Origin of the sequence: Mixta intestinalis, from assembly GCF_009914055.1 — a bacterium.
Classification (GTDB): Bacteria; Pseudomonadota; Gammaproteobacteria; order Enterobacterales; family Enterobacteriaceae; genus Mixta; species Mixta intestinalis.
In genome coordinates this window covers 2,925,329-3,152,949 of record NZ_CP028271.1, presented here as the reverse complement: position 1 = coordinate 3,152,949, position 227,621 = coordinate 2,925,329, and the positions used below count along the sequence as shown (strand labels likewise).

Here is a 227,621-nt window from a genome sequence, read left to right as displayed (position 1 = left end):
CTGTCGTTTCGCTGTCTCCGGCCAGCAGCTGCGATCGCCAGCTGTTTATGCTGCGGTAAAGATTGGCCTGGCGGCTGTATACGCCATGTTTGCCTTCGGTATCGCGCCAGACGGTATTCTGATAGCGCAGACGCCACGGGCCATAGTTAATACCGTTATCGAATTCCAGGTTATAGCTGTCGCCTGTTTCGGCGTAGGGGCTGTCGCTCTGATAATTAGCGTAGCTGGCACGATAGCTGGTAAAAAAGGCATTAATGCCTTCATCCCAGCGGCTGGTATTGACGCCGTTTTGCCGGGCGTTAATAAATTTATCAGGGATAAGAATAGTGAGCAGCCCCGCATCGGGCCGATACCAGGATTGAATGCGCAGCCGTTCGAAGCTCGCCTGAGACAGGCAGCCTTGTGCGCTCCAGCTATCTTCCGGTAGCTGTCTTAACTTTACGCCCCATTCTTCCAGCAAATCCCGTTGCAGGCAGGGTTCCTCGCCGTCCATTTCAAGGAATATTTGGCCTTTGTAATTATTATTTACGATGACCCAGAGCTGTTGGCCGGCATTGGCTGAATGGCAGTAAGCAAAAATTATTATTAAAAAAGTCAGTGACCAAAATTTCATTAGTGGCAGAAAGCTAAGCCATAAAAAACGGAAGCGAGAACGCTTCCGTTTGCTTCAGGGGAATAATTATTTTTGCAGGGAAGCCAGGTCAGCACGCGCCTGGTTCAGTTTCTGCTGGATTTCCTGCAGATCTGCCTGTTTTTCGCTCAGCTTACGCTGGTATTTAGCGATTTTGTCTTTTTTGCCGCGGGCCTGGGCTTCACGCAGGTCAGCCTGCACTTCACGGATGTCGCCTTGTTTTTCAGCCAGTTTCTTTTCCAGCTTGGCAACTTCTTTCTGTGCTTTAGCAATCACGCTTGAGCTGGTGCAATGTGCTTTAACTTCAGCCAGCGCGTGTTTCAGGCTGTTCACTTTCATGGTGTTACCGTAGTGCTGCGCGATGCTGATTTCTTTTTCCAGCGCTGCACGTTTGGTGGCGCAATCTTCAACGCCTGCATGAGCCATGTTAAATACGCCAGCCATCATTACCGCAGCAAGAACTGTTAACTTTTTCATCGTAACTCCTTATACGAAAACCATTTATTTAAACGCTTGCGGACTTATCCGTAAGTGGCCTCAAGGTTAAAGGTTAGGCCCATCCATAGCAATACAGGCACGTCCTCAGCCTGCTGTAGGAAGGGATGACAGGTCTGTAGTCCCTGCATAAATAAGCTGAATATGCCGGGAAAGATGCACTATTTGCTGCTCGAATTGTTTCAGGCATTCCGGGTCAGGCTGCTTCTCCAGCTGCTGACAGGCCTCGATTAATTCGTCCGCGCCAAGCAGCAATAACCCGCCGCGTAATTTATGCAATACGGTTTTTAGATCGCGATTATGCTGTTGTCCTTCATGAATATCGTTTAACGCCTCATCAAACATTTCCAGCTGAAGCTGCAGGAAGTGACGGCGCTTATGCGGCGTATTCAGGCCCGGTGGGAATTTCCACGCAATATTGCAGCTGGGAACCTCATTGACCGGCAGGGCGTTGAGCGCTTTTTCCAGCGTCTGTAGCGTTAACGGCTTGAACAAACAATCATTCATTCCGGCATTCAGACAGGCTTCACGAACCGACTGCTGTTTGTTGGCCGTCGCGCCCCAGATAATCAAATCGGGATGTTCGCGCCGAATGGCATGGGTCAGGGCGAAGCCGTCCATCACCGGCATGTTACAGTCGGTAATGACGACGTCGGGCAGTTGGGCGGAGAGCAGAGAGAGCGCCTGCTGACCGTCAGCCGCGCCGATCGCCTCATGGCCTAAATAGTGCAGCTGCTGGATTAAAACGTGGCGGCTGGCGGCGTGATCGTCCACCACCAGAATCCGCCGTGCGGTAGCTGGCGTGGCCTGCGCGGTGGCGGCTACCGCAGGCATCGGCTGCGGCGTCATTCTCGGCAGGCGCAGGCGAATGGTGACTTCCGTACCCATTCCCGGCTGGCTGTCCAGCGTTAAGTCGCCGGCCATCATCGTAATCAGCGTTCGGCAGATATACAGGCCCAGGCCGCTACCCTGTTGGCTCTGCTGATTATCACCCTGCTCAAAGGGCTTAAAGAGGCGCGCCTGTGTTTCCGCGTCGATGCCCGGCCCGCTGTCCTGAATAGTCAGCACCAGGTTAAGTGCGGAAGCTTCCTCTTTTTCCAGCAGAGCCTGGAAGATCACTCGCCCCTGAGCGGTAAATTTGACCGCGTTGCCGAGAATATTAATCAGGATTTGCTTAAACCGCACCGGATCGACCAGCACATCACCGCTGATATCCGCATCGATTTCACAGGTAAACAGCAGCGATTTCTGCCGTGCCAGGCCATCCATCATAGTTACTACGGATTCAATCAGCGGGCGAATCGAGGCGCGTTCAGGGCGCAGTACCAGCCTCTCTGTCTCGATACGTGCAACGTCAATAATGTCGCCTACCAGCATTAACAGCGATTCTGCGGTGTCGTAGGCGATATGTAACGAGTCGCGATCGCCGGGGTTAAGCTGTTTACGTCGTAGCAGCAGTTCCAGAATGCCGATAATGGCGCTGAGCGGCGTACGCAATTCATGGCTAATGGAGGCGAGGAAGGTGGTTTTTACCCGGCTGGCTTTTTCCGCCGCATATTTTGCCTGTTGCAATTGCTTCAATGTTTGCAGGCTTTCGCGCGTATCCTGCCAGCCGCCAACGTAGCCGTAACCCAACGCATTGGTTTGCAGCAGCGTCTGCCAGAAAGCGATGCCTTCCTTAACGTTATTGCCATCATAAAGCCCGGACTCGGCCATTAATGTTTGCACGTTTTGCCCGCGATGCTCATTGATATCGATGTTCAGGGCATCGGCAAAGGAGCGATTTGCGTTAGTTAGCCGCCCGTTGAGATCGGTAATAAACAGGGGGATGGGAATCGCATCCAGCAGGTGCTGTTGAGCAGGCTGACGCCGTTGGCGGTGGCGCAGCAGCAGAATAAGCAGCGTCAGAATCATACCGGCAGCAACAATTGCTAACCCGATGAGTGCCTGAGAGGGAGGAGATTTAATCTCGTTCTGCCTGTCGTGAGGCATGTTGGCGTTGCTGTGCCATTTGCGCACCGTTAGCTGTAAATCTTCCGGGGCAATATTCAGCAAGGCTTTATCCAGAATGGTCGCCAACGGATAGTTGTTGGCGGAGACCGCCATAGTGAAGCGTGCTGGTTCGATCTCCAGACTTTTAATAATGCGCAGCTTGTCGGCATACAGCCGGGAAATATAAAAGTTCGCGTTGATTAACGGCAGAATCATCACGTCTGCCTTGCCTTTCACCACCGCTTCCAGCCCCTCGGTCAGGGTATCGGCATGAACCAGACGCATTTTCTGCAATTCAGGTTCGGCGCTGAGATTGACGGCGTTGCCCTTCAGCAGCATCGCCCGATGCGTGCTGGGCAGCGAAAGCGAAGGGTTGCGTCCAACCATTACCCAGGAATTAAACAGCCAGGTTCGGGTGGTTAACAGGTTAGCATGGCTGGCGCTGTCGAGATTAAGACTGGCTACCATATCGCTGTGACCAGATTTTACAGCGGTAATAATTTCATCAAGGTTATCTTTAGGCTGAATAACGAATTTCAGCCCGGTGCGCAGACCAATAGCTTTCAAAATATCGGTAGTAACACCGTGCAGCTTTTTCTTGCTGTCATAAATGCTTAGCGGCGCGCTGTCACGCAGCACTGAAACGCGAATTTCCGGGTTATCCTCAATCCATTTCTGTTCAAGTGAAGTGAAATAGAGATGACGATCGCTGAGGATCGGCATAAAACCGCCGTTCCAGCGCCGCATAATATCTTCATTAATATTTGCCGGAATAGCGGCCAGCACCTGATTAATGATCGCAATAAGCTGTTCATTATCGGAACGCGCAGCAAAAGAGAATCCTTTTGATTGGTTATTGCGCAGGCGGCGAATATTTAAATCGCTCAGATTAGATTCGTTAATTAAATATTGTGTGGCGGTAGCATCGCCAATAAAAATATCAATCTGATTAAAGGCTAATGCTTCCAGCGCATGACGGGCCGAAATAAAGGGAATCAGCTGCGCCTGTGGCCAGCGCTGCATAAAGACTTCTGGGTTAGGGTAGGCGGCATCAATAGCCAGCCGGACACCCTCTTCAGGCAGCGGCCAGGCGTTAAAATTCACCACTTCTGCCGGTGCATTATTGGTGTAGGGCTTACTCAGCAGAAACCCTGCTTCGTATGCCTCATCGCTGGCCCAGGCGATAAGATCCGCCTCACCGCTTTTCAGCGCCTCAAAGGCCGCTTTCTTATCAGCGTACTGCTGAATTTCCAGTTTAATATTAAGATTAGAGGCCAGCAGGCCAAGGTAATCGGCGGTAATGCCGACATAGTCATAACGCCCGGCGTTCATAAAATAGGGCGGAACGTTTGGCGACCAGCTGGCGATCGTCAGATGATTATGTTTGCGTAGCCAGCGCCATTGTTCACTGCTTAATGTCAGATCCGACAGCATCGCCTGACTGTGCGCCAGCAGCTGTAGCGAATTAACGGCCTGGTTCGGCTGCGGAGCAGCCGGACCGGTAGACGAAAAAGTAATTAACCCTATTAATATGACTATGCGTAGAATTAGCGCCATTATTTTATATTTTTAAATTGTTGAAGTAACTCCGCCAGAGATTCCGTTCCGCTTTTTTCCAGCAGCCGTGCTTTATAAGTGCTAATGGTTTTATTACTTAACTGGAGCAGTTCGCCAATTTCTTTATTTGATTTTCCTTCCGCCAGATAACGTAAAACAGTAAGTTCGCGGTCGGACATGCGCTCCAGGAGCCGCGAGCTTTCTGCATCGGCGGAGGCCGAAGGCGCATTTTCCGCGATAAAGCTTCCGGCAGGAAAACAGCTATAGCCATCCAGCAGTAGCCGTACCACCGCACTGATTGCAGTAAGCAGGTGTTGCTTGCTAAGAAAACCGTCTGCGCCTGCCTTCAGGCTGCGCGGTGCGTAAACCTCTGCCGGTAGCCCGGTAAGGATCAGTACCCGAATAGCAGGGCGATAATGTTTGATACGTGCCAGTAAATCAAGCCCATCCAGCTTTAAAAGAGAAATATCAAGAATAATTAAGTCAGGCTTAAGTTCACGAATAAGGAACATCACCTTCCCGCCATCGGTTGTCGTGGTTACGGTAAGGTCCTCTTCCGCTTCCAGTGAAGCCTTAAGCGCAAAACAAATAGCCGGGTGATCGTCAACGATAAGAATAGAAGGCATAAACGTCCATGATTATTATAACAAAGTGTCCTCATATCATCTGCCGCTTAATAGTAACTTGATTTTTAGAAGAAAGAACTTATAAAAGCAATTAATTTTTCTTTCCTTTATGGTTACGGTACCCATTGGTAAAGAGGGAAGATTCTGAAAAAAGCGGCTATCAATCACAAAAATATATTGAAAATAGTTTAATTCATCTGAGTAAATAATTGGCGTGAACACGTTTTTTGCAATTTCTATAGGATTATTACGGTTTAACAGGTGAAGCATGGGCATTCGAAATAATTATTATTCGCTCTGAGGCATTCGCCTGCTAATGGTAAAAAATAACGGGACCGTTTATTTGGGTTTTTATAAATAATTCCCGATTGTCTTTTTGGAAGAAACTGATTCATCGAATAAAGCTTCTTTCTGTTGTCTGACAGAAGAATAGCCAGCTAATTTTGTGCGCTTCATCAAATGGTTTTTATTAAAGTCGAGGTGTGGTTGCGTAACCGGACCACAAAAGAGAGTAGAAGCAGAACGAAAACAAGGCTGATATTAACCGCGTTAACAGTCCATTTTTGGGGTCAGATATAATATAAAAATACCAGGTTATTATGTTATGCGTTGCCGGGTCAATACAGAACAGATAAAGCAGATTATGGTGGAAAAGATAACGGAAGACGTGATTTCTTAGCCAGCGGCGGGAAAAGCGTAATACCTGCCGTCTCGGTTTGCCCGGCAAGCGTTCGCCTTGCCGGGCAGGAGGTCAGGATTGTCTTAGCTGTAAATCAAGCGGCGTTTTGCTCGGTTCGCCGCCGATTTCACGTGCCAGCTTTGGTACCAGGTAGCCTGAAACCAGCGTCAGCAGCTGACGCATGATTGCCCGCGCTTCATCGTCAGAGACATAAAAATGTGCTGCGCCCTGCACCTTATCCAGCACGTGCAGATAGTAAGGCAGGATACCGGCATCAAACAGCGCGTTGCTGAGTGCCGCCAGCGTAGGCGCATCGTTATTAACATCGCGCAACAGCACACTCTGGTTCAGCAAGGTAACGCCAGCGCGCTTCAGCATGGCGATGCCGTGCCGCAGCGCGTCGTCAATTTCCTGAGCATGGTTAATATGGGTCACCAGCAATACCTGTAGGCGTGAATGCGCCAGGCGCTGGCACAGTTCTTCCGTAATGCGCGCCGGAATCACTACCGGCAGGCGGCTGTGAATACGCAGACGTTTCAGATGCGGGATCGTCTCCAGTTCGCCGATCAGCCAGTCCAGCTCATGATCTTTCGCCATCAGCGGATCGCCGCCGGAAAAAATGATCTCATCCAGCTCATCGTGATCGCGAATATAGTCCAGCGCCCGCTGCCAGTTACGCTTATTGCCCTGATTATCCTGATAGGGGAAATGACGGCGGAAGCAGTAGCGGCAGTTAACCGCGCAGCCGCCTTTTACCAGCAGCAGCGCCCGGTTTTTATACTTGTGCAGCAGCCCCGGCACCACGCTGCTCTGCTCATCCAGCGGATCGGTGCTGTAACCTGGCGCGTCGATAAACTCCTGACGATCGGTAATCACCTGGCGCAGCAGCGGATCGTACGGATCGCCTTTTCTCATACGCTGGGCGAACGCACGCGGTACGCGCAGGGCGAAAAGCTTACGCGCGCCGCTACCTTCCACCAGTTCCGGGTGCTGATCCAGCGTTAAAAAATGCAATAATTCATGGGGTTCAGTGATGACGTCTGCAAGTTGTTGCAACCAATCTTCTCTGGATGGGGTATTTAGGGTTACAATGTGTGCCATTTTTTTGGCTAAGTACCAGTGTTTAATTGTAGAGGGCCTTTATGGCGACTTATTCTAGCAACGATTTTCGCAACGGTCTCAAAATCATGTTCGAAGGCGAGCCTTACGCTATCGAATCCAGTGAATTTGTAAAACCGGGCAAGGGCCAGGCGTTCGCACGTGTCAAAATGCGCCGTCTGCTGACCGGCAAACTGATTGAAAAAACCTTCAAATCTACCGACTCCGCTGAAGGCGCAGACGTTGTAGATATGACGCTGACTTACCTTTATAACGACGGTGAGTTCTGGCACTTCATGAACAATGAAACTTTCGAACAGCTGGCCGCTGATGAGAAAGCGGTTGGCGACAGCGCCAAATGGCTGCTGGATCAGGCTGAATGTATCGTTACCCTGTGGAACAACACTCCGATTGCGGTAACCCCGCCGAACTTCGTTGAGCTGGAAATCGTTGATACCGATCCAGGTCTGAAAGGTGATACGGCTGGTACCGGCGGTAAACCGGCTACGCTGTCCACCGGTGCGGTAGTTAAGGTTCCATTGTTCGTGCAGATTGGCGAAGTGATCAAGGTTGATACCCGCTCTGGCGAATACGTTTCTCGCGTAAAATAAGCGCTGATCGAGCGCATCCGTTGGGTGCGCTCTCTGGCGCGTGGATAACGACATCCCCCTTTCTGAAATAAACCATTTCCTGCTGTGGCGACGAGCAAGCTGTTAATTTAGGGCTATGCTTTAGTTGCTGTACTTTCAACTGCAACCAAAAAGGAAATGGCTATGTCAAAGAAAAGTATTGTTGCTATTTTTTCAGCTCTGATTCTTTCTACTCTGCTCTCTGCCTGCAACACCACGCGTGGCGTGGGTGAAGATGTTGAAGCTGGTGGTCAGGCAATTCAGCGCGGCGCGCAATAAGTTAAGCGGTACGGAACACGCCTTCTCGTTCCGTACCGGCCTTCGTTACCTCTGTATTAATTTCCTGCCTGCTGCTCCGTAGCGCCATCCTGTTTTACCCAGATCAGCTTATCTACCGGGAAGCCTGCCTGACGCGCCTGCTCGGTTAGCTGCTGCTTAACCGCCGGGTCAAGCTGTGGCGTGCGTGACAGAATCCACAGATAATCGTAGTTCGGCCCACAAACCAGCGCGTAGCGGTAGTCTTTATCAAGTGCGATGACGTTATAGCCGCCATAAAAAGGACCGAAGAAAGAGACTTTCAGCGCCGCACGCTGCGGCGAGCCGGTAAAGTAAGCTTTGCCGATGCTCTCTTTCCAGCGCTGTTTCTGCGTATCGTAACCACGGTTAATCACCTTCAGGCCGCCATCGTTCCGCTTGCTGTAGGTGGCGGTAACATGATCGAGCCCGCGCTCGAAGCGGTGATTAAGGCGGGCAATTTCATACCACTGACCAAGATAACGATTGGCCTCAAAATGTTCGACAACCGTCACATTTTTAGGTGGAGTGGTACTACAGGCGACTGAGAGCAGGGCACCGATACTGGCAATAAAGGTTTTCCATAGTGACATAGCGCTTTCCTGATAAGTTCTAATAGCTTAAGTATAGGTGGCCGAAATGGACTCTGCGCACCGGGCAGTTAAAAAGCGGAAAAAAATGTGCTAAGCCTTGTCGGGCCAGGCCTTAGAAGAATGTAAACGTGCTAAAGAGAGCGTGTGCTACGCCGATAATCCAGCTACTCAGATAACTTTCAGTGAAGAATTTCTTATCATGGCGAGCATAAACAGTAATCTGTTATCAGCCAACGTGCTGAAAAATCAGGCAAAGGATGCTTCTTCTCTTAGCCAGACGCTTACGCGCCTTTCCTCCGGTTTACGGATTAACAGTGCGAAAGATGACGCCGCCGGGCAGGCGATATCAAACCGCATGACAGCCAATATCGGGGCCGACAGCGTTATTTCGCGTGGCCTTGACGATGGTATTAGCCTGTCAGAAACGGCTGACGGCGGCCTGGATACCATTTCCCAGCTGCTGATCCGGGCAAAATCGCTGGCGATACGTTCGGTAAACGATGCGTTATCGGACAGCGATCGGCAAAGTTTGCAGGATGAATTTCAACAAATCAGTGGCACTATCGATCAGATCGCCAGCAACACCGAGATCTTTGGTAAATACCCGCTGGCACCAGCAGTAGCCGATTTGCCGTTAAAGCTGGGCAATGTTCCGCCAGCAACCAGCAAATTTCCTACGCCCGGTACTAACTATAGTTTTGGTTCAGGCATCGTGTCGCTGGCCTATATTCCTGCGGGCGCGACGAATGTAACAATGAATATCGACTCTTTCGGTTTCGATGACGATATCCAGATTTTTACGCGTGACGGCAAGCATTTGGTTGGTACGCCGTTAAACGGCAGCGATCCCGATTACACCTGGGTTAGTAAGGGCATTACCAGTACGGGGCAGGCCAACAGCAGCATTATCACTGAATCGAACGGTTTTCTGCCTGGGGCCAGCTATGATGATGCGATGTTGACGCAAGGGGGCAGTGCCTGGAATCTGAACGGCAGCGCCACGCAAAACTATAACGGTATGTCGATCGCCTACAGCGGAGATGGCGATCGTTATGAAGACGCCACCAGCGGCGATTTTAACAACGGCCAGGTTGCCAGCACCCACACGCAGGAACGCGTGTACATCAACAACGTTACCGAAGATCTGGTGGTGATGGTGGTGGGAAACGGTTCTTTCTCGGCGCGGATGACCTGGGACAATATGCCAACGCCTACCTATTCTCCGCCCAAGCCGGAAAAGGTGAGCAGCGCAACGCAGATTGTTACCAGCGCTAATTTCGGCGATGCGCTACAGACTAAAACCATTGCGCCGACGCCTTCCGACAGCGCTTCGCTGGGGCTGACGACAACGCGTCTCAATCCTCAAGACGAAGCGGAAAAAGCGCTGGGTGCGCTGGATAAGGCGCTGCAAACCGTTAGCGGCTATCGCGGTGACTATGGCGCAACCATCAACAGCCTGACGTCAGCTAAAGCCTCGCTGTCACAGCAGACGCTGGCTACTACGGCGGCGCGTAGCCGGATTATGGATGCGGATTATGCGCAGGAAGCGTCGGAAATGACAAAGGCGCAGATTATTCAGCAGGCCAGCAATGCGGTGCTGGTACAGGCGAACCAGCAGCCGCAGATGATGCTTTCTTTGCTGAAAGGCTGATTTAAAGCGTTAACACGCCGACTGCGGCAATCACCGTCAGGATGGCGGCTGCGCCGTAAAACAGCCATTTGCTGGCGGGAAGCGTAATCATTAAATCGTGCGCGCCATGATGCAGACGATGCAGCGCGCACCACAGTGGCATCACGATCGTCAGGAAAATCAGGCCGCGACCTGTAAACGTGGTGGCAAATTCCATAATACGATCATAGCTTAATGTGCCTTCAGGCCACCATCCCAGCGGCAGCAGCAGGCCAACCAGCAGCACAGCTACCGGCGAGACGATCGCTGCCCACATACCGCCCGCACCAAACAGCCCCCAAAAAATCGGCTCATCCGATCGTTGTGGTTGTTGCATCTTTTCCTCCTTACGCGTTTAACGCCAGCCAGAGCACGGTGATGGTCACCAGCAGCGTCACGATCCACAGCGCCACGATAATCGGCTGCGGCTTCAGCTTTTCACCTTTGACCATCACGATGGCTGCCTTGGGTGCCAGCTCAAACCAGGTTTTGCTGTGCAGCAGCGCCGCCGCCAGCGCAATCAGATTGAGTACCAGCACCAGCGGGTTTTGCAGAAAGGTGACAAAGGATGCCCACTGTTCGGCGCCATGTTTTAACGCATAGAGCGCGAAAATCAGTTCCAGGCTAAACCACAGTGCCGGAATCGCCGTGCCTTCACGCAGCATATAGAAGCGATAAAAGGGTAGCTGTCGCCACCAGCTGGCGGTGACCGGCGCTGTCCAGGGTTTGCGTTTACTTATCATCAAAAGCTCCTTAGTGCGGCTTCAGCCGGGCGATAAGGTAATCCTGCGCGCTGGCGACTTTACCCTGCTGGATTGCCGCCGCCGGATCGACATGCTTAGGGCAGACTTCAGAGCAATAGCCAACAAAGGTACAGGACCAGACGCCGTTTTCACCGTTCAGCAGCGCCATCCGCTCCGATTTGCCGCGATCGCGACTGTCGAGGTTATAACGCTGTGCCAGCGCGATCGCCGCAGGGCCGATGAACTCAGGATTCAGGGCAAACTGTGGGCAGGCGGCATAGCACAGGCCGCAGTTGATACAGCTGGAGAACTGGTGATAACGCGCCAACTGCGTAGGCGTCTGCGGGTTTGCGCCCTGCGCCGGAATACGCGGATTGCCGATGATATAAGGCTTAATCGCCTCCAGGCCTTCAATAAAACGGCTCATATCTACCACCAGATCGCGCTCTACCGGAAAGTTAGCCAGCGGCGCGACCCGCAGACCGTTGGGATAGTCACGCAGAAAGGTTTTGCAGGCGAGCTTAGGCACGCCGTTAACCATCATGCCGCAGGAACCGCAAATTGCCATACGGCAGGACCAGCGCCAGGCGAGATCGAAGGCGAGGTTATCCTTGATATAGCCCAGCGCATCCAGCAGCGAGGTCTGTTCATCCCAGGGCACGGGATAGCGCTCATCATGCGGCGCGTCGTCCTGCTCCGGGTTGTAGCGCTGAAGCGTCAGGGTTAAGGTTGGCTGCTTATCCATGTTTCGCCTCCTGAGCATGCGCGGCGTCCGCCTCCGCACCATAAAGTCGTTTTGCGGGTGGCAGTTGGGTAATCTTCACCGGCGAAGTTTCAATACGCGGCGCACCGTCGGTGTTGTAGAAGGTCAGGGTATGATGCAGATAGTTTTCATCATCGCGCTGCTGGCAGCCTTCGTCCAGCCGCTGATGGGCACCGCGTGACTCTTTACGGTGGAGAGCGGAATGCGCCATACATTCGGCGACATCCAGACTGTGTTCCAGCTCCAGGCTATAAAGTAATTCGGTATTGAATACGCTGCTGCTGTCGCTGATATGTAACTGCCGGAAGCGGTGTTTCAGCTCCGCCAGCTTATCGATCGTCTGCTGCATCAGCTCGGTAGTGCGGTAGATACCACAGCCTTCTTCCATACTGCGTCCCATTTCGTCCCGCAGCGTTGACCAGCGCTCTTTACCTGACTGATTGATCCGCGCGATCAGGCGTTGCTCAACGTCCTGCGCCTGGGCTTCCAGCGCGCTGTCATTATCGCCCTGGAATTCCAGCGCCCGTTCTGCCGCCTGTTCGCCAGCCAGCCGCCCGAATACTACCAGCTCCGCCAGCGAGTTTGAGCCCAGCCGGTTAGCACCGTGCAGGCCGATAGAGGCGCACTCCCCGGCAGCGAACAGGCCCTTGATCCGCGTTTCGCCACGCGCGTCGGTTTCAATGCCGCCCATAGTGTAATGTGCCGTAGGCCGTACCGGAATCGGTGTGGTGACCGGATCGACGCCAACATAGGCTTTGCTTAGCTCGCAGATAAACGGCAGGCGTTCGTGCAGCTTTTTCGCGCCGAGGTGGCGCAGATCGAGATGTACAACTTCGCCGCGTGGCGTTGAGATAGTGCGTCCGGCACGCAGCTCATGCCAAAAGGCCTGCGATACTTTGTCACGCGGGCCCAGCTCCATATATTTATTTTTCGGCTCGCCCGGCGGGGTTTCCGGGCCCATGCCGTAATCCTGTAGATAGCGATAGCCATCTTTATTGACCAGAATGCCGCCTTCGCCGCGGCAGCCTTCCGTCATCAGGATGCCGGAACCAGGCAGGCCGGTAGGGTGATACTGTACGAACTCCATATCGCGCAGCGGCACGCCGTGGCGTAGCGCCATACCCATACCATCGCCGGTCACGATACTGCCGTTGGTGTTATAGCGATAGACGCGTCCGGCACCGCCGGTTGCCAGCACTACCGCTCCGGCGCGCAGCGTGACCAGGGTTCCTTCCATCATATTCAGCGCAACCAGCCCGCCAACCCGACCGTCATCTACCAGCAGATCCAACACGAAATGTTCGTCGAAACGACGGATTTGCGGGTATTTCAGCGAGGTCTGAAACAGCGTATGCAGCATATGAAAGCCGGTTTTATCGGCGGCGAACCAGGTACGTTCTATCTTCATGCCGCCAAAGCGACGCACATTGATACTACCGTCTGCCTTACGGCTCCACGGGCAGCCCCACTGTTCCAGCTGGATCATTTCCTGTGGACAGTGGCGTACAAAGTAATCCACCACATCCTGCTCGCACAGCCAGTCTCCGCCTGACACGGTATCCTGAAAATGAGCGTCGAAACTGTCATGGCGTTGGGTTACGGCGGCGGCACCGCCTTCGGCAGCCACGCTGTGGCTGCGCATCGGATAGACTTTTGATACAAGGGCGATGGATAACTGAGGATGCGCTTCAGCAGCAGCAATCGCCGCCCGCAAACCGGCTCCGCCAGCGCCGACAATGATAAGATCGGCTTTTATGCTTTGCACTGTTACCTCCCTGCGAATGTCGGGTAATACTTTAGAGTTAGCGAGTATATGTCAGCTTGTCGTGGGTAAATTTGATGTGCTCAGGTATTCGCGCTGGAAAAAGCTTCAGAGGAAGTAATAAAAATGTGCTGGTTTTCTCGGCGGAGATTTGTCTGGCAACGGCGATACGAGTAGACTGCATCCCCTTGTTTGACTGAGGAGTAAACCCTATGAGCGAAACGGCAAGCTGGCAGCCGAGCGCGCCCATCTCTAACCTGCTGAAACGCGGACAAATCCTGGCGGAAATTCGACGTTTTTTCGCTGACCGCGGTGTACTGGAGGTGGAAACCCCGGCAATGAGTCAGGCAACGGTAACCGATATCCACTTGGTTACTTTCCAGACGCGTTTTGTCGGTCCCGGCGCTTCGCAGGGTATAGACCTCTGGTTAATGACCAGCCCGGAATATCATATGAAACGTCTGCTGGCGGCGGGCAGCGGGCCGATCTATCAAATGGGACGCAGCTTCCGCAATGAAGAAGCGGGACGTCACCATAACCCTGAATTTACCATGCTGGAGTGGTATCGTCCGCACTATGATATGTATCGTCTGATGAATGAGGTGGACGATCTGTTGCAGCAGGTGCTGGAGTGCCAGCCAGCGGAGTCGCTCTCTTATCAGCAGGCGTTCATTCGTCACCTGAATATTGACCCGCTCTCTGCAGATAAAGCGCAGCTGCGCGAAGCGGCTGAAAAGCTTGGCGAAGGTGAGCTGGCGAACGCCGAAGAGGATCGCGATACGCTGCTGCAACTGCTGTTTATGCTGGGCGTGGAGCCGAAGATCGGTCAGGATAAACCGGCTTTTATCTATCACTTCCCGGCAACGCAGGCGGCGCTGGCGGAGATCAGTACCGAAGACCATCGCGTGGCGGAGCGTTTTGAGGTTTACTTTAAAGGTATTGAACTGGCGAACGGTTTCCGTGAGCTGACCGATGCACGCGAACAGCGCCAGCGTTTTGAGCAGGATAATCGTCGGCGCGCGGCGCGTGGCCTGCCGCAGCAGCCTATCGATAATAATCTGCTTGCCGCGCTGGAGCATGGTATGCCAGCCTGTTCAGGCGTGGCATTGGGTGTCGATCGGTTGATTATGCTGGCGCTGAAAGCGGAATCGCTCAGCGAAGTAATCGCGTTCCCGGTGGATCGCTGTTAAGCCCACGGGGAAGGGCAAACGCCGCTTCCCCATCAGCCCCGCCAAACCGTTACAATCCGCCTGATTTAAAAGTACGTGCTGCTGGCGCGCCGTTGCTGGCGGCGGTACGTTTTGCCGCCGTCTCCATTCGCACCTGGAAGGGGGGGAACGGCATCTCAATATTATGCTCGCGGAACCCTTGCAAAATCAGCTGATGCAGCTCATGGCGCAGCGGCATGCGGTGCCCCATCTCGGCGGCGTGAATACGTAGCTCAAACAGCTGAATCCCCTGCTGCAAGTCCACCAGAAACACCTCCGGCTGCGGCGTATCAAGCACGTAGCTGCAACGCTCGCTGGCACGGCGCAGGATAGCAGTCACTTCTTCGCTATTGGCGCTTGCCGGTGCGGGTATGGTCAGTACCACGCGCGTTACCGAATCGGATAGCGACCAGTTAACAAACTGCTCGGTAATAAATGCCTTGTTCGGCACGATAATCTCTTTGCGGTCCCAGTCGCTGATGGTAGTGGCACGCGTATTGATACGGGTAATACTGCCAGTCAGATCGCGAATGGTCACCGTATCGCCGATGCGGATCGGTTTTTCAAACAGAATGATCAGGCCGGAGATAAAGTTGGCGAAGATCTCCTGTAAACCGAACCCTAACCCTACGCCGAGCGCCGCTACCAGCCACTGAAGTTTTGACCATTCGATACCGATCATGGAAAAACCCAGCAGGCCGCCGATCAGCAGCAGCAGGTACTTGGTTAAGGTAGTAATGGCGTAGCCGGTGCCGGGCGTCAGATTAAGATGTTGCAACAGCGCCAGCTCCAGCAGGGCGGGCATATTGCGTACCAGCTGTGTAGTAATGATAAAAATCAGAATGGCGATCAGCACCGATCCCAGGGTGATCGGATGCAGACTCTCAACGCCCTGTACCGTGCTGCTGGCATCCCACAGGCGAATATTCTCCAGGAAGGCGAAGGCGGAGTGGATCTCTGACCACAGCACAATCATCGACAGCAGCGCGATCAGCGTCAGGATCGAGCGCACCAGCCGCAGCGACTGAGAGCTGATGGCATCCAGATCGATAACCGGCTCTTCCATCTCCACGCCATCTGCGGTTGTCTCTTCTTCGCCACGTGCGCGGTGCGCCAGCATATCGGCACGACGCTGTCGGGCGCGATCGAAAGCGATGCGGCGCCGCTGAATCAGCATCCAGCGGCGGATAATATGGTAAATCACCAGCAGCAGGAACCAGATGCCGACTGAGGTTTCCAGGCGCGCCAGCAGCGCCTGCGCCGTTGCCAGGTAGCCGGTGCAGGAGGCCAGCGCCGCCGTCAGCGGAATGCAAATCAGCAGATTCCACAGGATGCGGTTAATGATGTTGTCGCCGCTGCCCTCATTATCCAGCCACAGCGGAATACCTGCGCGCTTCAGGCTGACGGTTACCAGACTGAGCGCGCCGCAGATCAGGATAAAACAGAGACGTCCCAGCGTAGCGGAAAACTGCCGATCCTCCAGATTAGCGAAGGTAATCAGCAACATAATCAGCGGCACGATAAAGCCGATAGAGAGCGAGTAGTAGCGCATGGCGCGCGCCACCCGGCGCTGTGGCCAGCGGAAATGCACGACAAACAGCCCGTTCGGACGGGCGAAAGCGGCGCTGATCATAAAGGCCCACAGCAGCGGCAGCGTGGCGGTGACGCCGTCGCCGATCGCCACCGCCACCGGATAAGGCCAGGCATGCTGTAGACCAAAGCCAAACGCGGCCCACAGGACCGGCAGGGGCAGGGCGACCAGAATCGACCAGAAGACGGTGCGCAGCGTCAGGGCAAAATGATCCTGCGTGACTTTACCCACGCGTCCGGCGGCGCGTGCCAGAAAAGCGTTATAGTGGCGACGTGAGCTAATGCTGAAGCCAACTAGCAGCACCGCACCAAGAATCGGCAGCACCGTTTCACGGCTGGTAACCATCATCATTAACGCCCCACCCAGCTGGCCCAGCGTATCCAGCGACAGCAGCTGCGTCAGATCGCGCGCTACTTCCAGCGGATAGCTGAGGCTTAACGGATTAACGTCTGCCGTCCAGAACAGATAGCGATGCGTGGCTTCTTTGATTTCATCCAGCGCATCTTCCAGCTGGCTGTTAGCAACTTTCAGCTTGGTCACTTCCAGAATCAGCGTGTCGCAGCCGGAAATCAGCGAGCCGAGCAGCTCGCGCTGCGTTTTTATCTGTGCTTCAAGAATGCGGCGCTGCTCGCTGGTCAGCGGCTCGCCGTTTTCCTGATGAAGCTGGCGTAGCTGCTGCTGTTGACCGAGCAGATCTTCATACCTCAGACGCTGTACGCGTAGCTGGCCCATTTCGCTGTCCAGCTGCTGCGACTTCGGCATTTCCGGCAGACGCGCTACCTGCGCGCGCAGCGCTTCGCCCAACAGATTAGACGCGCCGAGCCACTGCGACTGTTCGCGAATGGTGCTGAGCGCCTGGCGTACCTGAATGGTTTGGTTGGTTGCCTGACGCTGCTGCGAGGCAATAAGATCGAGCCGTTGCGCCTGCTGATTGAGCGCCGAGGAGAGTTCACGGTTAACGTGGAACTGTTCGCTAATCGAGGCGGGCAGATCGCCGCTGTTTTCTGCCAGCTGCTCGGTACGCTCCAGCGCCAGTTCTGCTTCGCGCTGGCGCAGGCCGTTTAGCTGGTTACGCAGCGCCTGCAAATAATCATCCAGCTGCTCTGACTTTTTCTGATGCACGGTGGCACGCATTCGCGCCAGTTCCTGGCGATTGTTGGCGGAAAGCTGCGCCAGCTCCAGCTCATCAACCCGCGCCTTCAGCGAGGCGGCTTCTGCCTGGCGGGCGTAAATCTGCGCCTGAGCTATTGCGCCGGAAGCAACCGTCTGCCCCTGTAGACCGCGCTCGCTTTCGCTAAGCGCTCGGCGCGCTTCGGTTTGCTGCTGCGGCAGCTGGCTCAGCGAATCACTGATTTCTCTGGCGCGATCCTGCTCCTGTTGCGCCTGCCGTCCTTCTTCCAGCAGTTGGCTGCTGACCTGCAAAATCTCCTGATCCAGCTCGGCGCTGGTCAGGCCGTTGCGCAGCGTATGGACGTTATCGTTCAGGCTGGCAATCTGCTGACGCAGCTCACGCGCCAGCCGGGGAAAATCATCAATCACCTGCTGATACTGTTTTGCGCGCTCCAGCGATTCGTTGCGGGCATCGAGAAAGCTTAATGCTGACTCCAGTGTCTGCACCAGTTCGGCCTGGGCCGGTGAAGATTTGGCGGATTTAGCCTGCTCCAGTTCCTGACGCACCTGCGCCGCATCAGGTACGCTGGCGGCGAAGGTGGGCAGAGAGAAGAGAAAAAGAAGAATTAAACAGAGGATGGCACGCACGGTTGCACTTAATCGTGATGAAGAACGGTTTCCGCATCGGTACGTTGCAGCGCCATCGCCATTGGCTGACCGAGGCGCGTTTTGCTCTCGGCTTCCAGGCTTTCCGCCAGCTTAATACGTCCCGGTGCGAACAGGTTAATCACTGTTGAGCCCAGCTTAAAGCGGCCCATTTCCTGGCCCTTCAGCAGTACTACCGCGCCTTCATCATCGGCTCCCGGCCAGCTCCAGCGTTTGATTACGCCTTCACGCGGCGGCGTTACCGTGCCGCTCCAGGCGGTTTCGATGCTGCCGACAATGGTTGCGCCTACCAGAATCTGTACCATCGGGCCAAATTCAGTATCGAAATAGCAGATAACGCGCTCGTTACGCGCAAACAGGTTGGGAATGTTGCGTGCGGTTAGCGGATTAACTGAATAAAGATCGCCCGGCACGTAGATCATTTCGCGCAGGATACCGTTGCACGGCATATGCACGCGGTGATAGTCGCGCGGAGCCAGGTAAGTTGTGGCAAATTCGCCGTCGCGGAACTGGGCCGCCATCTCACGATCGCCCGCCAGCAGCGCCTCCAGCGAATAATAGTGGCCTTTCGCCTGGAAAATGGTATCGCCTTCAATATGACCCAGCTGACTGATAGCGCCATCCGCTGGCAGCACCAGCAGGTTAGGATCGGCATCGATCGGGCGCGCCTCGTCGCGTAGCGGACGCACAAAGAAATCATTAAAGGTGCGGTAGCTGGCGGTGTCCGGCTTCTTCGCCTCGGACATATCAACGCGGTAGAACCAGACAAAAATATCGATCACCGCTTTGGTGAGCCATCCGGCGCGCTTGCTGGCTGCCCAGCCCGCCAGCTCGGTGATCCACTTTTTAGGGAGCAGATGATTCAGGCCGAGTTTAATTGAATCCAACACGTTAGCCTCCTGGCTTAATCACGCGACGTTAAAGAAAAGGGGGCGAATTGTAGCAGCGCCAGCCTGTTTAGGCTAACGCGCTGATAATGCCGCACGAAAGGCATTAATCTTCGCCGTTGCCAAAGTTTTTACGCGTTTTTACCTGCGCCATGCTTTCCAGTATACGGTGGTAGTTTTCGAAGCGTGTTTCATCTATCTGCCCGTTTTCTACCGCCTCGCGGATTGCACAGCCGGGATCGTTATCGTGTTTGCAGTCACGGAATTTACAGCCGCCTAAAAACTCACGGAATTCGACAAAACCCTGGGTGATTTGTTCCGGCTCCAGATGCCAGAGACCAAATTCACGTACGCCGGGGGAATCGATCACGTCGCCGCCGTGCGGGAAGTGATACAGACGCGCGGCGGTAGTCGTGTGCTGGCCCAGCCCGGAGACGTCGGAAACGTCGTTGGTTAAGATCGTGTTATCATTAAGATCAAGACCGAGCAGGGCGTTGAGCAGGCTCGATTTACCGACGCCCGACTGCCCGGCAAAAATACTGATACGCCCGGTCAGCGCCGCTTCCAGCTCAGCCAGCCCCGCTTTTTCGTAGCTGGACACCATCAGCACGCGATAACCGATATGGCGATAGATATCCATCTGCTCATCAACGAAGGCGCGACCTTGTTCATCCAGCAGGTCGGTTTTATTCAGCACCAACAGCGGCTCGATGCCCAGCGTTTCGCTCGCTACCAGATAGCGATCGATGATATTCAGCGACAGTTCCGGCACGATGGCGGAAACAATAATAATTTGATCGATATTCGCCGCGACCGGCTTAATGCCGTCGTAAAAATCGGGGCGCGTCAGTACCGAGTGGCGCTCATGCACCGCCTCAACGATACCTTTCACCGTGGCACCGCCTTCAACGCCGGGACGCCAGAGTACGCGATCGCCGGTAACCAGCGAGCGAATGGTGCGACGAATATTGCAGCGGTGTACCTGACCGGCGCTATCTTCCACGTCCGCATGCATGCCGAAGCGGCTGATGACAATGCCATCCTGCGCCTCACCAAACAGGCTGTCATCGGGTTCAGGCTTTTCCGCACGCTGTTTGAGACGGCGTTCATGGTTCGCGTTAACGCGTCGCTGCTGGCCTTTAGACAGTTTATTTTTGCTCACTCTTCCTCACATGCTTTAGGACGGTTTCGCCTGGTCAGGCAAAACGTCTATGATACACCCTGGGCCGAATTACGGCGAGCGACGCGACGGCGCTTTACGCTGTTGCCCCTGAAGACGATACGGTTAACTGCGGAATAGATTATGAGCGCAAATGAAAACAATCTTATCTGGATCGATCTGGAAATGACCGGGTTAGATCCGGAGCGCGATCGCATTATTGAAATTGCGACGCTGGTAACCGATGCCGATTTAAATATTCTGGCGGAAGGGCCGGTGCTGGCGGTGCATCAATCCGCCGCTCAGCTGGCGCTGATGGATGAGTGGAACGTACGTACCCATACCGGCAGCGGGCTGGTGGAGAGGGTTAAGGCCAGTCAGTATGACGAGCGGGCTGCGGAGCTGGCGACGCTGGCGTTTTTAAAAGAGTGGGTGCCTGCTAAAGCCTCCCCAATTTGTGGCAACAGTATCGGCCAGGATCGTCGTTTCCTGTTTAAATATATGCCGGAACTGGAGAGCTATTTCCACTATCGTTATCTGGACGTCAGTACGCTGAAGGAGCTGGCGCGGCGCTGGAAACCGGAAATTTTAACCGGCTTTAAGAAAGCAGGAACGCATCAGGCGCTGGATGATATTCGCGAATCGGTGGCGGAGCTGGCCTGGTATCGCGAGCATTTTCTGCAGCTGTAACGCCCGTGGGCGGCTAAAAAAACCGCATATCGCCGCATAAATCAGCAAATGCACCGAAAGCACAAATTTTTGCCCTCAAGGGCTTGCAGGGCAAAAGTTTTCTCGTATAATGCGCTCCCCGTACCGATGAAGAATTTTAATCGGCTACGGCGCGGGAATAGCTCAGTTGGTAGAGCACGACCTTGCCAAGGTCGGGGTCGCGAGTTCGAGTCTCGTTTCCCGCTCCAAAATTTATGTAGTGCCCGGAAACACCAAGCGGGAATAGCTCAGTTGGTAGAGCACGACCTTGCCAAGGTCGGGGTCGCGAGTTCGAGTCTCGTTTCCCGCTCCAAATCGGTGTTGTCCGTTTCTTTCCAGGCGGGAATAGCTCAGTTGGTAGAGCACGACCTTGCCAAGGTCGGGGTCGCGAGTTCGAGTCTCGTTTCCCGCTCCAGATTCTTCGATTTGCCACGCCATTGCGGGAATAGCTCAGTTGGTAGAGCACGACCTTGCCAAGGTCGGGGTCGCGAGTTCGAGTCTCGTTTCCCGCTCCAAATTTTATCTGTCTGCTTTAATTATCCACAGCGGCAACGCCCGCCAGAAGCGCCCAATGCGCATTAAGTTAAATCTCTTTAAACAGACTTATCCACAGGCTGTCATTTTTTGCCGCTGCGCCTGAGCGTTATTATTTGCTTACATTGATCGTTTAACTAATTGATTTGATTAAATATGATGATATTTCAATTTGTTAGATTGGCCGCTTGCGCTTCTTGTTTCATTTGAATGACAAAGAGTTTTTATTTTTATTCACAGCATGTGGAAAAGTTAACGACGCGCTAACGGGTGATTATCTGTCCGCTCAGGCATCGCGTGGTAAACCTTTCTCTATGGCGCGTACCAGGCGTTTTTGCTGCGGGCGCTGCACCTCTATCGCATTCTCCGCACGTCTGCTTTTCTGCTGCGCAATGGCCCATTCAATATGTTCATCCAGCATGGCGTTTTCACCGAGGCGACGGCTAAGCGCGACGATATTTTCCTCATCCCAGGGCGCATTGCCCAACGCGACAGCCACGTTACGTAGCCAGCGCAGGTGCCCGATGCGGCGAATCGCCGAGCCTTCCGTAATGCGCAGGAATTTAGCTTCGTCCCAGGCGAACAGCTCGGTCAGCGGCGGCGCGTGCAGTGCGGCGCGCGGCGAGAAATCATCCTCATCGGTCAGCTGACCAAAGCGATTCCACGGGCAAATAAGCTGACAGTCGTCGCAGCCGTAGATACGATTGCCGATCAGCGGGCGGAATGCTTTGGGGATTGCGCCTTCCAGTTCGATGGTCAGATAGGAGATGCAGCGGCGTGCGTCCACCACATAGGGTTCAACGATAGCGCCGGTTGGACAGGTGGTCATGCAGGCAACACAGCGACCACATTGCTCTTCCTGCGGTTGATCAACCGGCAGTGGCAGATTGATCAGCAGCTCACCGAGGAAGAACCAGGAGCCTGCTTCGCGATTCAGAATAAGTGAGTGCTTACCGGTCCAGCCGAGGCCCGCTTTTGCCGCCAGCGGACGTTCAAGAAGGGGGGCTGAATCAACAAAAGGACGAAAATTCGCCTCAGCACAACGTTCCTGAATTAAATCACCGAGCTTTTTCAGGCGATTGCGTAATACTTTGTGATAGTCGCGACCTAAAGCGTAGCGGCTGACATAACCCAGACGGGGATTTTTTAGCGTGCTGGCAAAGGCAGCTTTCGCTGGCAGATAGTTCATTCGGACGCTAATTACGCGCAGGGTGCCAGGCAGCAGTTCATGCGGGCGGGCGCGCATCATGCCATGTCGCGCCATCCACTCCATTTCGCCATGATATTGCTTATCCAGCCACGCCTGCAGACGCGGCTCCTCCAGTGAGAGATCGGTATCGCAAATGCCGACTTGCTGAAAGCCGAGCGCAAGTCCCCACTGTTTTATATCCTGAGCGAGTTGTTGAAGATCGAGAGGGTGTGACATGACTAACCATACAGAGAGAGAAAACGCCCACAGTTTACCACATTCTGTCTGGCCTGCGCAGGCGCTGCGTCGGCTGGAAAGCGAAGGGGCCGATAGTCTGGGTATCACGCTGTATGAGCTGATGCTACGTGCGGGCGCTGCCGCATTCGAGGTTATTCGTTGCCGATGGCCGCAGGCGCGACACTGGCTGGTGCTGTGTGGGCATGGCAATAACGGTGGCGATGGCTATGTGGTGGCGCGATTAGCGCTGGCTGCGGGGTATCAGGTCACGCTGCTTGCCTGTGAAAGTGAGCGCCCGCTACCTGAAGAAGCAGAAGCTGCACGCAATGGCTGGCTAAACGCGGGTGGTGAAATTCATGCGGCGAACGCGCCGTGGCCGGAGCAGGTGGATATTATTGTCGATGCGCTGCTGGGCACCGGACTGAACCGTGCGCCCGCCGACGATTATGCACAGCTGATTGAGAAAGCTAATCGTTATGCCGCGCCGGTTTTTGCTATAGATATGCCCTCCGGGCTGGTAGCAGCGAACGGTACGGTGCCGGGTGCGGTCATCACGGCAGAAGCGACGCTGGCACCGATCGCTATCAAGCCAGGGCACCTGACCGGCAAAGCGCGCGACTATGTTGGCGAGCTGTACTATCACGGGCTGGGACTGGATAGCTGGCTGGCAGGACAGCAGGCACCGATGGCCCGCTACGATGCGCGGTCGCTAATCCGATGGTTAACACCACGGCGGCCCACGTCGCATAAGGGCGATCATGGACGCCTGTTGGTGGTCGGCGGCGATCGTGGTACGGCGGGCGCGATCCGAATGACGGCGGAGGCGGCGTTACGCACTGGTGCGGGTTTAGTGCGAGTGCTCACTCACCAGGATAATATTATTCCCATCCTCGCCGCTCGCCCGGAAATTATGGTGGATGCGCTAACGGATGAGGCGCTACAGCAGGCGCTGGAATGGGCTGATATCGTGGTGATTGGCCCAGGGCTAGGGCAGAAAGATTGGGGTAAAAAAGCGCTGCGGCGAGTGGAAAATTTTCCGAAACCGATGCTCTGGGACGCTGACGCGCTTAACCTGCTGGCATTCAATCCCGATAAACGTCAGAATCGCATCATTACGCCTCATCCAGGCGAAGCGGCGCGGCTGCTCAACGTGGCGACGGCGGAAATAGAAAGCGATCGCTTACTTGCGGCGCAACGCCTGGTGAAACGCTATGGCGGCGTAGTGGTGCTGAAAGGGGCAGGAACGGTTATCGCCAGCGAAAGCGGTGAGATGGCTTTCGCCGATGTCGGCAATGTGGGCATGGCGTCGGGCGGCATGGGCGATGTGCTTTCCGGCATTATTGGCGCGCTGTGCGGTCAGAAGTTGAACCTGTATGATGCTGCCTGTGCAGGCTGCGTGGTACATGGCGCGGCGGCGGATGCGGTGGCGGCGCGCTTTGGCACACGCGGTATGCTGGCGACCGATCTGTTCTCCGAGCTGTATCAATTTGTTAATCCTGAGAAGTTAAACAATAAAGCATGAATACCTGTGTTATCGCATTGCCTGACGAGGCTGCAACCCTCGCATTGGGCGCTCAACTTGCCCGCGCCTGCGACAGCGCGGTGGTCATCTATCTTTACGGCGATTTAGGCGCGGGGAAAACCACCTTTAGCCGCGGGTTTTTGCAGGCGCTGGGCCACCAGGGTAACGTAAAAAGCCCAACCTATACGTTGGTCGAGCCTTATCATCAGCTTGCCCGTCCGGTTTATCATTTCGATCTCTACCGGCTGGCCGATGCGGAAGAGCTGGAGTTTATGGGTATCCGCGACTATTTCACCGGCGATGCGGTTTGCCTTGTGGAGTGGCCGCAGCAGGGGGCGGGCGTATTACCTGAACCCGATCTGTCGCTCACCCTGAGCTATGTCGATCAGGCACGTGAGGCGCAGCTGAAGGCGCATTCGCCGTTGGGCGAGCGGCTGGTGGCGCAGGTGATAAATCATAAGGATGGCAGATGATGGCACGCATCAAGGTGTTACTGCTGATGCTGCTGTGCCTGCTGTCAGGAACCGCGCTGGCGGCGAATCTGTCCGATATTCAGGTATCGAACGGCAGCAGCCAGGCGACGGTAACGCTGAGCTTCAACGGGCAGCCGATCTATGGTTTCTTCCCGTTGCGTAATCCGGATCGCGTGGTGCTGGATATCCGCCAGTCAGGCGTGATCAAGGGGCTACCGCTGGAATTTAGCGGCAATAACCTGGTAAAGCGCATCCGTACCAGCCAGCCAAAGGATAACCAAAGTATCCGGCTGGTATTTGAGCTGACCCAGGCGGGTAAAACCCGTGCCGCCACCCAGCGCAGCGGCGACGGTTATAAAGTGGTGTTTACCATCACCGGCAAACAGAGCGCCGCGACGCGCACGTCGGTTAGCAGCGCTTCCCGCACCGGTTCACAGCCCACTGCGCCAGCGCATAACCCTTTTAACGGTAATAAAGTTACCACGGTGACCAACAGCAACAGTCGGATTGCGCCGGGGCAAAGCAACAGCGGTACTAACGATACGGTGATCGTCGCGATTGATGCCGGGCACGGCGGTCAGGATCCTGGCGCTATCGGATCTAATGGCCTGAAAGAGAAGAATGTTACTATTGCCATCGCTCGTAAGCTGAAGGCGTTGCTGAACGATGACCCGATGTTTAAGGGTGTTCTGACACGAGACGGCGACTATTTTATTTCGGTAATGGGGCGCTCCGACGTGGCGCGTAAGCAGAACGCTAACCTGCTGGTCTCTATCCATGCCGATGCCGCGCCTAACCGCAGCGCTCATGGTGCGTCGGTGTGGGTGCTCTCTAACCGTCGCGCCAATAGCGAAATGGCGAACTGGCTGGAGCAGCACGAGAAGCAGTCTGAACTGCTGGGCGGCGCGGGCGATCTGCTGGCGAACAGCCAGGCCGATCCCTACCTGAGCCAGGCGGTGCTGGATTTACAGTTCGGTCATTCGCAGCGCGTCGGGTATGATGTGGCGGTAAAAGTGATTCAGCAGCTGCAACAGGTCGGATCGCTGCACAAGCGGCGTCCGGAACATGCCAGCCTGGGCGTATTGCGCTCGCCGGATATCCCTTCGCTGCTGGTGGAGACGGGTTTTATCAGTAATCCTTCGGAGGAGCGGCTGCTGGGAAGCAGCGCGTATCAGGAGAAGATTGCCGGGTCGATCTATCGCGGCCTGCGCAGCTACTTCCTGACGCATCCGTTACAATCCGTCCCAAAGCAGGAAAACCGCCCGTTGGCGTCCGCAACGGCGGTTGAAGTTAAAGCGAATCGCGCCAGTTCTCCGGTAACCTATACCGGACCGGTAACGCGCCACGTGGTTAAACGGGGAGAAACGCTATCGGGAATCGCCGCGCGCTATGGCGTTTCCATGAGTACGCTGACGCAGCTGAACCAGCTGAAAAAGCAGAGCGTCTGGGTAGGGCAGCGTCTGAAGGTGCCTGCCAACGGCGCTGCGTCTGCCGCTACGGCATCCGTCAGCCGTCGCCCGTTGCGTCATAAAGTGGTTCGTGGTGACTCGCTGACCGCTATTGCGGTTCACTATGGCGTCAGCGCGCAGGCGATCATGCAAGCTAACAATATGAAATCGACCAACGTGATGCTGGGGCAAACGTTAAAGATCCCCGCTTCATAACTGTGGCGGGCCGCGGGCCCGTTACGCTCAGGTCGCGTGACGCCTTTGTTTTACGCCAGTTTGAGGATATGCCCGATGCCCATTCAGATCCTGCCGCCCCAGTTAGCTAACCAGATCGCCGCCGGTGAAGTGGTCGAGCGCCCGGCATCGGTCGTGAAGGAGCTGGTGGAAAACAGCCTTGATGCCGGTGCCACGCGTATCGATATCGATATTGAAAAAGGCGGTGCCAAACTGATTCGTATTCGTGATAACGGCAGCGGCATCGGCAAAGAAGAATTAGCGATGGCGTTGGCGCGTCACGCTACCAGCAAAATCGCCTCGCTTGACGATCTGGAAGCGATCGTTAGCCTCGGATTTCGTGGCGAAGCGCTGGCCAGTATCAGTTCGGTTTCACGTTTAACGCTGACTTCGCGTCCTGCCGATCAGAGTGAGGCCTGGCAGGCCTATGCAGAAGGGCGCGATATGACGGTGACGGTGAAGCCTGCGGCACACCCGCCAGGCACCACGCTGGAGGTGCTCGATCTTTTTTACAATACGCCCGCGCGGCGTAAATTCTTGCGTACTGAGAAAACAGAATTTACCCATATTGATGAGGTGGTGCGGCGCATTGCGCTGGCACGCTTCGATATCGCTATTTCGCTGACGCACAACGGTAAGCTGGTGCGCCAGTATCGCGCCGCAGCGCAGGAAAACCAACAGCTGCGGCGGCTGGGTGCAATCTGCGGTGCCACTTTTATGGAGCATGCGCTGAAAATTGAGTGGCAGCATGGCGATCTGCTGCTGCGTGGCTGGGTGGCCGATCCGGCCGGTGCCCGGCAGGTTAGCGAGCTGCAATATTGCTACGTTAACGGACGTATGATGCGTGACAGATTAATCAATCACGCAATACGTCAGGCCTATCAGGATAAGCTGGGCGGCGAGCATCAGCCTGCCTACGTGCTCTATCTGCAAATCGATCCGCATCAGGTAGATGTTAATGTCCATCCGGCGAAGCATGAGGTGCGTTTTCATCAGTCGCGGCTGGTGCACGATTTTATCTATCAGGGCGTCATTAGCGTCTTGCAGGAAAGCGGAGCGGAACGGCTACCGTTAAACGACGAGCAGGAGATGCCACGCTGGCAGCCAGAGAACCGGCAGGCGGCGGGCGGTAACCACTTCTCCAGCCCACCGCCTGAACCCGCCGAGCGGATGCCTGTTTCGTCGGGAGCGGGCTCATCGCCCCGCGCCTCCTCTGCGGGTCACGCCTCAGGAAAAGGGGGAACGAGCGCTGGCTGGCCGCAACAACAGCCGGGCTACCAGAAAAGAGAAGGGGCGCTTTACCAGCAGCTGTTGCAAACGCCTGCGCCGCGCGCGGAAGAATCGCCGCCGCCGCGTGCCCAGCGCCCGGTTGTTGCGGAAGCGCCGCTGCGCGCCCACAGCCAAAGCCTGGGGCGGGTATTAACCGTGCTGCACGATCGCTATGCGGTGGTGGAAAGAGAGGGCGGCCTGGCAATGATAGCGCTGGCGGTTGCGTCTCGCTGGCTGCGTCAGGCGCAGCTGGAACCGGGCGAAGAAGGGCTGAAGCCGCAGCCACTGCTGATTCCGGTACGGTTGAAACTGGCTGTGCCGGAGCGCGAGGCAATGCAGCAGCAGGCCGATTTATTGCGTCTGCTCGGCATCGATTTGCAAAACGATGGGCAGCATGTGACGCTTCGCGCGGTGCCTTTACCATTGCGCCAACAAAATTTACAAATCTTGATTCCAGAACTGTTAGGCTATCTCGCCCGTCAGCAGGACATTTCGCCGACGTTGCTGGCCCAGTGGCTGGCGCGACAGGCGGAGCTGGACGATACGCGCTGGAATCACTCACAGGCGATCGCGTTGCTGGCGGATGTTGAAAGGCTCTGCCCGACGCTGCTGAAGTCGCCGCCTCCGGGTTTATTACAACCGATCGACACAGAAACGGCGTTAAGCGCCCTGAAGCATGAGTGAAAGTGAAATGGCGGGCCGGCCTAAGGCAATTTTTTTGATGGGGCCAACGGCTTCCGGTAAAACCGCGCTGGCAATTAGCCTGCGTAACCATTTACCGGTAGAGTTGATTAGCGTTGATTCAGCTTTAATTTACCGCGGCATGGATATTGGCACCGCCAAACCTGGTGCGGAAGAGCTGGCGCTGGCGCCTCATCGTCTGCTGGACATTCGCGATCCATCGGAAGCTTACTCAGCTGCCGATTTTCGTCGTGATGCGCTGGCGGAAATGGCGGATATCGTCTCGCAAGGGCGTATTCCGTTGCTTGTTGGTGGAACCATGCTCTATTTCAAAGCGTTACTGGAAGGATTGTCGCCACTGCCCTCGGCCGATCCGGACGTACGCGAGCGGATAGAACAAATGGCGCGTGAACAGGGATGGGAAGCTCTGCACCGCCAATTATGTGAAATTGATCCCACTGCCGGAGCACGTATTCATCCGAATGATCCCCAGAGACTCTCGCGAGCACTGGAAGTTTTTTTTATTTCGGGTAAAACTTTAACAGAACTGACGAAAACGTCGGGTGATGCTCTGCCCTATGATGTCGTTCAGTTCGCTATCGCTCCGGCGAGCCGTGAAGTATTGCATCAGCGTATTGCGTTGCGTTTTGAACAAATGTTGGCTTCAGGGTTTGAAGCTGAAGCGCGTGCGCTGTTTGCACGGGGAGATTTGCATACGGATTTGCCTTCCATTCGTTGTGTGGGTTATCGCCAGATGTGGTCTTACCTTGAAGGCGAGATTCAATACGACGAGATGGTTTATCGGGGAATTTGCGCCACCCGGCAGCTTGCCAAGCGTCAGATGACCTGGTTACGAGGCTGGCAACATGTTCACTGGCTTGACAGCGAACATCCAGACCAGGCTCTTAACAGGGTATTACAGGTTCTTGATGCGAACCTCGGGTGAATGTGTACAATTGAACCGTTATCGTGCGCAAATTTTTTACGCAGTATTTAGAGCCGCAGGGTTCTTAGTAATAAACAACAAGCATATAAGGAAAAGATAGAATGGCTAAGGGGCAATCATTACAAGACCCGTTCTTGAACGCACTGCGTCGCGAGCGTGTTCCGGTTTCAATTTATTTGGTCAATGGCATCAAACTGCAAGGGCAAATTGAGTCTTTCGATCAGTTTGTGATTTTGTTGAAAAATACGGTTAGCCAGATGGTGTATAAGCACGCTATCTCTACCGTGGTTCCGTCCCGTGCCGTCTCCCACCATAGCAACAACGCTGGTGGCGGTAGCAACTATCATCACGGTGGCAATAATCAGGCAGCACAATCGCAGCCGCAGCAGCAAGACGGTGATAGCGCTGAGTAAGCCCTGCCATCGCACTACCAGAACGGGGAAACAGGTAATGAACTTCCCCGTTTTGGTCAATTTATTAGAGAGGTTTAAGCTTGTTTGACCGTTATGATGCCGGTGAGCAGGCCATACTGGTACACATCTGGTTCTCGCAAGACAAAGAGACAGAAGACCTGCAGGAATTTGAAACGCTGGTCTCTTCCTCAGGCGTCGAAGCGCTGCGCGTGATAACCGGTAGCCGCAAAGCGCCACATCCCAAATATTTTGTCGGTGAAGGTAAAGCTGTCGAAATCGCAGAAGCGGTTAAAGCCACAGGTGCTTCCGTTGTGCTGTTCGATCACGCTTTGACCCCGGCTCAGGAACGTAACCTTGAGCGCCTGTGCGAATGCCGTGTGATTGACCGCACGGGATTGATACTGGATATTTTTGCCCAGCGCGCCCGCACTCACGAAGGTAAATTACAGGTAGAGCTGGCTCAGCTACGCCATCTCGCCACGCGCCTGGTGCGCGGCTGGACTCACCTTGAGCGTCAGAAAGGGGGGATCGGCCTGCGTGGACCGGGTGAAACTCAGCTGGAAACCGACCGAAGGCTGCTGCGTAACCGTATCAGCCAGATTTTGTCGCGCCTGGAGCGCGTCGAAAAACAGCGCGATCAGGGGCGTCAGGCACGCGCCAAAGCGGATATTCCTACGGTGTCGCTGGTGGGCTATACCAACGCCGGTAAATCCACGCTGTTTAACAGCGTGACCTCCGCTGATGTTTATGCTGCCGACCAGCTGTTCGCTACTCTGGATCCGACCCTGCGCCGTATTGATGTCGCTGATGTCGGAGAAGTCGTGCTGGCGGATACGGTAGGCTTTATTCGTCATCTGCCGCACGATTTAGTGGCTGCCTTTAAGGCAACGTTGCAGGAAACGCGCCAGGCCGCGCTACTGCTGCACGTTATCGATGCCGCCGATGTGCGTATGGATGAAAATATCGAAGCGGTAGAAACCGTTCTCGAAGAGATTGAAGCCAACGACATCCCAGCGCTACAGATAATGAACAAAATCGATATGCTGGAAGGCTTCGAGCCGCGTATCGATCGCAATGATGAAAACCTGCCGGTGCGCGTTTGGCTCTCCGCCCAAAGCGGCGCGGGTCTGCCGCTGCTGTTTCAGGCGTTGACCGAACGGCTCTCCGGTGAAATTGTGCATTACGATCTGCGCCTGCCGCCGGAAGCGGGGCGTCTGCGCAGCCGTTTTTATCAGCTGCAGGCCATTGAGAAAGAATGGAATGAAGAGGATGGCAGCGTAGGGCTAACGATACGTATGCCGATTGTTGACTGGCGTCGTCTGTGCAAGCAGGAGCCGATGCTGGTCGATTATATTGTTTGACTGATGTTGCCTGAAACGCGTATCCCGGCATGGGATACCACCGCACACATAATAAATGGAGTATAAACATGGCGTGGAATCAGCCCGGTAATAACGGACAAGACCGCGACCCGTGGGGAAGCAGCAATAATCAAGGCGGCAACTCTGGGGGAAACAAAGGAGGACGCGAGCAGGGGCCTCCCGATCTCGATGATATCTTCCGTAAGCTGAGCAAAAAACTTGGCGGTCTGGGCGGTGGCAAAGGTGGAGATAACCTACGCGGCGCCGGTAACGGCGGCAAGCTGGTTGGTATTGTTGCCGCAGCAGCGGTAGTGATTTGGGCCGCCAGCGGTTTTTACACCATCAAAGAAGCAGAGCGTGGCGTAGTGACCCGCTTTGGTCAGTTTAGCCATCTGGTTGAGCCAGGCCTGAACTGGAAACCTACCTTTATCGATCAGGTACGAGCCGTAAACGTTGAGGCGGTGCGTGAACTTGCCGCTTCTGGCGTGATGCTGACCTCAGATGAAAATGTCGTGCGCGTTGAAATGAACGTGCAGTACCGCGTTACCGACCCGGAACGCTATCTGTTTGCGGTCACCAGCGCGGATGACAGTCTGCGTCAGGCAACCGATAGCGCTCTGCGTGGCGTAATTGGTCGCTCCAGCATGGACCGTATCCTGACGGAAGGGCGTACCGTGGTGCGTAGCGAAACGCAGCGTGAGATCGATGAAACTATTCGTCCGTACAATATGGGCATTACCGTACTGGACGTAAACTTCCAGGCGGCGCGTCCGCCGGAAGAGGTGAAGGCCGCGTTTGACGATGCGATCGCCGCACGTGAAAATCGCGAGCAATACGTGCGTGAAGCGGAAGCCTACGCTAACGAAGTACAGCCGCGTGCTAACGGTCAGGCACAGCGTATTCTGGAAGAGGCGCGGGCGTATAAAGCGCGTGTCGTCCTGGAAGCACAGGGTGAAGTTGCGCGCTTTGCGAAGATCCTGCCGGAATATAAAGCCGCGCCGGAAATCACCAAAGAACGTCTCTATATCGAAACGATGGAACGTGTGCTGAGCCATACCCGCAAGGTGCTGGTCAGCGACAATAACAGTAACCTGATGGTGCTGCCGCTGGATCAGCTGATGCGCGGTCAGAGTTCCTCCAGTGCGCCGCGCAGCGCTCAGGATAGCAGCAGCCTGCTGCGCCTGCCGCCAGCCTCAGGCAGCAACGAGCGCGCCAGCAATAGCAGTTCGTCGTTCAGTCCGCAGGACATTATGGATCAGCGTCGTGCCAACGCACAGCGCAACGACACCCAGCGCCAGGGGAGAGAGTAAACGATGCGTAAACCTTTAATCGTATTAATTATTGTTGTACTGGTGGGGCTGTACGCGTCATTGTTCGTGGTGCAGGAAGGCGAGCGCGGTATCGTACTGCGTTTCGGCAAAGTGTTGCGTGATGATGAGAACAAACCGCTGGTGTTCGCGCCGGGCCTGCATTTCAAAATGCCGTTCCTGGAGTCAGTGAAAACGCTGGATGCGCGTATTCAGACTATGGATAACCAGGCCGATCGCTTCGTGACCAAAGAGAAAAAAGATCTGATCGTCGATTCTTACATCAAATGGCGCATCAGTGATTTCAGCCGCTACTATCTGGCTACCGGCGGCGGCGATATTTCACAGGCTGAAGTGCTGCTGAAACGTAAGTTCAGCGACCGTTTGCGTTCTGAAATGGGCCGTCTCGACGTTAAAGATATCGTCACCGATTCTCGTGGGCGTTTGACTACCGACGTGCGTGATGCCCTGAATACCGGCAGCGCCGGACGTGATGATGAAGTGCAGACGCCAGCGGCGGATGATGCTATCGCTCACGCGGCCGCTCGTGTTGAACGTGAAACGAAGAGCAATGAGCCATCCATCAATCCAAACAGTATGGCGGCGTTAGGTATCGAAGTGGTTGATGTGCGCATCAAGCAGATCAATCTGCCGACCGAAGTGTCTGACGCGATCTATAACCGTATGCGCGCCGAGCGTGAAGCGGTAGCACGTAGCCAGCGTTCACAGGGTCAGGAAGAAGCGGAAAAACTGCGTGCCCAGGCGGATTATCAGGTAACGCGTACGCTGGCGGAAGCTCAGCGCACGGCGCTGATTACCCGTGGTGAGGGCGATGCTGAAGCCGCTAAACTGTTTGCCGATGCGTTCAGTCAGGATCCGGGCTTCTACGCCTTTATCCGTAGCCTGCGCGCTTACGAAAACAGCTTCGATAACGATCAAAACGTGATGGTGCTGAGCCCGGATAGCGATTTCTTCCGCTATATGAAAACACCTTCCGGCGCTGCAACGCGCTAACGGATAGATTGCTTACAGAGCCGACACTGCGTCGGCTCTTTTTTTATCCGTTCTTCTTCCTTTTCCTTTCCAGTTTCTTTTTTACCGCTGCCTGAAAGAGATTCTGCTCTGTCAGTGGCTGTCGGCGCGCCCTGAATGATTTGCTCACGCTTTTTACCGCCGCTTCTTCTGAAGCCATATTTACGGCGTATCTGCCAGTGTGCATAATCGCTCGCTTCTTCCCATTGTCGATAAAAAATAATGAAAGCAACAATCTGGATGGCGCTGGCGTTAGTGTTGGTATTAGAAGGGCTGGGACCTATGCTGTGGCCGCGCGTATGGCGGCGAATGATCGTTACGCTGGCGCAGCTGCCCGATCGTCTGTTACAGCGCTTTGGCGGTGGATTAGTCGTAGCTGGCGCGGTGATTTACTATATGTTGAGTGTGCATGGCGGCAGCTAAGCCTATATCCAGGTAGCATGCGCAAAAGGGGAAAAAGCGGGCAACGGCATAGACTAAATCTCGATCAAAAAAGTGCGCAATCGTATGCCAAAAGAGCTGAAAGAGAGAAATCATGGTGGTAGAATCCATTTTTAAGCAATCGGTGGTTTTAAGAAAATGGGTAAGAACGTTGTCGTACTGGGCACCCAATGGGGTGACGAAGGCAAAGGTAAGATTGTTGACCTTCTGACAGAGCGCGCTAAATATGTGGTGCGCTATCAAGGCGGCCACAACGCGGGTCATACGCTTGTCATCAACGGTGAAAAAACCGTTCTCCACTTAATCCCTTCTGGCATTCTGCGTGAAAACGTTATTAGCATTATCGGCAACGGCGTTGTGCTGTCTCCGGCTGCGCTGATGAAAGAGATGAAGGGCCTGGAGGAGCGTGGCGTCCCGGTACGTGAACGTCTGTTACTCTCTGAAGCTTGTCCGCTGATCCTGCAATATCACGTTGCGATGGATCTGGCGCGCGAAAAAGCACGCGGCGCGAAAGCAATCGGTACAACCGGGCGCGGTATCGGCCCGGCTTACGAAGATAAAGTGGCTCGTCGCGGTCTGCGCGTAGGCGATCTCTTTAATAAAGAGACTTTCGCCAGCAAACTGAAAGAGATCGTTGATTTCTATAACTTCCAGCTGGTTAACTACTACAAAACCGATGCGGTTAACTATGACGAAGTGCTGAAAGACGTCATGGAGATCGCAGATGTCCTGACCAGCATGGTGGTAGACGTTTCCGATCTGCTGGATAACGCGCGTAAGCGTGGCGATTTGATCATGTTCGAAGGCGCGCAGGGTACGCTACTGGATATCGATCACGGTACCTATCCCTATGTAACCTCGTCTAACACCACCGCAGGTGGCGTAGCGACCGGCTCCGGTATTGGTCCGCGCTATGTGGATTACGTGTTGGGTATCATCAAAGCCTACTCAACCCGCGTTGGTGCAGGCCCGTTCCCAACTGAGCTGTTTGATGAAACCGGCGAGTTCCTGTGTGAGAAAGGCAACGAATTCGGGGCCACTACCGGGCGTCGTCGTCGTACCGGCTGGCTGGATATCGTTGCGGTACGCCGTGCGGTGCAGATCAACTCCCTGTCTGGCTTCTGCATGACCAAGCTTGACGTGCTGGATGGTCTGAAAGAGGTTAAAATCTGCGTTGGTTACCGTATGCCGGACGGTCGCGAAATGACTACGACGCCGCTGGCTGCTGAAGGCTGGGAAGGGATTGAGCCGATTTACGAAACGCTGCCGGGCTGGAACGAAAGCACCTTTGGTGCGAAATCAATTGATGCTCTGCCGCAGGCGGCGCGCGACTACATTAAACGTGTTGAAGCGCTGACCGGCGTACCGATTGATATTATCTCAACCGGTCCGGATCGTAGCGAAACCATGATCCTGCGTCACCCGTTTGACGCCTGATTGCGCAAAAGGCCGGACGCTGTCCGGCCTTTGTATTGTGCATAACAGCAGGCGCTCCGCTCTTTTCCCCGCCCTTTTTGCTTACCGCTTTTCCTGAATCCGACTTGCTTAAAAAAATGCCCTAAATTAACGGGCTGGTTTATCATCATTAGATAATAATTATGCTAAGCGGATGAAATTCACCAGAAATTCACTGAGGTTACTGTGCAGCTGACGAGTTTTACCGATTTTGGCCTGCGAGCCCTGATTTATATGGCGTCGTTACCGGCCGGCCAGATGACAAATATTACGCAGGTGACCGCATCTTATGGCATATCACGCCATCATATGGTCAAAGTTATCAATCAGTTAAGTCGCCTGGGCTATGTTGCAGCGGTACGGGGTAAAAATGGCGGTATTCGCCTTGGAAAGCCGGCCTCGGAAATTATCGTCGGTCAGGTTGTCCGGGAAATGGAGCCGCTACATCTGGTGAATTGCGACATCTGCGCTATCACGCCCGCCTGCCGTCTGCGGCTGGCACTGAATGCGGCAACCGAGCAGTTCCTGCGCGAGCTGGATAATTATACGTTGGCCGATCTGGTGAAGGATAACCATCCGCTTTATAAAATTTTGCTGCCGGAGCCTGGAACGCCCACGCTGACCGGCTGCTGACAACGGAGGAACCGCTATGTCAAAAGATCCTTTTCAGGAAAGAGAAGCTGAAAAATACGAGAACCCGATTCCAAGTCGCGAGTTTATTCTTGCCCATTTAGAAAAACGTGAAAAACCGGCCAGCCGCGAAGAGCTGGCGGCAGAAATGAATATTCAAGGCGATGAGCAGCTGGAAGCGCTGCGCCGTCGTCTGCGTGCAATGGAGCGCGACGGACAGCTGGTATTTACGCGCCGTCAGTGCTACGTCCTGCCTGAACGTCTCGACCTGCTTGCGCGGTAAAGTGATTGGTCACCGCGATGGCTATGGTTTTCTGCGCGTTGAAGGTCAGAAAGACGATCTTTATCTTTCTGCCGAGCAGATGAAATTCTGTATGCACGGCGATGTCATTCTTGCTCAGCCGCTGGGTGCGGATCGCAAAGGACGCCGCGCGAAGCGCGCGTGGTGCGCGTGCTGGAACCGCGCAACAGCCAGATTGTGGGACGCTACTTCACTGAAGCTGGCGTTGGCTTTGTGGTGCCGGACGACAGCCGCCTGAGTTTCGATATCCTGATTCCGCCGGAAGAGATCATGAATGCTCGCATGGGCTTCGTGGTAGTGGTGGAACTGGTACAGCGCCCGACGCGCCGCACTAAAGCGATCGGTAAAATTATTGAGGTGCTGGGTGATAACATGGGCACCGGCCTGGCGGTCGATATGGCGTTGCGCACCCATGAAATTCCGCACGACTGGCCCGCCGAAGTAGAAGCACAGGTAGCTACGCTGCGTGAAGAAGTACCGGAAGAGGCGAAGCAGGGGCGCGTCGATCTGCGTCAGCTGCCGCTGATGACCATTGATGGCGAAGACGCGCGTGATTTCGATGACGCTGTTTACTGTGAGAAAAAGCGCGGTGGTGGCTGGCGTCTGTGGGTAGCTATCGCTGACGTCAGTTATTATGTGCGTCCCGGTACGCCGCTGGATAATGAAGCGCATAATCGCGGCACCTCGGTTTATTTCCCGTCGCAGGTCGTGCCGATGCTACCGGAAGTGCTCTCTAACGGGCTCTGCTCGCTTAATCCGCAGGTAGATCGCCTGTGTATGGTATGCGAAATGACCGTTTCTGCCAGCGGTAAACTGACCGGCTACAAGCACTATGAAGCGGTGATGAATTCCCATGCGCGACTGACCTACACCAAAGTGTGGGCGATCCTGCAGGGCAATCCTGAGCTGCGCGAACAGTATGCGCCGCTGGTGAAGCATATCGAAGAGCTGCACCGCATGTATCAGGTGCTGGAGAAGGCGCGTGAGCAGCGCGGCGGCATTTCGTTTGAAACGGAAGAGGCGAAGTTCATCTTTAACGCCGAGCGCCGCATTGAGCGTGTAGAGCGTACCGTACGTAACGATGCGCATAAGCTAATTGAAGAGTGCATGATCCTGGCGAATATTGCCTCGGCGCGCTTTGTTGAGAAGCATCAGGAGCCAGCACTGTTCCGCGATCACGATCGCCCCAGCGATGACAGCATCAAAAGTTTCCGTTCCGTGCTGGCGGAACTTGGCCTCTCTCTGCCGGGTGGCAGTAAGCCGCAGCCGCTGGATTACGCCGAGCTGCTGGAAACTATCGCCGATCGCCCCGATCATGAAATGCTGCAAACTATGCTGCTACGTTCGATGAAACAGGCGGTTTACGATCCGGAAAACCGTGGGCACTTTGGTCTGGCGCTTTCTTCTTACGCGCACTTTACTTCGCCAATTCGCCGTTATCCTGATCTGCTGCTGCATCGTGCCATCAAATATTTGATCGCCCAGCAGCAGGGCAAGCTGGAAGGTAACAGCACGCCGACCGGCGGCTTCCACTACGATATGCAGCAGATGTTGCAGCTGGGCCTCCATTGTTCAATGACCGAACGCCGTGCCGATGAAGCCACACGTGACGTGGCGGACTGGCTGAAGTGTGACTTCATGCAGGATCAGGTAGGCAACACCTTTACCGGGGTGATCGCCAGCGTCACCGGCTTCGGTTTCTTTGTGCGCCTGAACGATCTCTTTATCGACGGCCTGGTACATGTCTCCACGCTGGATAATGATTACTACCGCTTTGATGCCGTAGGCCAGCGCCTGATTGGTGAATCGGGTGGACGCACCTATCGCCTGGGCGATACCGTTGAAGTTCGGGTGGAAGCGGTGCATATGGATGAGCGTAAGATCGATTTCGCGCTGATTTCCAGCCAGCGTCGTCCGCGTGGTGAAGGCAAAACGGAGCGCGAGAAGGCGAAGAAAGGCGGTGCCGGAGCGCATAACAAGCGCCGTCGCGAGATGCGTAAAAACGTTAATTTCGAGCCAAATGAAGCTTTCCGTGGCGAAGGCAAAAAGTCAGCAAAAGTGAAAGGCGAGAAAAAAGCGAAAAAACCTTCGGAAAAAACCCGTAAAATCGCCGCCGCAACCAAAGCGAAGCGCGCAGCGAAGAAAAAAGAGGCGTAGGCGGCAGTTACAGGCGAACCCTGTCGCGCCGCAGGCCAGAGGGCGGCAGGGGCCGCCCGTAACCAGCATCGGATAAAACATGAGTGAAGTAATTTTCGGCATTCACGCCGTACAGGCGCTGTTAGAGCGCGATCCGCAACGTTTTCAGCAGGTCTGGATTCTTAAAGGTCGAGACGATCGTCGTTTACAGCCGTTGATCGCCGCGCTGGAAGCGCAGGGTATTGTTATCCAGATAGCCACGCGTCAGTGGCTGGACAGCAAATCAGAAGGTGCGGTGCATCAGGGCATCGTGGCGCAGGTCAAACCGGGACGGCACTATCAGGAGGGCGATCTGCCCGACCTGTTAGCTTCCATTGACTCCCCGCTGCTACTGATCCTCGACGGCGTTACCGATCCCCACAACCTCGGTGCCTGCCTGCGTAGCGCTGATGCGGCTGGGGTACATGCGGTCATCGTACCGAAGGATCGTTCAGCGCAGCTTAACGCGACGGCGAAGAAGGTTGCCTGCGGCGCGGCGGAGAATGTTCCGCTGATTCGCGTGACTAACCTGGCGCGTACCATGCGTTTGCTACAGGAATATCATGTCTGGATCGTCGGTACCGCAGGCGAAGCGACGCACGATCTCTGGGAAAGCAAACTGACCGGGCCGCTGGCGCTGGTGATGGGTGCCGAGGGGGAAGGTATGCGCCGCCTGACTCGTGAGCACTGTGACGATCTGATTAGTCTGCCGATGGCGGGCAGCGTCTCCTCGCTGAACGTTTCCGTAGCAACCGGTATCTGCCTGTTTGAAGCGGTGCGTCAACGCCGCGCCTGACAAATTGGGGCGTGACGCTGGCCCCGAAATTTCTCCTGTTTACGGGCAGGCCCGGTGACTTTCTGCATACTACTATTATGGCAGAATAACCCTGGAAGCCCGGCCTGGCCTTAGCGGCGGCTTCCGTTCGGAGACCGTCGCGATGCCTTTCACCCATACCGTTTTTAACCAGCCGCGTCCGCTGACGAACAGCAACCTGTTTCTTTCTGATATCCCTCTGCGCGAAGCGGTCGTGCGCTATGGAGCCGAATGGGATCTGGATCTGCTGGCCTCGGTCGGGCAGCAGCTTGGCAGTAGTGAATCGCTGGAGTTGGGACGGCTGGCGAATACCTTTCCTCCGGAGCTGCTGCGCTATGATGCACGCGGCGAGCGGCTGGACGATCTGCGCTTTCATCCTGCCTGGCATTTGCTGATGCAGGGGCTGTGCGCCAATCGCGTGCATAATTTGCCCTGGCAGCCGCAGGCCAGTACGGGGGCGTTTGTCGCACGGGCGGCGCGTTTCATTCTGCACGGGCAGGTAGAATCGGGCACGCTTTGCCCTATTACCATGACTTTCGGTGCCACCCCGCTGTTGCAGGCCAGCCTGCCAACTTTATTTGCAGACTGGCTGCCGCCGTTGCTCAGCGATCGCTATGACGCCCATCTCCAGCCTGCACCGCAAAAGCGCGGCCTGCTGATTGGCATGGGAATGACGGAAAAGCAGGGCGGCACCGATGTGCTGAGTAATACCACGCGTGCGGAACCGCTGGCGTCACGCGGCAGCGGCGAGGCGTATCGCCTTACCGGGCACAAATGGTTTTTCTCGGTACCGCAAAGCGATGCGCATCTGGTGCTGGCGCAGGCAGCGGGCGGCATTAGCTGTTTCTTTTTGCCACGTTTGTTGCCGGACGGTACGCGCAACGCGGTGCGCATCGAGCGGCTGAAAGAGAAACTCGGCAACCGCTCCAACGCCAGCAGCGAAGTAGAGTTTGACGGTGCGCTCGGCTGGCTGCTGGGCGAGGAGGGGGAGGGGGTGCGCCAGATCCTGAAAATGGGTGGCTATACCCGCTTCGACTGCGCCTTAGGCAGCCACAGCCTGATGCGCCGTGCTTTTTCCGTCGCGCTGTACCATGCGCATCAGCGTCAGGTCATGGGAAAAACGCTGGTCGATCAGCCGCTAATGCGGCAGTTGCTCTGCCAGCAGGCGCTACGGCTGGAGGGGCAAACGGCGTTGTTGCTGCGGCTGGCGCACGCCTGGTCAGAACCATTGGATGAGCAACAGCGCGCCTGGGCCCGCCTGTTTACGCCTGCGGCTAAATTTGAGATTTGCCGCCACGGTGCACCTTTTGTCGCAACCTCGATGGAAGTGGTCGGCGGCTCAGGCTATTGCGAAGAGAGCGAGCTGCCGCGGCTCTACCGTGAAGCTCCGGTAAACAGCATCTGGGAAGGGGCCGGAAACGTGATGTGCCTGGATGTGCTGCGGGTGTTAAGAAAGCATCCTGCGATCGAAGATATACTGGCTGCGCAGTTTGATGCAGTAAAAGGGCTTAACCGCCATTTCGATCGCCGCTGGCGTCAGTTAAGGCTGCGGTTGCGTAAACCACAGGAATCACAGGCGCGCGAGCTGACCAGCCAGCTCTGGCTGCTGGCTACCGGACAGTTACTGTTAACTCATCTGGAACCGCCGCTGGCTGATGCCTGGTGCCGGCACTACCTCGATGCACGCGGTCCGGCTCAGCTTAATGAGACGGTCAGTGAACGTTTACTGCTGCGTGCTTCCGGCGGCTGAGGTTGCCGGACCATACAGCACCGCCGAGGCGTACCACAGTCCAGGCATAATGGTTTCGCTTAGCGCGACAATCTGATAATAAGTCGCGCCCGCCGCGTTCGCTTTTTGCGCGATTTCGCGTTGTGCATCGTCCGGTGAACCGCGTGAGGTACTGGTAATGCTGCCCAGCCTCGGCAGGTTACTGCTCTGCGCGCGGCTAATCTCCTGTGCCTGATGAGTGGGCGGCGGCGGCGGTTGCGGCGTCTGGCGCAGCGCGCTACAGCCGCTGAGCGTCAGCGTTAACAGCAGCAAAGGTAAAGTTCGCATCAAGAGTTCCTCGCAGTGGGGATCGCTAAAGTGTATGCGATCCCCGTGGGTTAGTTAGCTTTTCAGCGAGAAAACGCTGACCAGCTCGGTTAAATGATGGCCTTTTTTGCTCAGCGCGTGGGCGGTATCTTCCGACTGCGCCACCAGTTCAGTGTTTTGATGCGTTGCCTGACCGATCTGCGTCATGGCGATATTGACCTGGCCGATACCGGCGGATTGCTCCTGAGAAGCGACGTTAATCTCGTCCATCAGCGCTTTCACCTGCTCAATACGGTTGACGATATTCTCCATCGCGCTGCGCGTCTGTTCGGAAAGCGCATGGCCCTGGCTTACGCTGTTGATTGAGTTAGCTATCAGCGCATCGATCTCTTTGGCTGCCTGCGCACTGCGGCTGGCCAGCGCACGCACTTCGGCAGCGACAACCGCAAACCCTTTCCCATGTTCACCAGCGCGCGCCGCCTCTACCGCCGCGTTCAGCGCCAGGATATTGGTCTGAAAAGCGATAGATTCAATCACCTGGGTGATATCGGCAATGCTCTGGGAGGAGACTTTAATCGCTGACATGGTATTTACCGAACGGGCAACCTTTTCATCTCCCTGCTGCACCGCGTGAGCGGCCTCTGCAACCAGCTGTAGTGCCTGCGCCACGTTCTCCGCATTCTGATCCACCGTGGCTCCCAATTGCTCCATGCTGGCAGAGGTTTCTTCCACGCTGCTGGCCTGGCGGGTAATCTGCTCGCTGATATTTTCGCTGCTTATCGCGATAGCGTCGGTGCCCTGGCTAATCTCCTGCGCTGCGGCGCGCACCTGTGAGACGATACGCGCCAGGCCGTCACCGATGCCGTTAATGGCGGTAATTAGCTGACCGACTTCATCGTGGCGGCGTGTTTGCAGCGTCGCCTGTAGGTTACCGGCAGCATACTGTTCCGCCAGGTGGATCACCTGCTGTAGCGGTGAGCTGACCCAGCGGCGAGTAATCACCACAAATCCCAGCGCAAACAGCAGCACCAGCGCCAGGCCCAGTAGCAAAAAGGTGTTACGCGCAGAGGTAATCGGTGCCAACAGGCTGTTTTTATCTACATCGCCGAGAATAATCCAGTTCCAGCCGGGCAGACGTTGCCAGACGATAATACGCGGTTCGCCGTCCTGTAACGTTTCCAGCGTGCCGCTCTGCTGCGTAGTCAACTGCTGCATCACCTCGGGCGACCAGCGAGCCATTTTCCCTTCCTGTGCAGGATGAATCAGCCATTTGCCGCGGCTCTGATCCGTTGCGCCGCTCATCACCATAAAACGCCCGGTATCGCTGAAGGATTTATTCAGCACCTTATCGCGCATCAGCGCCACCTGCTTACCGATCTCCACGCCGATAAACAGAATACCGATCACCGAGCCGCCAGCATCCTTTATCGGCTGATACTGGGTGATATAGCGTTTGCCAAACAGGGCCGCCAGGCCGCGATACGCTTCGCCGTTATTAACCAGCGCAAACGCCGGGCTTTGACGATCGAGACGTGTTCCCATGGCGCGGGAGCCATCCTCTTTACGCAGCGAGGTGGCAACACGGACATACTCCTCGCCGTCACGTACAAAAATTGTTGAGATAGCGCCGGTGCGTGCCAGAAAGTCATCCACTACGCTCTCATCAAGATTCAGCGTTTTATCGCCTGCACGCAGGGTAGGCGTCGGGAAATCACCCACCGTTATGCGCGAGCTTTCATCGCGGCTAAAATTCTGCGGCAGGAAGCTTTGAAACAGCGTGGTGTAATTGGCTACCTCCTCGCTAAGCGTGGCGTTAAACATTCCGGCCATATCGCCGATACCGGCTACCTGGTTTTGCATATTTTCCAGCGTTAGAGCCTGGAGCTGTTTTGCTGCGTTATTGCTTAAAGCGAGCGTGAGGGAGAAAAACAGTATCGCCACGCTTAACGAGGTGATGACCGATAGCTTGACGCCTAAACTCGCGCGGCTGAGTGATAGTCGCTTCATGAGTTTTACCTTTGCATAAAATTATGGGATCTCGTTAAACGGCTAAAAATGGCGAAGTTTTACCCTACAAAACGCAAGGAAAAGGGAGATTTTTAGCGTGCCGTACTCATCAAACCAATTTATGTGTCATTTCTGCGTTCTGGCGCGCTTATCATCCTCACATATTTAATGTACGGCCTGGTTGCCGCTACCTGTTAGCAAACATCGGCAAAACTATATACCTGACAGCGCAGGCGCTAAGATGAAGTGCGGTAACCTGTGATCAAAGGTGATTTTTTAACAGCGACAGCGCTAAGCGAGGCGAGATGAGCGGTAAGGATCCAGCAGAGAAAATGATGATTGATATTGTTACCGAGCCGCTGGGCGGTATTGAATGTTTGCACGCCGCGCCCACCGCCGGGCGCAATGCCGCATTACCGACGGTGCTTTTTTGGCACGGCTATCTTTCCTCAAAAGAGGTTTATGCCTGGGCAGCGGTAGCGCTGGCCCAGGCGGGATTCCGCGTAATCATGCCGGATGCGCAGGCTCACGGTTCACGTTTTACCGGCGATCATGCCTGGCGACTGTCGCACTTTTGGGAAATTTTGCGCAGCAATATCGATGAGCTGCCGCAGCTGGAAGCGGCGCTACATGCGCGCGGCTGGGTTGAAAAGGGGTGTTTCAGCGTGGCGGGTGCTTCTATGGGTGGCATGACCGCGCTGGGAGCAATGGCGCGCTATCCCCATCTCGCACGCGTTGCCTGCCTGATGGGGTCGGGCTATTTTATGTCGCTGAGCCGCTCGCTGTTTCCGCCGTTTTACGCCGGGACGCCGGAGGAGCAGGCTGCGCTGGCGGAACGTCTGGCACCGCTGGCGGAGTACGATCCCAGCCGCCGCATGGAGAAGCTGGCGGATCGTCCACTGCTGTTGTGGCATGGCGAGGCGGATGAGGTGGTGCCCGCCGCCGAGACGCAGCGATTGATAACGGCATTGCATGCGGCGCGGCGCGATCGACAGCTTACCTGGCTCACCGAACCGAATGTCGGCCATAAAATTACGCCGCAGGCGGTTGAAGCGCTGGTGGACTTTTTCCGTGCATCCCTTTGATTACAGGCTTATCGTGCCAGAAACCGTTCGTGCTGCGTATCATTCCGCCGCGCGGGCGGTTTTTTCCGTGATTCTCGCTTGAGTTTCCCTGCCCAGACCAGTATGATTACGCGTCAATTTTTCAGCCGCACTTTAAAACGTTCCTTGCTTCCATGGGCCGCGGTTGACCCTGACAGGAGGCTGAATAATCCGTAAGGAGCAAACTCGATGCGTCATTACGAAATCGTCTTTATGGTTCATCCTGACCAGAGCGAACAGGTTCCGGGCATGATCGAGCGCTACACTGGTGCTATCACTGGTGCAGAAGGCAAGATTCACCGTCTGGAAGACTGGGGCCGCCGTCAGCTGGCTTACCCGATCAACAAACTGCACAAAGCGCATTACGTTCTGATGAACGTTGAAGCGCCGCAGGAAGTCATCGATGAGCTGGAAACTAACTTCCGCTTCAACGACGCCGTTATCCGCAGCATGGTTATGCGTACCAAACACGCCGTAACCGAAGCATCTCCGATGGTTAAAGCGAAAGACGAGCGCCGTGAGCGTCGTGAAGATTTCGCTAACGAAACCTCTGACGATGCAGATGCCGGGGATTCTGAAGAGTAATCGACCGTGACGGCGAACCGGCTGCGTCTGTCCGGCATGGTATGCAGGACGCCGCTGCAAAAAGTAAGTCCGTCAGGGATTCCACACTGCCAGCTGGTGCTTGAACACCGCTCGCAGCAGGAAGAAGCCGGTTTTTTCCGGCAGGCCTGGTGCCGAATGCCCGTGATTATTAGCGGACAGGCGAATCAGGCGATTACTCAACATATAACGGTCGGCACGCAAATCACGGTTGAAGGTTTCATTTGCAGCCATCAAGGGCGCAATGGGCTTAATAAAATCGTGTTGCATGCCGAGCAGATTGAATTGATAGATTCTGGAGACTAGCCAAATGGCACGTTATTTCCGTCGTCGCAAGTTCTGCCGTTTCACCGCGGAAGGCGTTCAAGAGATCGACTACAAAGATATCGCTACGCTGAAAAACTACATCACTGAAAGCGGTAAGATTGTACCGAGCCGTATCACCGGTACTCGCGCTAAATACCAGCGTCAGCTGGCTCGTGCTATCAAGCGCGCGCGCTACCTGTCTTTGCTGCCGTACACTGATCGTCATCAGTAATCGGCCACTGTCCAATTATCGACTTTGAGAGGATAAGGTAATGCAAGTTATTCTGCTTGATAAAGTAGCAAACCTGGGCGGCCTGGGCGATCAGGTTAACGTTAAAGCGGGCTATGCTCGTAACTTCCTGGTGCCTATGGGCAAAGCTGTGCCGGCAACCAAGAAAAACGTTGAGTTTTTCGAAACTCGCCGCGCTGAACTGGAAGCCAAACTGGCTGACGTTCTGGCAGCTGCCAACGCTCGCGCTGAGAAAATCAACGCGCTGGGCAGCGTGACCATCGCTTCTAAAGCGGGTGACGAAGGCAAACTGTTCGGTTCTATCGGTACCCGCGACATCGCTGATGCTGTCACTGCAGCTGGCGTTGAAGTGGCGAAGAGCGAAGTTCGCCTGCCGAACGGTGTTCTGCGTACTACTGGTGAGCACGAAGTAAGCTTCCAGGTTCACAGCGAAGTTTTTGCTACGCTGAACGTGAACATCGTTGCTGAGTAAGTGATTCAGTAATATAAAAACGCCAGCCTTTGGGCTGGCGTTTTTGTTTGTGTCGCTACGCATCGTATTACTGCGCCCGCAGAAATGAGCCATCCAGCTGACGGGTAAAAAGTACCGGGCCGTTGTCGCCTTCTACGGTTAACCCGGTAACCACACCTTTGCTGTCCAGCCGAATCCTTACCTGCTGTCCGCTGTGCAGATTACTTAACGGCTTATCATCTCCCTCAACACCCGCCATGGCGAACACATCGTTGACCGGCAAATTATTGTCACGAAATAGCTGTGCCAGCGTTTGGCCCTGGGCAATTTGAAAGCTTCGCCACTGGTTATTATCTTGCTGCTGCTGCTGCTGCTGCTGAGCCGGTGCGTTATCATAGATCTCCGCCTGTAACGGCACTTCTTTGCTGCCGCTTTCGGTGACTGGCGCGGGGGCGTTATCTCGCGGCGTCGGCCAGAGAAACGCCAGCAGCATAACCAGCAGTGCCAAAATAATACCGCGCCGATGCGCTGGGGGTAGCGGGTTCATCCAGCTAAGACGATCCGGCAGATGCCAGATATTTACCAGCCATAAGCGGATGCCAGAATGGAATTCCTTATGCATAACATTTACCTCCAGCACCTCGGTCGCGTGCAGTTGCTTCAACGATAGATTATGGGCAAAAAAACGTAAAGTGCCTGTCTGAATTACGAAAGTTGCGATAGTGCTATTGTTTCCTTTTCGCTACAAAAAGTCATCGGATGAATAAGTTTTTTATCACTGCATGATTAACTGTTGACGTGCAACCAACATAAGATAAACCTCACCTGACTATTTTGCTGCTCCCTTGTATCAACGCTGCTCACTGGTTAGCCAGGCTGATAAACCTTACTGTTTCCTCTATGCTTAGCATGCTTTACTCTCGATATCACTTATTATTTATTGTTGATGATATAATTTTTTAATCACTAAGTTTTGTATAAAAATAAACAATAGCTATCCGCGTATTATATCTGTGGGGTGGATTACCTGGTAAGCAATGCCGACTGAACGGGAAAGTATTTCTTTATTGGTAATTTTTTAGTGAATAAAAGGAAATGAATTGGAAGGGTTCAGTTGGGAAAGCAATATGGATAACGCGATTTGGTATTTGTCGTAATTTTTTTATAGATCTCGTAATATCCAGTGGTATGCTATCCTGGACGGGAATTAATTATGACTGAAATAATCAAAAACGCTGTAATAATCCAGGTTGTATTATTTTCTTGTTAATGATAACACCTGATTATCCCATTTTACCTGGCTCTCGGATTATTTTTTTTTGCTTTGGATAATAGCATAAATTAGCAACGGGAAGGGCTATTACATTAATTAAAAGGAGATAAAAGTGAAAGAGCTGAATACACATGAGATCGCCGCAGTTTCAGGTGCTGGTATGTTTGCTGATTACGGTAATGACGTTGGCACCAGCATTGGTGAAATTCTTGACGCGCTTATCCTGCAGTATGGTAACAGGGAAACCTCTTACAAAACCAATCTGGCTATGGTAGGTACTGGCATTGGTAAACTGGTCGAGCTTCGTTTCGCTGAGGGTTTCAACGCCATCGGCCAGGGAATCAGCAATATCTTCAAAGGCTTCGGATTTGGCGCTAAGGCGTAATACCGACAGAATATATCATTTGATATCGCCTTTTTAATTTATTATTGAAAAGCCTGAGCGACGATATTAGCTCAGGCTTTTTCTTTACCTGAAAATCAGTAATTTTATATTGTAAGTCTTTCGCTAAAAAACAGATAGCCGTATATAATATTTGGAATGTAATAATATTTTATTTGGTCTTTACCGTTCTCCAGCTGCGCTAAATAAAGTAAACCTTCTCTATTTTAAGCGCAAATACTATTTGCGCATTGGAATGATAAATTGTCGTAATATTTTCATTGCGCCTATTACTTTAGGTGTTATTCTGTTTTGGACGGGGGCAATTACGATTAAAATTGTCAGTGCCCGGTAATAATTGCTTTTCGTTACTTTGCTGGCAATTATTTAAGCGAAATTACGCCTGTCCAGATGTTATCGCTCAGGTTAATTACTGTCTTATATAAAGGCTAATTAATCAGAAACGAGCTTATATATCCTATCAGTTATAAGGTGAAAGTAATGAAAGAACTTAACGTAAAAGAAATCAATGAAGTTTCAGGTGGATGCTTTATCGACTGTGACACAGGTACCGATGTCGGGCGCTTCGTGGGTTCTATGCTTGATTCAATCGCTTCCATGCTAGGTCAGCAAAATACAACTTTTGCAGATATCGCCTCTAAAATCGGCGGGGGTATCGGTAATCTGTTCCAGTTCAAAGTATCTGAAGGCGTTGACCAGATCACCGCAGGCCTGAAAGATCTGCTGAAAAGCTTTTCAGCCTGAGGCAGGAAGCCCTGCTTTGTAGTGTATTATTAGCATTCTGCTAACATACATAGGCCTGAGCTATTTTATAGTTCAGGCTTCTATTATTTTATTGCACGATCGTGACGATAAACTGCGTCAGTGCTTTTATTGGCAGAGCCTGCACAAGCATATAAGGTTTGCTCCCAGCGTGGCAGATATCATGTACCGTAGACGTCATGTTCTGACGATATGATAAATTTCAGCGCTATCCCTGTGGGCTGCCGTCCCGATCGCATCGTAAGAAAGCCTATTTTACCGCCGTGGCGCAGACTGTTATGCTGCCTGCTCTCTGATGTATTAATGAAAGGATAAAATATGACAACCCCTTCTTTTGACACTCTTGAAGCTCAGGCAAGTTACGGTATCGGTTTGCAGGTAGGACAGCAGCTACTCGATTCTGGTCTGCAGGGTTTATTGCCTGAAGCGATGCTGGCAGGCCTGCGTGATGCGCTGGAAGGGAATGCGCCAGCCGTGCCGGTTGACGTGGTACATCGTGCGCTGCGTGAAATCCACGAGCGTGCTGATGCTGTTCGTCGTGAACGCCAGCAGGCGATGGCGGCAGAAGGGCAGACCTATTTGCAGGAAAACGGCCAGCGTGAAGGGGTGAACAGCACGGAATCTGGCCTGCAGTTCCGCGTCATTAATCAGGGTACGGGGCCGATTCCGTCCCGCCAGGATCATGTGCGCGTTCATTACACCGGTAAACTGATTGACGGTACGGTATTTGATAGCTCTGTCGCGCGTGGCGAGCCAGCAGAATTCCCGGTCAGCGGCGTTATCGCCGGTTGGATCGAAGCGCTGACGCTGATGCCGGTAGGCTCTAAATGGGAACTGACGATCCCTCATAATCTGGCCTATGGTGAACGCGGAGCAGGTGCCTCTATTCCTCCTTTCAGCACACTGGTATTTGAAGTCGAGCTGTTAGACATCATTTAATGATGAGTTTTACCAAGGTTTAAAGAGCGGGCAATATGCCCGCTTTTTTATGTCGCTAACAGTAAATTATGATTTTAATGTAATAAAGGTGATACCCAAAAAAATTATTTCCTGGCACGCAGCAATATTTCCCATCTGTTATTTATAAAGGAAAGCACCATTATCTCAATTGAGAGTGCTAAAATATCAGTCTAACAATATTTGTGAGTAATATTGTTTTTAATATTAATTAAATAGTGGCTATTTTTTAATTTAAGTCTTGTCTCAATTTTTCTCTTTTTATTGCTATTATTTAATTGGGAAGCTAATATTTATTGCTTTTATTAAGCAAAGCGGAATTTTTATAATATTAGGGAAAGTAAAATGAAAGAACTGAATTCAAAAGAAATCGCAGCGGTTTCTGGCGCTGGCATACTTGCTACCATTGGCGGTACCTTAGCTGGCATTTGGGGCGGAATATATGATTCTATTACTGGTCTGTTGGGACAGAATAATCACAGCAGCGAAGCCGCTTCCCTCATCGGCCAGGGCATTGGTCAACTGTTTGAACTGAATTTCTCCGGCGGCGTAGAGAGCTTGCGTAAAGGCTGCGAAAAGCTGTTTAGCTAAGCAGACTTATGGCATAGACACAGGTGGCTATCTTTTCTGATGGTTACATCAAAATGGCCTGAGATCGATAAAATTTCAGGCTATTACCTTGTTCTGCTCACTTTATTAATTTATTACTACTTACATTGCCAGCAACTGTTCCGATAACAACTACAGGTTGATCATTGCTGATACGCTATCGAAAAACAATAAAATAGTATTACTACTATCGGACCTACCAAAAGCATGGCTCTCTGATTATCTCTCATCATAAGCCCTCTTATCGTTCTTTTTACTACTTTGGACAGAAGAAAAAAGTACTCTTATAGTAATATACAGCGCTCTGCCGACCAGAAAGATTACTATTATTGCCAGAAATAAACTAATCTATATAAAAATGAAGATAATGCTCGAGCTTAGTGTTGCGGTATAAGGTTAAGCGATCCCTCCTTATCATCTGGTTAAAGCAGCAGGGGAAATTTGTCTGTGCTGTGTTGCCAGTCCACTGTTTATCCGGGTACTGAAAAAGCACATAAGTAGCCTAAAATAAAATATTAATATTCAAAAAAATCAGGTTTGTCTGGGTTTTTTGTAGGTAATTTACTATCTGGCTATTGTTACCTCCGGAATGTTTTGCATAGGGAGTGGTGTTTTTTACTATTGTTTTTTGTTTATTTGTCAGGCATATGGAATTTAGTTATTAACTACTAGTTAATAACTAAATTATAAATTATTCCTGGAAACAGATTGCTTTATTAACCTGGTTTTTATTATTATTTTCTCGCCTTAATTATAAGGAATTATTAAATTAACCATACAAAAGGGAATAATTATGCGTCAGTTAAATGAAAAAGAAGTAGAACAGATTTCGGGTGGTTCTTTATTCGGCCTTGAAGGTTTCCTGGGTAACTTTGGAGCAGGTATCGGTGGCGTTGTTGATTCCGTTACTTCATGGCTCGGCGTGGCAACCAATATTAGCGAAACTGGCACCCTGTTGGGCTCTGGTGTTGGCAAACTGGTTGGTCTGGAAATCATAGGCGGCATTGACGATTTAGGTCAGGGCGTTATCAGCCTGATCGATAATGGCCTGAATGCAATGAAACAGCTGTTCGGATATTAATAAAAATAATTATTTAAACAATCTTTGGCACTGTTTTAATTGTGTAACAGGCAGCAAGACCATAAATGGATATTTGTATTTTTTTGCAAGTAACTATAGGAATTAATACAGATAACCATTGTCTTCAAAAGCCAGCAAAAGCTGGCTTTTCCTTATATAATAGGCTATTGAGCTGAATAAGGTAATCCGTTTAATTTCTCTGGTTGCTCTTTAATATATAATAATTTCAGGCATGCTTTCACTTGTAATGAATTATTAGTTAGCCGCGATCTGTTTTACATGGATAGGGAATAAAGTATGTTTATTATTGTGGTTGATTGTTGTCTTGGTGGCTTTTATTTAAATAGATATGTGTAAATATGGCTTGCTGACCAGGTTTATCATCCAATAGTAAATAACGCTCAATAGAGATTATTTTTTAGTAATGTTATTAGATATTTTTGACTCACCCGGTGTCATGATGTAGAGTCGATTAAAAATAAGTAACATATAAACTTCCTTCCACTTTTACAACCTATTTTAATTTGTTTATTTCGCACTGGTCGTTCTATTATTTTTACTCCTCGTTAATTTACACATTAATCGTAAATCATTTTACCCAGATAGTTGCAAAGCTTATGATTATTAGCGCTCCATAGAAGCTTCTGTTGGGGTGATAATTAAATTAAATGATGAAGGGAATAATATGAAAGAATTAACAAGTACCGAGATCGCCCATGTATCTGGCGCTGGCATTATTAGCGATTTTGCTAAAAATATCGGTGTGGCCATTGGTTCAATAGTAGATAATGCACTTAAAGACCGCGGGCTGCAGAGCAGCGCCGAAGAAAGTGCTGGCCTGCTGGCTTCAGGTATCGGCCGAATTCTTGAGCTTGATGTTTTTGGCGCTATTTCAGAAATGGGCGCGGGCATCGTAGGTATTGTTAACAACAGTATTGATGTTATCAAACAGCGTAAAGGCCAGGCTGAGGCCTGATTACGTCAGTAAAAAAGCCAGCCATTCAGGCTGGCTTTTTATTCTGGTCATTAGCCCTTATTCCTGTGGTGAGTTTTTTCCATTTTGTAAATCCAGTTGGTAAATGGCGAAACCGTTATTGTCCTGCTGTTTATAATGCACGGGATAAACTGAACGTTGCGAAATAAACTGCGCTGCTTTGTCTGATGGTGAGGTTTCAAAACGGATATCCAGTGGAATCTCGCTGTGAATCGGTGCCAGCCGCCAGTTATTATCTGCCTCAGGATGAATTTCTCCCTCTGTCTGCGTTTGTGTGTTAATCCAGGCTGCAACAATTGAGCGGTTTTCATCGGGTGAAGAAAAGGCTATATATTTTTCACCAGTACCTGCGAATTTACCGCCCCAGGCGCGGTAGTTATTGGTGGCGATTAAAAATGTTGCCTGCGGATCAACAGGCTTACCTTGCCAGGTTAAATCTCTGATGCGTGATGCCTGTGGATGGATTAGCTGACATTCTTCGTCATAGCGAGCGGGCTGCGTTACATCGATCTGATAGTTAACGCCATCAATTACATCAAAGTTATAGGTACGATAGTTCCAGTTAATTAACGGCTGTGGCTGTCGCTGTTGCGGATCGATTTGATTAAACTGTCCGGCAGAGCACTCCAGCCACTCTTTTACCTGCTCACCCTTTACTTTCATAACCACCAGCGTATTGGGATAGAGATAGAGATCGGCCGCGTTGCGGAAGGTCAGATCGCCTTTTTCCACCTCAACATAGCTGGCCGGATCGTTTTTACGTCCCCCTGCTTTAAACGGTGCTGCGGCAGAAAGTACCGGCAGATTGGCCAGATCGGGATCGCCCTGAATAAAATGTTCGACATAAGCTCGCTGGGCGTTGTTAACCACCTGTACCGTAGGATCGTCCTGTACCAGCGACAGATAGCTGTACATTACATCAGCAGACTTGCCGATCGGTTTGGCGACAAACTCACGTGTGGCGCGATGCGCATCGCTTAGCACCTGCACCAGCGCTGGATCCTCTTGCGCCAGCGATTTTTTGGCGGTTTTATCATAAATCGGCCGCGCTTCAGCACGCGCAGTGGTAACCTGCCAGCTGCCACTATCATTATTAAGCGTCAGGTCGACTACGCCCAAATGATCGCCCCACATTCCTGGCATCACTGCCGGAATGCCATTGAGCGTTCCCTGTTTAATATCTGCACCAGGAATGGTGGCAAAGTCATTGCCGGGAAAAACTGCATGAGCATGTCCAAACATAATGGCGTCGATGCCGGGCACTTTACTGAGATACCAGACGGAGTTTTCCGCCAGCGCATGCCAGGGTTCGCTGGATAGCCCGGAGTGAGCGATGGCTATCACCACATCCGCCCCTTGCTGGCGCATAACCGGCACCCAACGGCGTGCGGTTTCAGTAATATCATCCACCGTGACCTTACCTTGTAGATTGGCTCTGTCCCAGACCATAATCTGCGGCGGCACAAAGCCGATGTAACCTACGTTTAAGGTATAGGTTTTGCCGTCGCGCCCGGTAACCTGCTCCGGCTTAATCAGCCAGGGCGTAAAGCGCGGTTTACCGGTCTTTACATCGATAATATTGGCGTTGATGTAGGGAAAATGCGCTCCCGCCAGCGCCTTGTGTAAATAGTCGAGGCCGTAATTAAATTCGTGATTGCCCAGGTTGCCGACGCGGTAATCCAGCGTATTCATCGCCTGATATACCGGATGCGTTTCTCCTGAATCAATCCCTTTTGCCGCCATGTAATCACCCAGCGGGCTACCCTGAATCACATCACCGTTGTCCACCAGCACGCTGTTTTTAACTTCGGCACGTGCGGCGGCAATCAATGTCGCAGTACGAACCAGGCCGTACTTATCGGTAGGCTTATCTTTGTAGTAATCGAAATCCATCATGTTGCTGTGCAGATCGGTGGTTTCCATAATGCGTAAATCAACCGTGGCTGCGGAAACAGCAACTGAAACCAGAGAGAGCGACAGCGTTATGCCTTTAATCATTTTTTCCTCCTGAAACAAATCCCTGCCAGGATCTCAAATTAAGGTGCAAACGTTCTGCTTGGGCGCGCAATTTTGTGACCGAGAACGAAAAAATAGTGCTGTGTGACAAGAAGCCGCAGCAAAAGGTACTCAAGACGCTCGTCACGGTAAGAGTGATGACAGTAGCGCGAGAAGTATGCTATTGATAATTAACTGGTCTGCCGACAAAGCAGCCTGGAAAGGCGCATAACAGCGCTGAAGTGCCTGCTGCTATGATTAAAATGCATGATCGTTCCCGATAAGTTCGGGCTACGGTACCGGGCCTGTCCTGGTCATCAACCAAGAGGTGAAAAATGTTAGAGCAAATTTGCCAGCTGGCGCGCGAAGCGGGCGATGCCATAATGATGGTCTACAATGGCGAGGCTCCGCTCGACGTTTCTCACAAATCTGACGATTCGCCAGTGACCGCAGCCGATCTGGCGGCGCACAGAATTATCATGCAGGGACTACAACAGCTGTCGCCGGAGACGCCGGTGCTGTCAGAGGAAGATCCGCAAAGCTGGGAAGAACGCCAGCACTGGCAGCGTTACTGGCTGGTAGATCCGCTGGATGGTACCAAAGAATTCCTTAAGCGCAACGGCGAGTTCACCGTTAACATTGCGCTAATCGAGCAGGGCAAGCCAGTGCTGGGCGTGGTTTACGCGCCGGTTCTGGGCGTTATGTACTCTGCCGCAGAAGGCAAAGCGTGGAAAGAAGAGGGTGGACAGAAGGCGCAGATCAAAATTCGTGACGCGCGTCCACCGCTGGTTGTGGTCAGCCGCTCCCATCGCGATGGCGATGAGTTGGAAGAATATTTAAAGCAGTTAGGCGAGCATCAAACCATCTCTATCGGCTCTTCGCTGAAATTCTGCCTGGTGGCAGAAGGAAAGGCGCAGCTCTATCCACGCTTTGGGCCGACCAACATCTGGGATACCGGTGCGGGCCACGCGGTAGCGCTGGCCGCAGGCGCGCATGTACATGACTGGAAAGGGCGCACGCTGGACTATACGCCGCGTGAATCCTTCCTCAACCCCGGTTTCCGCGTCTCTATTTTTTAAGCGACGGCGCTTGCAGCAGCTGATGCAGCAGGGCGATAACCTGCTGTACCTCTTGCTGGCTGAGCGCGCCATCTTTAGCAAAGCGTACCCGTCCCTCTTTATCCAGCACCACGATAGCGGAACCGCCTTTTTCCAGCTGCCAGGTGCGTTTCGCTATACCATTCTCATCAACAATAAACTGTGACCACGGGTACTGCTTTTTATTGGTTTCGATACTGCTGTGCACAAACATACCGGTGCCGGGTATTGCGTCATCAGTATTGATAATGGTGGTAGTTTGATAACTGTCGTGCGGCAGTTTTGCCTGTTTTATCGCTTCGATTAGCGCCGCGTTTTTCTGCTTTGCCGATGAGCGTCCGGCGATATGTTGCAGTACCCGCACCTTCCCCATTAGCTGAGCGCTGTTCCATGGACGATAGCTGAAGCTGTCGTGCTGATAGTTAAACTCTCCTTTATCACTGATACCGACGGGCGCAACGCGCTGGGCATTGCTAAAATTATGAGCCTCAGCGGTAAGCGGCAGTATCAGGCTAAGAAGCAAGGCAAGCGGGGCGCGAATCATTATTTTTTCCTTTTGGCTGGCGATCGGAGCATACAGTCATGTTTCTGAAATAATAAGCGTCCATGATGCTGCTGTCTCAATGCCTTGCCAGCTTTGCGGCAGACTGCACAAATCGTCGATGGCAGAAGGTTTATACTGCTTTATATAACAGCGGTAACAGACTCTCCTGTAATGAAGTGTCAACTCAGTAAAAAACGTTAATTTTCGGAACACAGGAAACGGATGATGTTCTATAGTTTATCGGCCCTTTGCGCTTCATAGGTTCGTACCGATTTTGGCAACGGCGAGGCGTATTCCTATTTTCGGAGTTGAAGCAAGATGAAGATTTTTCAGCGTTATAATCCTTTCCAGATCGCCAAATACGTCAAAACATTGTTTAAAGGAAGGATTTACATCAAGGACGTGGGCGCGTTCGAGTTTGATAAAGGTAAAATTCTCGTTCCGCGCGTAAAGGATAAGCAACACTATAGCGTGATGTCAGAGGTGAACCGCCAGGTGCTTCGTCTGCAAGGTGAGTATCAATAAGTAATGGTAACGGGGCGCGCCGAACGCGCCCTGATGATGTCAGGCGGCTGGACCTTTTCCGCCGCCTTCCCGTTCTTCTTTGTGCCGTTTATTCTTCAGCTTCTTTACTTATTGTCAGCGTCACCGGACGCTCATCAATGCGTGTTACCAACAGCTGGTCGATGCGATAGCTGTCAATATCCACCACTTCAAACTTGTAGCCTGCAAACTTAACGAAGTCGGTGCGTTTCGGGATTTTACGCAGCATATACATCATAAAGCCGCCGATGGTTTCATAGTTGCCGGACTGCGGGAACTCATCGATATCCAGCACACGCATCACGTCATCGATCGGCGTACCGCCTTCCACCAGCCATGAGTTCTCATCGCGTGCGACAATCTGCTCCTCCAGCCCCTGACCGACCAGATCGCCCATCAGCGTGGTCATTACGTCGTTAAGCGTGATGATGCCAACCACCAGCGCGTATTCATTCATAATCACCGCAAAGTCTTCGCCTGCGGTTTTAAAGCTTTCCAGCGCTTCGGAAAGCGTCAGGGTATCCGGCACAATCAGCGCGGAACGAATTTGCACGCCGCTGTTCAGCGTCATGCTCTGGTTGCCGAGGACGCGCAGCAGCAGCTCTTTGGAATCCACGTAGCCGACGATATGATCAATATCGCCATTACAGACCAGGAATTTTGAATGAGGATGCAGTGCAATCTTGGCCTTCAGGCTGCTCTCATCTTCATGCAGATCGAACCAAACAATATTTTCACGTGAGGTCATGGACGATGGCACGGTGCGCGATTCCAGCTCAAACACATTCTCAATCAGCTCATGTTCTTGCTTACGTAGCACGCCTGCCAGCGCACCCGCTTCTACCACCGCGTAAATATCGTCTGAGGTGATATCGTCCTTGCGCACCATCGGGATTTTGAACAGGCGAAAGATCATATTCGCCATGCCGTTGAAGAACCACACCATCGGGCGGAACAGCAGCAGGCAGAAGCGCATCGGGTTGATGATGCGCAGGGCAATTGCTTCTGGCGCAATCATGCCAATGCGTTTTGGCGTCAGATCGGCAAACAGAATGAACAGGCTGGTCACCAGCGTAAACGAGCAGATAAAGCTCAGCTGTTCGGCCAGCTCCGGCGAAACCAGGTTTTCAAACAGGCTTTGAAAAGAGGGGGAAAAAGCGGAGTCGCCGACGATACCGCCAAGGATGGCGACCGCGTTCAGGCCGATCTGCACCACGGTAAAAAACATACCTGGCGTTTCCTGCATTTTCAACACGCGTTGCGCGTTGATGTTGCCCTCATCGGCCAGCAGTTTCAGTTTTATTTTACGTGCGGCAGCCAGCGATATTTCTGACAGAGAAAAAAAAGCGCTGACCGTAATCAACACGAGTATGACAAGTAAGCTATCTAGCATAGAGATTCCGTTGGTTTTGGGTACTTGTCATTTTTGGCCTGGGCAACGCGCACGGCGGCGACCTTACTGGATTTCCGGTGAAGCTGAGCGCTATCCGTGCCAAAAATGTCTGCGCCGTTTCGACACATTAAGGTCGGGGCAGAAAGGAATGACAATAGTCGTTTCGACGACTGCGGTCGATTATAGCAGTAGCGCTACATGGCCCGCCAGCGCTGTTACAGCACCGCAATGTATAATAAATATACAGCTACATTCCCGTAGCGAAAAACATGATTTTCGTCGGCGATGCGCAAAGAATTAGCCTTTCCCGGTTGTAACGCAGCGCGGGTTTACGGACAATACGAACAAAATTTGCGTTAACGCCGCTTTTTTCCTGGCGTTTAAACAAACGAAGCGTCAGGAGTGCGGCTATGCTGTTAAACAAATCTGACGTCGACATTAGCGCCTGTTGGTTGGCGATGTTATTTGTCCCCTGACATTCACGGGGACCTGGCAACATTAACAGGAGTAAGCGTGCCACGAATTCATGTCTGTTACATGACCTGTTTGCTGATTGCCGCGCCTGCCGCTCAGGCAGCGAATATCCGCTTACAGCTTGAAGGGTTAACCGGGGATTTACAGAAAAACGTCAGGGCAAGTCTCTCTACTATTGATACGGATGAAGTCACGGCGGACGGTCGATTTCGCGCACGCGTGAAAAAAGCGATTGAAGAAGGCCTGCGTGCGCTGGGCTACTATGAGCCGGATATCAACTTTGAGAGCCGTCCCGCACCGAAAAAGGGCGGGAGGCCGGTGCTGATTGCGCGGGTATCGCCCGGCGAGCCGGTAAAAATTGCGGGCAGCACCATTATCCTGCGCGGCGATGCGCGCAACGACGTTGAATATCAACAGTGGATAAAAGAAGGGCGGCCCAAAAATGGCGTCATCCTCAATCACGGTCAATATGACAGTTTCAAAAGCGGCTTTACTAATCTGGCGCTGCGTAACGGTTACTTCGACGGCGAATTTAAAAAAAGCCAGCTGGGTGTTTCGGTAGAGCGGCGCGAAGCTTACTGGGATCTCGACTATGACAGCGGTAAGCGTTACCGTTTTGGTGATGTGATCTTTGAAGGATCGCAAATTCGTGAAGAGTATTTGCAGAACCTGGTGCCGTTCAAAAAGGGCGACTACTACAGTTCGCGTGACCTGGCGGAGCTGAACCGTCGACTGTCGGCCACCGGCTGGTTTAACTCGGTAGTCGTGGCACCAGAGTTTGATAAAACCACGTCGGATAAAATCCTGCCGCTCAGCGGCGTCGTGGCTCCGCGTACAGAAAACACCATCGAAACCGGTATCGGCTACTCTACCGACGTTGGCCCGCGCCTGAAGGCGACCTGGCGTAAACCCTGGGTCAACTCACGCGGGCACAGTCTGACCACCAGTGCCAATATCTCCGCGCCCGAACAGCAGCTCGATTTCAGCTACAAAGTGCCGCTGCTGAAAAGCCCGCTGGAACAATATTATCTGATGCAGGGCGGCCTGAAACGTACCGATCTGAACGATACCAAAGCCGATTCCACCACGCTTGCGCTGTCGCGCTACTGGGATAGCAGCTCCGGCTGGCAAAAGGCGATAAATCTGCGCTGGAGCCTCGATCACTTTACCCAGGCCAACGTAACTAACACCACGATGCTAATCTATCCCGGCGTCAGCGTTAATCGCACGCGCTCACGAGGCGGATTGATGCCAACCTGGGGCGATTCACAGCGCTACTCCGTCGATATTTCCGACACAACATGGGGATCCGATGTTGATTTCCTGGTGCTTCAGGCACAAAACGTCTGGATTCGTACGCTGGCGGATCGCCACCGCTTCGTAGTGCGTGGCAATCTCGGCTGGATTGAAACTAATAACTTTGAAAAAGTCCCTCCCGACCTACGCTTCTTTGCCGGTGGTGACCGCAGCATTCGCGGTTACAAATATAAAGGTATCTCTCCACGCGATGAGGATGGCAAGCTGACCGGTGCTTCAAACCTGGCGACCGGGTCGCTGGAGTATCAATATAACGTGACCGGCAAGTGGTGGGGCGCAGTGTTTGTCGATTCCGGCGAGGCGGTAAACGATATCAAGCAGAGTAACTTTAAAACCGGCGCGGGTTTCGGCGTACGCTGGCAGTCGCCGGTCGGCCCGATTAAGTTCGACCTGGCACGGCCCATCGGCGATAAAGAGGAACATGGTTTGCAGTTTTACATTGGATTGGGGCCTGAACTATGAAGCTATGGAAAAAGGTCCTGATTGGCGTACTGATTTTTATCGTGGTGTTGCTGGGCGGCGTGCTGTTGCTGGTGGGTACAACGCCCGGCCTGCATCTGCTGCTGAACAGTGCGGCACGCTGGGTGCCGGGGCTGGCAATCGAACGGGTGGATGGCGGCTGGCGTAACCTGACGCTGAAGGGCGTGCAGTATGAGATGCCTGGTGTGACGGTTAACGCGGGCGAACTACATCTGGCGGTGCAGCTGGGCTGCCTGAAAAACTCCGCTTTCTGCGTTAACGATCTGGCGCTGAGCGATGTCAATGTGGTGGTCGACAGCAGCAAAATGGCGCCGACCAGCGCACCTCCTGAGGAAGAGGAAAAGTCGTCGGGCGATATCAGCACGCCTTATCCCATCACGCTGCGTCAGCTGCGCCTGCACAATATCAACGTAAAGGTGGATAACACCGCTGTTTCACTGATGGATTTCACCACCGGGATGCACTGGCAGCAACGGGCGCTGACGCTAACGCCGACGCATATACAAAGCCTGCTGGTGGCGTTACCTAAAGCCGCGCAGGTGGCAGATGAGCAGGTGGTTCAGCCGAAAATCGAGCAGCCGCAACCGCAGGAAAAACCGCTGGGCGAAACGCTGAAGGCAATGTTCGAGCAGCCGTTGCTGCCCGCACTGCCCGATTTCCGTCTGCCGCTGGATATTGAAGTACAGGAAATTACTGGTGAGCAGCTACGCCTGACTGGCGATACCGATCTGGCGATAAACCGCCTGCTGCTGAAGGCGAAAACTCAGGATCGCCTGTTGCAGCTCCAGACGCTGGATATCGACTCGCCGCAGGGCCAGGTTAACGCCAGCGGCCAGGCGCAGCTGGTTGATAACTGGCCCATAGATTTCTCCCTTAACGGTGCGCTTAACATAGAACCCCTGAAAGGCGAGAAGCTGAAAATGACGCTCGGCGGCGCGCTGCGTCAGCAGCTTCAGTTGGCGCTGAATCTTTCCGGGCCGCTGGATGCGCAGCTGAAGGGGCAAACCGAGCTGGCGACGCCGGGCCTGCCGTTACAGTTAAAACTGACCAGCCCGCAGCTACGCTGGCCGTTGAGCGGTGCGGTGCAGTACCAGGCCAGCGATCTGGATTTCAGCTTTAGCGGTAAGGCCACCGACTACGTTATGTCGTTGCGCACCGCGCTGAAAGGGGAGGCGATACCGCCTGCCGAACTGGCGCTGGACGGCAAAGGTAACGTTGAGCAGTTCAGTCTGGATAAACTACGCCTGTCAGCACTGAAAGGACATGCGGATCTCAGCGGCGTGGTGGACTGGAGCAAGGCGATCAGCTGGCGCAGTGAGCTGACGCTCAATGGCATCAATACCAGCCAGCAGTATCCCGACTGGCCCGCCACGCTGGATGGCAAAATTACCACGCGCGGTAGCCTGTACGGCGGTAGCTGGCAGATGCGCGTGCCAACGCTACAGCTGCAAGGCAAGGTGCGGCAGAATGCGGTGTCCGCCGACGGTACGCTGTATGGCAACAGCTACAACCAGTGGAATATTCCCGGCATCAAGCTGGTGCTGGGGCGCAATAACCTGAATGTTAAGGGAGAACTGGGCGAGAAGCTTAACCTCGATGCGATTGTTGACGCCTCGCATCTGGATAATGCGCTACCCGGACTCGGCGGCGTGGTGCAGGGCACGATTAAAGCCCGCGGTACGCTACAGGCACCGCAGCTGCTGGCGGATCTTACCGCTAACGGCCTGCGCTGGCAGGAGCTACACATTGCTCACGTACGGCTGGAGAGCGACGTACGTTCCAGCGATCGGGTGGCGGGAAAACTTCAGCTGCGCGTTGATCGCCTTAGCCAGGCGTCGCTGGCCATCAATCGCCTGACGCTGGATGCCGATGGCGATGAGAACAAACATCAGCTGAAGCTGGTGGTCAATGGCGATCCGGTCTCCGGTCAGCTGGCGCTCAACGGCAGTTTCGATCGCCAGCAGCAGCGCTGGCGCGGCACGCTGAACAACACCTTCTTCGATACGCCGGTAGGCGAATGGCGACTGACGCGTGCCATGTCGATCGATTACCTTAATGCCCGTCAGACCGCGACTATCGGCGCGCACTGCTGGCGCAATCCGAACGCGCAGCTCTGCGTGCCGCAGCCGATTGAGGCGGGGCCGGACGGCCATGCGCGCATCGAACTTAACCGTTTCGACCTGGCGATGCTGCGTCCTTTCCTGCCGCCGGAAACACAGCTGGCTGGCGTATTTAGCGGTGATGCCGATGTCAACTGGCACAGCGACGGCTCGCTGCCGGTTGGACGCGTAGCGCTGAAGGGCAGCGGTGTGAAGGTCACACAGGATGTCGAAGGTAACGCGCTGCCGATCGCCTTTGATACGCTGAACCTTAATGCCGCCATGCGCAACGGGCGCGCAGAGCTGGACTGGCTGCTGCGAATTGCCAACAACGGCCAGCTTGACGGTAAAGTGCAGATCAGCGATCCGCAGAATCGCCGCATCCTGTCGGGCAATATCAATATCAATAACCTTTCGCTGGCGCTGCTGAATCCTGCGCTGATGCAGGGTGAAGAGATCAAAGGGATGTTGAATAGTGCGCTGCGGCTCGGCGGGGATGTGCAGCGCCCACAAATATATGGTCAGCTGGGGCTGCGTGATGTTGATGTAAAAGGCAGCTTTATGCCGGTTGATTTAACCAGCGCCAACCTTTCTGTGGCGTTTAACGGCATGCGCTCCACCTTGCAGGGGTTGATTCAGACCACGCACGGTGGCATCAATCTCAACGGCAACGCGGACTGGAGCCAGCTGGATAACTGGCGTGCCCACATCGCCGCCAAAGGCGATCGCGTACGGGTTACCGTGCCGCCGATGGTGCGCATGGATGTTTCGCCGGATCTGACCTTTGATGCCTCGCCGGTCGCCTTCAATCTGGATGGGCGTGTAGATGTGCCATGGGCGCGTATCGTGGTACAGGAAGTGCCGGAAAGCGCTACCGGCGTCTCTTCGGATGAAGTGTTGCTGGATAAAAACCTTCAGCCGGTAGCGCCGCAGACGGCGGCGGTGCCGATCAACAGCGATCTGATTATCCATGTTGGCGACGATGTGCATCTCAGCGCGTTTGGCCTGAAGGCGAAGCTGAACGGCGATCTGAAGCTGGTGCAGGATAAGCGCGGCCTGGGGCTGAACGGACAAATTAACATTCCGTCCGGGCGCTTCCATGCTTACGGTCAGGATCTGGTGGTTCGCAAGGGTGAGCTACAGTTTGCCGGCCCGCCGGATCAGCCTTATATCAATATGGAAGCGATCCGTAACCCGGATGCCACCGAAGATGGCGTGACCGCCGGACTACGCGTGACTGGCCTGGCAGATGAGCCGAAAGCGGAGATTTTCTCCGATCCGGCGATGTCGCAGCAGGAGGCGCTCTCTTACCTGTTACGCGGGCAGGGGCTGGATACCGATGGTGACAGTAACGCCCTGACTTCCGCTCTGGTAGGTTTAGGGGTTGCACAAAGTGGGCAGGTTGTGGGTAAAATCGGCGAGACCTTCGGCGTCAGTAATCTGGCCCTGGATACCGCTGGGGTTGGCGACAGCCAACAGGTGCAGGTCAGCGGCTATGTGCTGCCGGGTCTACAGGTAAAATATGGAGTGGGCATCTTTGATTCACTGGCGACCTTAACCTTGCGTTATCGCCTGATGCCCAAGCTCTATCTGGAAGCAGTGTCCGGCATCGACCAGGCACTCGATTTGCTCTATCAGTTTGAGTTTTAGCAATGCGAATAATTGTCTACGGCAGTTTACGGCGCAAACAGGGAAACAGTCACTGGATGACAAACGCGCAGTGGCTCGGCGATCATCAGATCGAGGGCTACGACCTGTACAACTTGGGCCTTTATCCCGGCGTCGTGCCGGGAGAGGGTACGGTGTATGGGGAAGTTTATCGGATCGATGCCAGTACGTTAGGGGAACTGGACGCGCTGCGAACCAGCGGTGGTGAGTATAAACGCCAGCTAATTCAGACGCCGTACGGCAGCGCCTGGCTCTACGTTTACCAGCGTTCGGTTGAGGGTTTGGCGCGCATTTCCAGCGGCGACTGGTTGCAGCGGGATGAAGCATCTTCAGGTGAATAAAAAAACACCGCCCAGGGGGCGGTGTTTTTCATCAGCGTGGCGAGAGTGTTCTCACCCGGTGGAAATTATTTTTTCGCTGCACGTTCAAAAGAGGTGCGAATCTCTTCTTTAGCGGCTTCAGCGTTATCCCAGCCGTCAACTTTAACCCATTTGCCTTTTTCCAGATCTTTGTAGTGTTCAAAGAAATGGGTGATCTGCGCACGCAGCAGCTCCGGCAGATCGTTCACATCTTTAATGTGATCGTACTCTTTGGACAGTTTGGTGTGCGGCACGGCAACCAGTTTCGCATCTTCACCAGACTCGTCGGTCATTTTCAGTACGCCAACCGGGCGGCAGCGGATCACTGAGCCAGGCTGCAGCGGGTACGGTGTCGGCACCAGCACGTCAACCGGATCGCCATCCAGGGAGAGGGTGTGGTTGATGTAACCGTAGTTGCACGGATAGAACATAGCGGTTGACATAAAGCGGTCAACAAACAGCGCGCCAGACTCTTTATCTACTTCATATTTGATCGGATCGGCGTTAGCCGGGATCTCGATAATTACATAGATATCTTCTGGCAGATCTTTACCGGCGGGAACCAGGTTCAAACTCATCTCGCATTCCTTCATTCGTCATAAGTTGAGTGACGGCTATTATAGCCAACTGTCTATGAAAGTATGCCCTCTTTTTCGGCTTTCAGAATGCTTCAGCCGCCGCTATTTATTGAACAGAAACAGCGAAACTATCCCGGCGGCAATCAGCGGCCCCACCGGTACGCCGCGAAACAGCGAGACGCCGATAATGGTGCCGATCAGCAGGCCGCCGACGATGGTGGGCTGGCTGCTCATCAGCGCGACGCCGCGTCCCCCCAGCCAGGAAACCACAATGCCGACGCCAATTGCCAGCAGTGATTTCCAGTCGAGGAAGGATTTCAGCAGCGTAGCGGCAGGCAGAGAACCGCTGATTAGCGGTGCCATCACGCCTACGGTCAGAATAATGATGCCCAGCGTCAGGCCCTGTTTCTCAATATAGGGAAAAAAGTGCGAGAGCGGCGTAATTCTTATCAACAGCAGAATGGCGATAGAAATAGTCACCGCAGTGTTATGGACCAGTAAGCTCAGGCTGCCGAGTAGCAGTAATATCAGAATAGAAGCATAGGCTGTCATCTAACGCTCCGGATGCAAGCCAGAAAGGGAAGCGGTCACTATAACAACGCAGAGCGGATGAGGCGAGAAAGGAGAGGTAAAAACGGTAAAAAACATGCGGCTAGCCTGGCCGCCCGACGGACGACCAGGATAAAGGATTAGCTCTGTGCGGTGTCCGGGTATTCACGCATAAAGCGTTCTACATCATCCACCATCTCATTGTTGCCGACGAAGAACGGGCAACGCTGATGCAACTCGTCAGGTTGAATATCGAGAATGCGGTTAGCGCCATCGCTGGCTTTGCCGCCCGCCTGTTCAGCGAGAAATGCCATCGGGTTGCACTCATACAGCAGACGCAGCTTACCGCGTGGATGGCTGGCGGTGCTGGGATAAAGATAGATGCCGCCTTTCAGCAGGTTGCGGTGGAAATCCGCCACCAGCGAGCCGATATAGCGCGAGGTATAAGGGCGATGGGTGGCCTTATCCTCTTCCTGGCAGAATTTAATATATTTTTTCACGCCCTGTGGGAAACGAATATAGTTGCCTTCGTTGATGGAGTAGGTGTAACCCTTCTCCGGGAAGGTCATGCGTTCCTGGCTCAGGCAGAATACGCCCAGCGACGGATCGTAGGTAAAGGCGTGCACGCCACAGCCGGTGGTGTAAACCAGCATGGTGGAGGAGCCGTAAACCACGTAACCTGCGGCGACCTGCTTGTTGCCCGGCTGCATAAAATCAGCCTGAGTAACCGGCGTGCCGGGAGGCGTGACGCGGCGGTAGATGGAAAAAATCGTCCCAACAGAAACATTGACGTCGATATTGGATGAGCCGTCCAGCGGATCCATCAGCACGACATATTTACCGTTTTCTGCCCCTTCGAAGATAACGATCTCATCTTCTTCTTCAGAAGCAATACCGGCAACGATGCCACGGGCTTTCAGCGCCGCTTTCAGCTTTTCGTTGGCGAACAGGTCGAGCTTCATCTGCTGCTCGCCCTGCACGTTTTCCACGCCGCTGGCACCCAGAATATCAACCAGGCCGGCTTTATTAATATCGCGGTGGATAATTTTTGCGCCCAGCTTAATAGCGGAGATCAGCGCGGTAAGTTCACCAGTGGCATGCGGAAAGTCGTGTTGCTTTTCGACGATAAATTCGCCTAATGTTTTCATAACACAATCCCTGAATCTACGATGGAATGCAGCACATAGGGTACAAAGCTGCGGGTATGCACAGGCAGTTTAGCCGAATGCGCCATAAAGCGTATAGACCAAATCCGTTTCTTCCCGCGTCGCTCGGCGCTACACTGTGTCCCGAACTTTTTCGTAAATGGATCTTTTATGCGTATTCATATCCTTGGTATCTGTGGCACTTTCATGGGCGGACTGGCGATGCTGGCACGCGCGCTGGGCCATGAAGTTACCGGCTCTGATGCCAATGTTTATCCGCCCATGAGCGTGCTGTTAGAGAACCAGGGCATTGATTTGATTGAGGGTTATGATGCCAGCCAGCTTGACCCGGCACCGGATTTGGTGATCATCGGCAACGCAATGACGCGCGGCAATGCCTGCGTGGAAGCGGTGCTGGAACGCAACATTCCCTACATGTCCGGACCACAATGGCTGCATGATTTCGTACTGCGCGACCGTTGGGTCATTGCGGTGGCCGGGACGCACGGTAAAACCACTACCGCAGGCATGGCAGCGTGGATTCTACAGGCCTGCGGGCTGGAACCCGGCTTCGTCATCGGCGGCGTGCCGGGCAATTTCTCCGTCTCGGCAACTTTAGGAAAAAGCCCATTCTTCGTTATCGAAGCTGATGAGTACGACTGCGCCTTTTTCGACAAGCGTTCCAAATTCGTGCATTACTGTCCGCGCACCCTGATTCTGAACAATCTGGAGTTCGACCACGCCGATATTTTTGACGATCTGCGCGCGATTCAGAAACAGTTCCATCATCTGGTGCGTATCGTGCCGGGCCAGGGAAAAATTTTGCTGCCGGAACATGACGCTAACCTGAAGCAGGTGATGGCGATGGGCTGCTGGAGCGAGCAGGAAACGCTGGGCGAAGGGGGGCACTGGCAGGCGAAAAAACTGACGCCGGACGCCTCACACTGGGAAGTCTGGCTCGACGGCGAGCGCGTGGCGGAGGTCAACTGGGCGCTGGTAGGCGAACATAATATGCATAACGGCCTGATGGCGATTGCGGCGGCGCGCCACGTTGGTATCAAGCCGGAAGATGCGGGACGCGCGCTAAACGACTTCATTAATGCCCGTCGTCGCCTGGAGCTGCGCGGCGAAGTCAACAATATCAACGTTTACGATGACTTCGCGCACCACCCGACGGCTATCCTGGCCACGCTGGCGGCGCTGCGCAGCAAAGTTGGCGGCACCGCGCGCATTCTTGCGGTGCTGGAGCCGCGTTCCAATACCATGAAGCTGGGCGTCAGCAAAGACGATCTGGCTCCGGCGCTGGGGCGCGCCGATGAGGTCTTCCTTTATCAGCCGCACCATATCCCGTGGCAGGTTGCTGAAGTAGCGGAGGCCTGTATCCAGCCCGCCTTCTGGAGCGCCGATCTTGACGTGCTGGTTGAAACTATCGCTAAGCACGCGCAGCCGGGCGATAACATCCTTGTGATGAGCAACGGCGGCTTCGGCGGCATCCATCAGAAGCTGCTGGATCGGTTGGGCAAATAGACGCAACATCGCTGGCGCAGCGGCAGGCCAGCGTTACCTGTTAAAAGCGTAACGCTGGTAGGCCCGGCTGGAAGCTAGGCTTCCGCCAGTTCGCGCAGGTACTGGAAAATCTGGCGATAGGCTTTTGGTGGTTTGTTGGTCGCTTTTTCTTTCTGCGCGTTACGGATCATACTGCGTAGCTGTTGGCGATCCGCATCCGGATAGAGATTCAGCACCTCAGCGATGGCATCGTCGCCCTGTTCCACCAGGCGATCGCGCAACGCTTCCAGCTTATGGAGCAGCGCCACCTGCTGGTTATGGCGGTTCTTGAGCTTATCCAGCGCCTGGTAGATCGGATCGGGATCGCGGGCGCGAAGCAGCTTGCCGATCAGCTGGAGCTGGCGGCGGCGGCCCTCTTTCTTAATGCGCTGCGCCAGCTCGATCGCTTCGCGCAGCTCTTCATCCAGCGGCAGGCGATCCAGCGAGTTTTTACCCAGATCGACCATCTCCGCACCGAGGCGCTTTAACTCCTCGGCGTCACGTTTAATCTCACTCTTACTGACCCAGATAATCTCTTCATCTTCTTCTTCTTGATTATCCGGTACATCATCGAGCCACTCTTCGTGGTGTTTCGTCATTATCAGGCTCCTGAAAAAGAGGCTAATGCTATCAGGTTACGCGGCTACTGCGAAATTGTTCTCTGAGTCTGTTAGACTCCAGAGAAGGATACAACTTACGCATTGCCGTGCTTTTCGGGCTTAGCAGGCTAAGCCAGCACAGGCAGGCCGTACTCATCATATTATGGTAGCTCAATGAAAATACTCACTCAGGTTGCAGAACAACGTAAAGTGCTGGAGCAGGCGGTGGCCCAGGCGCTGGAACTGGCGAAGGCGGGCACCGACGGCGCTGAGGTGGCAGTCAGTAAAACCACGGGTATTGGCGTCAGTACCCGTTATGGTGAGGTGGAAAACGTCGAATTTAACAGCGATGGTGCGTTGGGCATCACCGTCTACTGGCAAAACCGCAAAGGCAGCGCCTCCTCAACCGATCTGAGCCCCGATGCGATCAAACGCACCGTGCAGGCGGCAGTCGATATCGCCCGCTATACGTCCGCCGATCCTTTTGCCGGCATGGCCGATCGCGAACTGCTGGCTTTCGAGGCACCGGATCTCGATCTGTTTCATCCGTGGGAGATCGATCCCGATAAGGCGATTGAGCTGGCGGCGCGCGCCGAGCAGGCTTCATTACAGGCGGATAAGCGCATCACTAATACCGAAGGCGGCAGCTTTAACAGCCATGTCGGCATCAAAGTTTTCGGCAACAGTCACGGTATGCTACAGAGCTACTGCTCCAGCCGCCACTCGCTCTCCAGCTGCGTGATTGCCGAGGCGGAAGGCGACATGGAGCGTGATTACGCCTACACCATCGGGCGGGCGATTGAAGATTTACAGTCGCCGGAATGGGTAGGGCAGGAGTGTGCCCGTCGCACTCTCTCGCGCCTGGCACCGCGTAAACTGCCAACGATGAAAGCGCCGGTGCTGTTCGCGCCGGAAGTGGCTACCGGCCTGTTCGGGCATCTGGTAGGGGCTATCAGCGGCAGTAACGTCTATCGTAAGTCCACCTTCCTGCTGGATGCGTTGGGCACGCAGATTCTGCCGCAGTGGCTTACCATCGAAGAGAAACCGCATCTGCTGAAAGGCCTGGCTTCCACGCCGTTTGACAGCGAAGGCGTGCGCACTCAGGATCGCGAAATCATTAAGGATGGCGTGCTGCAAACCTGGCTGCTGACCAGCTACGCCGCTCGTAAGTTAGGGCTGCAAAGCACCGGTCACGCAGGCGGCATTCATAACTGGCGCATCAAAGGCCAGGGCAGCAGCTTTGACGATCTGTTGCGTCAGATGGGCAAAGGTCTGGTGGTCACCGAACTGATGGGCCAGGGCGTCAGCGGCATCACCGGCGACTATTCGCGCGGCGCGGCGGGCTTCTGGGTGGAAAATGGTGAGATCCAGTATCCGGTCAGTGAAATCACTATCGCCGGTAACCTGAAAGATATGTGGCGCAATATTGTTACCGTTGGCGACGATATTGAAACCCGCAGTAATATCCAGTGCGGATCGGTACTGCTGCCGGAAATGAGTATTGCCGGGCAGTAATCGCTGTCTCAGCGGGCGACTTTCCGGTTGCCCGTCTCTTTTTGCCACGCCTCTCTGTTCGTCCCACGCTAAGCTATACCTCATAGACTGCGCAGGCACAGCCATAGCCTTTTCTTATTTTCCCGTTGGCTTTTAAACGGTTAATTTTCTCTGCATAACGCTTTTGTGCAGCGCCTGGTCGGATGGCGCGCCTTAAGCCGTCCTGCATGCCCTGGCAATGCACAAAGCGAGCGTTTTGCGACCTTGCTCACCTCCTGCGCGCTGATTTCCACTTCGTGGCGGAAAAAGTCGTTCTACAAACCGGCAGGCAATAGCGCTACCTTGTTTTCACAGCAAAAAATGGACCTTCAGGCAATCAGGAGTGGGTAAGGTGGATAACAGATCGGAGCAAACGTTGGTGACCGAGGCGGAAACGGCGGCATTAGCTGAGCGGGTAATGAAACAGATTGATGAACTCTTTACCGCCGAAGCTATTCATCCCAATGCGGTGCAGCAGCAGATGCTGGCTTCTCATGTACGCGCTATGGCGCTGCGATCGTTAACCGGCGAACCGTTGCCGGAGGTCGAGGCCGAGCTGTTCGAGGATATCTCCCCGGAATCGATGCGGCTGGCGCAGCAGGTGGTCGATCTGTTCGGCAATTTGCCGCGTGAAGAGGCGTGGCTGCTCTCGGTACATTTTGAAGTCGCAAAAGCGAATGCATAAACCGACGGAGATCGCTCTGTCGGCAGTCAGCAAATACAACAGAAGGAACGCAATATGGTAACCGTAGTCATTGGCGATCGTTTAGGTAAAGGGCAGAAAGTCGCGGCAGGCATCGAAAAGGCCGGTGGACGTGCAGTTGTGGTGCCGGGCGTGGCGGCGGATATGAAGCTGGGCGACGTAATGAAAGCGGAAAACGCCGACTTCGGCATCTCTTTCTGCGGCAGCGGCGGCGCGGGTGCAATTACGGCGCAGAACAAATATGGCTACAAGGCCAAACACGGCATGCGCTCCATTGATGAAGGCGTGACGGCGATTAACGAAGGCGCGACGGTACTGGGTTTTGGTTTTATGGATAAAGAGGAGCTGGGCGAGAAGCTGGTGCAGGCCTGGAACAAAAAGTACGGCAGCTGAGTATGAAAGAACAATTCACGACTTCAGTGCAGGTCAGTGGCAAGGGCGATACGCAAGGCAAAGCCTTTGCCGATGCGCTCAGCCACGTTCAACAGAAGGTTCTGCAATCCACACAAAAAATTCTGCTGCGCATTGAGCCTCAGGACGTAAAGGTGATTCGGGCGCAGCAGCGCATCAGGAAAGAGAAGTTTCTGTTTTTCTTTCTACCGCGTGAGCGACGGAACTACAGCGTGGAGCTGGAGATTACCGTCAATGTTACCGTGATTAATACCGACAAGGTGGAGTTTACGGTAGCGCCATAAAAAAACGTTGGGCGATAAAACATAAGGAAAGACTCATGTTTTTAATTATTTTGCTTAAGTCGCTGGTGATTGGCGGGCTGGTAGGCGTGGGCGTCGGCGCAGGGGCCGCGCGTATGTTCCATGCGCCGACCTCACAGGGCATGGGCGCCTTTCGAACACTGGGCGAATTAAATTCCTGCGAAGGCGATCCCGCCTCGCATTTCTCTTTTGGTCTCGGCTTCTTCTTTAACGCATGGGCTTCCTCGGTAGCGGCAGGTTCGTTTACCCAGGATGTGGACCACCGCATTATCCCTAACTGGGGCGCGGCAGCGCTGATGATTAAAAACCGCAACGTGGCGGAAACGCTGCACGATCCGAAAAAAATGGCGATTGCCTGCGGCATCATCGGCATGCTGGTGGTGGCGTTTCTTAACTCAACCGCTTCGGCGGTGCCGGAAGCATTACAGGTTACCGCGGTAAAAGTACTGGTTCCGGCGGCAAATTTGCTGGTTAACACGGTGATGCCGGTGATCTTCTGGCTGGCGGCAATCGATGCCGGTAAGAAATCGGGCTTCTGGGCCACGATTTTCGGTGGCCTGGCGCAGCTGATTATGGGTAACGCCGTACCGGGTCTGGTACTGGGCATCCTGATCGGTAAAGGTGTGGAAGAGAGCGGCTGGAACAAAGTCACCAAAGTAATGATGGTGGCCATCGTTCTGCTGTTTGTACTGAGCGGCTTCTTCCGCGGCTTTGATATGAAGCTGCTGGAATCGTTCCATGCGGGCGTACCGAGCTGGCTTGAGATGATTCATAACGGACTGAGCGGAAAATAACCGGGAGCATAACGATGAACGAAACAAAAAGCGGATTCTGGTACGCCGACTGGTCATTCCCGATCTTTGTTGGCCTGCTCTCAGCCGGTGTATTTGCCGGTACCCATATGTACTACCTCTACGGCATCGGCGCGTTTAACGAAGTGGCTTTCGTCTCCATGCTGCGCTCCGGTATGGAAACCGGCGTCTACGGCGCGGTAGCGGCCTTCGGTGCCAGCTTCCTGTTCGCCCGTATCATTGAAGGTTCGCTGGTGGGGATTTTGGATATCGGCGGGGCGATCCAGACCGGCGTCGGGCTGGGCGTTCCGGCGCTGCTGCTTGGCGCAGGCATCGTCTTTCCGGTGGCTAACTTCGCCGCGTCGCTGCTGACCGGTCTGGTGATTGGCGTGGCGATCGGTTATGTGATCATTCTGGCGCGTAAATTCACCATCAACCAGAGCGATTCCACCTACGGCGCGGACGTTATGATGGGCGCGGGCAACGCCTCCGGGCGCTTCCTCGGTCCGTTGATCATTCTCTCTGCGATGGGTGCTTCCATTCCTATCGGCCTTGGCTCGCTGCTCGGCGCGCTGCTGTTCTACCTCTGGAACAAACCGATTACCGGCGGCGCGATTCTGGGCGCCATGGTGCTGGGCGCTATCTACCCGGTGGCGCTGTAATTCACCGCGGGCCGCTCATCAGGAGCTGGCCCGCCAGAAGGAATTATCATGTTCGATTTGATTATTCGTCGCGCCCGGCTGGTGGACGAACGGCTGGTTGATATCGCAATTCAGGATGGAAAAATTGCCGCCGTAGGGGAAATCAACGGCGAGGCGAAGCAGGAAAAAGTGCTGGATGGCACGGTGTGGGTCAGCGCTGGCTGGATTGATTCGCACGTTCACTGCTATCCCAAATCGCCGGTTTACCATGATGAGGCGGATCGCGTTGGCGTTGCGACCGGCGTTACCACCGTCGTGGATGCAGGCAGTACCGGCGCGCTGGATATCGATGATTTTTACCAGCTAACCCGCCCGGCGGAAACGCAGGTCTATGCGCTACTGAATATCGCCCGCACCGGCATCGTGACGCAAAACGAACTGGCCGATCTTAGCCAGATCGATAAACCCGCGATCAAGGCCGCGCTACAGCGCCTGCCCGGTTTTATTCTCGGCATTAAAGCGCGTATCAGCAGCAGCGTGGTAGAGAAAAACGGCGTTAAGCCGCTGGCGCTGGCGAAAGAGATTCAGCAGGAAAACGGCGGACTGCCGCTGATGGTGCATATCGGCAATAATCCGCCGAACCTTGATGATATCGCCGATCTGCTCGGCGCAGGTGACATCATTACCCACTGCTATAACGGCAAACCGAATCGTATTTTGACGCCCGCTGGCGAGCTGCGTCAGTCGGTACAGACGGCGATGCAGCGCGGTGTGCGGCTGGATGTCGGTCACGGTAGCGCCAGCTTTAGCTTTGAGGTAGCGCGTCAGGCCATCGCTCAGGGCATTCTGCCCGATACCATCAGTTCCGATATCTACTGTCGCAACCGCATTGACGGCCCGGTAAAAAGCCTGGCGCACGTGATGTCAAAATTCTTCAGCCTCGGTATGACGCTGCCGCAAATTATTGACTGCGTAACCTGCAATGCGGCGCAGGGGCTGCGCCTGCAAACTAAAGGGCGACTGGAGCCAGGTTTTGATGCCGATCTGACGCTGTTTACCCTCAGCGACGAGCCGCGTCCTCTGATCGATTCAGAAGGCGAAAGCGTACTGGGCCATCAGCATTTTACACCGCTGGCGGTGGTGGTTGCCGGACAGTGGAAGCTTACCGATGAAGGAAAAATCAATCATGTCTTCAATTTATGAAAAATATGGCCTGAAGCAGGTAATTAACGCTTCCGGGCGCATGACCATCCTCGGCGTCTCTACGCCGACGGCTGATGTGGTGGAGACGGTGAAGTATGGTCTCAACCATTACTTCGAAATGAAAGATTTAGTGGATAAGACCGGTGCCTACATCGCCGGTCTGCTCGGCGCTGAAAATGCGGTGGTGGTTTCCTGCGCCTCGGCAGGGATTGCGCAGTCGGTAGCGGCGGTGATTGTTAAAGATGACCGCTGGTTGCTGGATAACCTGCATGCTGCCGCGCTGACGGTGCCGCATGAAATCGTGCTGCCGAAAGGGCACAACGTCAACTTTGGCGCGCCGGTAGGCACCATGGTGGCGCTGGGCGGTGGACGTCTGGTTGAAGCGGGCTATGCCAACGAATGTACGCCAGAACAGCTTGCTGCCGCCATCTCACCGCAAACCGCGGCGGTTATGTATATCAAATCACACCACTGCGTGCAGAAAAGCCATCTTAGCGTCGAACAGGCGGCAGCGGTGGCACGCCAGCATAACGTGCCGTTGATCGTTGATGCGGCGGCGGAAGAGGATCTGCAACGTTACTACCAGCAGGGCGCAGATCTGGTGATCTACAGCGGTGCGAAAGCGATTGAAGGGCCAACCAGCGGGCTGGTCGTGGGGCGTCATCAGTATGTGGAGTGGGTGAAACGCCAGTCGGCGGGCATCGGTCGCGCCATGAAAGTGGGCAAAGAGGGCATCCTCGGCCTGACGCAGGCGATAGAAAACTACCTGACGCGTGAAAAAGAGAGCGGGGCGCAGATGGTGGAGAAAATGACCACCTTTATCGACAACCTGAATGGACTGAAAGGCGTCAGCGCTCGCGTAGTATGGGATGCAGCAGGGCGCGATATCGCCCGGGCGGAGATTCATTTTGACGAGGCGAAAATCGGTCAAACCACTGGCGATCTGGTACAGGCGCTGAAAAACGGTGCGACGGCAATCTATTTCCGCGGCTATAAGGCCAATGAAGGCATCGTGGAAGCAGACGTGCGCAGCGTCACGGCGGAACAGCTCAATACCATCTTTATCAATATCCAGGCTCTGATAACAGGAGAAAAATAAGCATGACGCTAACCCCTAATTTTTATAAAGACCGGGTCTGCCTGAACGTACTGGCGGGATCGAAAGCGAACGCGCAGGCTATCTGGCAGGCGGCGGAAGGTCATGTGCTGGTTGGCGTACTTTCCAAAAATTACCCCAGCGTGGCAAGCGCCATTGAAGATATGCGTGAATACGCGGCGTTGATTGATAACGCGCTCTCCGTCGGCCTCGGCGCAGGCGATCCGCGTCAGTCGGCGATGGTCAGCGCCATCTCCGGCGAAGTGCAGCCGCAGCATGTAAATCAGGTATTTACCGGCGTGGGGGCCAGCCGCGCTCTGCTCGGCCAGTCGCAGACGGTGGTTAACGGCCTGGTTTCGCCGACAGGCACGCCAGGCATGGTGAAGATCTCTACCGGCCCGCTGAGCTCTCAAACGCCCGATGCAATAGTGCCGGTGGAAACGGCCATTGCGATGCTGAAAGATATGGGCGGCAGCTCGATCAAATATTTTCCGATGGGCGGTCTGCAAGCGATCGATGAGTTTAAGGCGGTAGCGCAGGCGTGTGCGCAGCATGATTTCTGGCTGGAACCAACCGGTGGTATCGACCTGGAAAACTTCGAGCCGATCCTGCAAATTGCGTTAGACGCTGGCGTTAGCAAAATTATTCCACATATCTATAGCTCAATTATTGATAAACAAAGTGGAAATACGCGCCCGGAGGATGTTAAAACCCTGCTGGCTATCACTAAAAAATGCGTTGGCTAAACGCCGTTTCCCCAACGGCGTAACGGAAGAGGTAAATGCGATGCGACTGTTTTCAGCTCTGATGGTACTACTCAGCGCGGCACCGCTGGCTCAGGCTGCACCCTGGGCCTTTGTTGGCAGCTATCAGCCGCATGGTGAAGGTGTTTACCGCTTCAACGTTGCGCCGGACGGGGCGCTCAGCGGCAAAACGCTGGTCAGCCAGCTGCCCAACGCCGCACAGCTGACGGCTAACGCGCGCGGCGATGTGCTCTACGTCGCCAGCGAAAGCAGCCCCGGCACCGTTACAGCCTGGCGGCTGAATACGGCGGGCGAGCTGACGATGATTAACCAGGTTAGCAGCGCAGGCGACGGACCGGTTTACCTGACGCTGACGCCTGACGGTAGGTTTCTGCTGGTGGCTAACTACGTAAGCGGCAGCATTGCGGTGCTGCCGGTACGTGAAGATGGCGGCCTGGATAACGCCAGCGACAGCAGGCAGCACCAGGGGCCGCCGGGCGCTGCACAGCCGCAGGCAGCGGTAGAGGGCAGCTTTGCCAGCAGCGATCATGACGGGCCGCATGCGCATATGATCGCCAGCGACGCCTCCGGGCGCTACGTCTTCAGTACCGATTTGGGTTTAGATCGTATTTATCAATATCGGCTTAGCGAGCAGGGCAGGCTGACGCCGAATACGCCGCCGTGGCTCGCTGCCTCTTCCGCCGGGGCAGGGCCGCGCCATTTCGTCTTTGCGCCGCATGGCGAAGCGCTCTACCTGATTAACGAAGAGGCTTCAACGCTGACGCGTTATCGTTTTAACCCGCAGACGGGCCTGCTGAGCGAACAGCAGACGCTCTCATCGCTGCCGTCGGGCTACAAAGGCACCAGTTTTGCCTCCGGGTTAGTTATCGACAAGGCTGGTAAGCATCTCTATGTGCTTAACCGTCTGCATAACAGCATCGCGCATTTCCGTATTGCCAGCGGTGGCGAGCTGCAGCTGGTGGATCACATCTGGACGCAGGGCGACTATCCACGCACGCTGACGCTCTCGCCCGATGAACGATCGCTCTACGTGCTTAATCAGCGCAGCGATAATATCACCCGCTTCCAGCGGGATCCGGAGAACGGCGGATTACGCTTCAGCGGCGATTTTACCGCAGTTGGCGCGCCGTCGCAGATGGTGATCGTACCGTGAACAGTGGTTAATAGTTTTAATTCGCAGCCTTCGCATGCTGCTAACAGGGGAGAGCCGCCGTGAGGTTTCCAAACCAGCGACTGGCGCAATTGTTTGATATATTGCAAAACGAAACGCTGCCGCAGGACGAGCTGGCGCGGCGTTTCGCCGTCTCCACGCGCACCGTGCGCACCGATATCAATATGCTGAATGAGATGCTGGCCGATCACGGCGCGCTGTTCGTTCTCAGTCGCGGTGAAGGCTACCAGCTGCGTATTCTTGATGCGGCGCGCTATCAGCGTCTGCGCCAGCAGACGCCGTCCCATCTGCGCGTGCCGCGCACTTCTACCGAACGCATACATTATCTGCTGACGCGCTTTCTCACTTCGGCATGGGCCATCAAGCTGGAGGATCTGGCGGAAGAGTGGTTTGTCAGCCGCGCCACGCTGCAAAGCGATATGGCTGAGGTGCGTGAGTGGCTCAGCCGCTATCAGCTCACTATTGAGGCGCGTCCGCGCTACGGTATGAAGCTGTTCGGTAGCGAAATGGCGATTCGTACCTGTCTTACCGATCTGCTCTGGCAAATCGCGCAGGAGAACAGCGAAAGTCCGCTTCTGCAAATGGAGGCGCTGAATAGCGGGATGCTGTTGACGCTACAGCCTCTGCTACAGCAATGCTTTGCACGCTTTAACATCCGCATGACCGATGAAGGCGAGCTTTACCTGCGCATTTACTGCGCGGTGGCGGTACGTCGCATTAGCGAAGGCTACCCGCTCTGCGATTTTAGCGCCGAGGAGGTGGATGACGAGGTGCAGCAGGCGGCGCATCATATTATCAACCTGCTGCGCCCGATGGCCGGCAAGGCGATTGCGCCGGCGGAAGAGGCCTGGCTGCGACTAAATATCGCCGCCCGGCGCGTGGAAGAGGTTGCGCCCAGCGCCATCAGCGCCGATGATGGCGATTCGCTGGTGGACTATATCCTCAGCTACATCAATACCCACTACAACTACAATCTGCAAAACGATCAGCAGCTACGCGCCGATCTGCTCACGCATATTAAAACCATGATCACCCGCGTGCGCTATCAGATCACTATTCCTAATCCGCTGTTGACCAATATCAAACAGCATTATCCGATGGCCTATGACGTCACGCTGGCGGCGGTCTCCAGCTGGAGTAAGTACACGCCTTACGAAATCAGCGAAAACGAAATTGGCTTTCTGGTGCTGCACATCGGCGTTGGGCTGGAGCGCCACTATAACGTTGGCTACCAGCGCCATCCGCAGGTGCTGCTGGTATGCGATACCGGCAACTCTACCGTGCGCATGATTCAGGCGATGCTGCTGCGCCGCTATCCGCAAATCGTGGTGACGCGCATTATTTCGCTGCGTGAGTATGAGGCGCTGGCGGCTATCGAAGAAGATTTTATTATCTCTACCGTGCGGCTTAGCGAGAAAGGCAAGCCGGTGGTGGTGATGTCGCCGTTTCCCACCGACTATCAGCTGGAGCAGCTGGGTAAACTGGTGCTGGTGGATCGCACTCGACCCTATATGTTGGAGAAATTTTTCGACGCTCGCCATTTCTGCATTATCGATCATCCCATCGATCAGGCGCAGCTGTTTCGCCAGCTCTGTCAGCAGCTGGAGCAGGAAGGCTTTGTCGATGAGGCTTTTTATCCCTCGGTAGAGGAGCGCGAGGCGATTCTCAGCACTATGCTGGGCGAAGGGATCGCGCTGCCGCATTCGCTGGGACTGCTGGCGAAGAAAAGCGTGGTGTATACCGTGCTGGCACCGCATGGCATCGTCTGGGGCGAAGAGACCGCCTATGTGATCTTCCTGCTGGCGATCAGTAAAGAGGATTATGAAGAGGCGATGGCGATTTACGATCTGTTCGTCACCTTTATGCGCGAACGCGCCATGACGCGGCTACGCGACAGCCACGACTTCGACAGCTTTAAGGCAGTGGCGCTGGATTGTTTGAGTCGGCTGTAAGAAAAGCAAAAACCCCGCCGAAGCGGGGTTTTTTAAAGAGTGAAGCTGACCGGTAAGCCGGGTTCTGTCGTGGACAGTCATTCATCTAGGCCAGCAATCGCTCACTGGCTCAAGCAGCCTACCCGGGTTCAGTACGGGCCGTACCATGTGAACCCCTATTTGGCCTTGCTCCGGGTGGAGTTTACCGTGCCACGAACTGTTGCCAGCCGCGCGGTGCGCTCTTACCGCACCCTTTCACCCTTACCTGTGCTCAATAATGAGCCATCGGCGGTTTGCTCTCTGTTGCACTGGTCGTAGGCTTGCGCCCCCCAGGCGTTACCTGGCACCCTGCCCTATGGAGCCCGGACTTTCCTCCCCTCTGCCCGTCTCCCCCGAAGGAGGACGACGACAAAGCGGCGACTGTCTGGTCAGCTTCGGCGCGGATGATAGGCCATTCTGGCCACTTTGTCATCCTTCTTGCTGTTCGAGCGCGTATTTATACAGCGCGTTCTTCTTCACGCCGTGAATGTCCGCCGTCAGCGCGGCCGCTTTTTTCAACGGCAGCTCTTTTTGTAGCAGCGCCAGAGTACGCAGCGCCTCGGCGGGCAGCGCCTCCTCATCAGCCTGATGTCCTTCGACAATCAGCACCATCTCGCCTTTACGTCGATTTTCATCCTCTTCAACCCAGGCGAGCAGCTCCGCCACCGGCGCGCCGTGGATCGACTCCCAGGTTTTCGTCAGCTCGCGTGCCAGCACCACGTAACGATCGCCGCCCAGTTCGCTGACCATATCGCGCAGGCTGTCGAGCAGGCGATGCGTTGACTCATAGAAAATCAGCGTGCGCGGCTCCTGCAACAGAGCGCGCAGCGTATCGCAACGCGCCTTGCTTTTCGCCGGTAAAAAACCTTCATAGCAGAAACGATCGGAGGGTAGACCAGCCGCGCTTAGCGCAGCGATAGCGGCACAGGGGCCGGGCAAGGGGACCACGCGCACGCCCGCCTCGCGGCAGCGACGCACCAGATGATAGCCGGGATCGTTAATCAGCGGCGTACCGGCATCCGAAACCAGCGCGATGCTTTGCCCTTCCTGTAACTTAGCCAGCAAAATCTCTGCTTTCTGCTGTTCATTATGATCGTGTAATGCGAAGAGGCGCGCATTGATGGCGAAATGTTGTAGCAACAGTCCGGTATGACGTGTATCTTCCGCAGCCACCAGATCGACGCTCTGTAACACCGTCAGCGCCCGCTGGGTTATGTCGCCCAGATTACCGATCGGCGTGGGAACGATATAGAGCGTGCTGGCAGAAATCTCTGCCCGATCGTGTTGTTTCATTGTTTCATCCGAATTGCCGATTTAATATTGAGCATCCTGAAAAAAACTTACTGGATACAGTATGCTTCCTTCAAAAGTCGTTCGAAAAAAAGCAGGACGCTTCGTGCCCGTTCTGCTGGCGGGGCTGATTTTAGCAGCCTGTACCGGCCAGACGCCGCAAACCCCTTCGGTGGATATCCAGGGGCCAGCCATGGGCACCTCCGACTATTATCTGCAACAGGTGCAGCAAAGCCCAAATGATAACAAGGCTGACTGGCAATTACTTGCTATACGTGCCTTGCTTAACGAAGGGAAGTATCCCCAGGCGGGCCAGCAGATTAACCAGCTTCCTCAGCGTTTGAGCGATGCTCAACGCCTGGAGCTGCAGCTGCTAACTGCGCAACTGCGTCTTGGCAGCCAGGATGTTGCCAACGCGCAGGGTATACTGGCGAAACTTGATCCCTCCGCCATGTCTAAAGATCAACAGCGTCGCTATTACGGCCTGAAGATCGCCGCCAGCCAGGGGAGACCGTCGCTCGATCTGCTTCGTGCGCTGATCGCTCAGGAGCCACTACTGGCAGATAAAGCGCATCAGGATAACATCGATGCCACCTGGCAGGCACTGTTGCAGCTGCCGCCAGAGCAGATGAGCAGCCTGGTGATCAATGCGGATGAAAATACGCTACAGGGTTGGCTCGATCTGCTTAATATCTATAAAGCGAACCGTACCGAGCCCGACATGTTGAAAAACGGCATTCGTGACTGGCAGGTGCGTTATCCGCAGAACCCGGCGGCAAAGAACCTGCCCAGCGCGCTGAGTCAGTTACAGAACTATCAGCCCGCTTCTACCGGCAGAATCGCGCTGCTGCTGCCGCTAAATGGTCAGGCGCAGATATTTGCTAACGCCATCCAGAAAGGCTTTTTTGATGCGAAAAACGGTGCGCTAAGCGCCATTTCTGCACCGGCACCCGGCAGCGAGCAAAATCCCGTCGCGCTGGATAACAACGGCGATGCGACAGAGCAGCAAAACACACCGGACGATGGCGACAACAAGCGCTCCACTGATGCGGTGGTAAGTCCTTCAGCCGTCTCAGTCAATGCCGCCGACAGCGATGACTCCGAGCCGCAGGCTGCGCCTCAGGAACCGGCCGCGCCTCAGGAGCCTGCTCCAGCGTCGGTTGCCGCCGCCGCGCCTTCCAGCAGTACTGAAGTGAAGGTATACGATACCAGCTCGCAGCCGATTCAGCAGGTTATCACCCAGGCGATGCAGGATGGCGCGACGCTGGTTGTCGGCCCGCTGCTAAAAAATAACGTCCAGCAGGTGGCGGATGCTTCAACGCCGCTCAATGTGCTGGCGCTTAACGAGCCGGAGAATATCCAGAACCATCCGAATCTTTGCTATTTTGCGCTTTCGCCGGAAGACGAAGCGCGCGATGCCGCGCATCATATCTGGCAGCAGGGCAGGCGTATGCCGCTGTTGCTGGTGCCGCGCAGTTCGCTGGGCAACCGCGTCAGCAAGGCTTTTGCCCTGGAGTGGCAGAAGCTGGGCGGTGATACGGTGCTACAACAGTCGTTCGGATCTACCGGCGAACTGAAGCAGGGTATCAACAGCGGAGCCGGGATCAGCCTCAGCGGTACGCCGATTGCACCAGCCGTCAGCGAGCCGCAGAGCGTCACTATTGCCGGTCTTACCATTCCTGCGCCGCAGCAGGAAAGTGCGACGCCCGGAAGCAGCGGCGGTAGCGTAGATGCGGTTTATATCGTAGCGACGCAGAGCGAACTGCAGCTGATTAAGCCGATGATCGCTATGCGTATCAGCAGCCGCAGCAGCGTAGCGCTCTATGCCAGCTCCCGCAGCTTCCAGGCCGGGGCCGGGGCTGATTTCCGTCTGGAGATGGAAGGGTTGCAGTTCAGCGATATCCCGCTATTGTCAGGTGCCAATCCGGCATTGATGCAACAGGCGGCCCGCAGCTTTAACAACGATTATTCGCTGGTTCGCCTTTATGCCATGGGCGTTGACGCCTGGACGCTGGCCAATCACTTTAGCGAAATACGTCAGGTGCCCGGCTACCATATCGACGGCAATACCGGTCAGCTGAGCGCGACCCAGGATTGCGTTATCAACAGGAAGTTGACATGGAGCCAGTATCGTCAGGGGCAGGTGGTCCCGGCCAGCTAAGCCGTCAGGAAAAAGGCGCGCACTATGAGTTAATGGCGCGTCGTTATCTGGAGCGGGCAGGACTGGTTTTCGTTGCCGCCAACGTGCGCTATCGCGTTGGCGAGCTTGATTTAATTATGCGTGACGGGCGACAGTGGGTGTTTGTCGAGGTACGCTATCGCCGTGACGCCCGTTTCGGCGGAGCGGCAATGAGCGTCACCTGGCGCAAACAGCAGAAGCTGTTACGCAGCGCGGCCCTGTGGTTGGTAGCGCGCAACGCCAGTTTCGATACGGCTGACTGTCGCTTTGACGTCGTCGCCATCACCGGAGAGCAGCTCACGTGGCTGCCCGATGCGTTTCAAGCCCACATTTAGAACCAGGTGGTAGTGTGCTGGAAAGAATTAAAGCCTGTTTTACCGAAAGTATACAGACACAAATCGCCGCAGCGGAGGCGTTACCCGACGCTATTTCGCGTGCGGCAATGACAATGGTGCAATCGCTGCTGAACGGCAACAAAATTCTCTGCTGTGGCAACGGCACGTCGGCGGCTAATGCGCAGCATTTTGCCGCCAGCATGATTAACCGTTATGAAGCGGAGCGTCCCAGTTTGCCAGTGCTGGCGTTAAGCGCGGATAACATCCTGCTGACCGCTATCGGCGATGACCGGCTACATAATGAAGTCTACGCCAAGCAGGTGCGGGCGCTGGGGCAGACGGGCGATGTGCTGTTAGCGATCTCTACCCGTGGCAACAGCCGGGATATTATTAAGGCAGTTGAGGCGGCGGTAACGCGCGATATGACCATTATCGCTCTCACCGGCTACGACGGCGGCGAACTGGCTGGACTGCTGGGGCCGCAAGATGTGGAGATTCGCATTCCTTCACACAGAAGTGCCAGGATTCACGAGATGCATATGCTCACCGTGAACTGCCTGTGTGATTTGATTGATAACACGCTTTTTCCACACCAGGAATAAATAAGGAGATGCCATGAAAGCACTATCTGTACTGGCCGTGATCTTTGCCGCCCTGCTGTTACAGGGCTGCGCCGCCGTGGTTGTCGGCAGTGCAGCGGTGGCGACCAAGACCGCGACCGATCCACGTACCGTAGGGACGCAGGTAGACGATGGAACGCTGGAACTGCGCGTCAGCAACGCGCTGGCGAAGGATCAGCAGATCAAAAATGAGGCGCATATCGTCGCTACCGCTTATCAGGGGAAAGTGCTGCTAACCGGCCAGGCGCCGAGCAGTGATGTAGCCGATCGTGCGAAACAGATTGCGATGGGCGTCGATGGCGCAACCGAGGTTTATAACGAAGTGCGCCAGGGGCCAAAAGTTACGCTCGGCACCGCCTCTTCAGACACCTGGATCACGACTAAGGTGCGCTCTCAGCTGCTGGGTAGCGATCAGGTGAAATCGTCTAATGTGAAAGTGACCACCGAAAACGGCGAGGTCTTCCTGTTAGGCCTGGTGACGCAGCAGGAGGCGAGCGCGGCGGCGGATATCGCCAGTCGGGTCAGCGGCGTGAAGCATGTCACTACTGCCTTTACCATTCTGAAATAGTTCGTCAGGGGCGACATGCCAGTCGCCCCGCTTTTTTTACGCCATCAGATCGATAACCAGCGCGCGCAGTGAGGTTTGCGCCTCCAGGCAGAGACGCGCCTCATCACGAATAAAAGCGCCATCGCCACAGGCCAGCATCTCCCGCTCGCCGTTTGCCGTCAGCGCATGAAAACTGCCGTGAATCGACTGTAGCCAGGCGCGCGAACCGCGCAGTGGCTGCTGCCATTTTTCGCCCGGTTCCAGCCGAATATGGTGAACCCAGACCTGCTGACGTACCACCAGGCTACCGTTTTCCCCGTCAGGTGAGGCGATCAGCTGATGCGGCTGACGATTCAGCGCCAGCTGCTGTACCAGATTATTTTCGCGATCCGGGCAGGCGTCGAGCCAGAGCTGGAGGCGCGTCAGCGAACCTTCTTTGCTGGCGTTCAGTTCGCTCCAGGTGACGCCAGGCTGCGTTGACAGCAGCAGTGCTTCGCCGCTGGCGGCGCGAAGACAGTTACCTTCGCTGTCGCGGTATTCCGCTTCGCCCTGCAAAATCAGATTAAGAATATCTACCTGTGGATAAGTCCGCGGCTGAAAGGCGGCACCGGGTGCCAGCACTTCCTGATTCAGTACCCGCAGTGAGGCGTAGCCCAGAAGTTTTGGATCAAAATAGTGGCCAAAAGAAAAGGTATAACGCGCCTGTAGCCAGCCGTAATCGGCCTGGCCGTACTGTTGCGCGGTGCGTGAAGTCATCATCGTTATCTTACCTCCCGGCAGCGTTCGCCTGTAATGCAGAAACGCTGGTTAGGTTTCCATGGTAAATATCTGGACGTCGGATTGTTAGCCAGTTAATCTGCCAGGCATATTCAAAATTACTGACAGAGACGCGCTATGGCAAAAGATCGGGCCCTGACCCTGGAAGCATTACGCGTGATGGACGCTATCGATCGACGCGGCAGTTTTGCGGCGGCGGCTGATGAGCTGGGCCGCGTGCCATCTGCATTAAGCTATACCATGCAGAAGCTGGAAGAGGAGCTGGATGTCGTTTTGTTTGATCGTTCCGGCCACCGCACCAAATTTACTAACGTTGGGCGTATGCTGCTGGAGCGTGGCAGGGTATTGCTGGAGGCTGCCGATAAGCTGACCACCGATGCGGAAGCGCTGGCGCGCGGCTGGGAAACGCATCTGACTATTGTAACCGAAGCGCTGGTGCCTACCGAATCGCTGTTTCCGCTGGTAAGCAAGCTGGCGGAGAAGGCCAATACGCAAATCTCCCTGATCACCGAAGTTCTGGCGGGAGCCTGGGAGCGGCTGGAACAGGGGCGCGCCGATATTGTGGTGGCACCCGATATGCATTTTCGTGCTTCCACGGAGATTAACACCCGCAAGCTCTACAGCATAATGAGCGTGATCGTCGCCAGCCCGGATCATCCGATCCACCAGGAACCCGAACCGCTCTCTGAAGCAACACGGGTGAAATATCGCGGCATTGCGGTAGCGGATACCGCACGCGAAAGGCCGGTGTTAACGGTACAGCTGTTGGATAAACAACAGCGCCTGACGCTCAGCAGCATGGACGATAAGCGGCGTGCGCTGCTGGCGGGGCTGGGCGTGGCAAGCATGCCTTATCCCCTGGTGGAAGAAGATATCGCGCAGGGGCGGCTGCGCGTAGTCAGCCCGGAAACGACGCGCGAGATCGATATTATTATGGCCTGGCGTCGTGACAGCATGGGCGAGGCGAAAGCCTGGTGCCTGCGTGAAATTCCGCGCCTGCTGGCGAAAAAAGGGTAGGTTGGTTAGTCGGGCACTCTTCAGTTGAAGCGCCCGTTCTTAGATGGCAACGCTAGTTTTGCGCAGTGGGAAAACGCTCGTCGCGTCCGTGTGGCTCGTCCCAGTGTGTCTCAGGCCCAAGCGAAATTACGCCGCTGGGATTAATGGTTTTATGACTGCGATAATAGTGATGGCGGATATGGTCAAGATTGACCGTTTCTGCGATGCCCGGCATTTGCCAGATATCGCGTAAAAAACCGTTCAGATTCAGGTAATCACCGATACGCTGGCGGTCACATTTAAAATGGGTAACGTATACCGGATCGAAGCGTACCAGCGTGGTCCACAGGCGTAAGTCTGCTTCGGTCAGCTGGTTACCGGTCAGCCAGCGATGTTGCCCAAGCAGCTGTTCCAGCCGCTCCAGCGCATGAAACAGCGCGGTAGCCGCTTCTTCATAGGCCGCCTGTGAAGTGGCGAAGCCCGCCTTATAGACGCCGTTATTTACCGTATCGTAGACCCAGCCGTTAACCGCATCGATCTTTTCACGTAGCGCTATCGGATAATAATCGCCTGCCCGTGCGCCCACCGCGTCAAACGCGCGGTTAAGCATACGTATGATATCGGCGGATTCGTTACTGACGATAGTTTGCTGGCGCTTATCCCACAGTACCGGCACGGTGACGCGTCCGCTGTACCGCGCATCGGCATGCTGATAAAGCTGATAGAGGAAATCATGCTGATAGAGCGTATCGCCGGTAGCCGCCGGGAAATCCTGCGCAAAGGTCCAGCCGTTCTCCAGCATCAGCGGATGCACCACTGAAACCGAAATCATCTGCTCCAGCCCTTTTAACTTGCGCATCAACAAAGTGCGGTGTGCCCAGGGACAGGCAAGCGAAACGTAAAGATGATAGCGATCGCGCTCGGCGGCGAAACCCGCTTTGCCGGTTGGACCTGCGCTACCGTCGGTGGTAACCCAGTTACGAAAGGCAGCTTCAGAGCGTTTAAAGCGACCGCCGTTGGATTTGGTATCATACCAGGTATCCTGCCAGACGCCGTCAATCAGTTGTCCCATAGCTCCTCCGAAATAAAACGGGCGAGAATGGAATCATCCTCGCCCTGATATTGTTAAGTATAGCGTTCGCTTACCACTTTTTACCGAGCAGGCGATCGATGCTGTAAGCGCCCGGTCCGGTAATGCCGAGCAGCAGGAAACCGCCAGCCATCGTTACGTTTTTCATGAACATAATCGAGTTGACGCCTTCAGCGAAGTTGCTGTGAAACAGGAAGGCCGTCAGCAGGGTAAACACGGCGGTGAAGAGCGCAGTAAAGCGCGTCAGGAAACCAAACAGGATAGCGAGGCCGCCACCCAACTCCAGCAGAATCACCAGCGGCAGGATAAAGGCCGGAACGCCCATCGCCGTCATGTACTGTGCCGTACCGTCATAGCCGGTAATTTTGCCCCAGCCGGAGACAATATAAAGAATCGGCATTAAAATGCGGGCAATTAACAGACCAGTATCTTCTAATTTTTTCATGGTTTTCCCCAGTGTTGTTGTGCGACGGACAACAGGCGTCCGGGCGATTAAAGGTAGGCACCGCAAGCGTTTAAGCGCATTGCTTGCTAACTGAGGAGGATGATAGGCGCTGCAGGAAATTTTTGTAAGCGAGATAAACTGTCAGAGAAGTTCAATAAAATTGAAACTGACAGCCTGCACCCTGGCGCAGGCTGTCAGATTTCGTTTAATGCTTCTGCGGCAGATTGGCTTTCACCAGACGCCAGGTACTCCAAAGACCAAAACCGCGCTTCGCCCAGCGCATAAAAAAGTTTGGATTACGCACCGACCAGATAGCCATGGCGCTACTGCCGATCGCCAGATAGCTACGCAGGCTTAGCAGTGTCAACCAACCGCGATCGTAACGGGCGGTCTGCAGCAGCCAGTCACGGCGGGCTGCACTGAGATCGAGGCGCTGTTGGTGAATGGCGATCAGCAGGTCTGCTTTACGTTGTTCACGGTCAGCACGGTTCATGAATGGCGGTCCTCCAGCATCTGGCGGTCAGAGGCGAGTTCCTTACGTGTATGATGCAGCAGCGTGGACTTGCGTGATTTACGCAGCGTCCAGAGGCCAAAAATCAGCGCCAGCACAAAAAGTACGCCGGTAGTGATGCCGATCGCCATCAGGCGATACTGCGCGTCAACCGCCCAGATGATAAGCACCATCAGGCTCATCAAACCAAAAGCGGTAAACAGCATGGTCAGACCGATCATCAACAGCATCTGTATCAGATTGGCCTTTTCCTCTTCCAGCTCGACCACCGCCAGGCGCACACGGGTTTCTACCATGCTAACCAGCGTAGTGACGAGACGCTGTCCGATGTTGATGACCCCTTTGCCTGGGCCGTGGCTTTGCTGAGAATCGGCCATAATTAACGACGCGACATCAGCATGCCGATGACCAGACCAACGGCGGCGCCGATGCCCACGCCATGCCACGGATTCTCACGCACGTAATCGTCGGCGCGGCCTACCGCTTCACGCGTCGTCTGCGACAGTCGATCGCCGGTTTCGCCCAGACGCTGACGGGATTCATCCAGCGCAGCACGCGCTTTGCTACGCAGCTTATCTATCTCTGATTTCGATTTATCGGTAGACTGGCTCAGCACTTCTTCCAGCGTATCCGCCAGGTTTTTCAGCTCGGCGCGCAGGTGTTCTGACGTAGTATCTTTTGACATGAAACACTCCTTTATTCTCAGGCAATGTACGCTGTAAATGGATTAGTAAGTCGCTGACTGTAGCGCTTTCAGCTCTTCGCGCTCTTCCTGTAGTTTGCGTTGACGTTTGGCAATTTTCTCCTCATCACCATCGTCCTGGGCATCTTTTAAATCCTTTTCTCGCTCGGCCACCTCACGCTGTTTGGCCTCGATATTCTCCTGATGCGCCGCCTTCAGTTTCTCATCGGTGCAGCTTGCGCGCACTTCGGTCAGGGCGCGCTCCAGACCATTCACCCGGCGTTGATTATCATGCTGTTGGGCATGGGAGATCTCCCGCTCGATATCCTTTTCTTTCTGCATACAGAGCGTACCTGCCGCCTGTGTGAAACCAGAGAGAGAAACAAGCGCCAGAAAAAGTGAGGTACGAAATTTCATTTATTAGCGGCCTTCCATTGTTAAGCTCAGCCGTTCCCTGTGAACGGTAAAGATGCGACGGTAATGAGGCTGGCTGCCGTGCCGCCTCATAACCTTTTGTAAGAATAGACACTCTTTGGCGAAAGCTCAAAAAGCGTTACTGAAGAGGAGACAGGCAGGACGTATCGCGTCGAACGGGTAAATTAGCCAACGGACTGCTGGCGCAGCGAAATCTTATTCAGCCAGCCGCTGTTGCCATTACTTTCCAGTTGTGCAATTTCGACGCCGTAAGGCAGGATTTTATGCAGCGCCTGCTGTGCAGCCTGGCTCTGCTCTTCAGATTCAAAGCGCAGCACCAGTGAGTCCTGCGCGGGCGTGATGCTTTTAACCTGTATGCCCAATGCGTTGAGCTGCTGCCAGACGTAAAAACCATCCGGCAGCGTTACGCCCTGATGCGTGACGCGGATTTGCAGCGCGTTTTCATGACGGAACAGGGCGGGTAGCAGGGCAAAGACGACGATCGCCAGCAGGCCAGCCAGCAGCCAGCGCAGCGGCTGGCGTAAAAGCGGCTGTAACCAGCGCATTATGGCTGACCTTTTTCATTGGTACTGGCGTGGCGTTTACGCCACAGCACCACCAGCGAACCGACCAGGCCGAACACCAGCAGCACCAGCGGCAGCAGCATCAGGCAAAACATCAGCTCATCTTCGTAGCGGCGGAAAATCGGCGTTTTCCCCAGCGCGAAGCCCAGCACGGTCAGGATCAGCACCCATAAAAAGCCACTCATCCAGTTAAAAAACTGAAAGCGGGCGTTGCTCAGCCCGGAAAGCCCGGCGATAGTTGGCAGCAGGGTGCGCACGAAAGCAATAAAGCGCCCGACTAACAGCGCCGACAGGCCGTGACGGTGGAACAGCTGGTGGGCGCGCTGATGATACTGCGCGGGCAGATGCGATAGCCATTTCTGTACCGTGGGCGTATTGCCCAGCCATTTACCTTGTATATAACTTACCCAACAGCCGAGGCTGGCGGCGGTGGTAAGGATAAACAGCGTCAGCGTGAAATTCATCGTGCCTTTGGCGATCAGTACGCCAACTAAAATCAGCAGGCTATCGCCGGGCAGGAAAGCGGCGGGTAGCAGGCCGTTTTCCAGAAACAGAATCATAAACAGCAAGCCATATATTGCCCAGACCAGCGTCGGATCGGCCAGGGTCTCAAAATCTTGTTGCCACAATGCTTGCAACAATGCTTTTAAAATATCCATTCATTGTTCCTGAACTTCATTGTTAATACAGGCTCATCGATCGGAGGGCCAACAGAGCGGGCAGGTTATTTTTGTTTAGTGTAGTCGCCGCGACTACAGGCCGGGTAATCGCCTTCTGCCGATATTGCATAAAAAACCGAAGCATTCTCCTTTTCCCAAATGAAAAGGTAAGAAAAGGAGGATAACTGTAACAAAATATACGGAAGCGAGACAGGGAAAGTTGCCGCCGCATAAGAGTTTTACCGTTGGTACTCATTAGCGGAAAGGAGCTTTACACAGGCTGACACTAAAGTAAGTTTTCTGACTTTAGACGCTTTGGTAACCAAAGCGTCGGTTTTTAACGCGAAGAAGAGGTATCAGGCAAAATAACCGGATTTTCAGCGAACATATAACGATCGACATTGAACTCAAAATCGTCCGTAGTGGCGTTAAACAACATCTGGCGCGTATTTTCCAGATGTTGCCACATCGCCAGCTTGGCGGCAGCGGGATCTTTACGTATCAACGCCTTTAAAATCGCATCGTGATCGCTGCACCAGCTGCCGATAGCGCGCTGATCGATATGCTCATGCAGCTTCAGCCAGTAAGGGTTATGGGTGCGGTGCAGCCACATTTTTTCCACAATGGCGGCCAGCGCGCTATTTTGCGTTGCCATGGCGATCTGCACATGAAAATGCATATCCCATTCTGAGTCGCGAAAGCGATCCTCGCTGCGCGCGCGCTCCTGAATATCCATCAGCTGCATAATATCCTGACGCGTAACGCGCGTGGCGGCGAACTCCGCGACGTTGCTTTCAATAAGCTGGCGTGCCTGTAGAAGTTCAAACGGGCCAAAATTGGCAAATTCCAGCTGGCTGTCGGCCACCACGCGGTGACTCTGTTGGCTGGAGATGACATGGATGCCGGAGCCTTTGCGCACCTCAACGTAACCTTCCACTTCCAGCATAATAATGGCTTCACGCACTACGGTGCGGCTGACCTGCATCTCCTCGGCGATAAGGCGTTCAGCAGGCAGCTTGTCGCCTACCTGATACTGTCCGGCCTCAATACGCATTTTTAGCTCTGACGCCAGTTGTTGATAAAGGCGTCGTGGTTCGCTGATTTCCATAAGCACATCCATAGCAGGGAATATTCTGTAAGTTGTTATACCACTTAACCGACCTGCGGGCCAAGAACGATGGGCGGCAGAGGGCAGGAAATGCGAGGAAACGCGCACTTCAGGCAACAGTGGAATAACCGTGGAGGCCTGTACGTCTGGAAGCGTGCAGAAAAGGATATAGAAACAGCAAAAATGAGGTAAAGAGAGGAAGAAAAGTGCCTGATGGAAGGAGGCGGATACGCACCGAGCGCGTATCCGCCCCGACGGCTTAGCTACGTACCGGCGTACCGGCAGTCGCGAGATTCTGTTCCTGCTCCAGTTCGGAAACCGGTTTGTTTTTCAGCACCGTCCAGATAACCACGGCACCAAGCAGATCGAACACTGCCAGCGCGGCGAACAGCGGGCTGAAGCCCAGCGTATCGGCCAGTGCGCCAACCACCAGGGCAAACATGGTACTGGCGGTCCAGGCGGCCATACCGGTCAGACCGTTAGCCGTCGCAACTTCGTTACGTCCGAAGACGTCTGAAGAGAGCGTAATCAGCGCGCCGGAAAGTGCCTGGTGAGCAAAGCCGCCGATGCACAGCAGACCGATAGCGACGTAGGGGCTGGTGAACAGTCCGATGGTGCCGGGGCCGATCATCAGAACCGCGCCCATGGTAACGACCAGCTTACGCGAAACGATCAGGTTAACGCCGAATATGCGCTGGAACAGCGGGGGCAGATAGCCGCCGACGATGCAGCCAAGATCGGCGAACAGCATCGGCATCCAGGCAAACATGGCGATCTCTTTCAGGTTAAAGCCGTAAACTTTAAACATGAACAGCGGGATCCAGGCGTTAAAGGTGCCCCATGCCGGTTCGGCAAGGAAGCGCGGCAGAGCGATGCCCCAGAACTGGCGATTACGCAGAATCTGCCAGGCACTCATTTTTTTACCGTTGCTGACCTGATGCTGCGCTTCCTGGCCGGAAAGAATGTAGTCGCGCTCTTCCTGGCTTAATTTCTTCTGCTGTTTGGGATGCTTATAGAAAATCAGCCAGCAAAGCGCCCAAATCATGCTGAGAATACCGGTAATGATAAACGCCATCTGCCAGCTGTGGGCGACGATAGCCCAGACTACCAGCGGCGGTGCTACCATCGCACCAATCGATGAGCCAACGTTGAAATAGCCGACGGCAATAGAACGCTCTTTGGCCGGGAACCATTCGCTGCTCGCCTTCAAACCGGCAGGGATCATCGCCGCCTCTGCCGCACCTACCGCGCCGCGCGCGATAGCCAGACCACCCCAGCTACCTGCCAGCGCGGTGGCGGCACAGAACACCGCCCATAAAATCGCGAACAGCGCATAGCCCACTTTGGTTCCAAGTACGTCGAGGATGTAGCCCGCTACCGGCTGCATAATGGTATAGCAGGCTGAGTAAGCGGCAACGATGTAGGAATACTGTTGCGTGGTGATGTGAAGTTGTTCTTCGAGCGTAGGTGCGGCAACGGCAATGGCGTTGCGCGTCAGATAACCCAGCACGGTACCGATGGTCACCAGACCAATCATATACCAGCGCAGGCCTTTTATTTTACGCATGTCATACCTCTTCCAGTTTGGTTTGCGGCCCGTGCCGCTGTTGTTGTTATGCGGGTCTGTCAGCGCTTAAGCCTGACAGAGAGCATTTAGGACGTAATCGAGGGCCTGAGCCCCGTTTGGATTCCTTGCCTGTAAATAAAATTTCCCAACAAAATTGGACCGCCAGAAGATAACTTGTCATACAGATTTAAAAGTTGAATGCCATCACAAAAACCACCTTTGTAATGTGGGATACTAAAAATCACGAAATGTCAGTCAATTAGTGGTTTTAACAGCTGTTTATTGAAAAATCCGGCGGATTAAGTTGTCTGATATGTGATCTGAATCTCAAAATTATCGCTGCGGCTGCGTGAATTGGTATGATAACTTTTTGCCATCAGGTGAACGCAACTGCGCCGTTCATGTAAGAGGAGTCAGGAATGTCCCGTTTTATGACCGAAGATTTTTTACTCGATACTGAATTTTCCCGGCGTCTGTACCACGATTATGCGGCCGACCAGCCAATCTTTGACTACCATTGCCACCTGCCGCCGCAGCAGATTGCCGATAACTATCGTTTTAAAAATCTGTATGACATCTGGCTGAAGGGCGATCACTATAAGTGGCGTGCCATGCGTGCAAATGGCGTACCGGAAGCGCTTTGCACCGGCGATGCCAGCGATCGTGAGAAATTCAATGCCTGGGCGCGCACCGTACCGCATACCATCGGCAACCCGCTCTATCACTGGACACACCTTGAACTGCGTCGTCCTTTCGGTATTACTAACGTGTTGCTGTCAGAAAAAACTGCCGATCGCATCTGGGATGAGTGCAATGCGCTGCTGGCGCAGGATGACTTTACCGCGCGCGGCATTATGCAGCAGATGAACGTACGCATGGTGGGTACCACCGACGATCCGGTTGACGATCTGCAACATCATCAGCGTCTGGCGCAGGACAGCAGCTTTGCTGTCAAAGTGCTGCCGAGCTGGCGACCTGATAAAGCCTTCAATATTGAGGCGGACGGTTTCGGCGACTACCTGCATAAGCTTGGCGCGGTAGCTGACGTGGATATTCGTTGCTTCGACGATTTACGCCGTGCGCTCGGCAAGCGGCTCGATCATTTCGCCGCGCATGGCTGTAAGGTTTCCGATCATGCGCTGGATGTGGTGCTGTTCGCCGAAGCGGATGACGCCACGCTGGACAACATTCTGACACGCCGTCTACAGGGCAATGCGCCTTCCGAACAGGAAATCGCACAGTTCAAAACGGCAGTGCTGGTCTGGCTGGGCGCTGAATATGCGCGTCGCGGCTGGGTACAGCAGTACCATATCGGCGCGCTGCGTAATAACAACCGTCGTCAGCTTCAGCTGCTGGGCCCGGACGTGGGCTTTGACTCGATTAACGATCGCCCAATGGCGGAACCGCTGGCGCGCCTGCTGGACGCGCAGAACCGTAATAATGCGCTGCCGAAAACCATCCTTTACTGCCTGAATCCGCGCGATAACGAAGTGCTGGCAACCATGACGGGCAATTTCCAGGGGGAAGGCGAGCCAGGCAAAATGCAGTTTGGCTCCGCCTGGTGGTTTAACGATCAGCTGGACGGCATGCAGCGTCAGATGATGCAGCTGGCACAGATGGGCCTGTTGAGCCGCTTCGTTGGCATGCTCACCGACAGCCGCAGTTTCCTCTCCTATACGCGCCACGAATATTTCCGTCGTCTGCTGTGCCAGATGATCGGGCGCTGGGTAGAGAACGGTGAGGCACCTGCGGATATCGATCTGCTGGGTAATATGGTGAAAAACATCTGTTTCAATAACGCACGCGACTATTTTGGTATCGCGCTTTAAGTCGGGGAAAACCTATGCAAACCCTTAACCGCACCGCTTTTCCCGGCCCGCGCTATCCCACGCGTATCGTCCAGTTTGGCGAAGGAAATTTTCTGCGCGCCTTTATAGACTGGCAGCTGGATCTGCTTAACAGCCATAGCGATCTGGACGCTGGCGTTACGGTAGTCAGGCCGATCGATCGTCAGGCGGATTACACGCTGAACCAACAGGACGGGCTGTATACCGCGCTGATCCGTGGGCTGAACGCGCAGGGTGAGACGATCAGCGAACCGCGGCTGATTCGCACGGTGAACCGCGAAATTCAACCCTGGCGCCAGTTTGATGAGTATATGGCGCTGGCGCGCGATCCGCAGATTCGCTTTATGTTCTCCAACACCACCGAGGCGGGGATTGCATTTAACGGTGACGATCGGCTGGAGGATCGCCCGGCGCGATCCTTCCCCGGCAAGCTGACGCAGCTGCTGTGGGCGCGCTGGCAGCACTTCTCCGGCGCGGCGGATAAAGGCTGGATTCTGCTGCCCTGCGAACTGATCGACAACAATGGCGATACGTTGCGCGAGATCGTGCTGCGTTATGCAGAGCTGTGGCAGCTGCCGACAGCCTTTAGCGACTGGATTATGCAGCACAATATCTTCTGCAATACGCTGGTAGATCGCATCGTCCCTGGCTATCCGCACGAAGATGCGGAAGAGATTTTTGCCTCGCTGGGCTATCGCGATCCGCTGCTGGTAGCGGGTGAAGTGTTCTATCAGTTCGTGATTCAGGGGCCGCAACAGGTGGCCGATGAGCTACGGCTTAACGCGCTGCCGCTGAATATTCGCCTGGTAGACGATATCAAGCCGTGGAAAGAACAGAAAGTAGCCATTCTTAACGGCGCGCACACCGCTATGGTGCCGGTAGCCTGGCTTTCCGGGCTGGATACCGTGGGTGAGGCGATGGCCGATACGCAAATCGCCAGCTTTATCGATAGCATGCTGCGTAAAGAGGTTATCCCGACGCTGGATCTGCCCGCGGAAGATCTGCATCGCTTTGCCGATGCGGTGCTGGGCCGTTTCCGCAATCCGTTTATTCGTCATCAGCTCTCTGCGATTGCGCTGAATAGCATGACTAAATTCCGCACGCGACTGCTGCCGCAACTGCTGGCGGGCCATCAACAAAGCGGACGCTGGCCGACGCGCATTACCTTCGCGCTGGCGGCGCTGCTGGCTTACTACCGGGGCGAACGTGATGGCGTGCGCTATCCACTACAGGATGATGCGCAGTGGCTGGATCGCTTCGCTACGCTCTGGGCGCAACAGGCACAGGGCGCGATTACCCTGCAACAGCTGGTTGCTGCGGTGTTGAGCGATGAAGCGCACTGGGAAAGCGATCTGAGTCAGCAACCGGGCCTGGTCGAGGCGGTTACCGAACACCTGCAAACTATTACCGCTCAGGGAATGCGGGCGGCAATACCACATTGAGGAACTGCGGCTATGCAACAGGCCATTAAAATAGCGCCGCGCGATAATGTCGCCGTCGCACTCAGCGATCTGGACGAAGGTAGCGTGCTGACGCTGGAAGGAGAAACGGTCACGCTGCGTCAGCCGATTGCCCGGGGGCATAAGTTCGCGCTGCGTTCCATCGCGGCGGATGAGCACGTCATCAAATATGGCCTGCCTATCGGTCATGCGACGCAGCCGATTGCCGCCGGTGAACACGTTCACGCCCAGAACGCGCGCACCAATCTTAACGATCTGGATCAGTATCAGTACCAGCCCGATTTCGTTACGTTGCCGCCGCAGGCTGCCGATCGTGAAGTGCAGCTTTACCGTCGCGCTAACGGCGAAGTCGGCATCCGTAACGAACTGTGGATCTTGCCTACCGTCGGCTGCGTTAACGGCATTGCGCGCCAGATCCTGCAACGCTTTTTGCGTGAAAGCGATGATGCGGCGGGTATTGACGGCGTGTATCTGTTCAGCCATCCGTTCGGCTGTTCGCAGCTGGGGCAGGATCATGAGAACACCCGTACCATGCTGCAAAATATGGTGCGCCATCCGAATGCAGGCGCGGTACTGGTGATTGGTCTCGGCTGTGAGAACAACCAGGTTGATGTCTTCCGTGAGACGCTGGGCGATTACGACAGCGAACGCGTCAGCTTTATGATCTGCCAGCAACAGGAAGATGAGGTGGAAGCCGGACTGGAACATCTGCACCGGCTCTACGAAGCGATGCGTCACGATCGTAGAGAGCCTGGCAAACTGAGCGAGCTGCGCTTTGGCCTGGAGTGTGGCGGGTCTGATGGTTTCTCCGGTATTACCGCCAATCCGCTGCTGGGACGTTTCTCCGATCGGATGATCGCTAACGGCGGCACTACGGTGCTGACGGAGGTGCCGGAAATGTTCGGTGCCGAGCGTATTCTGATGAGCCGCTGTCAGGATGAAGCGACCTTTGAGAAGACGGTAGCGATGGTTAACGATTTCAAACGTTACTTTATTGCGCATCAGCAGCCGATCTATGAAAACCCGTCGCCGGGCAATAAGGCAGGCGGCATCACCACACTGGAAGAGAAATCGCTGGGCTGTACGCAAAAAGCGGGCCAGAGCCAGGTGGTGGACGTACTGAAGTATGGTGAACGCCTGCGCCAGCCGGGGCTGAACCTGCTCAGCGCGCCGGGCAATGATGCGGTAGCCACCAGCGCACTGGCCGGTGCAGGCTGCCATATGGTGCTGTTTACCACCGGACGCGGTACGCCTTACGGCGGCTTTGTGCCAACGGTAAAAATTGCGACCAATAGCGAGCTGGCGGAGCGCAAGCCGCACTGGATCGATTTCAACGCCGGGCCGCTGGTGCAGGGAACCGCGATGGAGAGCCTGCTGGATAACTTCGTTGACTATATTGTCGAGGTAGCGAACGGCAGGAAAACCAACAACGAGCGCAACGATTTCCGCGAGCTGGCAATTTTCAAAAGCGGCGTTACGCTGTAAAACAAAAAGGCGACCCGCAGGTCGCCTTACTTTTGCAATCCACAGCACTTAGCCAGGATTTTTTGCCGCCTCACGGCGCTCTTCCGCCTGACAGACCGCAGCGGTAAACAGAATATCGGTAGAGGAGTTCAGCGCGGTTTCCGCCGAATCCTGGAGCACACCAATAATGAAGCCAACGGCGACAACCTGCATTGCAACATCATTAGGGATGCCGAACATATTACAGGCAACCGGGATCAGCAGCAGCGAACCGCCCGCTACGCCAGATGCGCCACAGGCGCAGAGTGAGGCTACCAGGCTGAGCAGCACGGCGGTTGGCACATCCACATGAATACCCAGCGTATTGACCGCCGCCAGCGTCAGCACGGTAATGGTAATCGCCGCGCCCGCCATGCTGATGGTTGCACCCAGCGGAATAGATACGGAGTAGGTATCCTCATCCAGCTGTAACTTTTTCGCCAACGCCATATTGACCGGAATATTGGCCGCAGAGCTGCGGGTAAAGAAGGCGGTGACGCCGCTTTCGCGCAGGCAGGTAAATACCAGCGGATAGGGATTGCGGCGAATTTGCCACCATACCAGAATGGGGTTAAATACCAGTGCCATCAGCAGCATACAGCCAATCAGCAGCGTCAACAGATGGGCGTAGTCCCACAGCGCGGAGAAGCCGGTAGAGGCCAGAATCGACGCCACCAGACCAAAGATCCCCAACGGCGCGCAGCGAATGACCATCTTCACTACCCAGGTAACGGCTTCTGAAGCGTCGTTTAACAGCTGGCGCGTGCTGTCGCTACTGTGGCGGAACGCGATACCCAGACCGATCGCCCAAACTAAAATCCCGATATAGTTGGCGTTCATCAGCGCGTCAAATGGGTTGGCAACCATGCTCATCAGCAAGCCATGCAGCACTTCCAGAATGCCGGAGGGCGGCGTAATACCTTCCTGTGCTGCATTCAATGTCAATGTCTGCGGCCAGAGATGGCTGCATACCACCGCAACTACAGCGGCAAAAAAGGTGCTTAACAGATAAAGCAGAATAACCGGGCGAATATTGGTTTTTTGTCCCTGCTTATGGTTAGCAATGGAAGCGATAACCAGCATCAGCACCAGCAGCGGCGCAACCGCTTTTAGCGCACTGACAAACAGCGAGCCCAGTAGCCCAACGGCAAGCGCCGTCTCTTTTGAAAACCAGGCGAGGGCAATACCCGCCACCAGGCCAATCATGATTTGTTTTACCAGACTGCCGCCCAGCAGGCGCGCAATCAACGTAGAAGAACTTTTTCCCATCGTCAGAACCAGTAATTGTTATTGTGACCGTGATTGCCCAACTGGACGAAAATACGGCATGAGTGTTTGCCAGGGGGAGTATAAGGAAATGCGTTGGCAGGAAAAGGAGAAATTCTGCCTTTTCGGTGCGGATCAAAATTTTTTATCACTGTGTAACTTAACTGTGATAGTGATTGCATTTACTACATGCTGATGACGCAAAATTATTAACGGTGCACTATGTGCACCGCCGAATATTATTTTGTCAGTCGCTTTTGGTCATTTTTTCGGTTAACCCAGGCATTAATCACTAATGTCATGCCCAGAATCGTGCCAACCACCGTCAGCGATAGCGCTACCGGGATATGCCAGATATCGATAATCAGCATTTTAATACCGATAAATACCAGTACGATAGCCAGGCCATACTTCAACATGGAAAAACGTTCTGCCACGCCCGACAGCAGGAAATACATGGCGCGCAGGCCAAGAATGGCGAACAGGTTGGAGGTCAGCACAATAAAGGGATCGGTGGTGACGGCGAAGATAGCCGGAATGCTGTCAACGGCGAAAATCACGTCGCTCAGCTCCACCATAATCAGCACCAGCAGCAGCGGCGTGGCATACAGCAGGCCGTTACGGCGCACGAAAAATTTCTCTCCCTGTAGTTCATCCGTCATGCGCAGGTGGCTGCGCAGCCAGCGCACCACCGGTTTATCTCCGACGGCGTTCTTATCATCCTCTTTGCTGAAGGCCATTTTGATACCGGTAAGCAGCAGGAAAGCGCCGAACAGATAGAGGATCCAGCTAAACTGGGTAACCAGCCAGCTCCCGGCAAAGATCATAATGGTGCGCAGCACGATAGCGCCCAGCACGCCGTAAATCAGCACGCGCCGCTGCAAGGCAGCCGGAATAGAAAAGTAGCTGAACAGCATCAGCCAGACGAAAACGTTATCCACCGCCAGCGCTTTTTCCAACACGTAGCCGGTTAAAAACGCCATCGTTTGTGTATTCGCTATCTCCCGGCCGACGGCATCATCGAGATACCACCAGAAGGCAGCGGCAAAAAGCAGCGAGACGGAGATCCAGACCAGCGACCAGAAAGTGGCCTGCTTTAACGTCATGGTTTGCGCGCCGCGACGTCCCTGCAAAAAGAGATCGATCGCCAGCATAATCAGCACGACAGCGGCGAAGCTGCCCCAGAGTAACGGTGTGCCTACGGTTTGCATAATTCAGTCCTGTCGATAAACAAAAACGGCTAACGTCGGAAGACGCCAGCCGTTGCCGTTTACTGCAAGCAAAGCCTCGCCTTCCGGCAAGGTCTCACTTACAACACAGAATAGATTCCGGGTTGCCCGATGACCGGATGCGTAGCGCATCGTAATGACGATCGATCGGCTTACAAGTTACTCCCCTTTGCTGAAGCAAAAGATAGAAGGGCGCGAGGAAATAAGCAATGTCTGTATGAAATATTTAGCAATATTTACACATCATTTGGCCGAAAGGCCATCAGCCGAAGACGTCACACCAGTTTGTCGGCGGTTTTCTGTCAGCCAGCGCTCGGCTGCATCGCGTCGGTTTGCTGCACGGCAGCGACCAACCGCCACGTAATCCAGTTAGTGCCTACAATAGCCAAACGAAACATCAGAAATAATCGGGCATTGGCGAAGAAGGCTGCATAACACAGGTGGCGCGGCACGCTATCACCGGGCGGCAGAGAGAATTTGATCCTGCGTTCCGCCTTCCAATATCATGGCGCTTCGCCTGACCCCAGCAAACCGCAACAGAAGGATGCGATGTGAGCAGCAGTAAACATGTTCTGAACTGGACCGCTATTTGGGTCGCTATCCCGGTAGGTTGTGCGGCATCGCTGGTAACGCTGGGCTTTCGCAGCCTGATTGAGCTGATCAACCAGCTACTGTTTCACAGCGATCGAGATATTACCGAAGCGATTACCGTCTGGCCGTGGTTTTTCTGGCCGCTGATTGTTGGTCTGGGTGGCGTTATTGCCGGTTTCTTCCTGAATTACGCCGCAGTTCTTGAGCGCCAGCAGACCAGCAAAACCGACTATCTGGAGGTGATTAACGCCCGCCTTGACGCGGTACCGACCAAAACCTCGCTGTTTCGCGCGCTTTCATCGATCGCCAGCATCGGCAGCGGTGCGTCGGTGGGGAAAGAAGGGCCGATGGTGCAGCTTTCCGCGCTGTGTGGCAGCCTGATGGGACGCTTTCTGTTTCGCCGTACCGCCATCAGCAACAGCGAAATCGTGGCGATGGCGGCAGCGGCGGGCCTGGCATCGGTTTACCACGCGCCGCTGGCCTCGGCGATTTTCGTGGCGGAGATTGCCTTCGGTATCTCGGCGCTGCAAAGGTTGATCCCGTTGATTATCGCGGCGGCGACGGCGGTGATGACGATGTGGGCGCTGGGTTATCGCAACGCCATCTATCCGTTTGCGGAGGCGCAGTTCCAGCTTAGCCCGACCACGCTGCTATTGACAATCGTCATTGGCCTGCTGTCCGGGCTGCTGGGCTGGGTTTTTATCACGCTAATTAGCCGCAGCAGGCAGCTATTTGCCCATGTTAAAAGTCTGCCGCTGCGCCTTGGACTGGGCGGCGTGCTGGTGGGCGTGCTGGCGATAGTGTCTACGGATATTCTCGGCAACGGTTATGAAGTGATCGTACATATCATGGCCGGGCGCTATCTGCTGCCTGCGCTGCTGCTGTTGCTGGTAGCGAAGATGGCGGCGACGGCGCTGTCGGTCGGTTCAAACGCGGTAGGCGGATTGTTTACGCCATCGCTGCTGGTCGGGGCGCTGCTGGGGGTGATTATCGCTACGCTGGCGATGCAGGCGGGGATGCCGACAGGTAACGCGCTGCTGTTCGCCGTAGTTGGCATGGGCGCGGTGCTGGCGGCGGTCAGCCAGGCACCGCTGATGGCGATGCTGATGGTGCTGGAGATGACGCTCAACAGCAGTCTGCTGTTTCCGGTGATGATTGCCAGCGTGCTGGCGGCGATGCTTGCCTGGCGTTTACAGGCTGCCAGCACCTATCCGGTAGTAACGCAGCACTTTAGCCGTGCCGATGCCAAGCTGGATTTCGATAACGGCATTATCGAGCAGTTTATCGTGCCCGGCGCGGCGCTGTTGCCGCATGAATCAGTAGGGCGCGCGCTGGCGGTTAGCTCGCTGAAAAAAGAGCGCTATGTCTATGTGATCAACGAACTGGGCCACTTCCTCGGTGTGGTATCGATTCACGATATATCCCGCAAAATTCTTGATGGCGAACTGACGCTCAATTCACCAGTGGTGCTGGTGATGGACGGGCAGTTTCCCTGCGTGTTCCGTAATCAAACCATTCGCGAAGGGTGGGAGGCGTTCGCGCAGGTTACGCTGGAGCGCCTGCCGGTGCTGAATAATCCTCAGGATCGTAAATACCTCGGCGTGCTGACCAAAACCAGCCTGATCAGGAAAGCGAAAGATTTCATCTGAGTTAACCGGCGTTGCCCTGTAATGCCTGATGCGTCAGCCAGAGCCGGGTATCAAACTCCAGCTGGTGATACTCCGGCTCCATATGGCAGCAGAGCTGATAGAACGCTTTGTTGTGATCTTTCTCTTTAATATGCGCCAGCTCATGCACCACGATCATCCGCAAAAAGGCTTCCGGTGCCTGGCGGAACAGGGTAGCGACGCGGATTTCCGCTCTGGCTTTCAGCTTGCCACCCTGTACCTGAGAAACGGCGGTATGCAGGCCGAGCGCATGTTTCATAACGCGGATTTTGCTGTCGTACATCACTTTGTTCAGCGGTGCGGCGTTGCGTAAATAGCGGTTTTTCAGCGCCAGCGTATAGTCATACAGCGCTTTATCGCTGGTTACGCTGTGCATATCGGGATAGCGTTTTTCCAGCACTTCGCCCAGGCGCTGCTGGTCGATCAGGGTTTGCACCTGGCGCAGCAGCGTATCGGGGTAACCCTGTAGATAAATTAACGATGACATGACGCGACTCGAATAAAAAGGCAGTATACTGCGCCCCCGCTTTCGGGGCGAAAAGATGCGCAATAGTACCACGCCGAGGAATCCATGAGCCATTTAGAACTGAGCCACCGCACGCTGACCCTACACCGTTTTCCGCGTATGCAGGAAGAAAACCCGCTACAGGCGTGGGATGCCGCAGATGAGTATCTGCTGCAACAGGCGCTGCCCGCGCCGGAACAGGGGCCGTTGCTGGTGTTCAACGACAGCTTCGGCGCGCTGGCCTGCGCGCTGGATCGCCCGCTCTATAGCATCAGCGACTCATGGATCAGCCAGCAGGCGACGCGCCAGAATCTGCGCGATAACCAGCTTGATGAAGATCGCGTGGTGATGCTCGATAGCCTGGCACCGCTGCCCGCCGCGCCCGCCTGTGTGCTGATTAAAATCCCACGAGCGCTGACATTGCTGGAGCACCAGCTGCGTCAGCTGCGCGAAGTGGTGACACCGGAAACGGTGATTATCGCTGCGGCGCGGGCGAAAGAGATCCATAACTCCACGCTACAGCTGTTTGAACGTATTATCGGCCCGACCAAAACCTCGCTGGCATGGAAAAAAGCACGTCTGATTTACAGCACCTTTGCTGCACCTGCGCTGAAGCCCCATCCGGAAACCCTGAGCTGGCCGCTGGAAGGAACGCCATGGCAGATCCATAACTATCCCAACGTCTTTTCACGCAGCGGGCTGGATATTGGTGCGCGCTTTTTTATGCAACATCTGCCCGATAATATCGACGGCGAGATTGTCGATCTTGGCTGTGGAAACGGCGTTATCGGCCTGCTGGCGTTAGAAATGAACCCGCAGGCTGAGGTGCATTTTGTCGATGAGTCCTGGATGGCGGTGGCTTCCAGCCGTCTTAACGTGGAGCAGAACCGCCCGCAGGATATGGCGCGCAGCCATTTTCAGGTGGGTAATGCGCTGAGTGGATTCCCCTCCGATCGCCTGCACGCGGTGCTGTGCAACCCGCCGTTCCACCAGCAGAGCGCCATTACCGATCATATCGCCTGGCAGATGTTCCGCGATGCGCGCCGCTGCCTGCAATATGGCGGCGAGCTGCGCATCGTCGGCAATCGCCACCTCGACTACCATCGTAAGATGAAAAAGCTGTTCGGCAACTGCACGCTGGTAGCGTCAAACAAAAAATTTGTTGTGCTGCGTTCCGTTAAGCTGCGCTGAGTCCTTACAGTTCCAGCGCCAGACGTGTCCCCTGGGCAATGGCGCGGCGCGCGTCCAGCTCCAGCGCCACATCTGCGCCGCCGATAATATGCACCGACTTGCCCAGCGCCTGGAGCGGTGCAGCCAGTGCCCGGTTCGGCTCCTGTCCGGCGCAGATAATCACCCGATCAACCGGCAGCAGCAACGGGCTGCCGTCGCGGATAATATGCAGGCCGCTGTCATCAATGCGTTGATAGACGATGCCGCCCCACATTTTTACCTCTCGCGCCAGCAGGCTGTTGCGATGAATCCAGCCGGTAGTTTTACCTAAACCGGCACCCGGTTTGCCCGCCTTACGCTGAAGCAGCCAGATTTGGCGCGGGCTGTGCGGCGGCTGCGGCAAGGTTAAACCGCCGCGCTGCCGTAGACTTTTATCGATGCCCCATTCCTGGCAGAAGGCGTCACCGTCGAGGCTGCTGGCGCGATCGCCGTGGCTGAGGTAGCTGGCGGTGTCAAAGCCGATGCCGCCCGCGCCGATAATGGCGACCCGTTGTCCCACCGATTTTTTTTCGCGCAATACTTCCAGATAGTTCATAACCTTCGGATGATCGATTCCTGCAATATCGGGCGTACGAGGGATAATGCCGGTTGCCAGCACGATCTCGTCGAAATCGCGCAGCATCGCCGCATCTGCGCGGCAGTTGAGGCGCAGCTCGACCCGATGAAGCGCCAGCTGGGTACGGTAGTAGCGCAGCGTTTCGTTAAACTCTTCTTTGCCAGGAATCTGGCGCGCCACGTTAAACTGGCCGCCGGTTTCGGGTGCGGCATCAAACAGGGTTACGCGATGACCGCGCATGGCGGCATTAACACTGAAGGCGAGCCCGGCGGGACCAGCGCCGACTACCGCAATATTTTTGGCCCGGAATGCTGGCTGCAACGGCATCAGCGTTTCGTGGCAGGCGCGTGGATTGACCAGACAGGAGCTGACCTTACCGACAAATACCTGGTCAAGGCAGGCCTGGTTGCAGCCGATGCAGGTGTTGATTTCCGCTGCGCGCCCGGCCTGCGCTTTACTGACGAAGGCCGCGTCTGCCAGAAATGGGCGCGCCATGGAAACCATATCCGCACAGCCTTCATCCAGCAGGCGCTGTGCCACTTCCGGCTGATTAATGCGGTTAGTGGCGATCAGCGGCAGTGTCAGATGCTGACGTAGCGTTTGGGTAACCCAGCCGAAGGCGGCGCGCGGAACGGCGGTGGCGATAGTGGGTATGCGCGCCTCGTGCCAGCCGATGCCGGTATTAATCAACGTTGCGCCTGCGGCTTCTATTGCCTGCGCCAGCTGAATTGTTTCGTCCAGGGTATTGCCGTCCGGTACCAGATCGAGCATCGACAGCCGGTAGATAATAATAAAATGGTTTCCGGTTGCTGCCCGCACCGCTTCAACAATACGTAGCGCAAAACGCATCCGTTGCGCAAAATCGCCGCCCCATTCGTCGCTGCGCTGGTTGGTGCATGCCGTAAGGAACTGATTAATCAGATAGCCTTCCGATCCCATAATTTCTACGCCGTCGTAGCCTGCCTGCTGTGCCAGCGCGGCGCAACGGGCAAAATCCGCGATCAGCTGAAGGATCGCCTCGTGCGTCAGCGCCTGTGGCGTGAACGGATTAATCGGTGCCTGGAGCGGTGAAGGGGCTACCAGCGAAGGCTGATAGCTGTAGCGTCCGGCATGCAGGATCTGTAAGGCAATTTTACCGCCGTGCTGGTGTACCGCATCGGTGATCGGGCGATGATGGGGCAATTGCGCTTCGCTGTTCAGTAGCGCACCGCCCGACGTAATAGCCCCTTCCGGGGAAGGCGCAACGCCGCCGGTGACGATTAGCGCCACGCCGTTAGCCGCCCGTTCCGCATAGAAAGCAGCCAGACGCTGAGCGCCGTCAGGGCGCTCTTCCAGGCCGGTGTGCATCGATCCCATCAGCACACGGTTTTTAAGCTGGGTAAAACCCAGATCGAGCGGATCGAAAAGCGAAGGGGCGATCGACATAAAGCGGCTCACCTGAATGTTAATATATTGTAAGTGGTCAGATGAGTTGACTGTAGCCGTTGCGGCAGGAAAGAAAAGCGTCAGACGATCAGGGTGTGAAGTATATCAAAAAAGCGTTCTGCCCGCTTTCAGCGACAGAAAGCGGGCGAGGTGTGAGCCAGCGTCAGGGAAGGTTCAGCGCTTTCAGCCGCGCATACAGCTGCGCCTCCAGCACCTGCACTTCGTTGATCACATCCTGGCAGAGCGCCTCCAGCAACCGATCTCCTTGCTGGCTGTTCTCCAGCTGCTGGCAAAGCTGTTCCAGCCTGACGGCATGCAGTAGCCGTGCGCCACCCTTCAGCGTATGCGCCAGGGTAGTCAGCTCATCGTGCTGCTGGCAATGCTGAAGCTTTTCCGCCAGCTGCCGATGGCTTTCAATGGCGCTTTCAATTAGCTTGCCGCAGGCAACCGGATCGGCAGCGGCTACCTGATCGAGCAGACTGTTGGCAGGCGGCTCGGCAGCGCCTACCGGAACCGAGGTAGAGATAAAGCTGCTCAGCGTTTCGATATTGGCAGGCTTAAACAAGCAGCAGTTCATGCCAGCGTCCAGGCAGCGCTGCTGGATCGAGGTTTCCGCCGAGGCGGTCAGACCGACAATGACTATCGGTTTCAGGCCCAGCGCCTCTTCGCGCTGACGTAGGGTGCGCGTAAAGGTAAAACCATCCATATCGGGCAGGTTACAGTCGGTAATAATCAGATCGAAGCTGTTTTTATGCTGTTCCCACTGCTCAAGCGCCTGTGCCGCACGCTCCGCTTCGGTGACCTGATGTCCCAGATATTTCAGCTGCTGCGCCAGCAACAGGCGGTTAGGCGCGTGATCCTCCAGGATCAGGATATGTCTCACACCTGCGCCGGTGGGCTGTTCAGGCTTGACAACGGTCGGCGGCGTTTCCTGACTCAGAGGTGCACTAAAGCTGAAGGTAAAGACGGAGCCTGCCCCAGGCTCGCTCTCCACGCTGATTTCGCCGTTAAGCAGATGCGCCAGATGGCGGCAGATACTCAGGCCGAGGCCGGTTCCCGCCTGCTGGCTGACGCGATCGCCCGCCTGCACAAAGGGATCGAAAATTTTGTGCAGTTCGTGTGCGCTGATACCACAGCCGGTATCGCTGATTCTGAGCAGGTAGCGGCCCTGCGCTACTTCATCCGGCCTCGGGGCCTGCTGTAACAGGGAGATCTCCACCTCGCCGCTATGAGTAAATTTCAGCGCGTTGCTGAGCAGGTTAGCGGCAATTTGATTGAACATGGTGGCGTCAATCATTACGCAGGGATCTTCAACTGTGATCAGCTTGCGGAAGCGCAGCCCGCGAGCCTTTGCCTTGCTGCGGAACAGGGTAAACAGCTGTTCGACAATGGTGACCAGGTTGGTATGCCCAGGCTCTGGTTGCAGCACGCCAGATTCGATTTTCGAGAGATCGAGCACGTTGCCGATCAGGCTTTGCAGCGCGGTAGCGGACTCATAGGCTGCGGTAATATTTGGCCCAAGCGGGCGGGTGGATCGCCGCATTTCCAGCTCCAGCAGGCCGATAATTGCGTGTAGCTGAGTGCGAATATCATGGCTGGTATTGGCAAGAAAACGGCTCTTAAACTCATTTGCGCGATCGGCTTCTTCCTTCGCTTTTTCCAGCGCGGTGAGCAGTTCATAGCGTTCAGTAATATCCAGCCAGCCACCGATAATACCCACGATATTATCGGCATGATCGCGATAGGGCAGCGCCCAGTGCAGCGTGTAGTAATCGCGGCCCTGATAGCGCAGCTTGAGATCCTGCACCATCGGTTTGCCATCTTCAAAGGTCTGTTCATAGATGGCATAGAAGCTCTCATGGACTTCAAAATCTTCGGGCAGCTCCTGTAACGTCGAGCCCAGTAGTTTTTCGCGCGGCAGCTGTAAGAAATCAACGTAGGCCTTGTTGCAGTGCAGCAGGCGCATCTGTCGGTCGCGTACGTACATCACCACCGGCGACTCTTCAAACAGCGTGTTGGAGAAGGTGAGCTGATTTTTCAGCGCCTGTTCAACTCGGGTGCGTTCACGAATGATGCGCTGTAAATGACGGTTCCACAGCAAAATGAGTAGGGTGATTAACCCAACAGCCAACGCCACCTTGACCAATACGCCGTGATAATACTGCCAGTAGCTGTTGGTATCGGTATGGTGCGCATTCTGCCAGCGCAACACGATTTTCTCCTGGGTTACGCGGGAGATATTCAGCAGTGCTTTGTTGATGATATGAATCAGTTCGATATTTTCACGCTGGGTCGCCATGGCGAAGCGTGCCGGCTGGTCACCAACAGTACGGACGATTTTTAAGCGCCCCAGATAGCGATTGTTAATTTGATAATCTGCGATCAGCTTGGGCTGGATGATGGCATCAACCTCGCCCTTTACCAGCAGGTTAAAAGCCTGCTGTGAATTCTTTACCTGCATGATTTTATAGCCGGGATAATAGTGCTTCAGCCATTTGAGCATCGGGCTGCTCTCTTCAATCGCCAGCAGCTTATCCCGCAGCTGTGACAGCGAAGCTGCCGTCACGCCATGCTCACGCTGTACCATTACCCAGGGGGTAACAATATAGGGACGTGAATAGATAAGATTGGCATCGGGGGTTTCCGGCTCCAGTAATGCTGGATAGAGCGTTAGCAGGTTTTCATCGCGCCTGGCGGAGGGTGGGCCATAGATAAACTTAAAACCGGTACGCTCGCTGATCATGCGCAAAAATTCAATTTCGATCCCTTCGGGCTGATCGTCGTGGCCGATGATGGAGAGCGGCGGCATACCGCGGCTCGGTATAACGGAAATAACCCGGTTTTCCTGGAGCCAGCGTTCATCTTCCGCATTTAACATCAGGGGATGGGCTTTTAGTACAAAGGTTGAATCAAGCCCCCAGCGTCCAACCACACGTTGACGTCCTGCCAGAGGAATATATTGCAGCGCGATATCAATCGCTTGAGCCAGCTGTGGGTGAGCGGTAGAAACACCGAAAGAGAGGTTCATATCCGCGATCGACAGCTCGGCTGGCGCGGCGATAAGGCTGCTATAACCGTAACGACGTAAAAATTCGGTGCTGGCTGCGCTACCCCACATCGCATCTGCCTGGCCATATGCCACGGCGGCTAAGGCCATTTCAACACTGTTGAAATGCTTCAGGCGTGCATGGGGAAAATAGCGTTGCAGTATTGGCGCAAATCCCGGTGCTTCTGCCCATGCCAGTATCGGCTGTGTGGCATGGTTAAATTCGCTTGCTGAGCGATCGCGCTCGACGATGACCGCATAATCGAGTAGCCAGGGCGTGGTAGCGACAACGTTATCGGAATCGTAGATATGCGAATTATAGAAAGCCAGCATATCGAGCTGGTTGCTTCTCAAGGCGTGAGAGGCCTCGGTAGGCGTATCGTAGGAAATTATCTGGATCTCAACGCCCAGCATTTTTTTCAGGGCACCTAAATAATCGGCGGCGATACCTTCAAATTTCCCTGACTCCATATTGATGTAAACCGGAGGACGGGCAGAGCCGGGAACACCAACGCGTAATAATGATGGATAGGTAAGATTTTTTAATTCCCTGATTTCTTCTTTCTGTGGAACCAACAGATCCGTATTGATCAGCAATGTTAATTCCTGAGGTTGGGCGAATACGGGAAAGTTAAGAATAAATAAACAAAAGTAAAAGTAAATTTTCCTGTTTATCATTAACGCCGTCCTGAAAACCCGGGTTTACAAAAAATTAAAATTCAGAGTGAAGTAATGTCTTATAAAGGCTGGGTTTTATTTTACGATTTTACTGAAGATAATAGATTTTTTCCGCTTTGAAACATAGGGCTGTTATCCGCTCATAATTATTTTGAGACATTTCTTGTATTGTCCATCGTTGTTTATTCTTCTTAAAACCAATTGCGTTTCGCTAAGAAATGGGCTATCAGGAAAGGTATTTTTATGCTAAAAAGATCGGGAATTGTCTCAACCTTAAGCGCGGACGGACTTTACAGCGTCAGCGCCGCGGGAAGAGCAATGTTGTGAGTCGCCTTTAACTCTCTATTGTTGTGTGCGTCAGTTCGACAGGGATATACGCATTTAATATAGAAAAAAGTAACCACAAGTATTAATAAAATGGCGAAACCAGCCGTTAAACACTGCATGAAGCGGTGTATCAGAATTTTAATTTTTGGTGCGCATAATCATCGATAATGATTCAAGGAGTGAAAAAGATGACGAAGACGATCGCCCACCCGTTGAGGGTTGCGCTACTGGACGATCACCCCATGATCCGTACTGCGTTTGAAATTTGTATCGGCGCAGAGCCAGATATGGTGTTAGTGAGTACTTTCGGTTCCAGTCAGGTGCTTTTTAACGAACTGCCAGATTTACAGCTGGATGTATTGGTTCTTGATTTCTTACTGGGAGAGCGCGAGCTGGATGGCCTTGCGTTGATTAAACAGCTGCGCAACCACTTCCCACGCCTCAATATTCTGATTTCATCCGCAATGGAAAGCCCGGCAGTAGTTAAAATGGTGCTGAATGCGGGCGTTAAAGGCTTCATCGGTAAAAGCCAGGATATGAGTGAGATGATTCAGGCGATTCGTCAGGTAGGGCAAGGCCGTAACTGGCTGTCGCGCGATATGGCGTATGAAATCGAAGATCTCTATGTGATCAATGAAGAGGCGCGTAGCGGTCAGGCAGGAACGGCACAGAAAGGGACGCTCTATGAGCGCGTCAAGCTACTCAGCCCACGTGAAGTAGAGGTAATCCGCTGTTTTCTGAACGGCATGAGCGTTTCGCAAATTGCTATAAAATTCAAACGTAGCCGTAAAACCGTGAGCGGACAAAAGCAGTCGGCATTAAGAAAACTTGGCTTACGCTCTGACAGTGAGCTCTTTAAATACAGCAACGATCTCTTATCCCGTCCCGAAGCGATAGAACGCTCGTAACCCTTATTACCAGCCATGCGGCCGACAGCGCTGTCACACTGGATAACTATCCTGCCGAACAGGCGGCAGGAAAGTCTCAGTGTAACCTTCCTCTTGTTCTTATTCTCATCTCATTACTATCAATACTCTCTTTCTGCTAGCGCCGCCGTATCCAGGCATAGCGTAAATCGTAACCCTCATTGGTATGCGTATTGCGGCGATAGCTGGAGCGAGGCTCGGCGCTGCAATAGGTACATACCGGTAATACCTCAATTTGAGCAGCCGGAATCTGCATGTCCAGCAGCATCTGGCGTCCCAGCGCAGGCAGATCGAACCATATGCCATGCTGGGTAGCGCGCGCCTGCGGGCGAATTGCCCGTTCATTGCGTGGCTGCTGTGAAAAATAGCGTGGTGCTGTCACCAGCGGGTTAGCCCGAATATTATCCATCACCTCATTACCTAACTCATAACAGCAGGACGCTATCGCCGGGCCGATAGCAACGAACAGGCTGTCTGGTGTGGCGCCGCCGCTAATTAACCGCGTTACCGCCTGCATTAACACGCCGGCCAGCGCACCTTTTAAGCCTGCGTGCACCGCTGCGACCTGATACTGACGTGTATCGGCGATCAGCACTGGCAGGCAATCCGCCGTGTAAATCGCTGCCGGACGCGAGCCGTTAGTGAGCACGCCATCCGCTTCACGAACCTTTGGCGGAAAAGCTTCTTCTGCCGTAATAACCGTGGCGGTATGTCGTTGATGTCCAAAGGCGCTCTCAGCGGGAGGTGCCATACCCGCCGGAAGGAAAGCATGCTCGAGCCAGTTAAGTGAAGAGAGCAGCCTGGAGGTACGTATCAGAGGAGCATCAGACATAAGTCATCCTTGCTGAGAGTGAAATAAGTCGCGTGGTGGTTTGCTTCCAGCATAGCAGGCATGTTGCTGGTGACGAGAGGTTTGAATATACCGTTGTCCACTCAGACAGGGAAGTATGAGTTATGCGCCCGATTTGGAGTAAATAGACAACGGTTCTGAAATGATTAATAAAAAGCGCGCCTGTCATTAGTACCTGCTGAAATTATGACGGTATTACGCTATTTCAAATACCAACCACACCTGTTTAATTGTTCACCTGCGTAATTAAATTAATAGGGGTATTTACCTGCCGATAATCATTATAGCTTGTTCTTATTGTGGAAAAAGGATGTTAATAAGTAAATATTGAGACACGATGCTCTTAATGAGATCGACGTCTAATGTAATTCTTTTTTTAAATGCGAAATGCATTCCTGTTTAAGTATTTTCAGACTAATTAGATCTTTACAATGCATTGATTTATAAAAAAATTTAAACAGAGATGGATGCGTTGAAATTGTTTCGCCTCCGGAGAGTGTTTACCATAAATATACATTGCATCTAAATAACATTACATTTTAAATTGTTGTTATCAGGTTGTTTTTTGATGGTTATTTATTATCATGAAAGTTAGCGTGAAAAGTATTAACCACGTTTTATTGATTCATTTCCGTATTGCCTGGTGATTTCAATGTCGCCCAGGTTTGCCGCTATTTATCTGCATGGAGACGATAATTTTGATGACCCTGAAAGGCCGGTTAGTGGTGCAACACGGTTGGGCCTTATTAGTACCGCAGCAAACGTTGCGCGCCTTTGAGCCCCACGGGCAGCGACACCATTTAACGACGTTAATTCAGCTATCGGCAGAGGTAAATTCGCGATGAACCTGAAAACAGTACGGCAGGATCTTCCTGCTGGTCTGGTTGTTTTTCTGGTAGCGCTGCCGCTGTGTCTGGGGATCGCCCAGGCCAGCGGGCTACCGCCGTTTGTTGGCCTGCTGACTGGCGTAATCGGTGGGCTGGTGGTGACCTCATTCAGTCCGTCACGCTTTGCGGTTAGTGGCCCGGCCGCGGGCCTGGTGACGATAGTCGTCGCTTCAGTGGAAACGTTAGGATCGTTTTCCGCTTTTCTGTTGGCGCTGGTATTGGCCGGGATATTCCAGCTACTGCTTGGCCTGGTGCGTGCCGGGCGTTTTATTGCGCTGGTGCCGGGCAGCGTGATTAAAGGCATGCTGGCGGCTATCGGGATCCTTTTGATCATGCAGCAGATTCCGGTCGCGCTGGGTGCCCGCGGCGACAGCAGCCTGGGGGCAATATTTAGTGGGGATTTCCCTTTCTCCACGGCGTCCATCATTGTTGCGGCAGCGGGCCTGCTGATTATGTGGCTGTGGAGCCTGCCTGCGGTAAAAAAAATCAAAGCGTTGGGCTGGATTCCGGGGCCGCTCATCGCCGTACTGTTTGGCGGGCTGGTGACGTTTTACGGTGAACGCTGGCAATCTGACTTCAACGCCGACCTGGCGCGTATTTCACTGCCCGCGTTTGGTAGCCTGCGAGCGCTGGCCGCTGAGCTGGAAGCCCCCGACTGGCAAGCGTGGCGCAATCCTTCGGTTTATGTGGTGGCGATGACGCTGGCGCTGGTAGCCAGCCTGGAAACGCTGCTCAGCCAGCAGGCGCTGAATAAGCTGCGTCCACAGCATCCTTCCCCTTCGCCAAACAGAGAGATGCTGGCCCAGGGGATTGGCAATACGCTGGCCGGTTTGCTTGGTGCGTTGCCGATTACTGCGGTGATCGTGCGCAGTTCGGTCAATGTCAGCGTTGGCGCACAGAGCAAACTTTCCATATTGCTGCATGGTATTTTGCTGTTGCTGTGCGGCCTGTGGTTTAGCGCTCTGCTGAATGTGATTCCTTTAGCAAGCCTGGCGGCAGTGCTGCTTTATACCGGCTATAAGCTGGCCGCGCCCCGGCTGTTTATTGAGCAAATACGGCTGGGCGCGCAGCAGTTTGTTCCTTTTACGATCGCTATCGTTGGTATTATTACCTGCGGAATGCTGATCGGGATCGGACTTGGGATCGCTACGCAGATCCTCTACAGCCTTTATAAAAGCCATCGTAACGCCATGCACCTTACCCGTTGTGAGGATCACTATGTGTTACGGCTGCGGCAGAACCTGACATTTATGCATAACCCGCGTTTGCAACATTTGCTGGAGACGATTCCGGAAAATAGCGTAGTTGTGGTGGAACATGACAATGTCGATTATCTCGATGCGGATGTTAAAGCAGTGCTCAAAGATTTCGGCGAGAAAGCACCAGAACGCGGTATCCGGCTTAGCCGATGGCCAGTAACGGTTAACTAACCGAGGCGCTGAGGAAACGTTAAGCAGGGACGGGGGCTCATTGAGCGCCCGTTTTTTTATTCGGCGGCTCGTTGAGGAAGATTCATCCTGTTAATAATTAGTGCTGTGATAAGGGCTAATGTTCTGTTTGTTCTGGTCGCTGTTTTTATGCTGATACCGTGCGCCGGGCCGTTTAACGCCTCTGGCAGGGTCAGAAGTGCTGGGCATTTTCCACCTGTCTGCTGGCGTCGCTGCTGTGCGCCAGCTGGGGCGCACTGGTGCAGGGGCTGTTATTGCGGGAGTGACTGGCTGAGCGAACAGTGTTCTACCGGCGTACTGCTTCTGCCTTTTTTGCTGACGCCGCCGCAAAACCGCACGGCGTCGGGGGCAGAATTATGGGCGAATATAGGTACGGATGACGTCAGCGATCGCTTTGTTCGCCTCTCGTCCGTCACGATGCTCAACATCGTGCGCCAGATTTTCCAGATATTTGTTCAGCTTGCCGCCGGTTGGCACATTGCCAAAAGCAATCAGCATCTGGACTATCTGGCGCAGAGCCAGTAACTCCAGCGACAGGCGTTCAACAACGGGATCTTTATCAGACATAGCGGCTCCGGCGAAGGTCTTAATTAACTCTCATCGATCATACGCAGCTGCATATTTTCCAATCGCCTGAACAAGCGCTATAAGCATCGGTATTTTACCGGCGGTCCGCGAAAAATGAGCAAGTACACCGTTAGCGGTTTCTGCTATGGTTTTCCGAAACCCTACAGCGGAAAGTCCGATGCATATTGATTCTCCTCGCCTGAGTTATCACTCTCTGACGGAAGAAGACTGGCCTTTTTTCCTGGCTTTGAACCAAGACCCTGAAGTAATGCGCTACGTTTGCGATGTGCGTGACGCTGAGACGATACGTCGTGAGGCGTTTGAAGTGCGCCTGCTTCCCTGGCACCCGAGCAGTCAGCACTGGCTCTGCCTGACGATTCAGGAAAAGGGAACCGGCCAGCCGGTGGGCGTTACCGGTTTTATCGACCGTGGTAATGGGATAGCTGAAGTGGGTTTCCTGCTGGACACTGCTTTTCATGGCAAAGGCTACGGTAGCGAGTCGTTGCAAACGATATGTCATGCCGCGTTTGCGCTTGATTTTCGCAAGCTGACGGCAACCGTAACGATGGGCAACCTGGCATCAAAAGCGGTACTGGAAAAGGTAGGATTTATTCAGGAAGGCGTGTTGCGCAGGAATTATTACCTGCACGGGCGCTGGCAGGATGATTGGGTGTTTGGCTTGTTTAGTGAAGAATTCAAGGAGCTTAACGCTAATCGGTGAGGTGTTATGTGCTCTGGTCAATATAAAATTTATAACGGGGCATGTTCAGGTGCGCTGGCAGCCTGTTGGAAAAAATATGCCGGGTAATTTCTGTAACGCGAATTTATATTATAGGGCGTACTTTCTTTCATCAGGATGCCAAAGAATAGATTTAGCTTCGGCACCTGTTTTTGTAGCAGTAATTATAATTGTATTAAGCAATACGAGGGGTTGTAATTATTTCGTTACCAGCTTAATGATTCATTGCTGGCTTTAAGGTTTTGCTTGTACATCATATCGAGATTGGCATAGGTGCACATATCAAGGCTGCTGTCACAATAGGTATCAATAACGTTATCCAGCACCGCACGATTTTTAGCACTGGTTAATGATTTAAAAGCGGCAAGGTTCTGTTTTTCCATCATGCGCAGCGTTGTCGGTTGGCACATATCCAGCGCGCTATCGCAATAATCCTGATGCACTCTATTCTTAATGTAATCTATAACCTCAGCTTTTTGCGCTTCAGAACCATCAAAATCTAATGGATGAACGAACGCAGCATGTGAGGCAAAAGAGAACATTAAGGTAGCTAATCCCAGAATTTTTTTCATAATTATTCCCACGTAATAGAAAATTGTCAGAGTGCGATGCTGAAGATTTATATAAGCCTGTCAGAAGTAACAGTAAGTCGAAACGTTGGTAAATCTGCTATTGGTTAAGCACGGTTAAAAACAGACAAAACGCCGCCTGAAATATTCTAAGCGAACAAAGTTAATCATTCAACGCGCGGGTTTGGCTATCGCCTGAAACAGAGCCCAGGCGATGTTAAATATCTATCCCAAACGGTGGAAAAAATAAACTGTAATAAGCATCTTCTGTTTAAAGATGAAAAATAATGCCACTCGATGCCTTTATTATTCTGTTCTCTTTCCATTCTACAGATTGAAGCGCAAGATCGATGGCCTGACAGACCAGAGGCCACTTGCTACTGATGCGCGTCGGCGTTCGGGCATGCATTCAGAAACGTGGCGCATCTTTCCGTGATGCGGTGAGCCATCTTCCTGCGCTATATGCCGTAACGCAGCATCAGTTAGTGTCGCTGTAAGAACCTATTACGCGTCCTAATATACCTATATCCGTAGTGGCGCACTCAAAGGGTACTTTGCCACCGGTAACGTGCAGCTTTTTGCCTGGTAATACAGCGATTTCACGAATGCTGATGGTGCCATCGATATCCACTAATTTTAAGCCATCGGAAAGTGCAGAAGACTGCTCGACAAAAAATAGCGTGCCGTCAGATTCGATGCACTGGACCTGGGCCGTTGCCTTGCTGACTACGCTGCGATCGATAGCAAACTGGCCCGTGCTGGCTAACTCACCTTCACTTAATGTGAATTTTTCCAGCGTGCAAACTTCACTTTTATCTGCGGATCTATCCCCTTTTCCTGTAAAGCGTTCACCCTGGCCGGTCAAAATCCACATCAGGCTGGCACCGGTTTCGAGTGCGCAAAGTGCGGCGAAATCAAAGGAGATATGTTCACGGCTATACCGGTTCTGTAGCGAGCTGGCGGCGATATTAAAGTGGCGCGCCAGCTGCACTTTCTGATGGAAGCCGTAGACCTCACAGATGCGATCCAAAACCTGCTCATTAGTCGAAGTGATATTAAACGTCATTAAAAAACGTCCTTACGTATTGCGCAATACGGAAAACCGAATTACTATTCCTAAAAAGGTATCCATCGTTGGCATTAATCGGCATTTATTGGCCAGGGATGGCGTAAATTGGCTAACTGGGAATCATGCTATATGACTAGTGAAATTACAATCGTCAAAATCCCTCGTGAAAAGGTGTATGCCGCTGAGTTTGCGGCTCTGGAGGGGGTTTCTTTGCGCACCGTTCGTCGCTGGACCACCGGGGAGAACCCCTGTCTGCCTATCGAGGCGCGCAGGATCAAGAAAGGGAAACTGCGTGCTACCGGCAGAGTGAAAATTCTCTATGCGCAGTGGAAAGAGAAGCAGGTACGCGAAGCATTAGGGCACTCGCGTTTTCAAATCATCGTTGGCCCGTGATTCACAAATAGTGAATTTAACGATGCGGATAAATTTACCTCTCCCGGCAGGATTACAGGTGAAATGCCGCCGGGAGAACAGGAAGGTGCTGAAACATGGTGAAGTGTACGGCTCTCGCGCTTGCGCCGCAGCGCGCAAAAGCGCCTTTTACCACCATTCGGCTGGTGCATTCCCGCGTGGATAAAGTTGAAAAAATGACCTTTGAGGAATTCCGTAAAACGTGGCGGCAGCTACGCAGCAATAACCGCAACCCGGCGCTGAATTATTTTAACCGCCAGAATGAGGCGTTTAAATTTTGCGTACTGGCGCTGGCAAACCGTGATGCTCCGGGAACCTTTCGGGCGGATGACGTCGGCAGGCCGTTTGAATCGTTCGATGAACAGCGTCGTGAACTGATCATTATCGCAATGAATCAGCTATCGCGCTGGGGACGTATTTTGCCGCGTCAGTTTTCTATCGCGGATAGCTTTCTGTCTGCATAAATAAATTCATTACCCATAAATACCCGTAAATGGCGTCAACCCGCCGGGCATGCCTTTGCCTGAAAACTGGAGGAAAAACAATGCTAAATAGCGAAAACGATTTATTTGAAGTAGATGAATCGGCACTGCAGGCGATTATCGCCGCCGAGCGTAAAGAGTGCGCGCTGGCGGTAGCCCTGCGTCTGGGGGCGATTGCTTTGCGTATCAATACGCTGGATCTCAACGGTACTGAGGCAGCGGAGCTGCTACGTCAGGAAGCTGAGTGCTACGAGCGCGAGATGTGGGAGCTGCATTAATGGATGCGATAGATTTAGAACAGCAGAATCTGGATGAGGCGCTGGAGCGTAATATCGCGGCGGTCATTCGTCGTCCACAGCAGGTTAGTGCCATTTTCTGCGAAGAATGCGACAGCGCCATTCCTGAGGCACGCCGTCGCGCCATTCATGGCGTGACGCGCTGTGTCACCTGCCAGGAAATTGAGGAGCTGAGAAGCCGACATTATCAGGGCGGACGTTGATGAGCCAGGAATATGCTTACCCGTGGAACGCACCGCGGGAAGCGATCGCCAGCCCCTATCCTACCTATGAAGAGATTTACCGCCGCGATCGAATGATTGCGGCTTTGACTGAGGCGCAGCGTTTGCTGGAACAGCAGCCGACGATTGTGCAGCGGGATATCAGACATCACCTCAACGATCTGGAAATTACCCATGGCACGGCCCGCGCCAATGCTTACCTGATAAAAAATGTTGTTGAACGCACGTTGCCGCGCATTGAAATGGTTAACAAGCAGTATCGTCCGACATCCCTGCATCGTGGCACGGTTAGTTTACTGAGCGCCAACGCTGCCGCCGAACCGGGTGCGGCCAGGGCCGCAGGCACGCTATGGGAACTGGTAAAACGCGTTAATCGCCTGCCAGATATGGCCCGTGCCGATGTGGACCTGCTGGCCGGCGATATCGCCAGCTTTATCCTGGCGGAGATAACCCAGGCACACGGGCGAGCGGCGCATGAATCCGATTATCGATATACGCACCGCATCTATATGACCGCCGCGACGATTACCCGCGATGTGGGGCAAACGCCGCCGCTGTGGGACAGAGTCGCCTCCCGCTTTTTCAGCCCGGAAGAGGTGACGCCAGCCATTATGCGTATGCAGAACGAAAAGTGGTGGCGAGGCCAGCTACGTCGCGTCGCTGCCGCGTGGCGTGAACATTTGCAGATTGCGCTGGCGAACGTCAGCAAAATTCATACGCCTTACGCCAGCACCATGGCCGTTATCGAATGGCGTGAGCAGAAGCGTCGCATTCGCGAATTTCTTAAAGGGATGGAGCTGGAGGATGAAGAAGGGAATCGTATCAGCCTGATCGATAAATATGATGGCAGCGTCGCCAATCCGGCGATTCGACGCTGCGAGTTAATGACCCGCATCCGTGGTTTTGAAAATATCTGCAATCAGATGGGCTTTGTCGGCGAGTTTTATACCCTGACCGCACCGGGCCGCTATCATGCCACTGTCAAAACCGGGCACCGTAACCGTAGATGGAACGGTGCCAGCCCGACAGAAACCCAACGTTATCTTTGTCGCCTTTGGCAAAAAATTCGCGCCAGGCTGCATCGCGCGAATATTCGTATTTTTGGTATCCGTGTTGCGGAGCCGCATCATGACGGTACTCCACACTGGCATATGCTGCTGTTTATGCGCCCGGAGGCGGTGGCGCAGGTACGCCAGACGATGCGTGATTACGCCTGCCAGCAGGAGCCCGATGAACTGACCTCGGAGAAAGCCAGGCAGGCACGTTTCCATGCTGAACCGATCGATCCGCTGAAGGGCAGCGCTACCGGTTACGTGGCGAAGTATATCTCCAAAAATATTGATGGCTATGCGCTGGACGGCGATCGGGATAATGAAAGCGGTAAAACGCTAAAAGAGACCGCTGTCGCCGTTTCTGCCTGGGCAGCCCGCTGGCATATCCGTCAGTTTCAGTTTGTCGGTGGCGCGCCGGTGACCGTCTATCGTGAATTGCGCCGAATGACCGAGAGTGATGCCGCGCGCGGTCTGAGCGTGGAGCTAGCCGCTGCGCATCATGCCGCCGATGCCGGAGACTGGGCAGCCTACGTTAATGCTCAGGGTGGCCCGTTTGTACGTCGCGATGACCTGGCGGTGCGCACCTGGTATCAGGCTGGCGAAGAGTGGAACCGGTACGGCGAGGAAACTCTGCGCATTAAAGGGGTCTATGCCACTGCGGTTGGCAGCGACACACCGATTCTGACTCGTCTGACGCGGTGGAAGATTGTACCGAAGCGGGTTATTGACCCTGAGGCTGTTGTCAGGGATGCGCCTGCGTTTCCTTGGAGTTCTGTCAATAACTGTACGGAGCGGGAAGATCCTGCACCTGCCGGAATTTGGCGTCGGGCAATGCTGGAACAGCTCAGCCGCAAAGAGCGGCGGCGCATACTGGCGCGTATTAAAGCCGCTCGCCCACCGGAACGGCATCGAACGCTGCGCCGTGCGGATAAAACGGAAGCGGCCTGCGATAAGGTTATCGATCAGGTTCGCGATCTGACCGGAGAAACCATCAGCCGGGGGCTGGCGGTACGCCTGATTGGTGGTACGGAGACGAAAATCGCCGGACGCTGGTTCCGTAGCGTCGCCAGTGGCGAACTCTTTCGGGCAATAAAGCAGAACAGCAAAGAAAGCCCGCTGGTACGCTTCCGTCGCTTAAGAGAAATAGTAGATAAAAAGCCCCTGATGGATGGAGGAACGCCTGCTTTTACGAAGGCGAAATGGTGAATAGTCGCGCTTTTCCCCGACATTAGCAGGGATGGCTCGCACCTGGCTATGTTATAAAAAGGCATACATATCAGCGTCATATTTACGGCTAGTGCAGGTTTGAAAATTCTTTATATCGAAAGTCATGCTGTGCTACTGTATATGTATACAGTAATTATCGGGGGAGGGAGTGTAGAAATGGATTTACAAGAACAGGTAATGCTTGAACGGGTTGAACTGATTGCCAGGCTAACAACACAGGGTACCTGCCGGGAGCGCGATCGGGAGATTGCGCTTGCGCTCATTGCTGAAATAGCAGGCAGCAGTATAGTCAAAACGAAGAAGCTTTCAGCAGCTCTTTCGGCACTCTCTGCCGACAAATAGCTTTCTTCGGCAGTATTATCGGAATTTTAACAACGATGAATAAAACGTAGACCGTTGAGTTGCACCTTTTACACACAACATACAGATCGCTGCTTTAAGGTTAGCATTGAGACTACTCGCAATTAAATATTGTCAGCAGGCGAATATTTCCCTGCGATAATATGAAACAGAACATTAATGTAGTGGCTTATAGTCACGGCGTTATGCTGTTTATTTACGCCTCGCTCACCAGCAGTATGACATAATAACGCGTATCGGAAATACGAGAGTCTTTCCTGACCCTTTTTCACATCGATTATTTACTATTTCCTGTCTGCCGATCCGGCGTCATATCCTCCTCATTTCACTGCCTGTGACATTTAACTATTGCTGCACTGCTTTGTTCTCTTAATCAGAAAACAACGCTGCCTGATACGAATAGCCTTCAGCCCATCGCAAAGAACATCGGTGTTATTGATAAATAAGCGCTCGTGGTTGCGGATGCTGTTTATTCCTGTATGAGCGGACGGGCTTTGATTGAGACAAAGGTGGGAAAAGACAAAACTAGAGTTGACCTGAACTTATCTTGTTTTTCCTTGCTGTCCATCAAATAAGAGGCCATTGAAATGATTTCAGCATTACTCAACCGATGGCGGCTGATAAAAGCTGCCGGACCACCAGGAAAAAATACCTTTTTCCGGGCGGCGATAAAGCATTACGGGCGTCGTGTTAAAGAAATTATTGATCTTTCACTTCCAGCAATAAAAAAAGCCGTTTTTCAAGGCAAAACCTGGGCAAAACAGTATCGAGGTGAAGCTATCAGGCTTATTGCCAGAATACTGGTGCGTATTATCGCCGAGCGTACGCGGACCTGGCCGGTTATTCGCGCTATTGCTGAAAAGAGTGGGCGACTGATGGAGAAGCTGCGATGAACGTTTATGCACAACAGGGAGACACCGTTGATGAAATCTGCTTGCGCTACTACGGATATACGCAGCAGGTGGTTGAACAGGTGTATGCAGCCAATCCCGGGCTGGCTGAATGCGGGCCAGTTCTACCGCACGGCTGTGAAATAACGCTACCGGCAGTGCCGGAAGCGGCAACGAGCGAAACTGTTAATCTGTGGGATTAACGGGTTATGGAGAAAATCAGTTCGCTGGTTAACTACCTGATCGGCATTGTGCTGATGTGGTTTGCCCGTCATACGCCGCAGGATATTGCCTTTATGGTCGGTTCCGGCGTGGCCGTGGTGACGCTGATGATCAACATAGCAACGTTTTTTATTAACTGGCACTACCGCCGCAAAATGTACGAACTACGGCGGAAGGGCGCACAGGGAGAGTGAACCTTGAGCCAGATTGTTAAACGCTGTACCGCGGCAGCCGTGCTGGCAATAGCCGCGCTGCTACCGCAATTTGATGTATTGAAAATATCGGAAGATGGGCTGCGGCTGATTGCTGACGCAGAAGGCTGCCGCACCTCGCCCTATCAGTGTAGCGCCGGTGTCTGGACAAACGGCATTGGCCACACTGAAGGGGTGACGTCGAGTAGCGAAATTGATGAACGCCAGGCGGCGATCAATCTGGTGCATGACGTGATGCGCGTCGAACGCGGCATTGATGCCTGTATGCGCAGTGATATGCCGCAGGAGGTGTATGACGCGGTGATCTCGTTCGCCTTTAATGTTGGTGTGCGGGCCGCCTGTAATTCGACGCTGGCGACATTCATTAAGCGAGGCCAGTGGCGCAACGCCTGCCTGCAGCTGAAGCGTTGGGTTTATGTCAACGGCTTATTCAGCAAAGGGTTACAAAACCGTCGCGAACGTGAACTGGCCCTGTGCCTTAAGGGGGCAGCATGATGCGCCTGTTAGCCCTACTGTTAGCCGCATCGCTGACGACGCTGAGCGTTGTGTACTGGCGACTCTCCGTTGCTGAAAACGATCTGAAGCAGGCGCAGCGTGCAATCGGCACGCTCTCTGCCGGGATCGAAAGCCGCGACAGGGCTATCAATCGGCTAAACGAAGAGGCGCGTGAAAGCGCGCAGCGTGAAGCCGCGCTCCGTTTGCAGCAGGGACGTGCCAGTTCGGCTGCGATTAACCGTGAACAGCAGATACAAAAGGAAAATGATGCAAGTCCAACATTACGCAGCTGGAGTAGTGCTGCTTTGCCTGATGATGTTATCCGGTTGCACACGCGTCCCGCCTTCAGCAACGCCCGTGCTTATCTGGACTGGCTGTCCGCGTGTGACCAGCTGTCCGGTGCCGGGAAATCACCTGAAGACGCAGGGCGATCTGGCGGCGGATAACCGCCAGCTGGAAGCCGCACTGGTTTCGTGCGGGCTACAGATTGAAATGATCAAAGAATGCCAGGAGCAACATGATGTTAAAGCCGAAATCGCTGCGCGAAGCGCTGATTAACCACGTTCCGTCGCTGGCGCAAAATCCTGACAGCCTCAGGATGCTGATGCCGTCAGGACAAGTTATCTCTACACTCGCGCCGTCGTTATCGTTCGAATATCACTATCAGCTTACGGTGAACATTACAGACTATGCGGATGATATCGATCTGATTACCGTGCCGATTTTAGCCTGGCTGCATGAAAATCAGCCGGATATGATGACCAGCGCGGAGAGGCGCCGTACCGGATTCATCTTCAAAACGGAGAGGTTAAGTGACACGCTCTGCCATATCAGCATTGAGCTACAACTGACTGAACGCGTGATTGTGCGGCAGGAGGGGGATGCTCTGCATGTTGATCATCTCGATGAGCCGCCGCTGCCGGAAAATGTCGATCGGCCAAAACAGCTGTATGTGAATGGCGTACTGGTTAGCGAGCTTTCGGCCTGAGCCGCATCAAAATATAGTAAGGCTGGCGGCATCGGCATTTTTGCTGCCGCAGCCTTTGCATCATGCAGGCAACGTAAGCCTCTGCTTTTCCTCAATAATGACTGCTGATAGTGCTGTCATCCTTTCAATATGAACCTTCTATCGCTCCGTGAATAACGGGTGGCGCATTGCTTGTCGAAAATACTTCCTTAACACATGCGGCGGGATGTGCTGCCCAGCATTTTGCCCGGCAATAAGATGTAGTCATTCTCTCGCTATCACCGGTTAACCTCTGTTGCTACAACTTACTGAAATAACCTTAAATTTTAACGAGCAGGCCGGTGAGATAGCGCCTTTTTGTCAGCGGTTCTTGCTGGTAGATGAACGGGCCGAGAGAGATAGCGCCATGCGTCGCCTTTACGCAAAATTGCCTCATGAACACATACCTTATCGAAGTCATGCGCCAGCTGCGCAACATAATCCGCATCGGTACTGTATCCGCCGTCAACCTCGACGAAGGGACGTGCCGGGTGAATACAGGGCAAAACACTACCGGATGGTTGCCCTGGCTTACCGGACGGGCCGGACGATCGCGCTCGTGGAGCGCGCCTTCCGTAGGTGAACAGGTGCTGATTCTTAGCCTGGGCGGTGAGTTAACCACAGGTTTTGTGCTACCGGGCGTCTTCTCGAATAGCAACCCGGCACCGTCAACCTCGGCCGATGCACTGCACTGGTCCTTCCCGGATGGAGCGGTGATCGAATATGAACCGGATACCGGCGCGTTAATCGCCACCGGCATCCAGACCGCGCTGATTAAGGCGGCGGGGAAAATAACCCTGGATAGCCCGCTGGTGGAATGTACTCAAAAACTGAAAGCGGCCACCTTTGAGCTGACCGAAGGCGGCACTTTGCAAGGCGATGTGCTGCACAGCGGCGGCCAGCTCAGTTCCAACGGCAAAGTCTTGCATACGCATACCCATAAAGGTGACAGCGGCGGCGTAACGGGAGCTCCATTATGACTACTGAACACTATACCGGTATGAGCCGCGAAAGCGGCGAGGCGATATCGGATCTGGCGCATATCAGCCAGTCGGTACGCGACATTCTGATTACACCAATCGGTACCAGACTCATGCGGCGCCAGTATGGTTCGCTGCTGTCAGCCCTGATTGACCAGCCGCAAAATGAGCTACTGCGTTTGCAAATTATGTCAGCCTGCTACATGGCAATTTTGCAGTGGGAGCCGCGTATAAAGCTGACTTCTATCAGCTATGAACCTGCGTTTGACGGCGGTATGGCGGTGGAAATTGCCGGTAGCCGCACCGACACAGCGCAGGATTTTTCACTAACTATTCCTGTGAGCTGAAACTATGGCAACCATTGACCTGAACCAGCTTCCGGTGCCCGATGTGGTTGAGGCGCTGGACTATGAAACGTTGCTGGAGGAGCGCAAGATCGCGCTGATCTCGCTTTATCCAGCCGATCAACAAGAGGCCATTACGCGCACGCTGGCGCTGGAATCCGAGCCGATCGTTAAGCTATTGCAGGAAAACGCCTATCGCGAAATGATCCTGCGCCAGCGCGTTAACGAGGCAGCAAAAGCCAATATGGTGGCTTATGCCATCGGCAGCGATCTCGATCAGCTCGGCGCTAACAACGGTGTTAAGCGCCTGACGCTAAAACCTGCGGATGATTCAACCATCCCGCCAACGCCTGCCGTAATGGAAAGTGACGATAACTTCCGTCTGCGTGTAGCCGCCGCCTTTGAAGGGCTTAGCGTGGCCGGACCAACGGGTGCCTATGAATATCATGCAAAAAGTGCCGATGGACGCGTGGCGGATGCCTCAGCCATTAGCCCATCGCCCGCCTGCGTCACCGTTACGGTGCTGTCACGCGAAGGAAATGGTGAAGCGCCTGTTGAGCTATTGAAGGTAGTGAATAGCGCACTGAATGATGAGAACGTGCGTCCGGTTGCCGATCGCGTCACGGTGCAATCGGCCACGATAGTCAATTACGAAGTGGATGCGGTGCTTTACCTCTATCCTGGCCCGGAAGCGGAGCCGATACGCGCCGCCGCGGAGAAAAAGCTTGCCGCTTTTGTCAGCGCGCAGTCGCGTTTGGGACGAGATATTCGCCGCTCGGCGCTGTATGCCGCGCTGCATGTTGAAGGCGTACAGCGCGTTGAGTTGACGGAACCTGCTGACGATATGGTGCTGGACAAGACGCAGGCGGCCTGGTGTACCGGCTGGAAGATTACGGTTGGGGGCTCCGATGAGTGATCGTCTGCTGCCAGCGGGATCTTCGGTACTGGAAGTTGCTGCTGCGGAAGCTTGCGCAAAGATCGAAAAGATTCCGGTACCGCTACGCAAGCTCTGGAATGCGCAAACCTGTCCGGTTGAGCTGCTGCCCTGGCTTGCCTGGGCTTGGTCGGTTGATCGCTGGGACACCAGCTGGTCAGAAGAGACTAAGCGTAGCGTAGTCGCAGCATCTGAATATGTTCACCGGCATAAAGGCACTATCGGTTCGCTGCGTCGCGTGGTGGAGCCGCTTGGTTACCTTATCCGCATTAATGAATGGTTTAACACCAGCGAGGCACCCGGCACTTTTCGACTTGATGTAGGCGTGCTGGACACCGGCATTACCGAAGAGATGTATAACGAGCTGGAGCGGTTAATCACTGATGCGAAACCGTGCAGTCGCCACCTTATCGGACTCTCTATCAACCTGGATGTAAACGGCACCTTGCCCGTTGCCGCTACGGCATATAGCGGCGATGAGCTAACCGTTTATCCCTGGACTTCTGAAACCATCACCGTGCGAGCGCCGGGTTATATCGGTGCGGCGGTGCATATTACTGAACTGACGGACATACACCCATGACGACAAAATATTTTGCCTTGCTGACCAATCTGGGCGCAGCCAAATTAGCGAATGCGGCTGCGCTTGGCACGAAAGTGCAGATTACCGAAATGGCCGTAGGTGACGGTGGTGGCCAACTCCCAACACCCGATCCTTCACAATCCACTCTTATTGGTGAAAAACGTCGCGCTGCGTTGAATTCGCTCAGCGTTGACGAAGTTAACAACAGCCAGATTATTGCGGAACAAATTATTCCTGAAGGCGAGGGGGGCTTCTGGATCCGTGAAATTGGTCTGTTTGATGCTGATGGTGATCTGGTAGCCGTAGCCAACTGCCCGGAGACCTATAAGCCGCAGTTGCAGGAGGGTAGCGGACGTACCCAGACCGTACGTATGATTTTAATCGTCAACAGCGCTGCCGCCGTAACGCTTAAAATCGATCCTTCCATCGTGCTGGCAACCCGTAAGTATGTCGATGATAAGGCGATTGAGGTACGGGCTTACGCTGACAAGGTGATGCAGACGCATCTGACCGAGAAAAACCCACATCCGCAGTACCTGCAAATCGCCAACGCGCTGGCTGAAATTAAAGATGCCGGGCTAATAGCTGAGGTTCTTAAAAACCTTGGTTTGGGGGAGGCGGCGAAACGGAGTAGGACGGTTAACACTGGATGGTAAGATTGGATGATGCTTGCTACTTCAGTGATGGGGAATTTATCAGAATATCTATGCTTTTTTAGTAATAAAACGTGACCCTATTCCTTTTTGATTGACATAATAACCAAGAATTGCGATATTATATAAATGTTTATGGCTAATACTGCTACAAGCCGGCGGGGCGTAATTCTTTAGCTGATGTGTATTGATCGCCTAAACTTGGTTTGGGGGAAGCGGCGAAACGAGAGGTAGGTCTCAATGAGAACCAGATACCAGATATGTCATTTTTCAAAGCAAATCTTACAAGAACTGGATGGCAAAAATTACCGGGTGGGTTAATTATTCAATGGGGTTTGGCTGCAATACCAGCTCAAGTCACAACCGGAACAGTACAGTTTCCTATACCTTATCCGAAAGACGTTTTTGCTATTTTTATCACCGATACGGGTGCTGCCTCCATTTCATATGGAACAACAGAAAGAAATAACTCTGGTTTTAAAGTCACAAGATCAGAAAATATTAAAGCAGGTAATATTAATGGGTTTTACTTGTCTATTGGAATGTAAACATCTGAACAGATAAGGTAAAAAATAAATAATATATCAATTAAACTGTATTAATTCATGCAAACTAACAATTAAATGTTAAACATCTCCAATTAAAAAAAGCCCTTACGGGCTTTTTTTAATTTGGCCAAATAGCAACCATATAGCCATTATTAACTGCTTCATTTAATATCCATGGTGGGATGAATGGTAGATCAATTTGCGGCCACCCATCCTCATTAGGCCACGTTTTGAATTTGGCACGAACCTTTAATAACTGTTCTCGTTGTTCATGAGTCAACAGAATGTCATTAATAGTGTAGTCTTCTACTAACATTCTGTCTGTTGATAATATAAAACTATCACGTAACTTTCTGGCCTGAGTTTTTAGTTCACTTATTGATACTTCAACTACAGGCAAGTCGTCCCAGCATGGTAGACCTTTATCATTAGCGCCCCGTATTTTTCCGGCCGGTGGCATGCCGGAAAATTCAATAAATATCTTTTCAGTAGTTTCTATCAAATCATCCGGCAGCGTTCCCGCGTTTATGTATGCTTCTTTGAGAGCTTCAGGATAAAAAGCATTGTGCTTAGGGCTAAACCAGTACCTCATTAGTAATCCTCCAATAAAATAGTAATAGGTATATTATGCCGTTTTCTTCAGGCTGATGAGAGATAGCTGTTGTTTCATGTACCACACAACAATGTAAGTAAATCTACAGTTTCTAATATCCCAGCGCTCGGAAATAAACCGTGTTCACAGTAGGTGTGACTACCGATGCAATAAAGGAAGATAGACTAGAAATACGGTCAAATATTCCACAAAAACGCTGACTTGGGTCTTCAGTTTGAAAAGAAAACCAAATTCCTAAACAAGTCGTCGGAAATGGAACAGGGTAATTCACTGTAACCTTTTGCGCCTGGATTGATCCATTTACAGTAAATAAACCTCCCGTTTCTATCAAACCGGACGGATGCTGTTTATACCATGCACTACCTTTTTTTCCAGTAAAGCTGTTCATGTCAGGTAGCTGATTTAATCCAGTACCTACCTCCCGTTTCGCCGCCTCCCCCAAACCAACCGAAAAAAGAAAGAAACTCCTGGCTATACAAAACGTCATGCTGGCACAATTCTTGCTATTTAGGCGAGGTTTACCATGCTGATTGGCTATGTCAGGGTGTCAACAAATGACCAAAACACCGATTTACAGAGAAGTGCACTGCTTAGTGCAAAATGTGAGCTGATTTTTGAAGATAAAATAAGCGGAAAAGTATCGGATCGGCCAGGACTGAAAAAAGCGCTACGAACCCTTCAGACCGGCGATACGCTGGTTGTATGGAAGTTGGATCGGCTTGGAAGAAGCATGCGCCATTTGGTGATGTTAACTGAGCAGCTACGTGAGCGTGGTATTAATTTTCGTAGCCTGACGGACAGTATCGATACCAGCACGCCGATGGGCCGCTTTTTCTTTCATGTCATGGGCGCGCTGGCTGAAATGGAGCGTGAATTGATTGTTGAAAGAACGCGAGCCGGGCTGGCAGCGGCGCGAGAAAAAGGGCGAATTGGTGGACGGCGGCGCATTATGACGCCCGAAGTTGTCAGCCGGGCAGAGAGAATGCTGATGAACGGGGCCACGCTGCATCAAATATCTTTAGTATGCGAGGTATCCGTTAAGACCCTTTATCGTTACATCCCCGCTGAAAAACAACGCCTTTTACGTGGGTTCAGTTCTGCCAGCGATCAGTAAAACCTAAAGACATGCATATAGTGGCCTGAACTGTCAATCTGATTGCACCCATAACACGGAGTGCATCAGATGTCTGACTATCATCACGGTGTCCGCGTCGTTGAAATCAACGATGGAACGCGCACCATTTCTACCGTATCAACTGCCATCGTCGGCATGGTCTGTACCGCAGAAGATGCCGACGCGACAGTTTTCCCGCTTAATGAACCAGTGCTGGTCACTAACGTACTTTCTGCCATCGGTAAAGCCGGTAAGCAGGGGGCGTTGGCCGCTGCCCTACAGGCAATTGCTGACCAGGCAAAACCGGTCACGGTTGTCGTGCGTGTGGCGGAAGGTGAAACCGCAGCGGAAACAACCTCCAACATTATCGGTACCACCGATGAGAATGGACGTTACACCGGCATGAAAGCGCTGCTGAGCGCGCAAACGCAGCTTGGTGTTAAACCTCGTATCCTCGGCGTACCGGGTCTTGACACGCTGGAAGTTGCTACCTCGTTGGCCAGCATTGCACAGCAGCTGCGTGCGTTCGCCTATGTGTCTGCGTATAGCTGTAAAACTATCTCCGATGCGATGAAGTATCGCGAGAACTTCAGCCAGCGTGAACTGATGGTTATCTGGCCCGATTTTATCGCCTGGAATACGGTAACCAATCAGGCTGAAAATGCCTATGCCACCGCGCGTGCGCTGGGTCTGCGTGCCAAAATCGATAACGATACCGGCTGGCATAAAACCCTGTCTAACGTTGGCGTTAACGGCGTGAGCGGCATTTCTGCTTCGGTTTTCTGGGATCTACAGCAGACCGGTACCGATGCTGACCTGCTTAATGAAGCATGCGTTACAACGCTTATCCGTAAAGATGGCTTCCGCTTCTGGGGCAACCGCACCTGTAGCGACGATCCGCTGTTCGCCTTTGAAAACTATACCCGTACCGCGCAGGTGATTGCTGACACTATGGCTGAGGCGCACATGTGGGCTAACGATAAGCCACTGACGCCGGTTCTGGTGCGCGAAATTATCGCGGGCATCAACGCAAAATTCCGCGAACTGGTCAGCGCTGGCTATCTGCTGGGCGCGTCATGCTGGTATGACGATACCGCTAACGATAAAGAAACCCTGAAAGCAGGCAAGCTCTTTATTGATTATGACTACACGCCGGTGCCGCCGCTGGAAGATTTAACTCTGCGTCAGCGTATCACCGACCGCTATCTGGCGAATTTCGCCGCATCCGTTAACAGCTGAGGAGCCGGATAAATGGCATTACCCCGCAAACTGAAAGGGCTGAACCTTTTCAACGATTCAAACAGCTATCAGGGCGTGGTCACTGCGGTGACGCTGCCGAAGCTGTCACGCAAGCTGGACGCCTTCCGGGCCGGTGGTATGAACGGTGCCGCCTTTATCGATAACGGGCTGGATGACGACGCGCTTGATATGGAGTGGACCATCGGCGGTATGGATGAGCTGGTGCTGAAACAGTGGGGCGCCCGCGCGGCGGTACCGCTGCGTTTTACCGGCTCCTACCAACGCGACGATACCGGCGAAGAGATCGCCGTAGAAATTGAGGTGCGTGGTCACCATCAGGCGTTTGATTTCGGCGAAGCCAAACAGGGCGAAGACACCGAAACCAAAATCACCACGAAAAACACCTATTTCCGGCTTACCTGGAATGGCAAAGAGCTGATTGAGATCGACACCATCAACATGATTGAGAAAGTAGACGGCGTCGATCTGCTGGAACAGCGCCGTAATAACCTCGGTATGAACTAACCTGGATGCCAGCGCCAGGCGCTGGCCCTGTTTAAAACTGGACAAGTGAGTAAAAACAGATGGAACAGAATGAACACCTTATTGAACTGGAATCTCCAGTAAAACGTGGCGAAACCGAAATCAGCCAGATCGAAGTCATCAAGCCTACCGCTGGCGCTCTGCGTGGCGTACGTCTGGCCGATTTGTGCGCTTCAGATGTTGATGCGCTGTTGACCGTTCTGCCGCGCATTACCGTACCGTCGCTGACGAAAACGGAGTGCCTCGCATTGGATCCGGTTGATCTGATCTCATTAGGCGGCAAGGTGATCGGTTTTTTGTCAGCGAAATCGGACGCCTCAAATGGCCCCGAAGCCTGACCGTCAATGATTTGATGGCCGATATTGCGGTCATTTTTCACTGGCCCCCTTCTGAAATGTATGAGATGTCGCTGGCCGAGCTGCTCGACTGGCGACATAAAGCCCTGTTACGTAGCGGAGCAAACCCGGATGAGTAGTTTCCTCAATGCGGAAGCGCTGTTGGCATCAGTGAAACAGGCATTACGCTCGTTTCAGGCCATCGTAAAACAGACCCAAAAGCTGATCGACAGCATCCGAAGAATGAAGGATGGCATGCAGTCTTTGAATAAGCAGATGGCGAATATCAATGGCTTACGCTTGCCCGATAATTATGCGTTTTTGTGGGAGCTGGAACAGAGCTATCAACGGCAGGCTCAGCAACAGGCGCGATTGAATAAAATTCAGGATCGCTACCGTAAAGGTCAGCAGATAGCCGGAAAAATTCGCGCGAGCAGTAGCGCAGCATTAAGTTTCGCGGTCGACGGTGCGCAAAAAGCATCGAAGGTTTTACGCCCCGGCTATGACTTTGCCGAAGCAAGTAACAAATTACGTGTAGCCACCGGGCTGGATAAAACATCGGCAGACTTTAAGGCCCTGCAGATGCAGGCGCGAAGCATCGGTGATTCCACGCCGCTTTCTGCCGGCGATGCCGCGCATGCACAAACCGTGATTGCAAAATCAGGCGGCAGCGTTGCAGATATCATGGCTGCCACGCCGGTGACCGTAGGAATGTCGCTGGCGAACGATCGCTCCCTGGAAGAAAATACGCAGCTGCTGCTACGCACCAGAGATGCTTTTGGCCTGGCGAACAGCCAGCTTGCGCACCTGGGCGATGTGCTGTTCGCCACGCTAAAAGATGGCTCGACAGGTTTTGACGATCTGAATGAGGCGCTGGCTCATATCGCGTCGGTAGCAAATGAGGCGGGCGTCAGCGTAGAGCAGACTTCCGCGATGATTGATGAACTGGCTAAAAATGGTATTACCGGTAGCGCGGCGGGAGCAGATTTGCGGACCATGTTGCTCAGCGTACAGCAGCCAGCGGATAAAGCGGATGCCGCTATGCGTACATTGGGTGTGCAAACCGTTGATAGTGAAGGTAACCAGCGTCCATTCTTTGCCATCCTCAAAGAGATGGAAAGCGCTTTTGAAAAGAACCAATTGGGAGCCTCACAGCAGGCTGAATATCGCAAAGCTATCTTTGGTGAGGCGGCAGCGCCTGCCGCAGAAGCATTGATGAAATCAGCATCGAACGGTCAGCTGGATAACCGAACCCGACACTATCAACAGGCAGATGGCAGCACGGCTACGCAGTTAGCCATACAACAGGACAGTCTCGGCGGCGATATCAGCAAACTTGAGTCAGCCTGGGAAGCTATTGGTACTGATCTTTATGGCTCCGTTGAAGGTAGCCTGCGCCAGCTTACGCAGGGCGTAACGAAATTCTTAACCACCGTCAAAGACTGGATGGATTCCAACCCGGAGTTGGCAAGCGGTATCGCTAATGCCGCCGCTGCGGGCATTGTGCTGGCTGGCGCGTTGGGAGGTATAGGTCAGGCCGTCTGGCCGGTATTAACAGGCATTAATGCCATTATGACCGGCGCCGAAATGCTGGGGACTCTTATTGCTAGTTTTGGCGGAGGAATAACTACGGTGATGGGCGGCTTAACATTGCCTATTATAGCCGTTGTAACCGCCCTGGTAGGCGGGGCGCTGCTGGTTCGTAAATATTGGGAACCCATCAGCGCCTTTCTTGATGGTGTAGGCGAAGGCTTTACCGCTGCGATAGCACCATTAATTGACGCCTTCAATTCACTAAAACCTGTTTTTGCATGGTTTAGCGATAAAGTGAAGGTGTTGTGGGATATGTTTAGTCAATTGCTGGAGCCGATAAAATCGACCCAGGAAGAGCTGACGGCTGCCGGAGATATCGGCAAAATGTTCGGCGAAGCGCTTGCCAGGGCGCTGATCATTCCAGCCAAGACGCTGGAATATCTGATGAAGGGCGCCAGCTGGTTTATGCGCAAGATCGGTGCTGTTAAGGAAGAGCCTACCGATACAAAGGATTATTTACCCGATCCTGATGTGCCAGAGTTGGATAAGCCCTCCTATTTTGCTCCACCGCAGTTAACGGCCTACAGCCCGTTGACGGCTGCGCCGTTGAGGCAAAACTCGCAGGAAAATACATTTAATAACAATTACGTAATCAACACTCATCCGGGGATGTCCAGAGATGACGTTGTCGCAATCTTGAGGCAGCACGAGGAGCAGGAGCGATTTACTGCTCTGAATCGTCAGCGCGCCAGTATGAGTTGGGAGGCGTAAATAATGTTAATGATTTACGGCATGCTGCCTTTTATACAACAGACGCTGCCTTACAGCACCATGACGCGGTCTAATGCCTATCGCTGGGTAGATAACGTTCGCGTTGGGGAGCGTGCAGCATCACAGTTCCTTGGTCCGGGTGATGAAACCATTAAAATCAGCGGCGAACTGCGTCCGCCGCTGATTGGTGGAACGGCGTCCCTGACAACGCTTAAGCTGATGGCGGATAACGGACGAGCCTGGCCACTGATTTCCGGCAACGGCTTAATTTATGGCATGTACGTTATCCAGAGTATTAATTCAACTTATTCCGAATTATATAGCGACGGTAGCGCCCGCAAGATTTCATTTGATATGACGCTGAAGCGTGTAGATGAATCTCTGATTGCGCTGTTTGGCGATCTGAAAGATCAGGCGGTTGAAAATTTATATAAGGTGCGCGATAAGGCGCTGGACGCCGTGAACAGTGTGGCATCGTCAATAAACGGAACGGGGAGCTAAATATCATGAGCGAACTGAGCCGGATACCGGTACAAATCGGAACGCTGTTGGCACCTGACTTTCTGATACAGATTAATAATAAGGACGTCACCACCTCGTTTCGCGAGCGCCTGATTGAGCTGAAATTAAGTGATAACCGTGGTTTTGAAGCCGATCGGCTGACTATTTCACTGGATGATACGGACGGGCAGCTGGTGCTGCCGCCACGCGGCGGATTTATTAAACTATTTATTGGCTGGAAAGGGCAGGCGCTGCTGGAGAAAGGCGAATATATTATTGATACGGTTACCCATAGCGGCGCGCCGGACAAATTATCGATTACGGCCAACAGCATTGACTACCGTGGGCGAATGAACGTCCGTCGCGAGGCGTCGTATCACGAAACCACGCTGGAGGCCGTGGTCAAACAGGTAGCGGAGCGTCACCGACTCAAACCGGTTATCGCCGAAAAATTTAAAAATATTGAGATAAAGCATATCGATCAAACGCAGGAAACCGATAGCGCGTTTATATCACGCCTTGCCTCGCTGTATGGAGCGGTGGCGGTTATTAAGATGGAAAATCTGCTTTTCTTTGAGCCTGGCGGTGCTGTGACGGCGAGCGGTAAACCTGTTCCTCCTCTGACCCTGGTTCGTCAGGACGGTAACACGCATATCTTTAGTATTGCCGATCGGGGTGCCTATACCGGCGTGGTAGCTCGCTGGCTGGATACGAAAGATACACAGCCGAAGCAGGTAACTCTACAGCGCAAGAACAAAGGGCAGAGTCATACCACCGGTCAGCAGGGAGCTGAAAAGAGCCAGACATCAACCGAGCCGGATTCTTACCTGATGGGCAGCGCGGATAACGTGCTGGTATTGTCAGCAATCTATAAAAATAAAGAGGAGGCGATAAGTGCAGCAAAGGCGAAGTGGCAAGAGTTTCAGCGCAGCGTAGCAACCTTTACCCTGAAGTTAGCAAACGGGCGTGCTGATTTGATCCCGGAAATGCCGGTAAAAGTCAGCGGCTTTAAATCTGTTATTGATGCCCAGTCCTGGCTGATTAAATCAGTTGAACATAGTATCAGCAACGGCGGGTATATCAACACACTGGAGCTCGAAGCAGTAACCGGTCAAATCGAGTATGAGATGACAGAAGGATAGGTGATTCACAAAAAGTGAATTTTACTTCCAATTGTGGTATTTTATGTATTAAAATTTGCTACCTACTACAGGGAGATACCATAATGATGCATTGTCCACTTTGCCAGAACGCCGCCCATACCAAAAGTAGCCGCTATATCTCGCCGGAAACGAAAGAGCGGTATCATCAGTGTCAGAATATTAACTGCAGCTGTACTTTTAAGACGCATGAAACCGTCTCTGGCGTAATTGTCACGCCGGGATTGATCAACGAGGTGCCCGAACACACGGGTGAAGAGAAGCAGCATGCGCCAGGTAATTAAACGCCACCGATGAAGCTTGCGGAATGAACTGATCCCTTAAAATTTTTCCGGCTGTTAGTGCGCTGCATCCGTCTTTGTTGTTGAAGAGAAAGTAAAAACCGTATCCGGCAGATGAAAACTTTTCAGCAACAGAACATCCAGGGGATTTTGCTGCGCTGTGGTGTCCAGCAGGTAATTCAGCGGCAGTCCATCCTGTGCGGTCCAGGTAAGGCGATAGCGGTTATTTCCGAGCGATGTAACCCTTGCCTTCTCCAGCAGCCGGATAAATCCCCACTGACCGGGCCGGTCATCGTACAATCTGGCCCCGGCACTCAGGCTTTTCCACATGAGGGATGCGCCCGGTTTGTATGTTTCTCCCGGCCACTGGATCGTCTGCCAGAAGGGCATCTGGTTAAAATATTCCAGCGTCTGGCCGTCAATAAACAGGCGAGTACTTACTACTTCACGGGCGGTGCCGGGTTGCAGATAGAATGTTACGCCGCTGCGTTTACCAAACAGCATTACGCCGAGAGGGCTAAGGTGGTTCAGGGCCGCCAGAAAAGTCGGATTTATTGTCAGCCCTGGCGGTAGTTTCGCGGCGGGCTGCCAGCGGTTACTGCGGTATTCCAGTACCCCCTTTAGGTTCTGACTGATAAAGCGGTGGATTTTACCGCTGTCAGGGCGGATAAACTCACCAAGCTCTGCCAGATTACAGTCCGTCTGTGTGTTGCTGAACGGGTAGGTGTTATCGAAGTGTTGATGCCAGCTGTTGACGATGGTCTGCTGCCACTGGCTGTTCATCCGGCTTAGCCCCTGCTGCATAATCCTTTCCCAGGAGCGGCTGACAGGTGCGACAAAAATCGCATTTCTGGCAAGAGCGAGGTTTTTTCCCAGCTGGGCCTGTACACGCTCCGGCAGCTCAGCAGCAGTATTGTCGAGCTGGGTTCCCTGAAATACGGAGTTCATCAGCGCCAGCGTATTGTCGGAGGCTGAGTCTATTTTACGCAACCGATCCCGCTGTCGTTTGACTTCCGAGAGCCACTGCCTGAGCGTGGTACCATTACGTCCACTCTGCGGCAGCTCTTTTTCCATGCCTACCAGCCCGCCAAACACCGGGACCAGAAGCGAGTTAACACGGCCCTGAGCCTCATTGGGGCTGTCCGCCAGCCCCTGCCAGCTTAGCTGGTGCATCAGCGCCAACAACGGCGAATTGTTCGGGTCTGCCAGGCGGGCAAGCTGTTCACTGTTACTCTGGGAGATGTACGTTATCTGATTCAGCATCTGCTGCCAGGCTGCCGCATAGTCGGTAAAATAGCGCGTCCGAAGGCGCTGTCGAACGGCGTCAGGACTTAGCATATCCTGCTGCGGGCCCAGCACCCAGGCGGTTTGTTCCTGAATCGCTTTCACCTGTTGTTCAATCGCCGGGCGAACCAGCTCCTCCCAGACATTACGGGTGAAGGCTCCCGGAACAGGCACTTCGGACTGATAAAAGTCGTTCAGATTGGCGTCACCGCTCAGCCGGCTCAGTGATACATCTGCATAGCTGAGGCGAGCCTGATCGATTATCTGTTGGTAACGCTTCGCTTCCGCCTGTGGATTATTCATGCTCTCCGCCAGGCTGAGCCGGGTCTGCTGAATCAGGCGGACATCGGGCGCAATACGCAATGTCGGATGAGCATGGAGCTGTGAAATGAACCAGGCCAGATGCGATGCCGAAAGCCGGGGAAGGCGCGCTTTTAATTGCACGATAAGGAAGTTCTGGTCTGCCGCATCGATGATGTGCTCCGGCTGAGCCAGCATCAGCTGTGCTTTGAGGTGATTATAGCGGAGTAACGGATCTGTCGTAACGGACACAAGCCGTTGCTCCAGCGCCCGCTGTGCCGGTAAAGCTATCTGCGCTCTGGCCTGCCGGACATATTCCGACCTCAGGTGTGGCAGTAGCCTTCCGGAAATATCCATACCGAAGCGACGATACCACGGTGTTCCGGCCTGCTGTTGTTCAGCCAGCGTGCGAAGCTGTTCCTGTAACGCGTCCAGCTGCCGTTCATTTTGGGGAGAGGATGCTGAAAGCAGAGTCTGCGTATGATGCAGCAGGCTAATATTGCCATACCAGGATATCACGATTCCTGTAGCCCATAATGCCAGCAGCGCTTCCAGACACCATAGCACGATCGTGCGGGGAGCCAGCGTGGTGCTTTTTCCCGGCAGGCGGGCACAGTGCCCGGCAATGCCGCGCCAGATCGCACCCATACGCTGCCGGTACAGGAAGCCGGTATCGCCATTCACCAGCGGCGGGGTAAAAAGTACGCCGTGCAGCCGAAAAGAACAGGCGTCGTTCAGAAAAACGCGGAAGAAATTCAGCAGGCGTTCCACTCCTCCATGCTTTAGCTGCGATGAAAGGCGTAACAGATAGTCATGACGGGTATCCTGCATCACGTACTGCATCCCCGGCGCGATCATATTGTCGGTAAGCGTTATCAGGGAGGCCTGTAGCTGTGTGGTTGTAAATGCCTGACCAGAGAGCGCAGCGACCATTGGATACTCCGGTATTTCCTGCGGCCATTGCGTTTTGGCTATTTCCAGGCGATAAACCGGTGGCTGCCAGCGAAGCGCATGCTGTACTGACCACAGCCCACGCTGTAGGGCATCAATTTGGGGGACAGATTGCGTGGTGTCGTCCGTTATATGCACCAGGGCGTCAACGGGCCTGCGTCCCCGCAGGGCCCTTAGTGCCTTCAGATCAGACTGATTTCCCTCATGAGTGAGATCACCGCCCCACAGCAAAATAGTGTTGCCGCAGCGTAACCAGCCCTGCGAGGTTAGGCCTGGTGCAATCTGTTCGACCTGTGAAGGGGGGCCTGTCAACAGTAGCCAGGCATGTTGATGTTTCCAGCGCCAGCGGCTGTCCCGCTGCAAATGGCGTTTAAGTTCATCACTGTTAATCAGATACTGCGGTTGCGCCTGACGATCTTCTTCCGATAGCGGCGGCGCAATAATCCCTTCCAAATCGAGCTGCTGTGAGCTCCGACGTTGGATCCACACCCGTACCAGGATGAAGGCAAAAAGCAAAATGAAGACTACGATTAGCCATCCTTCTAAGGAAGGCGTATTCAGCGCCTTCGCCAGTGAGTGCGGCAACCACTCTGCGCGAAGCAGCCAGAGGGCGTTGCCGGCAAGCAACACCAGCATTAACCCGATCATCTGCGCTCTCCGGGGATTACCTGCTGTAGCCAGCATTGCCCCTTATAACCGGAGAAAAGCAGCGTGGGTGATGAGGCCTGTGTAGCCAAAGTAAGCTGCACTGCCGTTCGTGCTTCACCGGGATTACCCAGAGCGCTGTCTGCATCAAACAGCGCGGGACACGCCTTAAGCTGCGTTGCACGTAGTAATTGCAACGTTTCCGTTTGCTGCGCCGGTAGCTGGCTATAGCTGGCATGGCGTATTTTTTCGGCCGGAAGCTGTTGCGTAAACATTAGCGCCAGCGCGTCCGACAGGCGGGCATATGAGGTCAGCATCGACCGGGGCAAATGGCCTCGCGGACTAAGTTTGTGGCTGCGGCAGAATGCTACGGATGCCAGCAGCAGGCTGGCTGCTTCTTCACTGGCATCGGATCCTTCATTCAGTTCGGCAAAAATCAGGCAGGTCAGCATCTGGGGGGGGATTATCGCTTGCCGCCATCAGCCAGCCGGGGAGCCCGCTGTCGTCCAGCGATTGTAGTTCTGCCAGTGGTAATGCAAGCCGCTCTGCTTCCTTCTCAATACTGTCTTTCCAGATATCCGTTTCATTCTGCGGACATTGAAAATAAAGATTTACCGACGAGGGCAGGGAGTATCGCTGAATATACTCCGCGACAGGCGTCAGGACGGAAGAAAGCAGCGCACTACGTCGCTCCCATTGGGGCAATCCTTCAAGGGACTCAAAAACCAGGCGGTTGTTCTGATTAACCGGGAGGGAACCATTGGCCACCAAACTTGCGCCTTGTTCATCAGGCACCGTATGATGCGCACTCACCAGAATGCTGACTCCCTGATTTGTCCAGCGTTTCCACTGGTGGCGACGGGATGCCAGCGTGCGGTTACGGGTGTTAATGCGGAATGCCATAAGTTCGTATACAGATAGTCTGATACCCAAAAACAGCAGCCAGACGAGAAAAGGGCCGCCGCAGGCCACCTTAAACAAGTGCGATTTTTCCTGGAGTTCAGTATCGGACAGTATGTACACGGTCAGCATAAAACCAGTGACCAGAAAAACCAGTAAAGCCGCGCCCCACAGCCACCAGCGAGGAGCTCCAGGGAGCGGAACATCTTCCATGTCAGGGATCGTCCAGTTCATTATTACTTTTCCCCGGCGTTGCTCAGACTCGCGAGCAGGCTGCACCCACATTCGGTTTTAAACTGGTGCAATGCGGCCTGTTTGCCGTCAATAATGATCCTTGTGTTGCCCGGCAGGATGGCATTCACGCCATGTCCTGGAACCGGGCAACTGACTTTATCGTTAACTACCGCTGAGCTTTTTTATATTCAAAGGTGCCGTCCCATTCGGGTAATTCTGCTGGCGGCAGGGGAACAATTTTATCAATGTCCGGGAAGCGGGCGGACGGGTTGCTTCGGATCTCTTTATAAATAAGATCATAGCGGCGTGAGCGTTCAGAATCTTTATCCAGTGCCAGATAATCCCCGCGATTATCTGGAGAAGGCCCATTAAAAGCACCTGCCATTTGCATGGCTGAAATTTTATGACCTGCTTTTACGCCCAGCTGATAATAGACAATCGCGTTCTTATAATCCTTTTGGATAAGTTTATACCAGCCGGCCAGCCAGCCAGCCGCTTCGCCATGTCCTTGGTTTGCCGCACAGGCCAGCATCACTTTAGCTATTTCCGGGCGATAGGCCGGGTTAGGTTTAAAGTGCACCACATAAGGGTCTGGATTCGAAGTGTCCTCAAAACGTCCCGTTAAAAGTAATTCACCTATTACATACTGGCCTTCGGGATTACCCATATCCGCCGCCTTGCGGAAATAGGTAAGCGCGGCGGTTTTATCGCGCTTTACGCCGTAACCTGTTTCCAGATAATGACCCATCGCGTAATAGCCGGCCGGGATGTTTAACTGCATCATCTTTTCAGCAATGGCAATTACCTCTTCCGGGCGCGTCTTCCCATCAACCGGCTCTGCCAGCCGCTGATAGAGCATATTTTGCAGATTGATCATCGCCTTGTAGTGATCTTTCTCTGCGGCCTGGCGATAGAGATTAGCGATGGCATTATAATCTTTTGCTCCCGGTGCTTTCTGCATGGCGCGCGCCTGCTTAAACCACTTGTCTGCCTGTGGGTCCAGTGCTGGCAAGTGGTCAGCTTCATGGACGCAGGTAAAGGCCAGGTTTGCTTCCGTGGCGGCTACGGTTTTATTCATGTCGTCTCCCTGATTTTGATGGCAGCCTGACAGCCCTGTTAGACCGGCGATTAATACACTAACCAGTAATGCAGGTTTCATCCTTTAGTCCTTATCCTGTAATTTAGTGCTGTGGTCGATAAATTTGATCACGGATGACATTAGAGGTAAGCCCTGTGATTCTTTCCATAGCTGCGTATTTTCATTCAGTAATTTATCCCATGCATCAAATATTCCTTCGTAATCACTCCCTGTGCATCCGGCCCTATTGTTAGTACGCAATCCCCAAAGCTGATTACGCATAGCCGGAATAATATTGCTGTGGTCGGTATCCTGGATGGCAATAGCTGATTCGCTGTCAAATAGCATACTGCGTAAATTAATATTCGCCGAACCCTGAATCATAAATACGTCGTCCTGGATGAGTTCAGAAAACGATTTAAAATCATTGACGTGCTGGCTGTTGCCACAATGCTGGCAAGCCTACCGGTCATACCTGTTCGCGGTAAGCTGGATGCCAAACGAGCTACAAGAGGGACCAGCCCAATTTTATTGGCGTCGCGTACGTTGATACAGGCGAAATTTAAGCGTCCACATAAAACCATAACCCGGGCGCAATTACTTCGTGGAAACTGGGCTTATACAACCAGCGTAGGGGCATATGTTGGGCGCTGGGTGCCCTGGCTGGGTGCAGCTTTGACTTTATACGATTTAAATGTGATTACTCAAAACGTCATTCACCGTTATAAATTAATAACAGGGGGATAAGTGACAAATATGTGTAAAGCAAATTACGTCCATACGTTGCTAAAAAAATATTTTTGGGAAATGACAGATGACACCTCATTGAGTACAGGGGACCGTCCTGTTTTACCTGAAGAAGCCGCAGATTTTTTAAATGAGTATGCAGCCGCGCTAAACGTCGATATGACTCATTTCCATTTCAACCGGTATTTTCCGCGCGAAGGCGTACCGTACCGTTCCTGCCAAATGCTGTTTTGCCCGCTTTTATGCGCACAGAGCATCACGCACCAAAGCCGCTAACCGTAGCGATGTTGGTTGCCAGTGCTGAAGCGGGACACTGGGTCGACTAAGCATCAGATTTTTTCTTCTGCGACACTATGAAAAGCCAAATAAAAAAGCCGCCCTGAAAGGCGGCTTAATCGTATGATTTTAAAGCTAGAATATGGTGGCCCCTGCTGGACTTGAACCAGCGACCAAGCGATTATGAGTCGCCTGCTCTAACCACTGAGCTAAGGGGCCTTATGGAGCGGGATTATAAAGTAACTCGCCGGGGCAATCCAGCTATCACTTATCGGTTGGCGCTTTTTACAGCAATTCAATCGATTGAAAAACCTTCTTTTCTTTACCGCCGGGATAACAATGAGAAACGTCCCGAAAGAAAGGGGCCTTCTTCTGCGGTGCCGCTTGTTAAACTATGAGCCATAATGATGTCATGCTGATAAATAACAGGAGTGCAGGGATGAGTGAGCATGGAATTACCGACATTATTGCGCCCGGCCTGCGGGTGGTATTTTGTGGCATCAATCCGGGCAAATCCTCTGCCCATACCGGACATCATTTTGCCTATGCCGGAAATCGTTTCTGGAAAACGCTCTGGCTCGCTGGCTTTACGGAGCGTCAGCTGATGCCTGAGGAGGAGCTACATCTGCTTGATACGCGTTGTGGCATCACCAGGCTGGTTGATCGTCCAACCAAAGAAGCCAGTGAACTCTCCACCGGTGAACTGCGCGAAGGTGGAAAAGCATTAGTAGAAAAGATGCTGCGTTATCAACCGGCGGCGCTGGCGGTGCTGGGTAAGGATGCTTACAGGAAAGCATTTTGTCAAAGTAAGGTGGAATGGGGCAAACAGGAAGCTGCCATAGGCGAGACGGAGATCTGGGTGCTGCCTAATCCCAGCGGCTTAAATCGCATCACGCAGGAGAAGCTGACCGAGGCCTATCGCGAGCTGGAAACGGCGCTGACGCTACGCGGGCGTTAGCCCCGTAGCTTCAGGCGCTGGACTCAGCCAGTCACTTCAGCCGTAGACAAGTTTTACCTGCTTAGACGCCAGCTCCTACCAATAAAAAAGCCTCCCGCAGGAGGCTTAATGGTTACCTGGACAAGGCAAGGTAACTTAGTCGTCGAGGAAGCTGCGCAGCACTTCTGAGCGGCTTGGATGACGCAGCTTGCGCAGCGCCTTCGCTTCAATCTGACGAATACGTTCACGGGTAACGTCAAACTGTTTGCCGACTTCTTCCAGCGTGTGGTCAGTGTTCATGTCGATACCAAAACGCATACGCAGTACTTTCGCTTCACGCGCGGTCAGCCCGGCCAGCACATCATGCGTTGCAGAGCGCAGGCTTTCGGAGGTCGCGGAATCCAGCGGCAGCTCCAGCGTGGTATCCTCGATAAAATCGCCCAGATGTGAATCTTCATCATCACCAATCGGCGTCTCCATAGAGATCGGCTCTTTAGCTATTTTCAGCACCTTACGAATTTTATCTTCCGGCATCAGCATGCGCTCGGCCAGCTCTTCCGGCGTCGGCTCGCGGCCCATCTCCTGCAGCATCTGGCGCGAGATACGGTTGAGCTTGTTAATTGTCTCAATCATATGCACCGGAATACGGATAGTACGCGCCTGGTCGGCGATAGAGCGGGTAATCGCCTGACGAATCCACCATGTCGCATAGGTAGAGAATTTATAGCCACGGCGATATTCGAACTTATCCACCGCCTTCATCAGGCCGATATTGCCTTCCTGAATCAGATCAAGGAACTGCAAACCACGGTTGGTATATTTCTTGGCGATTGAAATAACCAGACGCAGGTTGGCTTCCACCATCTCTTTCTTGGCACGACGCGCTTTCGCTTCACCGATTGACATGCGACGGTTAATATCTTTTACCTGCTCGATGGTCAGGCCGGTTTCTTCCTCGATCTGCATCAGCTTCTGCATGCTGCGCTGGACATCTTCTTCCACGTCACGCAGTTTTTCAGACCAGGGCTTGTTCATCGCCAGCGCGGCCTGGAACCAGGTTTCGCTGGTTTCATTGCCGGTAAACAGCGTGATGAAGTTTTTCTTCGGCATTTTGCATAGTTCAACGCACAGCTTCATGATGATGCGTTCTTGCGTACGCACGCGCTCCATCATTTCACGCATGTTGTTGACCAGATAGTCAAACTGCTTCGGTACCAGACGGAACTGTTTAAAAACTTCCGACAGTTTTTGGATCTCTTCAATCGCATCCGCGTGGCTGCGGCCTTTGGCTTTAATCGTCAGACGCGTAGCTTCGTACTGATCGCGCAGTTCGATGAATTTTTCACGCGCCAGTTCAGGATCGATGCTGTTGTCGTCATCGCTGCTGTCGCTGTCATCATCTTCATCTTCATCATCGTCGTCGTCACGCTCTTCTTCAGAGAGTTCAGAGCCAACGTGGGTGGCGGTCGGTGCGAGATCTTCCTCGGCGTTAGGATCGACGAAGCCGGTAATCAGGTCGGAAAGGCGTGACTCGCCTGCTTCAACGCGATCGTACTGCTCCAGCAGATAAGTAATGGCTTCCGGGTATTCGGCGACGGAGCACTGTACCTGGTTGATACCGTCTTCGATGCGTTTCGCGATATCAATTTCGCCTTCACGCGTCAAAAGTTCTACGGTACCCATTTCACGCATGTACATGCGGACAGGATCGGTGGTGCGTCCGATTTCAGACTCTACGCTGGATAACACTTGAGCTGCCGCTTCAGCTGCATCTTCGTCCGTGTCGGCGCTGTTTTCGTTCAGCATCAGATCGTCGGCATCAGGCGCTTCTTCTACTACCTGAATGCCCATGTCGTTGATCATCTGGATGATGTCTTCGATCTGATCGGAGTCGACGATATCTTCCGGCAGATGGTCATTGACCTCGGCATAGGTCAGATAGCCTTGCTCCTTACCACGGGTGACAAGCAGCTTGAGCTGTGACTGCGGGTTTTGCTCCATAAGACGGTATCCACACTTCTGTTAATTTGATTGGTGTCGGGTCAGCCATAAGGGCCAACAATAACAGTTGAAGGCGTTTGGATTATTGCCGCTGCCCTCGTAGCGGCTGTCAGGGTCTGCCTGAGTATATATCGGCACTTAAGCCGCTAAAGTTTGCTGTGAGACTGGTCATGCTTATGCTGTTGCGTTCCGGCCTGCGCGGTGTATGCTACTAATGACGCGGTGCCGGGGCGTTGATAACGTCTCTCAATACCAACGCGTTCGCTAAATTTATTTCTTTGCCAGCGCCTGACTGAGCGAGCGTACCTCTTCCCGTTCTTCAGGGGTGAGGCCATGCGTTCTGGATCGGGCAATCAGCGCTTCCAGACGCTGCTCCAGGGCAGAATCATACATTTTCGCCAGGGAGTCCTGAAACATCGCGTCGACTTCCTCATCTACGATCATGTGGTTCCATGTTGCCAGCGTTTCAAGGTGCTGGCTAAAATTTGTTCCGCGATATAACTCCAGTAGCTGACCAGTGGTCAGGCCAGGATTAGCATTACAGCTGTTCACCAGTTCCATAAACAGCGGCAGCCCTGGCATATTCAGCTGCTCCAGCCCCTGTAGCGAAGGCACCATCGCCGCCAGGCGCGGATTTTGTACCAGCAGACCCACAAGTAGACGCATGGTGGTGCGTTTTAACGGGGGGGCTACCGGCTGGACGCCGCTTTCGGCCTGTTTTGGCAGCAGCTTTTCCAGCTGCCTGTCATCCAGAATACCGAGCATGTTGCCCAGCTGCTGACGCAGATAAATGCGCAATGTTTCGCCAGGAATCTGACCTATCAGCGGCAACGCCAGCGTACTCAGGCGCGTTCGTCCATCTTTAGTGCTCAAATCTACCTGCGGCAACAGCGTATCGAACAAGAAACTCGATAGCGGCATCGCCTGATCCATACGCGCTTCAAAAGCGTCCTTACCCTCTTTACGAATCAGCGTATCCGGGTCTTCACCATCGGGCAGAAACATAAAGCGTAGCTGACGTCCGTCATTCATGTAAGGCAGAGCGGTCTCTAAAGCACGCCATGCTGCTTCACGGCCGGCACGATCGCCGTCATAACAACAGATTACGTTATCCGTGCTGCGAAACAGCAGCTGAATATGGTCGGCCGTGGTAGACGTTCCCAGCGAAGCAACGGCGTAATCGACGCCAAACTGTGCCAGAGCCACCACATCCATATAGCCTTCGACAACTAATAGCTTCGCAGGTTCGGCATGCTGTTTCTGCGCTTCATACAGGCCATACAGCTGACGGCCTTTATGAAAAATATCGGTTTCCGGCGAGTTAAGGTATTTAGGAGTACCGTCACCCAATACACGCCCGCCGAAGCCAATCACCCGGCCCCGCTTATCGCGGATAGGGAACATCACGCGGTCGCGGAAGCGATCGTAGCTGCGGCCCTGATCGTTAGTGACCAGCATGCCCGCATCCGTTAGCGACTGACGATCCTCGGGATTACGTCCAAAACGCTTTAGGGCATTATCCCAGCCGGGCGGAGCGAAACCGATAGCAAAGTGCGCAATGACTTCATGACTTAACCCGCGCTGATGCAGATAGGCGCGTGCTGATTCTGCCTGCGGCTGGCTCAGCGCCTGCTGATAAAAATCAGACAGACCGGACATCAGCTGATACAGGCTTTGACGCTGATGGCGTTCCAGCTGGCTTGGGCCGCTGCCTGCTTCATAAGGCACTTCCAGCCCATGCTGCGTTGCCAGCTCTTCAATGCTTTCGACAAATTCCAGACGATCGTAGTTCATCAGGAAATCGATCGCGTTGCCGTGTGCGCCACAGCCGAAACAGTGATAGAACTGCTTTTCGCCGTTAACGGTGAAGGAAGGGGTTTTTTCGTTATGGAAAGGACAACACGCGTGGAAATTCTTACCCTGCTTTTTCAGCTTAACGCGGGCATCGATCAGATCCACAATGTCCGTGCGGGCAAGTAAGTCATTGATAAATACGCGTGGAATTCGTCCGGCCATAAGCCCCGTTTTCTTCGCTCATAAACGAAAATAAGCCGCGCTTCCTTCCGGAAAGCACGGCCTCTAACTTGACTCTGTCTGCGTTTAACACGCGATGGAAGCGCGGTGCTTCCGGAAGAAATTAGTACAGACGAGTGCGGCGTGCGTTTTCGCGAGCCAGTTTCTTGGCGTGACGCTTAACAGCAGACGCTTTAGCGCGCTTACGTTCGGTGGTCGGTTTTTCATAAAACTCACGACGACGAACTTCAGCCAGAACGCCTGCTTTTTCGCAGGAACGCTTGAAGCGACGCAGTGCTACGTCGAACGGCTCGTTTTCACGTACTTTAATTACCGGCATGTAACTCTCACCTCGATAGAATTCGGTCTTTTGCTGACGTCGGCGTCAGCTCATTTCAAAATGGTGCGGAATTTTACAACAATAGCGGCTGCGTTGTAAAGCAACATTGAGCGTTGCAAACCAACAGCGGGCCTGGCCGCTGCCGATTTTTTGCAGGCGGAGGAGTATAGCGTAAAGCTTTCATCGTCGTTCAAAGTTTTTTCGCTTTTTGCTCATAAAAGAGACAGCATCTGATAAAAGCGCGTCAGAGTCGCGATGGGCTGTGATACACTGCGCGCCGCAACTGAGAGGTAAAGCAACCATGCGCGTTCTGGGTATTGAAACATCCTGTGATGAAACCGGTGTCGCCATTTATGACGATCGGGCCGGTTTACTCGCTAATCAACTCTATAGTCAGGTGAAAGTCCATGCCGATTATGGCGGGGTGGTGCCGGAACTGGCTTCGCGCGATCACGTGCGTAAAACGGTGCCGTTAATTCAGGCTGCGTTGCAGGAGGCGGGGCTGGAAGGCAAAGATATTGACGCGGTTGCCTGGACCGCTGGCCCAGGTTTAGTCGGTGCGCTGCTGGTTGGCGCGACCATTGGCCGCTCGCTGGCGTTTGCCTGGCAGGTTCCCGCCGTGCCGGTACACCATATGGAAGGGCATCTGCTGGCACCGATGCTGGAAGACAATCCACCGCAGTTTCCCTTTGTCGCACTGCTGGTCTCTGGTGGCCATACGCAGCTAATTAGCGTGACCGGTATCGGTGAATACAGCTTGCTGGGCGAATCAATTGATGACGCCGCAGGTGAAGCCTTCGATAAAACCGCTAAGCTCCTGGGCCTGGATTATCCCGGCGGGCCGATGCTGTCGCGTATGGCGCAGCAGGGAACGGCAGGGCGCTTCACGTTTCCGCGTCCGATGACTGACCGGCCTGGTCTGGACTTCAGCTTCTCAGGTTTAAAAACCTTTGCTGCCAATACAATTCGCGAGAACAGCGACGATGCGCAAACGCGCGCGGATATCGCCCGTGCTTTTGAGGATGCGGTAGTGGATACGCTGGCGATTAAATGCAAACGCGCGCTGGATCAAACCGGTTTTAAACGCCTGGTGATGGCGGGCGGCGTCAGCGCTAACCGGACGTTGCGCCTGAAGCTGGCGGAGATGATGCAGGCGCGGGGCGGCGAGGTTTTTTATGCCCGTCCTGAATTTTGTACCGATAACGGCGCGATGATCGCCTATGCCGGTATGGTGCGTTTAAAAGGCGGTACTCGCGGCGATCTCGGCGTCAGCGTGCGTCCGCGTTGGCCACTGGCTGAACTACCGGCAATTGCCTGAGCAGGGCGTTTTTTCACAACGTAACCATCTTGCGCCAAAGGGCTGGCAACTTAATAAGTAGCCGCCCTTGTTTGTTATTACGTTAGCGGATTATCTGACAGCTTATTCAGGCGTTATGGCGTTTACTGTTTTGTGCGTTCAGCTCGTTTTAACGCCGTTATCTGATTTAAGAAAGCAACCGATTATGATTGCTGGTTCGTTTATTGTAGCAGGATAATAAGTCCGATCGCTTATGACGTTGCTTAGTAATACCAGCTTAGATAAGTAGTATTCGCAACCTGTGTATTAAAAAGAACGGACCTGTTCCGATTATATTCTGGTTTGTTTTTTTATATCAGGAAAATATGCAGCGAAGATAAATAACGAAAGTCATCATTGTATCGGCCTCGCATGTGGCGTCAATAAACGAGGCCGGGTAAATAACGTCGATATACTGGCAGCAGCAATTCGACGTTATTCACATTTTCTGATTAAGGTTTGCTGGCGCCTACCATAGATCCAGGAGGAGTCAGTTCAAAGCCAAACAGTTTGGCGATGGGGTTCAGGAAATCATAAATCGCGTTCTTAACGATATCTAAAACTTGCTGCCACTCAGGTACATCGTTATGTATTTTTCCATCCTCGCCCAGATAAGCGCCACCGCTGACATGATTGATTTCACGCGTAGTAAGATTTCTCATTTTTGTTTTCCTTTTAAGGTGTTAGTGAGTTACTTGTAAAACACAACTACCTTAATAAAATAAGCGGTGCTTACTATCGTAAAAGTTTTATTTGCGAACGAAAAGAGGATAAAAAGAAATATAAACTATTCCTATAGTTAATTAATTATTTCTTTTGGTTTAATGTTGATGTCGGCAGCGTTTATCTGCTGGACGATTGAGCTTAACGAATAAAAGATGGAAAGTGATTATTTTATGCCTTCACCAGGCATTTTTCCCGCCATCGTAATTTGTCAGTCGACGTGAAATATGCCAGCGAATAAAATAAGCTCAAGGCTTACGCTTTTTTTTCCAGATTTTTGATTCCTGTCCGCGCCACAGACGCTGAATATTATCATGATGGCGTAACAGTATCAGGCAGGAAAGCATCGCGACCGGGAAGGTAAACTGCGGCTTGAACCACCAGACATAAAAAGGCGCAATCAGCGCGCTGACGATAGCACCCAGCGATGAATAGCCGCTCAGCAGCACGGTCAACAGCCAGGTTCCGGTCATCAGGCCGGTCAGATCCCAGCCGATAGGCGCAATGGCACCCAGTGCCGTAGCCACGCCTTTACCGCCGCGAAAACGAAAGAAAACGGGATAGATATGGCCCAGGCAGGCAGCAATTGCCGTCAGACCAAGATAAACCGGAGAAACGCCCATTTCATAAGCCAGCCATACCGGCAACATCCCTTTCAGGATATCGAACACCAGCACCGCCGCCGCTGCGCCTTTACCACCGATACGCAATACGTTTGTGGCACCGGGATTGCCTGACCCGTTATGGCGCGGATCGGGGAGGCCTGCGAGCCGACACACCAGGATGGCACTGGAGACAGAGCCGCACAGATACGCGAAAATGATCATACCAAGCGCGATTGCACTCATAACACCGTTCCGTTTCGTAAGGGTCGTTTTAGTCTCATCATCTGTGGATAATACGCATAATTCGCCGGAAGTGGTATCCGGTTAACGCAAAAACAGAGACTGCCATCATGGATATCGTATTTATAGAACAGCTGTCGGTAATCACTACCATTGGCGTTTACGACTGGGAACAGACTATTCAGCAGAAGCTGGTTTTCGATGTCGAAATGGCCTGGGATAATCAAAAGGCGGCGGCCAGCGATGATGTGAATGATTGTCTGAGCTATGCCGACGTTGCCACTCTGATTATCGACCATGTTGGTCAGGGGCGTTTTGCGCTGGTAGAAAGGGTAGCGGAAGAGGTGGCCAACCTGCTGTTAACGCGCTTTGGCTCGCCCTGGGTACGTATCAAGGTCAGTAAGCCTGGCGCCGTTGCCCAGGCCGCTCGGGTAGGCGTCATTATTGAGCGCGGAGCCCGTTAGCCCCGGCGGGGACTATTCTGAAATAGATCCAATGTGATTGCTATCACAATGAAACCGAACCACATTATGGCTGTCATATAGCTGGCATAACGCTGAGTTGGCATCTTTTCTGGCGGTTACGTTTCGAACGTCCGCCTTTTTAATGGCTAAAACATTAGGGTAGAGGACTTTTGATGGCAGATATTCATCAGCTCTGGGTGGCTGCAATTCTCGGCATTGTCGAGGGGCTGACAGAGTTTCTTCCTGTCTCATCCACCGGTCATATGATCATTGTTGGACATCTGCTGGGTTTTGAAGGCGATAAGGCAGAAACGTTTGAAGTCGTGATTCAGCTTGGATCTATTCTTGCCGTGGTGGTTATGTTCTGGCGGCGGCTGTTTGGTCTGATTGGTATTCACTTCGGTCAGGTTAAGCATGAAGGTAGCGGAACCGGTCACCTGACGCTGATTCATATCCTGCTGGGCATGGTCCCTGCGGTAGCGATCGGGCTGATCCTGCACGATCAAATTAAGACGCTCTTTAATCCTGTCAACGTGATGTATGCGCTGATTGTCGGCGGCGTACTGTTGCTGGTGGCTGAGTTTCTGAAGCCCAAACAGCCGAAAGCGCCGGGTATCGATGACATCACTTACCGCCAGGCTTTCATTATTGGCTGCTTCCAGTGTCTGGCTCTCTGGCCGGGATTCTCTCGTTCTGGCGCAACAATCTCCGGCGGGATGCTGATGGGCGTGAGCCGTTATGCCGCTTCAGAATTCTCCTTTATTCTTGCCGTGCCGATGATGATGGGCGCTACCGTACTCGATTTGTATAAAAGTATGGGCTTCCTGTCGATGGACGATCTGCCGATGTTCGCCGTGGGCTTTGTCACTGCGTTTATCATTGCGCTGCTGGCGATTAAGTTCTTCCTGCATCTGATTAAGCGTATCTCCTTTGTGCCTTTCGCCATCTACCGTTTTATCGTTGCCGCTGCGGTTTACCTGGTTTTTGTCTAACGCAGCAGACGATTAAAAAAGGAGGCATCAGCGCCTCCTTTTTTTATCCCTGTCAGCCACGGCTGGTACGCCAGTTATCCAGCGCTTCGATCCGACGCCGGGTCAGCTCCTCGCGCACCTGAACGCCTTTAAATCCAGCTTCGATAACCGCTTTGGTCGGTACCGCCAGCGCGATCTGAAACGCCTCGCGCAGGTAAATGCCTTGAGGATAAGGATTATTCTCCCAGCCGGTGCGTCCGCGCGCATCCGCTTCGCTGGTTTGCGCCAGCTGCTCAACCCGCAGCGGTTTGCGCCAGGCATCGATGCGATCGAACAGGGTAATCAGCCGCTCTGTTGGCTGTTTCTCAATGGTGTGCACCATATCGTGAAATTCCGCGACCAGCATGGCGAGATCGCGCAGCTGGTTGGGGATACGCAGACGGTGGCACATCGCCTCCACCAGCGGTACGCCAGCAACGCCATGACCGGGATGGCTGGGCCATTTTTCCGGCGGCGTCAGCCCCTTGCCGACATCATGACAGAGCGTGGCGAAGCGCACATCCGGTTCTGGTGTGAGCTGAGCGGCGATCGCCAGCGTCATCAATGTATGCACGCCGGTATCGATTTCCGGGTGCCATTTAGCCGGTGCCGGGACGCCAAACAGCTTATCGATCTCAGGAAAAAGTACTGCCAGCGCGCCGCAGTCGCGCAGCACCTGAAAATAAACCTGCGGGTTACGGGCGCGCAGCGCGTTCTCCGTCTCTTTCCAGACGCGCTCGGCGGTTAAGTCGGCGAGTTCACCGCCGGTAACCATCTGACACATTAGCGCCTGGGTTTCTTCGGCAATGCGAAAACCCAGGTGCGCGTAACGGGCAGCAAAGCGTGCCACGCGCAGCACGCGCAGCGGATCCTCGACAAAGGCCGCTGAGACATGGCGCAGCAGGCGCTTTTCCAGATCCTCACATCCGTGGTAAGGATCGATATAGTTGCCCGCCTCATCCTGAGCGATAGCGTTGATGGTCAGATCGCGCCGTTGCAGATCCTGCTCTAAGGTGACATCAGGCGCTGACCAGGTGACGAAACCGGTATAACCGCTGCCTGATTTGCGTTCGGTACGCGCCAGCGCATACTCTTCCCGGCTTTCAGGATGCAGAAAAACCGGAAAGTCGCGGCCCACCTGCTGGTAACCCTGCTCCAGCATCATTTCAGGCGTGGCGCCGACCACGACCCAATCTTTGTCTTTGACCGGCAGCTTAAGTAAACCATCGCGAACCGCGCCGCCGACAAGATATGTTTTCACTAAGGAACTCCAGTGTTCAGTCAATTAAATATCAGGCGTACCGGTATCGGTTTGCCGTACCGGTAGCTTAAAATCGCTTCCTGACAGTTATTCTGGCACAACAATCGCAGAATGACGGACATGACAACAGCAGGGCCGCCTGTAAGCCCTGTTGCCGTGGAGACGAAAATGGGGAAAAACGGCTGGTTAATTCATCCAGCGGTTGTTTTTCTTCCGGCGTGGAATCATGTGCGGCAGCAGCAGACCCAGCAGTAAACCTACGCCTGCAACACCACCGCCATACATAAACCACTGCATAATAATGGTACGTTGTTTGTCATCCAGCTGCACATTCGCCGCGTTAACTTTCTTCTGTGCGACGATCAGCTGGTTTTTCAGCTGCTGGTTTTCTTCTTTCAGGCCGTTAATCACACTATCGCTGGCCGCAACTTTCTTCTGCATATCCGCCGTGCGCTGATTCCAGCTGTTGTCAATATTTGCCAGCTTATCGGTCAGATCTTTAACCTGCTTCTCAAGCTGCGGCACACGTGTACGCAGGCTCGGCTCGGCGCTAAGCTGCGCCAGTGGGATCCAGTTGGTTTTGCCTTCTGCATCACGAATCTGTCCATACTGGCTTTGGCTGTTGGTCTGTAACAGCGTGACCTGTTCGCCTGCGTTCAGCTTGCCGACCAGACGATATTGATCGCCGGGGCCGCTGCGAACCCAAGTAGATAACTCATCAGAAATATAACGTTTCTCTTCGGCATGGACGGGCAAAGTAACGCTGAATGTCAGCAAAGTCAGAGCAATAAGGTGTGATTTATTCATTCGATATCGTTTTTTCATGTGTTCCGGAAAATTTTAGGGCACAGTCTGGATAGGCTACGCAAAAATCTGAATGAGAACTATCCTGGTCTCAAGCTGATGCGGCAACGCTCGCGAATACATAATAAAGCAGAGACAGCAGAGGGTTATCTGCATTACTCTTCGGCTTATTCCTGAAATCTGCGCCAGTGAAAGATGAATGAAAAATTATGACCATTGAAATCGAGTTAAAGTTCATTGCAACGCCTCAGGCGGCGGATCGGCTTGGCAGTCAACTGGCTGCATGGCCCCATCAATACAGCGCACCGATAGCGTTAACTAACATCTATTATGAAACGCCCGACAATCAGCTGCGCCGCTGGGATATGGGGTTGCGTATCCGTGGCATCGGGGAACGTTATGAAATGACCCTGAAAACGGCAGGCCAGACGATTGGCGGTTTGCATCAACGCCCTGAGTATAACGTCGAGCTTACCCAGCCGGAACTGGATATTACCCGCCTCCCGACAGAAGTCTGGCCTGAGGGAAGCGATATCAACGCGCTGCAACAGCAGCTAAAACCGTTGTTTACCACGCATTTTGCGCGTGAGCGTTGGTTGGTCAGCTATGGTAACAGTGAAATTGAAGTTGCGCTGGATCGGGGAGAGGTTAGCGCCAACGCGCTGAGCGAACCGCTGCATGAAATTGAGCTGGAACTGAAACAGGGTGAGCTGGCGGATGTACTGGCGTTGGCCGCCGAGCTGGGCAAGGCGGGAGGGCTGCGTCCAGGTAGCCTGAGTAAAGCTGCGCGCGGCTACTGGCTGGCGCAGGGTAAACCGGAGCAGCCGCTGCGTCCGTTACCGGTGTTACAGGTAAAACCTAAGGCAACGATCGAAGAAGGAATGCAGGCGGCGCTCACCCTGGCGCTGAAGCACTGGCAATACCATGAAGAGCTGTGGCTACGTGGAGAAACGGCGGCGCAGGGTGCCGTGCTGGACGCGCTGGAAACCGCAAGGCAGGCTTTTTCGCTATTCGGTGGGCTGGTGCCGCGCAAAGCCAGCAGCGCGCTGCGACAAAAATTAACCAGCCTGCTTGAGACGCTGGAGCAGAAACAGCCCGAAGCGCAAGCGATATGCTATAGCCCGCTCTGGCTGGATACCCAGCTGAGCTTAACCGCCTGGCTAAGCAGCGCTGGCTGGCAACCCTTTATCGATGCGAAAAATGCTGAGCGGCTACAGGGTTCTTTCAAACGCTTCGCCGATATTATGCTGGGGCGCGTGGCCGCCGATCTGAAAGAGACCTTCAGTACGATACGCCAGCACAATGAATATCAGGATAAGTCGGTACGTCTGACGCATCATCTGCTGACGGTACATCTGCTGGCAGGTGCCTATCCCTCCGCAGCGGTGGATAGTTGGTTACAGGGCTGGCAGCAGCTGGCACAGGCAATTCGTAATCATCACGATCGTGAGCTGGATATGCTGTGCCGTCAGGCGCTAAGGCAACCTGCTTTTTGGCTTAACGGCAAGGTCTGATTAACGTTAGGGAGAAGTTATGTTGCCAACATTTCATGGACCGCTGCCCGCGCTACTGCAATCGCAGGCGGAAAAAGCGGCGGGGCGACTAAACCGTTCGCTTGCGTCTCTGAATATGCAGCAGCAGGCGGTACTGGCGTTCAGCGATTTTATTACCGATAGCCTGCTTCAGCATCCGGAATGGTGGCAACAGCTGGAGCAGGAAAAGCCGCAGCCTGATGAATGGTGCCACTATGCCGACTGGTTAAACGCCGGGCTGCAAACGGTCAGCGACGAAGCGGCGCTGATGCGGCAGCTACGCCTGTTCCGGCGGCAAATGATGGTACGTATCGCCTGGATGCAGGCCATAGGCGAAAGCAGTACCGAAATGTCGTTAAAACAGCTCAGTACGCTGGCCGAGACGCTGATCGTCGCCGCGCGCGACTGGCTGTGGCAGGCGTGCTGCATTGAATATGGCACGCCATGCAATGCTGCCGGTGAGCCTCAGCCCCTACTGATTTTAGGCATGGGCAAACTGGGCGGCGGCGAGCTGAATTTTTCTTCTGATATCGATCTGATTTTTGTCTGGCCAGAAAATGGCGTAACGCACGGCGGACGCCGCGAATTAGATAACGCGCAGTTTTTTACCCGCCTTGGCCAGCGTTTGATCAAAGTGCTCGATCAGGCAACCGCGGACGGCTTCGTATATCGTGTGGATATGCGTCTGCGTCCCTTCGGGGATAGCGGCCCGCTGGTACTCAGTTTTGCCGCGCTGGAAGATTACTATCAGGAGCAGGGGCGCGACTGGGAGCGCTACGCGATGGTGAAAGCGCGCCTGATGGGCGACAGCGACGATCGCTGGAGCCAGGAGCTACAGCAAATGCTACGCCCCTTTATCTATCGTCGCTACATCGATTTCAGCGTTATACAGTCGCTGCGCAACATGAAAGGAATGATAGCGCGCGAGGTGCGCCGTCGCGGTCTGAAGGACAACATTAAACTGGGCGCTGGCGGTATTCGTGAATGTGAATTTATCGTACAGGTTTTCCAGCTAATTCGCGGTGGTCGTGAACGCACGCTGCAACAGCGCGCGTTATTGCCAACCCTTGCCGCTATTGAAGAGCTGAACCTGCTGACTGAGCCGCAGGTTAGTGCGCTACGCGGTGCTTATCTCTTTTTACGCCGCCTGGAAAATCTGCTACAAAGCATCGCTGACGAGCAAACGCAAACGTTGCCGACGGATGTGCTAAATCAGGCGCGTCTGGCGTGGGCGATGGGCTTTGCTGACTGGACGGCGTTGCTTGAGGCGCTGGAACAGCAGATGGCACAGGTGCGGCTGATCTTTAACGAGCTCATCGGAGAGGATGTCCCGGAGAGCGCGGAAGAGAACGACAGCCATGAAATGGCTGAGCTGTGGCACGATAAGCTGGATCAAAGCGATCTGGACGCGCTGCTGACGCAGCTTGATGAAGCAGCAAGGGAGCGCCTGTTCCGCCTCCTGACTGATTTCCGACGCGATGTTGATAAACGCACTATCGGACCACGGGGAAGGCTGGCGCTCGATCAGCTGATGCCGCGTTTGCTGAATGAGGTCTGCGTACGTGCTGATGCCGATCTTACTCTGGAACGCCTGATTCCGCTGTTGCTGGGCGTAGTGACCCGTACTACCTATCTCGAACTCTTGACGGAGTCTCCCGGCGCGTTACAACAGCTTATTCGCCTGTGTGCCGCCTCACCGATGATCGCCAGCCAGCTGGCGCGCTATCCGCTGCTGCTGGATGAGCTTCTTGATCCCGCTACGCTTTATCAGCCAACCGCGACCGATGCCTACCGGGATGAGCTGCGTCAGTATCTGCTGCGTATCCCGGAAGAGGATGAGGAACAGCAACTGGAAGCGCTGCGCCAGTTTAAGCAGGTGCAGCAGCTGCGCATTGCCGCCGCCGATATTGCCGGTACGCTGCCGGTGATGAAAGTCAGCGATCATCTTACCTGGCTGGCGGAAGCGATTATTCAGGCAGTGGTGCAGCAGGCGTGGAATATGATGGTTCAGCGTTACGGCAAGCCATCACATCTGCAACAAAACGAGCGCGGCTTCGCCGTTGTCGGCTATGGCAAGCTGGGCGGCTGGGAGCTGGGATATCGTTCCGATCTCGATCTGGTTTTCCTGCACGATTGTCCGATTGATGCCGTTACCGACGGCGAACGGGTTATTGACGGGCGTCAGTTCTACCTGCGCCTGGCGCAGCGCGTGATGCATCTGTTCAGCACCCGTACCTCATCGGGCATCTTGTATGAGGTGGATGCGCGTCTGCGGCCTTCCGGTTCAGCCGGTATGCTGGTCAGTACCATGGACGCGTTTGATGAGTACCAGCGTAACGATGCCTGGACCTGGGAACATCAGGCGCTGGTGCGGGCACGCATCGTTTATGGCGAACCCGCGTTGAATAAACGCTTTGAGGCCATTCGTCGCCATACGCTCTGCCTGCCACGCGAGGCGGCGACGTTACAAACCGAAGTGCGTGAGATGCGCGAAAAGATGTACGCCCATTTGAGCCATAAGCATAAGGGGCGCTGGGATATCAAAGCTGATGAGGGCGGTATCACGGACATTGAGTTTATTACGCAATATCTGGTGCTCCGTTACGCCGCCGAAGAGCCTGCGCTAACGGGTTGGTCTGATAACGTGCGTATACTTGAACTACTGGCGCGGCATGACAAAATCTCCCAGCGTGAGGCGGAGGCGCTAACGCAGGCTTACGTGACGCTGCGTGATGAGCTGCATCACCTGGCTCTACAGGAACAGGCGGGGCACGTTGCGCCGGATGCCTTTATGCACGAGCGGCAGATTGTTCAGGAGAGCTGGCAGCGCTGGCTGCTGGGCTCTACAACGGAAGCCTGAGGAACCTGATGCGCGCCGCCGCGTTTTGACGCAGCTATGTTATTATCGCGCGCAATATTTTTACTGCAGTCTGGAGTCTCTGTAATGAAAGTGACACTGCCCGAATTTAACCGTGCAGAAGTGCTGGTCGTCGGCGATGTGATGCTGGATCGCTACTGGTATGGCCCTACCAGCCGTATTTCCCCGGAAGCGCCGGTACCGGTCGTGAAAGTGGATAACGTTGAAGAACGTCCGGGCGGCGCGGCAAACGTGGCGATGAATATTGCTGCGCTGGGTGCCTCTTCACGCCTTATTGGCCTGACGGGAACCGATGATGCGGCGCGGGCGCTGGGCTTAAGCCTGCAAAACGTCAACGTAAAGTGTGATTTCGTGGCGCTGTCGACCCATCCAACCATTACCAAGCTGCGTATCCTTTCCCGTAATCAGCAGCTGATCCGGCTGGATTTTGAAGAGGGTTTTGACGGTATCGATCCTGAGCCGTTGCACCAGCGTATCGCCGCTGCGCTGCCGCATACCGGCGCGCTGGTGCTCTCGGACTATGCGAAAGGGGCGCTGGCAACCGTACAGCAGATGATACAGCTGGCGCGTGCGGCAAAGGTGCCGGTGCTGGTGGATCCCAAAGGAACCGATTTTGAACGCTACCGGGGCGCTACGCTGCTGACGCCTAATCTTTCTGAGTTTGAGGCCGTGGTAGGTAAATGTCAGAACGAGGCGCAGATTGTTGAGCGTGGTATGCAGCTGGTTGCTGATTATGAGCTGTCGGCGCTGCTGGTTACCCGCTCAGAAAACGGCATGACGCTGTTGCAGCCAGGCAAAGCGCCGCTGCATCTGCCTACTCAGGCGCAGGAGGTCTATGACGTGACCGGTGCGGGCGATACCGTCATCGGCGTGCTGGCCGCCTCGCTGGCAGCTGGCGACGATCTGGAAGCTGCTTGCTTCCTGGCAAATGCTGCCGCAGGTGTGGTCGTGGGCAAACTGGGCACCTCCACCGTTTCCCCGGTTGAGCTGGAAAATGCAATTCACGCTCGTCCTGAGAGCGGCTTCGGCATTATGAGCGAGGCGCAGCTGAAAGAAGCCGTTGCGCTGGCGCGTCAGCGCGGAGAGAAGGTGGTGATGACTAACGGCGTGTTCGATATCCTGCACGCCGGGCATGTCTCTTACCTTTCTAACGCACGTAAGCTGGGCGATCGTTTAATTGTTGCGGTTAACAGCGATGCCTCGACAAAACGACTTAAAGGTGACAGTCGTCCGGTAAATACGCTGGAAAACCGAATGATCGTGCTGGGTGCGCTGGAAGCGGTCGACTGGGTCGTTTCCTTCGAAGAGGATACGCCGCAGCGGCTGATCGCTGGTATTCTGCCGGATCTGCTGGTGAAAGGTGGGGACTATAAGCCGGAAGATATTGCCGGAAGTAAAGAGGTGTGGGCTAACGGCGGCGAAGTACGCGTGCTGAACTTTGAAGACGGTATTTCTACTACCAATATCATCAAGCGTATTCGTTCTTAAACCTCAGCGGGAAGGTTATCCGGCAGGCAAAAGCGTTAACGCTCGCCCGCCGGTATTACCGCCTCCGCCGTTACTGCGGATCTTCCTTTTTAACTTCATCGTTCAAAAGCGGCGGCGTTTGATAAGAGGAAGGCGACGCGGGCGTTTGTGGTGTTGCGCTCGCGGTTTGCGGCGCGGCGGGTGCCATTGCCGGAGACGAGGCCGACTGCGTAACCGGTTTTCCGCCCTGGCTTTCCAGCGCGGCAAGACGTTGCTCCAGTGCGGCCAGCTTTTCACGGGTGCGCAGCAGCACCTGTGTCTGCACATCAAACTCTTCGCGATTTACCAGATCCATGCGCGTCAGCTGCGCCTGCAAAACCTGACGAATCTTTTTCTCCACGTCATCGCCAAACTCACGAATGCCTCTTGGCATTGCCTCGTGCACCTGACGTGCGAGTTGTTCAATTTTTTTCGGGTCAATCATGGCGGTTTCCTGGTCGCAACAAAGATAACATAAGTGTAATGCCTGTCTGGAAAAGGATAAACCTAAAATGGCGGCGGCATAAATTGAGTAAGCATATGTTGCGATTGGGCGTTGCCGAGCTGGTTTTTTGGCGTTATAGTGACTTCGCTTATTCTCAGGGCGGGGCGAAATTCCCCACCGGCGGTAAATCAGCGTAGCTGAAAGCCCGCGAGCGCTTCCGATCTCCGATTGGAAGGTCAGCAGATCCGGTGTAATTCCGGGGCCGACGGTTAAAGTCCGGATGGGAGAGAGTAACGGTTCTGGTCGGGCATTCGCTCGCCTCGCGTTATTTTTATGCACTCCTCAAGCACGCCCTGGTTCTGGTAACCACAATATAAATAAGGACTTTTTTTACCATGAATCAGACGCTACTTTCTGAATTTGGCACGCCTGAACAGCGTGTAGAACTGGCCATCGCAGCATTACGTGAAGGCCGCGGTGTAATGGTACTGGACGACGAAGATCGTGAAAACGAAGGTGACATGATTTTCGCAGCGGAAACCATGACCGTCGAACAAATGGCTTTGACCATTCGCCACGGCAGCGGCATCGTCTGCCTGTGCATCACCGAGCCTCGTCGCCAGCAGCTGGATCTGCCAATGATGGTGGAAAATAACACCAGCTCCTTCGGAACCGGCTTTACCGTTACGATTGAAGCGGCACAGGGTGTAACAACCGGCGTTTCTGCAAAAGATCGTCTGACCACCATTCGCACTGCTATTGCAGATAATGCTAAACCCAGCGACCTGAACCGCCCCGGCCACGTATTCCCGTTACGTGCGCGAGAAGGCGGCGTGTTAACGCGCGGCGGCCATACTGAAGCGACTATCGATTTAGTCACCCTGGCCGGTTTCAAACCTTTTGGCGTACTGTGCGAGCTGACCAATGACGACGGTACGATGGCGCATGCGCCGGAGGCGATTGTGTTTGCTAAACAACACAATATGCCAGTCGTAACCATTGAGGATCTGGTTGCATGGCGTCGTAGCCATGAAACCCGCCAGGCCAGCTAATTACTGACGCCTCTCCTCCGCTGTTAAAGCGACTGAAAAGCCGGGCTCTGCCCGGCTTTTGTCTGTGAAGCTTTAGCAAGATAAGGCAGGAGAACGCTATTACCGCTCCTGAAAGCGGATCGCAAGCCGTAACGCAGCTACTCTCTTCGGGCATAAAAGACATGGCTGCCGATAGTGGCGGTGCGGGCGAATTCGTTGCGCCAGACGGGCGTAACGGTCTGGTTGTGATAGTAGGTTGCGCCGTTAGTCACATCAGAAAGCTCGCCGTTAATAATCTGGTGAGCTATCTGTTGTGCCCGCTGCCAGCTTTTATCGCTACCGGGTGGATAGCGCCAGGCGGTTTTTGTCAGGTGCGTCCAGGAAAATTGTCTGGGCGCATACACTACCGGGCAGATTTGATTAATATCCCAGTTAGCGCGATTCATTGTGACTGAAGCGACGGCGATTTGCCCTTTCAGCGGTTCTCCGCGTGCTTCATGATAGATATTCAAAGCCAGACATAGCAGGGCACCTTGAGCCAGCATAGTATTTCCGTCATTGTCCAAACAGAGCGACAGTGTACGAAGCGACAGTCGGCCAGAATAGCAGACAGCGCCTGAAAAATACCGCTACTCAACTATCTCTTTGATTTATAATCCTGTGGCTAATTACTTTCAGATAAAGAGCATCAGCCGATACCGCTGGACTCCAGCAGCGTCAGGCTAAATCCCATCACCGTCATTCCGCATAAAACGCCGTAGCTGGGGTTATTGTGTGGATCGATATCTCGCGCCAGCGGCATCAGTTCATCAACAGAGAGCGCCACCATAATACCGGCGACCATCGCCATAATTGCAGCGATAACCAGCGGTGAAATTACCGGGCCGAGCAGCATAAACGCCAGCAGCCCACCTAATATTTCCGCCATGCCGGAAACCGAAGCCCAGAAAAGCGCACGCGCTTTTGACCCCGTCGCGGCATACATTGGACCCGCCACCGCCAGCCCTTCCGGAATATTATGAATCGCTACCGCCAGCGCAATGCCCAGCCCCAGTTCCAGATCGCTGCTGGCCGTAACAAAGGTGGCGATACCTTCGGGGAAATTATGCAAGCTAATGCCCAGCGTCAACAGAATAGCCGTGCGCCGCAGACTACGGGGTTTCTGGCTTGCCGCCATCAAATCCTGGGGATGTTGATGAGGCAGACAGCGATCGAGGGCGAAATAACCCAGCAGGCCCAGCAGAAACATGCCGTAGCCCATTAGCGGCGACATGCCTTGCGTATTGAGCGCGGCGGGCAGCATTTCCATCAGTGAAATTAACAGCATGATGCCAGCCGCAAATCCCAGCGCAAAAGCCAGCATTCGGTTAGAGGGTTTTTGACCCAGCACGCCTAATATCGCACCGACAAAAGTTGCGGCACCTGCCAGCAAGGTCAGCAATAAAGGAATCGACATGGCATAACCTATAATGAGAATTATTCGTATTAAGACCATGGGAATTCTGGCAAAAAGCGAAGGGGATTAGCGTAAAGTTTTGTCTGATCACCATTCAAAAAAGTTGAACATCTTGGTCATGGTTATCCGCCTGCATCCATTATGTAAAGGGCGTAAGGTGGTTTACCTAATCGATGATGCAAGGTTGAGGTTGTTATGAAACACGTGCGTATGCCAGCTCTGTTCCTGGGCCACGGTAGCCCGATGAATGTACTGGAAGAAAACCCCTATACGCAGGCGTGGCGCACGCTGGGAGAACAGCTGCCGAGGCCAAAAGCGATAGTGGCGATCTCGGCGCACTGGTATACGCGCGGGACGGCGGTAACGGCAATGGATAAGCCACGTACCATCCATGATTTCGGCGGTTTTCCGCAGGCGCTGTTTGATACTCACTATCCCGCGCCGGGAGCGCCTGCGCTGGCGCAGGAAATTGCCGATCTACTGGCACCGGTAGCGGTACATCCCGATAACGCATGGGGGTTAGATCACGGCGCCTGGGGGGTGCTGATCAAAATGTACCCCGAAGCGGATATTCCGGTCGTGCAGCTCAGCATCGATGGCACGCAGAGTGCCGCCTGGCATTTCCAGGTGGGACAGCGGCTGGCGGCGCTGCGCGAGCGCGGCGTGATGCTGGTCGCCAGCGGTAACGTGGTGCATAACCTGCGTAAGGTTCGCTGGCAGGAGGATGCGGAAGCCTGGCCCTGGGCGGCCTCTTTTAATCAGTTCGTTCAGGATAATCTGGCCTGGCAGGGTGCAGCAGAAGCGCATCCGCTGGTGAATTTTACGGAGCATGAAGGCGCGGCGCTCTCTAATCCAACACCAGAACACTATTTGCCGCTGCTCTATATTCTGGGATCGCGCCAGCCTGATGAGCCGGTAACGGTGCCGGTAAACGGGATCGTGATGTCGGCGATCAGTATGTTATCGGTTCAGGTGGGATAGCAGAGATAAAAAGGGCAGCCAGCGGCTGCCCGATAAGGCTATTCGATAAACGCGTGCGGGTAGAAACGGGAGAGATCCTGGGTAATCAGTGCGCGATCTTCACGCAGGCCAATACCGGCTGGCCGATCGTCTATTAGCCAGCTACCGATCAGCGTATAGCTGTCGCCAAACTGCGGCAGGGGATGGAACTGCTGCACGATCATGCCTTCTTCACCATAAGGGCCATCAACGCGCGCGATCTCCTGACCGCCGTCAACGATGCGAATATTTGCGCCTTCGCGTGAAAAAAGCGGCTTCACCACATATTTATCCATCGCCGGAACATTATCTTCCGCAAAATAGGCGGGCAACAGATTCGGATGATTAGGGAACATCTGCCACAGCATTGGCAGCAGCGCCTTGTTGGAAATAATGCTCTTCCAGGCTGGCTCCAGCCAGCGTACGCCCGCATCGTTCAGTTTGGTAGAGAACATCTCGCGCAGCATGAATTCCCAGGGATAGAGCTTGAACAGATTGCTGATCACCCGATCGTTGAGATCGGTAAACTGACCTTTTTCACCCAGCCCGATATCGTCGATGTAGAGAAATTCGCTGGGTAAACCTGCTTCGCTGGCGCAGTCCTGTAGATATTGCACCGTACCACGATCTTCCACGCTGTCACGGTAGCAGGCGAAGTGCAGCAGGCCGAAGCCATGCTGTTGATGCAGTACGGCGAAGCGATCGATTAACTTCTCTTGCAGACTGTTGAACTGATCGCTGCCCGCCGGGAGATTTCCGGCATTAAGCTGATCTTCCAGCCACAGCCACTGGAAGAAAGCGGCCTCATACAGTGAGGTTGGCGTGTCGGCATTGTTCTCCAGCAGCTTGGCATCACCGCTGCCGCCCCAGGCGAGATCGAGCCGGGAATAAAGCGAAGGCTGCGAGGTTTGCCAGGAGGTGCGGACGAAATCCCAGGTATGTTTCGGGATACGGAATTTAGCCAGCAGTTCTTCACTGTTAACGACTTTGTCGACCACCTGCAAACACATCTGATGCAGCTCAGCGGTGGTTTCTTCCAGATAATCCACCTGCGCCAGGGTGAACTGATAATACGCGTCTTCGCACCAGTAAGGCTCGTCATACATAGTATGAAAACCGAAGCCAAATTCGGTTGCGCGGGCGCGCCAGTCAGGACGTTCAGCAATTGCGATACGTTTCATCTGGCGCGTTAGCCTCCCAGCGAGCGGTTGCTGGTGCCGGTGGCACTGCTGCGCTGCATGGTGGCATGTTTAGCGACAGATTCACCGAATCCGCCGCGCGTTACCGTGCTGGTAGTAGCCGGTTTCGGTGCCAGCGCGGTTTTCGGTACCGTCATGGTGCGGCCCGGCGTGGCGGAGCCGTAGCTACGACCGCTGGCATCAACAAACTTGCCGTTCATCGGGCTGGCCGGATTTTTAGAGCTGAAAAGTGGCTGCGGTGCAAAACCAGCGCCGCCGCCCATCATGCGCGCCATCATATAGCCCGCCATCAGCGGCATCCAGAAGCTGCCGCTTTGATGCGCTTCCGCGTTCGCGCCGGTTGAAGATGGTGCCTGCTGGCACTGGCCTTCACCAAACTCCGCTACGCAGTCTTCGCGTGTGGCATATTTCGGCGCGGTTTTTTCCGCTTCTTTCAGCGCATTGTTATAGGCCGTGGTGCACTGGGCGCTCTGATCCGGGTTTGCTTTGCTGCAATCTTCAGCATTTTGATAAAGGGATACCGTTTCGTCGGTTTTTTCGCAGCCTGCCAGCATAAAGACGGCGGTAACAGCCAGTGCGACAGGCGTCAGATGACGGGCGCGCCAGCTCTTACGGAAGGCGTCGCGATTAATATTTTTTGTCCGTTTCATGGGGATAGTCCTCTGCCCAAAGGTAGCGCAAAGGATAGGTGAAACCGGATTAAAAATGAAGCAACAGACGGCGCTGCGCCTGCATCTTTACGTAGCTATACGTTCAAATGCGAGCAAGAGACGTTTCAGCATCAGAGGAGAGGAAAATGAGAGGCGGCGGTCGCGCTGGATATCGCTTTAGCGACCGCCGGATAACAGCAATTTAGTGGCGGAACGGGTTACCGCTCTGGCTTGCTGCGGCAGCTGGCGCTGCGCTTTCTGCATTCTGATTCGAGGCGGATTGCAGCGGTGTACCGCGATCGGCTGCTGCATCCTGCTGCGGATTTTCCGGCGCGACCGTGTCCGGTGACGTCGGGATCTCTTTACCGAGGCTGGCGTTCAGCGTCGCCAGATCCTGCTCGTTCAGCGTGCCCAGCGCAGATTTAATATTTAACTGATTAATCAGGTAATCATAGCGTGCATCGGAAAGCTGCTGCTTGGCGTTGTACAGCGTAGTGGTGGCGTCCAGCACATCAACGATGGTACGCGTACCAACCTGATAACCTGCTTCCATCGCATCCAGAGAGCTTTGCGCAGACACTACCGCCTGTTTGTAGGCGTCAATGCTGCTGATAGAGGCATTAATGTTATTGAAAGAGGACCGTACCGTCTGCACCGTGGAGCGATGTGCGCTTTCCAGCTGCTCGCTGGCGCTGACGAAAGCGTACTGTGCCTGTTTCACGCGTGAAGATACCGCGCCACCGTTATAAAGCGGCAGGTTAAAGCTCAGGCCAACCTGGTTATTACCGGTAATGCTGTCGCTCTGTACCGAACGGCTGCCGCCATATTTGTTGTTCGACATATTGGTCGAGGCGCTCAAATCGAGCGTCGGCAAGTGACCAGATTCTTCAGAGCGGATCTGCTCACGCGCCAAATCCTGTGACAGACGTGCCGAAAGCAGGTTGAGGTTACGGCTTTCCGCCTCTTTCAGCAGCGCGTTAACCGGCTGCGGTTTATCGGTGCGGAAGCGATCGATGTTCAGCGAGGCGAGCGTCGGGTAGTAGTTACCGGTGACCTGACGCAGCGTTTCTACCGCGTTATCAAGCGCGTTACGCGCTGAGACTTCATTCGCCAGCACGTTATCATACTGAGCGCGGGCGTTCTGCACGTCGGTAATCGCTACCAGACCCACGTTGAAGCGCTGGGTGGTTTGATCGAGCTGGCGATAGATAGATTGTTTCTGTGCTTCGATATAGGAGAGCGAATCGATCGCGCGCAGCACGTTAAAATAGGCGGTGGCGGTGTTCAGCATCAGATTCTGTTGCGATGCCTGATAGCTGACATCCTGAATACCGGCGTTTTTTTCCTGCAACGTCAGGGCGCGCCATTTGCTCATATCGAACAGGGTTTGCGTCAGGCGCAGCGAGCCACTGGTCGTATTCGAGTGAGTATCACGACTGTCGCGATAGCCGCTGTTATAGGTATAATCAGCGCCCAGACCTAACTGAGGCAGTAATGGGCTGCGTGCTTCGTTAATCTTTTCAAATGCCGCGTCACGGTCAGCTGCTGAGCTGCGCAGATCGGGGTTAGTCAATCGGGCCTGTTGATAAATCTGCAGCAGGTTCTCCGCCTGACTTGCTACGCTGAAGCCGCCCAGGCTCAGGCCAATTAATAAAGGGAGCAGTTTCTTCATTTGCATTCCTTGTAGTGCAGCAAAGTTTACTATGGTAGCGCTGACTTAAGCGAAAAAATATGCGCCGATTCTAACAGAGTGTGCCAGATTGAGAAGTTGGCTGAACGTGCCATCTTCCGTTAATTTACGTAAATAATTCAGAAAGAACCACCCTTCCTGGCGGAGCGTAATTGAAACGTCTCGTTCTCGCCACCACTGTAAAGGACACCGGCTTTATGGTTAAGAAAACAAAATACCCAGTGACTTTCGGCAAAAACGATGTAGAAATTATTGCACGCGAGCCGCTGTATGAAGGATTTTTTTCTTTAATCCGCTATCGCTTTCGTCATCGCCTGTTTAACGGGCAGATGAGTAACGAAGTGGTGCGCGAAGTTTTTGAGCGCGGGCACGCGGCAGTCCTGCTACCCTATGATCCCCTGCGCGATGAAGTGGTGCTAATCGAACAGATCCGCATACCCGCTTATGATACCAGCCCGACGCCCTGGCTACTGGAACTGGTGGCCGGGATCATTGAGCCTGGTGAAAGCGTGGAGCAGGTAGTGCGCCGTGAGGCGATGGAAGAGGCGGGACTGACGGTAGAACGCGTGCAGCCGATTATTAACTACCTGGCAAGTCCGGGTGGCACCAGCGAGCGCTTGTCGGTGCTGGTGGGAGAAGTGGATGCCAGCGTGGCACAAGGATGCCACGGTCTGGAGGATGAGAATGAGGATATTCTTGTGCATGTGGTGAGTCGCGAACAGGCTTACCGCTGGGTGGAAGAGGGGAAAATTGATAACGCGGCGTCCGTCATCGCTCTGCAATGGCTGATGTTGCACTATGAGAAATTGCGAAAAGAGTGGAATCCAACATGATCAAGCGCTACGTCCCTGATTTTCCCGAAATGATGCGGCTAAGCGAAACCAATTTCGCCCAGCTGCGTCGTTTGCTGCCACGCGACGATGAGGCGGGGGCTTCGGTGACCTATCAGGTAAACGGCGCCAGCTACAGCATTACCGTTATTGAATCTACGCGCTACACCACGCTGGTGGAGATCCGTCAAACCGCGCCCGCCGTCAGCTACTGGAGTCTCCCTTCCATGTCTGTCAGGCTATATCATGACGCGATGGTTGCTGAAGTGTGTTCAACGCAGCAGATCTATCGCTTTAAAGCGCGCTATGATTATCCGAACAAAAAGTTACACCAGCGTGATGAAAAACATCAGATCAACCAGTTCCTCGCTGACTGGCTGCGTTATTGTCTGTCGCACGGCGCGATGGCCGTTCCGGCCTGGTAAGCCGCAATAACCTTGATATGGCGTAAAGATTAAGGAAACTCTTTGGATAGCCTGCTAGAACTTCCTGTGGTGAGTGGGGCCAGTATCAGGATATTACAAATTACGGACACCCACCTTTTTTCAGGCAGACATGAGACGCTACTGGGCGTCAATACCTGGGCCAGTTTCAACGCGGTACTGGAGGCCATTGAGGCTGAACAGCCGTCGATCGATCTGATTATCGCTACCGGCGATCTGGCACAGGACCATTCGTCTGAAGCCTATCGGCACTTTGCTGAGGGTATTGCGCGCTTGCCTGCTCCCTGCGTCTGGTTGCCCGGCAACCACGATTTTCAGCCCGCGATGTTTGAAACGCTGGCGCGGTCGGGCATTGCTGAAGCCAAACAGGTGCTGATGGGCGATCGCTGGCAGCTGGTGCTGCTTGATAGTCAGGTAGCGGGCGTGCCGCATGGTATGCTGAGCGATTATCAGCTCGACTGGCTGGAAAAAACGCTGGCGCAAACTGCCGATCGCCATACGCTGGTCTTGTTGCATCATCATCCGCTGCCGTCGGGCTGTTCGTGGCTCGATCAGCACAGCCTGCGCAACGCCCACGCGCTTGCCGCCGTACTGCAACGCTATCCGCTGGCGAAAACGCTGGTTTGCGGTCATATTCATCAGGAGATGGATGTAGACTGGCACGGTTGCCGCCTGCTGGCGACGCCGTCCACCTGCGTACAGTTCAAGCCACACTGCACTAACTTTACGATTGATGCCGTGGCACCGGGCTGGCGCTGGCTGGAACTGGCTGAGAACGGTGCGGTGCAGACCTGGGTCAACCGTTTGGGAAATCGCGCCTTTACGCCCGATCTCGATTCCGAAGGTTACTAAGCTATGGCAACGCTGCTTTATCTGCACGGTTTCAACAGTTCGCCCGCTTCGGCGAAAGCAACGCTGTTGCAGCGCTGGCTGTCGATGCACCATCCTGAGGTCACGATGCTGGTGCCGCAGCTACCCGCTTATCCTGGCGATGCGGCGCAAATGCTGGAAGAGATCGTGATGGCGCGTGCGGGAGAAAACCTCGGTATCGTTGGCTCTTCGCTGGGCGGCTACTACGCGACCTGGCTGTCGCAATGCTTTACGTTACCGGCGGTAGTGGTTAACCCGGCGGTACGGCCTTTTGACCTGTTGCTCAATTATTTGGGCGTCAACGAGAATCCATACACGGGCCAGCAATATGTGTTAGAGTCTCGCCACATTTACGATCTGAAAGTCATGCAGATTGACCCGCTGGAGTCGCCAGATTTGATCTGGCTGCTGCAACAGACAGGGGATGAAGTGCTCGATTATCGTCAGGCGCTGGCATATTACCAGGCCTGCCGCCAAACGGTGGAAGAGGGCGGCAACCACGCCTTTCACGGCTTTGAACGCTTTTTCCCTGCGATTCTTGACTTTATCGGTCTGAATCACGCCTGACACCGCGGGATCGTATACCTATTTTAACGCTACCAATTCAGAACGATACGATGACTCAATCCAGCTATAACGCTGATGCCATTGAGGTACTCAGCGGCCTCGAACCCGTTCGTCGTCGTCCGGGAATGTACACCGACACCTCACGCCCTAACCATCTGGGCCAGGAGGTGATCGATAACAGCGTTGATGAAGCGTTGGCCGGCCATGCGAAGCGCGTGGAAGTGATCCTGCACGCCGATCAGTCACTGGAGGTGATTGATGACGGACGTGGGATGCCGGTAGACATTCACCCGGAAGAGGGCGTACCGGCGGTCGAGCTGATTCTCTGCCGCCTGCACGCGGGCGGTAAATTCTCTAATAAAAACTACCAGTTCTCCGGCGGCCTGCACGGCGTAGGGATCTCGGTGGTTAACGCCCTGTCAAAAAGGGTGGAAGTCACCGTACGCCGTAACGGTGAAGTGTACGACATCGCCTTTGAAAACGGCGATAAGGTGCAGGACCTGACCGTTACCGGGACGGTGGCTAAACGCAACACCGGTACCCGCGTACACTTCTGGCCGGACGGCAGCTTCTTTGACAGCCCGCGCTTTTCCGTATCGCGCCTGTCGCATCTGTTGAAAGCGAAAGCGGTGCTTTGTCCGGGCGTTGAGATCGTTTTCAAAGATAAGGTGAACAACACCGAGCAGCGCTGGTGCTATCAGGATGGCCTGACCGACTACCTGAGCGAGGCGATCAACGGCCTGATCACCCTGCCGGAAACGCCGTTTGTCGGCAGTTTCTCCGGCGATGTTGAAGCGGTGGACTGGGCGCTGCTCTGGCTGCCGGAAGGCGGCGAGCTGCTGACCGAAAGCTACGTCAACCTGATTCCTACCATGCAGGGCGGCACGCACGTTAACGGTCTGCGTCAGGGGCTGCTCGATGCGATGCGCGAGTTTTGCGAATACCGCAACATTCTGCCACGCGGCGTGAAGCTTTCGGCGGAAGATATCTGGGATCGCTGCGCCTATGTATTGTCAGTAAAAATGCAGGATCCGCAGTTTGCCGGTCAGACCAAAGAGCGCCTCTCCTCGCGTCAGTGCGCGGCCTTTGTCTCTGGCGTAGTGAAAGATGCCTTCAGCCTGTGGCTGAACCAGAACGTGCAGGCGGCGGAACAGCTGGCGGAACTGGCAATTGCCAGCGCCCAGCGTCGTATGCGCGCTGCCAAAAAGGTGGTGCGTAAGAAGCTAACCAGCGGCCCGGCATTGCCAGGTAAACTCGCTGACTGTACCGCGCAGGATCTGGCGAAAACCGAACTGTTTCTGGTGGAAGGGGATTCCGCAGGCGGCTCCGCCAAGCAGGCACGCGATCGTGAATATCAGGCGATCATGCCGCTGAAAGGAAAAATCCTGAACACCTGGGAAGTCTCTTCAGATGAGGTGCTGGCTTCACAGGAAGTACACGATATCTCCGTGGCGATCGGCATCGATCCCGACAGTGAAGATCTCAGCCAGCTACGCTACGGCAAGATCTGTATCCTGGCGGATGCGGATTCCGATGGCCTGCATATCGCCACGCTGCTCTGCGCGCTGTTTGTGCGCCACTTCCGTTCGCTGGTGAAGGGCGGTCACGTCTATGTGGCGATGCCGCCGCTCTACCGTATCGATCTTGGCAAAGAGGTCTGGTACGCGCTGGATGAAGAAGAGAAAGATGGCGTGCTGGAGCAGCTGAAGCGTAAAAAGGGTAAACCGAACGTACAGCGCTTTAAAGGGCTGGGTGAGATGAACCCGATCCAGCTGCGCGAAACTACGCTCGATCCTAACACGCGCCGCCTGGTGCAGCTGACGGTTGAGGATGAGGATATCGAGCAAACGCTGGCGGTAATGGATATGTTACTGGCCAAGAAGCGTTCTGAAGATCGCCGCAACTGGCTGCAAGAGAAAGGGGACAAGGCGGAAATCGAAGTATAGCCGCTTATCGCAGAGGAACTGGAGAACGGTTCCTCTGCTCACTGACGTGGCTGGTGCATCGCTGGATTATATTAGCGGGCCAGCACGTTATCCTGCCTGTTTCACACCTTATTAAATAAAAGCCGTTGAGTGATAAAATTAACGCCATTTGGGTGTGCTTTTCGCTAAATAAGGCTACGTGAATTCTTGCTTTTATCTGCCATGTTAATAATAGAGCTGTAACGTCATCGGGCGGATAAAGATTTACATCAGAAATATGAAAAAAATTCGCTGTAAAAATAACTGATTAATATTCTGGGTTTACCAATTTTTATAATGGGTTAACTGCCTGACTTTTCCCTGGAGCTGTTTGCACAGAAGACAATTTTGTTAAGCTGGTTTCGGTAAAATATACAATCTGTTGTGAGAGTTAAAGAAAATATAATGACTGTCGCTCTTTGTGATAATTACTGAAAGTAGTTAAGGCTTTTTTTAATACAGGTAAGAAAAGTTTCATGACGAAGATCTCGTTTTAACGTATTAATATAGATCGACAAAGAGAGATGAAGAATAAAAGGCAGAGTACGGCTTCCATCCGTTGCTTTTTCCGGGCGTCGGAATAACAGCCCTTCTCCATTCTCATACGCCTCTTTAAGCCAGACGGCATTGTCTATGCGCCGCGTCTGTCTGTTATGTCCGCACTGATACATTTCATCAAGCACGTGGCGAAAGGCGGGGAGCTGGTCCAGATTATGCTCAAAAAGTACCGGCTTATCTTTCCAGTCATCTTCGCCTGACGAGACATAGTGCAGTTCCAGCATCTGATCGGCTCGAAATATCTCAAAGTTAGGCAACAAAACCGTTGGCTGCAAGCTAATAAAAATATCATCATCGGTATGCATATTTCCCGCATACCTTATTGTGTTTTTTTTCGGCAGCGCAGGCTGACATTTAGCCAGCAGATCCGCCATAAGGCTATGACCAGCCTGTGGTGAAGATATCCTGAAATCTCTCTCTGCGGTGGGATGATGAAACTGCGTCAGAGCGCTGTAGTGCGGATAAAGCTGCTGATAAACGTTGTCTGCTGCTTCGGTAGGAATAAGGCGGTTACGTTCTAAAATAAAAAGCTGCTCGCCCAGCCACTCCTCCGTTAGTTTCAGCATGCGGGTGATGGGTGGTACTGTCAAACAAAGCTTGTCCGCCGCTGATTTGAGATTCTTTTCTTCATATAAAATGATAAATACACGCATGGCTCTGGTGATAAACATAGTAGTCCTTAAAATGTTTTTGGAGAGTATGGTTATATCTCTGAATTCATTATTTGTTATCTGTCTGCGGTATGGTTTTTAGTTGCGTAGAAAATATTTTTTCTTCTGTCGGAAAACTCCTGTAGCTAATGGAAATAATCTTCCTTATCTAACGTGTTTTTAACGTGCGCTATTGGCATTTTTTTTTGCCATAGCGTAACGCAAACCTTTGCGTCAGCCATTCTACAGAACCGGTTATTGCCGTGCGGGCGGTCTGTGATAGCTGATATTGATTCAGTGTTAATTATTATTCGTCTAACAATAAACATTGTTTATACCAGATTCGCTTCTGTGTTCCCTGTTCGTTAGTCTGCCAGTAGATCGCAGAATGATAAGCGGTCCGCTGGTGACCGGGGCAGCATTCCCGGCGGGTGAAAAAAGTTTGGACAGGAGTGTTCCTTTCCGTATCTAAAGGAGAAAAAGATGATTACGAAACCTTTTCCTGATGACCTGTGGATTGTTTCATGGATGGTGGTGGGTTTTTTTTCCGCCTGGAGTGGAGTAGTCCGCTACCTGATGGATCATCCAACAGGTAAATGGTCTTGTGCAGGCATGATATCGCAGGTGGTTATTTCCGGTTTCACCGGGTTTTTAGGTGGTTTTTACGCCTATGAATATAACTACAGCGGCGTAATGACCATAGCAATGGCTGGCGTAAGCGGGACATTTGGCGGCAGCCTGTTACGCTGGCTATGGCTGCGTTTTATTCGACAGGGTGAAAAACCGTATTGATAAATCAGTTAAGGGAAGAAACAGGCAGATGCAACGGGTAACGCAAAGGAGGCGTCACGCTGAAATTATCAGGACAGATAACAGCAAAGACAACGTGAATAAAAGCGGGATACAGAGTGGCTTATAACACACTAAACACAGCCGGACTGACATTATGCGGTTTCAGACGCAGCTAACCTCATCGTCGCAGGATTGACCGACAGGCAGAAAATAGCGCCGTTGTTAAATTTGATATAAGCGTGGTTGGGCTAAAGGTTGCGCGTAGGGTACGGCGTCAGTCTGGCTGCTGTCCAACCGTACGGGTTGATCGGAGAAAAAGCGACAGGCCAATGAAAATAACCGGCCCGCCGCGGTTAAAGCAGATTCTCGGCTACAGCGCCGAAGCGTCAGGCACCGCGTCAGAAGGATCTTCCATCACCAGAATTTTCACATCCAGCACATCATCCTTAATGCGCTCGCGGTGCGCATCCATATGTGGCTGCTGTTGATGCTGTTCTAAATGACGCAGACTTTCCCAATATTCCAGCATAAAAATGGAATCAGGCTGATTCTGTTTCCACGGCACCTGCGCCTGGTGATCCACTAACGCTTTATATTTACTACAGCCGTCCTCCTGAAGAACGGTTGGCGTTAGCTCGCGTATTGCCGCCAGTACCGCCTCGCGACGGCCCGGTTTAACGCAAATTTCGGCTACCACTGTCAGCATAATAAGCCCCTGGTAAAATATAGAGCTTTAAGTTAAGCAAAGATTTTGCCCAGGTGCTCACGGTAGCGCTCGATATCACGTGGGATATCTGGCTGTTTAATCACGTCGTTACAGATAAAGGTAGGCAGACCTTCCATGCCGAGGAACTGATTGGCTTTATGGAAGTGCAGATAGAGCCCATCCACGCCCACGCCTTCAAAGAACTGCTCTGGATCGGTAAAGGCTTCCAGCGGCGCGTTCCAGGTCAGCGACAGCATATATTTTTTGCCTTGCAGCAGGCCGCCAGAGCCATATTTTTTGCTGGCGTCGGAACGGGTACGTCCATCGCTGGCGTACAGGGAGCCATGACCTTCGGTAAAGACTTCGTCGATATATTTTTTCATAATCCACGGCTCGCCCATCCACCAGCCCGGCATCTGATAGATCACTACGTCGCTGGCGAGATAGTTCTGCACTTCCTGCTGAATATCATAGCCGTCATCAATACGCGTTACCTGCACCTCATGGCCCAGATCGCGTAAGAAAGTCTCAGCTACGTTGGTCATGGTGTGGTTCAGCTCACCGTTTGAGTGGGCGAATTTTTTGCCCGCGTCAAGAATCAAAATCTTACTCATTATGCGTTGCTCCGTTAATAAAGGCTGAGGGCAGTGTACGCGTGCAGCCGGTGAAGAAAAATGTACGTTTGATCATAACACTTTTGCGGCTGAGGCAATAATCGTCACTCAATATGAAGTAAAAATGGATAAAGCGGACAAGAGAAACTGCCGCTTCAGCCGATGACTAATCTGTGACATCGCCGCATCAGATAAGGTACTATCTTCGCCAAACAGATCGTCATGCGGTGCGCTGCTGCCTGCCGCAACGTGAGGAATAATTAATGAGTGACTTGACGCAGGATGGTGCAGAGCGTCTTGCTCTGCATAAGTTTACCGAGAATGCGTACCTGAACTACTCCATGTACGTCATCATGGACAGGGCGCTTCCCTATATTGGCGATGGCCTGAAGCCGGTACAGCGTCGTATCGTCTATGCGATGTCGGAGCTGGGGCTGAACGCCAGCGCAAAATTTAAAAAATCGGCGCGTACCGTGGGTGACGTGCTGGGTAAATATCATCCGCACGGCGATAGCGCCTGCTATGAGGCGATGGTGCTGATGGCGCAGCCGTTCTCCTATCGCTATCCGCTGGTGGATGGACAGGGTAACTGGGGCGCGCCGGACGATCCGAAATCTTTCGCCGCCATGCGTTATACCGAATCGCGTCTGTCGCGCTACGCTGAAGTGCTGCTGGGTGAACTGGGGCAGGGTACGGTTGATTTTGTGCCGAACTTTGATGGCACCCTGAGCGAGCCGAAAATGCTGCCGGCGCGCCTGCCGAACATCCTGTTGAACGGCACCACCGGTATCGCCGTGGGTATGGCAACCGATATTCCGCCGCACAATCTGCGGGAAGTGGCGCAGGCGACTATCGCGCTGATCGATAACCCAAAAACCAGCCTGGACGATCTGCTGGAGATTGTTCAGGGGCCGGATTTCCCTACCGAAGCAGAAATCATCACGCCGCGTGACGAGATACGTAAGATCTACCAAAACGGGCGCGGATCGGTACGTCAGCGTGCGGTATGGAAAAAAGAGGATGGCGACGTGGTGATTACCGCGCTGCCGCATCAGGTTTCCGGCGCGCGCGTGCTGGAGCAGATCGCTACCCAGATGCGCAATAAAAAGCTGCCGATGGTTGAGGATCTGCGCGATGAGTCGGATCACGAGAACCCGACGCGTTTGGTACTGGTGCCGCGTTCAAACCGCGTCGATCTCGATCAGGTGATGAACCATCTGTTCGCCACCACCGATCTGGAAAAAAGCTACCGTATCAACCTGAATATGATCGGGCTGGATAACCGTCCGGCGGTGAAAAACCTGCTGGAAATCCTGAGCGAATGGCTGGTGTTCCGACGCGATACGGTGCGCCGTCGTCTGCAATATCGTCTGGATAAGGTGCTGAAGCGCCTGCATATCCTTGAAGGCCTGCTGGTTGCTTTCCTTAATATTGATGAAGTGATTGAGATCATCCGCAGCGAGGATCAGCCGAAACCTGCGCTGATGTCGCGTTTCGGCATCAGCGAAACCCAGGCGGAAGCGATTCTGGAGTTGAAGCTGCGCCACCTGGCGAAGCTGGAAGAGATGAAGATTCGCGGCGAGCAGAGCGAGCTGGAAAAAGAGCGTGACAGCCTACAGGCGACGCTGGCCTCCGAGCGCCGTATGAATACGCTGTTGAAAAAAGAGCTGCTGGCAGACAGCGAAGCCTACGGCGACGATCGTCGTTCACCGCTGAACGAGCGGGAAGAGGCGAAGGCGATTAGCGAAAACGAACTGGTGCCGTCCGAGCCGGTTACCATTGTACTGTCGCAGATGGGCTGGGTGCGTAGCGCCAAAGGCCACGATATCGATCCTACGGGGCTAAGCTATAAAGCGGGCGACAGCTATCTGGCCGCCGCACGCGGTAAAAGCAACCAGCCGGTGGCCTTTATCGACTCCACCGGGCGCAGCTATACGCTCGATCCTACCACGTTGCCATCGGCGCGTAGCCAGGGCGAGCCGCTGACCGGCAAGCTGACGCCGCCGCCGGGTGCGGTGATTGAGCAGGTGCTGATGGAGGCGGAAGATCAGCGATTGCTGATGGCCTCTGATGCCGGTTATGGATTCGTTTGTACTTTTGCCGATCTGATCTCGCGCAACCGTGCCGGTAAAGCGCTGCTAACGCTGCCGGAAAACGCTAAAGTCATTACGCCGATGGCGATTCACAGCGACGACGATATGCTGCTGGCGATTACCGCGGCGGGACGTATGCTGATGTTCCCGGTGGGCGATCTGCCGCAGCTGTCGAAAGGTAAAGGCAACAAAATTATCTCTATTCCGTCGGCCCAGGCCGCCAGCGGTGAAGATCGCCTCGCCTGGCTCTACCTGCTGCCGCCGGGCAGTGCGGTCACGCTTCATGTTGGCAAGCGCAAGCTTACGTTACGCCCGGAAGAACTACAGAAGTTCCGTGCCGAGCGCGGACGTCGCGGGACGCTGCTGCCGCGTGGTTTGCAGCGCATCGATCGCGTCGAGATTGACGCACCGGCACGCGCCGTTTCTGACGACAGCGAAGCCTGATCGCGGGCAAGGAGTCCGGCGCACCGTGCAGACGGGCGCCGGGGCAGTATCGGCATGTTTTCATGCAAAGCCGGTATACTTAGGCGGAAGCCACAATGAGGTCGTTATGCTGGTAATTTTACGTACCCTGATAGTGATTATTTATTCCATTCTGGTGTGTGTATTTGGTTGTATCTGGTGTCTGTTTTCTCCGCGTAACCCGCGTCATGTCGCCACCTTCGGCCACATGTTCGGTGCGCTGGCACCGCTATTTGGCGTGAAGGTTGAGGTGCGTAAGCCGAAGGAAGCGGCAAACTATGGCAATGCTATCTATATTGCTAACCATCAGAACAACTTCGATATGATCACCGCATCGAATATCGTTCAGCCGACCACGGTTACCGTGGGCAAAAAAAGCCTGCTGTGGATTCCTTTTTTTGGCCAGCTTTACTGGCTGACAGGCAACCTGCTGATCGATCGTGACAACCGCGCCAAAGCGCACAGTACCATCGCGAAGGTAGTGGAAGAGTTTAAGAGAAAACGTATCTCTTTCTGGATGTTCCCGGAAGGAACGCGCAGCCGTGGACGTGGGCTGCTGCCGTTTAAAACCGGGGCGTTTCATGCGGCAATGGCGGCGGGCGTGCCGATTATTCCGATCGTCGTCTCCAGCACGCACGATAAAATTAAGCTCAACCGCTGGAAAAATGGATTGGTGATTGTGGAAATGCTGCCGCCGATCGATGTGGCTGATTTCGAGAAAGAGTCGGTGCGCAAGCTGGCAACGCACTGTCGTGAGCTGATGCAGGCTAAACTGATTGAACTGGATGCCGAAGTGGCTGAACGGGAAGCCAGCGGTAAATTATAATTCATTCGGGCCGCAGCCGCGGCCCCACAGCAATCCCTGAACAACAATAAAAACGGACTGCGTCAGCCTTTTGCCGCGCACCGCAATGGAGTCGTTATGTCTTTCAGTCGACGTCAATTTATACAGGCATCGGGTATCGCCCTGTGTGCGGGCGCGTTGCCCATCAGCGCCCGCGCGGCGACAGGCAGTGAAACGCCGTTACCGATACCGCCGTTGCTGGAATCGCGTCGCGGTCAGCCGCTGTTTCTGACAATCCAGCGCAGCCACTGGTCATTCTCCGGCGACGGTAATAAGGTGCCGGTGTGGGGCGTTAACGGTCTCTATCTGGGGCCAACGGTACGGGTCTGGAGCGGCGACGATGCCAAACTTATCTACAATAACCGCCTGAATGAACCGGTAGCGATGAGCGTCGGCGGCCTGCTGGTACCCGGCGCACTGAGCGGTGGTGCTCCGCGTCTGATGTCGTCTGGCGTTGACTGGGCACCGGTTCTGCCGATCCGTCAACGCGCCGCTACTTGCTGGTATCACGCCACTACGCCTGGTCATATGGCGCAGCATGTCTATAACGGTCTGGCGGGGATGTGGCTGATTGAGGATGAGCTTAGCCAGTCATTGCCGATTCCAAAACATTACGGCGTTGATGATTTCCCGTTGATTATTCAGGATAAGCGCCTCGATAACTTTGGTACGCCGATCTATAACCCGCCGGAAAACGGTGGGCTAGTAGGCGATACGCTACTGGTTAACGGTGTGCAAAATCCCTTTATTGAAGTCTCGCGTGGCTGGGTGCGTTTACGGTTGCTCAACGCCTCCAACTGCCGTCGCTACGAAATGGTGCTGAGCGACAGTCGCCCGTTCCACGTTATCGCCAGCGACCAGGGCTTCCTGCCCGCACCGGTGGCCGTACAACAGCTCTCTCTGGCTCCCGGTGAGCGCCGTGAAGTGCTGCTGGATATGTCGCAGGGTGAAGAGGTTTCCATTACTGCGGGCGTGGCGGCAGGTATTATGGATCGCCTGCGCGGTCTGTTTGAACCGTCCAGTATTTTAACCTCAACGCTGATCCTGACGCTGCGCCCAACCGGCCTGCTGCCGCTGGTGACCGACAACCTGCCGATGCGCCTGTTAGCCGATCAAATCATCGACGGCACGCCGATACGCACGCGCGAACTGCGTCTGGGCGATGCGCAGCCGGGCATTAATGGCGCGCTGTGGGATCTCTCTCGTATCGACATCCAGGCGCAGCAGGGCACATATGAGCGCTGGATCGTGCATGCCGATACGCCGCAGGCGTTCCACATTCAGGGCGTTGCCTTCCTGATAAAAAGCGTTAACGGCGCGCAGCCGTTTGGCGAAGATCGCGGCTGGAAAGATACCGTCTGGATCGATGGTGAAGTAGAGTTGCTGGTGGCTTTCACGCAATCTTCCTCGGAACATTTCCCGTTCGTCTACCACAGCCAGACGCTGGAAATGGCGGATCGTGGTACCGCCGGACAGCTACAGGTGTTGCCAGCGCAGGGCGGCTAACGCCGCCTGACATAGCAATGTACATACATTTTGATACCGTTAAATCAGATACTGAACCAGTCCCCGTGTGCTATGGGTAAAATTCATGCAACATTCCTTCTTTACCCAGCGTGAAGACTAAAAAGTCACTTTCCCTGAATTTATTTTCTTTAATGAGTTTTGCTTTTAAATTTTCAAATTTCTCTTTATCAATGAAGAAAAGTGCGCTCATATAGTCTGAATCAATAACCTTTGCCTGCTCAGACAGAGCGATAACCTTTTTATAACAATTCTCATCTCTGTTTCCTAACCTCTCTTTTAACATACACTGGGTAAGTAAGTGGGTGCGGGTTAAATTTTTTTGATTCAGTACCTCAAGGTTATTTAATCCTTCCTGATAATGTTTTTCAGCAATAAGCTGGTTGATATAGATTTTCCTGATGTCATTATTGTCAGGGTTTTTGACAAGAAGGTTTTTTAATTGATTAAGAATATTATTTTTCTCCGCTTGATCTGACAGCACCATTTTTCGGCTAAGCTCAGCGGCTTGCTGAGTGCTTTCATTTTTTTGCAGCTTGTCATCTGCCACCCGCTCAGCGAAAGAAAAAGCGGACAGGCTTAAGAGAAAAAGAGTTGTTATGGTTAATAAGCCGATTAATTTTTTCATGGTCATCTTTTAAATTGATTTAATAAGATTTTTCGTTTTATTTTTTTGAGGGAAGAGACTATTACTCCGCTGTAAGCGGTATCTAAAACATAACCCGCCTCTGTATCTATGGCTGGACGAACGTTTCCTTTGTACGGTATGGTGAAATCAGAACTGCCAATTAATATTGCATCCTGGCTGAGGACAAAAGACTTTCCTTTTGCATCCAGAACGTATTTTTTATGGTCGATATTATTTATTACCGTACACCAAGGCACAATTTTTCCTGATCCATACGCTTTAGCCGCATTACATAACATATGTGCCGACACAGATAATTTTTTACCTTCTTTCACATCATCCTCGGCTATATTGAGTGACAATGTAAAAGATGCATGCATGGAGCCGACCCCTTCGGCACGTAAATCTGCAAGTTGAGTAAAGCGAAATGTTTTTGTTGGCATTGTTTACCCTCAGATAGTCCATTAAGTTTTAATCCTGCCTATTATTTAATCAGTTGTCAAAGTCGCATTTTGTATTAGTTGTGAATGTATTTTTAACTTATCAGGAAGGGAGTTGGATTAGGCGTCTTTTTGAAATCTGTCAAACTTTACCGCTAAAGCCGGGCATTAAAACTGCTGCCCGGCCGTTAATCTTAGTTCAGCTCATCCGGGTGTGGCCCCAGACGATTACCGCTATCAAGTTTCGCAATCTCGCTAATTTCTGTCTTCTCCAGACGGAAATCAAACACGTGGAAATTCTCCTCAATGCGCGACGGCGTAACCGACTTCGGAATCACCACCAGACCACTATCCAGATGCCAGCGGATCACCACCTGCGCAGGTGTCTTACCATATTTCTTCGCCAGTTGTTTGATCACATCCTGATCGAACACGCCTTTGCCGCCCTGCGCCAGCGGGCTCCACGACTCGGTCTGAATCTGGTGCATTGCATTCCAGGCATGCAGTTCGCGCTGTTGCAGCATCGGATGCAGTTCCACCTGATTAACTACCGGCGTCACGCCCGTTTCATCAATCAGCCGCTTCAGATGCGTTTCCTGGAAATTACATACCCCAATACTTTTCGTCAGACCCTGCTGCTGTAGCTCAATCATTCCCTTCCAGGCTTCGACGTAATGACCTTTACCGGGGCACGGCCAGTGCATCAAATAAAGATCCACCGACTCCAGCTGCAACTTCTGCAAACTGCTCTCCATTGCCTGCTGCCAGTTCAGCTGATCTTCATTCCACAGCTTGGTGGTTACGAAAATCTCCTCGCGCGGCACGTCGGTCTGCTGCAAAGCCTGACCGATACCTTCCTCATTTTTATAAATGGCGGCGGTATCAATAGAGCGGTAGCCAACTTCCAACGCCTTCAGCGCCGCGTTGCGGGCTTCCTCAATAGTGGCCTGCCACACGCCCAGACCCAGCTGAGGCATCATATTGCCGTCGCGTAGCTTAATAATCGGTTGGTCTGCCATAACGTCTCCTTAATGGGGTAATTAGACCTGATAACGCTTAAGTCTAGTCGAGATATCCTCGCGCGGCTGAGCCGCAACCCATTGTGGTCAACGGTTGCCGGTGCCTCAATGCTTAATTCTGCGGGAATCTTGCCTGATTCTGCTGACGACTGGAGAATTGCATCAGTAACGGGCACACTGCCATAATCACAAGACAGAGAGTGAAAACAATGGAGCGGGAAGCGATCTGCGCCATGCTGGCGCAAAAAGTCATACAGCTGCGTAAGGCAGGGCGAGCCGCGCTGCCGGAACTGCCGGACGTTCAGCTGCTCTACGCCGATAACCCCTGCGGGCGAACGCCGGTCATGTATCGCCCCGGCATCATCGTCCTGTTTCAGGGCAAAAAAGTGGGCTATATCGGCACCACTACCTTTAATTACGACGCCAGTAAATATCTGATGCTCACCATTCCGCTACCGTTTGAATGTGAAACCTTTGCCACGCCGGAAAGCCCGCTGGCGGGAATGATGCTGCACGTAGATATGCTGAAATTGCAGGATCTGTTGATCGAACTTAACGATGATGACAGCTTCCAGCCGAAGCCGCTCAACCAGGGCATCCACTCTGCCTTTCTTTCTGAAGCGCTGCTCTGCGCTACCGAACGGCTGCTTGACGTGATGCAAAGCAATCGCGATGCGCGCGTGCTTGGTCCGCAGATCGTGCGGGAGATTCTTTATTATGTGCTTATGGGACCATGCGGCGGCGCGCTGCTGTCGCTGGTCAGCCGACATACCCAGTTCAGTCAGATTGCGCGGGCGCTACGGCGCATCGAAACCAGCTACACCGATAACCTGAGCGTGGAGCTGCTGGCGGCGGAGGTCAACATGAGCGTCTCGGCGTTTCATCACAACTTTAAGGCGGTGACCAGCACTTCGCCGCTGCAATATCTGAAAAGCTATCGTCTGCACCAGGCACGTACCATGATGTTGCAGGAAGGGCTGAAGGCCAGTGCGGCGGCAATGCGGGTCGGCTATGAAAGCGCTTCGCAGTTCTCACGCGAGTTCAAACGTTATTTTGGCGTAACGCCGGGGGAAGAGATGACGCGTATGCGGCTGGCAGGATAACCATCCCGCCGCCGCACCGGATTCAGGCACGCTGGCGCTGGCGGCGCTTTTTCCAGATCAGTGCGATACTGCCCGCGAGGCCGAGGAACAGCAGGGCAACCGGCAGGATAATCAGGATGGCCATCACCTGATCTTCGTGACGCTTGATAAAAGGCACCTGACTGATGCCGTAGCCGAAAGCGACAACGATCGTTACCCACAGCAGGCCACTCAGCCAGTTAAACAGCTGAAAGCGTCCGTTTTGCAGACCGGAAATACCCGCCATCGTCGGCAGCAGTGTGCGAACGAAGGCCAGGAAACGGCCTACCAGCAGCGCCATCAGGCCGTGGCGGTTAAACAGATGCCAGGCGCGCTGGTGGTACTGCGCGGGCAGGTGCATCAGCCAGCTCTTAACCAGCTTAGTGTTGCCGAGCCAACGCCCCTGCAAATAGCTTAGCCAGCAGCCCAGGCTGGCGGCGGTGGTCAGAATCACCATGGTGGGAATAAAATCCATCACGCCTTTGGCGATCATCGCGCCGGCCAGCAGCAGCAGGCTGTCGCCTGGCAGGAAAGAAGCAGGCAGCAGACCGTTTTCCAGAAACAGCGTTGTAAACATAATGCCGTAAACGATCCAAACTACGTCTGGATTGGCCAGCGCGGCAAAATCCTGATGCCAGAGCGCCTGGACAATCTCATGTATCACACCCATCTGCTTCCTCGTTGACTGTGGTAATCATTCTAAGTGTAACCGCAAACGGCCGTCTCACCCCGCCGCACCGGGCAGGGGGAAGCGCTCCGTTAAGCTTCTGTTTAAGATTAGCGTGCTTAGCGCCGCCTATGCCTGCGCGATACGTGCAAATCCAGCGGCCAGATCGGCAATCAGATCGTCGATGTGTTCCAGGCCAATATGCAGGCGTACCAGCGTACCGCTAAAATCAACGCCGTTCACCGGGCGGATTGCCGCCAGCTCTTCCGGCTGATTCGCCAGAATCAGCGACTCAAAGCCGCCCCAGGAGTAGGCCATGCTGAAATGGTGAAAGCCGTCGAGAAAGTGTGCCAGTTTTTTGTCGTTTAGTTTTTGTCCCAGCACAAAGGAAAACAGTCCGCTGCTGCCGCTGAAATCGCGCCGCCACGCCTCATGGCCCGGCGATTGCGCCAGCGCCGGATGATTTACGCGTGCCACTTCCGGACGTTGCGCCAGCCAGTGAGCGACCGCCAGCGCGCTCTCTTCATGCTGACGCAAACGCAGAGCCAGCGTACGCAGGCCGCGGCTGGTAACGTAGGCGGTGTCGGCATCCACCATCTGCCCCATCAGATAGGAGTTCTCGCGCAGGCGATCCCAGCAGCGCGCATTGCTGACGGCGGTGCCGATCATCGCGTCCGAATGGCCTACCAGGTATTTTGTTCCTGCCTGAATAGAAATATCCACGCCGTGATCGAGTGGACGAAACAGTACGCCTGCCGCCCAGGTATTATCCAGCATGATAATAGCTTCCGGCGCTTTGCTGCGTACCGCCTGCACGATCGCCGGGACATCCTGCACCTCCATGGTGATGGAGGCGGGAGATTCAAGAAACACCACTTTGGTATTAGGCTGCACCAGATCGGCGATCTGCGCGCCGATGCGATGATCGAAATAGCGCGTGCTTACGTTAAGCTTGCTGAGGATCTTATTGCAGAAATCCTGCGTCGGTTCATAGACCGAACCGGCCATCAGCACCTCATCGCCCGCCTCAACAAACGCCAGAATCGCGTTGGAAACCGCCGCCGCGCCGCACGGATAGAGCGCACAGCCTGCGCCGCCTTCCAGCTCGCACATCGCATCCTGCAATGAAAAGTGGGTCAGGGTGCCGCGACGCCCATAAAAAAGCTCGCCCTGTGCCCGTCCGGCGGTGGCGCGTTTTTTATCGGCGACGGTATCAAACACCAGTGAAGAGGCACGCTGAATAACGCTATTCACGGAGCCCTGTGTATAACGTTTTTTTCTTCCCGCGCCAACGAGGGTGGTTTCAATATTTTTTTTCGACATGCTGCCAGCGGTCCTGCCTGAGCCATAGTGAGCCTCTACGTTACCACGTTTAGCCTGCCGGGGTTGAGCGTGATTTGTCACTATCAGACAGTGGCCGCATCAGCAGCAAGACGGCGGAGAGGCATTGCGTTCCCGCCGTCTGGTCGATCACATTACGCCCATCAGATGCGGCAGCCAGAGCGAGATGGCCGGAATGTAGGTAATCAGCATCAGCACCACGAATAACAGGCAATAAAATGGCAGCATCGCCTTCACCACCTGCTCGATTTTCTGCTTGCCCACCGCGCTGGCGACAAACAGCACCGAGCCTACCGGCGGCGTGATCAGGCCGATGCCGAGGTTAATCATCATAATCATACCGAAGTGAACCGGATCGACGCCGAGCGCGTTAGTCACCGGCAGCAGCACTGGCGTCAGAATCAGGATAATCGGTGCCATATCCATCAGCGTACCGATGGCCAGCAGCAGAATGTTAATGCACATCAGAATGACATATTTGTTATCCGATACGCTGGTAAAGAACCCGGTAATCAGCTGCGGCAGCTGCATAAATGTCATCACCGCGCCAAAGCCGGAGGCAAAGGCGATCAGCACCATCACAATGGTGACGGTTTTGATAGTACGGAACAGCAGGATATGTAACTGATTCCACTTAAATTCACGGTAGATAAACATGGTGACGAAAAAGGCCCACAGGCAGGCGATAGCCGCTGACTCCGAGGCGGTAAAGATGCCGGAAAGGATGCCACCGAGAATAATCACCACGGTAAACAATCCCCAAAACGCATCGACGAAAATCTTCAGCGCCTGATGAAAAGGGATGCGCTCGCCGCGTGGGTAACCGCGTTTGCGCGCAAAGCCGAGGCACATAATCATCAGGCAAAGCCCCAGCAGCAGGCCGGGTAAAATGCCGGCAACGAACAGCGATGAGATGGTGACCACACCGCCGGTTGCCAGCGAATAGATCACCGAGTTATGGCTGGGCGGCGTCAGCACCGCCTGCACCGATCCGCTGGCGGTAACGGCGGCGGCGAAATCGCGCGGATAGCCTTTTTCCTCCATTTGCGGAATCATTACCGAGCCGATCGAGGCGGTATCCGCTACCGACGATCCGGAAATAGCGCCGAAAAAGGTAGAAGCGACGATATTTACCAGCGACAGGCCGCCACGGATAAAGCCGACAAAGATATAGGCGAAGTTAACCAGCCGCCGGGCGATGCCGCCTTCAGCCATAATTGCGCCCGCCAGAATAAAAAAGGGGATGGTCAGCAAAGAGAATTTATTAACGCCGTTGGTAATCTGTATCACCACCGCTTCCAGCGGCAGATCGATCCACCAGGCACCGATAAAGGCGCTCAGGCCCACGGCAAAGGCCACCGGAAAGCCGATCAGCAACAGAACTATCATACTGCCAACTAAGATCAGTGCGTCCATCATCAACTCCGAATCAGTGAGTACCACCGAGGCTGACCAGCGGGCGTCCGGACTGATCGCCGCACAGCAGACGCTCAATCACAAACAGAATGGTTAACAGTGCGCCGATTGGGATAGGCAGATACATCTGACCAAAAGTCACCATCGGCAGTGAAGCCTGCGGCTGAAGCCACATCGCTTCGCACAGCGCATAGCTGGACTGAAAAATGACCAGGCAGGCCGCCAGCATCAGCAAATCGCAGATTAGCGCGGCGATCTGCTGTCCGCGTGGCGGCAGGCGATCGGTGACCATTGAGACGCAGATATGGGTACCGGCGCGAAAGCCGACTGGTGCACCGATAAAGGTAAAAATAATCATACAGACGATGGCAACCGGCTCTGGCCAGTAGAGCGCATCGTTAAGCACGTAACGTGCGAAAATTCCCACCGGGATCACCGCAACCATCAGCATCAACGCAACTGCGGCGATCGTCATGCACAGCAGATAGACCGCATCCATCAGACGTGAATAGGCAGACATAGTTTTTTACCTGATTAGCAGCGCCGCGAGAGGTTACGGCGCGAGAAAAGGTTATTTCACCGCAGCGATTTGCTGCATCAGCTCCTGATAATCCTTGCCATACCGATCGCGCACCGGCTGGGTCGCTTTAACGAAATAATCGCGATCGATCTGCTGGAAGACCACGCCGCCCGCCTTCATTTTCTCCAGCGACTGCTGGTTATATTCTGCCCACAGCTTGCGTTCATCCTCCTGTGCCTCTTTGCCCAGTTTGCTCAACAGGGTGCGATCTTCAGCGGAAAGTTTGTCCCAGGAGCGTTTCGAAAACAGAATCATCTCTGGCTGGATAAAGTGCCCGGTCAGGGTGTAATACTTCGCAACCGGCATATAGTTATGGGCGACGAAAGTCGGTGGGTTATTTTCGGTGCCGTCGACCACGCCGGTTTGCATCGCGCTGAACACCTCGCTGACACCCATCGCTACCGGGTTCGCGCCCATCGCCTTCAGCGTTGACAGAGAAATCGCGCTGTTCTGCACGCGAATTTTCATGCCCTTAAGATCTGCGGGCTTAGTGACCGGCTCTTTGGTAATCATGTTGCGCACGCCCGCATCGGTCCAGCCAAGGAACACCATGCGGGTATTGGGATCGTCATCGAACTTACGGGTAATTGATTTGCCGATATCGCCATCCAGCACGCTGTGCATATGCGCCTCATCACGGAAAATATAGGGAAGCGTCAGCACGCTGGTTTCCGGGGCGAGAGTAGAAACCGGAGCCAGCGATACGCGAATCATATCTACCGCGCCGATCTGCACCTGCTGGAGCGTCTGCTCCTCATCGCCCAGCGTACCGCCCGCGTAGACGCGCATTTCCAGGCGTCCGTCGGTGGCCTGCTTCAGCTTTTCACCCATATGCTCAAGCGCAACGACGGTGGGATAACCCGCCGGCTGAACTTCCGCCACTTTTAGCACCTTGGCCGAGGCGGCGGTGGCAGCTAACAGCGCGGTGGATGCCAGCGCCATCGCCAGCAACAGTTTTTTTGCTCTCATCATTGTTCTCCTGCGCTTAAAGGGAGCCCCGTGCCTGGCTGGAAGAAGGGGGAGGGTAGAGGTCTGGTGCCAGCAGGGCAGATTCACTATAGATAAATTGCGCAGGCGGAAAATTGGCAGGCGTGAATTGAATGAATTGCATCACATATTTAAAACGACGTTTTAATAAATTTATATCCAACATCACAGTTTAAAAACTAAGCATTTACATCGCGCTCACATGATAACGGGCAAAAAAAGTAAGTGATGAAATCTTTGTAAATAGTAATGATAACCACTATCAATTCACTTCTGTTTTGGTATGATCTAACCTGTTTCTATGAATTTCCTACAGGTTGGAGATATAGCGTGGTGACCAGTGAGTTGATGCAGACGGATCTTTCCATCTGGGGCATGTTTGAACATGCGGACATCGTGGTAAAAGCGGTAATGATCGGGCTTCTTCTGGCGTCCGTCGTCACCTGGGCCATCTTCTTCGGCAAGTTTACCGAGCTCTCTTCAGCGCGCCGCCGCCTGAAACGCGAACAGCAGGCGCTGGCGGAGGCGCGTTCGCTGCGTCAGGCCGCTGAAATGAGCGAAAACTTTGACGCACGCAGCATGACGACGCTGCTGGTGCAGGAAGCACAGAACGAACGGGAGCTGTCTGCCGGAACTGAAGATAACGAAGGCATTAAAGAGCGTACCGGCTTCCGCCTGGAACGTCGTGTCGCAGCCATCGGTCGTCACGCCGGACGTGGTAACGGCTTCCTCGCGACTATCGGTTCCGTTGCTCCCTTTATCGGTCTGTTCGGTACGGTTTGGGGTATTATGAACAGCTTTATCGGCATCGCTAAAACGCAAACCACTAACCTGGCCGTTGTTGCGCCCGGTATCGCAGAAGCATTGCTGGCAACGGCGATTGGCCTGGTTGCGGCTATTCCGGCGGTGGTCATTTACAACATCTTTGCGCGCATGATTGCCAGCTACAAAGCCAGCCTGGGCGATGTTGCTGCCCAGGTGCTGCTGCTGCAAAGCCGCGATCTCGATCTGGCACGCGGTAACGCGCAGCCGGTAGCGACGGCACATAAACTGCGGGTAGGTTAAGCGTTATGGCAATGCGGTTAAATGACGATCTGGACAGTAACGGTGAGATGCATGAAATCAACGTAACGCCGTTTATCGACGTTATGCTGGTACTGTTAATTATTTTCATGGTGGCCGCGCCGCTGGCAACGGTGGATGTCAGAGTGGATCTGCCTGCCTCAACCAGCGCGCCGCAGCCGCGTCCGGAAAAGCCGGTTTATCTCTCGATTAAAGAAGATAAGCAGATGTATATCGGCAACGAGGCGGTCTCCAAAGAGAACCTTATCGACGTGCTGAACGCGCAGACCGAAGGCAAAAAGGATACAACCATCTTCTTCCAGGCGGATAAAGCGGTAGATTATGAAACGCTGATGAGCGCGATGGATGCGCTGCGCGGAGCGGGTTATCTCAAAATTGGTCTGATGGGGATGGAAACCGTGCAGAAATAAGCATTGTTTTCGTGCCAGTAAAAAACCGGAGCCTGCGCTCCGGTTTTTTTTATGTCTGAGCGAATAGCGACTGACTTAACCCAGATGTTCCCCGCCGGTAACACCATGCACTTCCGCCGTCACGTAGCTGGATTCCTGCGAGGCCAGGTAGACGTAAACGCCCGCCAGCTCCGCCGGTTGACCGGCACGCTTCATCGGCGTCTGTTTACCAAACTCCGGCAGTTTCTCCTGCGGCTGACCGCCTGCTACCTGCAACGCGGTCCAGATCGGGCCTGGCGCTACGCTGTTTACGCGAATGCCTTTCTCTGCCACCTGCTTCGCCAGCGCACGGGTATAGGCGAGAATCGCCGCTTTGGTTGAAGCGTAATCCAGCAGATGCGGGCTTGGCTGATAGGCCTGAATAGAAGAGGTGGTAATAATTGATGCCCCTTCCGGCAGCAGCGGAATCGCCGCCTGTGTGATCCAGAACAGCGAAAACACATTGGTTTCGTACGTCTTGCGGAACTGTTCGGTGGTTAGCTCCGCAATGGCTTCTACCGCTACCTGCTTACCGGCTACCAGCGCCAGAATATCCAGCCCGCCCAGCTCTTCGTGTGCCTGTGCCACCAGCTGCTTACAGAAAGCTTCTTCGCTGATATCGCCCGGAATCAGCACCACTTTACGGCCCGCTTTACGAATATATTCCGCTACCTGCTCTGCATCACGCTGCTCCGCAGGCAGATAGTTGATCGCCACATCAGCGCCTTCGCGAGCGTAGGCAATGGCGGCGGCGCGGCCAATACCGGAATCAGCGCCGGTGACCAGTGCTTTACGGCCTTCCAGACGCTGGCTGCCGCGGTAGCTCTGTTCACCGCAGTCCGGCACCGGCTGCATATCCTGCTGAATGCCGGGAGCGGGCTGACGCTGTTTCGGGTATTCACCGGTGTAATACTGGGTGAGAGGATTTTGCATTTTATTCTGATCTGCCATGTTTCCTCCTGATTCATGAGTAAAAGTCACCATTAAGGCTAGGAGAAACGGCAGGAATGTCGAGGCGCATCCGTAGAATTAAGGTTCAAGCCACTGTAATACAAGAGTAATTCAGACAAGGCAAAATACGACTAAATATGAGCAAATATGTATATTGCTTGTAAAAGTGCGCTTTGACAGCCAAAAATGTTCCTTTTTGGATTCTGTTAAATAATGGTTACTAAATTGATAATTTCGTAAAGTTGAATGGTGAGGTAAGTCACATTATCACCCGCCCGATCGGGCTAAAAGGAGGAAAACTACAAGGAAGCCACTATGCAATCATCTGCCTCTTTACAAAAGCGCTCCCGCAGCGGTGCCAAAACCATCTTTAGCGTGACCAGCGGTAATTTTCTTGAAATGTACGATTTCATGGTATTTGGCTACTATGCCAGCGCTATCGCTAAAACCTTCTTTCCTGGCGACGATCCTTTTGCTTCGCTAATGCTGACGCTGATGACCTTCGGCGCAGGTTTTCTGATGCGCCCGCTGGGAGCGATCGTGCTGGGTGCTTATATCGATCATCACGGACGGCGCAAAGGTCTGTTGCTGACGCTGGGGCTGATGGCGATCGGTACTCTGACCATTGCCTGCGTGCCCGGCTATACGACGCTGGGTGCTGCCGCGCCGGTACTGATTCTGCTGGGACGTTTGCTCCAGGGTTTTTCCGCCGGCGTGGAGCTGGGCGGCGTTTCGGTTTACCTTTCAGAAGTTGCACCGCAAGGGCGCAAGGGCTTTTATGTCAGCTGGCAGTCCGGCAGCCAGCAGATCGCGGTGATCTTTGCCGCTCTGCTGGGCCTGTTGCTTAATCATCTACTGGCACCGCAGCAGGTGACCGAATGGGGCTGGCGTATTCCGTTCGTGATCGGCTGCCTGATTGTGCCGTTTCTGTTCTGGATCCGTCGCATGCTGGAAGAGACTGAGGCATTCAGCCAGCGTAAGCATCATCCCACCATGCGAACCATTATGCGTTCGGTTGTCAGCAACTGGGCGCTGGTGCTGGCGGGAATGCTGATGGTGGTCACCACCACGGTGATGTTTTATATGATTACCGCTTTTACGCCGACGTTTGGTAAAACCGTGCTGATGATGAGCGATAAACAGAGCTTTTTGGTTACCTTCTGCATCGGGCTATCTAATCTGATCTGGCTGCCGATTATGGGCGCACTTTCCGATCGCGTTGGGCGTCGTCCATTGCTTATTATCTTTACCATACTGATGATCCTCACCGCGTGGCCGGTGCTGCACTGGCTGGTGGGCTCACCTTCGTTTGCGCATCTGCTGGAGGCGGAGCTGTGGCTCTCATTCCTTTACGCCAGCTATAACGGCGCGATGGTGGTTTATCTTGCGGAAGTGATGCCAGCGGAAGTACGCGCCAGCGGTTTCTCACTGGCCTACAGTCTGGCAACCGCGCTGTTTGGCGGCTTTACGCCCGCCATTTCCAGCTACCTGATTCACGCTACCGGTGATAAAGCAATGCCCGGTGTCTGGCTGACGCTGGCCGCCATCTGTGGCCTGATTGGTACGCTGATTATTCGTCGCCTGCTGAAACAGTATCAGACACGGCGCGAGCCCGTTACCGTCGCAGCCCTGTAATTAAAACGATAAATCCACCACCACGCTGTCGGTATAGTTGCCTGCCGACGGCGTGTTTTGCGTGGTCAGGATACGCGCCGTATAGGGAAATGTGCGCGTCAGGCCATCGCTACTGACCGCCGTCGCGTTACTACTTGCCTGGCGCTCGGTGCCCACAGGCCCCCAGCGATTGCTGGAACTCCCCTTATAAATTTCATAGCTCAATCGGTTCGCGCCGTTCGCCATATTACGCACGCCGCCGTTGGCGTAATTGCCGTTACTTAACCCGACGGTATAGGTGCTGCCTTTGGTGCAAACCACATTAATCGACTGCGAAACGCTGGAAAAGCCGCTGACCAGCGGCGCGCTACCAAAACTGACGTTGGGCGCGGTAATGGTGGTGCAGTCGTTGGTGATGGTCAGGCTAAGGGTGATGGGAATGGTACCGGAGCCGTTTTGATCCTGACCGGCCAGGCAGATGCCGAGTGCCGCAACGCCGGTACAGATGCGATAGGTCACCGCAAGGTTGAGCGTCAGCGTGTAGTTACCGGCGGCGACCACCTGACCGGGTAGCGTACGCAGATACAGCGGAATGGAAAAGTTCAGCCCGCCGAGCAGACCAATCAGGTTCAGCAGCTGTGAGGAGCTATAGGTAATGGGCGTTGCGCCGATGGTCATTTCCGTGGCGCAGTTGGCCGCTGTGCAGAGCTGTACCGGGATGGCATCACCGCCGGTAGCGCCCGCGCGGATAAGCGCGCCACGGTTGCCTGAAACGGCAGAGGCGCTGGCCAGCTGTAAGGTGATGTTGTTGCTCGACAGCAGCGTCAGCGTGCTGCCGGAACCGCAGTTAACGTTGGCGGTCGTCGAGCTGGTGCTGGCGGTGGTGTTAACCGTAAACGAGGTGACGGTGCCGAAGCTGGCGCTGGAGGCGGGCAGGGCGCAGGCCGCGCGCAGCATACCGCTATAGCTCGCCAGCAGCAGGATAAAAAATAGCAGCGTTAGTCTCATGGCAAAATTCCTGCGGTGGAGTTAGCGGAGACGCTGTCCGGCGCGCCATGCATCGCCTGCGGCAGTACGCAGACGATCGGGCCATACACTTTCAGCGCTTCCGGGCGTCCCTGACTAAGGGAAAGATGCGTCATACAGCGGCGACCGTCCGGCGTCAGCACCTGCATTTCGTTTTCGCTTTTTAAGTCATCGAGCCAGGCGATGCCGTCCCAGCCGACATATTGCACGGGCTGTCCGGCACGTATCACCTGGCTGGAGACGGGCAGCGGATTTCCCTGCGCATCATGCAAAATAACGCTGGCGGCACGCAGCGGTTCTACCGGGAAATCGAGCAGATAGCCGCTCTGACGTTTCACGGCAAAGCGCTGCTCAACCTGTGACGCGGTCATATCAGGCGGTAAATCGAGCGCATCGATATCATATTTCGCCGGATAGTAAGAGCTGATACGCGGAACCAGCAGATAGCCCGCCCGATCGGTACGCCCCATCGCCTGATTCTCATAGCGCACGGTAACGTTCGGATAGCCGGTTTTTACCAGCACAAAGGCATCGTTGACTTCATTTGCGGCAAGCAGCTGATGATCCATCAGCACCAGCGAACCCGCGAGATCCGCCCACTCGGTGCTGTTATCGCTGTCGCCATAGAAACCGACGGAGGTGTCAATTTTCTGATTGCGCCAGCGCAGGCTGCCCTGGCGGTAGTCGCCGCCGCTGCTCTGGTTAGCCCAGGAGGCATCCCAGGCAAAGCCACCGTCGCTGGGCATCGAGCGGGACAGATAAACGCGCTGCGCATCGTGACCCTGCGCGTCACGTTCCAGGTTCAGGCTGGCGCTACCGTGTTCGCCGAAAGGAATAATCAGCGATATGGCACCGCTCCATTCACCGCTGCCGACGTCACGCGTTGCGGCAACGTACAGGCTGCTGTTGCCCCACGTATTCTTACTCCAGGAGAGATTCCAGAGCCGGGTGCGATCGCCGCTGCCGCTGGTGATATCGATAAAGGCCGCGCCCAGGTTGCCGAAATGGTTGAGGGAGACGCTGGCGTTATACTGCGCGCTGCGACGGCTGAGCGACCAGGTGATGTCGTTAACGTCGCTGCTGCGAATGGTGTAAAGCGCCAGATCGGCAAAACCGGCGCTGCGGATAACGTGCTGGGTGCCAAGACTAAACCAGCTATTGTTGTACTGATAGCCCCAGCTGTATTGTTGACCGCTGTCGTTTTTCATGCGGCTTTGCGCCAGCGCGCCATTTACCACACCGAATGCGCCCAGCTTAACCTGCGCACCGCCGCCGCCCAGCGCCAGCCGATCGGCACCTTCGGCATGGGTTTCCAGCGTCAGCCAGTCGGTAGCGCCGTAGCGCCAGGAACCGCTGGCGGCACCGGTGCCGTAATCGAAATTCTTAAGGCCGTAGTTATTGCGCAGCGCCCCGGCAGAAAAGGCGTAATCGGAGAGGCCTGGCTTCAGCAGATCGCTGGAGACGTAAAACGGCAGGGCGGTAGTGACGCGGCGGCCTACCGCATCGGTGGTCACCACTACCGCATCCCCCGCGCCGTTAACGAACGGCATATTGGTCATTGACCAGGGGCCGGGCTGTACCTGATTGCTGCTGGTTTGATAACCGTTAACGAACAGATCGACGGTAGAGGGCACCGCCGCCTGGCCGGCAAAGCTGGGCAGCGGCCAGGTAACAATATCGGGACGAACGCTAAAATCGCGTGCCAGCTGGATACCGCCAAGGCGCACGCTGCTGCTCCAGCTCAGTGCATCGGTAACCAGATCGCCAACGCGCCAGCTCAGGATGCGATCTTCATCCTCGTAGCTCCACCAGGTGTCGTAGCGAATATAGCCATCGTTAAGCGTATTGCTGTTGCCGCTGAGCTGTTCCTGCCAGACGCCGTTGGAGGAGAATTGTCCCGCCGCACCAAACAGTCGTAGCTCATTCCAGGCGGAGAGTCGGCTCCCCGCCTGGCTGTTATGGCTGCTGTAGACATCGTAGTTAAGCAGGGCACCGGTACTGCTGCGCCCCGGATAGCGCGGCGTGTTATCGCGTCCGGCAAAGGTTTGTTCAGGCAGCCAGGCGCTGGGAACGGTCAGCAATATGCGCTGGCGCTGGCTGTCATAGCGCACGTCGACCTGCGGCATGGCGGAAACATCTACTTCCGGGCCGCTGAGCTTTTCTGCCGGGATCCCCGCCTGCTGTAGATCGGCAGCGCGTAGCCAGTAGTGACCGTGGCGAAAGGTGACCGGTACGATCTGCTGGCTCTCCCGCTGGTTAACGCTCAGCCCCAGCATATACTGCTGGCTTTCGTCCTGAGTCGTTGCCAGCGTAGGTGGCGGCGGCAGCGAAGAAAAGGTTTCAGCCTCGCTATCGGGCGCGGTCAGGCCGCCGCACAGCCCGACGATAGCCAGCGAACAGCGGCGAAGCACAGACCAGGGAAGCGGGCGCATGGCTTAGCGTGTGCTGCTGGCGCTACGCCAGGAACGATTGTTGACGTCTGCCGCCAGTACCGCGCCGGAAGAGACGGAGGCGTTAAGCGGCCAGCGATGGCTGCTGTTAGCCAGCACGTAGCCAAACAGCCCGCTGCTCAGTTCGCGCCCGTTTAGCGTTGCTTTACTGAGGCGCGCGTGAACCGCGCCGTGGTTGACGATCTCCAACCAGCGCTGACCGTCTTCGCTTACCGTATGCCAGCTAAGCTGTGGCTGAGCATCTGCCGTCAGTCCATCGCCATAAACAAACAGCGGCACTGAATAACGCATCTGAAAACGCAGGCCCGCCTGGTTCTCGCCCGGCTGCTGCGGCGTTGGGATCTCATCCAGTACCACCCGATAGGCGGCCTCCTGTCCGGCAGCGGGCGCGCTTTGCTTAATCAGGCGCACCAGCTGTTTCTGGCCCGGTTCGATGCGTACTATCGGTGGGCTGGCAACCACCTGTTGCTGCGTCTGATACTGTTCTCGTCCCGAAATTTGCTGCCAGGCGAAAATGCGCACCTGCATCAGCGTGGTACTGTTGCCGTGATTCTCCAGCCAGAGTTCGCTGGCTTTATCCTCACTGATAATTTTCGGATCGATGGGCCAGATCATCACCGAATTGGCGGCGTAAGCAGGAAGCGTTAACGCGGTGAAAAACGCCAGAATAAGCGTATTAAGGCGAGTCATACCCGATGTCCTTATTATGTATTACCAGCCCAGCGTCACCGTCAGGGTATCGTTGTAAACACCGGCGCGCTGGGCGCCGCTAAGCTGTAAGAGGCCATAAATCGGCAAAATAATGTTGTTGGCGTTGCTGTAACTCAGCGCTACGTTCTGGCTCACCGGAATTTCACTGGCGGCGCTGTAGTTGGCATTGGTAAACAGCCGGTAGGCTACCGTGTTGCTTCCATTAGCCAGCTTCAGGTTGCGCGTGGTGGTGTAGTTACTGCCGCCATTAATGCTCATGTTTAGCGTGGTGCCTGGCGTACAGGCAATGGTGATAGCGCTGCTCTGTACATAGCTGGCACCGACGCTGGCCGTCTCCACGCCAGAGCGGGTGCCAAAGTTAAGCGAGCCGAAGACGCCGGTATTGCTGCCGGAGATCACGCAGCCCGCCACAACCGCAGCGCTGACCTGAAAGGTTTGCGTCGGCAGCGCCAGCGCGCTGTGACCGATTAACAGCAGCAGCGGGACGTAACGCCTCAGCGTGCGCAGCCTTTGTTCCGGCACCTGGCTTTCCCTGCGCGCGACGTTAGTAGTTCACCGCAACGCTAATAGTGTCGGTATAGGTGCCCGCCGGGATCGTGGCGTTAAAGCCGCCGCCGGTGATGCGTCCGAAAATTTGATAGTTGTCGCCCAGCGTGGGATTGGCGGTGCCGGTTGCAGGCAGGTTGGTGTTGTTAGCGATAGCGTTGGTAAAGCCAGCGTCGCTGTAGAGGGTGTAGGCGATGCCTCGGGTATTGTCGGCACCGAGTAGCAGGTAACGTGGCTGGCCGGTAACCTCGCCGTAAACCGTCGCTGGTGCGGCGTTGCTGCTGGTAACCTGAACGTTATAAGCCTGACCGGTCGTGCAGCGTACGTAGATACCGGTGCCCGCCGCACCTACCAGCGTTGCATTCAGGGTGTCAAAGGTGGCAGCGCTGCTACCAAAGTTCAACGTACCAAAGTTAACGCCCGTCGTGCCGGGCTGACCGTTAACCAGGCAGCCGGTGGTTAACGTCAGGGTGGCGTTAATCGTGCCGGTAGTGGTGGCGGCGAAAGACGGCGCAGCGAGTAGCGGAAGCGCGCAACTGGCAGCAACCAACAAAAATCTTTTTTTCATAAATATTCCTTACTGATAGCGATGGCGTATAAGCGTTATCACCTGGTGTTCAGTAAAGAGCGTTACCCAAAAGTCACGATGAAAAAGTTAAGAAAAACGTAAAAAAAGGCGCATCTACAGCCTGCGCAGATTTGATTTTAGTGCATCTGTGTTACCTTTCTTTACTATATAACAGCCGTTAGCAAAGCGGTAAATACAAAGTTAAAAATTTATCTAAAAGTATCTTCCTCATCATATCACTCCAGCAGTATCGCCTTTCTCAGCAATGATGAAGCAAACGGCAACGATCGTGGTTGTAACAAGACGCTGAAATCAGAGACAATGCTATTCTCTTTTTTGACCGCCTGAAAATGCATTTTTATGCAGTTTATTCTGGCGCTGTTATCTGACGAAAACGGGCGTGCTGGCGTCAAAATTTTTAATCTTTTCAGCATTAAATAGCGTCATAAAATTGCGGTAGCGCAAAAAGCGAACGGCAGAAAAAAATAAAAATAAAATTTATGTTTTGGCGGCGAGGCAGCGCATTAAATTTGCGAAGCACAGAAACGGGAATCAGTTTTGTTGCTCGAGGCAATCGCTTTTATTCATCAAGGCGACGATAAGCATTGCGGTCGGTTTGCCGATAATTTAGCCGTTAAAGGCCATCTTCACCTTGCACTTTTATTCTTTTAATTTCAGCGCGTTGATGCAGGCGCTAATTGGCAGGAATCTTTATGCTGGCAACTTCCTACGATACGATCATGGTCATTGTGTCCATCATCGTGGCTTTTTTGGCCTCCTACACCGCGTTAGATATGGCCGGACGCGTTGTCACCAGCACCGGCAAAGCCGCGCTCGTCTGGCTGGGCGGCGGCGGTTTCTCGATGGGTATCGGTATCTGGGCGATGCACTTTATCGGCATGCTTGCGATGAATATGCCGATGATGATGAGCTACAGCGGTATGCTTACACTGCTATCCATGCTGATCGCTATTGCAGCTTCAATATTTGCGTTATGGATCGTTTGCTTTGATGAGCTGCACTGGCTGCGGCTGGGCTACGGGGCTCTGGTGCTCGGTAGCGGCGTGGTGGCGATGCACTATACCGGTATGGCGGCGCTGATGTTCAGTCCGGGCATTGTCTGGGACTGGCGCTGGATCGCACTTTCGATTGTGATTGCGCTGCTGGCGTCAGGCACCGCGCTGTGGCTGGCTTTTCAGCTACGTCAGGGGCCGGGCAGGTTGACGCTGTTACGTGCGGGCGCGGCGGTGGTGATGGGATTCGCTATCGCCGGTATGCACTACACCGGCATGGCCGCCGCCAGCTTTCCGGCGGCGGGGCACGCGATGGCACACGGCGTGGACAGCAACTGGCTGGCGATTCTGGTAGCGGTGGTCACGCTGTCGATTCTTGGTATCACTCTGTTGGTATCGATGCTGGATGCGCGTTTACAGGCGCGTACCTCAATGCTGGCTTCGTCGCTGGCGGAGGCTAACCGCGAACTGGCGCAGCTGGCGCTGCATGATAACCTGACGCGCCTGCCGAACCGTATTCTGCTGGAAGATCGTCTCGATCAGGCGATCAGCAAAGCCACGCGGGAAAACTCGCGATTTGCACTGATGTTCATGGATCTGGACGGCTTCAAGGCGGTTAATGACGCTTTTGGGCATCATATTGGCGATAGCCTGCTGGTGGCGGTGACGGAACGCATGACCGCCAGTATGACCGGGCATTATACGCTGGCGCGACTGGGCGGCGACGAGTTTGTGCTGCTCACCGAGATTGACGATCCTAACGACGCGGCAACTATTGCGGATGCGCTGGTTAAGCAGATTGAAAAACCCTTCACCCTTTCACGCTACGAGCTGATGGTGTCGCTTAGCATCGGTATTGCGGTCTATCCCGGCGACGGTGTCGATGAGCGTGAGCTGATGTTTAACGCCGATGCGGCGATGTATCACACCAAAAACAACGGACGTAACGGCTATAACTTTTTCCAGCGCTCGATGAACACCATGGCGCAAAGCCAGCTGCAACTGGTGAACGATCTCTGGCTGGCGCTGGAGCGTGATGAGCTGCGGCTGTTCTATCAGCCAAAGTATACCGCGCCGAGCGGCCCGATTGTTGGCCTGGAGGCGCTGCTGCGCTGGCAGCATCCTCAGCGCGGCCTGCTACCGCCCGATATTTTCCTGCCGCTGGCGGAAAAAAGCGGCCTGATTATTCATGTCGGTAACTGGGTGATCAATGAAGCGTGCCGCCAGCTGCGCTGCTGGCACCAGCAGGGGCACGAAAACTGGTCGGTGGCGGTTAATCTGTCAGCGTTGCAGTTTGAGCAGAGTAGCCTGGTGGATACGGTGATTACCGCGCTGGAGAAACACCAGATACCGCCGCGCTTTTTGACGCTGGAGGTGACCGAAACCACGGCGATGCGCAATCCCGATGAAAGCGTGCGTATCCTGACCGCGTTAACCGATCTTGGCGTGCGCGCCTCGATCGATGACTTCGGCACCGGTTACTCCAGCCTGCTTTACCTGAAGCGTTTGCCCGCCAGCGAACTGAAGATCGATCGTGCCTTTGTGAACGAACTGCGTGAAAACAGCGGTGATGCCACCATCGTTTCAGCGATTGTCGCGCTGGCGAAATCGCTTAATCTGAAGGTGGTGGCTGAAGGAGTAGAAACGCCGGAGCAGCAAAACTTCCTCACTAACCTCGGCTGTAACAGCCTTCAGGGTTATCTGTTGGGCAGACCGATCCCGCCAGAGCGTATTGATGAGCTGAAAGAGTTTATTCAGACCGAGACGCATCAGCCGGTTGCCTGACCTGACGTCCCGCCGCCGGAAGAAACCGGGCGGGGCCGTATCCCTCCTCTGGCCGACAAACTATAATAGCCGTCAGCATTTTATTAAGGACCTGTAACAGTCTATGGCGAAATATCTTCAGCTGGTGGAGCAAATTCAGGCGCAAATCGATGCCGAAGTCTGGCAGCCGGGCGAAAAGCTGCCCTCGCTGCGCGATCAGGTTAGCCTGAGCGGTATGAGCCTGATGACCGTAATGCACGCCTATCAGGTGCTGGAAAGCCAGGGAATAATCGTCTCGCGCCCGCAGTCGGGCTATTACGTCGCGCCCCGCACCGAATTTCTCAGCCAGCCGGTGACGCATCAGAAAGTGCAGCTGGCGGAGACGGTGGATATCAACGCTTTTATCTTTGACGTGTTGCAGGCCTGCCGCGATCCGCTGACGATCCCTTTCGGCTCCGCTTTCCCCGATCCGGAGCTGTTTCCACAGCGGCAGCTGATGCGCGCCCTGAATCATGTTTCCCACAGCCTGACGCCGGGCGATGCGATCAATAACCTGCCGCCGGGCAATGAGGCGCTGCGTAAAACGCTGGCGCGCCGCTACGCCCAGCAGGGCATTACCGTTTCGCCGGATGAGATTGTTATCACCAACGGCGCGATGGAAGCGCTCAGCCTGAGCCTGCAGGCGGTAACCGAACCGGGCGACTGGGTAATTATCGAGAACCCGACGTTTTATGGTGCGCTACAGGCAATCGAGCGGCTGAAGCTGAAGGCGGTAGCGATCGCTACCGATCCGCAACACGGCATGGATCTTAACGAGCTGGAGCAGGCGCTACAGCGCTGGCCGGTAAAAGCGTGCTGGCTGATGACCAATCAGCAGAACCCGGTAGGTTTCACCCTGAGCCGCGAGAAGAAAAAAATGCTGGTTAACCTGCTGGCGGAACACAACGTTGTGCTGATCGAAGATGACGTTTACAGCGAGATTTATTTCGGTGCCGACAAACCGCTACCGGCGAAAGCGTTCGATCGCCAGGGCAACGTGCTGCATTGCTCTTCTTTCTCGAAGAATCTGGTAGCGGGCTTTCGCGTAGGCTGGGTGGCGGCGGGGAAACAGGCGCTGCGTATTCAGCGGCTACAGCTAATGAGCACCATCGCCACCAGTGCGCCGATGCAGCTGGCGCTGGCGAATTACCTCGGCACGCGCAGCTATGACAGCCATCTGCGCAGGCTGCGTCAGGTGCTGGAGCAACGTAAAAATCTGGCGCGTCAGTCGCTGAAGCGCCATTTGCCGTGCGGTGCCAGAATCAATGATTCGCGCGGCGGCTATTTTTTATGGATTGAGCTACCGCGCCAGGTTAACGCCACTCAGCTTTATTACCGGGCGCTGGAACATAACATCAGCATTGCGCCGGGCAGCATGTTCTCGTCGGGGCAGCAGTATGCCAATTACTTTCGCTTTAATACGGCCTGGCGGTGGGATGATGCGATGGAAGCAGCGATAGCCCGGCTGGGCGCGCTGATTGCCGATATGATGTGAAGCGGCAAACGCCTTTAACAGCGACGTCTGCCGACAGCGATCAGACGGCGGCGGCGGGTTTATTGCCCCAGGTAAGATGATAAACATCGTAGAAATCTACTTCACCCTTCAGCGACAGCAGCTTCTGAATGCCTGCCTTGACATGCTCAGGGGTAGAAGGGTGATTAAGAATATCGTTAACTGCGGCTTCTGACAGCGTGCGCACGTAATACCACTCGCCGTTATAGCAGACGCGCAGATCCAGCGTATCAATATCCTCGAAGCGATACTTCGGATTGATATCCAGCAGCATCAGAAAGCTCATCAGCAGCACAAACAGGGTAGCGCCCCAGAAGGCGGGCCAGCCAAGATAGTCGGTGGTGAAGATCAGCGCCACGCACAGCCCGTAGCAGACATACATCGTCAGCCACAGCCCCGGATGTGTCTTCAGAAAGTTAAAGCTAAAGCGCGGTTTGTTATCGCGCAGCTCTTCGCGGTTCAGCGTGTCAATTTCACGCAGCATAATCTGTTTGATGGCATCCATTGTTTTACCTCGGTCATTGAAGCCAACGATAAAATAATTAAACCATGAGTGTAGCAAGGAGGGACAGAAACAGATTCTGATAAAAAAACTATAACAGTTGGTAACAATGCGCTAACGATGAGCGATAAAAAGGGCAATAAATGTCACCTTACCTGATGAAACCCATGCTGAAAAGCGTACTACCTGAATAGCGCGATCATCGGCGACGGTGATTCTTTGAGTAACAGCGCAAATACTTGCATGGTAATTTGAGTTAAGTCTTATTTATTAGCAAGTTATGTGAGGTGGGCGACAGGATTTTGATTGCAAAGTTATTTACTTTTGCCACAATTGATTAACGTCGCGTTTAACAGGAGAGGCGTTATGTTTTCCCCTTCTTCCAGCCTGATGGCTATGATGTCATTTGCCGCCGGTACGCTCTTTGCGGGCATGTCGAGTAACCCGCAGCATCTGATGCTGGCTCACCCATCCAATAATGTACCCAACAATCCGCTGCCGCTGATTATCTATCCACGTGTGGTACCGGATGACGTCGAGGATATTGCAGCCTGGTTCGAACAACGTTTTACGGAAAATCACTGGCCTGCACGCTGGCGCGCGGCGATTTTTCCCTATACGCATTATCACTCTAACTGCCATGAGCTACTGGGCGTAGGTGCGGGCTGGGCGGAAGTGCTGTTTGGCGGTGAAAGCGGGCGTATGGTAACGCTACGCGCCGGGGATGCGGTATTAATTCCTGCTGGCGTGGGACATCGACAAATTGCGGCCAGCGAAGATTTCTTTACCGTAGGCGCTTATCCGGCAGGCATGGAACCTGACACGCTACGCGATGAAAAAAGCCATATGGAGAAAGCGCTGGCTAATATTAAAAAAGTACCGTTACCCTCGTTCGATCCGCTAACGGGTGGAGAAGGAGCGGTAACGGATTTTTGGCATCCTGTAGCACAGCAGATGTCCCATTCTCATTAATTAAAGGTGGGGTGGTGTAACGGGCTGCCCCATAATTAACTCAGAGTAAAACATGTAGCACGTATTAAATTAATATAGCGTGAGTTATCTAATACCTCAGACCAGGTAGTTTCTTTTCGCGACTTCGTTAATATCAACCACGCTTTTAACCCCAAGCTTACGTAAAATTTTTATTTTATAGGTGCTGATAGTTTTATTACTAAGTGAAAGCTGTAACGCAATCTCTTTATTAGAATAGCCCGCAGCCAGTTTTCTCAGCACCATCAGCTCACGGCGAGAAAGCGACATTAGTTTTTCACTTTCAGGATGCAGATTTTTCACTTCCACGCTGGAGGAGTTCGGATAGAACTTAACGCCTTTATCAATAGTGCGAATGGCCTGTAGCAGCTGGGCGGTATCGTGGCTCTTATAGAGGTAGCCATCGACGCCGAGCATCAGGCAGCGCTGCATGTGGAAATCGCTTTCAGAAGCGGTTAACACAATGATTTTTTGCTGTTCATTGATGCGTTTCAGGCTTTCAATCACCTGCATTCCGTCGCGTCCTGGAATATTGAGATCCATGATCACCAGATCGGGGCGATGCAGGCCCACGTCGGCGATAACCGAGGTGCCATCTTCCGCGACGCCAGCAATCACGTAGCCGTTAGCGCGTAAATAGGCTTTGATGCCTGAGCAGATAAACGGGTGGTCGTCGACAATAAATACGGTATTAATCATAATGAGTCCTGTGCGATATTATAAAAATCTAAAGTGATGAACTTTATTAGTTTTTTTATTTGGTGTAAATGATTATAACTATCCCGTTAAATCATCAATGTGAGAATTGTCTCTAATTCCACAGTTAGCCCATTTGTTCTTTAAAGTTATTTTGTTGTACGAATAAATAAATTGATAATTCAATGATTTGTCGACGCAGGTAAACTTATTCACTTTTTTTACTGTATGCCAGAATTTAAAACTACCAAAAAATCTTAAAGCAAAGATATGATTTTATCGTTCCTCCCAGCATCGTTGAAAAAACCAGTTAATTAACTAAAAGGAATAAATCTTTTTCAAAAAAGTTATTATCGAAAATAATAAATGAAAAGGTTATCGGATCAATTAATTTTTTTGGTTACGATAATTCAGGGAATAGATAGATTACTAGAGAAAGTATAATCCCAAAAACAGTGCTAAAAAGGGAAAAACTCAGCCAGGACAACTAAATAAAGCCATTGCGCTGCGTTGACGTTACGCTTTTGTGGGCCGCATCTGCTTTAGCGTAGCGGGAGTAAACCACCGCGCTGTCACAACCAAAATTAGCTAAAACAGTACAAGGTTATTTTTTTTCAGTTAATCTTATATTTATCAGGAGGCTAAGCGTCCTTTTCTGATACTAAAATAAAACCGATCGCTTCGCGCTACTAACGCTAGACCCTGCTCAGATAAATTCCATTACTCTCAGGCTAATAATCAAACTTCCTGCTTAATTGATGCGCAAGGCTAACAGGCAGACACTCTGGTCATCGATTTTAGATAAATCACAAATGAGCCAGGAGGTTAGCTATGTTGCCTGAAACATCGTCAGGCCGCGTCTGGGATACGCGTCGCACCGAGAAACAGCGACGCATTGAATCACTCGCTATTCCAGGCAAAGTTCTGCCCACTCACGATTTACCCGCCGTACTGGAAAAACTGATTGCGCCGGGCGACCGCGTTGTGCTGGAGGGGAATAACCAGAAACAAGCTGATTTTCTGTCGCGTATGCTGGCAGAGGTCAACCCGCAGAAGGTTCACGATCTGCATATGATTATGCCGAGCGTCAGCCGCAGCGAACATCTGGATATCTTCGAAAAGGGCATCGCCCGTAAACTTGACTTCTCCTTCTCCGGTACACAGAGCCTGCGTATTTCGCAGCTACTGGAAGATGGACAATTGGAAATTGGTGCGATTCACACTTACATCGAGCTTTACGCTCGTCTTTATGTGGATCTGGTGCCGAACATCGCGCTGGTTGCAGGCTTTAAAGCCGATCGCCAGGGCAACCTGTATACCGGTCCCAGCACCGAAGATACGCCGGCGCTGATTGAAGCCGCCGCCTTCCATAACGGTATCGTTATCGCTCAGGTTAACGAACTGGTGGATGATGTCTCCGATCTGCCGCGTGTGGATATCCCCGGCTCCTGGATCGACTACGTGGTTGTCGCCGACAAGCCTTTCTTTATTGAACCGCTGTTTACCCGCGATCCGCGCCTGATTAAACAGGAACATGTCCTGATGGCGATGATGGCGATCAAAGGCATCTATGCTGAACACCAGGTGCAGTCGCTGAACCACGGCATCGGTTTTAACACCGCCGCGATTGAGCTACTGCTGCCTACCTACGGTGAAAAGCTGGGGCTGAAAGGCAAAATCTGTAAACACTGGACGCTGAACCCGCATCCGACGCTGATCCCTGCCATCGAAAGCGGTTGGGTAGAAACCGTTCACAGTTTCGGTAGTGAGCTGGGGATGGAAAACTACATCGCCGCACGCCCTGACATCTTCTTCACCGGTCCTGACGGTTCGATGCGTTCAAACCGCGCGCTGTGTCAGCTGGCTGGTCAGTATGCGGTTGATATGTTTATCGGTTCAACGCTACAGGTTGATGGCTACGCCAACTCCTCCACCGTTACCCGAGGTCGTCTCTCCGGCTTCGGTGGCGCGCCTAACATGGGGCACGATCCACACGGTCGTCGTCACGCAACGCCTGCATGGCTGGCCATGATCGACAAGCCCGATCCGATGGTTCGCGGGCGCAAACTGGTAGTGCAGATGGTGGAAACCTTCCAGGCGGGCGGTAAACCAACCTTCGTAGAAAAACTGGATGCCGTTGACGTGGCGAAAGCCTCCAACATGCCGCTGGCACCGGTCATGATCTACGGCGAAGACGTGACTCACGTTCTGACCGAAGAAGGGATCGCCTATCTCTATCGCGCAGAGTCGATGGAAGAACGCCGGGCGATGGTAGCGGCAGTAGCCGGTATCACTGATATCGGTCTGGGTGTGGATGCCAAACGCGTCGCGCAGCTGCGTCGTGAAGGCAAAATCGCCTGGCCGGAAGATTTGGACATTCGCCGTAGCGAAGCCACCCGTTCGCTGCTGGCGGCGGGCAGCGTTGCTGACCTGGTGGAATGGTCTGGCGGCCTTTACAACCCACCGGCTAAATTCCGGAGCTGGTAATGACGATGCAACCGCAACTCTCTGAACAGCGCGCTGAACGGCTGGCTGAACGGCTGGCGGAGCGGGCGAGCATGGCGCTGATTGATGAAGCGCGCCTGACGCCCAAACCGGGGCTGGTAGACGGTCGCGGCAGCGGGGCGCATCAGGATCTGACGCTGACGCTGATGGAGCTTTCTGCTCGCAGTCTCCAGCCGACGTTCCACGCGTTAGCGCTACACAGCTGGCAGCGTCCGGCAGATATCGCGCTGCGCCAGCTGGTTGGTCAGCTGGGGCGCGAAGGCGAAGCGCAGATGATGGCGGCCACTAACGGCGTCAACACCCATCGCGGAGCTATCTGGGCGCTCGGGCTGCTGGTCAGCGCCGTCGCCATGCTGGACGGCGATGCGACGGCGGAAGCCGTTTGCCGTACCGCCGCCGCGCTGGCAAGCCTGCCGGACGATCGTGCCCCGCGCAGTTTCAGTAAAGGGTTGCGGGCCACGCAGCGTTATCGGGTACCCGGCGCGCGCGAAGAGGCGCAACAGGCGTTTCCGCATATTCGTCAACTGGCGTTGCCGCAGCTACGACGTAGCCGGGCAGCTGGGGCGACGGAAGAGCAGGCCAGGCTTGATGCGCTGATGGCGATCATGACCTCGCTCAGCGATACCTGCGTACTGTCGCGCTCAGGCCTGAACGGTCTGGAGGCGATGCAGCAGGGCGCGCAACGGGTGCTGGACCACGGCGGTTGCAGCACATTGCCGGGACGTCAGGCGCTGGCTCAGCTCGACGCGAAGATGCTCAGCATGAACGCCTCACCAGGCGGCGCGGCGGATCTGCTGGCGGCCACGCTGTTTCTCGATGGTATCTGTTTACTCACACATTGAGGATGTTATGGAACAAATCACACTTTCTTATCCTGCCACTCGCACCCTGCAAGGACGTGCACTGGTTGGTGTCGTGGGCTCCGGTGATATGGAAGCCCTGTTCGTCCCTAACGAGGGCGAAAAACTTGAAGTCAGCATCACTACTTCGATCGTTAACTTTGAAGCACGCTGGCGTGCGCTGTTTGACCGACTGAGCACCTTAACTGAACTGCCTGCCGGTCAGCTTACCATTCATGACTTCGGTGCCACACCTGGCGTCGCACGCATCCGAATCGAACAGGTTTTTGAGGAGGCGGCCCATGCGTAATGACAGCAGTTTTATTGAACTGCGGGCGCGTGAACGTGCGCACCTGCTGCTGGATGAAGGTTCATATCGCGAGCTGCTCGATCCTTTCGACGGCATTATGTCTCCCTGGCTGCCGATGCAGGGCATCGTGCCGCAGGCCGATGATGGCATGGTGGTAGCGAAAGGCACCATAAACGGCAAACCAACGGTAGTGATCGCTATCGAAGGGACGTTCCAGGGCGGCAGTATGGGTGAAGTCTCCGGCGCGAAAATGGCGGCGGCACTGGAAATGGCGGCGGAAGATCATCGTCGCGGCGTACCGACTCAGGCGGTGCTGTGCCTTGAAACCGGCGGCGTGCGCCTGCAGGAAGCGAACCTCGGCCTGGCGGCGATTGCCGATATCCACGCTGCGATTGTCGATTTGCGTCGCTACACCCCGGTTATTGGCGTCATTACCGGTACCGTTGGCTGCTTCGGCGGCATGTCCATCGCTGCTGGCCTGTGCAGCTCGCTGATCGTAACGCGTGAAGCGCGTCTCGGTCTGAACGGCCCGCAGGTTATCGAACAGGAAGCGGGTATCGAAGAGTATGACTCACGCGATCGTCCGTTTATCTGGAGCATTACCGGTGGCGAAGTGCGCTATCGCAGCGGCCTGGCCGATGTGCTGGTTAACGACGGCGTACATGCGGTTAAGCAGGCGGTCAGCGATGCGCTGGCTCGCGGTGTACCGGCACGTCATCGCACCGATAACTACGAGCCGATGCTGGCGCGCCTGAAAGCGGTAGATACCAGCAAACAGGCAGATAGCGAACAGATTCAACAATTTTTTGCGGGAGACGCGCTATGAAAACAATCAGTCGCGGTGAGCGCTGGCTGGCGCTGCTTAGTCAGAATGCGCCTCGCTTAGGGGGGTTATGTCCGTCTGTACAGGTGGCGGATGCCGATCTGGATGGGGAAAGCGTGCGTTACATCGCCGTGGTGCCCGATGAAAACAATCACTTCCCGCGCGCGGCTGGCGGTGAAGTGGGCCTGATGGAAGGCTGGACGCTGGCGAAAGTGGTGAAAGAAACCGTAGCCGCCGATGCCAGTGCCGAACGTAAACGCCCGATTATCGCGGTGATTGACGTTCCCAGCCAGGCTTATGGGCGTCGTGAAGAAGCGTTTGGTATTCACCAGGCGCTGGCTGCTTCCGCTGCGGCCTGGGCTGAAGCACGTCTGGCCGGTCATCCGGTGATTGGTCTGATCGTCGGTAAAGCGATGTCCGGTGCCTTCCTGGCGCATGGCTACCAGTCCAACCGACTGATCGCCTTCAACGATCCGGGCGTTATGGTTCACGCCATGGGTCAGGCCTCTGCGGCGCGCATCACTCTGCGCAGCGTGGAAGCGCTGATTGAGTTGGCGTCAACGGTGCCGCCAATGGCCTACGATGTGAAAAACTATCAGACGCTGGGCCTGCTCGATGAACTGCTGAATATCGCTAAACCGGATGAACCGGGTGAGGCTGAAAAACAACAGGTTATTGAGTCACTCATTCGTCAGATCAAAGACGCCCGCGATGGTGATAACAGTCTGCAGCATCGTTTGCGCGGTGAAAACCGCCGCAGTTCCGCGTTAGTACGTGAACGTATGCGTGCGGCCTGGTAACTATTATTCATGCCAGGACAAACCTGCCAGGTGGATAGTGATGGGCACTTGTTGCCCATCCATAGCAATAGCCTGTAAATAAAAATAAACCATCGCACCTGTGCCACTTTCAACTCATTGTTATACAGGTGAAATATGACATATATCATTCTTCATGCACTTGCCCCTATTTTTGTCATCATGCTTTTGGGCTTTTTAGCCGGTAAGGCAAAAATGGTGGATAACAAGAACGTCGCTTTATTGAATATCTTTGTAATGGACTTTGCACTGCCGGCGGCGTTGTTTAGCGCCACGGTACAAACGCCCTGGAGCGGTATCGTTGAGCAGATGCCGCTGGTAGTGGTATTGACGCTGGCGATGTGGATTACCTACGCCGTTATCTATTTTCTCTGCATCAAAGTGTTCCACAAGTCGGCGCAGGATGCCGCAGTGCTGACGCTGACGGTGGCGCTGCCAAACTACGCCGCGCTCGGTCTGCCGATCCTCGGTAGCGTACTGGGTGAAACCGGTGGTACTTCGCTGTCGGTCGCTGTCTCTATCGCCTGTGGTTCGGTGTTAATGACGCCGTTCTGTCTGTTGATTCTGGAACGTGAAAAAGCGCGTGCCGCAGGTACGGCGCAGGGTTCATCGCTGGCGATGCTGCCGGTACTGATGTGGCGCTCAGTGAAAAAACCGATCGTCTGGGGTCCGCTGCTGGGGGTGGTGCTCTCTGCGCTGGGTATCCATATGCCGGATCTGGTGCTGACCGCGATTAAACCGCTGGGCCTCTCCGCTACCGCAACGGCGCTGTTCCTGACCGGTTTGATCCTCTCTGCTCGTCAGCTGAAACTGAACGGCGCGGTGGCGCTCTCCAGCGTAACCAAACTGCTGATTCAGCCAGCCATTGCCTGGGGTCTGGTTCTGGTGATGGGGCTGCACGGTACGCTGGCGATTACCGCGATTCTGATGGTAGCGCTTTCTGCGGGCTTCTTCGGTGTGGTATTCGGTAACCGTTTTGGCGTGCAGTCACCTGATGCGGAAGCTACCTTGCTGATCAGCTCCGTGCTCTGTATCGTCACGCTGCCGCTGTTTATCTCTTTAACCGCAGGAATGTAACTGATGCTGCCGCGTCCCCACGACTTGATTTGGCTTAGCAACCCACAGGCGCTACAGGGCGAACTGCCCGACTGGGTAGCGCAGCAGTGGCAGCCCACGCTGCCGCTGGTGGTGCGCCGGGATATGCATCCGGCGGGGCTGATCGCCGTGGGAATTCGCGGTATCGGACGTGAACGTCGCGCTGCTGCCTGGCTACCTGCCACGGCGGTGGCCCGCTGCGTTACGCCAGAGTCGCTGGCAAACGTTGCATTGTTACTGCGTTCGGTGTTTGTTTCTCAGCCGCCGGTTCAGGGGGCAATTCTGCTGGCGCAGCGCGCCTGGCCCTGGCAGTGGGGCATTACCGGTAGCTGTGGCTATGCGCTGGCCACCACTGAAGTGCCGGTGCTGCACAGCGGCAGCGATCTCGATCTGCTGATTCGGGCACCGCAGCCGATAGCGCCGGAAAAATTCCAGGCCTGGCAGCAACAGCTGCTGCGCCTGCCGTGTCGGGCAGATACCCAGGTAGAAACGCCCTGCGGCGCTTTTGCGCTTAATGAATGGCTGCGTGATGGACGGGCGCTGCTGAAAACCAACCGGGGGCCGCGTTTGGTTAAGGATCCCTGGCAGGCTGAAACGGAGGTATAGGTTAATGAAAGTGCTGTTTATGTTTCCCGGACAGGGGCCGCAGCGGGTTGATATGTTGCAGGGGCTGCCGGACGGCGAGAATTTGCTGCGCGAGGCGAGCGAAGCGTTAGGCGAAGATGTCACTCTGCTGGACAGCGCCGAGGCGCTGCGCCATACCCGTGCGGTGCAGCTTTGCCTGCTGATTGCGGGCGTCGGCTGGGCGCGCGAACTGGCGCGTCAGGGGCTGGAGCCGGAAATGGTCAGCGGCCTCTCAATCGGTGCTTTTCCAGCCGCAGTGGTAGCGGGGGCGCTGGCGTTTGATGACGCAGTGCGTCTGGTGGCGTTACGCGGTGAATTAATGGAGCAGGCCTGGCCGTCAGGCTACGGACTGACGGCGATTACCGGTCTGCGCCAGAGTGAAATTGAGCCGCTGCTGGGCGATTGCTATCTGGCGAACATCAATGCCGCGCAGCAGATGGTGATCGCAGGTAGTGAAGAGGCGATGCGGCAGGCAGGCGAACGGGCAATTGCCCACGGCGCTCAGAAAGTGCATCGGCTGGCGGTAAGCGTACCTTCGCACTGCGCATTGCTGGACGCCCCGGCGCAAAAACTGGCGCAGGCCTTTGCCAGCGTAACCCTGACACGCCCGCGCTGCGCCTATCTCAGCGGCAGCAGCGCCCGTCTGCTCTGGCAGCCGCAGCAAATCGCTGACGATCTGGCGATGAACATGGCGCGCACCGTGCGCTGGCACGAAGCGATGGAAGCCGCCAATGAACGCGATATCGGCCTGGCGCTGGAGATGCCTCCCGGCGCGGTACTGACCGGTCTGGCACGACAGCCACTGTCACGCGGCGATGCGCTGTCGCTGGAGCAGGGGGGCATAAAGCTGGCGCTTAAGCTGGCTGAACAGGCACGCTCCCAGCGCTAGCAGGTTGGCATTGAGCTCGTGATTGCGATCACGCTGGCTCAGCAGGCGCGCTCCCCAACGCCAGGCGAGACCTCACGCGCATACATGCGGCCTTCCGCTACCAGCGCCAGCAGGTTGGGATCGTGCTCGCGATTGCGATCGAACACGATAGCGATGGTCTGGCGCATCTGATAAGGCTCCGAGAGCGGCAGCAGTTGCAGGCTGTTTTCATAGATGCGTCGCATTCTGCCCGGCACCAGCGCGAAACCCACGCCCGCCTGCACCAGGCTGAGCATAGAGAAGATGTCATTAACGCGCATCACGATATTGGCATCGAATCCCGCCACGCTGAAGGCTTCCTGAAAACCGTGAAACGTGGCGAAGCCTTCCGCCAGTGACACAAATTTTTGCTGTCGATAATCGCGCAGATCGACAGATGTTTGTGTGCCGAGCTGCGCATCTGCCGGGGCGGCGAGGAAAATATGATCCTCAAACAGCGGCAGCACCTCATGACGTCGCCTGTCGATCTGGCTATCGGTAATCGAGAGCAGAATCGCATCCATCTCTCCCTGCTGTAGCTTCTCCAGTAACAGCTGATTGGAACCCATAGTTAAATCAAGCTCCAGATCGGGGCGACGCAGCTTCATCCCCATAATCAGACGCGGCACGGTTTCCAGCGTCAGTGAATAAAGCGTGCCGATGCGCATATGTTTCTGCCCCAGCCCCGCTTTATCACGTGCCTCATCAATCCCTTTCACCATCACATCGACCGCATCCAACGCATATTCCAGCAGCGTACGCGCGGCGGGCAGCGGTTTCAGGCTACGTCCCTGGTGGATAAACAGCGGGCAGCGCACATTTTCTTCAAGCGTATGCAGCGCACGGTGCACGCTGACGTTGCTCAGATTCAACTGTTCAGCGGCACGAGCAATATTGCCGCTGGCCATAAAGGCAATAAAGATTTCCAGTTTACGAAAGCTGATATCCGCATCAATTTTCATGCAACGCCCTGTTTGGTTAATAAAATAGTGAAAACAAAGACAGCATAATCTGGCTTAAGGGTTTTAGTTAAGATCATTTCACCTGTCATGTGCTGAAAAAAGGTCTGCCGCTGCCGATATGCATGGAATAGAAAGGTGTCGTCCGCACAAGTCAGGCGGGCGGGCCGATAACTTCTCTTTAGCGTAGCGCTGAATAGCCAGACGCACTACGTTGCCATGTCTAACTCACCCAGACAGCCGTTTGGGCCGCTATCGGGCAACATAATGAATAAGAATCCAGACTCACTTTATCGACTGCTGGTACAAAGCGTGGTCGATTACGCCATTTATATGATCCATCCTGACGGCACGATCGTTAACTGGAACGCAGGTGCGCGGCGGGCAAAAGGTTACCTGGCGGAAGAGGTCGTCGGCAAAAACATCGCTATTTTTTACAGCGAAAGCGAACAGACGAAAGGTCAGGCGGCAAACAATCTTGCTATCGCCGCCCGCTGCGGGCGCTTTGAAACCGAAGGCTGGCGCTATCGCAAGGATGGCAGCGCCTTCTGGGCGCACGTGGTGATCGACGCCATCTACGATGAAAACGGTGCCATGCTGGGGTTTGCGGTCATCACCCGCGACTGTACCGAACAGCAGGCGCTGCTGCGACAGAAGCGCGAGCAGGAGGAGAAGTTTCGTCTGCTGGTAGATGGCGTTACCGATTACGCTATCTACATGCTGGACGCCGAAGGCCTGGTGGTGAACTGGAACAGCGGCGCGCAGCGCGCCAAGGGTTACACGACGGAGGAGGTAGTCGGGAAGCATTTTTCCCTCTTCTACAGTCTGCCGGAGCGCATGGCCTATATTCCGGAAAAGAATCTGCAAATAGCCTTTCGTACCGGACATTTCGAAGATGAGGGCTGGCGCTACCGCAAGGATGGCAGCGCGTTCTGGGCGCATGTGATTATCCAGGCGATCCACGATGACAACGGCAAGCTGCTCGGCTACGCGAAAATTACCCGCGACTGTACCGAACAGCGCAGGCTACAGCAGGAACGGCGTACCCAGGAAGAGAAATTTCGCCTGCTGGTGGAGAGTGTCACCGATTACGCCATCTATATGCTCGATCCCGGCGGTCACGTAGTGAACTGGAACGCGGGCGCGCAGCGCGCTAAGGGTTACAACACCCAGGAGATCATCGGCCAGCACTTTTCGTTGTTCTACAGCGCGCAGGATCGGCAGAACAAAACGCCAGACTCCAACCTGAATATCGCACGTAAAACCGGACGCTTTGAGGATCAGGGCTGGCGCTACCGTAAGGATGGCAGCGCGTTCTGGGCGCACGTGGTGATCGACGCGATTCATGACGACAGCGGTAAGCTGGTTGGCTTCGCGAAAATCACCCGCGACGTTACCGAGCGGCGCGAGTATGAACAGCAAATCCTGCGCGCCAAAGATCTGGCGGAGGCGCAAAGCGAACGCATGACTTCCATGTCACGCTTTCTTGATACCATCATCACCAGTATTCCTTCCTGTGTGCTGGTAGAGGATGCGATATCGCGGGAAATTCTGCTGGTGAATCGCAAGGCGGAGCAGCTGTTTGGTGTGGAAAAAAACAGTATGCACGGCAAAAAGCCGCATGAGTGCCTGCCGCCGGAGCTGAGCGACTATTTCAACGCGCTGGCGGATGCGGCGCTACGCAGTGAAGGTATCCACCAGAGCGAGCAGCAGCTGGTAACCGCCTGCGGCGATCGCATTCTGCACACTCGCGTTGCCACGGTGCGCGGCGGTGATGCGCGCACGCACTATGTGATATTGATTGTGGATGACGTTACCGATCAGCGCGCCGCCGACGCCCGTATTCACCATATGGCCCATCACGATTACCTTACCAGCCTGCCGAACCGGATTCTGTTTCGTCAGCGGCTGAGCGATGCGCTGCGTCAGGACAGCCTGCACGAGCGACAGACGGCGGCGCTCTGCCTCGATCTGGATAATTTTAAAAACGTCAACGATGCGCTCGGTCACCAAATGGGCGACGAGCTGCTGCGCGTTATTGCCAGACGCCTGCGTGCCATACTGCGCGAGCAGGATACGCTGGCCCGTATCGGTGGCGATGAGTTTGCCATTGTGCTGCCTGGCCTTAGCCGTCAGCAGGAGGCGAGCGCGGTAGCACAGCGGCTGATCGATACTGTACAGCCGCCGATCAACGTTGAAGGGCATAATTTGTCGGTAGGGCTGAGTATCGGTATCGCCTTCGCTGATGCAGAGCTTTCGACGCCGGAGCAGCTCTTGCGCTGTGCCGATATGGCGCTGTATGAAGCCAAGCGCAACGGGCGTAATCGCTATGAACATTTCACGCTGGAGATGGACGCGCAGGCGCGCACCCGTCGCAGTATGGAAAACGATCTGCGCGAGGCGATCACTGAAGATCAACTGCGACTCTATTATCAGCCGATTACTAACAGTGAAAAGAAGGCAATTATCGGTTATGAGGCGCTAATGCGCTGGCATCATCCGCAAAAGGGGTTGATCATGCCGGGCGAGTTTATCGCCATCGCTGAAGAAACCGGACTGATTCATAGCCTCGGTGCCTGGGCGCTGTACGAAGCGTGCCGTGAAGCGAAGAACTGGCCGGGGGGCCAAACGGTATCGGTCAACCTGTCGCCGGTACAGTTTAAAAACAGCACGCTGATCGCGACGGTAGAGGGGGCGCTGAAAGCGTCCGGTCTGGAACCCTGGCGGCTGGAGGTGGAGATTACCGAGTCGGTGCTGCTGGATGACTCGCTCGGCAATATCCACACGCTGCAAAGCCTGAAGGCGCTGGGCGTGCTGATCGCGCTGGATGATTTTGGCACCGGTTATTCGTCGCTTAGCTATTTGCGATCTTTCCCGTTCGATAAAATTAAAATCGACAAATCTTTTATTAGCGATATGAGCGACAGCCGCGAGGCGCTGGCGATAATCCGTGCTATAACCGGCATGAGCCGCAGTCTGGATATTCAGATTACCGCTGAGGGCGTCGAAAGCCGAGAGCAGTTTGATAAGCTTAAGGAAGAGGGATGTACGCTGTTTCAGGGCTACTTTTTCGGTCGACCGCAGCCTTCTGAGCTACGGCTGACCATGCTATAACCCGATCCCGGCGCACGATGCGCCGGAGCCGGGAAAGCGATATCAGTTTGCCGAGCCGTGGCTGCCGCTGTCCAATGCTGCCAGATCTTTATCGACAAAGAACAGGCTTTTGCCACTGTCGCCGACCAGCGCCAGCTTATCGAGGATGGATTTAAACAGCTTCTCTTCTTCATGCTGTTCAGCCACGTACCATTGCAGGAACTGGAAGGTGGAGTAGTCCTGGCTGGACATTGCCGCGTGCGCCAGCTCGTTGATTTTACGTGTGATTAGCTGCTCGTGCTCGTAGGTCTGCTGGAACAGATCCGCCAGGGATTCAAATGAAACCGGCGGCGCAGGAATTGTGCCCAGTACCGGCAGCGCCCCGGTATCGCTCAGGTAATCAAACAGGCGCTGCATATGTTCCATCTCTTCGCGTGAGTGAGATTTCAGGAACGCGGCAGCCCCTTCAAAACTTTTATCGCTGCACCAGGCGCTCATTTGCAGATAGAGGTTGGCGGAATAGAACTCCAGATTCAGCTGGTCATTTAAGCGGGCAATCATGTCATTTGTCAGCATAGCATTTCCTTATTTATGGCAGGCAAACATTGTTTGGTGAATTATGCAGCAAACGGGCAGCCGGGAACATGCTTTTTTGCACAATATTCATTTTTAATACGCTGATTTTAAAGAGAATTGATTCTATTTTTGAATGAGATTAACTCGTATTTGCAACCGTATTTCTGTAAAAAATACTGACTATCAAGGTATCAGCGGGTTAAGAGGGCAATTTCCGCTAAATAGTCCATTTTTCTGTTTGATAAACAGCAGGAAAAGGCGGCGGAGTGACGCCGCCTGACAGATTTATTCCTCTTTTAACGCCTTGGTCACGTTGCTGATAGCGCTGACTACCTCAGCGGCGCTGCCACGGATTTCCGCGATGACCTCTCCCGCCTCCTGCGCAAGGGCGACTCCGCGATCGGCGCGTTGTAGATTGGTTTCAATGCTGGTTAATGCTTTACCGGCCAGCAGATGATTATCCCTGACCATTTTTTCAATCTCGCTGGTGGCCTGGTTGATATTGGCTGCCAGCGAACGCACCTCATTTGCTACTACCGCAAAGGCGCGCCCGTGTGCGCCAGCTCGCGCGGCTTCTATCGCGGCGTTCAGCGCCAGCAGGTTTGTCTGGCTGGCGATGCTGCGAATGGTTTCGACTATCTGCCCGATGCGATCGGACTGGGCGCTCAGGCTGGAAATATCACCGGAGATATCATGCAGCTCGCCCGCCAGCGCATTGATATTTTGTACGCTGTTTTCCACCACGTCTGCGCCAACCCGCGTGCTTTCATTAGTGCGCAACGCGGTTTCATAGGCCTGCTGTGCCGCTTCCCGCTCCTGTTGGTTTTTCTCTACCTGACTGGTGACGTTGGAGGCAAATTTAACGATTTTATACAGCTCGCCGTTTTCATCGAAAACCGGGTTATAGGTGGCGCGCAGCCACAGCGTGCGCCCCTGTTTATCAACCCGTTGAAACTGACCGGAGATAAAATCGCCGTGATTCAGCTTTTGCCAGAAGGTTTTGTATTCTTCGCTGGCACGCAGCGCCGGGGTACAAAACATACCGTGATGCTGACCGATAATTTCTTGCTCGCGGTAACCGGTGGTCTTTAAAAAGTTAGCGTTGGCTTTCAGCACTTCGCCGCGCAGATTAAAAGCGATGACCGCCATAGAGCGATCGATAGCGGTGGTTAAGGCGCGCTGCTCCTGCGCATCCAGCACGTGCGCGGTAATATCTGACGCCAGCTTGACGATTTTTATCACCTTGCCAAAGCGATCGCGTACCGGCACGTAGTTCGCCTCCAGCCAGACCGGATGTCCCTGCTTATCCAGCCGCAGGAACTTATTGCTGAAACTCTCGCCGCGCTGTAGTCGCTGCCAGAAAGCCTGATACTGCGGTGAGGCGGCCAGTTCATCCGGGCAGAAGATGCGGTGATGCTTTCCCTGTATTTCCTCCAGTTGATAGCCCATGCGATCAAGAAACAATTTGTTGGCGTTTAAAATTGTACCGTCCGGCGTAAAGGCAATGGTAGCAATCGCTTCATCAAGCGCGGCCAGCGTTGCGGAAGGATAGGCGCACTGCTGTGAAGCGAGACGTGATGCGATTCCTGATGCAATAGAACGAAACATGGTGAACCTTTATTGTGTTATGGGTTTCACCAGTGGTTATCGGCCCCGCTGCTTAAAAGCTGAGCGGAGAGGGCGGGGATGCACGCGCTTTTTACCGATCTTTTACCGATTGCTGCAAAAGAGCGCAAACGGAGAAATTTCGATGAAAAGCATTTGACGACAAAGCGCCTTTACGGTTTAATGCGCCCCGTTGCCCGGATAGCTCAGTCGGTAGAGCAGGGGATTGAAAATCCCCGTGTCCTTGGTTCGATTCCGAGTCCGGGCACCACTATTCTAAAGAACCCGCCCACAAGGCGGGTTTTTGCTTTTTGCGGATCGGGTTGTTACAGCTCGTCCAATATCCCGTGCAGCCTCAATACAGGCATCCGGGGATTTCATCTCTGGTAACAATAATATTTCTGAAGTTACTACCGGTGCACCACAGTAATCAAAAATTCCGTGTACTATCTGGGTATTAAAGGCACCAAAATAGTCGCGTTTTTCATAGGTTTTTTTGGTAGCCGCGCCCAGTGCCACTAAATGCACGGGTAAATGGCCCAGCTTTTTCAATACCTTTTCTTCTGCGGTTTCTTCATAAGCCCAGCCGTTGGAAAAGACCCGATCGATCCAGCCTTTTAATAATGCAGGCATGCTCCACCAGTAAACGGGAAAGACCAGCACCAGCGCATCTGCTTTATCAATACGCGCCTGTTCTGCTGCAATATCAGGCGGCGTTGCGCCGGTTTGCTGAAAAAGCGCCATATCGGCTACTGAGTAAACCGGGTTAAAGCCTTCCTGCATCAGATCTGCGATTTCGTACGTATTGGCCGGGTTAGCGTCGGTAATGCCTTGCGCAATGGCCTTAGCAGTGCCGTGAGTTAATGAGGTATCGAGAGGATGAGAAACAACAATTAATGCGTGCATTAGAGAGACTCCCTGTTGCTATAGACCACTATTAGACGTAATCTTATATACTAATGGTAACTTACTTGTGGTAGGTTACCTTTGGTATATAAGCAAGTCAACAGGAGAATGCCTGCCATGCCTGAATCGCTCACGCGACAGCGGTTATCAAGAGAAGAACGTCATACTCAACTGGTAGAAGTTGCATGGCGGATTATTCGTGAAGAAGGGACGGAAGCACTGACCCTGGGGTATCTGGCAAAACAGGCTGGCGTAACGAAGCCGGTAGTTTACGATCATTTCACCAGTCGTTCCGGGCTTCTGGCTACACTTTATAAGGAGTTCGATCGGCGTCAAACGGAAGCGATGGATGACATGATCAGCAAAACGGAACCGGTTTTAGAAAAGCTGGCTGTGGTTATCGCCAATTCCTATATCGAATGCGTGTTGCTTCAGGGGCGTGAAATGCCCAGCGTAATGGCGGCCCTTACCGGTACGCCTGAGCTGGAACAAATCTGGCAGGATTATGCGGCTTCATTTACTGAAAAATGCCGCAGGCTGTTTGCGCCGTTCTGCCAGCAACCGCCTGGCGATGCCCCCCTGCGGGCGATGCTTGGCTCTGCCGAAGGGCTGTCCTGGGCTGTGGTTAACGGGGTGATTACGGAACAGCAGGCAAAGGATGAGCTGTTTCAGGTGATTATCGCGATGGTACAGCGGTGTGGTATAAAATAACCGGGTAAAGTCAGAAAATTATTAAACACAGCTCGTGTGAATGAGATTAAAAACACGGGCTAAGCCTTTATAAATACGATCGATATGCGGCTTTCCTCTGTAAAAGGAAAATCAGGCATTATCGGTTAGCGCTTCCTCCATTATTTCTTGCACTTTATTAACGGCTTAATCCTTAAGCAATACTTAACGCCTTGAAAGATAGCTATTGTCAGTGAAATAGAGCCTGATGTCCTGAGTCTAAAAGCTGAAATGAAAGCGCGCGCTGGTTATCTTTCCTGACGAAGAAATAATATGTTTAAACCTGACAGCATAACTTTATACGTTGATGATGTAGATATGAACACGCATTTTATCAGGCAATGCTGGGAGAAGAGTCAGTTGAAGCTTTCCCCGGTTTTTCGGTATTTATCGGTGCCGATAAAAGATTCAAAATAAAAACAGACATGCTCGGTTTCTGACAGGGAAAATAACCATGTTAATAGCAGGGTTAATAGCGACAGCATATTATTGCGCTAACGCAATAACGGCTCTGTTTACGTTTAGTCAGGAAACTTCTGTTGATCATGATTAATAACGTTGAGGCTTTTTTATTATAAAAAGACGGCTGTGGTCATGTTTGATCACGGCTCAGGCCGTTATTTTTCCTTCAGCATCAGGTATAGCGTTATGTCAGGAAAGCGTATCCAGCGAGAAAAGCGCACCATTGAAAAAATGATCGCTCTGTATCAGTCCAGCTGTCCGCAGGCGTTACCCGAACCAGAGCGTTACCAAAAGCTATATCAGTATGCGGTAAAACGCCTCGATCGCTGTGCTTACGGTGAAGATAAGCCCGCCTGTAAGCAGTGCCCGATTCATTGCTATCAGCCCGCGCCGCGTGAAGAGATGAAACAGATTATGCGCTGGGCGGGACCGCGTATGCTGCTGCATCATCCCATTCTGGCGATACGTCATCTGATCGATGATAAACGTCCCGTTCCGCCATTACCGGAAAAATATCGACCGAAGAAAGATCGGTAGCCGTTTCCCGCGTTTGTACTTTTTCGTCTTTTTCTCCGTCTTTATCATCTTCCATTTTCACGCCTCTGTTACCTGTTGGACATCATTTTTTAGCGTTGACAGAGGCGGGTTACCTCCTTTACCCCATGATTTTTTTGCGTTATTTGCGGCCTCGATCCAATAAGAATTTTGCTTCGCTTGATCAATATCAAACATGTCATTCAGATGAAACTTTTTGGCTGGACGCGACAAAACAAACCTTTTATAAAGCGCAACGATAATTATTATCGTTTGCATTCGAGGTTTCGATGATACGCTTAACCAGGAATCGGCGCTTTTTGCTGTCCGCGCTTACGCTCTCTTTCGCACAGCACGCCGCCGCAGAAATAACCTCACAGGAAAAGACGCTGGTCGTGACGTCAAGCCGTTCGGCAACGTCGCTATGGAACAGTCCGGCAACGATTCAGGTGATTGATAAAGAGACGCTGGAGAAATCCACCAATGTGTCGCTGGCCGATGAGCTACGCGATGTGCCCGGCGTTGAGATTACGGATAACGCGCTGGCCGGACGCAAACAGGTACGCATTCGTGGTGAAGCTTCTTCGCGCGTACTGATGCTGATCGACGGGCAAGAGGTGACCTATCAGCGCGCAGGGCAGGATTATGGTCCTGGGCTGCTGATTGATGAATCCGCCCTGGAGCGTATCGAAATCGTTAAGGGGCCCTATTCCGTACTGTACGGATCGCAGGCGATCGGCGGCGTGGTTAATTTCATCACCCGTAAAGGTGGCGATAAACCGCTTGGCGGCGTTATTAAAGCGACCTATGACACCAGCACAAACGGCTGGAGCGAATCTGCCGCGGCCTGGGGCAGCATCGGGCATTTTGATTACCGGCTGAACGGCAGCTATGCCGATCATAACGAGCGCGATACGCCCGATGGACGTCTGCCGGATACCGGTTATCGCAACCATAGCCAGGGCGCGTGGCTGGGCTATCGCTGGGATAAACATAAGTTTGGCCTGTCGCTCGATCGCTATAACCTGTCAACGCAAACCTGGTATGACTCGCCTGATTACGAAGAGTTTAGCGTCAGAATCCCTAAGCTGGAGCGTGAAAAGCTGGGGCTGTTTTATGATTATGAGGCTGACGGCAAGTATCTGAAAAGCCTACACGTAGACGCTTACGTGCAGACGCTTGAACGTCAGTTCGAGAATAATATTGCGGTGGTTCAATCTTCTGGTTCGCCGATGATTGGCAATATTAGCGTTGCCAACCAGACGCAATCTCTTGATAAACAAAATACGCGGGGGCTAACGCTACAGTCAGATTTTGATCTGCCGGGTAATAATCACCTGGTGATGGGCTCTCAGTATCAACAGGATCGCATCAGGCAGCGTTCGGCGGGCTATACCCACGCCAGTACCAGTACCGGCTTTCCGCCTGGCGCAAATTATATCGCCAATAAACATTCTCATAATCGTGGCGAACAGGCCAGCTGGTCGTTGTTTGCCCAAAACGAATGGCGCTTTGCGGATAACTGGAACTGGACGGTAGGCGCGCGCCAATACTGGCTGGAATCCTCGCTGCTGGGCGGCGATGAGACGGTTGATCATTCCAGTAAGGGCGTCAGCGTTAACCGGCTAAAGCAGCGCACCGCGCACGATAACGCGCTGGTCGCCTCTACCAGCCTGCGTTACTCCGGTTTTGAAAACACCGAGCTGCGGCTGGCCTTCGCGCAGGGTTATGTTTTCCCAACGCTCTCCCAGCAGTTTATGCAAACTTCGGCAGGCAACGGTATTTCTTACGGTAATCCCGATTTAAAAGCCGAGCACTCCAATAACTATGAATTTGGCGTGCGCTATAACGGCAATATGTGGCTAATCGACGGTGCGGTTTATTATTCCGAAGCGGATGACTATATCGCTTCGGTAGCCTGTGCCGGACAAGCGGTATGCGAAGGGAATAATAACAGCGGCAGAGGCGACGGTTACTATTTTTACGACAATATCAGCCGCGCCAAAACCTACGGCATGGAGCTCTCTGCGGAATATAACGGCTGGGAAGTTTCCCCTTACATCAGCGGTAATCTGCTGCGCCGTCAATATATCGGACAGAACCATCATACCTGGCATACCGGCGAACCGACGCTCAGCGGCAGAATAGGGCTGAAGCATACTCTGTTGCTTAATGCTATGACGCTTTCCTCCGATCTCTGGCTGCGTGCGTCGGCAAAAGCGGAGGATGACACCTCGGCTGATGCTCCGGGCAAACGCTATCCGGGATGGGCAACGTTAAACCTGGCTTTCAGCAGCGAATTCGGGCCTGAAGAGCAGTACCGGGTCAATCTCGCCCTGAATAATCTGACCAATAAGCGCTACAAAACCGCACATGAATCGATCCCGGTTGCGGGCTTCAATGCGGCGATGGGCTTCGCATGGACGTTTTAACGATGATGAAAAAATTCGCGATGACCCTGGCGGGATGGCTGCTGTGCGGTAGCGTACTGGCGCAGAATCCGCCGCCGCAGCGCATCGTAGCCGCCGGTGGCTCGCTGGTAGAGCTTATCTGGGCGCTGGATGCTGGCGATAAGGTGGTTGGCGTGGATGAAACCGCCGTCTGGCCGCCGCAGGTTAAACAGTTGCCGCAAATTGGCTACTGGAAGCAGTTAAGCATCGAAGGCATTCTCTCGCTGCGCCCCGACCTTTTTATCACCTGGCAGGATGCCGAACCGCGGCTGATTTTCGATCAGCTGAAGCATCACAATATCAGAACGGTAGCGTTGCCGCGCACACCCGCCACGCCGGAGCGACTCTATGAAAATATTCTGGCGTTAGCTGAAGCGGTGCAGGCAGCGGAAAAAGGCCAGGCGCTGGTCGCCAGCCTGCGTCAGCGTCTGGATCGCGTTGCCGGGCGTAACGCCTGCCAGACGCATCCGGTGCGCGTGATGTTTTTGCTGGCACCCGGCGGCAGTACGCCGCAGGTGGCCGGGGAAGGCAGCGTTGCCAACGTCATCCTGACGCTGGCCGGAGGTAAAAATGTCGCCACGCATCGACAGTATCGCAGCTACAGCAGCGAAGCCATTATTGCCGCCAATCCTGATGTCATCGTGGTTACCTCGCAAAGCGGGCAGGGCGCGCGCGATAAGCTGGCAGCCAGCGTGCCCGGCATCGATCGCACCGCCGCCTGGAAAAATCAGCGCATCGTGGAGATCGATCAGTCGCTAATCCTCGGTATGGGACCGCGCATCGTCGATGCCGTTGAATATTTGCACCAGCAATTCTGGCCGCAGCCGGATGAGCTTAAGGCTGACGCTGCTTGTCCATCCCGTTCCTGAAATAAAACCAATTAAAGATACCCGTATGAATGTTCCACAGCCTGATTTAACGCCGCACTTTGCGCTGTCTGGCCCACAGCCGTTTCGCGATCGTCGCGCCACTATGCCGTGGCGCGGTTCCTCACCGGTAATCAAAGAGAAGCATGCTGAAACCTGGCAATCGCTGCTGGCGCATCCGGCACCGCCACGTAAGCGGTTGCTCTATCTGCACATTCCTTTCTGCGCCACCCACTGCACTTTCTGCGGTTTTTATCAGAACCGCTATGAAGCAGACCATTGCGCACGCTATACCGATGCGCTGCTGGAAGAAATTGCGCTGGAGGCAGACAGCCCGCTGCATCAGTCGGCACCGATCCATGCCGTCTATTTTGGCGGCGGCACGCCTTCCGCCCTCAGTGCGAACGATCTCTCACGCATTTTGACGCGTCTGCGCAGCGCGTTACCGCTGGCTCCCGACTGTGAAATCACCATTGAAGGGCGCGTACTTAACTTTGATGATGAACGCATCGATGCCTGCCTTGACGCGGGCGCGAACCGTTTCTCTATTGGTATTCAGACATTTAACAGCCGGATCCGCAAGCGTATGGCCCGCACTTCCGATGGCCCGCAGGCGATCCGTTTTATGGAAAATCTCTGTCGCCGCGATCGCGCCTCGGTGGTCTGCGATCTGCTGTTTGGTCTGCCGGATCAGGATGCGCAGAGCTGGGCGGAGGATCTGGCCATCGCGCAGCAAATCGGGCTGGACGGCGTCGATCTCTATGCGCTCAACCTGCTACCTGAAACGCCGCTGGGCAAAGCGGTCAGCAACGGGCGCGTTGAGGTGCCTGCGCCGATAGCGCGGCGCGATCTCTATTTGCAGGGCTGCGAAGCGCTGGATAAAGCGGGCTGGCACTGCATCAGCAACAGCCACTGGGGGCGAACCACACGCGAGCGCAACCTGTATAACCTGCTGATCAAGCGCGGCGCGGATTGTCTGGCGTTAGGCTCCGGTGCGGGCGGCTCGTTAAACGGTTATTCGTGGATGGTGGAGCGCAACCTGGAAGCCTGGCATCAGGGCATTGCCGCCGGTCATAAGCCGCTAATGATGATGATGCGCGCCACCGAAGCGCGTGTGGAGTGGCGACATGAGCTACAGGCCGGGATCGAAACTGCCAGGGTGGCGCTGGACACGCTGACGCCTCATGCCGAACTGCTGACGCCGCTGCTACAGCAATGGCATCGGGCCGGACTCACCCGCGATGATTCAACCTGCCTGCGCCTGACCAATGAAGGACGCTTTTGGGCAAGCAACCTGTTGCAGTCTTTGCAGCAGCTGATTTCCGAACTGAACAGTCACCCGGCGTGACACCAACTGGAGAGAAATTTTATGAGCCACACTGAGCTACGTGCCTTTTTAGCCACCAACCCGGACGGTACGCTGGAGGCGATTGCAGAGAAATTTAACGTTACGCTGCTGGAAGTGGTGCAGCAGCTGCCGAAAAGCACGTTAACCAGCGGAGAGCAGTTTGATACCGTCTGGGATACGGTGGTGGAGTGGGGCAAAGTGACTACTCTGGTGCATACCGCCGATGTCATCCTGGAATTCACCGGCGATCTGCCTTCCGGCTTTCATCGCCACGGTTACTTCAACCTGCGTGGGCGTCACGGTATGACCGGCCATATCAAGGCAGTTAACTGCCAGCATATCGCGCTGGTGGAACGTCAGTTTATGGGCATGGATACCGCATCAATCCTGTTCTTTAACCAGGCGGGCAGCGCGATGTTTAAGATCTTTCTCGGTCGTGACGAGCATCGTCAGCTACTGACTGAACAGCTTGTTGCTTTCCGTGCGCTGGCTCATCGTCTACAGGTGATGGCGTCATGAAACCGTGGCTGATTTTCGGCGCTGGCGGCACCGGCACCGGGCGCTGCGTGCTGGATCTGGCGCTGGCAGCCGGGCGTCCGGTGGTGGCGGTGGTGCGTAATCCTTCTGCGGCGGCCCAGCTTGATGCGCTGGGCGTGGCGGTGGTGGAAGGCGACGCCCGTGATGCGCAGGCGGTCGCGCTGGCCTGCACCAAAGTGGGTCACGCGGCGACGGTTATCTCGACGCTGGGCGGTGCGCAGGAATTTGAGGCGCACCGCGTCATTATCGATACCGCGGCGGCACAGGGGCTGGAGCGCATGATCATGGTTTCTTCGCTTGGCTGCGGCGATAGCTGGCGCTGGCTGTCGGCGCGCGCGAAGGCGGCCTTCGGGCAGTCGGTGCGGGAGAAAACGCTGGCGGAAGCCTGGCTGCAAACCAGCCCGCTGGATTACGCCATCCTGCGTCCTGGCGGTCTGCTAAACGGCGAGGCGACGGGCATGGCGCAGCTTTTTCAGGGCGAGGAAGTGCATGGCTTTGTTCATCGCCGTGATGTGGCGGCGATGATTGCCCGGCTCGACGCCGCCGATAGCCTGAACAATCAGGTTTACAGTCTGGTGCAGCCGGGGCTGGCACCTGAAACGGCCTGAGCGGTGCGGCGCGTCGCTGGTCGATGCGCCGGTATCTGGTATGGAATAACGTTTTAATGAATAACGTCTTATCTCCCCGGCGTTTGTGCGCCGGGCTGGTGGTTTTACTGCTTGCGCTGGCGGTGACTGCTTCCTGCATGGGCGCGATTGATATCCCCTTT

At 54.0% G+C, this 227,621-nt stretch carries 220 protein-coding genes, 6 tRNA genes, 1 other RNA gene, 4 pseudogenes and 1 riboswitch (2 of these 232 running past the window's edge); of the genes and pseudogenes, 140 read left to right on the top strand and 91 right to left on the bottom strand.

Going from position 1 to position 227,621, the window contains the following annotated elements; all coding sequences use genetic code 11:
• The 5 genes from C7M51_RS14615 to epmB all read right to left on the bottom strand — a co-directional run.
• On the bottom strand, positions 1–493 hold the start of the coding sequence (locus tag C7M51_RS14615; RefSeq protein ID WP_244323735.1) for a fimbria/pilus outer membrane usher protein. 1,568 nt of this gene lie to the left of the window's left edge; the window shows 493 of its 2,061 coding nt (coding positions 1–493); its start codon is at positions 491–493; its stop codon lies beyond the left edge, outside the window.
• Between the two features lie 186 nt (positions 494–679).
• Positions 680–1,108: a DUF1090 domain-containing protein gene (locus C7M51_RS14610; protein WP_160622455.1), complete on the bottom strand. Its 429-nt coding sequence runs from the start codon at positions 1,106–1,108 to the stop codon at positions 680–682.
• A 105-nt stretch (positions 1,109–1,213) separates the two neighbouring features.
• A complete protein-coding gene (locus tag C7M51_RS14605; protein ID WP_160622454.1) occupies positions 1,214–4,675 on the bottom strand; it encodes a response regulator in 3,462 nt (1,153 codons plus the stop codon).
• On the bottom strand, positions 4,675–5,301 hold the full coding sequence (locus C7M51_RS14600) for a response regulator transcription factor (protein ID WP_160622453.1): 627 nt from the start codon (positions 5,299–5,301) through the stop codon (positions 4,675–4,677). The genes C7M51_RS14605 and C7M51_RS14600 overlap by 1 nt, the downstream gene beginning before the upstream one ends.
• Positions 5,302–6,052: 751 nt before the next feature.
• The gene (epmB, locus tag C7M51_RS14595; RefSeq protein WP_160622452.1) at positions 6,053–7,081 is read right to left on the bottom strand and encodes an EF-P beta-lysylation protein EpmB; all 1,029 of its coding nucleotides are present in this window, start codon (positions 7,079–7,081) and stop codon (positions 6,053–6,055) included.
• A 41-nt stretch (positions 7,082–7,122) separates the two neighbouring features.
• Here epmB and efp point away from each other — a divergent pair, with 41 nt between their 5' ends.
• Together efp and C7M51_RS14585 are read left to right on the top strand one after the other, a co-directional pair.
• Positions 7,123–7,689 carry an elongation factor P gene (gene efp, locus C7M51_RS14590; RefSeq protein WP_160622451.1) on the top strand — a complete coding sequence of 189 codons (567 nt, stop codon included), beginning with the start codon at positions 7,123–7,125 and terminating at the stop codon, positions 7,687–7,689.
• A 162-nt stretch (positions 7,690–7,851) separates the two neighbouring features.
• On the top strand, positions 7,852–7,986 hold the full coding sequence (locus C7M51_RS14585; RefSeq protein WP_038623848.1) for an entericidin A/B family lipoprotein: 135 nt from the start codon (positions 7,852–7,854) through the stop codon (positions 7,984–7,986).
• A 56-nt stretch (positions 7,987–8,042) separates the two neighbouring features.
• On the opposite strand, the gene C7M51_RS14580 is transcribed toward C7M51_RS14585, so the two are convergent.
• On the bottom strand, positions 8,043–8,594 hold the full coding sequence (locus C7M51_RS14580; protein WP_160622450.1) for a lipocalin family protein: 552 nt from the start codon (positions 8,592–8,594) through the stop codon (positions 8,043–8,045).
• 199 nt (positions 8,595–8,793) lie between these two features.
• Between C7M51_RS14580 and C7M51_RS14575 the strand changes: the two genes are divergently transcribed.
• Positions 8,794–10,245 carry a flagellin N-terminal helical domain-containing protein gene (locus C7M51_RS14575; protein ID WP_160622449.1) on the top strand — a complete coding sequence of 484 codons (1,452 nt, stop codon included), beginning with the start codon at positions 8,794–8,796 and terminating at the stop codon, positions 10,243–10,245.
• A 1-nt stretch (position 10,246) separates the two neighbouring features.
• Here the strand turns inward: C7M51_RS14575 and frdD are convergent, their stop codons facing one another.
• From frdD to frdA, 4 genes are read right to left on the bottom strand one after another with little or no spacing between them, the layout of a single operon-like run.
• Positions 10,247–10,600, bottom strand: coding sequence for a fumarate reductase subunit FrdD (gene frdD, locus C7M51_RS14570; protein ID WP_160622448.1), 354 nt, complete (start codon positions 10,598–10,600; stop codon positions 10,247–10,249).
• 10 nt (positions 10,601–10,610) lie between these two features.
• Positions 10,611–11,006 carry a fumarate reductase subunit FrdC gene (frdC, locus tag C7M51_RS14565; protein WP_160622447.1) on the bottom strand — a complete coding sequence of 132 codons (396 nt, stop codon included), beginning with the start codon at positions 11,004–11,006 and terminating at the stop codon, positions 10,611–10,613.
• Between the two features lie 10 nt (positions 11,007–11,016).
• The gene (locus C7M51_RS14560) at positions 11,017–11,751 is read right to left on the bottom strand and encodes a succinate dehydrogenase/fumarate reductase iron-sulfur subunit (RefSeq protein WP_160622446.1); all 735 of its coding nucleotides are present in this window, start codon (positions 11,749–11,751) and stop codon (positions 11,017–11,019) included.
• The gene (frdA, locus tag C7M51_RS14555; RefSeq protein ID WP_160622445.1) at positions 11,744–13,534 is read right to left on the bottom strand and encodes a fumarate reductase (quinol) flavoprotein subunit; all 1,791 of its coding nucleotides are present in this window, start codon (positions 13,532–13,534) and stop codon (positions 11,744–11,746) included. The genes C7M51_RS14560 and frdA overlap by 8 nt, the downstream gene beginning before the upstream one ends.
• Before the next feature lie 209 nt (positions 13,535–13,743).
• Between frdA and epmA the strand changes: the two genes are divergently transcribed.
• Positions 13,744–14,721, top strand: coding sequence for an elongation factor P--(R)-beta-lysine ligase (epmA, locus tag C7M51_RS14550; RefSeq protein WP_160622444.1), 978 nt, complete (start codon positions 13,744–13,746; stop codon positions 14,719–14,721).
• Positions 14,722–14,770: 49 nt separating this feature from the next.
• On the opposite strand, the gene mscM is transcribed toward epmA, so the two are convergent.
• From mscM to rsgA, 3 genes are all read right to left on the bottom strand, one after another.
• Positions 14,771–18,088 (bottom strand): miniconductance mechanosensitive channel MscM, encoded by a 3,318-nt coding sequence (mscM, locus tag C7M51_RS14545; RefSeq protein ID WP_160622443.1) that lies wholly within the window; start codon positions 18,086–18,088, stop codon positions 14,771–14,773.
• 8 nt (positions 18,089–18,096) lie between these two features.
• Positions 18,097–18,996, bottom strand: a complete 900-nt coding sequence (asd, locus tag C7M51_RS14540) for an archaetidylserine decarboxylase (RefSeq protein WP_160622442.1) — start codon at positions 18,994–18,996, stop codon at positions 18,097–18,099.
• 103 nt (positions 18,997–19,099) lie between these two features.
• Positions 19,100–20,155, bottom strand: a complete 1,056-nt coding sequence (rsgA, locus tag C7M51_RS14535) for a small ribosomal subunit biogenesis GTPase RsgA (protein ID WP_160622441.1) — start codon at positions 20,153–20,155, stop codon at positions 19,100–19,102.
• 141 nt (positions 20,156–20,296) lie between these two features.
• Here rsgA and orn point away from each other — a divergent pair, with 141 nt between their 5' ends.
• The 5 genes from orn to C7M51_RS14510 all read left to right on the top strand — a co-directional run bounded on the left by orn (position 20,297) and on the right by C7M51_RS14510 (position 21,375).
• Positions 20,297–20,842: an oligoribonuclease gene (gene orn / locus C7M51_RS14530; protein WP_160622440.1), complete on the top strand. Its 546-nt coding sequence runs from the start codon at positions 20,297–20,299 to the stop codon at positions 20,840–20,842.
• Positions 20,843–20,993: 151 nt separating this feature from the next.
• Positions 20,994–21,069 (top strand) — tRNA-Gly (locus tag C7M51_RS14525).
• Positions 21,070–21,097: 28 nt separating this feature from the next.
• Positions 21,098–21,173 (top strand) — tRNA-Gly (locus C7M51_RS14520).
• Positions 21,174–21,199: 26 nt separating this feature from the next.
• Positions 21,200–21,275: transfer RNA gene (locus C7M51_RS14515), tRNA-Gly, on the top strand.
• Positions 21,276–21,299: 24 nt separating this feature from the next.
• Positions 21,300–21,375 (top strand) — tRNA-Gly (locus C7M51_RS14510).
• Positions 21,376–21,680: 305 nt separating this feature from the next.
• Here the strand turns inward: C7M51_RS14510 and queG are convergent.
• Positions 21,681–22,820, bottom strand: a complete 1,140-nt coding sequence (queG, locus tag C7M51_RS14505; protein WP_160622439.1) for a tRNA epoxyqueuosine(34) reductase QueG — start codon at positions 22,818–22,820, stop codon at positions 21,681–21,683.
• On the opposite strand from queG, the gene nnr reads away from it, so the two are divergent.
• The 15 genes and pseudogenes from nnr to C7M51_RS14430 all read left to right on the top strand — a co-directional run bounded on the left by nnr (position 22,819) and on the right by C7M51_RS14430 (position 41,072).
• Positions 22,819–24,342: a bifunctional ADP-dependent NAD(P)H-hydrate dehydratase/NAD(P)H-hydrate epimerase gene (nnr, locus tag C7M51_RS14500; protein ID WP_160622438.1), complete on the top strand. Its 1,524-nt coding sequence runs from the start codon at positions 22,819–22,821 to the stop codon at positions 24,340–24,342. The two genes, queG and nnr, sit on opposite strands and share 2 nt — an antisense overlap.
• Complete coding sequence (gene tsaE, locus C7M51_RS14495) at positions 24,339–24,815, top strand: tRNA (adenosine(37)-N6)-threonylcarbamoyltransferase complex ATPase subunit type 1 TsaE (RefSeq protein ID WP_160622437.1); 477 nt, start codon at positions 24,339–24,341, stop codon at positions 24,813–24,815. Before nnr ends, tsaE begins: the two co-directional genes overlap by 4 nt.
• The gene (gene amiB, locus C7M51_RS14490) at positions 24,812–26,479 is read left to right on the top strand and encodes an N-acetylmuramoyl-L-alanine amidase AmiB (protein ID WP_160622436.1); all 1,668 of its coding nucleotides are present in this window, start codon (positions 24,812–24,814) and stop codon (positions 26,477–26,479) included. The genes tsaE and amiB overlap by 4 nt, the downstream gene beginning before the upstream one ends.
• Positions 26,480–26,554: 75 nt before the next feature.
• The gene (gene mutL, locus C7M51_RS14485; RefSeq protein ID WP_160622435.1) at positions 26,555–28,450 is read left to right on the top strand and encodes a DNA mismatch repair endonuclease MutL; all 1,896 of its coding nucleotides are present in this window, start codon (positions 26,555–26,557) and stop codon (positions 28,448–28,450) included.
• Positions 28,443–29,393 carry a tRNA (adenosine(37)-N6)-dimethylallyltransferase MiaA gene (gene miaA, locus C7M51_RS14480; RefSeq protein ID WP_160622434.1) on the top strand — a complete coding sequence of 317 codons (951 nt, stop codon included), beginning with the start codon at positions 28,443–28,445 and terminating at the stop codon, positions 29,391–29,393. The genes mutL and miaA overlap by 8 nt, the downstream gene beginning before the upstream one ends.
• Before the next feature lie 101 nt (positions 29,394–29,494).
• Positions 29,495–29,806, top strand: coding sequence for an RNA chaperone Hfq (hfq, locus tag C7M51_RS14475; protein WP_038623882.1), 312 nt, complete (start codon positions 29,495–29,497; stop codon positions 29,804–29,806).
• Between the two features lie 80 nt (positions 29,807–29,886).
• Positions 29,887–31,167 (top strand): ribosome rescue GTPase HflX, encoded by a 1,281-nt coding sequence (gene hflX, locus C7M51_RS14470; RefSeq protein ID WP_160622433.1) that lies wholly within the window; start codon positions 29,887–29,889, stop codon positions 31,165–31,167.
• A gap of 68 nt (positions 31,168–31,235) precedes the next feature.
• Positions 31,236–32,477 carry an FtsH protease activity modulator HflK gene (hflK, locus tag C7M51_RS14465; protein ID WP_160622432.1) on the top strand — a complete coding sequence of 414 codons (1,242 nt, stop codon included), beginning with the start codon at positions 31,236–31,238 and terminating at the stop codon, positions 32,475–32,477.
• 3 nt (positions 32,478–32,480) lie between these two features.
• Positions 32,481–33,488 (top strand): protease modulator HflC, encoded by a 1,008-nt coding sequence (hflC, locus tag C7M51_RS14460; protein ID WP_160622431.1) that lies wholly within the window; start codon positions 32,481–32,483, stop codon positions 33,486–33,488.
• A 240-nt stretch (positions 33,489–33,728) separates the two neighbouring features.
• Positions 33,729–33,929, top strand: coding sequence for a DUF2065 domain-containing protein (locus C7M51_RS14455; protein ID WP_160622430.1), 201 nt, complete (start codon positions 33,729–33,731; stop codon positions 33,927–33,929).
• A 156-nt stretch (positions 33,930–34,085) separates the two neighbouring features.
• Positions 34,086–35,384: an adenylosuccinate synthase gene (locus tag C7M51_RS14450; RefSeq protein WP_160622429.1), complete on the top strand. Its 1,299-nt coding sequence runs from the start codon at positions 34,086–34,088 to the stop codon at positions 35,382–35,384.
• Between the two features lie 204 nt (positions 35,385–35,588).
• Positions 35,589–36,035 (top strand): nitric oxide-sensing transcriptional repressor NsrR, encoded by a 447-nt coding sequence (gene nsrR / locus C7M51_RS14445; protein WP_160622428.1) that lies wholly within the window; start codon positions 35,589–35,591, stop codon positions 36,033–36,035.
• A 16-nt stretch (positions 36,036–36,051) separates the two neighbouring features.
• Positions 36,052–38,490 (top strand): annotated as a pseudogene (gene rnr, locus C7M51_RS14440) (ribonuclease R).
• A 79-nt stretch (positions 38,491–38,569) separates the two neighbouring features.
• Positions 38,570–39,304, top strand: coding sequence for a 23S rRNA (guanosine(2251)-2'-O)-methyltransferase RlmB (gene rlmB / locus C7M51_RS14435; protein WP_160622427.1), 735 nt, complete (start codon positions 38,570–38,572; stop codon positions 39,302–39,304).
• 142 nt (positions 39,305–39,446) lie between these two features.
• On the top strand, positions 39,447–41,072 hold the full coding sequence (locus C7M51_RS14430; RefSeq protein ID WP_160622426.1) for an isovaleryl-CoA dehydrogenase: 1,626 nt from the start codon (positions 39,447–39,449) through the stop codon (positions 41,070–41,072).
• Here the strand turns inward: C7M51_RS14430 and bsmA are convergent.
• The gene (gene bsmA / locus C7M51_RS14425) at positions 41,046–41,378 is read right to left on the bottom strand and encodes a biofilm peroxide resistance protein BsmA (RefSeq protein ID WP_160622425.1); all 333 of its coding nucleotides are present in this window, start codon (positions 41,376–41,378) and stop codon (positions 41,046–41,048) included. The genes C7M51_RS14430 and bsmA overlap by 27 nt on opposite strands.
• Positions 41,379–41,432: 54 nt before the next feature.
• The gene (locus C7M51_RS14420) at positions 41,433–43,364 is read right to left on the bottom strand and encodes a methyl-accepting chemotaxis protein (RefSeq protein ID WP_160622424.1); all 1,932 of its coding nucleotides are present in this window, start codon (positions 43,362–43,364) and stop codon (positions 41,433–41,435) included.
• 335 nt (positions 43,365–43,699) lie between these two features.
• On the opposite strand from C7M51_RS14420, the gene yjfP reads away from it, so the two are divergent.
• From yjfP to rplI, 5 genes are all read left to right on the top strand, one after another.
• A complete protein-coding gene (yjfP, locus tag C7M51_RS14415) occupies positions 43,700–44,449 on the top strand; it encodes an esterase (protein WP_160623663.1) in 750 nt (249 codons plus the stop codon).
• A 207-nt stretch (positions 44,450–44,656) separates the two neighbouring features.
• Positions 44,657–45,052 (top strand): 30S ribosomal protein S6, encoded by a 396-nt coding sequence (rpsF, locus tag C7M51_RS14410; RefSeq protein ID WP_160622423.1) that lies wholly within the window; start codon positions 44,657–44,659, stop codon positions 45,050–45,052.
• Between the two features lie 6 nt (positions 45,053–45,058).
• A complete protein-coding gene (gene priB / locus C7M51_RS14405) occupies positions 45,059–45,376 on the top strand; it encodes a primosomal replication protein N (protein WP_141177159.1) in 318 nt (105 codons plus the stop codon).
• A gap of 4 nt (positions 45,377–45,380) precedes the next feature.
• Complete coding sequence (rpsR, locus tag C7M51_RS14400) at positions 45,381–45,608, top strand: 30S ribosomal protein S18 (protein ID WP_000135199.1); 228 nt, start codon at positions 45,381–45,383, stop codon at positions 45,606–45,608.
• 40 nt (positions 45,609–45,648) lie between these two features.
• On the top strand, positions 45,649–46,098 hold the full coding sequence (gene rplI / locus C7M51_RS14395) for a 50S ribosomal protein L9 (RefSeq protein WP_160622422.1): 450 nt from the start codon (positions 45,649–45,651) through the stop codon (positions 46,096–46,098).
• Positions 46,099–46,165: 67 nt separating this feature from the next.
• Here rplI and C7M51_RS14390 read toward each other — a convergent pair whose 3' ends face one another.
• The gene (locus C7M51_RS14390; RefSeq protein WP_160622421.1) at positions 46,166–46,699 is read right to left on the bottom strand and encodes an OapA family protein; all 534 of its coding nucleotides are present in this window, start codon (positions 46,697–46,699) and stop codon (positions 46,166–46,168) included.
• 763 nt (positions 46,700–47,462) lie between these two features.
• On the opposite strand from C7M51_RS14390, the gene C7M51_RS14385 reads away from it, so the two are divergent.
• The 6 genes from C7M51_RS14385 (at position 47,463) to C7M51_RS22320 (ending at position 52,138) form a co-directional block, all read left to right on the top strand.
• On the top strand, positions 47,463–47,735 hold the full coding sequence (locus tag C7M51_RS14385) for a hypothetical protein (RefSeq protein WP_160622420.1): 273 nt from the start codon (positions 47,463–47,465) through the stop codon (positions 47,733–47,735).
• Positions 47,736–48,233: 498 nt separating this feature from the next.
• Positions 48,234–48,497 carry a hypothetical protein gene (locus tag C7M51_RS14380; protein WP_160622419.1) on the top strand — a complete coding sequence of 88 codons (264 nt, stop codon included), beginning with the start codon at positions 48,234–48,236 and terminating at the stop codon, positions 48,495–48,497.
• 336 nt (positions 48,498–48,833) lie between these two features.
• On the top strand, positions 48,834–49,454 hold the full coding sequence (gene bamJ, locus C7M51_RS14375; RefSeq protein ID WP_160622418.1) for a BamJ family beta-barrel-assembly machinery protein: 621 nt from the start codon (positions 48,834–48,836) through the stop codon (positions 49,452–49,454).
• A gap of 363 nt (positions 49,455–49,817) precedes the next feature.
• Positions 49,818–50,063, top strand: coding sequence for a hypothetical protein (locus C7M51_RS14370; protein ID WP_160622417.1), 246 nt, complete (start codon positions 49,818–49,820; stop codon positions 50,061–50,063).
• 811 nt (positions 50,064–50,874) lie between these two features.
• Complete coding sequence (locus C7M51_RS14365; protein WP_160622416.1) at positions 50,875–51,162, top strand: hypothetical protein; 288 nt, start codon at positions 50,875–50,877, stop codon at positions 51,160–51,162.
• A gap of 685 nt (positions 51,163–51,847) precedes the next feature.
• Positions 51,848–52,138, top strand: a complete 291-nt coding sequence (locus tag C7M51_RS22320) for a hypothetical protein (RefSeq protein WP_208852102.1) — start codon at positions 51,848–51,850, stop codon at positions 52,136–52,138.
• Between the two features lie 57 nt (positions 52,139–52,195).
• Here C7M51_RS22320 and C7M51_RS14355 read toward each other — a convergent pair whose 3' ends face one another.
• Positions 52,196–54,154: a bifunctional 2',3'-cyclic-nucleotide 2'-phosphodiesterase/3'-nucleotidase gene (locus C7M51_RS14355; RefSeq protein WP_160622415.1), complete on the bottom strand. Its 1,959-nt coding sequence runs from the start codon at positions 54,152–54,154 to the stop codon at positions 52,196–52,198.
• Between the two features lie 332 nt (positions 54,155–54,486).
• Between C7M51_RS14355 and cysQ the strand changes: the two genes are divergently transcribed.
• On the top strand, positions 54,487–55,230 hold the full coding sequence (gene cysQ / locus C7M51_RS14350) for a 3'(2'),5'-bisphosphate nucleotidase CysQ (protein WP_160622414.1): 744 nt from the start codon (positions 54,487–54,489) through the stop codon (positions 55,228–55,230).
• Here the strand turns inward: cysQ and C7M51_RS14345 are convergent.
• The gene (locus tag C7M51_RS14345) at positions 55,220–55,792 is read right to left on the bottom strand and encodes a YtfJ family protein (protein ID WP_160622413.1); all 573 of its coding nucleotides are present in this window, start codon (positions 55,790–55,792) and stop codon (positions 55,220–55,222) included. The two genes, cysQ and C7M51_RS14345, sit on opposite strands and share 11 nt — an antisense overlap.
• Positions 55,793–56,110: 318 nt before the next feature.
• On the opposite strand from C7M51_RS14345, the gene C7M51_RS14340 reads away from it, so the two are divergent.
• Positions 56,111–56,317 carry a DUF1107 domain-containing protein gene (locus tag C7M51_RS14340; RefSeq protein WP_141177171.1) on the top strand — a complete coding sequence of 69 codons (207 nt, stop codon included), beginning with the start codon at positions 56,111–56,113 and terminating at the stop codon, positions 56,315–56,317.
• A gap of 88 nt (positions 56,318–56,405) precedes the next feature.
• On the opposite strand, the gene paeA is transcribed toward C7M51_RS14340, so the two are convergent.
• Positions 56,406–57,728 (bottom strand): polyamine export protein PaeA, encoded by a 1,323-nt coding sequence (gene paeA, locus C7M51_RS14335; RefSeq protein ID WP_160622412.1) that lies wholly within the window; start codon positions 57,726–57,728, stop codon positions 56,406–56,408.
• Positions 57,729–58,265: 537 nt separating this feature from the next.
• Between paeA and tamA the strand changes: the two genes are divergently transcribed.
• Genes tamA through C7M51_RS14320 form a run of 3 tightly spaced genes read left to right on the top strand, consistent with a single transcriptional unit; the run spans position 58,266 to position 64,107 of the window.
• Positions 58,266–59,981, top strand: coding sequence for an autotransporter assembly complex protein TamA (tamA, locus tag C7M51_RS14330; RefSeq protein WP_208852149.1), 1,716 nt, complete (start codon positions 58,266–58,268; stop codon positions 59,979–59,981).
• On the top strand, positions 59,978–63,748 hold the full coding sequence (gene tamB, locus C7M51_RS14325; RefSeq protein WP_160622410.1) for an autotransporter assembly complex protein TamB: 3,771 nt from the start codon (positions 59,978–59,980) through the stop codon (positions 63,746–63,748). Before tamA ends, tamB begins: the two co-directional genes overlap by 4 nt.
• 2 nt (positions 63,749–63,750) lie before the next feature.
• A complete protein-coding gene (locus tag C7M51_RS14320) occupies positions 63,751–64,107 on the top strand; it encodes a gamma-glutamylcyclotransferase family protein (protein ID WP_160622409.1) in 357 nt (118 codons plus the stop codon).
• A 65-nt stretch (positions 64,108–64,172) separates the two neighbouring features.
• Here the strand turns inward: C7M51_RS14320 and ppa are convergent, their stop codons facing one another.
• From ppa to fbp, 3 genes are all read right to left on the bottom strand, one after another.
• Positions 64,173–64,703 carry an inorganic diphosphatase gene (gene ppa, locus C7M51_RS14315; RefSeq protein WP_103059194.1) on the bottom strand — a complete coding sequence of 177 codons (531 nt, stop codon included), beginning with the start codon at positions 64,701–64,703 and terminating at the stop codon, positions 64,173–64,175.
• Positions 64,704–64,805: 102 nt separating this feature from the next.
• Positions 64,806–65,255: a DUF441 domain-containing protein gene (locus C7M51_RS14310; RefSeq protein WP_160622408.1), complete on the bottom strand. Its 450-nt coding sequence runs from the start codon at positions 65,253–65,255 to the stop codon at positions 64,806–64,808.
• 137 nt (positions 65,256–65,392) lie between these two features.
• On the bottom strand, positions 65,393–66,400 hold the full coding sequence (gene fbp, locus C7M51_RS14305) for a class 1 fructose-bisphosphatase (protein WP_160622407.1): 1,008 nt from the start codon (positions 66,398–66,400) through the stop codon (positions 65,393–65,395).
• A gap of 168 nt (positions 66,401–66,568) precedes the next feature.
• Here fbp and mpl point away from each other — a divergent pair, with 168 nt between their 5' ends.
• On the top strand, positions 66,569–67,924 hold the full coding sequence (mpl, locus tag C7M51_RS14300) for a UDP-N-acetylmuramate:L-alanyl-gamma-D-glutamyl-meso-diaminopimelate ligase (RefSeq protein WP_160622406.1): 1,356 nt from the start codon (positions 66,569–66,571) through the stop codon (positions 67,922–67,924).
• Between the two features lie 74 nt (positions 67,925–67,998).
• On the opposite strand, the gene yjgA is transcribed toward mpl, so the two are convergent.
• Positions 67,999–68,541, bottom strand: a complete 543-nt coding sequence (gene yjgA, locus C7M51_RS14295) for a ribosome biogenesis factor YjgA (RefSeq protein ID WP_160622405.1) — start codon at positions 68,539–68,541, stop codon at positions 67,999–68,001.
• Positions 68,542–68,715: 174 nt separating this feature from the next.
• On the opposite strand from yjgA, the gene pmbA reads away from it, so the two are divergent.
• From pmbA to C7M51_RS14240, 11 genes are all read left to right on the top strand, one after another.
• On the top strand, positions 68,716–70,056 hold the full coding sequence (gene pmbA / locus C7M51_RS14290; protein ID WP_160622404.1) for a metalloprotease PmbA: 1,341 nt from the start codon (positions 68,716–68,718) through the stop codon (positions 70,054–70,056).
• Positions 70,057–70,492: 436 nt separating this feature from the next.
• Entirely contained in the window at positions 70,493–70,759 is a 267-nt protein-coding gene (locus tag C7M51_RS14285) for a glycine dehydrogenase (protein ID WP_244323844.1), read from the top strand.
• A gap of 54 nt (positions 70,760–70,813) precedes the next feature.
• Positions 70,814–71,170, top strand: a complete 357-nt coding sequence (locus C7M51_RS14280) for an SFCGS family glycine-rich protein (RefSeq protein ID WP_160622403.1) — start codon at positions 70,814–70,816, stop codon at positions 71,168–71,170.
• A gap of 2 nt (positions 71,171–71,172) precedes the next feature.
• Entirely contained in the window at positions 71,173–71,472 is a 300-nt protein-coding gene (locus tag C7M51_RS14275; RefSeq protein WP_160622402.1) for a DUF4312 family protein, read from the top strand.
• A 35-nt stretch (positions 71,473–71,507) separates the two neighbouring features.
• Entirely contained in the window at positions 71,508–72,284 is a 777-nt protein-coding gene (locus C7M51_RS14270) for a DUF4311 domain-containing protein (RefSeq protein WP_160622401.1), read from the top strand.
• A 14-nt stretch (positions 72,285–72,298) separates the two neighbouring features.
• Positions 72,299–72,943, top strand: coding sequence for a DUF4310 family protein (locus tag C7M51_RS14265; RefSeq protein ID WP_141177184.1), 645 nt, complete (start codon positions 72,299–72,301; stop codon positions 72,941–72,943).
• 48 nt (positions 72,944–72,991) lie between these two features.
• Entirely contained in the window at positions 72,992–74,125 is a 1,134-nt protein-coding gene (locus C7M51_RS14260) for an amidohydrolase/deacetylase family metallohydrolase (protein WP_160622400.1), read from the top strand.
• Positions 74,109–75,224, top strand: a complete 1,116-nt coding sequence (locus tag C7M51_RS14255) for a DgaE family pyridoxal phosphate-dependent ammonia lyase (RefSeq protein WP_160622399.1) — start codon at positions 74,109–74,111, stop codon at positions 75,222–75,224. The genes C7M51_RS14260 and C7M51_RS14255 overlap by 17 nt, the downstream gene beginning before the upstream one ends.
• Positions 75,225–75,226: 2 nt before the next feature.
• Positions 75,227–75,967 carry a 2-dehydro-3-deoxy-phosphogluconate aldolase gene (dagF, locus tag C7M51_RS14250; protein WP_160622398.1) on the top strand — a complete coding sequence of 247 codons (741 nt, stop codon included), beginning with the start codon at positions 75,227–75,229 and terminating at the stop codon, positions 75,965–75,967.
• 40 nt (positions 75,968–76,007) lie between these two features.
• Entirely contained in the window at positions 76,008–77,138 is a 1,131-nt protein-coding gene (locus tag C7M51_RS14245) for a lactonase family protein (RefSeq protein WP_160622397.1), read from the top strand.
• Between the two features lie 59 nt (positions 77,139–77,197).
• Positions 77,198–79,108, top strand: coding sequence for a BglG family transcription antiterminator (locus tag C7M51_RS14240; protein WP_160622396.1), 1,911 nt, complete (start codon positions 77,198–77,200; stop codon positions 79,106–79,108).
• A 37-nt stretch (positions 79,109–79,145) separates the two neighbouring features.
• On the opposite strand, the gene rnpB is transcribed toward C7M51_RS14240, so the two are convergent.
• Positions 79,146–79,523, bottom strand: an RNA gene (rnpB, locus tag C7M51_RS14235) — RNase P RNA component class A.
• 32 nt (positions 79,524–79,555) lie between these two features.
• Positions 79,556–80,419, bottom strand: coding sequence for a 16S rRNA (cytidine(1402)-2'-O)-methyltransferase (gene rsmI / locus C7M51_RS14230; protein WP_160622395.1), 864 nt, complete (start codon positions 80,417–80,419; stop codon positions 79,556–79,558).
• A gap of 61 nt (positions 80,420–80,480) precedes the next feature.
• Between rsmI and C7M51_RS14225 the strand changes: the two genes are divergently transcribed.
• From C7M51_RS14225 to dolP, 4 genes are read left to right on the top strand one after another with little or no spacing between them, the layout of a single operon-like run.
• A complete protein-coding gene (locus C7M51_RS14225; protein WP_160622394.1) occupies positions 80,481–82,577 on the top strand; it encodes a penicillin-binding protein activator in 2,097 nt (698 codons plus the stop codon).
• Complete coding sequence (locus tag C7M51_RS14220) at positions 82,535–82,930, top strand: YraN family protein (protein WP_160622393.1); 396 nt, start codon at positions 82,535–82,537, stop codon at positions 82,928–82,930. Before C7M51_RS14225 ends, C7M51_RS14220 begins: the two co-directional genes overlap by 43 nt.
• Positions 82,931–82,944: 14 nt before the next feature.
• A complete protein-coding gene (gene diaA, locus C7M51_RS14215; protein ID WP_160622392.1) occupies positions 82,945–83,532 on the top strand; it encodes a DnaA initiator-associating protein DiaA in 588 nt (195 codons plus the stop codon).
• Between the two features lie 13 nt (positions 83,533–83,545).
• A complete protein-coding gene (gene dolP / locus C7M51_RS14210; protein WP_160622391.1) occupies positions 83,546–84,118 on the top strand; it encodes a division/outer membrane stress-associated lipid-binding lipoprotein in 573 nt (190 codons plus the stop codon).
• 36 nt (positions 84,119–84,154) lie between these two features.
• On the opposite strand, the gene C7M51_RS14205 is transcribed toward dolP, so the two are convergent.
• Complete coding sequence (locus tag C7M51_RS14205; protein ID WP_160622390.1) at positions 84,155–84,856, bottom strand: pirin family protein; 702 nt, start codon at positions 84,854–84,856, stop codon at positions 84,155–84,157.
• 135 nt (positions 84,857–84,991) lie between these two features.
• On the opposite strand from C7M51_RS14205, the gene C7M51_RS14200 reads away from it, so the two are divergent.
• Positions 84,992–85,891 (top strand): LysR family transcriptional regulator, encoded by a 900-nt coding sequence (locus C7M51_RS14200; protein ID WP_160622389.1) that lies wholly within the window; start codon positions 84,992–84,994, stop codon positions 85,889–85,891.
• 52 nt (positions 85,892–85,943) lie between these two features.
• On the opposite strand, the gene C7M51_RS14195 is transcribed toward C7M51_RS14200, so the two are convergent.
• The 10 genes from C7M51_RS14195 to C7M51_RS14150 all read right to left on the bottom strand — a co-directional run bounded on the left by C7M51_RS14195 (position 85,944) and on the right by C7M51_RS14150 (position 92,930).
• A complete protein-coding gene (locus C7M51_RS14195) occupies positions 85,944–86,942 on the bottom strand; it encodes a glutathione S-transferase family protein (RefSeq protein WP_160622388.1) in 999 nt (332 codons plus the stop codon).
• A gap of 70 nt (positions 86,943–87,012) precedes the next feature.
• A complete protein-coding gene (locus C7M51_RS14190; protein WP_160622387.1) occupies positions 87,013–87,405 on the bottom strand; it encodes a DoxX family protein in 393 nt (130 codons plus the stop codon).
• A gap of 205 nt (positions 87,406–87,610) precedes the next feature.
• Positions 87,611–87,898: a YqjK-like family protein gene (locus tag C7M51_RS14185; RefSeq protein WP_160622386.1), complete on the bottom strand. Its 288-nt coding sequence runs from the start codon at positions 87,896–87,898 to the stop codon at positions 87,611–87,613.
• Positions 87,895–88,293, bottom strand: coding sequence for a phage holin family protein (locus C7M51_RS14180; protein ID WP_208852101.1), 399 nt, complete (start codon positions 88,291–88,293; stop codon positions 87,895–87,897). The genes C7M51_RS14185 and C7M51_RS14180 overlap by 4 nt, the downstream gene beginning before the upstream one ends.
• Before the next feature lie 2 nt (positions 88,294–88,295).
• Positions 88,296–88,601 carry an ElaB/YgaM/YqjD family protein gene (locus tag C7M51_RS14175; protein ID WP_141177201.1) on the bottom strand — a complete coding sequence of 102 codons (306 nt, stop codon included), beginning with the start codon at positions 88,599–88,601 and terminating at the stop codon, positions 88,296–88,298.
• Positions 88,602–88,643: 42 nt separating this feature from the next.
• On the bottom strand, positions 88,644–89,015 hold the full coding sequence (locus C7M51_RS14170) for a DUF1090 domain-containing protein (protein WP_160622385.1): 372 nt from the start codon (positions 89,013–89,015) through the stop codon (positions 88,644–88,646).
• 182 nt (positions 89,016–89,197) lie between these two features.
• Positions 89,198–89,578 (bottom strand): EnvZ/OmpR regulon moderator MzrA, encoded by a 381-nt coding sequence (gene mzrA, locus C7M51_RS14165; protein ID WP_160622384.1) that lies wholly within the window; start codon positions 89,576–89,578, stop codon positions 89,198–89,200.
• The gene (locus C7M51_RS14160) at positions 89,578–90,255 is read right to left on the bottom strand and encodes a DedA family protein (RefSeq protein WP_160622383.1); all 678 of its coding nucleotides are present in this window, start codon (positions 90,253–90,255) and stop codon (positions 89,578–89,580) included. The genes mzrA and C7M51_RS14160 overlap by 1 nt, the downstream gene beginning before the upstream one ends.
• A 337-nt stretch (positions 90,256–90,592) precedes the next feature.
• The gene (exuR, locus tag C7M51_RS14155; protein WP_160622382.1) at positions 90,593–91,363 is read right to left on the bottom strand and encodes a transcriptional regulator ExuR; all 771 of its coding nucleotides are present in this window, start codon (positions 91,361–91,363) and stop codon (positions 90,593–90,595) included.
• Between the two features lie 259 nt (positions 91,364–91,622).
• Positions 91,623–92,930, bottom strand: coding sequence for an MFS transporter (locus C7M51_RS14150; protein ID WP_160622381.1), 1,308 nt, complete (start codon positions 92,928–92,930; stop codon positions 91,623–91,625).
• 419 nt (positions 92,931–93,349) lie between these two features.
• On the opposite strand from C7M51_RS14150, the gene uxaC reads away from it, so the two are divergent.
• The 3 genes from uxaC to C7M51_RS14135 are packed head-to-tail and all read left to right on the top strand — an operon-like array spanning position 93,350 to position 97,722.
• Complete coding sequence (gene uxaC / locus C7M51_RS14145; protein WP_160622380.1) at positions 93,350–94,759, top strand: glucuronate isomerase; 1,410 nt, start codon at positions 93,350–93,352, stop codon at positions 94,757–94,759.
• A gap of 14 nt (positions 94,760–94,773) precedes the next feature.
• Positions 94,774–96,219 carry a tagaturonate reductase gene (locus tag C7M51_RS14140; protein ID WP_160622379.1) on the top strand — a complete coding sequence of 482 codons (1,446 nt, stop codon included), beginning with the start codon at positions 94,774–94,776 and terminating at the stop codon, positions 96,217–96,219.
• Positions 96,220–96,231: 12 nt separating this feature from the next.
• The gene (locus C7M51_RS14135) at positions 96,232–97,722 is read left to right on the top strand and encodes a UxaA family hydrolase (protein WP_160622378.1); all 1,491 of its coding nucleotides are present in this window, start codon (positions 96,232–96,234) and stop codon (positions 97,720–97,722) included.
• 48 nt (positions 97,723–97,770) lie between these two features.
• Here the strand turns inward: C7M51_RS14135 and sstT are convergent, their stop codons facing one another.
• Complete coding sequence (gene sstT / locus C7M51_RS14130) at positions 97,771–99,009, bottom strand: serine/threonine transporter SstT (protein ID WP_160622377.1); 1,239 nt, start codon at positions 99,007–99,009, stop codon at positions 97,771–97,773.
• Positions 99,010–99,245: 236 nt separating this feature from the next.
• Complete coding sequence (locus C7M51_RS14125) at positions 99,246–100,217, bottom strand: TerC family protein (RefSeq protein ID WP_160622376.1); 972 nt, start codon at positions 100,215–100,217, stop codon at positions 99,246–99,248.
• 569 nt (positions 100,218–100,786) lie between these two features.
• On the opposite strand from C7M51_RS14125, the gene C7M51_RS14120 reads away from it, so the two are divergent.
• Positions 100,787–102,475 carry a chloride channel protein gene (locus tag C7M51_RS14120; protein ID WP_160622375.1) on the top strand — a complete coding sequence of 563 codons (1,689 nt, stop codon included), beginning with the start codon at positions 100,787–100,789 and terminating at the stop codon, positions 102,473–102,475.
• Position 102,476: 1 nt separating this feature from the next.
• Here C7M51_RS14120 and C7M51_RS14115 read toward each other — a convergent pair whose 3' ends face one another.
• Positions 102,477–102,980 carry a M48 family metallopeptidase gene (locus tag C7M51_RS14115; protein WP_160622374.1) on the bottom strand — a complete coding sequence of 168 codons (504 nt, stop codon included), beginning with the start codon at positions 102,978–102,980 and terminating at the stop codon, positions 102,477–102,479.
• Between the two features lie 84 nt (positions 102,981–103,064).
• On the opposite strand from C7M51_RS14115, the gene rlmG reads away from it, so the two are divergent.
• Entirely contained in the window at positions 103,065–104,189 is a 1,125-nt protein-coding gene (rlmG, locus tag C7M51_RS14110) for a 23S rRNA (guanine(1835)-N(2))-methyltransferase RlmG (protein WP_160622373.1), read from the top strand.
• A gap of 4 nt (positions 104,190–104,193) precedes the next feature.
• Here the strand turns inward: rlmG and C7M51_RS14105 are convergent, their stop codons facing one another.
• Both C7M51_RS14105 and C7M51_RS14100 read right to left on the bottom strand, forming a co-directional pair.
• Positions 104,194–106,209, bottom strand: coding sequence for an NADPH-dependent 2,4-dienoyl-CoA reductase (locus C7M51_RS14105; protein WP_160622372.1), 2,016 nt, complete (start codon positions 106,207–106,209; stop codon positions 104,194–104,196).
• Positions 106,210–106,372: 163 nt separating this feature from the next.
• On the bottom strand, positions 106,373–109,852 hold the full coding sequence (locus C7M51_RS14100; protein WP_160622371.1) for an ATP-binding protein: 3,480 nt from the start codon (positions 109,850–109,852) through the stop codon (positions 106,373–106,375).
• 596 nt (positions 109,853–110,448) lie between these two features.
• Here C7M51_RS14100 and C7M51_RS14095 point away from each other — a divergent pair.
• A complete protein-coding gene (locus C7M51_RS14095) occupies positions 110,449–111,168 on the top strand; it encodes a response regulator (RefSeq protein WP_160622370.1) in 720 nt (239 codons plus the stop codon).
• Positions 111,169–111,304: 136 nt separating this feature from the next.
• Here the strand turns inward: C7M51_RS14095 and C7M51_RS14090 are convergent, their stop codons facing one another.
• A complete protein-coding gene (locus C7M51_RS14090; protein WP_160622369.1) occupies positions 111,305–112,018 on the bottom strand; it encodes a purine nucleoside phosphorylase YfiH/LACC1 family protein in 714 nt (237 codons plus the stop codon).
• Positions 112,019–112,877: 859 nt separating this feature from the next.
• On the opposite strand from C7M51_RS14090, the gene C7M51_RS14085 reads away from it, so the two are divergent.
• A complete protein-coding gene (locus C7M51_RS14085; protein WP_160622368.1) occupies positions 112,878–114,353 on the top strand; it encodes a SulP family inorganic anion transporter in 1,476 nt (491 codons plus the stop codon).
• A gap of 372 nt (positions 114,354–114,725) precedes the next feature.
• Here C7M51_RS14085 and C7M51_RS14080 read toward each other — a convergent pair whose 3' ends face one another.
• The gene (locus C7M51_RS14080) at positions 114,726–114,938 is read right to left on the bottom strand and encodes a hypothetical protein (RefSeq protein ID WP_160622367.1); all 213 of its coding nucleotides are present in this window, start codon (positions 114,936–114,938) and stop codon (positions 114,726–114,728) included.
• 178 nt (positions 114,939–115,116) lie between these two features.
• Here C7M51_RS14080 and C7M51_RS14075 point away from each other — a divergent pair, with 178 nt between their 5' ends.
• Complete coding sequence (locus C7M51_RS14075) at positions 115,117–115,659, top strand: GNAT family N-acetyltransferase (RefSeq protein ID WP_244323734.1); 543 nt, start codon at positions 115,117–115,119, stop codon at positions 115,657–115,659.
• 224 nt (positions 115,660–115,883) lie between these two features.
• On the opposite strand, the gene C7M51_RS14070 is transcribed toward C7M51_RS14075, so the two are convergent.
• Both C7M51_RS14070 and C7M51_RS14065 read right to left on the bottom strand, forming a co-directional pair.
• Positions 115,884–116,249 carry a hypothetical protein gene (locus C7M51_RS14070; RefSeq protein ID WP_160622365.1) on the bottom strand — a complete coding sequence of 122 codons (366 nt, stop codon included), beginning with the start codon at positions 116,247–116,249 and terminating at the stop codon, positions 115,884–115,886.
• A gap of 475 nt (positions 116,250–116,724) precedes the next feature.
• Positions 116,725–117,312 (bottom strand): phage repressor protein CI, encoded by a 588-nt coding sequence (locus tag C7M51_RS14065; RefSeq protein WP_160622364.1) that lies wholly within the window; start codon positions 117,310–117,312, stop codon positions 116,725–116,727.
• Positions 117,313–117,444: 132 nt separating this feature from the next.
• Between C7M51_RS14065 and C7M51_RS14060 the strand changes: the two genes are divergently transcribed.
• From C7M51_RS14060 to C7M51_RS22315, 19 genes and pseudogenes are all read left to right on the top strand, one after another.
• Positions 117,445–117,708 carry a hypothetical protein gene (locus tag C7M51_RS14060; RefSeq protein ID WP_160622363.1) on the top strand — a complete coding sequence of 88 codons (264 nt, stop codon included), beginning with the start codon at positions 117,445–117,447 and terminating at the stop codon, positions 117,706–117,708.
• Between the two features lie 95 nt (positions 117,709–117,803).
• The gene (locus tag C7M51_RS14055) at positions 117,804–118,190 is read left to right on the top strand and encodes a hypothetical protein (RefSeq protein ID WP_425280974.1); all 387 of its coding nucleotides are present in this window, start codon (positions 117,804–117,806) and stop codon (positions 118,188–118,190) included.
• Between the two features lie 80 nt (positions 118,191–118,270).
• A complete protein-coding gene (locus tag C7M51_RS14050) occupies positions 118,271–118,486 on the top strand; it encodes a DUF2732 family protein (protein WP_160622362.1) in 216 nt (71 codons plus the stop codon).
• Complete coding sequence (locus C7M51_RS14045; RefSeq protein ID WP_160622361.1) at positions 118,486–118,707, top strand: TraR/DksA C4-type zinc finger protein; 222 nt, start codon at positions 118,486–118,488, stop codon at positions 118,705–118,707. Before C7M51_RS14050 ends, C7M51_RS14045 begins: the two co-directional genes overlap by 1 nt.
• The gene (locus tag C7M51_RS14040) at positions 118,707–120,983 is read left to right on the top strand and encodes a replication endonuclease (RefSeq protein ID WP_160622360.1); all 2,277 of its coding nucleotides are present in this window, start codon (positions 118,707–118,709) and stop codon (positions 120,981–120,983) included. Before C7M51_RS14045 ends, C7M51_RS14040 begins: the two co-directional genes overlap by 1 nt.
• Before the next feature lie 177 nt (positions 120,984–121,160).
• A complete protein-coding gene (locus tag C7M51_RS14035; RefSeq protein ID WP_425280973.1) occupies positions 121,161–121,346 on the top strand; it encodes a hypothetical protein in 186 nt (61 codons plus the stop codon).
• A gap of 605 nt (positions 121,347–121,951) precedes the next feature.
• Positions 121,952–122,257 (top strand): hypothetical protein, encoded by a 306-nt coding sequence (locus tag C7M51_RS14030; RefSeq protein ID WP_160622359.1) that lies wholly within the window; start codon positions 121,952–121,954, stop codon positions 122,255–122,257.
• Positions 122,254–122,457 carry a tail protein X gene (locus C7M51_RS14025; RefSeq protein WP_160622358.1) on the top strand — a complete coding sequence of 68 codons (204 nt, stop codon included), beginning with the start codon at positions 122,254–122,256 and terminating at the stop codon, positions 122,455–122,457. The genes C7M51_RS14030 and C7M51_RS14025 overlap by 4 nt, the downstream gene beginning before the upstream one ends.
• Positions 122,458–122,463: 6 nt before the next feature.
• Positions 122,464–122,670: a phage holin family protein gene (locus C7M51_RS14020; RefSeq protein ID WP_160622357.1), complete on the top strand. Its 207-nt coding sequence runs from the start codon at positions 122,464–122,466 to the stop codon at positions 122,668–122,670.
• A gap of 3 nt (positions 122,671–122,673) precedes the next feature.
• Entirely contained in the window at positions 122,674–123,183 is a 510-nt protein-coding gene (locus tag C7M51_RS14015) for a lysozyme (protein ID WP_160622356.1), read from the top strand.
• Positions 123,180–123,527: pseudogene (locus C7M51_RS14010) on the top strand (Rz-like lysis system protein LysB); the annotation flags it as partial. The gene C7M51_RS14015 and the pseudogene C7M51_RS14010, both read left to right, overlap by 4 nt.
• Positions 123,451–123,741 carry an Rz1-like lysis system protein LysC gene (lysC, locus tag C7M51_RS22480; protein ID WP_244323733.1) on the top strand — a complete coding sequence of 97 codons (291 nt, stop codon included), beginning with the start codon at positions 123,451–123,453 and terminating at the stop codon, positions 123,739–123,741. The pseudogene C7M51_RS14010 and the gene lysC, both read left to right, overlap by 77 nt.
• Positions 123,704–124,171, top strand: a complete 468-nt coding sequence (locus tag C7M51_RS14005; RefSeq protein WP_160623658.1) for a phage tail protein — start codon at positions 123,704–123,706, stop codon at positions 124,169–124,171. The genes lysC and C7M51_RS14005 overlap by 38 nt, the downstream gene beginning before the upstream one ends.
• Positions 124,172–124,584: 413 nt before the next feature.
• The gene (locus tag C7M51_RS14000; protein WP_160622354.1) at positions 124,585–125,169 is read left to right on the top strand and encodes a phage baseplate assembly protein V; all 585 of its coding nucleotides are present in this window, start codon (positions 124,585–124,587) and stop codon (positions 125,167–125,169) included.
• The gene (locus tag C7M51_RS13995; protein WP_160622353.1) at positions 125,166–125,516 is read left to right on the top strand and encodes a GPW/gp25 family protein; all 351 of its coding nucleotides are present in this window, start codon (positions 125,166–125,168) and stop codon (positions 125,514–125,516) included. The genes C7M51_RS14000 and C7M51_RS13995 overlap by 4 nt, the downstream gene beginning before the upstream one ends.
• 4 nt (positions 125,517–125,520) lie before the next feature.
• Positions 125,521–126,429: a baseplate assembly protein gene (locus C7M51_RS13990; RefSeq protein WP_160622352.1), complete on the top strand. Its 909-nt coding sequence runs from the start codon at positions 125,521–125,523 to the stop codon at positions 126,427–126,429.
• Positions 126,422–127,030 (top strand): phage tail protein I, encoded by a 609-nt coding sequence (locus C7M51_RS13985; protein ID WP_160622351.1) that lies wholly within the window; start codon positions 126,422–126,424, stop codon positions 127,028–127,030. Before C7M51_RS13990 ends, C7M51_RS13985 begins: the two co-directional genes overlap by 8 nt.
• Positions 127,027–127,653: pseudogene (locus C7M51_RS13980) on the top strand (phage tail protein); the annotation flags it as partial. The gene C7M51_RS13985 and the pseudogene C7M51_RS13980, both read left to right, overlap by 4 nt.
• 290 nt (positions 127,654–127,943) lie before the next feature.
• A complete protein-coding gene (locus C7M51_RS22315; protein WP_208852100.1) occupies positions 127,944–128,231 on the top strand; it encodes a gp53-like domain-containing protein in 288 nt (95 codons plus the stop codon).
• Between the two features lie 118 nt (positions 128,232–128,349).
• Here C7M51_RS22315 and C7M51_RS13970 read toward each other — a convergent pair whose 3' ends face one another.
• Together C7M51_RS13970 and C7M51_RS22775 are read right to left on the bottom strand one after the other, a co-directional pair.
• Positions 128,350–128,823 carry a tail fiber assembly protein gene (locus C7M51_RS13970; RefSeq protein ID WP_160622350.1) on the bottom strand — a complete coding sequence of 158 codons (474 nt, stop codon included), beginning with the start codon at positions 128,821–128,823 and terminating at the stop codon, positions 128,350–128,352.
• Between the two features lie 112 nt (positions 128,824–128,935).
• On the bottom strand, positions 128,936–129,232 hold the full coding sequence (locus tag C7M51_RS22775; RefSeq protein WP_425280972.1) for a gp53-like domain-containing protein: 297 nt from the start codon (positions 129,230–129,232) through the stop codon (positions 128,936–128,938).
• A 135-nt stretch (positions 129,233–129,367) separates the two neighbouring features.
• On the opposite strand from C7M51_RS22775, the gene C7M51_RS13965 reads away from it, so the two are divergent.
• The 9 genes from C7M51_RS13965 to C7M51_RS13925 all read left to right on the top strand — a co-directional run bounded on the left by C7M51_RS13965 (position 129,368) and on the right by C7M51_RS13925 (position 136,324).
• Positions 129,368–129,958, top strand: coding sequence for a recombinase family protein (locus C7M51_RS13965; protein ID WP_160622349.1), 591 nt, complete (start codon positions 129,368–129,370; stop codon positions 129,956–129,958).
• A gap of 69 nt (positions 129,959–130,027) precedes the next feature.
• Positions 130,028–131,197 carry a phage tail sheath protein gene (locus C7M51_RS13960; RefSeq protein WP_160622348.1) on the top strand — a complete coding sequence of 390 codons (1,170 nt, stop codon included), beginning with the start codon at positions 130,028–130,030 and terminating at the stop codon, positions 131,195–131,197.
• 12 nt (positions 131,198–131,209) lie between these two features.
• Positions 131,210–131,722 carry a phage major tail tube protein gene (locus C7M51_RS13955; protein WP_160622347.1) on the top strand — a complete coding sequence of 171 codons (513 nt, stop codon included), beginning with the start codon at positions 131,210–131,212 and terminating at the stop codon, positions 131,720–131,722.
• A 59-nt stretch (positions 131,723–131,781) separates the two neighbouring features.
• Complete coding sequence (locus C7M51_RS13950) at positions 131,782–132,078, top strand: phage tail assembly protein (protein ID WP_160622346.1); 297 nt, start codon at positions 131,782–131,784, stop codon at positions 132,076–132,078.
• A 14-nt stretch (positions 132,079–132,092) separates the two neighbouring features.
• Positions 132,093–132,215 carry a GpE family phage tail protein gene (locus C7M51_RS13945; protein ID WP_160622345.1) on the top strand — a complete coding sequence of 41 codons (123 nt, stop codon included), beginning with the start codon at positions 132,093–132,095 and terminating at the stop codon, positions 132,213–132,215.
• Positions 132,208–134,379: a phage tail tape measure protein gene (locus tag C7M51_RS13940; RefSeq protein ID WP_160622344.1), complete on the top strand. Its 2,172-nt coding sequence runs from the start codon at positions 132,208–132,210 to the stop codon at positions 134,377–134,379. Before C7M51_RS13945 ends, C7M51_RS13940 begins: the two co-directional genes overlap by 8 nt.
• Before the next feature lie 3 nt (positions 134,380–134,382).
• Positions 134,383–134,880, top strand: a complete 498-nt coding sequence (locus tag C7M51_RS13935) for a phage tail protein (protein WP_160622343.1) — start codon at positions 134,383–134,385, stop codon at positions 134,878–134,880.
• Between the two features lie 5 nt (positions 134,881–134,885).
• Positions 134,886–136,022, top strand: a complete 1,137-nt coding sequence (locus C7M51_RS13930; protein WP_160622342.1) for a phage late control D family protein — start codon at positions 134,886–134,888, stop codon at positions 136,020–136,022.
• 83 nt (positions 136,023–136,105) lie between these two features.
• Positions 136,106–136,324 (top strand): ogr/Delta-like zinc finger family protein, encoded by a 219-nt coding sequence (locus C7M51_RS13925; protein WP_160622341.1) that lies wholly within the window; start codon positions 136,106–136,108, stop codon positions 136,322–136,324.
• Between the two features lie 54 nt (positions 136,325–136,378).
• On the opposite strand, the gene C7M51_RS13920 is transcribed toward C7M51_RS13925, so the two are convergent.
• From C7M51_RS13920 to C7M51_RS13895, 6 genes are read right to left on the bottom strand one after another with little or no spacing between them, the layout of a single operon-like run.
• Complete coding sequence (locus tag C7M51_RS13920) at positions 136,379–139,504, bottom strand: ImcF-related family protein (protein WP_160622340.1); 3,126 nt, start codon at positions 139,502–139,504, stop codon at positions 136,379–136,381.
• Complete coding sequence (locus C7M51_RS13915) at positions 139,501–139,953, bottom strand: hypothetical protein (RefSeq protein WP_160622339.1); 453 nt, start codon at positions 139,951–139,953, stop codon at positions 139,501–139,503. Before C7M51_RS13915 ends, C7M51_RS13920 begins: the two co-directional genes overlap by 4 nt.
• Positions 139,919–140,635: a hypothetical protein gene (locus tag C7M51_RS13910; protein ID WP_160622338.1), complete on the bottom strand. Its 717-nt coding sequence runs from the start codon at positions 140,633–140,635 to the stop codon at positions 139,919–139,921. Before C7M51_RS13910 ends, C7M51_RS13915 begins: the two co-directional genes overlap by 35 nt.
• 2 nt (positions 140,636–140,637) lie before the next feature.
• Positions 140,638–140,763, bottom strand: coding sequence for a PAAR domain-containing protein (locus tag C7M51_RS13905; RefSeq protein WP_160622337.1), 126 nt, complete (start codon positions 140,761–140,763; stop codon positions 140,638–140,640).
• Between the two features lie 38 nt (positions 140,764–140,801).
• A complete protein-coding gene (locus C7M51_RS13900; RefSeq protein ID WP_160622336.1) occupies positions 140,802–141,794 on the bottom strand; it encodes an SEL1-like repeat protein in 993 nt (330 codons plus the stop codon).
• A 3-nt stretch (positions 141,795–141,797) separates the two neighbouring features.
• Positions 141,798–142,097, bottom strand: a complete 300-nt coding sequence (locus C7M51_RS13895) for a hypothetical protein (RefSeq protein ID WP_160622335.1) — start codon at positions 142,095–142,097, stop codon at positions 141,798–141,800.
• 3 nt (positions 142,098–142,100) lie between these two features.
• On the opposite strand from C7M51_RS13895, the pseudogene C7M51_RS22770 reads away from it, so the two are divergent.
• The 3 genes and pseudogenes from C7M51_RS22770 to C7M51_RS22765 form a co-directional block, all read left to right on the top strand.
• Positions 142,101–142,460, top strand: a pseudogene (locus C7M51_RS22770) (STM2901 family protein); the annotation flags it as partial.
• 9 nt (positions 142,461–142,469) lie between these two features.
• Entirely contained in the window at positions 142,470–142,736 is a 267-nt protein-coding gene (locus tag C7M51_RS13890; protein WP_425281017.1) for a DUF1493 family protein, read from the top strand.
• A complete protein-coding gene (locus C7M51_RS22765) occupies positions 142,703–142,786 on the top strand; it encodes a DUF1493 family protein (RefSeq protein ID WP_425281016.1) in 84 nt (27 codons plus the stop codon). The genes C7M51_RS13890 and C7M51_RS22765 overlap by 34 nt, the downstream gene beginning before the upstream one ends.
• A 93-nt stretch (positions 142,787–142,879) precedes the next feature.
• Here C7M51_RS22765 and C7M51_RS13885 read toward each other — a convergent pair.
• Positions 142,880–142,955, bottom strand: a tRNA-Ile gene (locus C7M51_RS13885).
• Positions 142,956–142,957: 2 nt separating this feature from the next.
• On the opposite strand from C7M51_RS13885, the gene C7M51_RS13880 reads away from it, so the two are divergent.
• Both C7M51_RS13880 and mug read left to right on the top strand, forming a co-directional pair.
• On the top strand, positions 142,958–143,134 hold the full coding sequence (locus tag C7M51_RS13880) for a hypothetical protein (protein WP_160622334.1): 177 nt from the start codon (positions 142,958–142,960) through the stop codon (positions 143,132–143,134).
• Between the two features lie 41 nt (positions 143,135–143,175).
• Positions 143,176–143,694, top strand: a complete 519-nt coding sequence (gene mug, locus C7M51_RS13875; protein ID WP_160622333.1) for a G/U mismatch-specific DNA glycosylase — start codon at positions 143,176–143,178, stop codon at positions 143,692–143,694.
• A gap of 135 nt (positions 143,695–143,829) precedes the next feature.
• Here mug and rpoD read toward each other — a convergent pair whose 3' ends face one another.
• The 3 genes from rpoD to rpsU all read right to left on the bottom strand — a co-directional run bounded on the left by rpoD (position 143,830) and on the right by rpsU (position 148,027).
• Complete coding sequence (rpoD, locus tag C7M51_RS13870) at positions 143,830–145,674, bottom strand: RNA polymerase sigma factor RpoD (protein ID WP_160622332.1); 1,845 nt, start codon at positions 145,672–145,674, stop codon at positions 143,830–143,832.
• Positions 145,675–145,944: 270 nt separating this feature from the next.
• Positions 145,945–147,690, bottom strand: a complete 1,746-nt coding sequence (dnaG, locus tag C7M51_RS13865; RefSeq protein ID WP_160622331.1) for a DNA primase — start codon at positions 147,688–147,690, stop codon at positions 145,945–145,947.
• A gap of 121 nt (positions 147,691–147,811) precedes the next feature.
• On the bottom strand, positions 147,812–148,027 hold the full coding sequence (gene rpsU / locus C7M51_RS13860) for a 30S ribosomal protein S21 (protein ID WP_001144069.1): 216 nt from the start codon (positions 148,025–148,027) through the stop codon (positions 147,812–147,814).
• Positions 148,028–148,328: 301 nt separating this feature from the next.
• On the opposite strand from rpsU, the gene tsaD reads away from it, so the two are divergent.
• Positions 148,329–149,345, top strand: coding sequence for a tRNA (adenosine(37)-N6)-threonylcarbamoyltransferase complex transferase subunit TsaD (gene tsaD, locus C7M51_RS13855; protein WP_160622330.1), 1,017 nt, complete (start codon positions 148,329–148,331; stop codon positions 149,343–149,345).
• A 470-nt stretch (positions 149,346–149,815) separates the two neighbouring features.
• Here tsaD and C7M51_RS13850 read toward each other — a convergent pair whose 3' ends face one another.
• Together C7M51_RS13850 and plsY are read right to left on the bottom strand one after the other, a co-directional pair.
• Complete coding sequence (locus tag C7M51_RS13850) at positions 149,816–150,025, bottom strand: hypothetical protein (protein ID WP_160622329.1); 210 nt, start codon at positions 150,023–150,025, stop codon at positions 149,816–149,818.
• 309 nt (positions 150,026–150,334) lie between these two features.
• Positions 150,335–150,934 (bottom strand): glycerol-3-phosphate 1-O-acyltransferase PlsY, encoded by a 600-nt coding sequence (plsY, locus tag C7M51_RS13845; RefSeq protein ID WP_160622328.1) that lies wholly within the window; start codon positions 150,932–150,934, stop codon positions 150,335–150,337.
• A gap of 107 nt (positions 150,935–151,041) precedes the next feature.
• Between plsY and folB the strand changes: the two genes are divergently transcribed.
• Together folB and bacA are read left to right on the top strand one after the other, a co-directional pair.
• On the top strand, positions 151,042–151,395 hold the full coding sequence (folB, locus tag C7M51_RS13840; RefSeq protein WP_160622327.1) for a bifunctional dihydroneopterin aldolase/7,8-dihydroneopterin epimerase: 354 nt from the start codon (positions 151,042–151,044) through the stop codon (positions 151,393–151,395).
• Positions 151,396–151,568: 173 nt separating this feature from the next.
• Entirely contained in the window at positions 151,569–152,387 is an 819-nt protein-coding gene (gene bacA, locus C7M51_RS13835) for an undecaprenyl-diphosphate phosphatase (RefSeq protein ID WP_160622326.1), read from the top strand.
• A 52-nt stretch (positions 152,388–152,439) separates the two neighbouring features.
• Here bacA and C7M51_RS13830 read toward each other — a convergent pair whose 3' ends face one another.
• Positions 152,440–153,666 carry a multifunctional CCA addition/repair protein gene (locus tag C7M51_RS13830; protein WP_160622325.1) on the bottom strand — a complete coding sequence of 409 codons (1,227 nt, stop codon included), beginning with the start codon at positions 153,664–153,666 and terminating at the stop codon, positions 152,440–152,442.
• Between the two features lie 186 nt (positions 153,667–153,852).
• The gene (locus tag C7M51_RS13825) at positions 153,853–154,473 is read right to left on the bottom strand and encodes a TIGR04211 family SH3 domain-containing protein (protein WP_160622324.1); all 621 of its coding nucleotides are present in this window, start codon (positions 154,471–154,473) and stop codon (positions 153,853–153,855) included.
• 206 nt (positions 154,474–154,679) lie between these two features.
• On the opposite strand from C7M51_RS13825, the gene C7M51_RS13820 reads away from it, so the two are divergent.
• The 3 genes from C7M51_RS13820 to hldE all read left to right on the top strand — a co-directional run bounded on the left by C7M51_RS13820 (position 154,680) and on the right by hldE (position 160,368).
• Positions 154,680–155,984 (top strand): CYTH domain-containing protein, encoded by a 1,305-nt coding sequence (locus C7M51_RS13820; protein WP_160622323.1) that lies wholly within the window; start codon positions 154,680–154,682, stop codon positions 155,982–155,984.
• A 19-nt stretch (positions 155,985–156,003) separates the two neighbouring features.
• Positions 156,004–158,862 carry a bifunctional [glutamate--ammonia ligase]-adenylyl-L-tyrosine phosphorylase/[glutamate--ammonia-ligase] adenylyltransferase gene (gene glnE / locus C7M51_RS13815; protein WP_160622322.1) on the top strand — a complete coding sequence of 953 codons (2,859 nt, stop codon included), beginning with the start codon at positions 156,004–156,006 and terminating at the stop codon, positions 158,860–158,862.
• A gap of 84 nt (positions 158,863–158,946) precedes the next feature.
• Entirely contained in the window at positions 158,947–160,368 is a 1,422-nt protein-coding gene (gene hldE / locus C7M51_RS13810; protein WP_160622321.1) for a bifunctional D-glycero-beta-D-manno-heptose-7-phosphate kinase/D-glycero-beta-D-manno-heptose 1-phosphate adenylyltransferase HldE, read from the top strand.
• Between the two features lie 70 nt (positions 160,369–160,438).
• Here the strand turns inward: hldE and ubiK are convergent, their stop codons facing one another.
• On the bottom strand, positions 160,439–160,831 hold the full coding sequence (gene ubiK / locus C7M51_RS22475) for a ubiquinone biosynthesis accessory factor UbiK (protein WP_244323731.1): 393 nt from the start codon (positions 160,829–160,831) through the stop codon (positions 160,439–160,441).
• A 146-nt stretch (positions 160,832–160,977) separates the two neighbouring features.
• Positions 160,978–161,127: riboswitch (FMN riboswitch) on the top strand.
• A 99-nt stretch (positions 161,128–161,226) separates the two neighbouring features.
• On the opposite strand from ubiK, the gene ribB reads away from it, so the two are divergent.
• The gene (gene ribB, locus C7M51_RS13800; protein ID WP_160622320.1) at positions 161,227–161,883 is read left to right on the top strand and encodes a 3,4-dihydroxy-2-butanone-4-phosphate synthase; all 657 of its coding nucleotides are present in this window, start codon (positions 161,227–161,229) and stop codon (positions 161,881–161,883) included.
• A gap of 137 nt (positions 161,884–162,020) precedes the next feature.
• Here ribB and C7M51_RS13795 read toward each other — a convergent pair whose 3' ends face one another.
• The gene (locus C7M51_RS13795) at positions 162,021–162,407 is read right to left on the bottom strand and encodes a cell wall hydrolase (RefSeq protein WP_160622319.1); all 387 of its coding nucleotides are present in this window, start codon (positions 162,405–162,407) and stop codon (positions 162,021–162,023) included.
• 143 nt (positions 162,408–162,550) lie between these two features.
• Positions 162,551–163,318 carry a zinc transporter ZupT gene (gene zupT, locus C7M51_RS13790; RefSeq protein ID WP_160622318.1) on the bottom strand — a complete coding sequence of 256 codons (768 nt, stop codon included), beginning with the start codon at positions 163,316–163,318 and terminating at the stop codon, positions 162,551–162,553.
• Between the two features lie 195 nt (positions 163,319–163,513).
• On the opposite strand from zupT, the gene ygiD reads away from it, so the two are divergent.
• A complete protein-coding gene (gene ygiD, locus C7M51_RS13785) occupies positions 163,514–164,299 on the top strand; it encodes a 4,5-DOPA-extradiol-dioxygenase (protein ID WP_160622317.1) in 786 nt (261 codons plus the stop codon).
• Positions 164,300–164,337: 38 nt separating this feature from the next.
• Here the strand turns inward: ygiD and C7M51_RS13780 are convergent, their stop codons facing one another.
• From C7M51_RS13780 to tolC, 3 genes are all read right to left on the bottom strand, one after another.
• Positions 164,338–165,498 carry a glutathionylspermidine synthase family protein gene (locus tag C7M51_RS13780; RefSeq protein ID WP_160622316.1) on the bottom strand — a complete coding sequence of 387 codons (1,161 nt, stop codon included), beginning with the start codon at positions 165,496–165,498 and terminating at the stop codon, positions 164,338–164,340.
• A gap of 8 nt (positions 165,499–165,506) precedes the next feature.
• Positions 165,507–166,166: a DUF1190 family protein gene (locus C7M51_RS13775; RefSeq protein ID WP_160622315.1), complete on the bottom strand. Its 660-nt coding sequence runs from the start codon at positions 166,164–166,166 to the stop codon at positions 165,507–165,509.
• Between the two features lie 202 nt (positions 166,167–166,368).
• The gene (gene tolC, locus C7M51_RS13770) at positions 166,369–167,838 is read right to left on the bottom strand and encodes an outer membrane channel protein TolC (RefSeq protein ID WP_160622314.1); all 1,470 of its coding nucleotides are present in this window, start codon (positions 167,836–167,838) and stop codon (positions 166,369–166,371) included.
• A 215-nt stretch (positions 167,839–168,053) separates the two neighbouring features.
• Between tolC and nudF the strand changes: the two genes are divergently transcribed.
• The 5 genes from nudF to parE are packed head-to-tail and all read left to right on the top strand — an operon-like array spanning position 168,054 to position 172,512.
• Complete coding sequence (gene nudF / locus C7M51_RS13765; RefSeq protein WP_160622313.1) at positions 168,054–168,689, top strand: ADP-ribose diphosphatase; 636 nt, start codon at positions 168,054–168,056, stop codon at positions 168,687–168,689.
• A complete protein-coding gene (locus C7M51_RS13760; RefSeq protein WP_160622312.1) occupies positions 168,686–169,111 on the top strand; it encodes a DUF1249 family protein in 426 nt (141 codons plus the stop codon). The genes nudF and C7M51_RS13760 overlap by 4 nt, the downstream gene beginning before the upstream one ends.
• Before the next feature lie 42 nt (positions 169,112–169,153).
• Positions 169,154–169,981 (top strand): 3',5'-cyclic-AMP phosphodiesterase, encoded by an 828-nt coding sequence (cpdA, locus tag C7M51_RS13755; protein WP_160622311.1) that lies wholly within the window; start codon positions 169,154–169,156, stop codon positions 169,979–169,981.
• Between the two features lie 3 nt (positions 169,982–169,984).
• The gene (gene yqiA / locus C7M51_RS13750; RefSeq protein WP_160622310.1) at positions 169,985–170,566 is read left to right on the top strand and encodes an esterase YqiA; all 582 of its coding nucleotides are present in this window, start codon (positions 169,985–169,987) and stop codon (positions 170,564–170,566) included.
• A 50-nt stretch (positions 170,567–170,616) separates the two neighbouring features.
• Entirely contained in the window at positions 170,617–172,512 is a 1,896-nt protein-coding gene (gene parE / locus C7M51_RS13745; protein WP_160622309.1) for a DNA topoisomerase IV subunit B, read from the top strand.
• A 446-nt stretch (positions 172,513–172,958) separates the two neighbouring features.
• On the opposite strand, the gene C7M51_RS13740 is transcribed toward parE, so the two are convergent.
• The gene (locus tag C7M51_RS13740) at positions 172,959–173,759 is read right to left on the bottom strand and encodes a helix-turn-helix domain-containing protein (RefSeq protein ID WP_160622308.1); all 801 of its coding nucleotides are present in this window, start codon (positions 173,757–173,759) and stop codon (positions 172,959–172,961) included.
• Positions 173,760–174,221: 462 nt separating this feature from the next.
• Between C7M51_RS13740 and C7M51_RS13735 the strand changes: the two genes are divergently transcribed.
• Entirely contained in the window at positions 174,222–174,530 is a 309-nt protein-coding gene (locus C7M51_RS13735; protein WP_160622307.1) for a phage holin family protein, read from the top strand.
• A gap of 370 nt (positions 174,531–174,900) precedes the next feature.
• Here C7M51_RS13735 and C7M51_RS13730 read toward each other — a convergent pair whose 3' ends face one another.
• Both C7M51_RS13730 and C7M51_RS13725 read right to left on the bottom strand, forming a co-directional pair.
• Positions 174,901–175,236, bottom strand: a complete 336-nt coding sequence (locus tag C7M51_RS13730) for a putative quinol monooxygenase (protein WP_160622306.1) — start codon at positions 175,234–175,236, stop codon at positions 174,901–174,903.
• Between the two features lie 32 nt (positions 175,237–175,268).
• On the bottom strand, positions 175,269–175,850 hold the full coding sequence (locus C7M51_RS13725; protein WP_160622305.1) for an NAD(P)H-dependent oxidoreductase: 582 nt from the start codon (positions 175,848–175,850) through the stop codon (positions 175,269–175,271).
• Positions 175,851–176,113: 263 nt separating this feature from the next.
• On the opposite strand from C7M51_RS13725, the gene parC reads away from it, so the two are divergent.
• From parC to ftsP, 3 genes are all read left to right on the top strand, one after another.
• Positions 176,114–178,387, top strand: a complete 2,274-nt coding sequence (parC, locus tag C7M51_RS13720; protein ID WP_160622304.1) for a DNA topoisomerase IV subunit A — start codon at positions 176,114–176,116, stop codon at positions 178,385–178,387.
• 106 nt (positions 178,388–178,493) lie between these two features.
• On the top strand, positions 178,494–179,231 hold the full coding sequence (locus tag C7M51_RS13715; RefSeq protein WP_160622303.1) for a 1-acylglycerol-3-phosphate O-acyltransferase: 738 nt from the start codon (positions 178,494–178,496) through the stop codon (positions 179,229–179,231).
• Between the two features lie 96 nt (positions 179,232–179,327).
• Positions 179,328–180,755: a cell division protein FtsP gene (gene ftsP, locus C7M51_RS13710; RefSeq protein WP_160622302.1), complete on the top strand. Its 1,428-nt coding sequence runs from the start codon at positions 179,328–179,330 to the stop codon at positions 180,753–180,755.
• A 70-nt stretch (positions 180,756–180,825) separates the two neighbouring features.
• On the opposite strand, the gene C7M51_RS13705 is transcribed toward ftsP, so the two are convergent.
• The 3 genes from C7M51_RS13705 to dkgA form a co-directional block, all read right to left on the bottom strand.
• A complete protein-coding gene (locus C7M51_RS13705; protein WP_160622301.1) occupies positions 180,826–181,401 on the bottom strand; it encodes a hypothetical protein in 576 nt (191 codons plus the stop codon).
• 2 nt (positions 181,402–181,403) lie between these two features.
• Complete coding sequence (locus tag C7M51_RS13700) at positions 181,404–181,844, bottom strand: hypothetical protein (protein ID WP_160622300.1); 441 nt, start codon at positions 181,842–181,844, stop codon at positions 181,404–181,406.
• Between the two features lie 191 nt (positions 181,845–182,035).
• Entirely contained in the window at positions 182,036–182,860 is an 825-nt protein-coding gene (gene dkgA / locus C7M51_RS13695; protein ID WP_160622299.1) for a 2,5-didehydrogluconate reductase DkgA, read from the bottom strand.
• A gap of 209 nt (positions 182,861–183,069) precedes the next feature.
• Here dkgA and C7M51_RS13690 point away from each other — a divergent pair, with 209 nt between their 5' ends.
• A complete protein-coding gene (locus C7M51_RS13690; protein ID WP_160623657.1) occupies positions 183,070–183,963 on the top strand; it encodes an AraC family transcriptional regulator in 894 nt (297 codons plus the stop codon).
• A gap of 22 nt (positions 183,964–183,985) precedes the next feature.
• Here C7M51_RS13690 and C7M51_RS13685 read toward each other — a convergent pair whose 3' ends face one another.
• From C7M51_RS13685 to C7M51_RS13665, 5 genes are all read right to left on the bottom strand, one after another.
• On the bottom strand, positions 183,986–184,651 hold the full coding sequence (locus C7M51_RS13685; RefSeq protein WP_141177713.1) for a DedA family protein: 666 nt from the start codon (positions 184,649–184,651) through the stop codon (positions 183,986–183,988).
• Positions 184,652–184,777: 126 nt separating this feature from the next.
• On the bottom strand, positions 184,778–185,971 hold the full coding sequence (metC, locus tag C7M51_RS13680; RefSeq protein ID WP_160622298.1) for a cystathionine beta-lyase: 1,194 nt from the start codon (positions 185,969–185,971) through the stop codon (positions 184,778–184,780).
• A 147-nt stretch (positions 185,972–186,118) separates the two neighbouring features.
• Complete coding sequence (locus C7M51_RS13675; protein WP_160623656.1) at positions 186,119–187,405, bottom strand: TRAP transporter large permease; 1,287 nt, start codon at positions 187,403–187,405, stop codon at positions 186,119–186,121.
• 13 nt (positions 187,406–187,418) lie between these two features.
• Positions 187,419–187,925 carry a TRAP transporter small permease gene (locus tag C7M51_RS13670; RefSeq protein WP_160622297.1) on the bottom strand — a complete coding sequence of 169 codons (507 nt, stop codon included), beginning with the start codon at positions 187,923–187,925 and terminating at the stop codon, positions 187,419–187,421.
• Between the two features lie 51 nt (positions 187,926–187,976).
• Entirely contained in the window at positions 187,977–188,954 is a 978-nt protein-coding gene (locus C7M51_RS13665) for a TRAP transporter substrate-binding protein (RefSeq protein WP_160623655.1), read from the bottom strand.
• A gap of 351 nt (positions 188,955–189,305) precedes the next feature.
• Between C7M51_RS13665 and exbB the strand changes: the two genes are divergently transcribed.
• Together exbB and exbD are read left to right on the top strand one after the other, a co-directional pair.
• On the top strand, positions 189,306–190,037 hold the full coding sequence (gene exbB, locus C7M51_RS13660; protein WP_167522388.1) for a tol-pal system-associated acyl-CoA thioesterase: 732 nt from the start codon (positions 189,306–189,308) through the stop codon (positions 190,035–190,037).
• 5 nt (positions 190,038–190,042) lie between these two features.
• The gene (gene exbD / locus C7M51_RS13655; protein WP_160622296.1) at positions 190,043–190,465 is read left to right on the top strand and encodes a TonB system transport protein ExbD; all 423 of its coding nucleotides are present in this window, start codon (positions 190,043–190,045) and stop codon (positions 190,463–190,465) included.
• A 75-nt stretch (positions 190,466–190,540) separates the two neighbouring features.
• On the opposite strand, the gene C7M51_RS13650 is transcribed toward exbD, so the two are convergent.
• On the bottom strand, positions 190,541–191,434 hold the full coding sequence (locus tag C7M51_RS13650; protein ID WP_160622295.1) for an SDR family oxidoreductase: 894 nt from the start codon (positions 191,432–191,434) through the stop codon (positions 190,541–190,543).
• A 315-nt stretch (positions 191,435–191,749) separates the two neighbouring features.
• On the opposite strand from C7M51_RS13650, the gene tcuC reads away from it, so the two are divergent.
• Complete coding sequence (gene tcuC, locus C7M51_RS13645) at positions 191,750–193,069, top strand: MFS transporter (protein WP_160622294.1); 1,320 nt, start codon at positions 191,750–191,752, stop codon at positions 193,067–193,069.
• On the opposite strand, the gene C7M51_RS13640 is transcribed toward tcuC, so the two are convergent.
• From C7M51_RS13640 to C7M51_RS13620, 5 genes are read right to left on the bottom strand one after another with little or no spacing between them, the layout of a single operon-like run.
• Entirely contained in the window at positions 193,070–194,056 is a 987-nt protein-coding gene (locus C7M51_RS13640; RefSeq protein ID WP_160622293.1) for a Csu type fimbrial protein, read from the bottom strand.
• Positions 194,053–196,506 (bottom strand): fimbria/pilus outer membrane usher protein, encoded by a 2,454-nt coding sequence (locus tag C7M51_RS13635; protein WP_160622292.1) that lies wholly within the window; start codon positions 196,504–196,506, stop codon positions 194,053–194,055. Before C7M51_RS13635 ends, C7M51_RS13640 begins: the two co-directional genes overlap by 4 nt.
• Positions 196,507–196,509: 3 nt before the next feature.
• Positions 196,510–197,214: a fimbrial biogenesis chaperone gene (locus C7M51_RS13630; RefSeq protein WP_160622291.1), complete on the bottom strand. Its 705-nt coding sequence runs from the start codon at positions 197,212–197,214 to the stop codon at positions 196,510–196,512.
• Between the two features lie 21 nt (positions 197,215–197,235).
• The gene (locus C7M51_RS13625; protein ID WP_425281015.1) at positions 197,236–197,733 is read right to left on the bottom strand and encodes a Csu type fimbrial protein; all 498 of its coding nucleotides are present in this window, start codon (positions 197,731–197,733) and stop codon (positions 197,236–197,238) included.
• Positions 197,734–197,779: 46 nt separating this feature from the next.
• Complete coding sequence (locus C7M51_RS13620) at positions 197,780–198,349, bottom strand: Csu type fimbrial protein (protein ID WP_160622290.1); 570 nt, start codon at positions 198,347–198,349, stop codon at positions 197,780–197,782.
• 713 nt (positions 198,350–199,062) lie between these two features.
• Between C7M51_RS13620 and C7M51_RS13615 the strand changes: the two genes are divergently transcribed.
• Positions 199,063–201,147, top strand: a complete 2,085-nt coding sequence (locus C7M51_RS13615) for a putative bifunctional diguanylate cyclase/phosphodiesterase (RefSeq protein ID WP_160622289.1) — start codon at positions 199,063–199,065, stop codon at positions 201,145–201,147.
• A gap of 103 nt (positions 201,148–201,250) precedes the next feature.
• Positions 201,251–202,660, top strand: a complete 1,410-nt coding sequence (locus C7M51_RS13610; protein WP_160622288.1) for an aminotransferase-like domain-containing protein — start codon at positions 201,251–201,253, stop codon at positions 202,658–202,660.
• A gap of 40 nt (positions 202,661–202,700) precedes the next feature.
• On the opposite strand, the gene C7M51_RS13605 is transcribed toward C7M51_RS13610, so the two are convergent.
• A complete protein-coding gene (locus tag C7M51_RS13605; RefSeq protein ID WP_160622287.1) occupies positions 202,701–203,183 on the bottom strand; it encodes a YlaC family protein in 483 nt (160 codons plus the stop codon).
• Between the two features lie 363 nt (positions 203,184–203,546).
• Here C7M51_RS13605 and C7M51_RS13600 point away from each other — a divergent pair, with 363 nt between their 5' ends.
• On the top strand, positions 203,547–204,152 hold the full coding sequence (locus C7M51_RS13600) for a cupin domain-containing protein (protein WP_160622286.1): 606 nt from the start codon (positions 203,547–203,549) through the stop codon (positions 204,150–204,152).
• 96 nt (positions 204,153–204,248) lie between these two features.
• Here C7M51_RS13600 and C7M51_RS13595 read toward each other — a convergent pair whose 3' ends face one another.
• Positions 204,249–204,869, bottom strand: a complete 621-nt coding sequence (locus tag C7M51_RS13595; RefSeq protein ID WP_160622285.1) for a response regulator transcription factor — start codon at positions 204,867–204,869, stop codon at positions 204,249–204,251.
• An 828-nt stretch (positions 204,870–205,697) separates the two neighbouring features.
• Between C7M51_RS13595 and mdcA the strand changes: the two genes are divergently transcribed.
• From mdcA to mdcH, 8 genes are all read left to right on the top strand, one after another.
• Positions 205,698–207,353 (top strand): malonate decarboxylase subunit alpha, encoded by a 1,656-nt coding sequence (gene mdcA, locus C7M51_RS13590; RefSeq protein WP_160622284.1) that lies wholly within the window; start codon positions 205,698–205,700, stop codon positions 207,351–207,353.
• A complete protein-coding gene (locus tag C7M51_RS13585; protein ID WP_160622283.1) occupies positions 207,353–208,213 on the top strand; it encodes a triphosphoribosyl-dephospho-CoA synthase in 861 nt (286 codons plus the stop codon). The genes mdcA and C7M51_RS13585 overlap by 1 nt, the downstream gene beginning before the upstream one ends.
• Positions 208,214–208,220: 7 nt before the next feature.
• Entirely contained in the window at positions 208,221–208,520 is a 300-nt protein-coding gene (gene mdcC / locus C7M51_RS13580) for a malonate decarboxylase acyl carrier protein (RefSeq protein WP_160622282.1), read from the top strand.
• The gene (locus C7M51_RS13575; RefSeq protein WP_160622281.1) at positions 208,513–209,346 is read left to right on the top strand and encodes a biotin-independent malonate decarboxylase subunit beta; all 834 of its coding nucleotides are present in this window, start codon (positions 208,513–208,515) and stop codon (positions 209,344–209,346) included. The genes mdcC and C7M51_RS13575 overlap by 8 nt, the downstream gene beginning before the upstream one ends.
• Positions 209,343–210,143 (top strand): biotin-independent malonate decarboxylase subunit gamma, encoded by an 801-nt coding sequence (gene mdcE / locus C7M51_RS13570; RefSeq protein ID WP_160622280.1) that lies wholly within the window; start codon positions 209,343–209,345, stop codon positions 210,141–210,143. The genes C7M51_RS13575 and mdcE overlap by 4 nt, the downstream gene beginning before the upstream one ends.
• A 135-nt stretch (positions 210,144–210,278) precedes the next feature.
• The gene (locus C7M51_RS13565) at positions 210,279–211,238 is read left to right on the top strand and encodes an AEC family transporter (protein ID WP_160622279.1); all 960 of its coding nucleotides are present in this window, start codon (positions 210,279–210,281) and stop codon (positions 211,236–211,238) included.
• 3 nt (positions 211,239–211,241) lie between these two features.
• Positions 211,242–211,862 carry a malonate decarboxylase holo-ACP synthase gene (locus tag C7M51_RS13560; RefSeq protein WP_160622278.1) on the top strand — a complete coding sequence of 207 codons (621 nt, stop codon included), beginning with the start codon at positions 211,242–211,244 and terminating at the stop codon, positions 211,860–211,862.
• Between the two features lie 4 nt (positions 211,863–211,866).
• Entirely contained in the window at positions 211,867–212,769 is a 903-nt protein-coding gene (mdcH, locus tag C7M51_RS13555; protein WP_160622277.1) for a malonate decarboxylase subunit epsilon, read from the top strand.
• A gap of 38 nt (positions 212,770–212,807) precedes the next feature.
• On the opposite strand, the gene C7M51_RS13550 is transcribed toward mdcH, so the two are convergent.
• Entirely contained in the window at positions 212,808–213,749 is a 942-nt protein-coding gene (locus tag C7M51_RS13550; protein ID WP_160622276.1) for a LysR family transcriptional regulator, read from the bottom strand.
• Between the two features lie 264 nt (positions 213,750–214,013).
• Between C7M51_RS13550 and C7M51_RS13545 the strand changes: the two genes are divergently transcribed.
• The gene (locus C7M51_RS13545) at positions 214,014–216,860 is read left to right on the top strand and encodes a bifunctional diguanylate cyclase/phosphodiesterase (protein ID WP_160622275.1); all 2,847 of its coding nucleotides are present in this window, start codon (positions 214,014–214,016) and stop codon (positions 216,858–216,860) included.
• 42 nt (positions 216,861–216,902) lie between these two features.
• On the opposite strand, the gene ftnA is transcribed toward C7M51_RS13545, so the two are convergent.
• Positions 216,903–217,415 carry a non-heme ferritin gene (ftnA, locus tag C7M51_RS13540; protein ID WP_160622274.1) on the bottom strand — a complete coding sequence of 171 codons (513 nt, stop codon included), beginning with the start codon at positions 217,413–217,415 and terminating at the stop codon, positions 216,903–216,905.
• A gap of 285 nt (positions 217,416–217,700) precedes the next feature.
• Entirely contained in the window at positions 217,701–219,023 is a 1,323-nt protein-coding gene (locus C7M51_RS13535; protein WP_160622273.1) for a methyl-accepting chemotaxis protein, read from the bottom strand.
• Between the two features lie 192 nt (positions 219,024–219,215).
• Here C7M51_RS13535 and C7M51_RS13530 point away from each other — a divergent pair.
• Positions 219,216–219,291: transfer RNA gene (locus C7M51_RS13530), tRNA-Phe, on the top strand.
• A gap of 5 nt (positions 219,292–219,296) precedes the next feature.
• Here the strand turns inward: C7M51_RS13530 and C7M51_RS13525 are convergent.
• A complete protein-coding gene (locus tag C7M51_RS13525; protein WP_160622272.1) occupies positions 219,297–219,926 on the bottom strand; it encodes an NAD(P)H-dependent oxidoreductase in 630 nt (209 codons plus the stop codon).
• A 117-nt stretch (positions 219,927–220,043) separates the two neighbouring features.
• On the opposite strand from C7M51_RS13525, the gene C7M51_RS13520 reads away from it, so the two are divergent.
• The 8 genes from C7M51_RS13520 to C7M51_RS13485 all read left to right on the top strand — a co-directional run.
• Positions 220,044–220,637, top strand: a complete 594-nt coding sequence (locus tag C7M51_RS13520; protein ID WP_160622271.1) for a TetR/AcrR family transcriptional regulator — start codon at positions 220,044–220,046, stop codon at positions 220,635–220,637.
• Positions 220,638–221,303: 666 nt separating this feature from the next.
• On the top strand, positions 221,304–221,654 hold the full coding sequence (locus tag C7M51_RS13515) for a nitrous oxide-stimulated promoter family protein (protein ID WP_160622270.1): 351 nt from the start codon (positions 221,304–221,306) through the stop codon (positions 221,652–221,654).
• A gap of 287 nt (positions 221,655–221,941) precedes the next feature.
• Entirely contained in the window at positions 221,942–224,083 is a 2,142-nt protein-coding gene (locus C7M51_RS13510; protein WP_160622269.1) for a TonB-dependent receptor plug domain-containing protein, read from the top strand.
• A 20-nt stretch (positions 224,084–224,103) separates the two neighbouring features.
• The gene (locus tag C7M51_RS13505) at positions 224,104–224,970 is read left to right on the top strand and encodes a heme/hemin ABC transporter substrate-binding protein (protein ID WP_244323841.1); all 867 of its coding nucleotides are present in this window, start codon (positions 224,104–224,106) and stop codon (positions 224,968–224,970) included.
• A gap of 25 nt (positions 224,971–224,995) precedes the next feature.
• On the top strand, positions 224,996–226,315 hold the full coding sequence (gene hutW / locus C7M51_RS13500; protein ID WP_160622267.1) for a heme anaerobic degradation radical SAM methyltransferase ChuW/HutW: 1,320 nt from the start codon (positions 224,996–224,998) through the stop codon (positions 226,313–226,315).
• A gap of 21 nt (positions 226,316–226,336) precedes the next feature.
• A complete protein-coding gene (gene hutX, locus C7M51_RS13495) occupies positions 226,337–226,834 on the top strand; it encodes a heme utilization cystosolic carrier protein HutX (RefSeq protein ID WP_160622266.1) in 498 nt (165 codons plus the stop codon).
• Entirely contained in the window at positions 226,831–227,460 is a 630-nt protein-coding gene (locus C7M51_RS13490; RefSeq protein ID WP_160622265.1) for an SDR family oxidoreductase, read from the top strand. Before hutX ends, C7M51_RS13490 begins: the two co-directional genes overlap by 4 nt.
• A gap of 56 nt (positions 227,461–227,516) precedes the next feature.
• Positions 227,517–227,621, top strand: the beginning of a protein-coding gene (locus C7M51_RS13485) for a FecCD family ABC transporter permease (RefSeq protein WP_160622264.1). The gene runs 903 nt beyond the window's last position; only the first 105 of its 1,008 coding nucleotides appear in the window; its start codon is at positions 227,517–227,519; its stop codon lies off the right edge, out of view.

Excerpts from the sequence above, each read along its gene's own strand:
- C7M51_RS13795 (WP_160622319.1), bottom strand. The coding sequence starts at position 162,407 with ATGCTGGCTCAAGGTGCCCTGCTATGTCTGGCTTTGAATATCTATCAT.
- tamA (WP_208852149.1), top strand. The coding sequence starts at position 58,266 with ATGACCTGTTTGCTGATTGCCGCGCCTGCCGCTCAGGCAGCGAATATC.
- C7M51_RS14135 (WP_160622378.1), top strand. The coding sequence starts at position 96,232 with ATGCAACAGGCCATTAAAATAGCGCCGCGCGATAATGTCGCCGTCGCA.
- fbp (WP_160622407.1), bottom strand. The coding sequence starts at position 66,400 with ATGAAAACATTAGGCGAATTTATCGTCGAAAAGCAACACGACTTTCCG.
- rsmI (WP_160622395.1), bottom strand. The coding sequence starts at position 80,419 with ATGAAACAACACGATCGGGCAGAGATTTCTGCCAGCACGCTCTATATC.
- C7M51_RS14005 (WP_160623658.1), top strand. The coding sequence starts at position 123,704 with ATGTTAAAGCCGAAATCGCTGCGCGAAGCGCTGATTAACCACGTTCCG.
- yjfP (WP_160623663.1), top strand. The coding sequence starts at position 43,700 with ATGATTGATATTGTTACCGAGCCGCTGGGCGGTATTGAATGTTTGCAC.
- rlmB (WP_160622427.1), top strand. The coding sequence starts at position 38,570 with ATGAGTGAAGTAATTTTCGGCATTCACGCCGTACAGGCGCTGTTAGAG.
- ygiD (WP_160622317.1), top strand. The coding sequence starts at position 163,514 with ATGAAACACGTGCGTATGCCAGCTCTGTTCCTGGGCCACGGTAGCCCG.
- glnE (WP_160622322.1), top strand. The coding sequence starts at position 156,004 with ATGTTGCCAACATTTCATGGACCGCTGCCCGCGCTACTGCAATCGCAG.
- C7M51_RS13780 (WP_160622316.1), bottom strand. The coding sequence starts at position 165,498 with ATGAAACGTATCGCAATTGCTGAACGTCCTGACTGGCGCGCCCGCGCA.
- C7M51_RS13565 (WP_160622279.1), top strand. The coding sequence starts at position 210,279 with ATGACATATATCATTCTTCATGCACTTGCCCCTATTTTTGTCATCATG.
- bacA (WP_160622326.1), top strand. The coding sequence starts at position 151,569 with ATGGCAGATATTCATCAGCTCTGGGTGGCTGCAATTCTCGGCATTGTC.
- C7M51_RS13610 (WP_160622288.1), top strand. The coding sequence starts at position 201,251 with ATGGCGAAATATCTTCAGCTGGTGGAGCAAATTCAGGCGCAAATCGAT.
- uxaC (WP_160622380.1), top strand. The coding sequence starts at position 93,350 with ATGTCCCGTTTTATGACCGAAGATTTTTTACTCGATACTGAATTTTCC.
- C7M51_RS13990 (WP_160622352.1), top strand. The coding sequence starts at position 125,521 with ATGGCAACCATTGACCTGAACCAGCTTCCGGTGCCCGATGTGGTTGAG.
- C7M51_RS13920 (WP_160622340.1), bottom strand. The coding sequence starts at position 139,504 with ATGATCGGGTTAATGCTGGTGTTGCTTGCCGGCAACGCCCTCTGGCTG.
- mdcC (WP_160622282.1), top strand. The coding sequence starts at position 208,221 with ATGGAACAAATCACACTTTCTTATCCTGCCACTCGCACCCTGCAAGGA.
- C7M51_RS14340 (WP_141177171.1), top strand. The coding sequence starts at position 56,111 with ATGAAGATTTTTCAGCGTTATAATCCTTTCCAGATCGCCAAATACGTC.
- C7M51_RS14035 (WP_425280973.1), top strand. The coding sequence starts at position 121,161 with ATGGATTTACAAGAACAGGTAATGCTTGAACGGGTTGAACTGATTGCC.
- parC (WP_160622304.1), top strand. The coding sequence starts at position 176,114 with ATGAGTGACTTGACGCAGGATGGTGCAGAGCGTCTTGCTCTGCATAAG.
- miaA (WP_160622434.1), top strand. The coding sequence starts at position 28,443 with ATGAGTGAAAGTGAAATGGCGGGCCGGCCTAAGGCAATTTTTTTGATG.
- rplI (WP_160622422.1), top strand. The coding sequence starts at position 45,649 with ATGCAAGTTATTCTGCTTGATAAAGTAGCAAACCTGGGCGGCCTGGGC.
- plsY (WP_160622328.1), bottom strand. The coding sequence starts at position 150,934 with ATGAGTGCAATCGCGCTTGGTATGATCATTTTCGCGTATCTGTGCGGC.
- pmbA (WP_160622404.1), top strand. The coding sequence starts at position 68,716 with ATGAAAATACTCACTCAGGTTGCAGAACAACGTAAAGTGCTGGAGCAG.
- C7M51_RS14040 (WP_160622360.1), top strand. The coding sequence starts at position 118,707 with ATGAGCCAGGAATATGCTTACCCGTGGAACGCACCGCGGGAAGCGATC.
- C7M51_RS14265 (WP_141177184.1), top strand. The coding sequence starts at position 72,299 with ATGAACGAAACAAAAAGCGGATTCTGGTACGCCGACTGGTCATTCCCG.
- C7M51_RS13490 (WP_160622265.1), top strand. The coding sequence starts at position 226,831 with ATGAAACCGTGGCTGATTTTCGGCGCTGGCGGCACCGGCACCGGGCGC.
- C7M51_RS13640 (WP_160622293.1), bottom strand. The coding sequence starts at position 194,056 with ATGAGACTAACGCTGCTATTTTTTATCCTGCTGCTGGCGAGCTATAGC.
- C7M51_RS13650 (WP_160622295.1), bottom strand. The coding sequence starts at position 191,434 with ATGGCAGATCAGAATAAAATGCAAAATCCTCTCACCCAGTATTACACC.
- yjgA (WP_160622405.1), bottom strand. The coding sequence starts at position 68,541 with ATGACGAAACACCACGAAGAGTGGCTCGATGATGTACCGGATAATCAA.
- C7M51_RS14420 (WP_160622424.1), bottom strand. The coding sequence starts at position 43,364 with ATGAAGCGACTATCACTCAGCCGCGCGAGTTTAGGCGTCAAGCTATCG.
- C7M51_RS14200 (WP_160622389.1), top strand. The coding sequence starts at position 84,992 with ATGGCAAAAGATCGGGCCCTGACCCTGGAAGCATTACGCGTGATGGAC.
- cysQ (WP_160622414.1), top strand. The coding sequence starts at position 54,487 with ATGTTAGAGCAAATTTGCCAGCTGGCGCGCGAAGCGGGCGATGCCATA.
- C7M51_RS14280 (WP_160622403.1), top strand. The coding sequence starts at position 70,814 with ATGGTAACCGTAGTCATTGGCGATCGTTTAGGTAAAGGGCAGAAAGTC.
- C7M51_RS13515 (WP_160622270.1), top strand. The coding sequence starts at position 221,304 with ATGTCAGGAAAGCGTATCCAGCGAGAAAAGCGCACCATTGAAAAAATG.
- mutL (WP_160622435.1), top strand. The coding sequence starts at position 26,555 with ATGCCCATTCAGATCCTGCCGCCCCAGTTAGCTAACCAGATCGCCGCC.
- hutW (WP_160622267.1), top strand. The coding sequence starts at position 224,996 with ATGAATGTTCCACAGCCTGATTTAACGCCGCACTTTGCGCTGTCTGGC.
- C7M51_RS13890 (WP_425281017.1), top strand. The coding sequence starts at position 142,470 with ATGTGTAAAGCAAATTACGTCCATACGTTGCTAAAAAAATATTTTTGG.
- tsaD (WP_160622330.1), top strand. The coding sequence starts at position 148,329 with ATGCGCGTTCTGGGTATTGAAACATCCTGTGATGAAACCGGTGTCGCC.
- C7M51_RS13730 (WP_160622306.1), bottom strand. The coding sequence starts at position 175,236 with ATGCTGACAGTGGTAGCCGAAATTTGCGTTAAACCGGGCCGTCGCGAG.
- C7M51_RS14085 (WP_160622368.1), top strand. The coding sequence starts at position 112,878 with ATGAACCTGAAAACAGTACGGCAGGATCTTCCTGCTGGTCTGGTTGTT.
- rpsF (WP_160622423.1), top strand. The coding sequence starts at position 44,657 with ATGCGTCATTACGAAATCGTCTTTATGGTTCATCCTGACCAGAGCGAA.
- C7M51_RS13960 (WP_160622348.1), top strand. The coding sequence starts at position 130,028 with ATGTCTGACTATCATCACGGTGTCCGCGTCGTTGAAATCAACGATGGA.
- hutX (WP_160622266.1), top strand. The coding sequence starts at position 226,337 with ATGAGCCACACTGAGCTACGTGCCTTTTTAGCCACCAACCCGGACGGT.
- C7M51_RS13925 (WP_160622341.1), top strand. The coding sequence starts at position 136,106 with ATGATGCATTGTCCACTTTGCCAGAACGCCGCCCATACCAAAAGTAGC.
- epmA (WP_160622444.1), top strand. The coding sequence starts at position 13,744 with ATGAGCGAAACGGCAAGCTGGCAGCCGAGCGCGCCCATCTCTAACCTG.
- ftsP (WP_160622302.1), top strand. The coding sequence starts at position 179,328 with ATGTCTTTCAGTCGACGTCAATTTATACAGGCATCGGGTATCGCCCTG.
- C7M51_RS13620 (WP_160622290.1), bottom strand. The coding sequence starts at position 198,349 with ATGAAAAAAAGATTTTTGTTGGTTGCTGCCAGTTGCGCGCTTCCGCTA.
- C7M51_RS14025 (WP_160622358.1), top strand. The coding sequence starts at position 122,254 with ATGAACGTTTATGCACAACAGGGAGACACCGTTGATGAAATCTGCTTG.
- ubiK (WP_244323731.1), bottom strand. The coding sequence starts at position 160,831 with ATGATTGACCCGAAAAAAATTGAACAACTCGCACGTCAGGTGCACGAG.
- C7M51_RS13760 (WP_160622312.1), top strand. The coding sequence starts at position 168,686 with ATGATCAAGCGCTACGTCCCTGATTTTCCCGAAATGATGCGGCTAAGC.
- C7M51_RS13510 (WP_160622269.1), top strand. The coding sequence starts at position 221,942 with ATGATACGCTTAACCAGGAATCGGCGCTTTTTGCTGTCCGCGCTTACG.
- rpoD (WP_160622332.1), bottom strand. The coding sequence starts at position 145,674 with ATGGAGCAAAACCCGCAGTCACAGCTCAAGCTGCTTGTCACCCGTGGT.
- dnaG (WP_160622331.1), bottom strand. The coding sequence starts at position 147,690 with ATGGCCGGACGAATTCCACGCGTATTTATCAATGACTTACTTGCCCGC.
- C7M51_RS13985 (WP_160622351.1), top strand. The coding sequence starts at position 126,422 with ATGAGTGATCGTCTGCTGCCAGCGGGATCTTCGGTACTGGAAGTTGCT.
- C7M51_RS14160 (WP_160622383.1), bottom strand. The coding sequence starts at position 90,255 with ATGGATATTTTAAAAGCATTGTTGCAAGCATTGTGGCAACAAGATTTT.
- C7M51_RS14170 (WP_160622385.1), bottom strand. The coding sequence starts at position 89,015 with ATGAAATTTCGTACCTCACTTTTTCTGGCGCTTGTTTCTCTCTCTGGT.
- C7M51_RS14090 (WP_160622369.1), bottom strand. The coding sequence starts at position 112,018 with ATGTCTGATGCTCCTCTGATACGTACCTCCAGGCTGCTCTCTTCACTT.
- C7M51_RS13965 (WP_160622349.1), top strand. The coding sequence starts at position 129,368 with ATGCTGATTGGCTATGTCAGGGTGTCAACAAATGACCAAAACACCGAT.
- C7M51_RS14045 (WP_160622361.1), top strand. The coding sequence starts at position 118,486 with ATGGATGCGATAGATTTAGAACAGCAGAATCTGGATGAGGCGCTGGAG.
- C7M51_RS14285 (WP_244323844.1), top strand. The coding sequence starts at position 70,493 with ATGAAACAGATTGATGAACTCTTTACCGCCGAAGCTATTCATCCCAAT.
- lysC (WP_244323733.1), top strand. The coding sequence starts at position 123,451 with ATGCAAGTCCAACATTACGCAGCTGGAGTAGTGCTGCTTTGCCTGATG.
- C7M51_RS14060 (WP_160622363.1), top strand. The coding sequence starts at position 117,445 with ATGACTAGTGAAATTACAATCGTCAAAATCCCTCGTGAAAAGGTGTAT.
- C7M51_RS13900 (WP_160622336.1), bottom strand. The coding sequence starts at position 141,794 with ATGAAACCTGCATTACTGGTTAGTGTATTAATCGCCGGTCTAACAGGG.
- C7M51_RS14310 (WP_160622408.1), bottom strand. The coding sequence starts at position 65,255 with ATGACAGCCTATGCTTCTATTCTGATATTACTGCTACTCGGCAGCCTG.
- C7M51_RS13600 (WP_160622286.1), top strand. The coding sequence starts at position 203,547 with ATGTTTTCCCCTTCTTCCAGCCTGATGGCTATGATGTCATTTGCCGCC.
- yqiA (WP_160622310.1), top strand. The coding sequence starts at position 169,985 with ATGGCAACGCTGCTTTATCTGCACGGTTTCAACAGTTCGCCCGCTTCG.
- C7M51_RS14095 (WP_160622370.1), top strand. The coding sequence starts at position 110,449 with ATGACGAAGACGATCGCCCACCCGTTGAGGGTTGCGCTACTGGACGAT.
- C7M51_RS14365 (WP_160622416.1), top strand. The coding sequence starts at position 50,875 with ATGCGTCAGTTAAATGAAAAAGAAGTAGAACAGATTTCGGGTGGTTCT.
- C7M51_RS14380 (WP_160622419.1), top strand. The coding sequence starts at position 48,234 with ATGAAAGAACTTAACGTAAAAGAAATCAATGAAGTTTCAGGTGGATGC.
- queG (WP_160622439.1), bottom strand. The coding sequence starts at position 22,820 with ATGTCACACCCTCTCGATCTTCAACAACTCGCTCAGGATATAAAACAG.
- C7M51_RS13740 (WP_160622308.1), bottom strand. The coding sequence starts at position 173,759 with ATGTTTATCACCAGAGCCATGCGTGTATTTATCATTTTATATGAAGAA.
- C7M51_RS14175 (WP_141177201.1), bottom strand. The coding sequence starts at position 88,601 with ATGTCAAAAGATACTACGTCAGAACACCTGCGCGCCGAGCTGAAAAAC.
- hflK (WP_160622432.1), top strand. The coding sequence starts at position 31,236 with ATGGCGTGGAATCAGCCCGGTAATAACGGACAAGACCGCGACCCGTGG.
- hfq (WP_038623882.1), top strand. The coding sequence starts at position 29,495 with ATGGCTAAGGGGCAATCATTACAAGACCCGTTCTTGAACGCACTGCGT.
- C7M51_RS14080 (WP_160622367.1), bottom strand. The coding sequence starts at position 114,938 with ATGTCTGATAAAGATCCCGTTGTTGAACGCCTGTCGCTGGAGTTACTG.
- C7M51_RS13505 (WP_244323841.1), top strand. The coding sequence starts at position 224,104 with ATGACCCTGGCGGGATGGCTGCTGTGCGGTAGCGTACTGGCGCAGAAT.
- tolC (WP_160622314.1), bottom strand. The coding sequence starts at position 167,838 with ATGAAGAAACTGCTCCCTTTATTAATTGGCCTGAGCCTGGGCGGCTTC.
- frdC (WP_160622447.1), bottom strand. The coding sequence starts at position 11,006 with ATGATAAGTAAACGCAAACCCTGGACAGCGCCGGTCACCGCCAGCTGG.
- epmB (WP_160622452.1), bottom strand. The coding sequence starts at position 7,081 with ATGGCACACATTGTAACCCTAAATACCCCATCCAGAGAAGATTGGTTG.
- C7M51_RS14245 (WP_160622397.1), top strand. The coding sequence starts at position 76,008 with ATGCGACTGTTTTCAGCTCTGATGGTACTACTCAGCGCGGCACCGCTG.
- C7M51_RS13825 (WP_160622324.1), bottom strand. The coding sequence starts at position 154,473 with ATGAATAAATCACACCTTATTGCTCTGACTTTGCTGACATTCAGCGTT.
- C7M51_RS14030 (WP_160622359.1), top strand. The coding sequence starts at position 121,952 with ATGATTTCAGCATTACTCAACCGATGGCGGCTGATAAAAGCTGCCGGA.
- C7M51_RS13575 (WP_160622281.1), top strand. The coding sequence starts at position 208,513 with ATGCGTAATGACAGCAGTTTTATTGAACTGCGGGCGCGTGAACGTGCG.
- mdcE (WP_160622280.1), top strand. The coding sequence starts at position 209,343 with ATGAAAACAATCAGTCGCGGTGAGCGCTGGCTGGCGCTGCTTAGTCAG.
- C7M51_RS13725 (WP_160622305.1), bottom strand. The coding sequence starts at position 175,850 with ATGAGTAAGATTTTGATTCTTGACGCGGGCAAAAAATTCGCCCACTCA.
- C7M51_RS14225 (WP_160622394.1), top strand. The coding sequence starts at position 80,481 with ATGCTTCCTTCAAAAGTCGTTCGAAAAAAAGCAGGACGCTTCGTGCCC.
- bamJ (WP_160622418.1), top strand. The coding sequence starts at position 48,834 with ATGACAACCCCTTCTTTTGACACTCTTGAAGCTCAGGCAAGTTACGGT.
- C7M51_RS14255 (WP_160622399.1), top strand. The coding sequence starts at position 74,109 with ATGTCTTCAATTTATGAAAAATATGGCCTGAAGCAGGTAATTAACGCT.
- exuR (WP_160622382.1), bottom strand. The coding sequence starts at position 91,363 with ATGGAAATCAGCGAACCACGACGCCTTTATCAACAACTGGCGTCAGAG.
- C7M51_RS14600 (WP_160622453.1), bottom strand. The coding sequence starts at position 5,301 with ATGCCTTCTATTCTTATCGTTGACGATCACCCGGCTATTTGTTTTGCG.
- C7M51_RS14575 (WP_160622449.1), top strand. The coding sequence starts at position 8,794 with ATGGCGAGCATAAACAGTAATCTGTTATCAGCCAACGTGCTGAAAAAT.
- C7M51_RS13705 (WP_160622301.1), bottom strand. The coding sequence starts at position 181,401 with ATGAAAAAATTAATCGGCTTATTAACCATAACAACTCTTTTTCTCTTA.
- C7M51_RS13535 (WP_160622273.1), bottom strand. The coding sequence starts at position 219,023 with ATGTTTCGTTCTATTGCATCAGGAATCGCATCACGTCTCGCTTCACAG.
- rpsR (WP_000135199.1), top strand. The coding sequence starts at position 45,381 with ATGGCACGTTATTTCCGTCGTCGCAAGTTCTGCCGTTTCACCGCGGAA.
- C7M51_RS14205 (WP_160622390.1), bottom strand. The coding sequence starts at position 84,856 with ATGATGACTTCACGCACCGCGCAACAGTACGGCCAGGCCGATTACGGC.
- mzrA (WP_160622384.1), bottom strand. The coding sequence starts at position 89,578 with ATGCGCTGGTTACAGCCGCTTTTACGCCAGCCGCTGCGCTGGCTGCTG.
- C7M51_RS14450 (WP_160622429.1), top strand. The coding sequence starts at position 34,086 with ATGGGTAAGAACGTTGTCGTACTGGGCACCCAATGGGGTGACGAAGGC.
- frdD (WP_160622448.1), bottom strand. The coding sequence starts at position 10,600 with ATGCAACAACCACAACGATCGGATGAGCCGATTTTTTGGGGGCTGTTT.
- orn (WP_160622440.1), top strand. The coding sequence starts at position 20,297 with ATGAGCGCAAATGAAAACAATCTTATCTGGATCGATCTGGAAATGACC.
- C7M51_RS13560 (WP_160622278.1), top strand. The coding sequence starts at position 211,242 with ATGCTGCCGCGTCCCCACGACTTGATTTGGCTTAGCAACCCACAGGCG.
- C7M51_RS13820 (WP_160622323.1), top strand. The coding sequence starts at position 154,680 with ATGACCATTGAAATCGAGTTAAAGTTCATTGCAACGCCTCAGGCGGCG.
- C7M51_RS13915 (WP_160622339.1), bottom strand. The coding sequence starts at position 139,953 with ATGCTGACCTGCCTGATTTTTGCCGAACTGAATGAAGGATCCGATGCC.
- C7M51_RS13775 (WP_160622315.1), bottom strand. The coding sequence starts at position 166,166 with ATGAAACGGACAAAAAATATTAATCGCGACGCCTTCCGTAAGAGCTGG.
- C7M51_RS14185 (WP_160622386.1), bottom strand. The coding sequence starts at position 87,898 with ATGAACCGTGCTGACCGTGAACAACGTAAAGCAGACCTGCTGATCGCC.
- C7M51_RS14055 (WP_425280974.1), top strand. The coding sequence starts at position 117,804 with ATGGTGAAGTGTACGGCTCTCGCGCTTGCGCCGCAGCGCGCAAAAGCG.
- C7M51_RS14075 (WP_244323734.1), top strand. The coding sequence starts at position 115,117 with ATGCATATTGATTCTCCTCGCCTGAGTTATCACTCTCTGACGGAAGAA.
- bsmA (WP_160622425.1), bottom strand. The coding sequence starts at position 41,378 with ATGCGAACTTTACCTTTGCTGCTGTTAACGCTGACGCTCAGCGGCTGT.
- C7M51_RS14275 (WP_160622402.1), top strand. The coding sequence starts at position 71,173 with ATGAAAGAACAATTCACGACTTCAGTGCAGGTCAGTGGCAAGGGCGAT.
- C7M51_RS13670 (WP_160622297.1), bottom strand. The coding sequence starts at position 187,925 with ATGTCTGCCTATTCACGTCTGATGGATGCGGTCTATCTGCTGTGCATG.
- C7M51_RS14000 (WP_160622354.1), top strand. The coding sequence starts at position 124,585 with ATGAACACATACCTTATCGAAGTCATGCGCCAGCTGCGCAACATAATC.
- mpl (WP_160622406.1), top strand. The coding sequence starts at position 66,569 with ATGCGTATTCATATCCTTGGTATCTGTGGCACTTTCATGGGCGGACTG.
- C7M51_RS13850 (WP_160622329.1), bottom strand. The coding sequence starts at position 150,025 with ATGAGAAATCTTACTACGCGTGAAATCAATCATGTCAGCGGTGGCGCT.
- C7M51_RS13520 (WP_160622271.1), top strand. The coding sequence starts at position 220,044 with ATGCCTGAATCGCTCACGCGACAGCGGTTATCAAGAGAAGAACGTCAT.
- C7M51_RS14455 (WP_160622430.1), top strand. The coding sequence starts at position 33,729 with ATGAAAGCAACAATCTGGATGGCGCTGGCGTTAGTGTTGGTATTAGAA.
- C7M51_RS14050 (WP_160622362.1), top strand. The coding sequence starts at position 118,271 with ATGCTAAATAGCGAAAACGATTTATTTGAAGTAGATGAATCGGCACTG.
- C7M51_RS13595 (WP_160622285.1), bottom strand. The coding sequence starts at position 204,869 with ATGATTAATACCGTATTTATTGTCGACGACCACCCGTTTATCTGCTCA.
- C7M51_RS14345 (WP_160622413.1), bottom strand. The coding sequence starts at position 55,792 with ATGATTCGCGCCCCGCTTGCCTTGCTTCTTAGCCTGATACTGCCGCTT.
- ftnA (WP_160622274.1), bottom strand. The coding sequence starts at position 217,415 with ATGCTGACAAATGACATGATTGCCCGCTTAAATGACCAGCTGAATCTG.
- C7M51_RS22765 (WP_425281016.1), top strand. The coding sequence starts at position 142,703 with ATGCGCACAGAGCATCACGCACCAAAGCCGCTAACCGTAGCGATGTTG.
- C7M51_RS13635 (WP_160622292.1), bottom strand. The coding sequence starts at position 196,506 with ATGCGCCCGCTTCCCTGGTCTGTGCTTCGCCGCTGTTCGCTGGCTATC.
- parE (WP_160622309.1), top strand. The coding sequence starts at position 170,617 with ATGACTCAATCCAGCTATAACGCTGATGCCATTGAGGTACTCAGCGGC.
- rlmG (WP_160622373.1), top strand. The coding sequence starts at position 103,065 with ATGAGCCATTTAGAACTGAGCCACCGCACGCTGACCCTACACCGTTTT.
- C7M51_RS14270 (WP_160622401.1), top strand. The coding sequence starts at position 71,508 with ATGTTTTTAATTATTTTGCTTAAGTCGCTGGTGATTGGCGGGCTGGTA.
- exbD (WP_160622296.1), top strand. The coding sequence starts at position 190,043 with ATGGCAATGCGGTTAAATGACGATCTGGACAGTAACGGTGAGATGCAT.
- C7M51_RS13700 (WP_160622300.1), bottom strand. The coding sequence starts at position 181,844 with ATGCCAACAAAAACATTTCGCTTTACTCAACTTGCAGATTTACGTGCC.
- C7M51_RS22775 (WP_425280972.1), bottom strand. The coding sequence starts at position 129,232 with ATGAACAGCTTTACTGGAAAAAAAGGTAGTGCATGGTATAAACAGCAT.
- C7M51_RS14430 (WP_160622426.1), top strand. The coding sequence starts at position 39,447 with ATGCCTTTCACCCATACCGTTTTTAACCAGCCGCGTCCGCTGACGAAC.
- amiB (WP_160622436.1), top strand. The coding sequence starts at position 24,812 with ATGATGGCACGCATCAAGGTGTTACTGCTGATGCTGCTGTGCCTGCTG.
- C7M51_RS22320 (WP_208852102.1), top strand. The coding sequence starts at position 51,848 with ATGAAAGAATTAACAAGTACCGAGATCGCCCATGTATCTGGCGCTGGC.
- C7M51_RS13585 (WP_160622283.1), top strand. The coding sequence starts at position 207,353 with ATGACGATGCAACCGCAACTCTCTGAACAGCGCGCTGAACGGCTGGCT.
- C7M51_RS13685 (WP_141177713.1), bottom strand. The coding sequence starts at position 184,651 with ATGGGTGTGATACATGAGATTGTCCAGGCGCTCTGGCATCAGGATTTT.
- C7M51_RS14020 (WP_160622357.1), top strand. The coding sequence starts at position 122,464 with ATGGAGAAAATCAGTTCGCTGGTTAACTACCTGATCGGCATTGTGCTG.
- C7M51_RS14370 (WP_160622417.1), top strand. The coding sequence starts at position 49,818 with ATGAAAGAACTGAATTCAAAAGAAATCGCAGCGGTTTCTGGCGCTGGC.
- C7M51_RS14580 (WP_160622450.1), bottom strand. The coding sequence starts at position 8,594 with ATGTCACTATGGAAAACCTTTATTGCCAGTATCGGTGCCCTGCTCTCA.
- C7M51_RS13955 (WP_160622347.1), top strand. The coding sequence starts at position 131,210 with ATGGCATTACCCCGCAAACTGAAAGGGCTGAACCTTTTCAACGATTCA.
- C7M51_RS13880 (WP_160622334.1), top strand. The coding sequence starts at position 142,958 with ATGGAGCGGGATTATAAAGTAACTCGCCGGGGCAATCCAGCTATCACT.
- ppa (WP_103059194.1), bottom strand. The coding sequence starts at position 64,703 with ATGAGTTTGAACCTGGTTCCCGCCGGTAAAGATCTGCCAGAAGATATC.
- C7M51_RS13665 (WP_160623655.1), bottom strand. The coding sequence starts at position 188,954 with ATGAGAGCAAAAAAACTGTTGCTGGCGATGGCGCTGGCATCCACCGCG.
- C7M51_RS13970 (WP_160622350.1), bottom strand. The coding sequence starts at position 128,823 with ATGAGGTACTGGTTTAGCCCTAAGCACAATGCTTTTTATCCTGAAGCT.
- C7M51_RS13675 (WP_160623656.1), bottom strand. The coding sequence starts at position 187,405 with ATGGACGCACTGATCTTAGTTGGCAGTATGATAGTTCTGTTGCTGATC.
- C7M51_RS14180 (WP_208852101.1), bottom strand. The coding sequence starts at position 88,293 with ATGGCCGATTCTCAGCAAAGCCACGGCCCAGGCAAAGGGGTCATCAAC.
- C7M51_RS13545 (WP_160622275.1), top strand. The coding sequence starts at position 214,014 with ATGAATAAGAATCCAGACTCACTTTATCGACTGCTGGTACAAAGCGTG.
- mdcH (WP_160622277.1), top strand. The coding sequence starts at position 211,867 with ATGAAAGTGCTGTTTATGTTTCCCGGACAGGGGCCGCAGCGGGTTGAT.
- dolP (WP_160622391.1), top strand. The coding sequence starts at position 83,546 with ATGAAAGCACTATCTGTACTGGCCGTGATCTTTGCCGCCCTGCTGTTA.
- C7M51_RS13940 (WP_160622344.1), top strand. The coding sequence starts at position 132,208 with ATGAGTAGTTTCCTCAATGCGGAAGCGCTGTTGGCATCAGTGAAACAG.
- C7M51_RS14320 (WP_160622409.1), top strand. The coding sequence starts at position 63,751 with ATGCGAATAATTGTCTACGGCAGTTTACGGCGCAAACAGGGAAACAGT.
- C7M51_RS13735 (WP_160622307.1), top strand. The coding sequence starts at position 174,222 with ATGATTACGAAACCTTTTCCTGATGACCTGTGGATTGTTTCATGGATG.
- tsaE (WP_160622437.1), top strand. The coding sequence starts at position 24,339 with ATGAATACCTGTGTTATCGCATTGCCTGACGAGGCTGCAACCCTCGCA.
- C7M51_RS14195 (WP_160622388.1), bottom strand. The coding sequence starts at position 86,942 with ATGGGACAACTGATTGACGGCGTCTGGCAGGATACCTGGTATGATACC.
- paeA (WP_160622412.1), bottom strand. The coding sequence starts at position 57,728 with ATGCTAGATAGCTTACTTGTCATACTCGTGTTGATTACGGTCAGCGCT.
- C7M51_RS14190 (WP_160622387.1), bottom strand. The coding sequence starts at position 87,405 with ATGAAAAAATTAGAAGATACTGGTCTGTTAATTGCCCGCATTTTAATG.
- C7M51_RS13605 (WP_160622287.1), bottom strand. The coding sequence starts at position 203,183 with ATGGATGCCATCAAACAGATTATGCTGCGTGAAATTGACACGCTGAAC.
- C7M51_RS13930 (WP_160622342.1), top strand. The coding sequence starts at position 134,886 with ATGAGCGAACTGAGCCGGATACCGGTACAAATCGGAACGCTGTTGGCA.
- C7M51_RS13715 (WP_160622303.1), top strand. The coding sequence starts at position 178,494 with ATGCTGGTAATTTTACGTACCCTGATAGTGATTATTTATTCCATTCTG.
- mug (WP_160622333.1), top strand. The coding sequence starts at position 143,176 with ATGAGTGAGCATGGAATTACCGACATTATTGCGCCCGGCCTGCGGGTG.
- ribB (WP_160622320.1), top strand. The coding sequence starts at position 161,227 with ATGAATCAGACGCTACTTTCTGAATTTGGCACGCCTGAACAGCGTGTA.
- tamB (WP_160622410.1), top strand. The coding sequence starts at position 59,978 with ATGAAGCTATGGAAAAAGGTCCTGATTGGCGTACTGATTTTTATCGTG.
- dagF (WP_160622398.1), top strand. The coding sequence starts at position 75,227 with ATGACGCTAACCCCTAATTTTTATAAAGACCGGGTCTGCCTGAACGTA.
- nnr (WP_160622438.1), top strand. The coding sequence starts at position 22,819 with ATGACTAACCATACAGAGAGAGAAAACGCCCACAGTTTACCACATTCT.
- C7M51_RS14115 (WP_160622374.1), bottom strand. The coding sequence starts at position 102,980 with ATGTCATCGTTAATTTATCTACAGGGTTACCCCGATACGCTGCTGCGC.
- C7M51_RS14260 (WP_160622400.1), top strand. The coding sequence starts at position 72,992 with ATGTTCGATTTGATTATTCGTCGCGCCCGGCTGGTGGACGAACGGCTG.
- C7M51_RS14065 (WP_160622364.1), bottom strand. The coding sequence starts at position 117,312 with ATGACGTTTAATATCACTTCGACTAATGAGCAGGTTTTGGATCGCATC.
- C7M51_RS14610 (WP_160622455.1), bottom strand. The coding sequence starts at position 1,108 with ATGAAAAAGTTAACAGTTCTTGCTGCGGTAATGATGGCTGGCGTATTT.
- hldE (WP_160622321.1), top strand. The coding sequence starts at position 158,947 with ATGAAAGTGACACTGCCCGAATTTAACCGTGCAGAAGTGCTGGTCGTC.
- C7M51_RS14560 (WP_160622446.1), bottom strand. The coding sequence starts at position 11,751 with ATGGATAAGCAGCCAACCTTAACCCTGACGCTTCAGCGCTACAACCCG.
- sstT (WP_160622377.1), bottom strand. The coding sequence starts at position 99,009 with ATGGGAAAAAGTTCTTCTACGTTGATTGCGCGCCTGCTGGGCGGCAGT.
- C7M51_RS14070 (WP_160622365.1), bottom strand. The coding sequence starts at position 116,249 with ATGAAAAAAATTCTGGGATTAGCTACCTTAATGTTCTCTTTTGCCTCA.
- rpsU (WP_001144069.1), bottom strand. The coding sequence starts at position 148,027 with ATGCCGGTAATTAAAGTACGTGAAAACGAGCCGTTCGACGTAGCACTG.
- C7M51_RS13910 (WP_160622338.1), bottom strand. The coding sequence starts at position 140,635 with ATGAACTGGACGATCCCTGACATGGAAGATGTTCCGCTCCCTGGAGCT.
- mdcA (WP_160622284.1), top strand. The coding sequence starts at position 205,698 with ATGTTGCCTGAAACATCGTCAGGCCGCGTCTGGGATACGCGTCGCACC.
- tcuC (WP_160622294.1), top strand. The coding sequence starts at position 191,750 with ATGCAATCATCTGCCTCTTTACAAAAGCGCTCCCGCAGCGGTGCCAAA.
- C7M51_RS13950 (WP_160622346.1), top strand. The coding sequence starts at position 131,782 with ATGGAACAGAATGAACACCTTATTGAACTGGAATCTCCAGTAAAACGT.
- C7M51_RS14220 (WP_160622393.1), top strand. The coding sequence starts at position 82,535 with ATGGAGCCAGTATCGTCAGGGGCAGGTGGTCCCGGCCAGCTAAGCCGT.
- C7M51_RS14390 (WP_160622421.1), bottom strand. The coding sequence starts at position 46,699 with ATGCATAAGGAATTCCATTCTGGCATCCGCTTATGGCTGGTAAATATC.
- C7M51_RS13690 (WP_160623657.1), top strand. The coding sequence starts at position 183,070 with ATGGAGCGGGAAGCGATCTGCGCCATGCTGGCGCAAAAAGTCATACAG.
- efp (WP_160622451.1), top strand. The coding sequence starts at position 7,123 with ATGGCGACTTATTCTAGCAACGATTTTCGCAACGGTCTCAAAATCATG.
- C7M51_RS14585 (WP_038623848.1), top strand. The coding sequence starts at position 7,852 with ATGTCAAAGAAAAGTATTGTTGCTATTTTTTCAGCTCTGATTCTTTCT.
- dkgA (WP_160622299.1), bottom strand. The coding sequence starts at position 182,860 with ATGGCAGACCAACCGATTATTAAGCTACGCGACGGCAATATGATGCCT.
- hflC (WP_160622431.1), top strand. The coding sequence starts at position 32,481 with ATGCGTAAACCTTTAATCGTATTAATTATTGTTGTACTGGTGGGGCTG.
- zupT (WP_160622318.1), bottom strand. The coding sequence starts at position 163,318 with ATGTCGATTCCTTTATTGCTGACCTTGCTGGCAGGTGCCGCAACTTTT.
- C7M51_RS13935 (WP_160622343.1), top strand. The coding sequence starts at position 134,383 with ATGTTAATGATTTACGGCATGCTGCCTTTTATACAACAGACGCTGCCT.
- C7M51_RS13895 (WP_160622335.1), bottom strand. The coding sequence starts at position 142,097 with ATGATTCAGGGTTCGGCGAATATTAATTTACGCAGTATGCTATTTGAC.
- C7M51_RS13945 (WP_160622345.1), top strand. The coding sequence starts at position 132,093 with ATGGCCGATATTGCGGTCATTTTTCACTGGCCCCCTTCTGAAATGTAT.
- C7M51_RS13615 (WP_160622289.1), top strand. The coding sequence starts at position 199,063 with ATGCTGGCAACTTCCTACGATACGATCATGGTCATTGTGTCCATCATC.
- C7M51_RS13995 (WP_160622353.1), top strand. The coding sequence starts at position 125,166 with ATGACTACTGAACACTATACCGGTATGAGCCGCGAAAGCGGCGAGGCG.
- C7M51_RS13630 (WP_160622291.1), bottom strand. The coding sequence starts at position 197,214 with ATGACTCGCCTTAATACGCTTATTCTGGCGTTTTTCACCGCGTTAACG.
- C7M51_RS14150 (WP_160622381.1), bottom strand. The coding sequence starts at position 92,930 with ATGCGTAAAATAAAAGGCCTGCGCTGGTATATGATTGGTCTGGTGACC.
- C7M51_RS13525 (WP_160622272.1), bottom strand. The coding sequence starts at position 219,926 with ATGCACGCATTAATTGTTGTTTCTCATCCTCTCGATACCTCATTAACT.
- C7M51_RS13550 (WP_160622276.1), bottom strand. The coding sequence starts at position 213,749 with ATGAAAATTGATGCGGATATCAGCTTTCGTAAACTGGAAATCTTTATT.
- C7M51_RS14605 (WP_160622454.1), bottom strand. The coding sequence starts at position 4,675 with ATGGCGCTAATTCTACGCATAGTCATATTAATAGGGTTAATTACTTTT.
- nudF (WP_160622313.1), top strand. The coding sequence starts at position 168,054 with ATGGTTAAGAAAACAAAATACCCAGTGACTTTCGGCAAAAACGATGTA.
- C7M51_RS14355 (WP_160622415.1), bottom strand. The coding sequence starts at position 54,154 with ATGATTAAAGGCATAACGCTGTCGCTCTCTCTGGTTTCAGTTGCTGTT.
- metC (WP_160622298.1), bottom strand. The coding sequence starts at position 185,971 with ATGTCGAAAAAAAATATTGAAACCACCCTCGTTGGCGCGGGAAGAAAA.
- folB (WP_160622327.1), top strand. The coding sequence starts at position 151,042 with ATGGATATCGTATTTATAGAACAGCTGTCGGTAATCACTACCATTGGC.
- C7M51_RS14140 (WP_160622379.1), top strand. The coding sequence starts at position 94,774 with ATGCAAACCCTTAACCGCACCGCTTTTCCCGGCCCGCGCTATCCCACG.
- C7M51_RS14125 (WP_160622376.1), bottom strand. The coding sequence starts at position 100,217 with ATGCAAACCGTAGGCACACCGTTACTCTGGGGCAGCTTCGCCGCTGTC.
- C7M51_RS22315 (WP_208852100.1), top strand. The coding sequence starts at position 127,944 with ATGTCATTTTTCAAAGCAAATCTTACAAGAACTGGATGGCAAAAATTA.
- C7M51_RS14105 (WP_160622372.1), bottom strand. The coding sequence starts at position 106,209 with ATGTCGATCGCCCCTTCGCTTTTCGATCCGCTCGATCTGGGTTTTACC.